Raw genomic sequence first — 230,686 nt, forward strand, 5'->3', positions numbered from 1 at the left:
ACTAGAGTGATTTTTGTGAGTAACTCCGCCCGCTGGGAGCAGCCCCGCACGTCCCTGTTCACCGACCATTACGAGCTGACCATGTTGCAGGGGGCCCTCCATTCCGGCGCCGCGCATCGCAAGGCCGTGTTCGAGGCGTTCGCGCGCAGGCTCCCGGACGGGCGCCGCTACGGGATTGTGGGCGGTACGGGCAGGCTGCTGGACGGCATCATGGCGTTCCGGTTCGGCGAGGAGGAGCTCGAATTCCTGGCGCGCACCGGCGTGGTTAACAAGGAGACCCTCGACTACCTGGCCGATTTCCGCTTCACCGGCGACATCTGGGGTTACGCCGAGGGCGAGGCGTACTTCCCCAACTCCCCCATCCTGATCGTCGAATCAACGTTCGCCGAGGCGTGCATCCTGGAGACGTACATCCTGTCCGTCCTCAACCACGACAGCGCCATCGCCTCGGCGGCCTCCCGCATGGTGATGGCCGCCGGCCAGCGGCCCTGCATCGAGATGGGGTCCCGGCGGACGCAGGAGGAATCAGCCACTGCTGCCGCCCGTGCCGCCGTCATCGCCGGGTTCGACAGCACCTCAAACCTCGAGGCCGGGCTGCGGTACGGACTCAAGACCGTGGGCACCGCCGCGCACTCCTTCACACTCCTCCATGACACCGAGCGGGACGCCTTCGAGGCGCAGGTCGCCTCCCTGGGGGCCGGCACCTCGCTGCTGGTGGACACGTACGACGTCGAGGCCGCCGTCCGTACGGCCGTTGACATCGCCGGGGACAAGCTGGGCGCCGTGCGGCTGGACTCCGGCGACCTGGTAGAGCAGGCGCAGTGGGTCCGGCAGCTCCTCGATGACCTGGGCAACGAGCACACCCGCATCACGGTGACCTCGGACCTGGACGAATACGCGATTGCGGCACTGCAGTCCGCCCCCGTTGACTCATACGGGGTGGGCACCTCCCTCGTGACCGGCTCCGGGGCACCTACCGCCAGCATGGTCTACAAGCTGGTCAGCCGGACCAACGATGCCGGGGAGTTCGTCTCTGTGGCCAAGGCCGCCAAGAACAAGACGAGCAAGGGCGGGCGGAAGTACGCCCTCCGCCGGCTCAACGACAACGGTACGGCCACCCAGGAGCTCATCGGAGTGGGTCACCGGCCGGCGGACGACGGCAACGACCGGACGCTACTGCAGCAGTTCATCAAGAACGGCGAACTTTTGCCGGGCTGGACCGGCCACGAAGGGGTTCTGCGGGCGCGGCAGCGCCACGCCGATTCGCTGGCCGAGCTGCCGACGGTAGTCCACCGCCTGCACCGCGGCGAGCCGGCGATCCCCACAATCTACGAAGAGAACTGAGGACAACTGATGGCACGGGCACTCATCATCGTTGACGTCCAGAACGATTTCTGCGAGGGCGGCGCGCTGCCGGTGGAGGGCGGGGCCGCCGTGGCCGGGGCCATCAGCGAGTACGTCGAGAACCACCACGGCCAGTTCGACCACATCGTGGCCACGCAGGACTGGCACATCGATCCGGGCGCCCATTTCTCGGAAGCCCCGGACTTCAAGGACACCTGGCCGCCGCACTGCGTCGCCGGGACCCAGGGCGCCGAGCTCCATCCGGAGCTCGACACCGAACACATCCAGGCGTACTTCCACAAGGGCCTGTACACGGCGGCGTACTCCGGGTTCGAGGGCCTGCTGGCGCCGGAGGACGCCGTCCCCACCGGCGAACGGCAGCCCGGTTCGCTGCCCGGAGCGGCCGACCCCGGGTACGCACCGGAGGAAGACGCGATCGGCCTCGACGACTGGCTGCAGAGCCACGATGTGGAGGACGTCGTAGTGGTGGGCCTCGCCACCGACCACTGCGTCATGGCCACGTCGCTGGATGCGGTCCAGGCCGGCTACTCCGTCACCGTGATCAAGAGGCTGACAGCGGGCATCGCCGACGACCTCGATGACACCTACGCCGAAATGGAGCTGGGCGGCGTGGACCTCGAGTAGGTCCCCGCCCCGCTATTTCCTGCCGATGAACCAGTCCTGCAGCTTTTTCAGCCTGGACTGGAGCTGCTCCTCGTTCGCCTGTGCCACGGGAGGCCCGCCGCAAACAGTCCGGAGCTTCGTGTGCACCACCCCGTGCGGGGTGCCCGTCCGCGCAGACCAGGCCGCCACGTTCTTGGCAAGCTCGTTCCGCAGGTCCATCAGCATCCGGTGGTCCGGCACTGCAGGGGCGGCGGGCTCAGCTGCGGGGCCCTGGCGCTTCTTCCGGCCCTGCTGCTCGTGCTGCCGCTGGCGCAGCAGCATGCCCACCTGTTCGGCGTCCAGCAGGCCCGGGATGCCGAGGAAGTCGAGTTCGTCCTCGGAGCCAATGTCGCCTCCGGTGCCGAACTCGCCGCCGTCGAACAGCACCCGGTCGAAGGACGCCTGTGAATCCAGGGCCTCGAACTTGCCCTTGGTCAGGCTGTCCGAGGCCTTTTCCTCGCGGTTCGCCTCGTCCATCAGCGACTCTTCGAGGTCCATCAGGCCGTCGCCGTCATCGTTCTGCGGCCGGTCCAGGGCATGGTCCCGTTCGGCTTCCATGCTGTTGGCCAGCGCCATCAGCTGGGGAACGGACGGAAGGAAGACAGAGGCCGTCTCGCCCCGCTTCCGGGAACGCACAAAGCGCCCCACGGCCTGGGCGAAGAACAAGGGAGTGGACGTGGAGGTGGCGTAGACGCCCACCGAAAGGCGCGGCACGTCCACGCCTTCGGACACCATGCGCACGGCCACCATCCAGCGCTTGTCGCCCGCGCTGAACTCCTCGATCTTGTTGGAGGCCTTGGCATCATCAGACAGAATCACCGTCGGCGACTCGCCCGTGATCTTCTTGAGCTGGCCGGCGTACGCCCGGGCGTCCTCGTGGTCGGTGGCGATCACCAGGCCGCCGGCGTCGGGAACGGACCGCCGGACCTCGCTGAGCCGTTTGTCCGCTCCTGCCAGGACGGCGGGAATCCATTCCCCGGCCGGGTTCAGGGCGGTCCGCCAGGCCTGTGACGTGATGTCCTTGGTGACCGCCGCCTCGCCGAGGGAGGCGGCCATCTCGTCGCCGGCGCTGGTGCGCCAGCGCATTTGGCCCGAATACGCCATGAAGATGACCGGACGCACCACGTGGTCACGCAGCGCGTTGCCGTAACCGTAGGTGTAGTCCGACTTAGAGCGGCGGATGCCCTCGCGGTCCTCGGTGTACTCCACAAACGGAATGGGCGAGGTGTCCGACCGGAACGGCGTACCGGTCAGGGACAGCCGCCGGGCCGCGGGGTCGAAGGCCTCGCGGAGACCGTCGCCCCAGGACAGCGCCTCGCCGCCGTGGTGGATTTCGTCGAGAATCACCAGGGTGCGGGCGGCCTCGGTCTTGGCCCGGTGCAGCATGGGCTTGCTGGCCACCTGCGCGTAGGTCACGGCCACGCCGATGAACCCGCGGCCGTGCTGGCCGTCCGAATTCTTGAAGTTCGGGTCAATGGCGATGCCGACGCGCGCGGCAGCGTCAGCCCACTGCCGCTTCAGGTGGTCGGTGGGCGCGACGATGGTGACGCGGTTCACCGTGCCGGCCTCGATCAGCATGGAGGCCACCCTGAGCGCAAAGGTGGTCTTGCCGGCGCCGGGGGTGGCCACGGCCATGAAATCGCGCGGAGCCTTGCTGAAGTACAGGTCCAAGGCTTCCTGCTGCCAGGCACGGAGCTTCGGGGCGGTTCCCCAGGCTGCACGTTCCGGATAAGCCGGGGGCAGGGTGGGTCCGCCGAAGAGTGTCTCCGTCACTATTTGTTGTTGCCTGAGTCTCCGCCGGACCCGCTGCCGCCGTCGTTGCCCGGGCGGAGGCCCTCATAGACCTCTTTGCACATCGGGCAGACCGGGAACTTCTGCGGATCCCGTCCGGGCGTCCAGACCTTGCCGCACAGCGCGATCACCGGTTCGCCGGTCATGGCGGACTCCATGATCTTTTCCTTGCGCACGTAATGTGCAAAGCGCTCACGGTCGCCGGGCTCCACTTCCTGGCGCAGTTCCTCGCGCTCAATCGTTGCGGTGGACGATCCGGCGCCGGAAAGCTCACGCATGGGGTCGTTGTCGAGAGGATCCGTCATGCTACTCATGGCATCCATCTTAGCCGTTCCGCAGGTTCGGCCGCGGGAGGACCCGGGCGCAGGTTGCGGTCAGAGGCCCTGCCACGCCGGTTTGTGCTCGTAGGTGTGCCGGTAGTAGTCGGCGAGCTTCAGTGACGACGCCGCGGCCTCGTCCAACACGATGGAGGCGTGCGGGTGCAGCTGCAGGACCGAGGCAGGGCAGATCGCGGCAAGGGGTCCCTCCACCAGGTCGTGGACGGCCTGCGCCTTTTGGGCTCCCGTGGCCAGCAGGATGGCGTGCCGCGACTCGAGGATGGTGCCCAGCCCCTGGGTCACCACGTGGTGTGGAACCTCGTCCAGGCTGCGGAAGAAGCGGGCGTTGTCGCGCCGGGTCTGCTCGATGAGCGACTTGATCCGGGTGCGGGATGCCAGGGACGACCCCGGCTCGTTGAAGCCGATGTGCCCGTCGGTGCCAAGGCCCAGAAGCTGCAGATCGATGCCGCCGCGCTCCCTGATCCGGTCCTCGTAGGCACGGCAGGCCGCAGGGATGTCGGCGGCGCTTCCGTCCGGTCCGAGGACATTGTCCGGGTCGATGTTGACCCGGTCCGCGAAGTCGCGGCGGATCACCTCCCGGTAGGACTCCGGGTGTCCGGGTTCCAGCCCGACGTACTCATCGAGAGTGAATCCGCAGGCACGGCTGAAATCCAGGCCGGCCTGCTCGTGGCGCCGGGCGAGTTCGTCGTAGACCGGCAGCGGCGATGATCCCGTGGCAAGCCCCAGCACGGCGTCGGGCTTGTTCCGCAGCAGGTTCTCCACTGCGTCCGCGACGAGGGAGGCAATCTGCCTGCCGCCCGGAAGTATGACGACCTCCATTTTCGGCCTTTCTCTCGGCTGTCCTGCTAGTCAACCACGGCGGGCCGCCGCCCGGCAGATGAATTCAGCCGTTGGCTGTTCTCAGCGGTTGACAGTGACCTGGGCCAGCAGCTCCGGGCCGCGGGCATCGAGCCACCGCCCGCCCAGCCGGACCCCCACAATGAACAGTGCAGTGCCCAGGACGGGCCCCAGTGCCAGGTTGATCCAGCCAAATAACGGGTCTCCGGTGAGCACCTGCGCGAGGACCAGGCCGGCCTCCGGGAGGACCAGCACCAGAAGGACACCCATTCCGCCGAACTGGACGGCGAGTGTCTGCCCCACGTTTCCCGGGGGCTTCTTGAACGGGCTGTCGCCGGGAAGCGGCACGGCAATGGTGTAACGGGCGGACACCACGGATGACAGGCCCAGCCCGGTCAGCAGCACTCCCACGGACATCCCGAGGATGGAAGGCCACCACGCCCAGTCGGCCATGATGAAGAACGGCACGACGGCGAGGATCAGCACCGTGGGCAGCGCGAACGCCAGACAGGCCAGCGCGCGCCCCAGCCGGTCATGGACTCCCCGCACACCGGCGGCGACGTGCAGGGCAAAAGCGGTGTTGTCGTAGGACACGTCCCCCGAAATGGACCATGCCAGGAGGAACGCCGTGAGCGGACCGGTGATCATCAGAACGCCGTAGTCGTTGGTCTGGCTGCCTTGGAAAGCCAGTACAACGGGCAGCAGCGGAATGACCACCAGCGAACCGGAATACCGGGGATCACGGAACCAGTAGGTCAGGGCACGTGCCGTGACGGCACCGGCCGGCGTCGCGGGCAGAAGGGAGAACAGCCCCAGCCGCCCGCCCTTCCGGCGGCTGCTTCCGCTGTAAGGCGGCGTGACCAGGGCACGTTCCAGCAGCAGCTTCCAGCACCAGGAAAGGCCCGCCAGCGTAGCCGCGGCAATGAGCAGCTTGAGTCCCGCCGTGCCCGGCCGTCCGGCTTCGAGATCGCCGCCCAGCGACCAGGCAGCCCCCAGCGGCGTCCAGGAAATCCTGCCGGCCAGGTCGGACAGGAAGGCCCCGGAACCGGCCATGCCCTGGAAGATGCCAGCGGTGATCGGACCCAGGAGAACCAGGGGAACCATGAAGGCGATGCCGCTGACGTCCCTGAACCGCCGTGAGGCCGCCAGGCTCGACGTCGCCGTAGTGACGACCCGGCAGAACACCACGCAGGTCAGCACGCCAAGGACGGCGCCAACGAGCGCGCCCGCAGCTGGCAGGACACCGCGGGAGAAGGTGACCACGGTGGCCAGGGCGACGATTGAGGTGGCCAGGCCCGGAAGCCCGATGAGGCCGCCGAGCGCGAGGCCGGCCAGAAGCTGCGGCATGGGCACGGCCGACGTCGTGAACCGGGCAGGGTCCAGCGTCATGTCCACGGCCGAGGCAATGACCGGCACAATTCCCCAGCCCAGCAGGGCCGCCGAGCCGCCCAGCACCACGACGGTCTGGGCCAGGCCCGGGTCCTGCTGCCGGAGCAGGACCAGCAGCACCACGCACATGCCGACGATGAAGAGCGCATACAGTCCGCCGAACGCCAGCCCCACCAGTTGCCAGGGGCTCCGCCGCAGGCCGTTCCGGAGCAGCGTGAGCTTCAGCCTCAGGAGGTGCGCAACCATTCGAGCCCCTCCGTCTGGCTCCTGCCGCCCACGAGCTGCACGAACCGTTCTTCCAGGGTGGCGCCGGCACGCACCTGGTCGACCGTTCCGGCGGCCAGGATCCGGCCGCCGGCAATCACGGCCACGTGGTCGCACATCCGCTGCACGAGGTCCATCACATGGCTGGACACGATCACGGTGCCGCCCGTGGCCACATACCTGTCCAGAATGTCCCTGATGTTGGCCGCGGAGACGGGATCCACGGATTCGAAGGGCTCATCCAGCACCAGGATCTTTGGCGCGTGGATCAGCGCGGAGGCCAGCGCGATCTTCTTCGTCATGCCGGCGGAGTAATCCACCACGAGGGTGCCCGCGTCCTGGCTGAGGTCCAAAGCTGCGAGCAGCTCCCCCACCCGGGCGGCCACGACGTCCCGGTCCATGCCCCGGAGCAGCCCGGCGTAGGTGACCAGCTGCTCACCGCTGAGCCGGTCAAAGAGCCGCACCCCGTCGGGCAGGATACCCATCAGCTTCTTGGCTTGCAGCGGCTGCGCCCAGACATCCACCCCGTGGACCACCGCCGTGCCGAAGTCCGGGCGGAGAAGGCCCGTGGCCATGGAGAGGGTGGTGGTCTTGCCGGCGCCGTTGGGCCCGACGATGCCGAAGAACGAACCGGCGGGAACGTCGAGGCTGATGCCGTCCACCGCGATCTTGGTGCCGAAGCGCTTGGCAAGCCCCCTGATCGAGAGGGCTATTAGGGGAGTGCTCATGCACTTACCCTAGCCGCGGCCTCTCACCGGGGGGATCCTCCGGAAGGAGTAGAAACCCGGCAGGGCCGTCCGTCAAAAGGAACGGCGCGGCACGGCCCGTTCATACTGCGGCGCCCAGCGCAGGTTGTGGCCGAGTTCAAAGGCGGCCCGGAGCCACCAGTGCGGATCCCGCAGTGCCGCCCGGGCGATAAAGACGCCGTCAGCCTGTCCGGTGGCCACCACATGCTCCGCCTGGTCCGGGGACGTCAGGAGCCCCACGGTGCCGGTGGCGACTCCTGTTTCGCGGCGGATCCGGGCCGCGAATTCCGTCTGGTAGCCCGGTCCCGGCTGGATCTGCTGGTGTGCCACCGCCCCGCCGCTGGACACGTCCACGAGGTCCACGCCCCGCGCGGCGGCCTGCGCAGCCAGGCTCACCGAGTCCTCGACGCTGATTCCGCCCTCTGCCCAGTCGGTTGCCGAAATGCGAAGCAGCAGTGGCATGGACTCCGGGATGACGTTGCGGACCGCGTCGATGACGGCCAGGGTCAGCCGGCTCCGCCCTTCCGCAGTGCCGCCCCAGGAGTCGGTGCGGTCATTGATCAGGGGGCTTTGAAACTGGTGAAGGAGATATCCGTGGGCACCGTGCAGTTCGATGGTGTCGAAGCCGATGTCCACGGCACGGGACGCTGCGGCGGCAAAGTCGGCGATGACGCCCCGGATGTCATCCTCCGTCATGGCGGCGGGCGGCGCGTAGCCGTCGAAGGCCTGAGGGCCCGGACCCACCGTCTCCCAGCCGCCGTCGGACGCCGGAACCGACCCGCTCCGGCCGGAGAACGGCCAGTACGTCGACGCTTTGCGTCCTGCATGGGCGAGCTGCACACCGATCTTGGTGTCGGCGACACCGTGGCGGTGCACGAAGCTGACGATCCGCTCCCAGCCCAGCGCCTGCTCGTCGTTGTACAGCCCCGCGTCCCGCGGACTGATGCGCCCCGCGGCATTCACTGCCGCAGCCTCGGTCAGGATGAGGGCCGCTCCCCCGGCGGCGAACGACCCCAGGTGCATGAGGTGCCAGTCGTTGGGCACCCCGGCGGCTCCGTCGGGTTCGCAGCTGTACTGGCACATCGGCGAAACCCAGCCGCGGTGCTGCAGTTCCAGGGACCGCAGCTTCAGAGGCTGGAACAGTGCGGGCACCGCCACTAAAACAGCACCCGCGCCAGGGCCTGGCGGGCCTTGCCCACGCGTTCGTCCGTGGTCCCGACAACTTCGAACAGCTCGAGCAGGCGCACGCGGGCGGTCTCGCGTTCCGGCCCGAAGTTCCTGCCAATGAACGCGACCACGCGGTTCAGGGCATCCTCCACGTGGCCACCGGCGATGTCGAGGTCGGCCACGCCCAGCTGGGCCGTGAGGTTGTCGGGTTCATCCGCGGCGAGCTGGCGCAGGGCCTCGCCCTCGGGTCCGGAAAGGCTCTGCAGGCGTTCCATGAGTTCCACCTGCGCCAGGCCTGCCTTGGCCTCGGCATCCGCCGGCATCTCGGCGAGCGCCTGCCGGTAGGCAACGGCCGCAGCAGCGTAGTCGCCGTCTTCAATGGCGTCGAAGGCCTTCTGGTGAAGCGGCGGCAGCGGGGCCGGGGCGGGTTCTTCCGATGAATCTGCGCCGCCCCCGACGTTGCCGGTCACCCCGTTGGCGGCGGCAACCGTCAGCAGTTCGTCCAGCAGGGGGCGGATCTGCTGCTCGTCCGCGCCACCCTGGAAGAGCGGAACCGGCTGGCCCTTGAGCACGGCGACGGCGGTGGGGACGGCCTGCACCTGGAAGGCCTGAGCCAGTTGCGGGAACGCTTCGACGTCCGCAGCGGCGAGGACCAGCCGGCCGCCGTAGCTCTGGATGTTCCGGTCAAGCGCATCCAGCACGCCGGCCGATTCGGGCGAATAGGAGGCCCAGAGGACAAACACCACAGGCACCTGGGCGGACAGTTCGATAAGGCTCTGGAAGTTTGCCTCGGTGACCTCCACCCGGAGGGCGGGACCGCCGTCCGCCCGCTGGGCCTGGGGGTCACCTGCCGCGGGGGCATTGCTCGGCGCCGGCGGCGCCGGCCGCTGCTTGAGGGAGGAGAGATCGACGGCGCCGCGAAGGTTAAGCTGGCTCGCGGCCGAAGGGACAGGGCGGGAAGCTGGCGAACTCATAGCTCCCACTCTAGCCACAAGAGCGGCCGCGGTAAGCACCGCGGCCGCTCCAGTGACGGCAGGTTTACGGAAAGCCGTTCCCTACTTGACGCTACTTGAAGCTGGCGCCAACCAGTCCGCGCGTGGCGGCCACCAGCTTCATCGGATCCTTCGAGTCGGCCGGCGGCACGTACACGGCCACGGACTCGGCGAACTTCAGCACCATGCCGGTCGTGGTTTCCTTGCCGCCGGCGAGGACGGCCGCATCGTTGCCGATGGACAGCTTGTCGCCTTCCGCCTTGGGGGTGCCATCGAAGTTGAAGGTCAGGCGGCCGAGGACCAGGGCCCCGCCGTCCTCCGTGCGGAACACGACAGTGTTCTCCGGAACGACCTTGTGCGTGAACGCGAACTTGCCGTCCACGCCGTCCTTCACAATGTCAGCCTGGTAGGAGAGCGTGTCCGCGATGTACGGGGAGGACTCCCCTTCCACCAGCTTGCTCTTGAACGTGGAGTTGGACTTGGTCAGCCGGTCCGCCAGGCCGGCGAGCGCTTCCTGCCCGCTGTAAAGCAGGCCGGACTTGTCGCCCGCGGCAAGCGACTCGGTGCCGCCGCGTACGATCGCCGGGAACGTGGTGCCGGGCTGCAGCGGCGACGTGCCCACGAGCTTGTAGTTCTCCCGCGGGGACTGCTGCACGAGCGTGAGCAGCTGCGGCACGACGTTTCCTTCACCCTGGGTGACGGCCAGGACGGAGCGCGGCCATTCGCGCTTGTCCGTGACCACCGTGGTCAGCAGCTTCGTGGAACGCACGGGCATGCGTGCGTCGTAGGAGGCCACACGCGACCTGATCTTGTAGTTCTGGGTGCGGACCTCGAGTTCCGTCCCGGCAACGCGGGCGGCAAGCTTCTTGGCGTCCTTCGCGGCGTCGCCAGCGTCGGTGGCGCTGGCCACCTGTTCCAGGATGCGGCGGAACTGGGCGTCCAGGACCACGGGCGTGCCGCCGGCCTCGGGGGCCGCGGCCGCGCTCGTGGTGGGTGCCGCGGACGTGGAGGCCGGGGCAGACGACGTGCTGGCCTGCGCGGCAGCAGCGCCGCCGGCAAGGACAGCGGCGGTGGTGGCCGCAACCACCACGCTGAGCCGGGCGGAGGAGGACCGTTCGCCGGCCTTGGCCGCCGCCTTGGCGCGGGCGCGCCGGGCGAACGGGCTGCCCAGCTTGTCGCTGGCCTTGCCAGCGGGTCCGTTGCTTGAGGACCCGGCGTCGGATGACCCGCCGTCGCGGGACGCCCCGCCCTTGGGCTTGAGGACCAGCAGTGCTCCGCCGGCAAGGACCAGGAGTCCGCCGAGGACCATGAGAGGCACGGCCCAGGGCATGGAGGTGTCATTGGGGAACGTCATGGAAACGGACGACGGCGCGGGCTTCTTTCCGTCCGCAGCGAGCAGCAGGGACCAGTCGCCGTCGGCCGGGGCGGACCAGGTGTAGTCAAGCTCGCCGCTGGCGTTCTCGGTGCTGACCCAGAGGTCAGAGCCGGCCGGCGACGGCGCGTTGGCTTCGCCGTCGGTGTGCTTTACCTGCAGCGACTTCTTGTCGTCGGAGATTCCGGTGACCGTGTTGTGGGCGGTCTTGCCCACCCAGGCGTCGACGTCATCCGGGCGTCCTGCCGCGAGCAGGAAGCTGCCCTCGCCCTTGACCCTGATGCTGACCGTTCCACCCTCGAGGGTGCGCAGCTTCTGGTCGATAACGGTCAGGGGCGCGGCTTCGCCGGCGGAAGCCGTTGCCGTCACTGTCTCGGCGGGGGCCCAGAAGGTCTTCTGCCCGATGCCGGCCAGCAGTGTCAGGAGGCCGAGCAGCACAAGTGCAACTGCAGTCTTGAAACGCAAAGGAATACCTATCATCAGCGGGGGTTTACCTCCAATAGTAACCGTTTCGTTACCAATAAGCCGGATCGGGGGGTTCGGGAGCTCCGCCGCCACCCCCGGGAGACGCCGCCCGCCCGGCTATTCACAAGGCTGCTGATAGTGTTTGCGATGATCATCACACCCGGCCCGCAGCCGCGGCGCCACGGACGGTAAAGGCATCAAAGAGCAGTGACTGAACACACGGATCCGTCCATGCACGGCCCCGAAGATCTGCCCGACGCCGACTCCCCCCAGGGCCCGCCGGCTTCGCCGGACACTGCTGCACACAAGGCGGCAGCACCGGGCACCGCGCCGCAGCCCGCACCACCGCACATGACCCACAAGACAAAAGGCCGGCCAGCTGCCCTGGGCGCGGTATTGCGGCGCCTTCGCCAGCCAATCCCCGGCGCCCAGCCCAGGCTCCGGTTCGAGTTCCCGCCGGAGCATCCCGACACCGTCGAGGCAGAGCTACCCGAGGACACCGCACGCTTCGGTTCCCCCGGGCCCCGCATCTCGGCCCAGCACCCGCTGTACCTGGGGTTTATGGGCACCGTGGGCGTGGGCCTGGCCCTCCTGGTCTACTGGATTGGTTCCCACACCACCCAGCTCCTGCTGTGGATCGTGGCCGCCCTGTTCATCGCCCTCGGCCTGGACCCGGTGGTGCGCTGGCTGGAGGGCCGGAAGATCCCCCGGCCCGCCGGCATCCTCGTGTCCGTGTCCGTGCTGATGATCGCGGTGGTCGGTTTCTTTGCCACCCTCATCCCCACGATCGTCGAGCAGGTGACCGAGCTGGTGAAGCAGGCCCCGGTGTGGGTGCGGGACTTCATCAACTCCGATTTCTTCCGGACCCTGGACAACCAGTTCGGCGTCCGCGACCGCATCAGCGAGGAGCTGGACAAGTTCGTCAAGAACCCGGAGGCCATGAGCGGCATCTTCGGCGGCGTCCTCGGTTTCGGGTCAACGGTGGCCAACGGCCTCTTCGGCACGCTTATCGTGCTGGTGCTCAGCCTGTATTTCCTGGCCGCCCTGCCGGCGATGAAGAAGTGGGGCTACCGGCTGGCGCCGCGGTCCCGGCGGGCACGCGTCGAGGCGCTGTCCGAGGAGATCACCCGCTCTGTGGGCAACTACGTCATCGGCCAGGCTGTGGTCGCCCTCCTTAACGCCACCTTCGCCTTCATCGTCATGTCGATCATCGGCGTGCCGTTCGCCGTGCTGCTGACCTTCGTTGTGGCGCTGCTGGCCTTTATTCCACTGGTGGGCGGACTGATCGCCGGCGTGGTGGTCATCCTGATCACCCTGACGCTGGGCTGGCAGTCCGCCCTGGCCTACGCCATCTGCTACTTCGCCTACCTGCAGTTCGAGGCGTACTTCATCTCGCCGCGCATCATGCAGAAGGCCGTGGCAGTGCCCGGCGCCGTCGCCGTCATCTCGGTGATTGCCGGCGGCAGCCTGCTCGGCGTCCTGGGGGCACTCATTGCCATCCCGACGGCGGCTGCCACCCTGCTGCTGATCAAGGAGATCTACATCGTCCGCCAGGACAAGCACTAGGCACAGGTCAGCACGAGCTTAGACGGCGGCGGTCGCCACCGGGCCTTCCCACTCCTGCGGGAGGCCTGCGGCTCCCGAGCCGTCGGGCGTGACGTCGTCGACGATCTCGTTCAGCACGCGGGCGGCCTGCTTTTCCCCCACCCAGAGGTGCTTGGCGCCGTCGACCCCCACCACCCTGGCCTGCGGCACAAGGCCGAACCGCGCCTCTGCGGCGGCGGGCCGGAGGTAGTCGTCGTGCTCGGGCACCAGGACCGTCAGGGGCTTGCCGGCGTCCGCCCACTGCCGCAGGTGCTCGTCGGTGGCGCGGTGCAGCGGCGGGGACAGCAGCACGGCGCCCTCCACCTGGGATGCCACCGGTTCCACGGCGCCGTACATGAGGGCGAGTTCGGTGCCGAAGGACCAGCCCACGAGCCAGCGGTTGGGCAGCCCCCGTTCGACGGCGAAGCGCACCGCCGCCTCCACGTCGTACCGTTCGCCGATGCCTTCTTCAAACGCTCCGTCACTGGTGCCGCGCGGCGAGGACGTGCCCCGGGTGTTGAAGCGCAGTACGGCCACCCCGGCCAGTGCCGGCAGCCGGTAGGACGCCTTGCGGTATACGTGGGAATCCATGAAGCCGCCGTGCGTGGGCAGCGGGTGCAGGGTGATCAGCGTGGCAGTGACCGGGCCCGACTCCGGCAGCGCCAGTTCGCCCACCAGTGTGTGGCCGTCCTCGGTGCGGATTTCGATGTTCTCGCGCCGGGCGGGAAGCACCGTGGAGGCGCGGATCGCGGTGGCTGCTGATGGCTGGCTGAAAACGTACGACGCCGGGTCAAAAGTCATGCGCACCAGCTTATCTTCCGGCCGGGTTGCCAAGGGCACGGGTCACTGTACGTTACCGGTACCGGAAGTTGCGGGACGTCCAGCAGTTGGTGTGCCAGTGGCGCCGCTCGGCCAGCCCCGCGGCAGCTCCGAACAGATGGTCGTCAGCCCAGACCACAAGGTGGGCGATTCCCGGCAGCACAGCGGTGGAGCAGCCCGGGCAGATATACGTCTTTTCGGCATTGCGGGCCGTCATGGTCCGCACCATCCAGTCGCCGTCCGGCGCACTTTCCCTGCGGGCGAATCCCGCCCGGGCCCGTTCCAGGTCAAGTTCCGGCGCGGGACCTGCGCCGTGCTTTCCACCGCCCAGGCCATTGCCGGCCGCACCGCGCCCGGATTTGGAGCGGCGGGGACGGTTGGAGCGGGGCATGCCTCCATTCTGCCTTAGCCGGCGGCCCTGCCCCGCCCCGGATGACACCGTGCTACTGCACGTTGCTGGGACAGAAACTGCAGGGGCTTCTGCGGAGAAGGTATGGTGTAGGGCGTGCGTCTCGTCATAGCCCGTTGCTCTGTTGATTATGTTGGCCGGCTCAAAGCCCATCTCCCCCTCGCCACCCGGCTCCTGCTGGTGAAGGCCGACGGTTCCGTGCTGGTGCACTCCGACGGCGGCTCTTACAAGCCCCTGAACTGGATGAGCCCGCCCGCCGTTCTCCGCGTCACCTCCCCGGAGGACGCCGACGTCGAAGTTGGCGTCGTCGAGCAGTGGACCGTGCAGTCGGCCAAGACCGACGACAGGCTCATCATCAACATCCATGAGCAGATCCACGACAGCTCCCATGAACTGGGGCACGACCCCGGCCTGATCAAGGATGGCGTCGAGGCAGACCTGCAGCGGCTCCTCGCCGACCAGATCGAAACCCTCGGCGAAGGGTTCTCCCTGATCCGGCGGGAGTACTTCACCGCCATCGGGCCCGTGGACATCCTCGCCCGGGATGCCGGCGGCGCCACGGTGGCCATTGAACTGAAGCGCCGCGGCGACATCGACGGCGTGGAGCAGCTGACACGGTATCTGGAACTGCTGAACCGGGATCCGCTGCTGGCGCCGGTGCGAGGCATATTCGCCGCCCAGCAAATCAAGCCTCAGGCAAGAGTGCTCGCGACGGACCGCGGCATTGACTGCGTGACCCTGGATTACGACGCGATGCGGGGCGTGGACGACATCGAATCCCGGCTTTTCTGACAGTACGGGTCCGTAGCCACGGGGTGATCAGGCGTTTACTCGGGATTTGCCCAAAATTTGCCGGAATTCGCGTTTTGCCCGTTGACCAGACGGTTTGCCCATGAAATTCTTGTATCAGTCTTTGTGTAGGTGTTTTTCATGCTCGCAAGACATGTTGCGAGCGCGAAGCTCCTGCAACGCAATTCCGGTTATCGGGGGTGCAGGCCAGGATTCTTCTCGCGGAGTAACCAAGACCAGTACGAGGTGTGCTGGCCTTAAAAAGTTCCATACTGAGGAGAAATAAATGGCACAGGGAACCGTCAAGTGGTTCAACGCTGAAAAGGGCTTCGGCTTCATCACCCCGGACGACTCCGATGGCGATGTCTTCGTTCACTACTCCGAGATCCAGACCGGCGGCTTCAAGACCCTCGACGAGAACCAGCGCGTTCAGTTCGAAATCGGCCAGGGTGCCAAGGGCCCCCAGGCTACGGGCGTAACCGTCGTCTAATTGGTTCCAAAACAAATGATCCTCGGCATTCGTGCCGGGGATCATTTTTTGTCACTAATATTTTCAGGTCTTGAAACATTCACGGCGGCCTTAGCGCCAGGTCCCCACGCCGATGACCGGCCCGGCTTCCAGCCATGAGGACAGGCCCGTGTAGGCGTCGAACTTCATGGCCAGGAAGACGTCCTGGCCCTCATAGCGAAGCTCCACGATCACGACGTCGGGCTGCACCTTGACCAGCTCCGCCTCCGTGGGCTGGCGCCGGCCCAGCAGCTCAAGCGAGCTCCGTTTGAAGCGGTGGCGGGGCCGGACGCTCAGCGACAGGAGTTTGAACCACTCAAGTTCATTGTCCTGATAACGACAAACCCCCATCCGCCAGCTTTTTCCAGCCGTACGAATGGAGGCGTCCACCGTGCCGAGGGCGCGCCGCAGGTTGAAGCGGCGCACCCCAAACAGGCACAGCGTAAAAATCAGCACCGCAAACACGGTTGCTATGGCGATGAACGGAAAGGAAGAAACGTCCATCAGGGTTGTGCTATCGGATCCCCGCAGTGGCCGCGTCACCCAGCTGGGCGTTGTCAGCAACAATGACCACCCGGTTGTTGTCGACGGAGAAGAACCCGCCGTCGACATCTACGGCAATGCGGTCGCCGGTAACCGGCTCGATTGCCAGCTGTCCCTCGGCCAAAATCGCCAGCACGGGCGAGTGGCCGGGCAGGATTCCGATCTCACCATCACTGGTGCGGGCCTTGACCATCTTGGCCGCCCCGGACCACACGAAGTGGTCCGCTGCGACAATCTCAACCTCAAGCTCAGCCATATTACTTGGTCTGTTCCTGAATCTTGGCCCACTGGCGCTCAACGTCATCCAGGCCACCGACGTTGAAGAACGCCTGCTCTGCAATGTGGTCGAGTTCGCCGTCGCAGATCGCCGCGAAGCCTTCCACGGTGTCCTTGATGGAAACGGTGGAGCCCTCAACGCCCGTGAACTGCTTGGCGGTGTAGGTGTTCTGGGACAGGAACTGCTGGATACGGCGCGCACGCGACACGACGATCTTGTCCTCTTCGGACAGTTCGTCGACACCGAGGATGGCGATGATGTCCTGGAGTTCCTTGTTCTTCTGCAGGATCTGCTTCACACGGACAGCCGTGTTGTAGTGGTCCTTGCCGATGTACTGCGGGTCCAGGATTCGGGACGTCGACGTCAGCGGGTCCACAGCCGGGTACAGACCACGGGAGGCGATTTCACGGGAAAGTTCCGTGGTGGCGTCCAGGTGTGCGAACGTCGTGGCCGGTGCCGGGTCGGTGTAGTCATCTGCGGGGACGTAGATGGCCTGCATCGAGGTGATGGAGTGGCCCTTGGTGGACGTGATGCGCTCCTGGAGGAGGCCCATCTCGTCGGCAAGGTTCGGCTGGTAACCCACAGCGGAGGGCATGCGGCCCAGCAGGGTGGAAACCTCGGAACCAGCCTGCGTGAAGCGGAAGATGTTGTCGATGAAGAGCAGCACGTCCTGGTTCTGGACATCGCGGAAGTACTCCGCCATGGTCAGGGCGGACAGTGCCACGCGCAGACGCGTTCCCGGCGGCTCGTCCATCTGGCCGAACACAAGGGCGGTGTCCTTGAGGACGCCTGCCTCTTCCATTTCAACCCAGAGGTCGTTACCTTCACGGGTACGCTCGCCGACACCGGCGAACACGGAAGTACCACCGAAGTTGCGGGCAACACGGGTGATCATTTCCTGGATCAGAACGGTCTTGCCCACGCCGGCGCCGCCGAACAGGCCGATCTTTCCACCCTTGATGTACGGGGTGAGAAGGTCGATGACCTTGATGCCCGTTTCGAGCATTTCGGTGGAACCCTCGAGGGATGCGAAGGACGGGGCCTTGCGGTGGATCGGCCAGTGGTCCGAAGCCTGGATCTCGGACTCGTCGACGTCCAGCGGCTTGCCGAGGACGTTGAAGATGTGGCCCTTGACGCCGTCGCCAACAGGCACGGTGATCGGGGAACCGCTGTCCACCACGGACGTGCCGCGGACCAGGCCGTCGGTGGCCTGCAGGGAGATAGCGCGGACGAGGTTGTCACCCAGGTGCTGGGAGGTCTCGAACGTGATGGTCTTGGTCTCACCGTTGAGAGTGATCTCGGTGGTGAGTGCGTTGTAAATCGAGGGGATTGCGTCAGCCGGGAATTCGACGTCGACAACCGGGCCAATAACACGTGCGATACGGCCGGTGGCACCGGCCGTGGCTGCTACGTGTTCGGTAGCGGTGGCAGTCATCTCTCTCACTTCACTCGTAGATGGCGTGGGGTTAAGTTTATCTTTTGGTTGCAGGGGTCCGGGACCGGTCCGGCTACGACGCGAGTGCGTCGGCGCCGGCCACGATTTCGGAAAGCTCCTGCGTAATCTCTGCCTGGCGGGCGGTGTTGCGCAGACGCGTGTACTTCTTGATGAGGTCCGTGGCGTTGTCGCCGGCGGATTTCATCGCCCGCTGGCGGGCAGCAAGCTCGGAAGCCGCTGCCTGCAGCATGGCCGCGAAGATACGGGATTCGATGTAGCGCGGCAGCAGCGCGTTGAGCACCTGTTCCGGCTCCGGTTCGAATTCGTAAAGCGGCAGCAGTTCCGATTCGGACGTCGCCTGCTCTTCCACGACTTCGAGGGGAAGAAGTCGGATGACGGTCGGCTCCTGGGTCACCATGGACTTGAAGCGGGTGTACACAACGTGGATCTCGTCCACGCCGCCCTCTTCGAAATCAATGGCGAAGTCCTCAAGCAGTGCCGCGCCGATTTCCTGTGCCGTGGCAAACTCAGGGGCATCGGTGTTGCCGGTCCAGACGCGTCCGTAAGGACGGTTCCGGAAATCGAAGTAAGCCTGCGCCTTGCGGCCCACCAGATACGTCTTGACTTCCTTGCCTTCGGCACGGAGCAGTTCGTTCAGGCCTTCGGCCTGCTTGAGCACGCTGGCGGAGTACGAGCCTGCGAGGCCGCGGTCCGAGGTAATTACCAGGACGGCGGCCCGGCGGATGTTCTCCGGCTCGGTGGTCAAGGGGTGGTCGATTTCGCTCTGGCTTGCGACGGCGGAAACAGCGCGCGTGATCGCGTTCGCGTAAGGCAGTGAAGCTGCTACCCTGGCGCGGGCCTTGCCGATGCGCGAGGTAGCGATCAGTTCCATCGCCTTGAAGATCTTGCGCATCGACGTCGTCGAGCTGATCTTCTGACGGTAGACCCGGATCTGGGCTCCCATACTTATCCTTTCCTAAGATCCCGATGGCCGGGACTGCCGGACCCCCGAAGGGTTCCGGCAGTCCCTGCCAGCGAAACTAGCGCTTCTGCCTGACGATTTTTTCCTGGTCGACCTGACCCTCCGAGATAGCTTCATGCTCCTCGTGGCCTGCGCCTACCAGCTTGTCGTCGCCCTCGCCGAAGAAGCCCTTCTTGAAGTCCACGATGGCGGTCTTCAGTGCTGCCACGGTGTCATCGTCCAGGACGTTGGTCTGCGCCAGCGTCGTGAGGATCGAGGACTTGTGCTTGAGGTGCTCCAGGAACTCGGACTCGAAGCGGCTGATGTCCTCAACCGGAACGTCGTCCAGGTAGCCCTGGGTACCGGCCCAGATGGACACAACCTGGTTCTCGACCGGGAACGGCGAGTACTGGCCCTGCTTGAGCAGTTCCATCAGGCGCGCACCGCGGGTCAGCTGCTGGCGGGATGCGGCATCGAGGTCCGATGCGAACATCGCGAACGCCTGCATGTCGCGGTACTGGGCGAGGTCCAGCTTCAAGGTACCGGAGACCTTCTTCATGGACTTGACCTGGGCGGCACCGCCAACGCGGGACACCGAGACACCAACGTCAACAGCGGGACGCTGGTTGGCGTTGAAGAGGTCCGACTGCAGGAAGATCTGGCCATCGGTAATGGAGATCACGTTGGTCGGGATGTAGGCCGAAACGTCGTTTGCCTTGGTTTCGATGAGCGGAAGGCCGGTCATCGAACCGGCGCCGAGCTCGTCGGAGAGCTTGGCACAACGCTCCAGGAGGCGGGAGTGCAGGTAGAAGACGTCGCCCGGGTAGGCTTCGCGTCCCGGCGGGCGGCGGAGCAGCAGCGACACGGCGCGGTAGGCTTCGGCCTGCTTGGACAGGTCATCGAACACGATGAGGACGTGCTTGCCGCCGTACATCCAGTGCTGGCCGATGGCCGAACCGGCGTAGGGGGCAAGGTACTTGAAGCCGGCCGGGTCAGAAGCCGGGGAGGCAACGATCGTGGTGTACTCGAGCGCTCCGTTGTCCTCAAGGGTCTGGCGGATTGCTGCGATCGTCGAAGCCTTCTGGCCGATCGCGACGTAAACGCAGCGGACCTGCTTGGTCACGTCACCGGAAGCCCAGTTGTCCTTCTGGTTGATGATCGTGTCGATGGCAATAGCGGACTTGCCCGTCTGGCGGTCACCAATGATCAGCTGGCGCTGGCCGCGGCCGATCGGAATCATGGCGTCGATTGCCTTCAGGCCGGTCTGCATCGGCTCGTGCACAGACTTGCGCTGGGTAACGCCCGGTGCCTGGAGTTCCAGAGCACGGGTGGTCTCGGCCTTGATCTCGCCGAGGTCGTCGATGGGCACACCCAGGGGGTCCACCACGCGGCCGAGGAAGGCGTCGCCGACCGGGACGGACAGAACCTGTCCGGTGCGGTGGACTTCCTGGCCCTCTTCGATGCCAGTGAAGTCACCAAGTACGATGACACCGATCTCGCGCACGTCGAGGTTCTGGGCGAGGCCCAGGGTGCCGTCTTCGAAGCGAAGCAGCTCGTTCGCCATGACCGAGGGAAGGCCCTCAACACGGGCGATGCCGTCACTTGCGGTGGTCACACGGCCGACCTCTACGCGCTCTGCGTTTCCGGGTTCGTAGGACGCCGCGAATTCGTTCAACGCATTACGGACGTCGTCGGCGTTGATGGTCAATTCGGCCATCTGCAGTCCCTGCTCTCCTGTATTCGTGATCATCGTTGCTCACGATGACCGGGGTTTCTATCAGTTGTGTGGTGCTTGTCCGGCTAGCCGGCCAGCTGGCGCTGAAGGTCGTTCAGGCGGGCGAGGACCGAAGCGTCTACCACTTCATCCCCCACCTGGACACGGATGCCGCCGATCAGCGTGGGATCAACGTTGACGTTGACCTTCAGCTCGCGCCCGTAGAGGGAGTTCAGTCCCTGCTGCAGGCGGCTTGCCTGCGTCTCCGTGAGGGGACGCGTGACGTTGACCGTCGCAATCCAGCGCCGCTGGCGCTTGGCGGCGAGCTCGGCGAAACGGCTTACGAGCTTCGTCGCCTTGATGCCACGGGGTTGTGCCACTGCCTGTCCAATGAGGACCTTGGCTTCCTCGCTTGCGGCAGGAACCAGCCTTTCGGCCAGTGTGATCTTTGCTGCGGCGCTGGCCTGCGGTTCAGACAGGGCACGCTGCACCTCGTGGCTGGAAGCCACGGCCTGGTTGAAGGAGAAAAGATCGTTCTCCAGTTCTTCCAGACCGGTAATACCGGAGGCAGAAACGGCCGACTTGTTTTCGGCAACGGCGATAACCACCGTTGCGGCAAGCGTCTCGAGTGCATCGCCGATGTCACGCGCCGATGCCCAGCGTGAGCTGGCCAGACCGGCAGCGATGTCCACGGCTTCGGCGGAAACTTTCCCGCCGAAGAGCTGCTTGATCAACCCGGACTTTTCCTCACCGTTGCGCGAGGGGTCAGTCAGGGCGCGGCGCAAGCCAGCCGAGCTGTCTACCGCTGCCAGGATCCCGAAAAGTTCCTTTGCCAACTGCAGCGATGCAAACGGAAGCTTTGGCTCCAGCTCGGTCAGCGCCTTGGTCAGCGATTCGCTCGATACACCTGCCATTACTTAGCTACACCTGCGTTCTGGGACTCCAGATCGGCCAGGAAGCGGTCAACAACGCGTGCTGCGCGTGCGTCGTCCTCGAGGGTCTCCCCAACGATGCGGCCCGCAAGCGTGGTGGCAAGAGTGCCAACCTCTGAACGCAGCGACACAACTGCCGCCTGGCGCTCGGATTCGATCTGCACGTGTGCCTGGGCGGTGATCCGCGCAGACTCGGCTGCAGCCTTCTCCTTCAGTTCCGCCAGGATCTGAGCGCCTTCGGCACGTGCTTCCTCGCGGATGCGGTTGGCCTCGGCACGGGCATCAGTGAGCTGCTGCTTGTACTCTTCGAGTGCGGCAGAAGCCTCAGCCTGTGCCTTCTCAGCCTTGGCGATGCCGCCCTCGATGGCCTCGGCACGCTCTGCGAACGTCTTCTCGAACATCGGGACAACGAACTTGACCACGATGAAAAAGAGGACAGCAAAGCCGGCGAGGACGACGCCCATTTCCCAAAGATTGGGAACGAGCGGGTTAGCCGCCTCGGCGCCTTCAGTGGCGGCTGAGATGATCAGCTGATTCATGTTTCACCCGTCCTTATCTACTCGGTTCTGAATGTTCGCTTAGTTCTGAAGGTTTACTTGAGAACGAAAGCGAAGACCAGGCCCAGGATGGCGAGGGCTTCAGTCAGCGCAAGGCCGAGGAATGCGATCGGCTGCAGGACGCGCTGAGCTTCCGGCTGACGTGCCACACCGTTGATGTAGGCGGCGAACACGAGACCCACACCGATACCACCGCCGATGGCCGAGAGACCGTAGCCGATGAGGTTGAGGGAGCCGTTGATGGAGCCTTCCATTTTTCTTCCTTTCAAGATGCCATGTATATGGCAGGTTGTTTGGGTTGCTTCATCCCCGCGAGGGGAAGTTTGAGGTGCCTAGTGGCTGTCGGCGTGGAGTGCGCCTTCGATGTAGATCGCGGTCAGCAGGGTGAACACGTACGCCTGCAGCGCCATGATCAGCGCTTCCAGCATGTACATGGCAATCGCACCGGCGAGGACCAGGACCGAGGTGCCCTTGAGGAGGACGTTCTCCTGCATGACGAGGTATTCGATGCCGGAACCGGCGATCATGACAATCAGGTGGCCGGCCAGCATCGTGGCGAACAGACGGAGGCTGTGCGTGACCGGGCGGACCAGGAAGTTGGAGATGATCTCGATCGGAATGACGATCGGCAGGATGTAGACCGGGACACCGGAGGGAACGGTGGCGAGCTTGAAGTAGCGCAGGCCGTTCTTCTTGATGCCGATGCCGATCCAGGTGACATACACGATGGCTGCCAGCACGTAGGCGCCGCCGACGTGCGAGAAGCTCGGGAGCTGGATCAGCGGGATTGCGCCGTAGATGTTGTTCACCAGGATGAAGAAGAACAGGCTGAACAGCAGCGGGACGTACTTGATGAAGTCCCTGCCGCCGATGATGTCCTTGGCGATGCTGTTGCGGACGAAGCCGTAGGCGGCTTCACCTGCGAACTGCAGCTTGCCGGGAACGAGCTGCTGCTTCCGTGCAGCGAGCACAAAGAATGTGGCGATAATGACGACGGACAGGATAACCAGCAGCATCTGCTTGGAGAATCCGTCTGCCGCACCCCACGGCAGGATTGCCGGCAGGTGCATTTCTTCAATTCCGGGAGGTGTGAACTCTCCTGAATTTTGGGCCGGGAGCGCAAGCGCGATCAACGCGTTTCCTCTCTGCAGTGTCCATCGTTGGGCGTTGGTCGGGTTCCGGCGCGCGTCATGCTTGCCCTCCCCCTCGTGAAATTATTTGGCATTACTGTTCCCGTCCTCGGACGGGCCGCTGGCTGCACCGTTCCCGCCAGTTGGTTTCCTTGAACTGGTGAGGCCGTGCATATGGGACAGATAGAACCCTCCCGCTGCTCCAAGCAGAGCGCCTGCGAGCACAATCCAGCGGGTTCCCCACAGATAATCCAGTCCCCACCCTATCAAACTCCAGACGATGATTCCGCCAATAATGTAGCTAAAGACGGCCATTCCAGCGTTGTAACCGCCGTCGGAATTTTCGCCGGGTACAGCGGCAGGACCGGGCATCGGTTCGGGTGTCCCGGGTTCGTTTTTCCCGGGGTGTTTGTCCTTGGACATCAGCGCTTTCCCCCGTTCCCGTTGGCGTCGCCGTCCGGTTCGGGGTCGTTGAAGATCTGCAGCCGGGCTTTGCTGAAACCGTAGATCTCGGCCGCCTGCCAGGTGACCACGGCCACGACGGCGCCAATGACGAACCAGCGGCCGTGCAGCCAGCCGGGAGCACCGACGGCGAACAGCACCACGGCGAAACCGATGACCTTGACGAAGTATGTCGCCACGAACAGGCCGACGGCACCCGAGGGGTTGTTACGCCCCACGAAGTGTCCGATCAACAGGCTGATCGCGAAGAACACGACCACCAGCAGGCCGCCGAGGCTGCTGGACACAACACCGGTCCAGCCGTTCAGCAGGGCAGCCACCACGCCGGTCAGGACCAGGGCGCCACCGGCTACTGCAGAACTCAGTCCAAGCAGGCCGAGCCAGAGCGACCGCGTGGGCCCGGAGACGCCAACGGATCCTTTGCCGGACACAGGTCCGGGCTCGGCGTTGGAGGTCATGCGAACCCAATCTTCGGGGCAGGGAGGAGTGGTGCAGGAAGAGCCTGCACCTGAATTCTACACGAGATAGAAATTTTCCAAAAAGCGCCTATTACTCGGACGCCTGTCCCACTCCGGTGTTCTCGCCGCGGCGGCTCAGGTATGGCCAGGCCGTGACCAGACCCATGACCAGCGTGGCGGCGACCATTATTGCCAGCACGACCTGCCAGGGGTAGACGGCAAAGGCCAGGCCGCCGAAGGACAGCACTGCCGCCCACAAATACAGGAGCATGACCGCAGTGCGGTGGGAGTAACCGATGTCCATGAGTTTGTGGTGCAGATGCCCGCGGTCGGCGGACCATGGTGAACGGCCGACGGCGGTGCGCCGCACCACCGCGAGGCACAGGTCCAGGAGCGGCAGGAACAGCACGGCAAACGGCAGCAGGATGGGGATGATCGTGGGAATACCGTTAACGCGGTCATAAAGCCCCGAGGTGATCTGGCCGGTGGAGACCACACCGGCTGACGCCATCAGCAGGCCTATCAGCATGGCGCCGGAATCCCCCATGAAGATCTTTGAGGGAAACCAGTTATGCGGCAGGAAGCCCAGGCAACTGCCCACGAGGACTGCCGTCAGCAGCGTGGCGAGGTCGGAACGGTCCAGGATCGGCGCGTTGCGGTGCACCCAGTAGGCGGTGAGGAAGAAGGCGGACCCGCCGATGACGGCTACCCCCGCTGCCAGCCCATCCAGCCCGTCGATGAAGTTGAACGCGTTCATCGTGACGACGATGAGGCCTGTGGTGAGGACGATGTTGACCGGGTCCGAATCGAAACGGATCGGCTCCGGAATGAACGGGATGATGGTCATGCGTACACCCCAGACGGCCACCACGAGCGCGGCGAAAGCCTGCCCGATCAGCTTGACCCACCAGCGAAGGTCCAGGAGGTCGTCCGCCACTCCCACCAGCACGATGACGGCAGCACCCGCCAGCACACCCCACGGAGCGCCGTTGTTCCGGAAGATGTCTTTGACGAAGAAGGACTGGCTTGCCACGGCCAGCGCCACCAGTACGCCGGCGAAAATCCCCAGCCCGCCGAGCCGCGAGACGGGGCTGGAGTGCATGTCACGGCTGCGGATCGGGGCGAACAGTTCAAGCCGGTCGCCGATCAGCCGCGCACCCCAGGTTGCCCCGTAGGAGACGATCGCCGCTGTCAGCATCATGGACAGGTACATGATCATGGCGCGGCCACCGTTCCGGTGGCGCTGTGCCAGCTGGCGCAGCGCTTGCTGGTGGCGCAGCGCACGACGCTGCCGCGTTGCAAGCTGAAAGGCTGCGGGCTATACGGATGCGGATTCGGGGTCAGGCCGGGCGGACCATGCGGGCTCGTTGGGTGTGGATCTGACGTGCAATAAATGAAACTTCTCCGTCGCCATGCGCACAGACAGGCAGTGCATAGTGCCTGACGGGGCTGTATTACAGTGGACTCTAGTCAAGATACTAACGCCAACGGGTACATCGCTTCGCGTCACACGGCCTTACGCCGGCGGGAAACTTGCCGACGGCTGTGCTGAAAGGATCCCCGCAATGCCAGTGTCGGTCGCAGTTGCCGCCGTGACGTTTGACCGTCCCCAAGAGCTCGCCGTCCTGCTGAAAGCCATCAATGGGCAGACGGCCCCCGTGTCCACAATCTGCCTCGTTGACAGCGGCACAGCGCCGGCGAAGGACGTCGCCGACCAGCATGCGAATGTGGACTACATCCGTTCGGAAGCCAATCTCGGAGGTGCCGGCGGTTTCTCCCTTGCCGCGCTCAAGGCCGTGGCCAGCGGCGCCGACTGGGTCTGGATGATGGACGACGACGCCGAGCCGGCGGATGCCGAGTGCCTGGCCACGCTGATCCGGGAAGCGGAGGCACGCGACCTGGAGGCTGTGGTGCCCCTGGTGGTGGCTCCGGGGCATCCCGACCAGCTCTCCTTCTTCTTCCGGCTGGACGGCAAGGTCTCCCACGACCGGGCCGCACTGGAAAAAGTCGGGTTCCTGCCGAACGACGGCCATTTCTTCAACGGTGCGCTCATCCGCTCCGATGTCTTCTTCAAGGTGGGCCTGCCGGACATGCGCCTCTTCATCCGCGGCGACGAGGTGGACTTCACCATCCGGCTGCGCAAGGCAGGCATCCGGTTCGGCACCGTCACCACGGCTGCGATCATGCACCCGCACGCGTTTTCCGAAACGAAGCACGTCTTCGGCGCCCGCTGGCACGTCATCGTTCCGGAGGGCGCCTTCAAGCGCTACTACTACTACCGCAACCGCGGCTACCTGATCCGCCGCCATTTCCGTGTGAAGTCCCTGGTGGCCGATGTGGGCGGGTACCTCGGCTATTTCCTCCGCCGGGGCGATCTCCGCGGGCTCGCGGACTGGTTCCGGGCGTTCTCCACGGGGCTCCGCGGCAAGGGCTTTGGCCCGCTGAAGGACCAGAAGTTCTAACGCACGGGGCCGGGCATCCTGTTTTGCCCGGCCCCGCAGCCGGGTTCCGTCAGCCCTGATCTGTCAGCCGTGGCCGCGCAGCCGGCGCCGCAGCAGCAGTCCCAGCAGGACCCACGGCTCACCGAACACCCGGTAGGCTACGCGGCGCGGGTGCAGCAGCAGCCGCCAGGCCCACTCCAGGCCCAGCCGGCCAAGCCAGCGTGGTGCCAGCTTCTGGATGCCGGCGATCTGCTCGATGGCTCCCCCGACGGCACAATAGACCGCGGGCGGCAGCGACGGCAGGCGGCGCCACAGCACCTCTTCCTGCAGGGGCATGCCGAGGCCGATCAGGACCAGCTGCGGCTGTACTTCCGCCAGCCATGCGGCGGCCTTCTCCTCCAAATCCGGATCCCAGCCCTCCCCCGGCATTCCGGAGACAGCAGCGCCCGGCACGATGCCCTGCAGCTTCTCCACGGCCTTGGCGTTGGCCGTCGCCCCGGCCCCAAGGACGGCGATGCGGTGGAGGCCGTCCAATCGGCCCAGCGCGGGAATCCAGTCCGTTGAACCAAGACGGTAGTCCATGACGGGCCGTGTGTCCCGGCCCGTCTTTGCCCGGCCCCTCCCCCACAGCCAGAGGACGGGCGCACCGTCGAGAAGGACAACGTCGCTGTTCTCGTAGAACTTCCTGAACTCGGGTTCGGAGTGGAAAAGCGTCACGCTGTGGAGATTGTGTCCGACGACGGTCCTGGTACTGCCGTCAGCCACGAATCCGTTGAGGACTGCGGTGAGTCCGTCGACGTCCAAGGGCGTGGCATCCACTCCGAGGAACGGTACCGGTTGCCTCTGCAGCGTCATTCGGCGCTTGCGGGCTTTTCGCCGGCGTCGGGCTGCGCAGAAGCATCCGCAGCGGCGGCCTCGGCGTCGTCTTGGGAAACCTCGGCGTCATCCGCCGCGTTGCCGTTGATGTCGAGAACTCCGGGAACCACCCCGCGCAGCCGCTCGATGCTGATGGCCCCCTCACGGACCACACGCAGGGGCAACGATGTGGCATCCACGATGGTGGACGGCCGTGCGTCGGTTCCCTCGACCGGCCGGAAGCCGCCTTCAAGGTAGACCTCCACGGACTCCGCGAGCTGGGACTGCGCTTCGTAGGCTGTCTGCGCCGGAGCCTGGCCCGTCCTGTTTGCCGAGGACACGGCGAGGGGGCCGGTAACGGTCAGCAGGTCGATGGCCACCTCATCGTCCGGAATGCGAAGGGCGACCGTGCCCTTCGTCTCGCCCAGGTCCCAGTCGAGGGACGGCTGGGCGTGGAAGATGAGAGTCAGCCCGCCGGGCCAGAAGGCCTCGGCAAGGTCGCGGGCATCCGGGTAGACATCGGTGGCCAGACCGTCGAGCGCATTGAGGCGCGGAATCAGGACGGGCGGCGGCATGTTCCGGCCGCGGCCCTTGGAGACCAGCAGCATGGTGACGGCCTGCGGGGAAAAGGCATCGGCAGCGATTCCGTAGACGGTGTCCGTGGGAAGGACAACGCACTTCTTCTCCAGGATCGCCCGCCGCGCGTGGGCGATTCCGGCGGTGCGCTCGTCGTCGGCCGTGCAGTTGTACGTAGTGGTCACTGCCTCATTCTTTCATTACTCCGCGGGCTGGAAAGCAAGGACGGCGCTGGTGGCGCGTTCCTTGCCGTTAAGGTCAAAATGCGTGGTGACGTCGGTCCAGAGCCCCGTCCGCTTCAGCATCGCCGATATCCAGCCGGCCTGGACTTCGGCGTGTTCCATCACGAAGTAGCCGCCGGGAACCAGAAGCCGTGCCGCCGAGGCGGCGGCCGCCGTCGGCAGTTCCATGCCGTCCGCTCCGCCGCCGTAGAGCGCTTCCGGAGGGTCGTGGAGCGCCACTTCCGGTTCATTGGGGATGGCTTCGGCGGGGATGTACGGCGGGTTGGACACCACGACGTCGAACGTCCCGTTCTGTTCCGGCATCGCGTTCCGCAGGTCCCCCAGCAGCAGGGTGACCCCCAGCGGCCGGAGATTCTTTGCCGCCCAGGCGTGCGCGAATTCACTGAACTCGACCGCGTACACCTCGGCCTCGGGCACCTCGTGCGCGATTGATCCGGCGATGGCACCGGAGCCGGTGCCAAGATCCACCACTTTGGGACGGACCACGCCGGCACGTTCCAGTGCCTGCAGCCGGTCAATGACCAGCTGCACCACGGACTCCGTTTCCGGGCGGGGAATGAAGACGCCGGGCCCAACCGCGAGCTGGAGGTAGCGGAAGTGCGCCACGCCGGTGATGTGCTGGAGCGGAATCCGGGTGGCGCGTTCGGCAACGAGTTCGGCGTAGCCTGCCGGGGCCGGCGCATCTCCGAGCATCATGGCCCGGAGCCGGCCCAGGCCCACGCCCAGCAAATGGTCGGCCAGCAACTCGGCGTCCACCCGGGGGCTGGGCACGCCAGCCTCGGTCAGGCGCTCGGTCGCCTCGCGGACCGCAGCAGCCAGGGACTGGGCAGCCTGCTCCGAAGTGTGCTCGGACGTCATGTGATCCTTGGGCGCCTAGTCGCCGATGGCGTCCAGGCGCGCCTGCTCGTCCATCTCGATGGCCGACTGGATGACCGGCTCGAGGTCACCGTTCATGACCTGGTCAAGGTTGTAGGCCTTGTAGCCGGTGCGGTGGTCGGCGATCCGGTTTTCCGGGTAGTTGTACGTGCGGATCCGCTCGGACCGGTCCATGGTGCGGATCTGGGACTTCCGCTGCTCGGAGTTGGCGGCGTCGATCTGCTCCTGCTGGTGCGCCAGGATGCGGGCACGGAGGACGCGCATGCCGGCTTCACGGTTCTGCAGCTGGGACTTCTCGTTCTGCATGGCCACCACGATTCCGGTGGGGAGGTGCGTGATGCGGACGGCGGAGTCGGTGGTGTTGACGGACTGGCCGCCGGGACCGGAGGACCGGTAGACGTCGATCTTCAGGTCGTTCTGGTTGATCTCGAGCTCTTCGGGCTCATCCACCTCGGGCAGGACCAGGACGCCCGCGGCCGACGTGTGGATGCGGCCCTGGGACTCCGTCACCGGCACACGCTGGACCCGGTGCACGCCGCCCTCGAACTTGAGCCGTGCGTACACCCCTTCGGCGGGATCGTTGGAGCTTCCCTTGACGGCCACCTGGACGTCCTTGTAGCCGCCGAGGTCGGATTCGGTGGAGGAGATGATCTCGGTCTTCCAGCCCCGTGACTCGGCGTAGCGGGTGTACATGCGCAGCAGGTCGCCGGCGAAGAGGGCAGCCTCGTCGCCGCCTTCGCCGCCCTTGACCTCAAGGATCACGTTGCGTGCATCGTCCGGGTCGCGGGGAATCAGCAGCCGGCGAAGCCGCGCCGCCGCGGTCTCCAGGGCTTCCTCCAGTTCAGGCACCTCGGCAGCAAAGTCAGGGTCCTCGGCAGCCATCTCCTTGGCAGCCGCGAGGTCATCCCGGAGAGCCTCCCATTTGTGGTAGGCGTCCACGATGCCATTCAACTGGGCAGACCGCCGCCCCAGCTTCCGCGCCAGCTTCTGGTCAGCATAAACAGCCGGATCCCCCAGCTGCGCCTGAATAGCATCATGCTCATCCAACAGGCCCTGTACGGACTCAAACATTTTCAAAACCTCTTTCGACTTGTAACCAAGTCTAGTGATGGACCGCAGGTGGCGAGTTAACGACGAAGCCGCACGGATTTTGCCGCCCCGGGAGCAGTCGATGACTCCCAACCTTCGCAAGCTCAGGTCGGGGCCCTCGTCATCTCCCTTGCGGGCCTGCCGGAGCTGGGAGGCCCGCGATCGAAGATCGCAAGCCTCCCAGCGTAGGGGCGGGGGCGGAAAATCCGTGCGGCGCCAGCGCGCGGAACCGCCAGAAACCAGCGGTTACGCGACGCTACTTGTCGTTATCCGACTTCGCACCAAGCGTCGTCTTCTGAACCTGCATGAGGAACTCGACGTTGCTCTGGGTCTCGCGGATCTTGTTGGTCAGGAGTTCCAGGCTCTGCTGGGTCTCAAGGCCGGAGAGGACGCGGCGCAGCTTCCACATGATCTTGACCTCTTCGGCCGAGAGCAGGTTTTCTTCGCGGCGCGTGCCGGAGGCGTTGACGTCCACGGCGGGGAAGATGCGCTTGTCCGCCAGCTGGCGGGACAGGCGCAGTTCCATGTTGCCGGTGCCCTTGAACTCTTCGAAGATGACCTCGTCCATCTTGGATCCGGTCTCCACGAGGGCCGTCGCCAGGATGGTCAGCGAGCCACCGTTTTCGATGTTGCGGGCAGCACCGAAGAACCGCTTGGGCGGGTACAGTGCTGCGGAGTCCACACCACCGGACAGGATGCGGCCGGAGGCCGGCGCTGCCAGGTTGTAGGCGCGGCCCAGACGGGTCATGGAGTCCAGCAGCACCACGACGTCCATGCCCATTTCCACGAGGCGCTTGGCGCGTTCGATGGAGAGCTCGGCCACGGTGGTGTGGTCGTCGGCAGGACGGTCGAAGGTGGAGGCAATGACCTCGCCCTTGACGGTGCGCTGCATGTCCGTGACTTCTTCGGGACGTTCGTCCACCAGCACCATCATGAGGTGGACCTCAGGGTTGTTGGTGGTGATCGCGTTGGCGATGGACTGCAGGATGAGCGTCTTGCCGGCCTTGGGCGGGGAGACGATCAGGCCACGCTGGCCCTTGCCGATCGGGGCAACCAGGTCGATGACGCGGGGGCCGATCTTCTTGGGGTCGGTCTCGAGGCGCAGGCGCTCGGACGGGTACAGCGGGACCAGCTTGGCGAACTCCACGCGGTCCTTGAGGTCCTCGGCGGTCTTGCCGTTCACAGAGGTGACGCGGACCAGCGCGTTGAACTTCTGGCGGGCGGACTGCTGGCCGCGGTCTTCGCCGTCGCGCGGTGCGCGGATGGCGCCAACGACGGCGTCGCCCTTGCGCAGGTTGTACTTCTTGACCTGGGCCAGGGAAACGTACACGTCGTTCGGGCCCGGGAGGTAACCGGAGGTGCGGATGAACGCGTAGTTTTCGAGGACATCCAGGATGCCGGCCACCGGCAGCAGCACGTCGTCGTCAGTGACCTCGACGTCGTCGACGTCCGGTCCCTGGGCGCGTCCCCGACGGCGGTCGTTGCGGTCGCGGAAGCGGTCGTTGCGCGAGTTGTCGCGGCTGTCCGAGCGCTCGTTGCGGTCGTTCCGGTCGCGGCGGTTCCGCCGGTTGCGGCGGCTGCCGCCGTCGTCGTCGGCGTCGCGGGTGTCGTCGCGGCGGTTATCGTCACGGCGGGTGTCGCGTCCGCCAGCTTCGCCGGCGTCACGGCCACCGCGGCCGCGGGCATCCCGGCGTTCGCGCTGTCCGGCTTCGCCTTCGGGTGCCTGCTCGCGGGCCTCGGCACCGCGTGCTTCAGTACCGCGTGCCTCGGCACCGCGGGCCTCAACGCCACGGGTTTCCGCACCGCGGGTTTCCGTACCGCGGGCCTCGGGGGCCGCTTCGGCCGGAGCAGCGGGTGCCTCGGCCGGAGCGGCTGCGGCTGCTTCGCCACGGCGGCGGTTGCGGGTGCGGGGCTGGCGGCGTTCTGCGCCTTCTGCCTCGGTGGAAGCTGCGCCCTCGGCGGCCGGAGCGGCGGCGGGCGCCTCGGCAGCGGCCGGTGCTGCCGCGGCCGGAGCCTCAGCGGCGGCCGTTTCCGCCGCGGAAGCTGCAACGATGCCGTCGCTTACTGCCCGGCGGCTGCGGCCGCGGCCACGTGCACGGGTTTCCTGCGCCGGAGCCTCGGCTGCTTCAGCGGCCGGGGCTGCGGCGGTTTCGGCGGCGGGGGCGGCGGGGATGGTTGCGGCAGCCTTGGCGGCCGTCCGTGCCGGTGCCTTGGTGACGGTGGCGGACGTGCCTGCACGGTGCGCGGAAATGGCCGTCACCAGGTCGCCCTTACGCATGCGGGATCCGCCGGAGATACCCAGCTGGCTGGCAAGAGCCTGCAACTGGGCGAGCTTCAGGCCGGCAAGGCCGCTGCTCTTGGCGGGCGCTTCCGTCAACGATCCGGAAGCAGAAGATGGTGTTTCCACAGCTGGCGACAGCTCAGTGGTTTCGGTCACGAAGGATCCTTCCCCCTCGACGGCGTCCAGACTGTGAGCTGGACGCGATGATTGGATCTGGGCTGCAGTTCAGATCTGCAGCCGGGATGTCGGCCTTGCCGGTTGGAGTTCGGCCAGCAGGGCCGGATACTGATCACCTTCAAACGCTCCGCATAACTGGCGGGGCGGCGGACTGGCGGTTCAGGGAACAGATACACATCTGTAGGTTCCTGGCCAGGCCAAGCAGGCGGCACCGGAAAATATTGCGCAATAAGAGATCGAAGCAGCAGCAGCAGATCGAAGCAGATTCTGACCCGATGGCCGTTTAAGGCCATTCTCGGAGTCGTGGACTGCACGGTCTCTTGGCTGCAGGGCCCTCTCGACTGCAGAGTCGCCGTCGGGCTGCATCAATGAACGATATGGCGATTCAGTGAATGCGGTGGTGACTGCGGAGACTGCATGCGGTGTTACCGCCGGTGCACTCCCACTTTAGCACCTTCGACGTCGACTGCCAGCTTCATCACACGCCAGTTGATGTCCGGCGTGTTTGCCCCCGAAAACGCGGCAATGAATTCCAGAACGGTGGCGGCCTCTGCCTCGCCGTTGGCCAGGACCAGAACCGTGGGTCCGGCTCCGGACACAACGGCGGCGTGGCCGGCGCCGCGGAGCGCCTTGATCAGGCCGGCGCTGGGCCGCATCGCCTCCGCGCGGTAGCTCTGGTGCAGGAAGTCCTCCGTGCCGGCCAGCAGGAATTCAGGCTTCTGGGTGAGCGCATGGATCAGAAGCGCAGCCCGGCCGGAGTTCATCGCGGCCGCGTGGTGACCGATGGACGCGGGGAGCAAGGCGCGCGCGGCCTCGGTAGAGAGCTCGTAGTCCGGAACTGCCACGATGGGGATGACGGCCGCGTCGACGGTGGCGCAGGTGCTGCTGTACTGGTCACTGTCCTGCCACGACAGCGCCAGTCCGCCGTAGATCGCGGGAGCGACGTTGTCCGGGTGGCCTTCCAGTTCGCTGGTCAGCTGCAGGATCCAGTTCCGGTCCTGCTGCTCCCCCGCGGGCAGCAGCGCGTTGGCCGCCGTCACGGCTGCCACGACCGCCGACGCCGACGAACCCAGGCCACGGCCGTGCGGATTAACGTTTTCGGCGGTGATCTTCAGGCCGGTGTGACGGTAGCCCACCCGTCCGAAGGCGGCATTCATCGCCCGGACCACCAGGTGGCTGGCGTCGCGCGGAAGGGAATCGGCACCCTCGCCGCTGAGTTCGAAGACCAGCTCGTCGCTGTCCAGGCTCTCCACGGTGAGGGTGTCGTGCAGCGTGAGTGCCAGCCCGAGGCTGTCATAGCCGGGGCCAAGATTGGCGCTGGTGGCCGGAACCCGGACCGTCACCAGCTGCCCGGCCTGGATGGCGGGCAGCTGGGCGGTCTGCGGCAGCATGGTTTCCACTGTTATTTGTCTTCCAGTCCCAGTTCTGCAGCAACGGTCACGACGTCGTTGGGCACCTTGACGGGCTGGACATCGCTGCCGTCCTCGGTCCTGAGGGCCCACTGGGGGTCCTTGAGGCCGTGGCCGGTGACGGTGATGGCGATGGTCTTGCCGGACGGCACCTCGCCTGCGGCGTGCTTCTTGAGCAGGCCCGCGACGCCGGCGGCCGAGCCGGGCTCCACGAAGACGCCTTCGCGGGAGGACAGCCAGCGGTGGGCGGCCAGGATTTCCTCGTCAGTGACGGAATCGATGAATCCGCCGGACTCGTCACGGGCGGCGATGGCGCCGTCCCAGGAGGCCGGGTTGCCGATCCGGATGGCGGTGGCGATGGTGTCCGGTTCCGTGATGGGGTGGCCGGCCACGAACGGCGCGGCGCCGGCGGCCTGGAAGCCCCACATGGCGGGGGTCTTGGTGGCGACGGGTGCAAGCGTTCCGGCGGTCTCGGACTCGAACGGGGCGGAGTACTCCTTGTAGCCCTTCCAGTAGGCCGTGATGTTTCCGGCGTTGCCGACCGGCAGCACGTGGATGTCCGGGGCGTCGCCCAGGGCGTCGACGATCTCGAAGGCGCCCGTCTTCTGGCCCTGGATGCGGGCCGGGTTCACGGAGTTGACCAGGAAGACAGGGTAGGACTCGCCCAGCTTGCGGGCGATGTCCAGGCAGTTGTCGAAGTTGCCGTCAACCTGCAGGAGCGTGGCACCGTGCGCGATGGCCTGGCTCAGCTTGCCCATGGAGATCTTGCCTTCGGGCACCAGCACGGCACAGGTCAGGCCGGCGGCGGTGGCGTACGCGGCAGCGGAGGCGGACGTGTTTCCGGTGGAGGCGCACACAACGGCCTTGGCCCCGGCCTCCACGGCCGCGGTCATGGCCATGGTCATGCCGCGGTCCTTGAAGGAACCGGTCGGGTTCATGCCCTCGACCTTGAGGTAGACGTCAGAGCCGGTCAGCTCGGAGAGCTTCTGGGCGTAGACCAGGGGCGTGCCGCCCTCGCCGAGGGTGATGACCCTGGTGGCCGCCGTTACGGGCAGACGGTCAGCGTATTCGCGGATGACACCGCGCCATTGGTGAGCCACTTAAGCTCCTTCTACCCGAAGTACGGATGTAACGGAATTGATCACGTCAAGGCCCTTCACGGCTTCGACGGTCGCTGCCAGTGCAGCTTCGCTTGCGCGGTGGGTGACGATCCGCAGCTCGGCCGATTCCACGTTGGAGTCGGCATCGCGGTGGATGGTCTGGCGCATGATTTCGATGGAGACGCCGTGCTCCGCGAAGAGCTGGGCAATCTTGGCCAGCACGCCGGGCTGGTCCGCCACGTCCAGGCCGATGTAGTAGCTGGTGGTCGCGGCGTCGATGGGCAGCGCCGGGACGTGGCCGGTGGTGGACTCGATGCGTCCGGGACCGCCCAGGACGATGCGGCGGGCAGCCGAGACGAGGTCGCCCAGCACGGCTGACGCCGTCGGTGTTCCACCGGCACCCTGGCCGTAGAACATCAGTTCACCGGCGTTCTCCGCCTCGACGAAGACAGCGTTGAAGGCACCGCGGACGGCTGCCAGCGGGTGTTCGCGGGGCAGCAGCGTCGGGTGCACGCGCACGGAAACGCCCTCGCTGCCGTCACCGTTGCCGATTTTCTCGGCGATGGCCAGCAGCTTGATGACAAAGCCGGCCTCCTTCGCGGCGGCGATGTCCGCGGCGCTGACGCGGGTGATTCCCTCGCAGTAGACGTGCTCCAGGTCGAAGCGGGTGTGGAACGACAGGGACGCCAGGATTGCGGCCTTGGCGGCGGCGTCGTGGCCCTCGACGTCGGCTGTAGGGTCAGCTTCGGCGTAGCCGAGCCGCTGGGCCTCGGCGAGTGCGTCGGCGAACTGCGCGCCGGTGGAGTCCATCTGGTCCAGGATGAAGTTGGTGGTGCCGTTGACGATGCCCAGCACACGGGTGATGCGGTCGCCGGACAGGCTGTCGCGGATGGGGCGCAGGATGGGGATGGCGCCTGCCACGGCGGCTTCGTAGGACAGCTCGACGCCGGCCTTGTCCGCCTCTTCGTAGAGCGCAGGACCGTCGGCCGCCAGCAGGGCCTTGTTGCCCGTGACCACACTGGCGCCGTTCTGGATGGCTGACAGGATCAGCGACCGGGCGGGCTCGATGCCGCCCATCAGCTCGATCACGAGGTCGGCGTCCTTGACCAGCGTTTCAGCGTCGGTGGTGAACAGCTCGCGCGGGAGGTCCACCTCGCGCTCGGCATCGAGGTTCCGCACCGCGATGCCGGCCAGTTCCAGGCGGGCGCCGGTGCGCGGCGCCAGGGTGCCGGCGTCGTCGATCAGAATCCGCGCCACCTGAGCCCCGACGTTGCCACAGCCCAGCAGGGCCACTTTCAGGGTTCGCAATTCGGTCATTCAGGCTCCCATGTCGCGGTTCAGCAGATCTTCTTCGGTTTCCCCGCGGACAATGAGCCGGGGAGATCCGTCGCGCACAGCGACAACGCCCGGCCGGGCCAGATAGTTGTAGTTGCTTGACAGGGCCCAGCAGTAGGCGCCGGTCCCCGGTACAGCGAGCAGATCACCGGCTGCCACGTCCTCGGGCAGATATACATCTCTAACAACTATGTCGCCGCTCTCGCAATGTTTGCCCACTACGCGGGACAGCTGCGGGGCCGCTGCGGAAGTCCTCGACGCGAGAATGGCCGAATAATCCGCGTCATACAGCACCGGACGGGCGTTGTCGCTCATGCCGCCGTCCACTGACACATAGCGGCGCGGGTGCGTAACGTTTTTTTCGGCGGATTCGCCGGAGCCGGCGGCCGGGGCGTCCACCCGGACGGTTTTCAGGGTGCCCACCTCGTACAGCGTGAAGGTGCTGCTGCCCACGATGGCACGGCCCGGCTCGATGGAAATCCGGGGTGCTGTAATCCCCAGTTCGGCGCATTTGGAACGCACGACGGCGGCCATCGCCTTCGCGATGTCGGCGGCCGGGCGGGGCGTATCCACCGGCGTGTAGGCGATGCCGTAGCCGCCGCCGAGGTCAAGTTCGGGCAGGGTGATGGAATATTTGGCCTGCACAGCCGCCAGGAAGGAAAGGAGCTTCTCGGCGGCCAGCGCAAAGCCGTCCGGCTCAAAGATCTGCGAACCGATGTGGCAGTGCAGGCCCAGCAGCTCCACGCTGGCGTAGGACGTTGCCGCGGCGACGGCTTCCTCGGCAGCGGACAGGCCCGCCTCAGCAGTGGAATCCTCCGCCATGGAGAGGCCGAATTTCTGGTCCTCGTGGGCGGTGGCGATGAACTCGTGGGTGTGGGCGTGCACACCGGGCGTCAGCCGCAGCATGACCTTGGCGGTCTCCCCGCGGCCGGCGGCGATCTTGGCCACGCGCTCCAGCTCGTCCAGGCTGTCCACCACGATGCGGCCGAGGTTCATGTCCAGCGCCCGGTTGATCTCGGCGTCGGACTTGTTGTTGCCGTGCAGGGACAGGTTGGCACCGTCGATGCCGGCACGGGCTGCGACGGCAAGTTCACCGCCGGAACACGTATCCAGCCGCAGGCCCTCGTCGGCTACCCACGCCGCGACGGCGGTGCACAGGAAGGACTTGCCGGCGTAGTAGACGTCCACTCCCCCGCAGATGTCGGCGAAGGCGTCGTCGAACGCATCCTTGAAGGCACGGGCGCGGGCACGGAAGTCCGATTCGCTCATGACGAAAAGCGGCGTGCCGAACTGCTCCTTGAGGGCGCTGACCGGGATCCCGTCAACGGCAAGTTCGCCGCCGGCGTTCCGCTCCACTCCGCCGGCCCATACCGGGGTGTGCAGGGCATTGAGGTCCGCGGGGACGCCGAGCCAATCCGGAGCCAGCGGCGAGGCTGGGCTGGTGGATTCCTGCAATCCGATCACATCCGTTCCGGCGCCGAAACGCCCAGCAGTTCGAGTCCGTTGGCGAGCACCTGGCTGGTGGCGTCGTTGAGCCACAGCCTGGTGCGGTTGGTGTCCGTGACGGGTTCGTCGCCCATGGGCGCCACCCGGCAGGCGTCATACCAGCGGTGGTAGGCACCGGCGATGACCTCGAGGTGCCGTGCCACGCGGTGCGGCTCGCGGAGTTCCGCCGCTTTGGCCACGATGGAGGGGTAGCTGCCCAGGTAGGAGAGCAGTTCGTTCTCCGTGGCGTGGTCCAGCAGGGAGGCGTCGAAGGCGCTCCGGTCCACCCCGGCAGCCACGGCGTTGCGGGCGGTGCCGCACGAGCGGGCGTGCGCGTACTGCACGTAGAACACGGGGTTCTCGTTGGAGTGCTTCTTGAGCAGCTCGGGGTCCAGCGTGAGCGGGGAATCGGCCGGGAAGCGTGCCAGCGAATAGCGGACCGCGTCCGTTCCCAGCCAGGAGATCAGGTCCTTGAGCTCAATGATGTTGCCTGCGCGCTTGGAGAGCTTGGCGCCGTTGACGGACACCAGCTGGCCAATCAGGACCTCAATGTTGACCTCGGGGTCGTCCCCGGCCGCGGCGGCAATGGCCTTGAGCCGGTTGATGTAGCCGTGGTGGTCGGCTCCCAGGAGGTAGATCTTTTCCGTGTAGCCGCGGTCCTTCTTGGACAGGTAGTAAGCGGCGTCGGCGGCGAAGTAGGTCGGTTCGCCGTTCGCGCGGATCATGACGCGGTCCTTGTCATCACCGAAGTCGGTGGTGCGCAGCCAGACGGCACCGCCGTCGTCGAAAACGTGGCCCTGCTCGCGAAGGCGGGCAACGGCACTTTCGATGGCGCCGGCGTCGTGAAGCTCCTGCTCGGAGAAGAACACGTCGAAGGAGACCCCGAAGTCCGCCAGGGTGTCCTTGATGTCCTTGAGCTGCGCCTCGTAGGCCGCGGCCCGGATAACGGGCAGTGCCGCAGCATCCGTCAGTTCGCGGATGTCCGGGTGCCGGGTCAGGACCTCATGGCCGAGATCGCGGATGTATTCTCCCGGGTAGCCGCCCTCAGGCACGTCGCGGCCGTGCAGGCGCGACAACACCGAGTTGGCGAACACATTCATCTGGGAGCCGGCGTCGTTGATGTAATACTCGGCGGTGACGTCGGCACCCGAGGCGCGAAGCACCCTGGCGATCGAGTCGCCCAGGGCCGCCCAGCGGGTGTGGCCGATATGCAGCGGGCCGGTGGGGTTGGCGGAAACAAACTCCATGTTCACGGTGTGGCCGGCGAGCGCGGCGTTGGTGCCGTATTCCCTGCCTGCTTCAACGATGACCTTGGCCAGCGCTCCGGCGGTGGCAGCGTCAACTGTGATGTTCAGGAAGCCGGGACCGGCGATTTCCACACCATCCACGCCGTTGATGTCCTTGAGCCGGGCGCTGAGCAGCGTGGCGAATTCGCGCGGGTTCGTTCCGGCCTTCTTGGCCAGCTGCAGGGCGATGTTGGTGGCCCAGTCGCCGTGCTCCCGGTTCTTCGGACGCTCAACCAGGACGGAGTCCGGTATAGCCGCCTCGGCAAGGGCGATGTCGCCGGCGGCAACGGCGTCTTTCAGGCAGGCGGATATTGCGAGGGAGAGTTCTTCGGGAGTCACACTCCTAGACTAGCGGGGAGCCCGTCGCCGCGCGGAATCCGATGGGCCTGGCACACTCCCCCGGTGTCACAGCAAATAGTAGGGAAATTCACAGGAATTGCCTTTAGCCTTTAGTCACCACCGAAATTGTTGAAACATCAACGCTGAACATGAACACTGAACTCAACGCTGTCCCTGGCGTGCCCGCACCACGAAAAGAGACCCCGTGAAGACTTCAATCCGCAAAACTGTTTTCGCCGGCATGGCCGGCCTGTCCCTCGCCGGAACGGTGGCCGGCTGCGCGCCATCCACCCAGCAGCCTGCCGCGCAGGAGACCGAGCCCTCGGCGGCGGCATCCGCTTCGGCGTCGGGAACAGCATCGGGTTCCGCTGCCGGCTACAAGGACGGGACCTACAGCGCGGACGGCAACTACAAGTCCCCCAACGGCACCGAAACCGTGGGCGTCCAGCTGACGCTGGCCAACGGCACGGTGTCCGCGGTGGAGATCACCGAGCACCCGTCCAACCCCAACACCCGGAAGTTCCAGGGCCAGTTCGCCGGCGGCATTGCTGACCAGGTGGTGGGCAAGAGCCTGGATGAGATCGAGGTCTCCAAAGTAGCGGGCTCCTCCCTGACCAGCGGCGGCTTCAACCAGGCAGTCGAAGCGATCAAGGCGCAGGCCCTGTAGGCGGCCGCCATGCCGCATGCGGGCTGGCAGGACTTCCGGTTTGACGGCATCGGAACCAGCTGGGAAATCTCCACCCCTGTCCCGTTGTCCCCGGGACAGCGCAGCTCAGTTCTGGCCGAAGTGGAGCGCTACGACTCCACGTGGTCCAGGTTCCGCGAGGACTCGCTGGTAACCCGGATCTCCGTGGCGCCCGGGCAGTACGAACTGCCGCGCGAAGCCACCGGCCTGGCCGCCCTCTACCGGCAGCTCTATACGCTCAGCGGCGGGGCCATGACGCCCCTCATCGGCGAAAGCCTTGAGCGGCTGGGCTACGATCCGCACTATTCACTGCAGCCCCGCGGGGAAGCCGCACCACCCCCGGCCTGGGACACCGTACTGGAATGGCGCGGAACCTCACTGCGCACCACCGCCCCCGTGGTGCTGGACATAGGCGCGGCCGGCAAGGGGCAGCTCGTGGACCTCTTGGCCGAACAGCTCAGGGGCCACGGGGTTACGGACTTCTTCATCGACGCCAGCGGCGACCTGCTGCACGGCGGGCAGGAGCCGGTGCAGGTGGCCCTGGAGCACCCGTACGACCCCGGCAAGGCGATAGGGACCGTGCCCCTGGGATCCGGCGCCCTCTGTGCTTCGGCGTCGAACCGGCGGGCCTGGGGAGACGGCCTCCATCACGTCCTGGACGGCACCACCGGGGCGCCGGTCAGGACGGTCGTGGCCACCTGGGCCCGGGCGCGCACAGCCATGGAGGCAGACGCCCTCGCCACCGCCCTGTTCCTGGTTCCGGCCGAGGACCTGGAACGCTATTTTTCTTTTTCCTGGCTCAAGGTATTTTCCAACGGCAGCGCGGAGTACTCCGCGGAATTCGAAGGAGCCCTGTTCACATGAGTTCAACCACCTCCCGGCAGCAGGCCTCACCCGGCACCGCCCTGGATGCGCACCTGGGCCGCTTCACGATGTACCGGCTGGTGCTGCTGGTCCTTGCCGTGCTGGCGGCCCACAGCCTCCTCCTCGACCCCCTCGGCTGGCTGACGTTCGGCATCCCGAACCTGCTCGCCCACCTGGCCCTCTGCCTGGGACTGACGTACATCTCCAACCGCGGCCTGGCCGCACTGTTCCGCGTTCAGCCACATTCGGAATCCTCGCTGATTACGGGCCTGCTGCTCTACTTCCTGTTCTGGCCCACGCAGCTCGGCCCGGCGTTTGCGCCGATGGACCTGGCCGGAGTGGCCCTGGCCTGCGTCCTGGCCTCAGCCTCCAAGTACGCCCTCGCCTGGCGTGGCCGCCACGTTTTCAACCCCGCGGCCGCCGGGGCCTTCATCACCGGGCTGACCGGTCTCAACATCACCACGTGGTGGGCCGGCACACCTGCCATGCTGTGGCTCCTGGTTCCGGGCGTCCTGCTGGTGCTCCACCGCACCCGGAAAACGCCCATGGCCGCAGTCTTCATCCTGGTGGCCACCGCCGTCGTGGCCGCGGTGCAGGTACCCTCCGGCGTCGACCTCGGAAGTGCCGTGTGGCAAACCTTGGCGCAGGGCCCCGTCCTGTTTTTTGCCGGGTTCATGCTTACTGAGCCGCTCACCCTGCCGCCCAGGCGCTGGCAGCAGCTGGCGATGGCCGCCGTCGTCGGGGTTCTGCTGGCCACGCCCTTCAACTTCGGCTTCATGGCAAACTCCCCGGAGCTGGCACTGCTCGTCGGCAACCTGCTCGCGTTCCTGTCAGGCCAGCGTGGAAGTGTCCGGCTGCTGTTCAGCCACTCCCGCAGCCTGACGCCGACGACGACGGAATTCGTCTTCCGCCCCCAGCGCCCGCTCCGCCACGCGCCCGGCCAGTACCTGGAACTGGACCTTCCGCACGCCAAGCCGGACGGTCGGGGCAGGCGCCGCGTCTTCAGCCTGACCAGCCCGCCCGACGCAAAGCATGTGAAGATCGGGGTCGGTACGGCTGACCCCGTTTCCGCCGCAAAGCGCAAGCTGCTGTCCCTCAAGCCCGGCGAGGAGCTCACAGCCACCACAGTGGCGGGCGATTTCGTCCTGCCGAAGGGTTCGGATCCTGTACTGCTGATTGCCGCGGGCATCGGCATCACGCCCTACCTGGCGCACCTGTCCGGCGGGGTGGCCCGCGAGCGCGACACCGTGCTCCTCTACCTCGCCCGGAGTGCTTCGGAACTCGCTTATGCGGCGGAACTGCAGGATTCCGGTGCCCGCATCGTCGCCCGGCTCGGCGATGGGTCGGCGCCGCCGGACTTCATCGAGGACGCCGGCGCGCTGCTTGCCCCGGGGGCACGGCTGGACGGTCACGCGCTGAAACGGCTGGTGCCGGACATCGGGCAGCGAAGGGTCTTCATCTCGGGTTCACCGGCCAGCGTCGGATCGCTGCGGCGCGCCGCGCGGCATGCCGGCGCACGCCGTATCCATGTGGATTCGTTCGCGGGATACTGAGATGGGGCAGGAAAACGGGTTTCGTTTCCGTTCCGGCCCACCTTCCTGCTAAGCTCTAGGACGTCCGGCCGGGAACGGCAGGATCCCTGGATGCCCTCGTAGCTCAGGGGATAGAGCGTCTGCCTCCGGAGCAGAAGGCCGTAGGTTCGAATCCTATCGAGGGCACAGAAGAAACCCCCGCCGCTTACTCAAGCGGCGGGGGTTTCCTGTATTTCCCGTGCGCCTGAGCCCGAATGTCAGAGGCCGTTCGTAGGGTGAGTGGCATGGTCTGTTCAATCGTTCCGCCGTACATCCTCCGCCGCTTGGCCGCCCAGGGATCCCCCCGCTTCTCGGCAGTTGCCCGCGCCGCCAGGGAAGCCCTGCTCCATGTTGGCGCCGTGCACGCTGCACGGACCTCGGCACCAACGGCTCCTGCCGGCATCAGGCAGCTGGAGCCCTCTCCGGTCAACAGGTCCGTCTTCGACGCGAAGTCCGGCGAGTCGCTGCCCGGGCAGGTTGTCCGGAAAGAGGGAGACGCCGCCACCGGCGATCCCGCCGTCGACGAGGCGTATGACGGACTCGGACATACACACAGTCTTTACGCGGACGCCTTCGGACGGAACTCGATCGACGGGTTGGGAATGCCGCTGAAGGCCACCGTCCACTTCGGCAGGATGTATGACAACGCGTTTTGGGATGGCCAGCAGATGGTGTTTGGCGACGGCGACGGGGAGGTCTTCGAGCGCTTCACGAGGTCGCTCAGCGTGATCGGCCATGAACTGGCCCACGGGGTGACGCAGTTTTCGGCCGGACTCGCCTACCGCAACCAGGCGGGGGCCATCAACGAGTCCGTCTCCGACGTTTTCGGCGCACTCGTGGAGCAGTATTTCCGGAAGCAGACCGCCGCCGAAGCGTCCTGGCTGATCGGCGAGGGCCTGTTCACGCCGCAGGTTGAAGGGTCCGCCCTGCGCTCCATGAAGGCGCCGGGAACGGCCTACGACGACGACGTCCTCGGCAAGGACCCGCAGCCGGACTCCATGGACTCCTACGTCCGCACACGGTCGGACAACGGCGGAGTGCACATCAACTCCGGCATTCCGAACCGGGCGTTCTGCCTCGTCGCCCAGACTCTGGGCGGCAACGCCTGGGATGCGCCGGGCCAGATCTGGTACGAGACCCTGACGGGCGGCTCGCTGAGCACCGCCACCACCTTTACAGCCTTCGCCAAAGCAACCGCGGCAACGGCGAAGGAACTGTTCGGCGAGGAGTCCGCAGAGCATGACGCAGTGCGCGGGGCGTGGGAGACTGTGAAGGTAAAGCTCTAACCGACGCCGGGACTGTGGCCTTCCGCTTCCCGGCAGTCGCGGAACCCCGGGAACGGCGCCATGAAAATCACAGTCGAGCGCAGCGGCGGGATAGCCGCACTCACCCGCGTCTGGACGGTACAGGCCGTCACGACCAGTGAAAAGAGCCGCTGGCAGCCGCTCGTCGAAGCGTGCCCATGGGACGCCGTCGACGACCCCCGGCAGGCGCCGGACGGGCAGCCGGACGGGCAGCCGGACCGCTTCATGTACTCCATCCGCGCCGGCCAACGCCGCGCCACCCTGCCGGAAACGGCGGTTACCGGCCCCTGGCGGGTGCTCGTGGAGTCCACCCGGACTGCCGCTGAAGAATCGCGGCCCGGCGGCGGCGAAGCCGGCTTCCGGCGCTAGCTACCCTGCCGGGACCATCTGGCCGCGGAAGGCCCGGCGGTAGGACTGCGGACTCGTGTCCAGCACCTTGGCGAAGTGGTGCCGGAGCAGCACGGGGTGCCCGAACCCTGACTGCCGCGCCACCTCGTCGATATTCAGCTCCGTGGATTCCAGAAGCTCTTGGGCGCGCAGGACGCGCTGTGAGTTGAGCCACGCGGCCGGGGTGGCCCCTGTTTCAGCACGGAACCGCCGGGCAAAGGTGCGCGGGGACATGTGCACCCGGGCGGCCAGCTCGTGGACGGGGTGTTCCTCGTCCAGGTTCTCCACCATCCACCGGAGGAGCTCCTCCATGGGCTGGGAGCCGCACTCGGGCATGGGCCGGTCGATGAACTGGGCCTGGCCGCCGTCGCGGTGCGGCGGGACCACCATATCCCTGGCGATGGCGGCCGCCACGGCAGCACCGAATTCGGTCCTCACCAGATGCAGGCAGGCGTCAATGCCCGCCGCTGTCCCGGCGCTGGTGATGATCCTGCTGTCCTCGACATAAAGGACGTTCTCGTCCACCAGGACCTTGGGGTACTGGGCGGCGAGCTCTCCCGAGTAGTGCCAGTGCGTGGTGCACCGGAGTCCATCCAGGAGCCCGGCTCGCGCCAGTGCAAACGCGCCGGAGCAGATCGACATCACCCATGCGCCGCGGTTGTGCGCCGCCCGGAGGGCATCGAGGACGGATTCCGGAACGTCTTCGTCCCTGCCATAGGGCGCCATGATCACCAGGTCGGCATCGGCGGCGGCTTCGAGGCCGAGGCCCACATTCATGGTGAGGCCGGACTTCAGCGGAACGTCTCCTGGCACCGGAGTGCACACGCGGAAGTCGAACTGCGGCACGCCTGTTCCCCGGTCCGAACGGTTGATGCCAAACACCTCAAAAGCGGTACCGAACTCAAAGATCGAGAAGTTGGGAACCACGATGACTGCCACTGTTTTGAGCATGTTTCTAGTATGGCAGAAATTTGTACTTTTTAGGCATTTCTGCCACTTCTTTCGGAGGTTCCCCAGGAGAACCATGGAGACATGGAAATCTTCGGAATCGCCCTCCTTGTTCTGGTCCTCGTTGCAGCTGCCGCTACGGTCGGCGCCATCCTGCGGGATGGCCGCGGCCACACCCCTCCCGAGCACTCGGTCCGGGACTGGTCCGCGCTGGACCTGCCGAGCAGCAACTACACCATGCGCATCTTCTAGCAAACCGTCCATCCACCCAAGGACCCGGCGAACGCCGGGTCCTTTTACGCGGCAGTAGACTTGTGGGAGCCATGACTTTTCACATCTCCTACCCCGCCGAGCTGCCGGTCTCCGAGCGCCGCGAGGACCTGATGGCCGCGATTGCCGCCAACCAGGTGACGATCATTGCCGGCGAGACCGGCTCCGGAAAGACCACCCAGATCCCGAAGATGTGCCTGGAACTGGGCCTGGGTGAGAACGGACTGATCGGCCACACCCAACCGCGGCGCCTCGCAGCCCGCACGGTGGCCGAGCGCATTGCCTCCGAGCTCGGCGTCGACATCGGGCAGGAAGTGGGATTCCAGGTCCGCTTCACCGGCGAGGTGGGCAAGTCCACCAAGGTGAAACTGATGACGGACGGCATCCTGCTGGCCGAAATCCAGCGCGACAAGCTGCTCCGCAAGTACAACGCGATCATCATCGATGAGGCCCACGAACGCAGCCTGAACATCGACTTCATCCTCGGCTACCTCAAGCGGATCCTGCCGCAGCGGCCGGAGCTGAAGGTGATCATCACCTCCGCCACCATTGACCCCGAACGCTTTGCAAAGCACTTCGGCTCGGACGAGGATCCGGCACCTATCGTTGAGGTGTCCGGACGGACCTTCCCGGTGGAGATCCGCTACCGGCCGCTCTCCCAGCCGGCCGGCGGCCCGTCCACCGGCGATGACGAGGACAACTCCTCCGACGATGAACTCGAAGAAGACCGCGACCCGCTGGACGCGGTGTGCGACGCGGTCGACGAGCTCGCCCTTGAAGCGCCGGGCGACATCCTCATCTTCTTCTCCGGCGAGCGGGAGATCCGCGACGCCGCAGACGCCCTGCAGGCCAGGATCCAGGCCAACCGGCGGCTGGCCGGCACCGAGGTCCTGCCGCTGTTCGCGCGGCTGAGCCTTCAGGAACAGCACCGGGTCTTCAACCCGGGCGGCAAGCGGCGGATCGTGCTGGCCACCAACGTGGCCGAGACCTCCCTCACCGTGCCGGGCATCAAGTACGTCATCGACACCGGCACCGCCCGCATCTCGCGCTATTCGCACCGCACCAAGGTGCAGCGGCTGCCCATCGAGCGGGTATCCCAGGCGTCTGCCAACCAGCGATCCGGGCGCTGTGGCCGCGTGTCGGACGGCATCGCCATCCGGCTGTATTCCGAGGAGGACTTCGAGTCCCGGCCGCTCTACACCGATCCGGAAATCCTGCGCACCAACCTGGCTGCGGTCATCCTGCAGATGACCGCCATGGGAGTCGCGCGGGGGCCCAAGGACATTGAAAACTTCCCGTTCGTGGAGCCGCCAGACTCGCGGGCCATCAACGACGGCGTGACCCTCCTTAGGGAGCTCGGCGCCCTGCCTGCGCCGCAGGGAGCCACGGGCTCCGCCCAGGCGGCCAACGCCGGAAGCGGCAGGAATGCCGGCCGCAACGGCGGCGGTCTGACCGCCGTCGGACAGAAACTTGCCCAGCTCCCCGTGGACCCGCGGCTCGGCCGCATGATCGTGGAGGCCGGCAAGCGCGGCTGCGTCCGCGAAGTCATGATCCTGGCGGCTGCCCTCACCATTCAGGACCCCCGCGAGCGTCCAACGGACAAGCAGCAGCTGGCGGCGGAGAAGCACGCCCGCTTCCGCGACGAGAATTCCGACTTCACCGGCTACCTGAACCTCTGGAACTACATCCACGAGAAGCAGCAGGAGCTGTCCTCCACCCAGTTCCGGCGCCTGTGCCGCAACGAGTTCATCAACTACCTGCGCGTCCGCGAGTGGCAGGACCTCTTCACGCAGCTACGGCAGCTGGCCCGGCCGCTGGGCATCAGCCTGGACAACAAGCGTCAGGCCGACGCCGTCGGCAACCACGAGGGCATCCACATCAGCCTGCTCTCCGGCCTGCTGAGCCACATCGGCATCCTCGATGAACGCAAGCGGGAATACGCGGGCGCCCGGGGAACACGATTCGCCATCTTCCCGGGCTCGGCGCTGTTCAAGAAGTCACCCACGTTTGTCATGGCCGCAGAACTCGTGGAGACCAGCCGGCTCTGGGCGCGGGTGGCCTCCAAGTTCGAGCCGTCGTGGGCCGAGCAGGTGGCTCCGCACCTGATCAAGCGCAGCTACAGCGAGCCCCACTGGTCCACCAAGATGGGCGCGGTGATGGCTTATGAAAAGGTCACACTGTACGGCGTACCCATCATCGCGCAGCGCCGGATCAACTTCGGCAAGGTCGATCCCGTCCTGGCCCGCGAGCTGTTCATCAGGCATGCACTGGTCCAGGGCGAATGGAAGACACACCACAAGTTCTTCCACCGCAACCGGGCCCTGCTGCAGGAAGTGGAGGAACTCGAGGCACGGATGCGACGCCGGGACCTGCTGGTGGACGACGAGACGCTCTTCGAGTTCTATGACGCGCGCGTCGGCAAGGACGTCGTCTCCGAACGGCACTTCGACAAGTGGTGGAAGGACGCCCGGCAGCAGGATCCGGCGCTGCTGGACTTCAGTGAGGCGCTGCTTCTGAGCGAGGACGCCGACGCCCTGGACGAGTCCGCCTACCCGAAGACGTGGCTGCACAAGGGCTTCGAACTGCCCCTGAGCTACGAATTCCATCCCGTGGCACCCGGCTCGACACCCAATCCGTCCGACGGCGTCACGGCGGAAGTTCCGGTGCTCTTCCTGAACCAGCTCGAAGACGCACCCTTCCGCTGGCTGATCCCCGGCCAGCGCGTGGAACTCGTCACTGCACTGATCAAGTCGCTGCCGAAGCAGGTCCGCAAGAGCTTCGTTCCGGCACCGGACGTCGCCCGGCAGGCCGTGGCAGCGCTGGAAGCGGACTTCGACCCGGCCGAGGACGAGCTGGAGAGCTCGCTCGAGCTTGTCCTCCGCCGGCTCAAGGGCCAGATCGTCCCGCCCGGGTCCTGGAACTGGGAAGCGGTTCCGCCGCACCTGCGGGTGAGCTTCAAGGTGGTGGACAGCCGGGGCAAGGTCCTGGACGAAGGCAAGGACCTGGAAGCCCTGCAGGAGCGGCTCGCGCCGGCCACCCGCCGGGCCATCGCGGAGTCGCTGGGCGCCACCCCCGCCACTGCCGGTCCACGGTCGCCGAAGAAGAGCCAGCAGCAGGCTGCCGCTCAGGACGGCCGGCCGCAGGCACAGTCCGGGTTCACGGAACAGTCCGGCCTGACCGAGTGGCGGTTCGGCACCATCCAGCGCCAAGCCAGCGTCACCGTCAAGGGTCACACCGTCACCGGTTTTCCCGCTTTGGTGGACGAAGGGAAATCCGTTGGCCTGCGCATCTTCCAGACATCGTCGGAGCAGCAGGAATCCATGCGGGGCGGTGTCATCCGGCTCCTCGCCCTTCGCGTGCCCGCACCGGACCGCTATGTCCTCGAACACCTGAACAACACGGAGAAGCTGACGTTCAGCCAGAACCCGCACGGGTCAGTCTCGGCCCTGATCGCCGACTGCGTCCTGGCTGCGGTAGACAAGCTCACTCCGGCTGAGCTCCCCTGGGACCAGGCAGCGTTTGATGCCCTGTACGAGCATGTCCGGGCGGAGCTGATCGACACCGTCTTCAGCGTCACGGCCATCGTGGAGCGCATCCTCGCCAGCACCCGTCGGATCGAAAAGCAGCTCAGGGGCACCACGAGCCTGGCTCTCATCAGCGCGCTTAACGATGTCCGCAGCCAGCTTGAACAGCTGGTTTTCCCCGGCTTTGTGGCCCGGACGGGCTACGCCCAGCTGAGCCAGCTCCCCCGCTATCTCGCTGCCATTGAAAAACGCCTCGAGAAGCTGCCCGGCAACGTGCAGCGCGATGCACTCAACATGGCGGCGGTCCAGCGGCTCGAGGATGATTACGACGACGCCGTATCGGCTTTGCTGCCCGGCCGCCGGGCAGGTGCCGAGCTGACGCAGGTCCGCTGGATGATCGAGGAACTCAGGGTGAGCCTGTTCGCCGTCGAGCTCGGAACGGCCTATTCGGTGTCCGAGAAGCGGATCCGGACGGCACTGAACAAGGTGCTCGCGGCGTAGCCCCCTCAGCGGGCGCCGGCTCCCACTGATTCTGCACGCACCGGCGAAAGCAGCATAGTGGAGGTGTCGAGCCGCTCGTCAGTGTCCTGGCCCTCGGCCAGCGCCGCTGCTTCCTCGTGGCTTGCCACGACCGGGACGGAGCCGAGGAGCGGACGCGCGGCTGATTCGCGCATCTTGAGGAGTGCGATGAGCGCGACGGCGGAGAAGTACCCACTTTCGTTCTCCGGTGGGTCCACGAAACCTTTTGGGATCCCGCCCTCATCCGGTGCTCCACCGGCCCTTAATTGTCAGTCCCCCTTGGCAGACTGTGTTCATGGAAGGCAGCGGGAATTCAGCACTGACAGGAGCGGCGCCGCGCGGCGGCGTGCTGCAGGCCGCCGCCTTTCCTGATGCTGAGTTCCTGTTCGATGCGTTCCCGGACGGCGCCATTCTGTTCGATGAGTTCCCCGACGACGGTTTGCCGTATGACGATGACCTCGACGCCGCGTTCCCGGCCCTGTTCCCTGAGGACCCGTTTCCCGAGGCCCAGTTTGCCGATGTTCTGTTCGCCGACGCCGCCGCCTCCATCGCCGGCACGGGCGCTGGCGGGCGCGGGCCCGGTACGCCGAGGCCGGCTTTGGCCGACCGGGTCGCTTCGGCAGCCGCCCTTCTGCGGGCTGATCTGAACGCCGACAAGGCCGGGCTGATCGACCAGACCCACGCGTACGAGAACATCAAAAGCATGCTTGCCGGGCAACAGGCACGGCTTGCGGTTGCCTTCGAGACCCGGCACCACCAGGACCAGACGGATCTTGGTACGGATGAGGGCCGCAGGACACTGACCGCCGAGAACCTCGGCAAAGACCGCAGCAAAGACCGGGGCCTGGGCGCGGCTGAGCAGATCGCGCTGGGCCGGGGCGAGTCCCCGAACCGCGGCGGCCGGCTGCTCGGCATGGCCAAGGCCCTGGTCACCGAGATGCCCCACACCCTGGCCGCCCTGGACACCGGCCAGCTCAACGAAGAACGCACCACGCACATCGTGAAGGAAACCGCCTGCCTGAGCCCGGCCGACAGAACCGCCGTCGACGAGGAACTCGCCGCCGACACCGGAACCTTCACCGGCGCCGGAACCCGCACCCTCATCGCCGCCACCCGCGCCGCCGCCACCCGCAGGGACCCGCGCTCGGTCACCCAGCGCGCCAGCCATGCCGCATCGGAACGGACCGTGAGCCTCCGACCGGCCCCGGACACCATGACCTACCTGACCGCGCTGCTGCCCGCCCACCAGGGCGTCGCAGTCTACGCGGCCCTGACCCGGCACGCCGACACCCTCAAAGCCGCCGGCGACCCGCGCTCCCGGAACCAGGCCATGGCCGACACCCTCGTCGAACGGACCACCGGGACCCCCGGCGGCATCACCGGCATCGACATCAGCCTCGTCATGACCGACCGCACCCTCCTCCAAGCCGACACCGAACCCGCCCGCCTCGCCGGCTACGGTGCTGTCCCCGCCCAGTGGGCACGGGAGCTCCTCACCGGAGGGCAAGGAGATCAGGGTCCTGTCCAGCCAACCGCGGGCGGTTCAGCCACCGGCCAGAAGGGCGCGGTGAAGGAACTGAAGACCTGGGTCCGGCGGCTGTACACCGCCCCGAACACCGGCGACCTGGTGGCCATGGAGTCGCGCAGGCGCCTGTTCCCGGCACCGCTGCGCCGCTTCATCCAGATCCGCGACGACACCTGCCGCACCCCCTACTGCGACGCCCCCCATCCGCCACCACGACCACATCATCCCCCGGCACAACAACGGCCCCACCACCCTGGCCAACGGCGCCGGGCTCTGCGAGGCCTGCAACCACACCAAAGAACAACCCGGCTGGAAAGCCCAACCCAGACCCGGGCCGCGGCACACCATCGAACTCACCACACCCACAGCCCACACCTACCACTCCACCGCACCGCCACTACCAGGAACTGGTTAGCGGAACTGGTTGGCGGAACCGGAGTGCGCCAACCGGGGGTAGCGGGAACCGACAGGCGTGGAGTCAGTCAGCCGGGAACCGGCGCGACTAGCCGATGTGGATGTCGTCCTAGGCCTCCGGCACGAACTCCCCGTAGCCGGCGTCGCGCAGGCCAGCCCGCAGCTTTTCGGCGTTGGCGTCCAGCCGCGCCGGGTCCGGGTTGTGTTCGGCGGTGGCGAAATTGAATTCCGCCATGCTGTTGGAAGGCCACACATGCACGTGCATGTGGTTGATCTCGTAACCAGCCACGATGAGTCCTGCCCGGGCTGCCCCGAACGTGTCCACCTGAACCGCGCCGATGCGCCGCGCCACTTCCATGACCCGGGCCAGGGTCTCGGGCGAGGCGTCCGTCCAGCGGTCCACTTCCTCGGTGGGGACCACCAGTGTGTGCCCGTCAGCCAGCGGACCCATGGTGAGGAACGCGGAGACGTCCGGCTCGCGCCAGACAAACCGGCCAGGGATCTCCCCGTTGAGAATCTTGGTGAACAGCGTGCTCATGCGTCAGCCCTTTCCGACGGTTCCTGCAGCGTGGATGTATCCAGGACAAAACGGTACTTCACATCACCGGCGACCATCCTGTCATAGGCGTCGTTAAGTTGTTCGGCACCAACCAGTTCGATGTCCGAGACGACGCCGTGCTCGGCGCAAAAGTCGAGCATCTCCTGTGTCTCGGCGATACCTCCGATCAGGGAACCCGCATAGGAAATCCGCCTTCTGATCAGCGCCCCGGGATTGACCGGCGGCATGGCCTCGGAGGGCAGCCCCAACTGGAAGAGGGCCCCGTCCCGGCGCAGGGTCCGGAAAAACGGGTTGAGGTCGTGCGGTGCTGCCACCGTATCGATGATGACGTCGATGCTCCGGTTCTCGGCGGCCATCGCTTCCTCGTTCCGGGAAAGTACTACGTCGTCAGCGCCCAGTTCCAGCGCCGCCGACACTTTGGATTCAGAAGTAGTGAAGACCTTCACCTCGGCGCCCATCGCCTTGGCCAATTTGACGGCCATGTGGCCAAGGCCGCCCAGGCCCACGACGCCGACCACGTGGCCTTTCCGGACACCGAAGTGCCGCAACGGCGAGAAGGTGGTGATGCCCGCGCACAGCAGGGGGGCAGCCGCCGCGGGATCCAGGTTTTCGGGCACCCGCAGGACGTACCGCCGGTCCACCACCACGGATGATGCGTAACCGCCCTGCGTGACGGCATCCCCGTTCCGGGCGTCCTTGGCACCGTACGTCCCGGTCAGGCCGCGTTCACAGTACTGCTCCAGCCCGTCGAGGCAACTCTCGCATTCACGGCAGGAGTCCACCATGCAGCCCACGCCCACCCGGTCTCCCGGCTGAAAATCCTTCACGTCCGAACCGACGCGGCTGACTCTGCCCACAATCTCGTGGCCCGGTACGAGCGGGTAGTTCTGGGTGCCCCACTCCCCCCGGGTGGCGTGAACGTCCGAGTGGCAAAGCCCGCAGAAATCGATATCAATTTCGACGTCGTCAGCCCTGGGTGCCCGGCGGGCAACGGTCAGGCCAACCAGGCCGCTCGTGGCAGACGACGCGCCGCGGGCGGCGGCAAGGCGCCCTTCGAGGGGTCCGGCAGCGGTTTCGTCCAGCGGGATCCGCAGGTTCAGCGGCGGGGGTACGGGGCGTCCAGGAGTCATAGGGCGACGCTACCGCGGCTCCCCGGTGACTTCCAATTGCCGGTGCACCGCGTAAGGCGTCGCACCGCGGATTGAGCGTGGCGGAATCAAGCCGGGTTTCGAGAAGCTCAACCACCGCGGATCAGTCGCCCGTGGCCACCGGGCGGGAAGCGTCGTTGGACCATTGGGAGAAGGAGCCGGGGAATAGAACGGCGCTGAATCCGGCGATCTCCAGGGCCGCTATCTCGTGGGAGGCTGTCACGCCGCTGCCGCAGTAGACGGCGGTCGGCGCCGCTGCGTCGACGCCGAGGCTTGCAAAGCGTTCCCGCAGCTTCTCCGCGGGCAGGAAGCGGCCGTCGTCGTCAAGGTTCCCGGTGGTGGGGGCGCTAACGGCTCCGGGAATGTGGCCGGCCCGGGGATCCACCGGTTCGACTTCCCCGCGGTACCGTTCTGCGGCGCGTGCATCCAGCAGCACGCCTCTGCCGGCCCAGTCCGCGGCGCCGTCGGCGTCGGTCACCGGCATGCCGCCGCCCGCAAGAGTCACGTCTCCGGCGTCCGGCTGCACTTCGCCGCCCTCCACGGGCAGCCCGGCCGCGCGCCAGGCGGCAAGGCCGCCGTCGAGCAGGTAAACAGTGCGCACGCCGGCATTCCGCAGCATCCACCACAGCCGCGCGGCGGAAGTGCTGCCGGCATCGTCATAGGCGACCACGACGTCGCCATCACAAATTCCCCAGGACCGGGCCGCTTCCTGGAAGCGGGCCGGCGAAGGCAACGGGTGGCGCCCGCGGCCCGGATCTGCGGGCTCCGCCAGCTGGGTGGGCAGGTCTACGTACACTGCGCCCGGTATGTGCTCTTTCAGGTAGTGGCTGTGACCCTCCGGATCTCCGAGCGCCCAGCGGACGTCCAGCACCACGGTCCGCTGACCGGCCGCCATCCGCTCGTTCAGCCCGGCCACGTCAATGAGGGTATCCATCTGTCCAACTCTAGCCCCGGCTGGCCCCGCCGGTAGGCTGATCCAGTGAGCAGGCAATTCAGTGAACGGGAAGCATAAGTGAACAGCGCGGGGATCCGGGAGCGGGCATGGGCGGACGAGGCTGTCCGCAAAATCAACGCGGAAAACAACCGCTCGGCAGACACCCACCTGTATTCGGTGCCGCTGCCTGAACACTGGGGCGTCCAGCTGTACCTCAAGGATGAATCCACGCACCGTTCCGGCAGCCTGAAACACCGGCTGGCCCGTTCCCTCTTCCTGTTCGGGCTGGTGAACGGATGGATCCACGAGGGCACCACCATCGTGGAAGCGTCCAGCGGCAGTACCGCCGTTTCCGAGGCCTACTTCGCCCAGCTCCTGGGCCTGCCGTTCATCGCCGTGATGACCCGCACCACCAGCCCGGAGAAGATCGCCCTGATCGAACAGTTCGGCGGCGCCTGCCTCCTGGTGGACCATGCCTCAGAGGTGTACGCGGCAGCCGCCGAGGTTGCCGCCACGAGCGGCGGCCACTACATGGACCAGTTCACGTACGCCGAACGCGCCACGGACTGGCGCGGCAACAACAACATTGCCGAGTCCGTCTTTGAGCAGCTGGCGCTCGAGGAGCACCCGGTCCCCCGCTGGATTGTGGTGGGAGCCGGCACCGGCGGAACCAGCGCCACGATCGGCCGCTACCTCCGCTACCACCGCCACGCCACCTCCCTGGCGGTGGTCGATCCGGAGAATTCCGCCTTCTATCCGGGGTGGCGGAGCGGTGCTGCCGACTTCAGCACCGGCCTGCCGTCCCGGATCGAAGGGATCGGCCGGCCCCGCATGGAGCCAAGCTTCGTCCCCTCGGTCATCGACCACATGATCCAGGTTCCCGACGCCGCCTCGGTCGCAGCCATGCGGCACCTGCACACGCTGGCGGGGCTGCACGCCGGGCCGTCGACGGGCACCAACCTCTGGGGTGTCTGGCAGCTCGTGGCACAGATGGTGGCGGACGGGGAACGCGGCAGCGTGGTGTCCCTGATGTGCGACGGCGGTGACCGGTACGCCGGCAGCCACTACAGTCCTGCGTGGCTGGCGGCCCAGGGACTGGATCCGCAGCCACACGAGGACACGCTGAAGGCCTTCTTCGAGACGGGTCTCTGGCGGCCCTAAAGCTCCACGGAGTCGCGGGCGGACAAATGGGTGTATTCGGTGCCGTACCTGGCCCCGATCCGCTTGACATGGCCCTCCACCAGGCCGAGGCCGGTGTCGTTCAACAGCCCGTCGTGAATGGCGTATGCCCGCTCAGCGCGGACGCCGATCACGAAGTCCACGACCTCGCTGACCTTGTTCCACGGGGCATGGACCGGGACCAGGAGGGTGCGCACGCTGATGCCGTCCGGGATGATGAACGAGTCACCCGGGTGGTAGACGTCCTCGTCCACGAGGTAGCCGATGTTGGCGACCACGGGAATCTGGGGGTGAATCAGCGCGTGCTGGCCGCCGAAGCTGCGGACCGCGAAGCCAGCGGCGTCAAAGGCAGTCCCCGGCTCCACGGCATGCACCCGGTCCGCCGCGTCCGGCGCCTCCTTGCGCACGTTCTGCGCCACGCCCTCTGGCGCGAAAAGCTCCAGCCCTCCGTTGCCGCTAAGGGCAGCGGCCACGGCCGGGACATCGATGTGGTCGGCGTGCTCGTGCGTGATGAGGACGGCGTGTGCGCCCTCCAGCGCCTCGGCGGTTTCGGAGAAGGTCCCCGGATCCAGGACCAGCACCCGGCCGTCCTTTTCGAGCCGGACACAGGCATGCGTGTATTTTGTCAGCTTCATGAAGCCAGCCTAGGGACGGGCCCGGGCAGTGTCCACGCGGCTCGACTGGTAACGTTAAGGCTTGCCATTACCCGAAAGAAAAGCGAGTTCATCCATGCCACAACGCGCCAGCGCTGACGGCAGACCACCGGCACCTTCGGCGGCGGCCGGCGGGAAAGAGCAGCGCGTCACCAAGCAGCGGATTGCTGTCAGCGCCGCCCTGGACGAACTCAATGACTTCGTGAGCACCCAGGAGCTGTACCGGATACTCCAGAACAAGGGTGTATCGGTTTCCCTGGCCACCGCCTACCGGATCCTGCAGTCGCTGGCTGACGAGGAACTCGTGGACGTGCTGCGCAACGGTGACGGCGAGGCCGTCTACCGCCGCTGCACGGTGACGGTGCACCACCACCATCTCCTGTGCCGCAACTGCGGCAAGGCTGTGGAAGTGGAGGCCCCCGCCGTCGAGACCTGGGCTGCGCGGACCGCGCAGGAGCACGGCTTCACGGAAGTGGCCCACACAGTGGAGATCTACGGTCTCTGCCCCGCCTGCTCCGCACGCAAGGCCGCAGCGCAGTAACGCTACATTCCCTGTTTAGGCGGTCCGCATGACCCGCCCGTTGAGGCCGCGCTTGGCGCGGATGCTGCCGATGACCCTGCACACGACGTAGATCAGGAACGACAGCGTGGTGACGTAGGGGCTGATGGGGATGCGGCCGCCGAGGGCGAGCAGTATTCCTCCCACCGTCGCCGAAACAGCGAACACCACGCTCAGCAGCACCACGAGGCGCGGCGAGGACGTCACCCGCAGGGCCGCAGCCGCGGGCGTGATCAGCAGGGCAAGAACCAGCAGGGCGCCCACGATCTGGATTGACAGCGCAACGCTGACGCCGAGGAGCACCATGAAAACCAGGGCGAGCGACCGCACGGGAACACCGCGGGCCTCGGCCAGCTCGGGATCGACGCTGGCAAAGCTCAGCGGGCGCCAAATGACGCACAGCGCCGCCATGACGGCCACCGCGGTCCCCGCCAGGACCTGAAGCTGGACGGTGTCCACCGACACAATCTGCCCCGTGAGAAGTCCGAACTTGTTGGCGGCCCTGCCCTCGTAGAGCGACAGGAAAAGAATCCCGAGCCCCAGGCCAAAGGGCATGATCACGCCGATAATGGAGTTCTTGTCGCGCGCCCGCACACCCATGAGCCCGAGCAGCAGCGCAGCCGCCACGGACCCCACCAGGGAGCCGAACACCACATCGGTGCCGATCAGGAGCGCGAAGGCAGCGCCGGCGAACGACAGCTCGGAAATTCCGTGGACGGCAAACGCCAGGTCGCGCTTCATCACGAAGGTCCCCACGAGTCCGCCGAGGAGTCCAAGCACAGCCCCGGCCCACAGGGAGTTCTGCACCAACAGCAGCAATTCGCCGTAGTTCTCAAAGTTGAACACCGATTGCAGGATCGATTCCAGATCCATCAGGAACCCTCCCCCGCAGTGGCGTGCGCGTCGTCGTGGTGGTGCGTGGTGGCGTCGGGAAGACCGACGACGACGATCCGGCCGTTGGCATGGATCACTTCCACGTTGCTGTCATACAGGTCGGAAAGGACCTCGGTGGTCATGACCTCGTGCGGCGTTCCCACACTGAACCTGCCGCCGGCCAGGTACAGGACCCGGTCCACGTAGTCGATGATCGGATTGATCTCGTGGGTCACGAACACCACGGCGCTCTTCCGGTCATGGCACTGCTTGTTGATGAGTGCGCTGACGGCCTGCTGGTGGTGCAGGTCCAGCGACAGGAGCGGCTCGTCGCACAGCAGCACTTTCGGGTCGGTGGCAAGTGCCTGGGCCACGCGCAGGCGCTGCTGCTCACCGCCGGACAGTTGCCCGACGGGCACCTTTGCATAGTCGCTGGCCCCAACGAGCTCCAGCAGTTCGTCAATTCTGCGGTTGGCCTTGGCGGTGCCGAGCCGGATGCCCCAGCGATGCCCGTCGACGCCGAGACCCACCAGGTCGCGGGCGCGCATGGGTGTGTCGGGAAGGAAAGGCTTCTGCTGTGGGATGTAGCCGATCATGTGGCTGCCCCGCTCCACGGGGTGACCGCCGAGGCTAGCCTGGCCGGAGTGCAGCTCCTGCAGCCCCAGCAGGACTTTGAGGAAGCTGGTCTTGCCACTGCCGTTGGGCCCCAGCACCGCGAAGAACTCCCCCGGGTTGATGTCCAGGTTCAGGTCTTCCCAGAGGGCACGCCGGCCGAACTTCAGCGACGCCTGCTTCAGGCTGATGACTGGGTTCAACGCTGGCTCTTCAGCGCGTTGCTGACGTTGTCCACGTTGTCCGCCATCCATTCCAGGTAGGTCTTGCCGTCGGGAAGCGTTTCGGTGAAGTTCACCACCGGCGTGCCCGCGGCACTGGCCGCGTTTTTCACGGCCAGCGTCTGCGGGCCTTCCGTCTGCTCGTTGTAGGCGAGGAAACTCGTGTCCTTTGAGGCGACTGTCGCGGTGGCCGCCTTCAGGACTGCAGGCGGAACGTCGGCGCCCTCCTCGACGGCGGCCGTGTACTCGGCGGGGGTCCGGTTCTCCAGTCCGGCTGCTTCCAGCAGGTAAAGCGGAACCGGTTCGGTCACGGCGACGCCGGCGCCGCCATGTGAGGTCTTCATTGCGGAAATCTTACTCTCCAGCTTCGCGAGCCCGGCCTTGAACGCATCGGCGTTGGCGGTGAACTTGCTGGCGGAGGCGGAATCGAGGGCGCCGAGCCTGGCTGCCACGGCATCGGCAAGGTGCGACATGGCGTCAAAGTTGTACCAGACGTGTTCGTTGAAGTCGCCGTGGTCATGGGAATGCCCGTCCTCCGCGTGGGCGGACGCGGTGCCCGCAGCCTCCGGGGCCAGGCCGGACACCTCCACGGCGCTGATGATGTTCTCGTGGGGCACGTTGCTGTCGTCCGCCAGGGTGTGGATGAAGTCGTCGTAGCCACCCCCGTTTTCCAGCACCAGCTTGGCCTTGGACACCGCCAGCCGGTCCTGGGCGTTGGCTTCGTAGGAGTGCGGATCCTGGCTTGGACGGGAGATGATGGCCGCGACGTTGACCCTGTCCCCGCCGATCGCCTCAACGATGTCCCCGTAGACATTTGTCGACGTGACGACGGCGATGCTGCCCTTGGCGTCTGCGCCTGCAGTCTCGGCCGCCGGAGAACCACAGCCGGTGAGGAGCAGGCCGAAGCCGGCCAGGGCGGCGGTAAGGGAAATGCGGGCGTTGACAGGCACGGGGAAACCTCGGTTCTGGACGGGTCAGGTTGCGGGGAGGAGCAACCCCAAGTCGAGTGTAGCGCTAAATGGGAATGATTCCTATTTAGAACTAACGGCGGCAAGTGGTGCCGGCGGCCTACCGGCTATCCGCCGTCGGGCCTGCCCAGCCGTCGGATGCCCTTGGCTTGGGTGGCATCCCTGATCTCCCCCACGAGCTGCTCGATCACGTCCTCCAGGAACAGCACGCCCTCCGTCTGGCCGCCCGGCCCGATGACGCGCGCCAGATGCGAGCCGGAGCGCTGCATGACGGACATCGCCTTTTCGATCTCGTCGTCCCGCGAAAGGTTGGCCAGGGACCGGATGCGGCTTTCCGCGATCGGTTTCTCGTAACCGGATTCCGGGATGGCGAGCACGTCCTTGATGTGGAGGTAGCCGGCCAGCATGCTGTCGTCGTCCAGCATCGGGAACCGGGAAAATCCGGTGCGGCTGACAGCTTTTTCAAACTCCAGCGGGGAGGTTGAGGATTTCAGCATGACCAGCCGCTCCAGCGGAACCATGACATCGCTGGCGGTGTGCTCCGAAAATTCCAGGGCACCGGTGATCAGGCCCGCGTCGTCATCCACCAGGCCGTGCCGCGTTGACTCCTGAACGATGGACTGCACCTCCTCCAGCGTGAACGTGGAACTGACCTCGTCCTTGGGCTCGATGCGCATCAGCTTCAGGATGTGGTTCGCGGACCAGTTCAGCGCGGTGATGACCGGATTCACTATCCTTGCAATGAACATCAGCGGCGGAGCCAGGAGCAGCGCTGCCTTGTCGGCGACGGACACGGAGATGTTCTTGGGCACCATCTCGCCGAACGTCACATGCAGGAACGTCACCAGCATCAGGGCCACAGCGAACGCCGAGACGTCGGCAATTTCCGTCGGCACGCCCAGCCCGGCAAGGGGCACCGCGAGCAAATGGTGGATGGCCGGCTCCGCCACCAGCAGGATCAGCAGCGAGCACACGGTGATTCCCAGTTGCGCGCACGCCAGCATCAGCGAGACGTTCTCCATGGCCCGAAGGGTGGTCTGTGCACGCAGTACGCCCTGGTCCGCCAGTGGCTCAATCTGGCTCCGGCGTGCGGACATGACGGCGAATTCCGCGGCCACAAAGAAAGCGTTGCCCAGGAGCAGCAGCACCAGCCAGATCAGTCCTGCCCAGTCACTCATGGCCGGCCGCCGTTCCGGGAGTTGCCGTTCCCGGACCTGCCGTTTCCGGGCCCTCCGTTGGTGGCCGGGCTGCGCCTCGGCTGGCCGTGCGGTGTCGGGTTCTTTCTGGCTGCACCGTTGACGGATGCATGCTCAGCAGCGGTACTCGCGGACGGTTGGTCCACGGCGGGACCGGCGTCCGGTTCCCGGTGCGGCCGGAAACAGATCCGGTCGATGCGCCGGCCGTCCATCCTGGTGACGCTGAGCGTTCCGCCGCCCGCCTCCACCACGTCCCCCACCTCGGGGATCCGGCCAAGCTCGCTCATGACGTACCCGCCCACCGTCTCGTACGCGGCCTCGTCGGGAACGCTCAGGCCCGGAATCTGTTCTGAGAGCTCGTCGGGCCGCATCAGGCCCGGAAAGTACCAGTCACCGGAGGCGCTTTGCAGCAGCCCAGGCCGGACCTTGTCATGCTCGTCGGCCACTTCGCCCACGATTTCCTCGACCAGGTCCTCCAGCGTGGCGATCCCGGCAGTTCCGCCGTACTCGTCCAGCACCACGGCAAGCTGGAGGTTGCCCTCCCGCAGTTCGGCAAGCAGGGCGTCGAGGTGGATGGTCTCCGGCACCCTGAGGACGTCCGTCATGATGGCGCCCGCCTCAAGCTTTCGCCGCCGGTTCGGTGGGACCGCGATGGCCTTCTTGACGTGCACCAGCCCGCGGATGTCGTCCGTCGACTCCCCGATGACGGGGAAGCGCGAATATCCGCTGCGGCGGGCGGCATCGATGATGTCCGAAACCGGCTGGTCGGCATCGATGGTTTCGACGCGGATGCGCGGAGTCATCACGTCAGCCGCAGTGCGGCCGGAGAAGTTCAGCGTGCGGGCAATGAAGTTGGCCGTCCCAGGGTCGAGCGTGCCCATGGCTGCGGACCGGCGCACCAGGGAGGCGAGCTCCGCCGGCGTGCGGGCACCGGAAATCTCCTCCTTGGCCTCCAGCCCGAAGACGTTCAGGACCCTGTTGGAAAAACCGTTCAGGACCACGATGGCAGGCTTGAAAATGGTGGTGAAGATCAGCTGCGGCCGCGCAAGGGTGCGGCCGATGCGGAACGCGAGGGCAATGGCCATGTTTTTGGGAACGAGCTCGCCCAGGAGCATGGACAGTCCGGTCGCGATCACCATCGCGACCACCAGGGAGACGGAACCGGCCACCGGCTCCGGGATGCCGGCGGCGGCAAGAGGCACCTCGAGCAGCGCCCCCACGGACGGCTCCATGACGTACCCCGTCAACAGCGTGGTCATGGTGATGCCGAGCTGGCAGCTGGACAGCTGCGTGGACAGGGACTTCAGGCACTTGAGCAGCGGCACTGCCGCGGTGTCGCCGTCGTCAACGGCACGCTGCACCGTGGGCTGGTCCAGTGCAATAAGGGAAAATTCGACGGCGACGAAAAAGCCGGTTCCGAGGATGAGCAGCAGGCCGGCGGCGACAAGGAGCCACTCGATCATGGGCGAAAGCCCCCAGGCCGGCACCTGGATTTACCGTCCATGGCACCTATATTCACTGTCCATAAGGATTGCAGTCTACAGGAGCGGCGTGCCGCCAGAGAGGACAGAAGTTGCTCATCCCACCCGTCCGGAACCAGTGTCCGCGCAGGGCGGAAAGGACACTGTTCAGGCCACGTTGGGACGGCTGTTTCGCCATAAATCGGACGGTACATGATTTGGGTCACGCTTATTGGCAGTTAACCCGGAACGGTCACTAGACTGGCAAAGGTCTGGGTTCATAGGACACAGAAACTGGTTCGATTGTTGTGCCGTGGCACCGAAGGCGACCAGAGGGAAATCAAACTCATGGAAGAGGCGTATTTCAAGTGCCAGAGCAGCCTAGCCACCGTCTGCCAGAGGAATTTGGTGGAAACGAGTGGCTCGTTGACGAACTGTACGAGCGTTACCAACAGGACAAGAATACGGTCGATGCCAAATGGTGGCCCCTGTTCGAATCATTTGACAGCGGCAACGGTCCATCTTCCAACGGCGTGCCGGCAGCAACGGCTCCGGCGGCCAACCCGGCTACCCGCGAACTGCCCGTAGTCACTCCCCCGGCGCCCGCGAAGGCACCGGCATCCGCTACTCCCGCGGCCCAGGCGCCCGCGGCAGCTCCGGCACCGGCGCCGGCAGCAGCCCCCGCCCAGCCCGCACCCGCCAAGAAGGCGCCGGCCACGGTGGCCCGCGACGGCGCGAAGAAGACCGAGGCGGGCACCGGCGCCCAGCCTATCCCGGCCCAGTTGCCGAAGAACGTGAAGGCTCCGACCGCGCCCGAGGAAGACGTCGTGTCCGTCCTCCGCGGCCCGGCCAAGGCCATTGCGTCGAACATGGTCACGAGCCTTGAGGTGCCCACCGCTACCAGCGTCAGGGCAGTTCCGGCCAAGCTCTTGATCGACAACCGGGTTGTCATCAACTCCAACCTGGCCCGCGCACGCGGCGGCAAGGTCTCCTTCACCCACCTCATCGGCTACGCCGTCGTCCGGGCGCTGTCCCAGTTCCCGTCCATGAACGTGTACTACGACGAGGTCGACGGCAAGCCTGTGGCGGTCCAGCCGGCACACGTGAACTTCGGCATCGCCATTGACATGCCCAAGCCCGACGGCACCCGCCTTCTGATGGTTCCCAACATCAAGAAGGCCGAAACCATGAACTTCGCGGAGTTCTGGCACACCTATGAAGACCTCATCAAGCGTGCCCGCAACGGCAAGCTGACGGCGGACGACCACGCCGGCACCACCGTGTCGCTGACCAACCCGGGTGGCATCGGTACCGTGCACTCCGTGCCCCGGCTGTCGAAGGGCCAGGCCGCCATCATCGGCGTCGGCGCCCTCGACTACCCCGCCGAATGGCAGGGCGCGAGCGAGAAGATCATCGCCCAGAACGCCATCAGCAAGATCCTCACCCTGACCTCCACCTATGACCACCGCGTCATCCAGGGTGCCGGCAGCGGCGAATTCCTCAAGCTCGTCCACTCGCTGCTCCTCGGCGCGCAGGACTTCTACGACGAAATCTTCGAGGCCCTGCGCATTCCGTACGAGCCCGTGCGCTGGAGCCCGGATCTGCAGGTGGACCCGTCCGACCAGATCAACAAGGTCGCCCGGATCCAGCAGCTGATCCACTCCTACCGCGTTCGCGGCCACCTGATGGCGGACACCGATCCCCTCGAGTATGTCCAGCGCAAGCACCCCGACCTCGACGTGCTCACCTACGGCCTGACCCTGTGGGACCTCGACCGCGAGTGGCCCACGGGCGGCTTCGGCGGCAAGCCGATGCTCAAGTTCCGCGACATCCTTGGCGTGCTCCGGGACGCCTACTGCCGCACCACGGGCATCGAATACATGCACATCCAGGACCCGGCCGAGCGCAAATGGTTCCAGGACCAGCTGGAGCACCCGTACTCCAAGCCGAGCCGCGACGAGCAGCTGCGCATCGTCTCCAAGCTGAACGCTGCAGAGGCCTTCGAGACGTTCCTGCAGACCAAGTTCGTGGGCCAGAAGCGCTTCTCGCTTGAGGGCGGCGAATCGCTGATTCCGCTGCTGGACGCCATCATCTCCGATGCTGCCGACGACGCACTGGACGAGGTTGCCATCGGCATGGCCCACCGCGGCCGCCTGAACGTGCTGACCAACATCGCCGGCAAGACCTACGCCCAGGTGTTCCGCGAGTTCGAAGGCACCCAGGACCCGCGTTCCGTGCAGGGCTCCGGCGACGTCAAGTACCACCTCGGCACCGAAGGCACGTTCACGTCGGACAACGGCAAGGAGACCAAGGTCTACCTCGCCGCCAACCCGTCCCACCTCGAGGCCGTGGATTCGGTCCTGGAGGGCATCGTCCGTGCCAAGCAGGACCGCCTGGACCAGGGACAGTCCTTCCCCGTGCTGCCCATCATGGTTCACGGTGACGCAGCGTTCGCCGGCCAGGGTGTTGTGGCGGAAACGCTCAACCTGTCCCAGCTTCGCGGCTACCGCACCGGCGGAACCATCCACATCGTGGTCAACAACCAGGTCGGCTTCACCACTGCGCCGTCCTCCTCGCGTTCGTCCACGTACTCCACGGACGTCGCCAAGATGATCCAGGCTCCGGTGTTCCACGTGAACGGCGACGACCCCGAGGCAGTGGTCCGCATCGGCCAGCTCGCCTACGAGTTCCGCCAGCGGTTCCACAAGGACGTCGTCATCGACATGGTCTGCTACCGCCGCCGCGGGCACAACGAGGGCGACGACCCCTCGATGACGCAGCCGCTGATGTACAACCTCATCGAGGCCAAGCGGTCCGTGCGCAAGCTCTACACCGAGTCCCTGATCGGCCGTGGTGACATCACCGAGGAAGAAGCCGAGCAGCTGCTCCGCGACTACCAGGAACGCCTTGAGCGCGTCTTCGCCGAAACCCACGCGGCCCAGACCTCGCCCATTCCGATCATCACCGCCGACTCGGCAGCGGTCTCGGACATCGAGCGCCCCCACGCACAGCAGTCGGACATCGGAACGAATGCCCCGGTGTCAACCGCGATCTCAGCCGACACCCTGGCCCGCATCGGCAAGGCGCACGTTGAGATCCCCGAAGGCTTCACGGTCCATGCCAAGCTCAAGCAGTTGCTGGAGAAGCGCGAACAGATGTCCCGTGAAGGCGGCATCGACTGGGGCTTCGGCGAAATCGCCGCGTTCGGCTCCCTGATCATGGAGGGCGTGCCCGTACGCCTTGCCGGCCAGGATTCCCGCCGCGGCACGTTCGTCCAGCGCCACGCCGTGTTCCACGACCGCGCCAACGGCAACGAGTGGCTGCCGCTCGGCAACCTGTCGGACAACCAGGCCAAGCTCTGGATCTACGACTCCCTGCTGTCCGAATACGCGGCCATGGGCTTCGAATACGGCTATTCTGTGGAGCGTCCCGACGCCTTGGTCCTGTGGGAAGCGCAGTTCGGCGACTTCGTCAACGGCGCGCAGACCATCATCGATGAGTTCATCTCGTCCGCCGAGCAGAAGTGGGGCCAGCGTTCGTCGCTCGTGCTGATGCTTCCGCACGGCTATGAGGGACAGGGCCCGGACCACTCCTCCGCCCGCATCGAGCGCTTCCTGCAGCTGTGTGCCGAGGAAAACATCATCGTCGCCAACCCGACGACGGCGGCCTCGCACTTCCACCTGTTGCGCCGCCAGGCCTACAGCCGGCCCCGCAAGCCCCTCATCATCTTCACGCCGAAGCAGCTCCTGCGCCTCAAGGCCGCTGCCTCGTCCGTGGAGGACTTCACCACCGGCGGTTTCCGCCCGGTGATCGGTGAGCACGAGTTGCTGAGGGCGGAGGACGTTGACCGCGTACTCCTGGTCTCAGGACGCCTGTACTACGACCTGCTGTCCACGCGGCAGAAGACGGGCGACAAGTCGACGGCGATCATCCGCGTCGAGCAGCTGTACCCGCTGCCGCAGGCGGAGATCGAAGCCGAACTGGCCAAGTACCCGAACGCCGAAGTTGTGTGGGCGCAGGACGAGCCCGCCAACCAGGGTCCGTGGCCGTTCATGGGCCTGCACCTGCCGACCGCCCTCGACCGGAAGGTGCGCCTGGTTTCACGCCCGGCCTCAGCTTCCACCGCGGCGGGTTCCATGAAGCGCCACGCTGTGGAGCAGGACGCGCTGCTGAAGCAGGCTTTCGCCCGTAAGTAGCAGAACAGCTGCCCGGCCGGACGGTGACATACCGTTCCAGCCGGGCAGTTCTGTTTAATCGGCGTGAGTTAATGGACCTTTAGTGTTGGCCATGCATACGGTCCTTATCCGGGACACACCCTCCCAACAAGTGAAGAGGTAGTAGTGGAAGACAGGAAGCTGCGGATTGCAGCTGTTGGAGATGAACTGCTCGCCGGGCTCGGCGATCCCCGGGCGCTGGGGTGGCTTGGCCGGGTGCTCGCCCGCACTCCGCAAGACGGCGTCACGGTGGAGAGCTTTTCGCTTCCGTGCCCGCAGGAAGGCACCGAGGGCCTGTCGGCACGCTGGCTCGAGGAGGCCGGCCGCAGGTTCAGCGACGCTCACGAGAACCGCCTGGTCATCGGGCTTTCCGGCCGGGACATTGAGTTCGGGCTGTCCACTGCCCGGAGTCGGCTCAATCTCGCCAACATCCTGGATTCCGCCACCCAGAAGCGGCTGGAGGTCTTCGTCGTGGGTCCGCCGCCCACGCTGGACCCGGTGCAGAACCGCCGTTTGGGTGAGCTGAACACCGCCTTTGCCGATGTCACCACCCGGCGCAAGCACCTCTACGTCGACACATTTTCACCGCTGCTCAATCATGAGCAATGGCGCCAGGACCTCGCGGCCAACGGCGGCACCCCCGGGCAGGCGGGCTACGGGCTGATGGCATGGCTGGTCCTGCACCGGGGCTGGTTCCAATGGCTCGGGATGGACACCCCGGACTAGAAAAACCACTCACGATATATCTTGATCTTCCGGCGACAACGGACTAGCGTGGCTTCCACGGACACGATATATCGCAAGTGGAGGGGATTATGGAAGAGAATTCCTGGACCGTCACCGGCCCGCAGACCATGGACGTCGACGGCGTCTCGCACCTGAAAGTGGGCATTGTCCGCGGCAGGCTGGACATCGTCACGCACGAGGAGGCCGTGGTCCGCATCGAGGTGTCGGAGGTGCAGGGTGATCCGCTGGCGATCTCCGTGGCCGGCGGCCGCCTCGAAATCCGCCACCAGCTGCACGGACCGCAGGGCTGGTTCAAGAACCTGATGAATTCGGTCAGCAACAGCAGCAACAACTCCCTGGTCATCAGCATCGCCCTCCCTGCCGGCGTCGACGTCGAGGCGGGCACTGTCAGCGGGGACGGACTGGTTTCGGGCATCCACGGACGGACCCGGCTGAGCACCGTGACGGGATCCCTGCTGGCCGACGGGACCTCCGGTGAGCTGCACGTCAACACCGTCAGCGGCGAAGTAATCGCCCGAAACCACAATGGCGTCCTGACGGCCAAGAGCGTCTCGGGCGAGGTCACGGCGTCCGGCGACTTCACCAACATCCGGGCCAACACTGTCAGCGGCGACATGAGCTTTGACCTGCGCGGCTTCACCCACGACTTCGGCGCGAACTCGGTGTCCGGGGACCTGACCGTCCGCGTACCGCACGACGTCGGGGTGGACATCGTGGCCCAGTCCGCCAGCGGGCCAGTGGTCATCGACGACCGGAAGTACGGCCACCCCGGCGGCAAGGTGCAGACCATCTCGGGACCGGACACCAAACTCATGCTGGTCCGGACCAACTCGGTATCCGGGAAGACGTCCATCTTCCACGGCCAGGCGCCGGCCACCGCAGAACAGGCGCTCTGATGCCTCCCGTCTTTGCCCATGGCGCGCTCCGGCTCTATCTGCTGGCGCTCCTTGAGGCCGGGCCGAAGCACGGGTATGAGCTCATCAAGGCGCTCAGCGACCGGTTCGGCGGCACCTACTCCCCCAGTGCCGGCACCATCTATCCGCGTCTGGGCAAACTGGAGGAGGAAGGCCTGGTGGCGACGGAATCCCAGGGGCGCCGCACCAACTACCGCATCACGGCCGCGGGCCTGGCCGAACTGGACAGCCGGCGCGAGGAACTGGAACACGTAGAGAACGACATCGCGGCATCCGTCCGCCGGCTGGCCGATGACCTCCGCGCCGATATCCGCAGCAACATGCGCGGACTGCGCGCGGACCTGGCGGCCACAGCGGAAGCGGCACGCACAGCCGCCAGATCGGCGGACCTGGCCGGCCAGGGCCGCTACACCTCCGAGGGGCAGCGCATGCTCATGGAGGCCGAGATGCTCCTTCAGGCGTTCCGCGATGACATGCGCACCGAGCTGCGCCTGCAGACCAGCGCCCGGCCCATGACGCCGGTGGCCCTGGAAACGGTGCGGACTGTCCTGGACCAGGCCCGGGTCTCGATCCGCAACTCGCAGTAGGGCCGGACACACCGCTGCAAGGCCCTGCCGTGCCCGCCGCGTCTCCCTGCCCCCCCAAACTGGCCCCGGTTCGCGGCCTGTCCCCTGATATGGGAGACTGGAGGGTAACTCTTTTGGGTAACGAAATTAAGGAGGCCAGCTATGAGCAAGCGTGCACGTAAGCGTCGTGACCGTAAGCGTGGCGGCGCGAACCACGGGAAGCGCCCCAACACCTAAGCCACGGCTTGAACCGAAGCTTAAACGCGATGCCCCCGCTACCAGCAAGGTAGCGGGGGCATCGCGTTTACGTCAGGAATGCCGTCAGGCCTCCACCGGCCGGATGGCGTGGATCCGGTCCAGAATCGCGTTCTTAAGGTTTTCCGGCGCCGCCTCGGTACAGGAGCGCTTCACCACTTTCCGGATGACGCACTCAAGATCGTACTGCTGCGCGCATTCCGGGCACTCGTCAAGGTGGTGCTTGATCTCCGCAAGGTCGCTGCGGGTCAAAGCTCCGTCCAGATACTCGTAGATGCGCTGCATCCTTGTGTCATCGCAATCGCCCAATCCCTGGCAGTCGCTCATTTCCCGTTCTCCTGTTTGTTGCTTTCCGTTGCCGCCGTGGCGTCTGCAGCAGCCCTGAATCCCCGGTCGGCGGCGTAGTCCGCCAGCATGTCCCGCAGCATCTTCCGTCCCCGGTGGAGCCGGGACATCACAGTGCCGATGGGGGTGTTCATGATGTCCGAAATTTCCTTGTACGCGAAGCCCTCGACGTCGGCGAAGTACACGGCCAGCCGGAACTCCTCCGGGATGGCCTGCAGCGCCCGCTTGACGTCCGAATCCGGCAGGTGGTCCAAAGCCTCGGCCTCCGCGGACCGCAGGCCGCTGGAGGTGTGGGACTCGGCACGGGCAAGCTGCCAGTCCTCGATGGTGTCCGAATTGGACTGCAGGGGTTCCCGCTGCCGCTTCCGGTACAGGTTGATGTAGGTGTTCGTCAGGATCCTGTACAGCCAGGCCTTCAGGTTGGTACCCGGCTTGTACTGATGGAACGCCGAGAACGCCTTGGTATAGGCCTCCTGCACGAGGTCCTCGGCATCGGCCGGGTTCCGCGCCATGCGCATGGCCGCTGAATACAGCTGGTCCACGTATTGCATGGCGTCGCGCTCAAACCGGGCCCGGCGCGCTTCCGCGTCCTCCGAGCCCACGTCGATATCCTCTGCCGCATCAGCGGCGCGTGACGTGCCATTATCCGGGATGCCGTTGGCGGCATCCTCCTGTGTGGCCTGTAAGGCCGGATCCACGGTGCTCATTGCCTTCAAGTCTACTTTGACCGGCGCCGGCCGCCCCTGACGGCGTGCCGCACCGTAGTCCGTGCCGGGGAAGCCGTCGCCCGGGAAGGCACGCCCTGCCTCAAGCGCGTCGGTTTCAGGCACCACAAACGGCCCCATCCTGGCGGGACTTCGCACCCCCACAGCTTCCTTCACCAAAGTCAATGCTCCATCTCCACTCCGCCTAGTAAGGCCCGCGTTCGAGGTACGGTCCGCGCTCTTGACGGTTCCGGCCATGCCCCAGCCGCCGCTACGTGCCGGAAACCGCACAGGACACCGTCCACAGGCTGCTTCCGGTCTGAAGAGCACAACGGCGTGCGGTGGGCAAATATTCCGCAAAAGTGCAAGACTAGAACCGACTCCGCCGCGGCCACCGCGGCTCGGCCATCCAGGAGGAAATTCATGTCCGTTGTCCGCTTTTTTGCCCGGCCGATGCTGGCCTCAAGTTTCATCCTCGCCGGAACGGACAAGCTTAGGAATGCGGACGACACCGCGCAGCAGCTGTCGCCCCTCCTGCGCCGTGCCTCTGAGGCCCTCCCGTTCCAGACGGACGAAAAGGTTCTGGCACGCATCATCGGCGGAACGCAGGTGGGTGCCGGCGTCCTCTTCGCGCTCGGCAAGTCTGCGCGGCTGGCGGCCTCGGTGCTGGCCGTCATCTCGGCACTGAACGCCTTCGTTGAATGGCGCAGCGCCGACATCAGCAGCAAGGAGGGCCGGGAAGCCCGCCGCAACCAGCTGCTCAAGAACATCACTCTCACCGGCGGTGTGCTGCTCGCCTCTGTGGACACAGCCGGCAAGCCCGGCCTGGCCTGGCGCGCAGAGCACCTCGCCGCCGACGCACGGAAGACCGCGACCCACTTCGCCGCGGATGCGCGCAAGACCACCGGCAAGAAGCTGCACACTGCCGACAAGGCCGTCCGCAGGGCCGACAGGGCAGTCCGCAAGGCTGTTGACCACGCGGTGGGGGCATAAGCAAGAATGACGGCATCACCCATGGGCGCGTCCGCTGAAGCCTCCGGCGCTGCTCCGCACTGGCCTGCACCGTTTGCGGAGCAGCCGGTTGACGCTACGGTCCGCGTGCCGGGCTCAAAGTCGCTGACCAACAGGTACCTCGTGCTCGCCGCGCTGGCCGACGGGCCGTCCCGGCTCCGGGCACCGCTGCATTCCCGTGACTCAGCCCTGATGATCGCAGCCCTGCGCCAGCTGGGCGCGGACATCCGGGAGGTGCCGGGCGATGGCGCCTTCGGCCCGGACCTGGAGGTGACGCCGGTTCCGGCCAACTCCAGCGGTGACGACGTCGCCATCGACTGCGGCCTTGCCGGAACGGTGATGAGGTTTGTTCCGCCGATGGCGGCACTGCGCCGTGTCGCAACCGTTTTCGACGGCGATCCGCACGCCCGGGAGCGTCCGATGGGGACCATCATTGAGGCGCTTGCAGGGCTCGGCGTAACGGTCAGCGGAGAGGACGGCGGAATGCCGGCTTCGCTGCCGTTCCGCGTTGAAGGCACGGGGCAGGTCCGCGGCGGGCACCTCGTCATCGACGCCAGCGCGTCCTCCCAGTTTGTCTCCGCCCTGCTGCTGGTGGGAGCGCGGTTCACGGAAGGACTGCATCTGGAACATTCCGGCAGCACCGTGCCGAGCCTGGACCACATCAACATGACTGTTGCCGTGCTGCGCGGGGCGGGCGTGGTGGTGGACGACTCCACGCCCAACCACTGGATTGTCAGCCCCGGCCCGATCCGTGCGTTCGACCAGCGCATCGAACAGGACCTGTCCAACGCCGGCCCGTTCCTGGCCGCTGCCCTCGCAGCAGGCGGCACAGTGCGGATTCCGGACTGGCCCGAACACACCACGCAGGTCGGTGACATGTGGCGCAGCATCCTCAAAGACATGGGTGCTGCGGTGACCCTGCAGGACGGCACCCTGACGGTGACCGGCGGCAGTGAAATCAAAGGCGCTGATTTCGCCGAAACCAGTGAGCTGGCACCCACCGTCGCGGCACTGTGCGCGCTGGCCTCCGGCCCTTCGCGGCTGAGCGGCATCGCCCATCTGCGGGGACACGAGACGGACCGGCTCGCCGCGCTTGTCACGGAGATCAACCGCCTCGGCGGCGATGCCGAGGAAACCGCCGATGGCCTCATCATCCGGCCATCGGAACTGCACGGCGGCGTCGTGCACAGCTACGCCGACCACCGGATGGCCACCGCCGGGGCCATTCTCGGCCTGGCGGTCAGGGGTGTCGAAGTGCAGGACATCGCCACGACATCCAAGACCATGCCGGACTTCCCCCAGCTGTGGGCGGACATGCTCGGCCAGCGGAGCAGTGCTGTCACCGACACGGCAGCGCCTGACACTGCAAGGGCCAACACCGCGGGGACCGCCGGTGGCCCGCAGCACTGATTCCTGGGACGAGTCCGACGTCCGGATCCGGCCGAACAAAAAAGGTTCCCGGCCCCGGACGAAGGACCGCCCCAGCCATGAGGATGCCGTCACCGGACGGATCATCACTGTTGACCGGGGCCGGTACACGGCCGTCGTCGGCGAGGACTCCGGGCACGAGCGGACGGTCATCGCCGCCCGCGCCCGGGAGCTGCGCCGCTCCCCCGTGGTGGCCGGCGACTTCGTGTCCCTCGTGGGCGACGTCTCCGGCGAGCCGGACACCCTCGCCCGGCTCGTGAAAATCCAGGACCGCAAGACCCTGCTGCGCCGCAGCGCCGATGACACCGACCCTGTGGAACGCGCTGTTGTTGCCAACGCGGACCAGCTGGTGGTGGTGGTTGCTGCCGCAAATCCGGAACCCCGCACCGGCTTCATCGACCGGGCGCTGGTGGCAGCCTACGACGCCGGTATCGAACCACTGCTGCTGGTCACCAAGGCGGATGTCAAAGATCCCACCGAGTTGCTCGACAACTACCGCCACCTCGACTTTCCGGTCATCATCAGCCGCACGGCTGACTCGGAAGCATCCGGCATCGACGCCCGGTCCGACGACGGCCTCTCCGCCCGGCTCGACGTTGCCGCGGTGTCCGAACTCCGCGCCCATCTGGACGGCAAGGTGACTGTGATGCTGGGCCATTCCGGCGTCGGAAAATCCACCATGGTCAATGCGCTGACGGGGGCCGAACGTGCCACCGGCGGCGTCAACGCCGTGACGGGCCGCGGACGGCACACGTCGTCGTCGGCCCTCGCGCTCAAGCTCGCTGACGCCCCGGCCGGGAGCTGGATCATCGACACGCCGGGCATCCGCTCGTTCGGGCTGGCCCACGTCGACCCGGACCGCATCCTGCACTCCTTCCCCGACCTTGAGCCGGGCACCGAGGCCTGCGAACGCGGCTGCAAGCACGACGCCACCGCCGTCAACTGCGGCGTGGATGCGTGGGTCGCGGCAGGCCATGCCGGGCCCACCGGAGCAGCCAGGCTGGCGTCCCTGCGCCGCCTGCTGGGCACCGACCCGCGCATGGAGGCCCAGGAAACCAAGGAACTCGGCAGCGTCGGCTAGCCTTCCCCGGCGCAGCCCGGCCCCCGCCTCCCCGCCCCGCCGGGCCTTTGAGGGTAGTTTGGAACCATGACCCAACCCGCTTCAACCTACAACGATGACCTGCGTCTGGCCCATGTGCTGGCCGATTCCGTGGACGACCAGACCATGAGCCGGTTCAAGGCGCTGGACCTCCAGATCGAGACGAAGCCGGATCTGACGCCGGTCACCGATGCGGACAAGGCCGCCGAGGAGTCCATCCGCGGCCAGCTGTCCCGCTCCCGTCCCCGCGACGCCGTGCTCGGTGAGGAGTTCGGAAGTTCCGGCCACGGTTCCCGCCGCTGGATCATCGACCCCATCGACGGCACCAAGAACTTTGTCCGCGGGGTGCCGGTCTGGGCCACCCTGATCGCCCTCGTCGACGAGGGCGAACCCGTGGTGGGCGTCGTCAGCGCCCCTGCGCTGGGCAAGCGCTGGTGGGCGGCCAAGGGCGCCGGCGCCTACTCGGGCCGGTCCCTCGCCGCCGCCACGAGGCTCAAGGTATCCAACGTGTCCAGCCTCGCCGATGCCTCATTGTCCTACTCCAGCCTCGGGGGCTGGAAGGACCGCGGCAACCTCGATGAGTTCCTCCAGCTCACCGAGGACGTGTGGCGCACCCGCGCTTTCGGCGATTTCTGGTCCTACTGCATGGTGGCAGAAGGCGCGGTGGACATCGCCTGCGAACCGGAGCTGAACCTTTATGACATGGCGGCACTGGTGCCGATCGTGACGGAGGCAGGCGGACGTTTCACCTCCCTCGAAGGCACCGACGGCCCGTTCGGTGGCAACGCTCTGGCGACCAACTCGATCCTGCACTCCGAAGTCCTGAAGCGCCTGAATCCGCAGTTGGACGATTTGCTCTAGTTCCTGTCTCCTCCCCCCGGCGCTTCGGCGCTGAATATTACGACGGCGGGCGCCCCCTTTTGGTGGCGACCGCCGTCGTATATTCGGCCGTAAGCCCGATATCCGGGCTGCGTAACAATCCGCTTAACATTCCTGTCCGGCTTTTTCATCGCCCGTCCGGATGTCCTAGTCTCGTAACAGGTCACGAGTGCCAGCGCTAAACCCCGGTTAGCTGGCCGGCAACCCTCCATTCGCGGTGGGGTGCCCCGGGTGACGACCAGGCCGATCCGGAACGGACCCGGCAAGCGCGGATCCCCGTCACACGGGGTCCTTTCTCAGTGAGGTCCCATGACGACTGCAATCATCTCTTCCACCACCGACGCCGGCGTGCTGGACGGCCGATTTGCCGCCGCCGGACGTCCCCTGGCCGCCGTTACCGGCGCAGAAATCCAGGCTCCGCTGATCCAGGGCGGCCACGTCCGCTACGCCAACCTCGATTACGGCGCCTCCGCGCCTGCACTCTCTGTGGTTTCTGCGTACCTCAACGAGATCCTGCCGTACTACGCCAGCGTGCACCGCGGTGCCGGCTATGCCTCGCAGATCAGCACGTCCGTGTACGAGAACTCGCGGAGCATCGTGCGGGAGTTCGTGGGCGGCCGCGCCGATGACGCCGTCATCTTCACCCGGAACACCACCGACTCCCTCAACCTTCTGGCCGGTTGCCTGCCGGTGAAGGACCACCACCACACCGGTGAAGTGCTGTACCTGGACATCGAACACCACGCCAACCTGCTGCCGTGGCAGGGCGTGCCGCACCGCAGCGTCGTGGCCTCGGAAACGCTGGAAGCCACCATCAGCAGCCTGCGCACCGAACTTTCGCACGGCGATGTCAGCCTCCTTGCCGTGACCGGCGCCTCCAACGTCACCGGCGAAATCCTTCCCATCCGGCGCCTTGCTGCACTGGCCCATGAATACGGCGCCCGGATAGTGGTGGACGCCGCCCAGCTGGCGCCGCACCGCCGAATCAACATCGCCGCGGACGACGTCGATTACCTCGCCTTCTCCGGCCACAAGCTCTACGCCCCCTTCGGGGCCGGCGTCCTGATCGGCCGCCCCGACTGGCTCGACGCCGGCACCCCGCACCTCGCCGGAGGCGGCGCCGTGAGCGAGGCCCGGCTCGACGGCGTCAGCTGGGCCACCGGCCCCGCGCGCCACGAGGGCGGCTCACCCAACGTGCTCGGCGCTGCCACCCTGGCCCGGGCAACCCAGGTGATCGCTGCCCTTGATCCGCAGCACTGGCACGCCCATGAGGCCGCCATCCGGTCCTTCCTCGTCGAGGGGCTGCGCAAGATCGACGGCGTCACCGTCCACCAGATCTTCGAGGACAGCGACCCGGACGATGCCATTGGAGTGGTCAACTTCTCCGTGGAGGGTTACGACGCCGGCCTGGTGGCCGCCTACCTGTCGGCCGAACACGGCGTGGGCCTGCGCGACGGCCGCTTCTGCGCGCACCCGCTGCTGAAGCGCCTCGGCCTGCCGTCCGGTTCCCTGCGCGCCAGCTTCGGCGTGGGATCACGGCTCGAGGACGTCCAGCGGCTGCTCGCCGGCATCGAGGAGCTCCGCCGCTCCGGCCTCGGCTGGGACTACGTGGTGGACGCCGGGCGCTGGGTTCCGGCGAACGACACCCGCACCTACCCCGAGTGGGCACCCAACACCCCCGGCACCGCCGGCGCCGCACCCTGCACGCAGGACTGATCTCCACCCCGCCTGCTACGGCAGCGGTCCCCGTACGGTAAATTCGAAAGGTAATTTTCGACGTCGGGCTAAGGAGACTGTGCGTGGCACGGGGCGGTCCCAAACTTCATCACGGGCGGCGGCTGGAGCTCGGGCAGAGCTTCCAGGACGGTGGCGAGCACTACCACCGCGTCCGTCCCGGCTACCCAGGCGATTCCGCGGACTGGCTCATCCCAGCCGGGGCCAGCGCTGTCGCCGACATCGGCGCCGGAACCGGTAAATTCACGGCATTGCTGGTGGAACGCGGGCTGAGCGTCAGTGCCGTGGACCCTTCCGTGGATATGCTGGAGCAGCTCGGCCGCACCTACCCCGGGGTTCAAGCCCTGGTGGGAACCGCGGAGGAGACCGGCCTGCCTGAGGCCTCGTTCGACGTCGTCAGCGTTGCCCAGGCGTGGCACTGGTGCGACCCGCTGCGCGCCAGTACCGAGATCTCCCGGATCCTCAGGCCCCACGGGGTGCTGGGCCTGATCTGGAACCAGCTGGACACGTCAGTGCCCTGGGTGCACCGGCTGTCCCGCATCATGCACGCCGGCGACGTCCACAAGCCCGACTTCCGCCCCAAAATCGGCCCGGAATTCACGTCCCTGGAGAGCCATTTAACGCGGTGGGAAGACGCTGTTACTCCGGACGACATCCTCGAACTGGCCAAGTCCCGCAGCTATTACCTCGCGGCCAACGACGCCACCCGCGCCAAGGTGGCCGGCAACCTGAACTGGTACCTGCACGAGCACCTGGGCCATGCCGAGGGTGAACTGCTGCAGCTCCCTTACCTCACCCAGACCTGGCGGGCTGTCAGGGCGGAGGGCCGTGGTGGCAGCAGGTAGGCTTGAAACTGTGAAGACCAGTACGCCCTCCTCCTCGATCGAGGACTACGTTAAGGTCATCTATTCCTTCACGGAGTGGCAGGACAAGCCCATCACCTCCACCCAGCTTGCGCAGCGCCTCGGCGTGGCCAATTCCTCGGTCTCCGAGATGGTGCGCAAACTCAAGGACCAGGGCCTGGTCCTCCACAAGCCGTACAGCGCCATTACGCTCACGCCCCAAGGGGTCCGGCTGGCCCTCTCCATGGTCCGGCGGCACCGGCTCATCGAGACGTACCTGGTGAAGGACCTGGGATACAGCTGGGACGAAGTCCACGACGAGGCCGAACAGCTGGAACACGCGGTCTCGGACACGTTCATAGAGAGGCTGGCAGCCCGGCTGGGCAACCCGTCACGGGACCCGCACGGCGATCCCATCCCCGCGGCTGACGGAACCGTCCGGATGCCGTCGGCCCACCGGATGATCGAACTCGACGACGGCCACACCGGCAGGATCACCCGGATCAGCGACGAGAACCCGGAGCTGCTGCGCTATCTCGCCGCCGAAAAGATCAGCCTCGACGCCGACGTCGAGGTGCGCGGCCGCAAGCCCTTCGGTGGTGCGCTCGTGGTCCGCATCGGTTCCCCCGGGACCAGCCGCGACGTTGACCTCGCCGACGAAGTGGCCTCCGCGCTGTGGATCCACAGCGACTCCGCGCATCCCGGCTGCCGCATGGCCGGCCTGTAGTCGCAGGTGCGGGCTCCCCTGGCCGGCGGCACTGGCACCGCCCACAAGACGGACTCCGGCTACGGTTGGCGGGTCTGGACTGCGGTGGCAGCCGGCGGGCTGCTCGGCACGGAGCTCCGGTACATGCTGGGACTGCTGTTCCCGGACCAGCCGGGAGAAATGCCGTGGGCCACTCTGGGCATCAACATCGTTGGCAGCTTCGTGCTGGCGGCCCTCACCACCATCTGGATCGCGCGGCCGCAGACCGCGTTCTGGCTCCGTGCGGCCATCGGGCCGGGCGTGCTGGGCTCTTTCACCACCTTTTCCGCCGTCGTCTTTTCCACGGACCAGCTGACCCGATCCGGACTCCCCGGGGTGGGACTGCTCTATCTGGGGCTGTCCGTCCTGCTGGGGCTGGCGGCGGCCGCCGCCGGTTGGCGGACCGGCAGGGTGCTGGGCGCTTCCCGTGGCTTCGGCGGCACCGGGCCCTTCGGCGGTACTGACGGGACCGGACCGTGACGGCACTCCTCGTGGGCCTCTTCGGCATCGCCGGCGCCCTCACCAGGTTCGCCGTGGATGGCTGGCTGGCCGGGTTCCCGTCGCCGCGGCGGCACTGGCCTTGGGCTACCCTGCTGGTCAACGTGGCCGGCTCGTTCGTGATCGGGCTGTCGGTGGGCGTCACTTCGGTGTTCGGCCCGGAATGGCACGCTGCCCTGGCCGCCGGGTTCGCCGGCGGCCTGACCACATTCAGCTCGTGGACCACTGCGACGGTGCGGCTGGCGAGCGAACGGCGCTACGTCGCCGCCGCCGCCAACATCCTCGCCAACCTGCTGCTGGGGCTGGCTGCCGCCGCGGCAGGGCTTGCCATTAGCGGCGGCTAGCCGGATCAACGGGGGCTAGCCGGCACCGGGTTGCGGATTCCGACGGCGGAACAGGCCCCACCCAGCAACAGCAGTACCGCCGTGGCCAGCAGCGCGCGGTGCAGGCCCGGCGTCGTCAGCTCGGGACCCACGATGAACCCCGCAAACGCGATGCAGACCAGGCCGGCGATTCGTGAGACCGCATTGTTCACCGCGGAGCCCACGCCCGCCTGCTTCTCAGGAACGGATCCCAGGATGGCGGCTGTCAGCGGTGCCACCGTCATGGAAAGGCCGAGGCCGAAAACCAGCTGCCCGGGCAGGACCTGGGTCCAGTAGTTCAGGGAGCCGCCAACGGACAGCGTGAGCAGGAATCCGGCCGCACACAGCACCGGCCCGGCAGTCATGAACCACCGCGGCCCGTGCTTGCCGGCGAGTCCCCCGAAAAACGATGCCAGCAGCATCAGGATCACCGTGGAGGGCAGCAGAGCCAGGCCGGCGGTGGTCGCCTTCATGCCGCCCACCTGCTGGATGTAGATGCCCAGTGCAAAAAACCCAAGGGAAAATCCGCCATATATCGCGGCGGTGGCGATGTTGCCCCAGCCGAAGTTGCGGACAGTGAACATGCGCAGGGGCAGAAGCGGCGCGGCTGTCCGAGATTCATGGACGAGGAAAAGCACGGTGGCGACGAGACCTGCGGCCAGCGGCAGCCAGACCTGCGGGCTGCCCCACCCCACGCTCCCCTGCTCGATCAGTCCATAGACCGGTCCGCCAAGTGCAACGACGGCCAGGAGTGCTCCCGCAATGTCGATGCCGGCAGAGCTGGAGGCAGCATCCGCCTTCCGCAGCCTGGTCAGGACTGGCCAGATGGCCGCCGCCGGCAGGACGTTGACGAAGAAGATGACCCGCCACGAGAGCAGGTCCACCGATATGCCGCCAATCAAAGGGGCCACGATGGCGGCGGCGCTTGTCCACGCCGACCATTTGCCGATGGCCGCCCCCTGCGCAGCACTGTCGAAGTGGCTGACGATCAGCGCCAGCGAGCTGGGCACCAGGAGTGCTCCCGCCACTCCCTGCAGCCCCCGGCTGACCACCAGCATTTCGCCGGTCCACGCTGCCCCGCAGAGGACCGAGGTGAGGGCAAACCCGCCCAGCCCCCACTGCAGCACACGCACCCTCCCGAAATGGTCCGACAGCGAGCCCGCCGCCAGGATGAGGGCACCCAGAGTCAGGAGGTAGGCGTCCACCACCCACTGCTGGATGCGGAGGCCGCCGCCGAGTTCCCTGCCGATGGCGGGCAGTGCCAGACTGACCACGAAGCTGTCGAGGATCGCCATGAAGGACGCCACGATCGCGACCGCCAGTACCTGTCGCTGGAGGCGCGTGGGCGCGGTGGTCTGGCTGGCATCGCTCATGACTTACCGTATCGTGGACTGGGTGATCAGCAGACGTGATGCGGCAATTGCCCTGGATGTACCACTGGAAATGGCGCAGCGCCACGGCATTCCCAAGCTTCTGACCGAAGCCGAGCTGGGTGAGCTGCTGGACAATCCCCCCGCCTGGCTCGTTCAGTCCCGCGCCAACCGGACAGGGAAAAGGCCGGTGTGGGTGCATCTCGTCTGCGCGGTCTGTGGTTACGAGGAGGCGGCCCGGCCAAAGAAGTGGTGGCCCGAGTTCACGTATGTCGTTTGCGATCATCACCGGCCCTCAGAAGTTCCCCGGCCGGCGCCCGGGTTCATACGGAGCGAGTTCGACGGTGTGGGCACCAGGTTTGTGGGAATCGCCGACGTCGCTGGCTGACGCGGCAGTCGCTGGCTGACGGATGGCCTGTGCAGAGGGCGTAGCCGGGCAGTTACATTTGGGCTGGAACAGGCGTAATTTACGTAGGGAGGGGCATCCTCCTGCCCCTCTGACGAGGGAGCACGCCATGCCGGACAAGTCGCCGCACCAGCAACAGCACAAAAAAGCAGCCAAGACCATTAAACAGAAACGCGCGGACAAGAAAGCCAAGGCCCCGATTGAGGGAGCCCCGGACCCTGTGGCGCATCTGAAGAAGCGCTGATTGCCGGAAAACATAGGTTAGGGGTGGCCAGGGAGCTCCTGGCCACCCCGTTGTTTGTCTCCGGTTCCTGCCTATCCCCAGTCCGCCATTTCGCCGGGAACCGCCGATACGTCAGTGAGGTGTCCGTCGCGAAGGACGGATATGTTCATCGGGACACCGATGGCCTCGGCGAAAAGCAGTTTCTGCAGGCTCTCGGCATTGCTGACAGCACGCGAGCCTACCCGCAGCAGCACATCGCCGGTCCGCAGACCTGCCTGCTCCGCCGGGGAACCGGACAGGACCTCCACCACTCGCAGCCCCTCCCGCTGGCCGGTGCGGACCACTTCGCTGGCACCCAGGCGGATCGGGGTGCTGACCACTCCAAGATATGCGCGCCGGACCCGGCCGTCCGACAGGAGCGCGGAGATGATCCGGCGCGACGTGCTGTTGACGGGAACCGCCAGCCCCAGCCCGGCGCCGGCCACCGCAGTGTTGATTCCCACGATCCGGCTTCGTGAGTCGGCCAGTGCCCCGCCGGAACTGCCGGCGTTCAAGGCGGCGTCGGTTTGGATGACATCCTCAATGACCCTGCGGTTGCGTCCGGCCCAGACGGGGATGGCGCGTCCCAGTCCGCTGACCACACCTGCCGTCACCGAGCCCGACAGTCCGAGCGGGTTCCCGACGGCTATCACCAGCTGCCCCACCTGCAGAGACTCGGCGTCACCGAACTCCGCCGGCGCGACATGCGGGGCACGGCCCCGGACCACAGCAAGATCGGACAGCGGATCCGCGCCCACCACCTCCAGATCAGTACCGGAGCCGTCAGCGAAGACGGCACGTCCTTTCCGGGTCCCGGCCACCACGTGGGCGTTGGTCAGCAGGTAGCCATCCTCGGTAAAAAGGACCGCTGATCCGGCGCCGACCCGGAACCGTCCGTTGCGCCGGTTCCCCGTCATCTCAATGGCGGCCACATGGGGTGTGACCGTCCTGGCCACCCTGATGACCGTCTCCGAATAGGCGTCGAGCGCCGCGCCGTCGTCGACCGGACCCGTTTCGTTTGCAGCCGCCGTGGACATGGCATGCCTCCCTACCGCTGGGTTTCGAATCGCTGGATTCGTGATACCTGTCACAACCCCGTCGGCAGGGCGGGTAGTCCCGTGCGGGCTACGCCGTGGGTGAACAGCAACAGTTGCCGCACCTGGGCCAGCAGCTTAAACGAAGAACGCCCGGACCGAGGTCCGGGCGTTCCCCGTCAGGTAACGGGATTTAGTGGAGATGGGGGGAATTGAACCCCCGTCCGATGTCGTGTTGTCAGGGCTTCTCCGGGCGCAGTTTGCGTCGGATTTTCTCGGCCCCAGCCGTCCTGCAAACAGGCGGCTGATCCGGGCCCAGTCATCTAAGAGTCCCGTTTACTCCGATGACGGGAGCAAACAGCAGTGGCTATCTAAATGACGCCAGGATCCGGGGCGATAGCATCCCCGGGCTGACGGACTGAACTACTGCTTAGGCAGCGAGTTCGAAGTCAGTGCGCTTAGATTCGGCACTTATTGGTTTGCAGACAGCGTTTACGAGATAATTCTGCATCCTCGGCCCGCTTCACCTGTCGCGACTAACATCGTCGAAACCGATCATCCCCGTATTTTGTTACCAAACCGGCGGAGCGCAGGTTCAGAACCTGATCCCTGCCGGACTACCAAGCATAACGCATCGGAACGGCATTTCATTCCAGCCGGCGCACGCGCGTCGGCAGCCCTAGCGCCGGTTGCGTTCCCGCATGACGCGGAGGGCCTCGCGCTTGTCCTGCTGTTCGCGAAGGGTCTGGCGCTTGTCGTAGTCCTTCTTACCGCGGGCGATGCCGATCTCCACCTTGGCCCGGCCGTCCACGAAATACAGCTGCAGCGGGACAATGGTGAAACCTGATTCGCGGATCTTGTGCGAGATCTTGATGAGTTCTTCGCGGTGCAGCAGGAGTTTCCGCCGCCGGCGGGCCGCATGGTTGGTCCAGCTGCCCTGGTTGTACTCAGGGATGTGGATGCCTTCCATCCACAGCTCGTCGTTGTAGAAGGTGCAGAACCCGTCGACCATGGAGGCGTGGCCTTCGCGGAGGGACTTCACCTCAGTCCCCATGAGCGCGATGCCCGCCTCGTAGGTGTCCATGACGTGGTAGTCGTGCCGGGCCTTCCGGTTGGTGGCCACGACTTTACGGCCACTTTCTTTGGGCACGGTTCAACTCCTCAGTTCTCGGTACTGGCTGTTCCGGCGGCACCGGAACAAAGTCTTACTATTCTACGCAGGTGCGCCGGCTGCCCCGCGTCGCCAGGCGGCCGGCGCCCTACGTCAGAGCAGGCGCATCGGGTCAACCGCCTCGCCGTTCAGCCAGGTCTCAAAGTGCGAGTGGCAGCCCGTGGAGTTCCCGGTGGTACCCGAGTAGGCGATGAGCTGCCCCTGGCTGACCTGCTGTCCGACGGAGACCACCACGCTGGTGTTGTGGTAGTAGATCGTGGTCAGCGAGTTGCCCTGGACCACGCCATGCGAGATTTTGACGTTGTTTCCGCCGCCGTCGTCCGCCCATCCGGCTGAGAAAACGGTGCCGGCTGCGGCGGCGTACACCGGCGTGCCGCAGGCGGCACCGAAGTCAATGCCGGTGTGCATGTATCCGCCTGCACCGTAGAAGTCGATGGTGCCGGGCGGCGTCGCCCGCCACCCGAAACCGGACGTGATGGGTACGCTGCCGGGGAATGGGTGGCGGAGGCCAAAGGCCGACGGCGGACCTGCCACCGGAGGCACGTAAGGCTTGGGCTGCTCGCCCTTGGCCTTCGCCGCTGCCGCGGCTGCGGCTGCGATCCGCCGCTGCTCGGCGAGCCACGCCTCGCGCAGCCTGCGGTCGCGCTCTTTGATTTCGGCGGCGACGGCGTCCTGGCGCGCCTTGACGCCAGCCAGCTTCTTCTGAATTCCGGGCTTGGCTGCCTCGAGTTCGTTGTTCAGGCGCGTGGTGTCCGCGATGAGCTTGTCCACCTTGGCCTTCTTGGCGGCGGCCTCGTCGCGGGCGGCTTTCTCTTTGGCAAGCGCCGCGTCAGCCTTGGCCTTGAGCTCCTTGATCTCCGCTTCGACAGCCTGCAGGCGGGCCTGCGAGTTGACGTTGGTGGCGTTCTGCTGGGTCAGCTTTTCCATTGCGGAGTTCTGGCTGCGCAGCGCCTGGTCGGCCATGTCCATCGTGTCCGTGAGGCTGCCGGTGTTGTTGGAGCCGAAGAACAGCGTGAGGTCGGAGGGCACGCCGCCCGATTTGTATGCTTGGGTGGCGATCTGGCCGATCAGCTTCTTGGTGCTGGCGATCTTTTGCTTGTCTGCGTCCAGCTGCTGGGTGATCTTCGCCTTGTTCTGCTGCGCGAGATCCACCCTGGCAGCGAGGGCTTCCACTTCCTTGACGGCACTCGCCACGCGGCCCTGGGCCTCGAGCAGCGCCTGCTGCGCGGCCGGAAGCTGTCCGCGGTAGATCACGAGGTCCCCGGCTGCCTTGGAAATTTTTGCATCGACGAATTCGAGCGACTGCTGGACCCGGGCGGCTTCGGCCTTCAGGGCGGCCTGCTGGTCCTCAAGGTCGTCCGCGAAGGCGGCCGGCGCTGACGCACCCAGGCTCGCGGCCAGCATGAGTGCCACGGCGGCACTGAGAATCCTGCGCTGGCGCCCCGCCGGGCTCTTTCGAATGGGCCTGCCGGAACTCGTCATGTGCATTCCTTCGGTGAGCATGGCCTACACCCTCAAGTATCGGCGGAGCGTGAGCAGAGATGAAGTGCCCGCCAGAACAACACCCAGCCCCACCAGGGCCGGGGCGAGGAGCAGGGTCTGTGCTGGCGAGATGAACGCTGTATCCGGATATTGCTTGGACAGGTATTCGCCCAGGAAGAAGTGGGCCACGGCCCACAGCGTTCCGGACGCGAGGGCTGCGCCGATGACCGCCGCGATCACGCCTTCGAGGATGAAGGGCAGCTGGATCACTGTCTTTGACGCTCCCACGAGCCGCATGATCCCCGTTTCCCGGCGCCGGCTGAACGCCGAGAGCCGGATTGTGGTGGCGATGAGCAGGATGGCGCACACCGTCATCACTCCGGCAATGATCACTGCGACGAGGGACGCCGCGTTCATCACGGAGAAGAGCCGCTCCAGGACCTGGCGCTGGTCGATGACGGTTTCCACGCCCGGCTGCGAGGCGAAGGTCTCGCTGATTATCTGGTACTTCTCGGGGTCCTTCATGTTGATCCGGAATGAGGCGGGAAGCTGGTCCGGCGTGACCGAATCGACGATGGGAGAGTTCGAGAACTGCTCCTTGAAGTGCTTGTAGGCGTCGTCCTTGGACTCGAACTGGAAGTCGTTGATGTACTGGGCGACTGCGGGCGATTCCAGCAGGGTCCGCACGTTGTCCTGCTGTTCGGCCGTCACCGGACCCGAGGCGCAGCCGGCCGCCGTCGACCCTTCACCGCAAAGGAAGATGGCCACCTGGACCTTGTCGTACCAGTAGCCCTTCATCTGGTTGATCTGCAGCTGGAGCATCCCCGCCGCACCCACGAAGGTCAGGGACACGAAGGTGACCAGGATGACGGAGACGACCATCGACAGGTTTCGCCGCAGGCCGCCGCCGATCTCGCCGAGGATGAACTGGAGCCTCACAGCCGGCCCTCCCCTGCCTGATCGCGGACCGTCTCGCCACGCGGGTCCGCGGCGTCGTCGCGTCCGCTGGCGTCCTTGAGCCTTCGGGACTGGCCGACGACGGGGATCATCGACGTGTAGAGGGCCCTGGCTTCGTCGCGGATGACCCTGCCGTTCTTGAGCTCCACCACTCGCTTGCGCATCTCGTTCACGATGTCGTCGTCGTGAGTGGCCATGACCACGGTGGTGCCGTTCTGGTTGATCTTGTCCAGCACCCCCATGATGCCCATCGACGTGGTGGGGTCCAGGTTGCCGGTGGGCTCGTCGGCCAGCAGGATGCCGGGGCGGTTGACCACGGCACGGGCAATGGCAACGCGCTGCTGCTCACCGCCGGAGAGCTCGTGGGGCATGCGCTTTTCCTTGCCCTCCAGGCCTACGGTCTTAAGCACTTCGGGGACAGTGTCGCGGATGACGCTGCGGCTCTTGCCGATCACCTGCATGGCAAAGGCAACATTGGCGAAGACGTTTTTCTGCGGCAGCAGGCGGAAGTCCTGGAACACCACGCCGATTCCGCGGCGCAGTCGGGGCACGCGCCAGCTGGAGATGTTGGCTACGTTCTGGCCGGCGACGTAGACGGTGCCGGAGGTGGCGCGGTCCTCCTTGAGGACCAGGCGCAGGAACGTGGACTTGCCGGATCCTGACGCGCCGACGAGGAAGGCGAATTCACCACGGTCAATTTCAAGGCTCACAGAATCCAGGGCGGGCCTGGCCTTCTGGTCGTAGACCTTGGTGACATTTTCGAAACGGATCATGACCCTAAAACCCTGCAGGACACGGCTTTAAGGGCATGGTCTGCAACCGGTGCGGGGGCTTTCGCTAGGGGGAAGTAGAGCTCCGGCCTCTCGACTATACGCACGGGCTGCCATGCTCAGGCGGGACTCAGGGGGGCGTGTCGCGGGATTGCGTCCCTTGCCCCTGGCGCGTCTAGCGTTCGGCGTTGCGGTTGTCGGTGCGCCAGCGGATCCCGGCTTCGATGAAGTCGTCAATGGCACCGTCCAGCACGGCGGAGGTGTTTCCCACCTCATGCTCAGTGCGGAGGTCCTTGACCATCTGGTACGGGTTCAGGACGTAGGAGCGCATCTGGTCGCCCCAGGACGCCTTGACGTCGCCGGCGAAGGCCTTCTTCTCGGCGTCTTCCTGCTCCTTCTTGAGCAGCAGGAGCCGCGACTGGAGGACCCTCATCGCGGCGGCGCGGTTCTGCAGCTGCGATTTCTCGTTCTGCATGGATACCACCGTGCCGGTGGGTATGTGCGTCAGGCGGACCGCGGAGTCGGTGGTGTTCACCGATTGGCCGCCGGGGCCGGACGAGCGGAAGACGTCCACGCGGATTTCGTTGTCCGGGATGTCAATGGAGTCTGTCTGCTCGATCAGCGGAATGACTTCCACGGCAGCAAACGACGTCTGCCGGCGCCCCTGGTTGTCGAACGGGCTGATCCTGACCAGCCGGTGTGTTCCCGCCTCGACGCTGAGCGTGCCGAACGCATACGGCGCATTAACCTCGAAGGTGGCGGACTTGAGGCCCGCTTCCTCCGCGTAGGAGGTGTCCATGACGGTGGTCGGGTAGCCGTGGCGTTCCGCCCACCGGAGGTACATGCGCAGCAGCATCTCGGCAAAGTCCGCGGCATCAACGCCGCCGGCACCGGAGCGGATGGTGACCACGGCCTCGCGCTCGTCGTACTCGCCGGACAGCAGGGTGACGACTTCAAGGTCCTTCAGCGACTTGCGGATGGACTCCAGCTCCGCCTCCGCCTCCCCCATGGAGTCGGCGTCGTCCTCGTCCTGGCCGAGCTCCACCAGCACCTCAAGGTCATCGATGCGGGAAGCCAGGGTGTTCAGCCGCTCCAGTTCGGACTGCCGGTGCGACAGCCGAGAGGTGATGACCTGCGCAGCCGCAGGGTCATCCCAGAGGTCCGGCTCGCCGGCACGCTCGCTCAGTTCTGCGATCTCTTCCTTGAGCGCCTCGACATCGGTGACCTGTTCGATGGAGGTATAGGTGCCGCGCAACGCGCGGATTTCTGCAGCAAAATCAATTTGAGCCATGGTTGTTTAAGCGTACGCTATCCGCCCTAACCGGCTGCGCCCGGCGCGGGGTGCCGGCGGACCAGGCTATCGGGTCAGCCGCGAGCGCGCGGTGGATGACGCCGCAATGGTGATGCCGTCCGGGATGAGGAAATTGACCACCGGCGGGTGCACCGTGGCGCTGAGAACCACGACGGCGGTGGAACCGTCGGGCGTGCCCGTTCCGGATGCTACGGCCAGCCCGGCAACCCGGCCGAAGGCGCCGTTGCGGCTGAGATAGTCGGCTGCGACGTTCCGGACCCGGTCACCGTTCAGCAGTGCCGAGGGAGTGCCGCCGGCCGTTTCGACCTGGCCGAGCGTGTAGGAGTCGGCGGCGGCCACCGAAGCGCCTTCCGCGAGCGACAGGAGTTTCTTGTGCTCTATGTAAAGGCTGGAGGCCGCCATGACCACGGTGCTGACCAGCAGGGCCAGCATGACGAATCCGATGATGAGGACTGTCATTTGCCCATCCTCGTCACGACCCGCTCGCGCTGATCGGGCGGGGGTGCGGCCAGCTGCAGGAAGCATCAACGGAACCTGCCCACAACCTGAGTGGCCGAGGCGCTCAGCTGGCCGGCGTTGAGCCGAAGTGCCTCCCCAAAGGGCACGAAAGGCAACGGCACGGTAAGCCGCACGGTGACGGTGACAGCTGAGCCCGCCGCCATGCAGTCGCCTCCGTAGTCACAATTGATCTCAACGCTGGCGTTCCCGGCGGGATGGCCGTAATCGGCAAGGGCCACCATGGTGGCCTGCTCTGCTGCCGCCCGGCCAGACGATGCATCGGGCCGGGTTACGAAGACCTTGGCCGCCTGGTCAGCTGCACCCACCACGGCGAAGGAGCCGCCCTGGATCTGCCCAACAGTGATGATGAAGTAGACCACGGGCACCATGAGGAGCAGTCCAAGGAACGTGAACTCGACCACCGCACTCCCCCGCTGCCCGCCGTCGCACCCAGAGTTTTCCGGGTCGCGGGTGCTTTCCGGGTCACGGGTGCTTTCCGCGTCTCGGGCGCGGTGGGCGCCGAGAGTGCCGGGGCGGGCACGGCCGTCAAGGCACAGAGCTTCCCGGAGCCTGCCCGCAACCCTGCTGGTGAGGTGCCGTCGGCCGCGGTCAGCCGGTGATCGCGGCATGTCCGGTGACCTCCAGCCCTTCGCGGGGACCGATCAGACCGATGACCGGCAAGGGGGCCCTGACAGTAACTTCCAGCGTCCGCAGCCCTTGGAATGTGACTTCGCGCGTTTCGATGTCCCGGGCGAAGTCCGCGTTGAGCGCCGTACCGATGAGCTCGCCGGTGCGGCGCCGGGCGTCGTCCGCGCTGCGGTCCGCCAGGGTTCCGTACCGGGCGCCGGAAGCCGCAGCATCGATGAGTGTGTTCCGGACGTGCAGGATGAGCGCGAGCTGGATGATGGACACAAAAAACATGGTCAGCAGGGCACCCACGAGTACAAAGTCGACCACAGCAGCACCGCTCTCGCGCCCGGAGGTGTCCGCGCCGGTCCCGTTCACAGGCTACTTTCCGACCGTGTCCATTGCCTGGTTGAACATGGCTTCCAGGGCCGGACCGGCCAGGGCCAGCAGCGCGGCGACAAGGACCGCCGACATCAGGGTGATCATGACCCAGCCGGGCACATCCCCGCGCTCAGGATGGTCCGCCGACGTCGCGATCTTCCAGGGGCGCAGGACTGCAGCCAAGCAGTGGCCGATCAGGGCCGTCACCGCGGCGACAAGTGCTAGTCCGTGCCTGGCTATGAATGTCATGTGCTTCCCTTTTCTGCGAGTTTGTTTGTTGTTGGGCAGGGCCGCTGCCGGCGGTTGCCGGAGCAGCGGGGGTCAAAAATTCAGGCTGAGTGCCGCTATTCCGGGGAACACGGCAAACACCACGGTCAGGGGCAGCACGCCAAAGACAAGCGGCACCATCATTGCGATTTCCTTCTTGCCGGCGGACTCCATCAGCTCACGCTTGGCCGTATCCCGGACGTCCTGGGCCTGGGCTCTCAGGACTTCGGCCAGTGGCGTTCCGCGCTCCACCGCGACGATGATGCCGTCAACGAAGCGGATCAGCGGCCCGAGATCCGTGCGCGCGGAAAACTCCTGAAGCGCCTCCACCAGGGGCTTCCCCGCCCGGGTTTCGGCCAGGACGCTGCTGAATTCTTTGGAGAGCTCACCCTTGGCAGTCCTGCAGACGCGGTCGAGGGCGCCGGTGGCGCTTTCCCCGGCGCCCACCGCGAGCGCAATCATCTCCGCCAGGCTCGGGAACTCTGCCAGCATCCGTTCCTCGCGCCGCCGGATCTGCACGCCCAGCCAGTAATCACGGAAGAGGAAGCCGCCGATCCCGCTGCCGACTGAGATCGCCACGGCCAGGACGGGACTGAACCTCCCGGCCAGCGCTGCCACCACGATGACGCTGACGGCAGCAATGAACGCGCAGAGTGCCCAGAAGAGCTGCTGGGCCCTGAAGTCCAGGGGCGACTTGTCGATGCGTGCCTGGGCGAGCCTGCGGCTGAGGGCTGCGGAGCCAAGGTTGAACCGGGCCAGTTTGGCGGTGGCTTCCCTGATCAGCGGGCGGAGTATGCGTTCGAGGGGACCAAACGGGGTGAGGATGTGTTCCTCCGCCCGCAGGAGTCTTGATTCGAGGTTTTGGGACCTGAGCTGCGGTTCGATGCGTTCCACGAAACTGACGGACCGCATGAACGGGAGCCTGACAAGGAGCAGCCACAGACCGGCACCGAGGAGTGCGCCGCAGAGCATCGCTGCCGCTGGCACTGGGGTTATGGCAGCAACGGTGGTCATCGCAATACCCGCTCTTCCTCCGGGAGGGCTCCGATCTTCAGCATGACCGAATAGCACACCAGCGACACCACCAGGCCTCCCAACAGCACGGCCGCTCCAATGGGGGTGTTGTACGCAGCCACGGCCTCCGGACGACTGACCAGTAGCAGCATGACAATCCATGGGGCCGCGACTGCCAGCCGGGCAGCGTTGACTGTCCACGACTGCCGCGCTTCAAGCTCGCTGCGGGTCCGGGCGCTTTCGCGCAGGAACTCTGCGAGCGTCCCGAGCAGCTTGCCGAGATCGGAGCCGCCCACCTCCCTGGTGAGCCGGAGTGCCTCGATGATGCGGTCGGCTACCGGGTCTGCCAGCCGGTCTTTGAGCCTGTTCAGGGACGCGTCGAACTGGCCACCTGAGCGGTAATCCGAGCCGAAGTCGCGGAACACGTGCCGCAGTTCCTCGGGTCCCTTGTCGCCCAGCTGTATCAGTGCCTCCGGCAAAGACAGCCCGGCCCGAATAGCCGACCGCAGGTGATCGACGACGTCGGGCCAGACCCGCCGCAGAATGGCACCGCGTCTCTTGGCCCGCCATTTGACCACCGCCACCGGAAGCCAGCCGCCGAACAGGCCAAAGCAAACCGAAATGGGCCAGGACCTGCTCACGGCGAAAAAGGCCAGGGTCGCAAAGGCGCCAAGGCCCAGGCAGCTGCCGATGAGACCGGCACCGGTGACCTTTTCAATGCCGGCAGACAACAAGAGGTCATGGAGACGGCTTGTCCGCCGTCCACGTTTGGGGCGCGCGGGCTGGTCCCAGGCCGACCACCAGATGAGCAACAGCCCTGCACCCGTCAGAACTCCCAGCAGCGCAGCCATCAGCGCGGGTCCAAAAGCGCCGCGACTTCATAACCGGCCCTCGCGAATTTCTCCTCCGCCGGCATGGTGTTGGCCGTCGGCTCCAGCAGGCCGCCGATCATGGAAAAAATCATCGAGGACTCGATAATTCCGTTCTCGACCCGCCTGCCCAGAGAGAGGATTTCCGTCACCTGCCTGCGCCCGTTTGCCATGCGGCTGCAGTGAACCACCAGATCAATGCACGAGGCCACGGTCGGAACCACAAACGCGCTGGAAATGTTGTCGCCGGCGAGCAGCGGGAGCGTGCACATCTTGGTTACGGCGTCGTGCGCTGAATTTGCGTGGACGGTGCACATCCCCGGCAGCCCGCTGTTGAGGGCGATCAGCATGTCGAGGCTCTCTGCTTCCCGGACCTCGCCCACCACCAGGCGGTCAGGCCGCATCCGGAGGGCTTCCTTGACCAGCCGCCGGAGCGGGATTTCTCCTTCGCCTTCCAGATTGGGCTGCCGGCATTGCAGCCCGACAACATCGCGCAGCGGAAACTGCAGTTCGAAGATCTCCTCGACCGTCACGACGCGCTCCCGGCTGCCTATGCTGGCCGCGAGGCAGTTCAGGAGTGTGGTCTTTCCCGCCTGTGTGGCACCGGAGACCAGGATGTTGAGTCCGCTCGCGACGGCGGCGCCCAGGAATCGCCCGGACTGCGGCGTCAGCGTGCCCAGCTCCACGAGATGCTCCAACCGCGTTGCCTTCACAACGAATTTGCGGATGTTGACGGCCCAATGACGCCTGGTGACATCCGGAATCACCACGTGCAGGCGGGATCCGTCAGGCAGTGACGCATCCACGAAGGGCGATGAGATGTCCAGCCGCCGCCCCGAGCTCTTCAGCATGCGCTCAACCAGGTCCCGGACCTGCTGATCCGTCAGACTCAGTGATGTGAGTTCGGATTCGCCGTTCCGTGCGACATAGATTTCCGTCGGTGCGTTGATCCAGATTTCCTCAATCCCCGGATCATCGAGCAACGGTTGGAGGGCGCCGAACCCGGCCACAGCGTCGAAGACAAACCGCCGTGCCGACTCCAGGGGCCCGAGCGGCGGAAGCGGACCCATAAGGGCACGCTCGTCATAGTCGGTCACGGCCGCTTCCACGAGCCGCCTGACCTCGGCAGCCTGGTGCAACGGATCGAGACCCCGCCTCCGGATCAGCTCCCGGACTTCATCCTCGACAATGCGTACTGCATCCATGAATTCCCCCGAATGACTGCCGGCCCCAGCGGAGGCAGAACATCTGGGTTAAAGCTAAGTGATTGCTTCCGACGAATACAGAGAAAAAGAGCAAATGTGGATAACTTGGTGTCCGCTGGTCATCTGCCGCGATCCCCCTTATTCGCAGCGGCAGGCGGTTTCGCGATAAAATTGGTCGTTGTGCCTGCCATCCGAACCCTCGAGACGTCCAGGAAGCACCCATCAGCGGTCCGCGAGGCCCCGGCAACAAGCCAGTTCCAGCCAGAGATCCAAGGCCTCCGAGCTGTCGCCGTCCTCCTGGTGGTGCTTTATCACCTCTGGCCTGAGCGCCTTACAGGCGGCTATGTCGGTGTCGACGTTTTCTTCGTCATCTCAGGCTTCCTCATCACTTCCCACATGTACCGCGAGGTCCAGGACGGTTCAACCCTGGGGCTGACCCGGTTCTGGGCGAGGAGAATCCGAAGGCTGCTTCCGGCATCGCTCCTGGTCCTGCTGGTGTCCCTGGTCGCGGCCTTCCTCTGGATTCCGTCCACACTGTGGGAGGTTGCGGCCCGCCAGATCGGCGCCAGCGCCCTGTACGTTCAGAACTGGGTCCTGGCCACTGACTCCGTCGACTATTCAGCCCAGCACAATGACGCCTCTGCGGTTCAGCACTACTGGTCACTCTCGGTTGAGGAGCAGTTCTATTTCGTGTGGCCCCTGCTGGTGGCCCTGCTCCTGTACATCGCCCGACGGCCAGCCGTGGCATCCAAACTGGGTCCGCTGTCCTCCCCTCGGGGCATGATGATCGCCGGGATAGCGTTCGTCGGCGCAACCTCGCTGATCTACTCGGTCGTTCTGACGGCGCAGAGCCCGTCTGTTGCCTACTTTGTTACCCCAACCCGCGTCTGGGAGTTCGCCGCGGGCGGCCTCGCCGCCCTCATTTTCAATGGACGGCAATACTCCGGACGGCTGGCGACAAGTCTCGCCTGGGCCGGCGTCGCCCTGATCGCATATGCTGCCCTGACGTTCGACAGCGGCACCCCGTTCCCTGGCTGGACGGCCATGCTTCCGGTGCTTGGCACCGCCTTGGTCTTCATTTGCAGCGGAAACCCCGCCCGGATGACACCCCGCTGGTGGCTCTCGCGCCGCCCGGCCATCTTTTTGGGCGACGTCTCCTACGGCGTATATCTTTGGCACTGGCCGCTGATCGTCGTCCTTCCGTTCGTCCTTCGCCATGATCTTGGGACCTGGGAGAAGCTGCTTATTTTGCTGGCCTCCACGTTGCTGGCGTGGATCACAAAACTGACGGTTGAGGATCCGTTGCGGCGCGGCCGGCTGCTGAAAAAATCCCTGCGGGCATACCTGTTCGCCGCCGTAGGCATGGTGCTCACGGTGGCCATGTGCTTCGGGCTGACTTCGGCAGCATATTCAGAGTCAAGCCCGGATCGTTCCGCAGAGCTCGGTGCCTGCTACGGGCCCGGGGCTCTGGATCCGGCCAACGGCTGTGGCCCTGTCATCGGCAAGGAAACACCCAGTCCTGCGCCCGCCCTGGTCGCCAAGCAAAATACGCAGCCGCTGCATCCCGGGTGCCAGGCTGACGCCGCAGGTACCGACATCGTGAGCTGCGACCTTGGTGTTGACGCTTCCCAGGCGAAGGAAACCGTGGCCATCGTCGGCGACTCCCATGCCACTGCCTGGTACCCGGCCCTGGAGACTCTGGCAAAGGATCGCAGCTGGCATATCAAGACCTACACGAAGAGTTCCTGCCCTGTTACGGCGGCCGTCAGGATCCAGGCCTCTGAGAAGACTGACTCAAACCAGCGGGATTGCCTGGCATGGGGTCAAAAAGTGGCCCGGGAGCTGGCCGGGAACAAGTCCGTGGGTACGATCTTCGCGGCATCCTATTCGACCGCGTTTTCGTTCGAATCCCCGGACAATGAGTCGTTCAAGGATCCGGCCGTTGACGGATTCGCAAAGGTGTGGCGCCAGTGGCTCGCCGCGGGAAAAAAGGTCGTGGTGTTCGACGACGTTCCGCGGACAACCGGTGAATACGTTCCGACGTGCCTCGCACGCCAGCAGGACGCTCTCGCCTGCGCAGTTCCAGTGAACAAGGCGATTCCGCCGAACACCGCCATCACGAACGCGGCGAAAGCCATGTCCGCAGAAGGCGTGAAGCGAGTCGTCCTGCGGAACCAGTTCTGTGACAACAAGCTGTGCTATCCCGTGGTGGGATCCATGATCGTGTACCGGGACTTCTCGCACATCAGCGCAGAATATGCTCGCGCACTGGCACCCTACATCGCCAAACAGCTTCCATAAGAGCCGCCATAGGCGCGGGCGGATCCCCAGAACTGCGAAGACCCCGCGCCGCCTCCCAAAGAGGCGGCGCGGGGTCAATGCTTCACCCGGCGCCGGGCAGTTTCGCAGGAAGGTGTTTAGTCGTTGCCCGCGTAGCCGTAGGGGTTTGCGCTCTGCCAGCGCCAGTGGTCAGCGCACATCTGCGCCAGGTCACGGTGCGCGGACCAGCCCAGGTCCGCCAAGGCCGCCGAGGCGTCGGCGTAGCTGACGGCCGCATCCCCCGGCCGGCGGGGTGCGAACTCATAGGGAACCGGATGCCCTGCAGCAGCGCCAAAGGCGTCGATGACCTCCAGGACGGACGACCCACGGCCGGTCCCAAGGTTCCAGCGGAAGGCGCCCGTCTTCATCTGCAGGTAGTTCAGCGCCGCAAGGTGGCCGGCTGCGAGGTCCATGACATGGATGTAGTCGCGGACTCCCGTGCCGTCGGGGGTAGGGTAATCGTTCCCGAACACCATGACCTTCTCGCGCCGTCCCACGGCGACCTGCGCAACGAAGGGCAAGAGGTTGTTGGGGATCCCGTGCGGGTCTTCGCCGATGCGACCTGATTCGTGCGCACCCACGGGATTGAAGTAGCGCAGCAGCGCGATGCTCCACCGGGGGTCGGCGTCGCTCAGGTCGGACAGGATGTCCTCGATCTGCTCTTTGGTCCTGCCGTAGGGGTTCGTTGCGTCCAGCGGCGACTTCTCGATCAGGGGAACGTGCTCCGAGGCGCCGTAGACCGTGGCCGATGAGCTGAAGACCAGCCGCCGAACACCGGCCTTCTCCATGCTCTCGAGGAGGTTGATCGTGCCCACCACGTTGTTTTTGTAGTACCAGAGTGGCTTCGCCACGGACTCGCCGACGGCCTTCAGGCCCGCGAAGTGGATGACGGCGTCGAACCCGCCCTCCGCGAAGACCTGGTCGACAGCCTCAGCGTCGAGCAGGTCCGCTTCGCGGAACTCCACCTTCTTGCCGGCGAGCTCTTCAACACGGCGGACTGCCTCGATGTTCGAGTTCATGAGGTTGTCCAGCACGACGACGTCGTGCCCGTCCTCGAGCAGGCAAAGAGCCGTGTGTGAACCGATATAGCCGGCGCCGCCGGTAACCAAAACCTTCATGGCCCCCATTTTATGCGGGGGCCGGCAGCGCAGCTAACTAAGACGGGCGACGCTGTCCGCGTTTGCGGTAAGTCGGGGAACGCGGGTCCCTTTGGTTACAGGGATCACACAAGCACCATTAGTAACATCAGCACCTTAAGTGTTAGAATGGGCCGCCTACATCGCCGCCGGCGTGATGGGACTCAAGACGGCGAAGACGTCAGCCACGAGCCGGCTCTCTGCCCGGAATTTGAAGGCTACGGAGTATCACATGAATTGTTCCCCGAATAGCAGAATCTCCGCGGCTCTCGCCTTGAAGGCAAGGCGCGTTGCCCTCCTCAGCGGCACGGCCCTCTTATCCACGATGCTTTGCCTGGGCGGCGGCCTTCCGGCCCAGGCAGCTCCCGCTTCCCCGACAGCTCCGCCCGCTCCCGAAGCGCCGGCGACAACCGCTCCTGCGTCACCCACCGCTGCTGCAACGGAGCCCGAGCCGGGCCAGATTGACATGGCTGCCCTGCGCGCCGAAATCGGAAAAGACGGCGCCTACCTAGGGCAGGGCGTCAAGCGCCGGGCCGCGACGTTCGCAAAGCAGTCCACGGCATCGTCCCTGAATGCGATCTCCACCGAAGCGGCCAACACCTGGATGGCACCGGGTGTGCAGGGCCTGGACGTCAGCAGCCACCAGACAACTGTCAACTGGGCGGCCCAGTACAGCATGGGTGCACGGTTTGCCTATGTGAAAGCCACCGAGGGGACCACGTACAAGAACCCCTACTTCGGGACCCAGTACGGCGGGGCGCTGGCCTCGGGCATGATCCGCGGGGCCTACCACTTTGCCCTCCCCGGGGTTTCAACCGCCGCGGCCCAGGCCGACTATTTCGTCAACAACGGCGGCGGCTGGACCGGCGACGGGAAAACCATGCCGCCGCTTCTGGATATCGAGTACAACCCCTACGCCTCGCTGGGAAACACCTGCTACAACATGAGCCAAACGGCGATGGTCAACTGGATCGCGGCTTTCTCCAACAGGGTGCTGGCCAGGACCGGGCGCCTGCCAATGATCTACACGACCACCGACTGGTGGACCCAGTGCACCGGCAACTCCGGCGCCTTCAGCCGCCAGCCACTGCACTTGGCCTCCTACTCACGCTACGTGGGCTCCATGCCCAACGGCTGGGGTACATACAGCGTCTGGCAGTACAGCGCCACCGGCCCGTTCGCCGGCGACTCCAATGCGTGGAACGGAACTCTCGCCGGCCTGCAGAAGTTTGCCGCGACGGCCGACGGCGCCGTGCCCACGCCCTCCATTACGTCGCTGGGCGATGTGGTAGCCGCCGACTCCTCCGGCATCCTCTGGGATTATCCGGCCACCGGCAGCGGGACGTTCCGCACGCGGAAGCAGATCGGCGTGGGCTGGAGCGGGCTGCGGTCCATCAACGCCATCGACTGGAACGCCGACGGCGTTCTTGACCTCATTGCCCAGTGGAACACGGGGCGGGTCAATGTCTATCTGGGGGTCGCCGCTGGCGGGTTTGCCACCGGCCCCGTGCTCGCGGCGTCGGGGTGGGAAGACAACCAACTGACAGTGGGCTACTGGTACAACAGCAGCTATTACCCGCAAATCATCAGCCGTGACGACTCAGGCGTGCTGCGCCTGTGGCGGAACACCTCGGGTGCCGGTGTCAGCGGCGGAACAGCCATCGCCCAGGGATGGGGCGGCCTGAACCTCACCATGATCGACTTTGACGGTGACGGCAGCCAGGACATCCTGGCCCAGAATCCGGCCGGCCAACTGTTGCTGTACCGCACTAACGGCAGCGGGACGTTCGTGGCCGAGGCCCGCAGGACCATCGGCAGCGGCTGGCACAACATGACAAGCGTCACCGTCACCACGAACTTCAAGGGTGCCGCAACAAACGGCCTCATGGCCCGCAACACCAGCGGACAGCTCTACTACTATCCGGTGCCCGGCAACTCCGCATGGGGACCTGTCAGCGCCATCGGAACGGGCTGGAACAACTACCTCATCGCCGGCGGCGAAACCGTCAACGTCGCCACGGCCCCGCCCACACCGCCGGCCGTGACGCCTTCGATCACCTCGGCCTCCGACGTCGTCACCGTTGATCCGTCCGGCAACGTCTACCGCCGCAGCTCGGGAACCGGCACATTGGGGACCGCCGCCAAGATCGGCACCGGCTTCACCGGCCTGGCATCCGTCCACGTCACCGACTGGAACGCCGACGGCATTCAGGACCTTGCCACGCTCAGCACCACCGGGGTTCTGGGAATCCAAACCGGGCTGCCCGCCGGCGGCTTTGCCGCACGGACGGTTCTCGCCTCGGGTCTCACCGGAGCCGATGTCACCTTCGGCCCGTGGCTCAAGGCCGCCAAATATCCGGGCGTCGTGGTCCGCCGGGCGGACGGCTCGGTCCAGTTCCATGCGAACCCCTCCGGCGGCGCGCCCGCCCCCGCGACCACACTCGCCTCAGGGTTTGCCCGGACGGACATCTCCATGGCAGATGCCGACGGCGACGGGAACCAGGACCTTGTGGCGGTCGATTACCTGGGCCGGATGACGCTCCACCGTTCCGGCGGAACGGGCACGCTGGTTTCCGAAGCCCGCAAGCTTCTGGCCGGCGGATGGAACACCATGAACAGCATCAGCCCGGCCAGGGGCTTCGCGGCCGCCGGATCGAACGGGCTTCTCGCCCGCGACCGCTCGGGACAGTTGAGCTACTATCCGCTGACGGCGGGCACCCTCGGTGCCAAGTCGGTTCTGCCGTCCGGCTGGAATGGCCTGCTCATCGGGGGCAGCGGGCTCCTCGTGCCGGGGCGGGCCATCACCGGCACCGCGGACATCCTGACCGTTGACGCCGCCGGCGGGCTCTGGAACCGCCCGGCAGGGAACTCCTCCGTCGGCAGCCCCTACCAGATCGGGGTGGGCTGGTCCGGGATGAAGTCCCTGAACGTTGTGGACTGGAACAGCGACGGCGTCGCCGACGTCCTGGCCCAGAGGTCCAATGGCATGTTATCGCTGTACCCGGGGTCGGCGTCCGGCGGGTTTGCGGCACCGTTCACGGTTGCTTCTACGGGTTTCGCCCAGACCACCCTGGTCACCGGCAAATGGGTCTCCGGCTCCCGGTATCCGGGCCTGGTGGGTTATGGCACGGACGGTGCCCTCTACTTCTGGGCGAATGCCACCGGACGGACCGTCAGCGCGCCGGTACGCATCGGAGCAGGCTGGTCAGGCCTTAAGCTCGCCATGATCGACTACGATTCCGACGGCAAGCAGGACCTGCTGGCCGTCAACAGCACAGGAGCGATGCGGCTCTACCGCTCCACCGGCGCCAACAGGTTCATCTCGGAAGCCAGGAAAACCGTCGGCAGCGGCTGGCAGTCATTCCGCCAGTTCTCCGCCAACAAGGGCTTTGCCGGAACCACCAGTAAAGGCGTGATGGCCGTCCAGAGCGACGGACAGCTGCGTTACTACCCGGTGGTGGCCGGAAGCCGGTGGGGCACCTCCTTCATCGCAGGCTCGGTGGGAACGGCCTCCACCGTGTCATCCACCTCCGGCGCCAGCTAAGGGCCTCCTACACAAAGGCGGCTTCCCCGAACACCCGGGGAAGCCGCCTTTTCTGTTTGGTTGCCCGTACCGGCTTGTTTGTCCGTACCGGCGCTACGCCTCAGGCACGCGCTGTCTGGGACGTCACAATCTCCTCCACAGCCTTCTGCCACGCCAGCACCTGCGATTCGGCCGAGAGCGGACGGGCTGCTGCGGCTGCCGCCCGCTTCCACTCCGAAATTTTCTCCGCCGTCAGTCCGTGCAGGGTGGTCCGCAGCGAGTCCGCCGAGAAATCAGCCGTCACTGCACCCAGTCCGTGCTGCTCCACGAGCGCGACCATCGCCGGGGACGGGCCCACAATGAGTCCAATGCGCGCCTGGACGGCTTCGAAGAACTTGTTCGGCAGGGCGTTCTTGAGGTTGAAGTTCGTCGGGGGAAGGAACACCAGGGAGACGTCGTACTCACTGAGCGTAGCTACCAGCTGGCTGTAGGGCACCGGGTCGCGGAACCGGATGGCGGGCACCGAAGCGGCCTTCTCCTTCAGCTCGGCCACGTAGTCGGGCTCGTTGGGCATTACGATCATGTCCAGCGTCAGCCAATCGGGCGCATCCCGCATGGCCTCAATGAAGTTTTCGAGCTTGCGGTAACGCTGGCCGGCAGCGCTGTGGATGAGGCGGACCGGCGTGCCCACAGGCCGGACGTCACGTTCGGAGTAGGGCGCAGCGTTGGTCACCACACCGGCGGCCACGCCGTAATCCTTTGTGTATTCGTCGGCTATTCCCTGGGAGACGGTGGTGACGGATTCGGCCAGGGGCAGGTACCGACGGCAGAGCCAGCGCATGAATGGTGCCACGAACAGCCTCCACTTGAGGTCATCCTCTTTTTCACGGGGGGCAAATTCGTGCAGGTCGGCGTGGACGCCCAGGCGGGGCTGAAGTTCCAGTGCCAAGGGAAGCGTGTTCAGGTCGTTGGCCAGAATAACGTCGAACTCCCCGCGCGGAAGGATGCGACGCGCAGCCGCAACGGCGGTCAGGCCGTTATAGACACGGGGATAGCGGCGCGTGACGAGGCCCAGCTTGTCCGAAGGCCAGCCACGGGAATCTGCAGGCAGCGCGAAATGGTTGTCCACGCCCTCCGGGGCGTCACCGTAGCCGCACGTTGAAACGCGGTACTTGCCTTTGAACAGCTCAACCTGCTTGAGGACCCTGGGATCCGAGCGAATGGGTGAAAAGGTCAGGATCAACAGCGAGGGCAGCTCAGTCATATGATTCATTATCCCAGACAGCAGTGGACGAAAGTGGACGTGCCGGCATCCGTCCGGCGACGGGGGCACCGGAAAGGCGGTAGGGTCGGGGCCCTAGAAAATGCTCCGCAACACAGGAACACGGCGGGCAGCAGCTGAGACCGCGAAGCTTCCCACCAGTGTGGCGGCGTAGGCGAGCACCATGGCCTTGATCGACATCCCGGCCGCCACCGCCGGAAACTGCAGCCGGATGGCTTCGAAGATCACCAGGTGCACAAGAAAGACCCCGAAGGTTGCGTTCGACAGTACCGTCAGGGGCTTCCCTGCCCGCCTGACCCTCAGGTTCGAAGCCAGGGACAGGGTTACGACAAATACGCCCAGCGCCGCCAAGGCCACTCCGACTCCAAGGTAGGAGACAGAAACCACGGCATCCAGAAGGCGAAGCTCTCCCTTGTTGCCGTAATGCCAAACCGTTCCGGCGATGATAGCGGCAGTTGCCAGGGCGGTCACGGTCAGTTTTGCCCCGGTGAGGCGGACGTTCCGCAGCGCGTACCCGGCCAGGAAGTAGCCCACGTACGGCATCCAGTGCGTCAGGAAGTTGAGCCGGACTGGACTCGCGACACCGAAAAGGCCAAGTATCCCGGGAAGCATGTAAAAGAGCAGCGACGCGGCAAGGAAAGCGGCAGCCGCCTTCGTGGCCCGGGGCTGACCGCCGCCGCGCAGGAATCCGGCGAGTACCGGGGCAACCCCGTACAGCCCCGCAATGAGCCAGAGAAAGTACAGTTGCGTGAACACCGAGCCGTCGACCAGCAACTGGAGTGTCCGCTGCGGAGTCAGGTCCTCGCCTCGCATCCAGATGCGCACTCCGACGAGGTAAATGAGGTTCCAGGCGACGAGCGCCGGAATGAGCCGCACTGCCCGGCGGCGGTAGAACAGGCCCGGCTGTTCCGCCACCACCCGGGAACCGAGGATGAGCGCCCCGGAAATCATCACAAAGACGGGAACGACCCAGATCCAGCTCACGTCCAGCACCACAGCGGTCCACCACGGCCGGCTCTCGCGCGGTGCCCGGCCCAGTACGTGGCCGAAGACGTGGATCGCGACCACCCCGCAGATGCTTACGACCCGAAGAATGTCCAGGCCGTATTCGCGCGTGGGCGACGATTCCGGAACGGGGGGCGCGGTATGGGCTGTACCGGACAGGACCGGCACTACTGCCCTCCGTGCGCCGGAGGGGTCAGGCGCCGGTCAGGCTCCGCATCCTTGCGCTGCAGGGGACCGTCAACGCCGGGTGCCGGCGTTTCGTCCAAGGCAATCCGTCGGGAGAGTTTGGTAAGCGTGGATTCCATGTGCCGGAACCGCTGGTAGGTCGTTGCCATGAAAACCAGGAAACTCACGATGAGGCCATACAGCACCAGGTCCGTTCCGCGGCCGATGCCGAGCAACCGGGCCACGCGGGTCAGCAGTTCAGGGAAGAAGATCGAGAGCGCCGCCAGGAATGCGAAGAGAACCAGCATGATGCGGCGGATGGCAAGGTGCCTGGCATTGGAGCCGCCGCGCATCAGCGCCAGCGAGACGGTGATGACGGCAAGGACAAGTGCTACTTGGACAATGATCTGCACAATTTCACCTAAAGAAGAGGTCAGCGACGATATTGACCGAGTTCAGCAACGACTGGCCTTTGGATTTCGAGTAGTCCGTGTAGATGATCTCGACCGGGTGCTCCACCCAGCGCGGATTCATCTCGGCAAGCTGATGGACCAGTTCGGAGGCGTGGGCCATCCGGTTCTGCTGCAGGTTGATGCCGCGGGCAACGGTCGGGCTGAAGGCCCGCAGGCCGTTGTGGGCATCCGTCAGGGCCATGCCGGTGGACATCCGGGACTGCACCGCGGCCGTCCGCAGTACCAGCCGCTTCAGGGGCGAGAGCTTGGTGCGGTCGTCAAGGAACCTGGACCCGAGGACGACGTCGGCCTCGCCCGAACGGATCCGGTCGGCCATGGCCAGTGCGTCGACGACGCGGTGCTGGCCGTCGGCGTCGAAAGTAACGATGCAGTCCAATTGCGGGTCCTGCAGCGAATATTCGATGCCTGTCTGCAGCGCCGCACCCTGGCCCAGGTTCACGGGGTGCTGAACAACAACGGCCCCGGCCTGCCGTGCTATGTCCTGCGAGCCGTCGGTGCTGCCATCATCAACACAAACAACGTGCGGAAATTCCTTCCGCAGCCCCTCGATGACGGTGCCGACGACGGACGCTTCGTTGTACATGGGTATGACTATCCAGGTTCGACTCACCCGTCAAGTATTCCACAGGCGACATGCCATGGACTCATCGGCGGGACCTGACGGACGATCACTTCCGCAGTGACTCCCGGAGGGCATGCAGCATGGCAATCGGGCCGTGCACCAGCCCAGCACCGGTGCTGTTGCGCAAATGCCAGACGGAGCGGTCCGCGGTGAGGTCAGCGGCAACAATGACATCCGAACTCCGGAACTTTTCCTGAAGATCCACCCGGCCGGACAGGGTGCGCGCGAGGCTCCTGGACTCAAGGTTGTCCCTGAGAAGCCGTCCGGCAACACCCACCGGGCCCGGTTTCCCTGCGGCGGCTGAAACCAGCGACGTGAACCGGCCGCCGCGGGCCTTGGCCAACGGCACCACCGTCAGGCGGTGGTCCCCGGCCGCGACGGTCGGGGCGCCGTCGTGCGCGTAGACGGCCGTCCCGGTCATCTGGCCGGCCTGCTGGCCCACCGCGCCCAAGGCACGGTTCCACAAATCATCAATGACGGCCTGCGGGTGGCTGCTGCGGCCGACGACGATACTTACGTGCAGCGGTTTGGCGGAAGTCACGCCTGGCTCCTTTCTTCGGTGGCCGGCTGCGGCTTCGCCGCGCCGTACCCTGCAATTCCCCGCAGCTCGGCGATGACCGGCTCGAGGATGGTGCTGCGGAGGAACTGCTGGCCGTAGGCCCAGGCAGCGGCCCAGCGCTTTTCGTCCGGTTCCTGCAGTGCCTGGGCGCAGTCACGCAGCGCATTCGCAATGCCTTCAGGGGTGAGCTCCTTCGCAGGGAACCACAGCGGATAATCCCGGAGGAGGTCCGTGGCTGCGTTTTCCATGTCGTGCACGGAGACAATGGGCAGACCGGTGGCCAGGTACTCCGTGGTCTTGCCGCCGGTCACGTATTTGCCGCTGGACAGCAGGAGTATCAAGGCATCCATGCTGCCGTAGAAGCCGGCGACGTCGCGTTTGGAGATCGGCCCGTCGTAGCGGAGGCCGTTCTGGCGCCCGCTTCCAAAAATCTCGAGGATCTCGGCGCCTGCCGCCCCGGAAGCGCTCAGCTTCCCGCGGAACACCGCCTCCGCCTGCGGGCTGTCCGGACCGAAGGCGGCACTCCACCCGTCGAGGAATTCCTGCAGCGGCATGTTCACGTACTGCAGTGTGCCGAGATAGCCGAAGCTTGGGCGTTCCGCAGGCTGCACAGCCGGCCTGGCGTGGCCGGGCTGGGGGTCAAAGCCGTTGGCCACCACCCGCATCAGGTGGGCCGACTCGGGATAGCGGCGGGCGTATTCGTCCCTGATCTGGCTGTTGACGAACCAGATCTGAGCGGCCTCGTTCAGATATTCGGCTTCGCGCTTCCCCACGGCACTGTCCGGCGTGAAATCTTCGGCCCCGGAAATGGTGTTGAAAGCCCACGCGTCGCGGTAGTCCATAACGTACGGAACACCCTCAATCGCCCGGGCAACGCCGAATGCCACGTAGGGGCTGGCGGAGGCCATGACCAGGTCGACGGGCTTCTCCGCATGGATGCTTCGGGCAGCCTCGCTGGCGGGCTTCAGCCACGCCCCGTGGAAGTCCTCGGGGAAGTTCCGCCGGCTGCGGCGGCGCAGGGCATCCTTCCACAGGTAGGGAGCCTCGATCCTGAACCGCGAGTACCGGCGCAGGTCTCCCTTGGCCGGTTCTTCCGCGCCGCCGTCGTCCACTGCGACAACCCGGATGTCCGGGTGAACCGATTCCGCCAGCTTCTCATCCACTCCGGAAATCTGAGACCAGACCTGCGGGTCGACAGTGAGGACCGTGACGTCCCATCCGTCCTCGGCGAACGCATTGGCCACCGCGGTGCAGCGGTATACGGATGATGCGGTGCTGGGGGAAAGGCGAAAGCGATGTAGAGCAGGTGGGGCTTGGTCACTCAGTGGCTCCTAAAACCTTGGCGTAGCCTGCTTCCAGTTTGGCAGCAGGACCGATGCAGTGTGGTTGTTCCGGACGCAGGCTGGCCCATTCACTGCGTGGGCAGCACCAATGGGCCAGCCAGAGACTCGGCCATTGCCGGTCGCACCCATCCGGGCGAGTCCTCCGCGCCAGTTACCCAGTTTATGCCAACGCCCCCGCCCTACTGGCGGCGCGTAGTATGGGGATGGATTCCGTCCCTTCCGTTCTGGAGTAATTCTTGAGACACCTGCGCCGTACCATGCGCGAACTGCTGCCCCTTCTGCCGTCGAATGCGCGGAGATTTCTCCTGCTCTTCGGCGTGCTGTCAGCTCTTCTGGCGCTGCTCGATGCAGGTGCCCTCGGCGTATTCGCCCTGGTTCTTAACCAAATCCTCAAGGGCGGAACCATGGTTCTGCCCGTCTTCGGCTCCGTAAGCCAGGAGTTCGGATTGGCGTTGCTCGTCGGGGCAGCGATGGTCATGATCCTCAAGTCCGTACTCAGCATCTGGCTCCAGTGGGTTTCGACCCGACGGTTTGCCGAGTACGAGATGGAGATCGGAACCGTCCTGTTCGAAAGCTATATCCGCGCGCCGTGGACGGAACGCATGAAGCGGTCCACCACCGAACTGGTGCGCATGATCGACGTCGGAATCGCCAATACCGTGTCCGGAGTCCTCTTCCCTGCGGTGATCCTGCCTGCCCAGGCGCTGACATTCGCTTCCGTCCTGGTGGTCCTCGTCGGCGCATCCTGGCAGACGGCGTTGGCCACCCTTGTTTACCTTGGCGCCATCGCCGCGTTCCTCTACCTCTGGCTTTCCAAGAAGTCCTACGAAGCCGGCAAGGTGAACCGCGACGCCGCCATGCGCATGTCCACGCTGGTTTCGGAAATGCTGGCAGCCTTGAAGGAAATCACGCTGCGGGACAAGGCCGACGAGGTCGGCGGCATCGTGATGCAAAGCCGCGAGCGGGCCGCACGTTCCCGGTCCAATATCCGCTTCATGGGTTCGGTCCCCAAGTTCGTGATCGACATGGCGCTGATTGGCGGCTTCCTTCTTATCGGCACGGTCGGCTACCTCATCGGCGGTATCGAGGCTGCGATGTCTTCTGTGGCGATCTTCGGCCTGGCCGGCTTCAAGATGGTCCCGGCCCTGACCCAGATGCAGTCCCAGCTGACGCTGGTCCAGTCAACGCTTCCCTACACTGAGACGGTAATGGGCGACATCAAGGACGCCGCAGAATTCCGGAAGCATGCGGAAACGCTGGGCAGGACGCCCATCCGGGACGAGCCGAAGATGCTGGAGCTCAAGAACGTCGAGTTCACCTATCCCGGTGCCGGACAGCCCGCCGTCCAGAACATCAACCTGCAGTTGCCCATGGGCTCTTCCATTGGTGTGGTGGGACAGTCGGGTGCCGGCAAGTCCACCCTGATCGACATCTTCCTGGGCCTGCTGACGCCTTCAGCCGGAACCATGACCCTCGACGGCGTTCCGCTCGAGGATGTGCTGGCCGACTGGCGCAAGCGCGTGGGCTACGTGCCGCAGGAAGTCGCCATCTTCGACGGCACCGTGGCGCAGAACGTCGCGCTGACCTGGGGCAGCGACATCGATGAGGACCGGGTACGCAGCGCATTGCAGCGCGCCCAGCTCCTGGAAACCATTGAATCCCGCAAGGACGGCATCAACGGCCGGGTTGGCGAACGGGGGCTGGCGCTGTCCGGCGGCCAGCGCCAGCGGCTCGGAATAGCCCGTGCCCTGTACATGGATCCGCTCGTCCTGGTGCTCGACGAGGCAACGAGCGCACTCGACACCGCCACCGAGGCGGCGGTAGCCCAGGCGATCAGTGAACTGCACGGCGAGATTACCGTCATCTCTGTGGCGCACCGCCTGTCGACCATCCGCAACAACGACCAGGTGTGCTTCATGAAGGAAGGCACCATCCTCGCCCAGGGCACCTTCGACGAGGTTGTCCGCGCGAACCCGGACTTTGCCCAGCAGGCAGCCCTGGCCGGACTGCACTCCCCCGCCGGAGCTACCGCCGCCGGCAGCTAGCGGAGCAACCGCGGCCGGCCCTTAACCCCGGCCGGCCGCGATTCCGGCATACAGCGCCGTCAGGCGCGGTATGAAGGCCGCCGCGTCATAGCGGGGCAGCGCCCACTCGCGTCCGCCCAGCCGGTTGGTGGCCGCAACGGGGTCATCCAGAGCCGCCACGACCTGCTCCACCACGTCCTCATCGGTTCCCTCCATCACCGGCGGCGTGGTGCCGTCGTCGGGCCGCGGAAGCCGGGATCCCAGGGCGGCGAGCGGCGCACCCATGCAGAGGGCCTCGAACTCGCTGGTGGCGAAGTTGTTGGTGGCCTGGCCAATGGTCATATGTGCCTGCGCCATGATCCGGTGGAAGTCATCCTGCGGCATCCGTTCCAGCAGGGTCACCCCGTTCTGGCGCGCAGCTTCGGCGCCGGGCCCCCAGTTCAGGCCGAGGATGTCTGCCCGGTTCCCTACGGCGGCGCTGAGCTTTCGAGCCAGCTCCAGCTGCCGCTCCACACCCTTGTCGTCATCCCAGCGTGAGACGAAGAGGATGGAGGGCCGGCCGCCGGGGTGCCACGCGGGCAGCGCTGCGGCATCCACGAGTGCGGGGAGGAACTCGGCGTCGGGCCGGGCCCGGCGGGCATTCTCTGCGGTGTCGTTATTTGCGAAAAAGACATGGGCCGCCCCGTCGATCGCCTGCTGGATCTCACCGTGGAACTGCGGATCCGCCCACTGCTTCCGGATATCGGTCCCGTGCAGGGTGAGCGCGTACGGCCGGCGCGGCATGCCGCGCTCCCGAAGCAGCCGTGCGCTGGTTCCGTAGTGGACATGCACGACGTCAGCGGCACGGAGCCGGAGTGCCCGGCGCGCGACGAAGGGAACGAACCGCGCCCGGGCAAGGAGGGGGTTCCTCGGAGCAGCGGTCATGGGCCGGACCTGCTCCGGCGGCAGGTACGACCACTCGATGCCGGCCCGCGCCGCGGCCCGCACCATGTTGCGGGCCACGAAGGCACAGTCGTTGAACTGAAGAACCCTGGGTTCGGACCTCAAGAATTTCCCTTCGCCTGGCTCGTTGCAGTTGGTCGGTTGTCAGGCACGTGCCAACGCCGCCGTATAGGCACGGTCGAACAGCTCGCCGACGGCCACCGGTGAGAACCTCTCCCGGATGGGCCGCGCGATGTCCTCGGCGGGAACGCCCTTGAACGCATCCCTGGCGTCCAGTACCGCACGTCCCAGCGATTCCGGCGTCACGTCCTCCACCAGCCTGCTGTTGGACGCGTCCGCGTAGTCGCTGAAGCCACCCACCCGGGTGGCAACCACGGCGCGGCCGGCAGCAAGGGCCTCCGCCGCGGACGTAAAGAAATTCTCCTGGGCCGTGGGAAGGAAGAAGAGATCGGCGGCCGACAGGTGCCGGGCCACCTCGGCGGGCCGGACCGAGCCAGCCAGCGTCACGTGGCCTCCCAGTCCGAGCTCCGCAACACGGGACTCCACCGCGGGCCGCAGCGGCCCATCCCCCACCCAGGTCAGATGGGCTTCCGTGCCGTGGTCCCTGAGCCAGGCGATGGTTTCAACCGCCTCCAGCGGCCGCTTCCTGGCAACCAGTCCTCCGACGGCGGCCAGCCGGAGCGGATTTCCGAATGATGCAGGAACGACGGCGTCCCGCCCCTTGACCACGCACGGCACCACCATCGCGGCGCCCGGCCGCGCAAACCGCTGCATCTCCGTGGCCAGCTGCCCGGTCACGCCGGTGACCACATGCGGCAGCCGCAGAACCGCCCGGACTCCGGCCAGCTTTTCCCACAGCGGGGAAACACTCGCCGGGTTAACCACGCCGTTCCAGTGTTCCGTGTGCACCCACGCCCGTCCCTGGCCGGCAAGGGTCCGGGCGGCCCATGGCAGCATTGTGACGAGGATGGAGGAGAACGCCATGGTGTGGACGGCGTCCGCCCAGGCCATTTCCCGCGCCAGCCTCAGTGCCGCCTGCACGAGGGTGACGGGGCGTTTGGGATCGGCAGCAATGCGCCGCACCGGCGTTCCCTCCCACAGGCCGGACGCTTTCCCTGGCATGCCGAGCGCGCTTCCGAGCCTCACATGGACCACCCGCACGTCGTGTCCCCGGCCACGGATGGCTTCCACATGTTCGGCGTTGAAGGGCGCCTCGGTGGGGTTTTCGTCATGGGGGTACCACGTGGCAACTACCAGGATCTTCATGTGTTCCTTCGACGTGTCTGGGAAATGTGCGGGTGGGGCCTAGACGAGGGCCGAGGCGCTCATGAACCGGAAGGGGGCTTCCGGGTGCAGCACCCTGGTGAGGTCGCGGGGCACCCACGTCTGCGGGCTGACAAAGCGGCGACGGGCCAGTGCCAGCGACTTCATGACTTCCACGTCTGATTCCTCGCGCGCGACGGCGTCGAGCAGTTTTCTGTCCGCCAGCGAGAGCGGACGGGCAGCATTCGGCGCCCCGAACAGCAGCTTCCGCAGCTCCTGGGCCATCTCCCGGGCGTCTTCCCTGTCCCAGGTTCCGGCTTCGGCGCGCAGCAGGACATGCCCGAAGACATGTACGCGGATGATCTTCGTGACGATCGCTTCCCTGGCCCGCGGCGGAAGCCCCGCAAACCATTCGGACAGCACGAGGTCGGTGGCGAAGGCCAGGTCCTCCGTGACCGGCCGCGGCGTGTGGGTCACCCGGACAGCGGCGTCGGCGTGCACCAGGTAGCGGGGCAGGCCCCGGCCGTAGCTGATCTTCGCTCCGGAAAACCACAGCTTCGCGGAAAAGGACTGGTCCTCCCCCGTGGCGTAGCGCGGCGGAAACGTGAGGCCGAGTTGCCGGACAAGCGAGAGTCGCAGGAGTCCCAGCGGCGCGGTGCGGTAGGTGAGGCGGTCCGCCACCGGGTCCAGGTGGCCGCGCCGGGTGCGCCGGAGCACGGGGGTGCGGATCGTGCCGCCCCCGGCATGCGCCATGGGGGCGATCAGGACGTCGGATCCGTCCCGTTCCGCAGCCTCCACCCACTGCGCCAGGGCCCCGGGTTCGACGGAATCGTCGCTGCCCATGATGGCCACCCAGGTGCCGGTGGCTTTGGCGATACCGTGGTTGAAGGGGCCCGCGGGGCTTTTGATGCCGTCCACGTAGTGCAGGAAGCGGACCAGCCCCCGGTGCTCGGGGGCCACACGCTCCCGGATGGGCTCCACGTCCGTGTTGTGGCAGATCACGTTGATCCGCAGGCGCCGCGGCGCGCCGTCCGCCGCTGCCAGCCCGCCCTCCAGCAGGGACGCCACGGCCCGCCCTACCGGCCGGTCCGGGGTGTGCACGGCAATTACCACGTCGAGCAGCACGGAGTCCTGTGTTTCGTTGTCCACCCAGTAAGGTTATCGCGGGTCCAATGAAACCTTGCCGAGGAGCACGCACACCCCCATGAGCCAAAGCATCGAAGTGGTCATTCCCGTCCATGATGTACAACGACCCTTCAAACGCGCCGTCGGCTCCGCCCTGGAACAGCGCGCCGAGCTGTCCCGGCTGGGCGTTGAACTCCGGGTGACAGTGGTACTGCACAACCTGGGTGCCGCCGCCGGGGAGGTCAGCAAGGGTCCCCAGGCCGGTTCTGAGTCTGCGGCCAGCACTGCGTTGGACGGCGTCACCTGGCTGACGTGCGACGACGGCGTCCGGTCCCCCGCCGGACCCCGGAACCGGGCGCTGGACGAAAGCACGGCAACGTTTCTGAGCTTCCTTGACTCGGATGACCATCTGGAACCCGGGTCGCTGGCCGCCTGGTGGAAGGCCGCCCAGCCGGACAGTGCTTCGGCAGTCATCGCACCGCTGCGCACGCCGGAGGGAACCATCCTGCCGGCCCCCGCATCCGGCCCTCTAAGCCCGCCGTCCTGGATGCCCTCAAGGACGGACTGGCCTACCGGAGCGTGCCGTACGGGCTGCTCCGCCGGTCAGTGCTCACAGACATCGGTTTCAGGTACGCGGAGGGGCTGCGGACCGGCGAGGACATCGAGGCCACCCTAAAGCTCTGGTTCCGCTCCGGCCCCGTCTGCTACCCCTATGGTTCACCCGCCTATCACCAGACCGACGATTCCGGTGCCGGCCGCGTCACCAGCTCGCTCAGCAACCTGGCGGACGAATTCAGGTGGCTGGAACGGCTGCTCGGGTCCGAGTGGCTGCAGCAGGCCCAGGTCGCCGAGCGGCGCGCCGTGGCACTGAAGGTCCTGCGCGTCCACGGCATAGGCGCGCTGCTCCGCCGTGCCGGCGCGTCCGGCGTCCCGGACGATGCCCTGTGGAACGAGGCGGAACGCGCCTACTGGTCCGATATCTCCTCGCGGCTGTACGCCTTTGCCGGCGGCTCTCTGCCGGAACTGAGCCGCCGGGACGCGGAACTGACGCAGGCGGCCGCCGCGGCGGCCGATGTCCAGTCGCTGCGCACCGCCGTCGAACGCCACCGGGCGGCGGGCCGCCTGGGCGACCTTGTCCCGGCGAGCCCCGCGGCGATCCTGTCCCGGGACTCGGTGCTGCGGCATTACCTGACGGAACGGCTGCGCGCCCGGGCCGGCGTCTTCTCCCGGTCCTGATGGTGCGCAGGCCGTCCCGGGCGGAAATCTTCGCGGCCTGCAACTAAACTGGAACCCATGCGAATTCTCAGCGTCGTTGGCGCACGTCCCCAGTTTGTGAAACTTGCGCCGATTGCGGCGGCCATGGAGGGCCAGGCGGAACACCTGATCGCCCACACGGGCCAGCACTATGACGAGCTCATGAGCGATGTGTTCTTCCGCGATCTCGGCATTCCCGCCCCCGACTTTAACCTTGGCGTGGGTTCAGGCAAGCACGGAGCCCAGACCGGTGCCATGCTGCACGGGCTGGAGGAAATCCTCGAACAGTCTGCCCCTGACTGCGTCCTCGTGTACGGTGACACCAACTCCACCCTCGCCGCGGCCATCGCCGCCATCAAGATGCACATCCCCGTTGCGCACCTCGAGGCGGGGCTGCGGTCCTTCAACCGCCGAATGCCCGAAGAGCACAACCGCGTCCTGACCGACCACAGCGCCGACCTCCTGCTGGCCCCCACGGAGGTGGCCGTCAAGCACCTCGCCACCGAGGGCCTCGCCGAGAGGACCGTCCTGGTGGGCGATGTCATGACGGACGTTCTCTTCAAGGTCCGCGACATGCTCGACGGCGGTGACCAGCCGCTGCCGGTCGACGCGGCACCGGGCGAATATTACGTCTGCACCATCCACCGTCCGGACAACACCGACTCCCCGGAACGCCTGGCCGCCATCGTCGGGTCCCTGGCCAGCCTGGAGAAGCCGGTATTCCTGCTGGCCCACCCCCGGCTCGTCAACCTTGCCGCCAAGCACGGCATTGAGCTGGAGCAGGGAGCGGTGCGTGTTGCGTCGCCGCTCGCCTACCCGCAGCTGGTCCACGCTGTCCGCAACAGCGCCGGCGTCATCACCGACTCCGGCGGACTGCAGAAGGAAGCTTTCCTGCTCCGGACCCCCTGCACGACGATTCGCCCTGAAACCGAATGGGTGGAGACCGTGGAACTCGGCTGGAACGTGCTGGTGAGCAAGGACCTGAGCATCCTGGCCGACACGGTGCAGCGGCCGGCACCGGTGGCGACGGATGCCACCCCCTACGGCGACGGCCACGCCGCCGAACGTACCGTGGAAGCCCTGATTCAGGCTTTCGGAAGCTGACACACAGACCGCTTAACAACAGAGACCTCCGGAACAGGCGCCCACAGGACGCCCCGTTCCGGAGGTCTTTTGCTTGTGGTGTTGCCCCTAGCCGCAGGCCACCACTTTGAACAGTTTGGCGTTGCCTTGCTGGTCCACGAGCTGCACGGCTCCCGAGGACGCGAGGTTCTGCAGCCCGGGATACGTCTTGCTCTCCGGATGGTTCAGGAGGTACTGCGTGCCAAAGTCGAGCGCATAAGACACTTTGGTTTCCCGTACGGCATCACAAACTGCGGGTGAGGTGTCTGCCTTGGCGAGCGATTCCGCCACGACCCGCATGCTCTTGGTCTCCCGCTGGCCCATGTGGAATTCCAGTACCTTCCGGTCCGCGAAAGCATAGGCTAGCGCCCCGCCGTTCCAGGGATTCACCGCAATGACCGCATCCGCCGGAACTTCCGAACCGAGGCGGGCCAAAAGGGCGTACTCGTCGGAGGAGACAATCGAGTCCTTCGTGTCCCGTTCGAAGAAGTACTGGCTGGACGCAACGTATCCGCGGACCGGGCCTGTCTGGGTAGCCCAGCCAAGAGCGAGGCAGACCGCCAAAATACCGGCGAAACCCGCAACGCCGCCCAGCCGCATCCCGGCCCGCGGCACCTTGAGCGCCAGGACGCCGCCGGCCGCTTTCACGGTGTCGGCCGTTGCCAGCACACCCAGGGCCGCAAGCACCACAGCGAAGATGGGAAGGTAGGCCGCGAGGCGGTACGTGTCCTGGTACCAGGTGCCCGTGAAGAACGCCCGGGCCCAGCCGGCCGCAAATCCGGCGTCCACCACGTAAAGGAACCCGGCGACGAGGTAGCACCCCAGCAGCCAGAGCTGTGTGCGCCGGCGGATGATCCGGGCCACGCCAATGAGGGCCAGCACCGAGATGAGGAGTGTGGCGTCCGTTTTCATGGGCCCGTTCGCAATCACTTCGCCGATGGCACCGGGAACGGTCTGGTGCGGGGTCCAGCCGTTGTATGGCGCCGGACGAAGTTTCTGCCACGCAACCACTACAGCAACCGCACCTGCCACCGAGGCCAGGGCCACCACGGCAAATTTCCGCGCTGACGCCCTGGTACGGATCATCTCCCTGACATAGAGGAAGAGCCGGGCCAGGACCACCGGAATGCTGAAGGCGAGAAGCGCGTTGACAGCGCTCATGTGGGACAGTGCCAGCCCGGGAACTGCCAGCAGCAGGACAAGCCACGCCCGCAGCGGAGGTTCACGCAGCGTCGGGGACAGTCGGCAGACGAAAATCATTGCTGCGACGCCGGCGGGCAATGCGCTGACGGAGAGCAGGTTGGGGAACAGCGGGCCCCACACCAGCAGCAGGTAGGGGAAGGCAAGGAAGCCCGCCGACATGACCCCTGCCGCCATCAGGCCGACCGGACGCGGGCCGATGACAACGCGGGTCAGGAAAACCACGGAAATAGGCCAGATTACCGCCGAGGCAACGAGGTTGATGACGTTGACTGATACGGGAACGGACGCGCCGGTCAGCTGCGAGACGAGGGCGGCCAGGGAATGCCACACGGCAGGGTACACGGAGGACAGGCCTCCGGTGCCGCCGGCCATGCTGCCGAGGTTCAGGGTGGAGGCGTTGCCGGTGTCCAGGATGAAGCGGACGGCGTTCAGGTGAAAGACGTTGTCATAACGCTGGGAGATGTTGTCCGGCTCGCCCACCAGCTGGATGACCCGTCGGGCGATGAGCAGCGCACCGACGGCAACGCCGATGGCACCGGCGGCAAGGGTCGGCCAGCCGTCGCCCTGCTGAACTGCACGCTGCACATCCGTGGCCTCCTGGCGCTGCCACGGCCGGCGCGTCACCGCCCATGCTGCCGCGGACGCCAGGACGGCCGTCACGAGCACGACGCCGATCCCCCACTCCACACGGACGAACGGTGCCAGCACAGCGCCAACACCGGCGATGGACAGGGACAGCACGGGCGCGAGTCCCAGCAGGCTGGTCCGCCGGAACCCGAGAGACCAGGCAAGCGCAGCACCGGGAAGGAGCACCACGGCCACTGCCGCTAGCAGGGCCGGCAGCGAGGACAGCCAGGACAAATTTCCTCCAAGAGTGATTACGGTGGGGCCGGGTTCGGCTGGGACCGTTGCAGCGGTGAAGCCTACGGCAGCAGTTGAAGCTTACGGCAGTGCAGGTAACGCTTTCGGGTCAGGACGCTAGTTGCCGCGGAGCCGGCTGATCACGTCGCCCACCGGGCCGTCCATGATGACCCGCCCGTGTTCGAGGAGTACTCCGCGTTCGCAGACATGGGCAACCAGGTCCAGGTCGTGGCTGACCACCACCAGCGTCTTGCCGGCCGCCGCGAGTTCCTTGATCTTGGCGAGGCACTTCTTCTGGAACGGTTCGTCACCCACGGCGAGAATTTCATCGACCAGGAAAACATCGGGGTCGGTGTGGACTGCCACCGAGAACGCCAGCCGGAGGTACATTCCCGACGAATAAAACTTGACCTCGGTGTCGATGAACTCGCCGATCTCGGCAAATTCGACGATGGAGTCGAACTTTTCCTTGATCTGCGTCTCGGTCATCCCGAGGATCGCGCCATTGAGGAAGACGTTGTCACGCCCCGAAAGGTCAGGGTGGAAGCCGGCACCGACTTCGATCAGGCCGGCAACCCGTCCGCCGGTGCGGACTGTGCCGGAATCGGGAAGCATGACGCCGGAGATGTGCTTCAGCAGCGTTGACTTTCCGGAGCCGTTCAGTCCCAGGAGTGCCACCGTCTCGCCGTGTTCGACGTCGATGGACAGGTCCCGGAGGGCATGGAACTTCTTCGACAGATCACCTTTGCGGCCCCGCAGGAGCCACACGAGGGCTTCCTTGAGTGACCGGGTATGTCGCAGGACAAACTGCTTGTTGATGTTGCGGATTTCAATTGCGGTGGTCAAGACTCACAGCTCCTGTGCGAAGCGGCCCTCGAGCCGGCGGAAAGTCCACTGGCCGAGGAAAAGGATGGCTAGCGAGACGAGCAGCCCCACGGGTACCCATACCGTGACCAGATTGGGCGGGCTTCCCTCAGCCCCTGCCGTGGTGGGCAGCCAGAAGGCATGGTGGAAACACTCCACGGCAATCGTGATCGGGTTGAGCTGATAAACGGCGAACCAGGCTTCGCCTGCCTTGTCCAGCACCATCCGCCAGGAGTACAGCACCGGGGCTACCCAGGTGGCGATCAGAAGGATCAGGTCAACCAGGTTCTCCGAATCGCGGAAGTACACGTTGACGGACCCAAAAAAGAGGCCCAGACCCGTGGCAAGCAGCGCGATCATGACAAAGCCGGCGACGGCGGTGACCGCCTCCAGAGGACCGGGGCGCCAGCCGGTGAACAGGCTGGCCACCACGAGGACAAACAGCTGCGGAAAGAAATGGACCGCCGAGACCCACACCGAGGAAACCGGAAACAATTCCCTCGGCAGGTAGATCTTGTTGATCAGCCCGCTGTTGTTGACGATCGACCGGGTCGCCGTGCTCAGGGACTCCGTGAAGAAGTTCACCAGGATGATCCCGGAAAACAGGTAGACCGCGTAGTTGGGCAGTCCTCCCCTGTTGGTCGGGCTCTGCTCCAGTCCAAGGAAAACTCCGAGGGCAATGTAGAAGGCGATGAACTGGACCCCGGGCTTGACGTAGGTCCACAGCAGTCCAAGGACCGAACCCCGGTACCTGATTCTGAGCTCCTTGCGGACAAGCAGCTTCAGGAGGAACCGGGAACGGAACACGTCAACGAGCCCGTTCCCGGTTCCCGGCGCCACCAGCGCCCGGCCGGAGTCCTGCTGGGTCGGAGAGGTGCGTCCGTTTGTCACTGACCGGGCTTCTGCTGTTCAGCGCCGGAGCCGGAATTGGCCGCGAAGGTCTGGCGCCAGGCTTCCGGGGACGTGAAGTTGGGCAGTTCCTTCTTGTAGGACGCGGAGAGTTCGTCCCAACGGGCCAGCACGCGTGTGTGCAGGGCAAGGCTGCGCAGCAACTCCTTGCGGAAGCGGACGTTGTCCCGGCGGTACCAGGAGGCGCCCGTACCGTCCGAAGCCGACACCAGTGCTGAGTCAAGGTGGGACAGGCGCCACCAGCGCGCATCCGCTGCCGGTACCACTGCCTCGGGGTGCTGTGCAGCGGCCGGGTCCACGGGGCGGAGCTGGCGGATCGCCCCGGACAGCGCGCTGGACACGGTCTGCGCGAAGTTCTTGGGCCGGGTGGGAACCATGCCGAACTTCGGCAGGTGCAGCCGCTTGACCGCGGGGAACTCGGTGAGGTCCTTGCTGACCTGGGCATCAGGGAATTCCGAGCGGACCTTGCGGATCTCGGGGAGCTTGCCGCCGATGGTCCGGTGCAGGTGTGAGGGCCCGTCGAGCAGGTCCTTGAGCGCACGGTTCCTCAGCTCCACCGCCGAGTACTGGAGTGAAAGCAGGTGCCGGACATCCTGGAGGAAGCTCTCGATGGGAAGACGGCCGCCCTTTTCGTACTGCGAGTACAGCATGGCCGCCACCCAACGGTTGCGCTGGTGGAAGTAGGCCTGCCAGTCGATGGTGTCGTCTTTCTCGGTCCAGGGCATGTGCCAGACCGCCGCTCCGGGCAGGCTCACGGTCGTATAGCCGTTGGCCTTGGCACGGATGCCGTATTCGACGTCGTCCCACTTGATGAAGACGGGCAGGGCCAGGCCGATTTCCTTGATGATCGACGTCGGGATCAGGCACATCCACCAGCCGTTGTAGTCGACGTCGATCCGGCGGTGCATCCACGGGGTGGTGCGCAGGTTGCTGGCGGCGAAGTCGTGGGCGCTCTGCCCCTCACCCATCGGCTGGTACTGGAACCGGTACTCGTTGATGCCCTCGCCGAAGTTGTGGATGACGGAGCGCTCAAAGAGGTTGAACATGTGGCCGCCCACGATGGTGGCGCTGCGGGTGAAGTCGGCGAAGTTGACGGCCCGGAGGACGCCTTCGGTCTCCACGACGACGTCGTCGTCGAGGAGCATGACGTATGTGCTCTCGCCGCCCTCGACAGCCTCGTGCATGCCGCGGGCAAAGCCGCCGGATCCGCCGAGGTTTCCCTGCTCAACCAGCTTGAACTTGTCGCCGAGCACGGCCGCGGCTTCGTCGAAGCCCTGCTCGTCCCGGACCTTCTGGTTGCCCTGGTCCGTGACGATGAGCCGGTCCATGACCGCCAGCAGTTCCTCGGACTCGGCAAACGTCCGCAGGTGCTTGACGCAGTAGTCCGGCCTGTTGAACGTGGTCACCGCAATGGACAGCGATCCGGGGGTGAACCCCTCGGGCTGGGGAACGGACCAGTCGGCCTGCTTCAGCTTCACGTCCTGGCCGTGGGCGACGAGGTCGAACCAGTACCAGCCGCCGTCGGCAAACGTGGTCAGCGAGAGGTCGCAGGTGGCGGTGGTGCCGCCGGTGACGTGCAGGCTCTGGACCCGGTTTGAGCTGCCGCGGGGGCTGGACTTGTAGACGATGACCGTCGCCTCGGCGTCCACCTCGATGCTCAGGCGGACCTGCTGCACGTCGGTGTGGGCCCGCCAGTAGCTGGCCGGGAACGCGTTGAAGTACGTGCCGAAGGAAACCCGGCGGTGTGCGGGCAGCGACAGTTCGCGGCGGCCAAGGATAAAGTCCGAACGCATCTCACTGCGCTGGGATACCATCGGCGAGGCTGCGCCGCGCTTGCTGCTGGCCTCCTCCGACTCCACCACACGGCGTGCGGCGTCGAAGTCGACGTACAGCGGGAGGGTGTCGGTATCGCCGTCGACCGGGAATACAACGCGGTGGACTGTCTTCCACGCGGTCCCGTCAGTGCCCGGTTCGGTTCCCTGCCGGAACTCCGTCGCTACGCTCATGCGTCTACTCCTCCGCTTTCCAGCTTCGCACCGCCGCTGAAGTGCGGCTTGATCTTGTTGTCGAACATGCTCAGTGCCGATCCGATGGCCATGTGCATGTCGAGGTATTTGTAGGTTCCCAGCCGGCCGCCGAACAGCACGGACTCCTCGCCGCGGGCCAGGTCGCGGTAGGCCAGGAGCTTCTCTCGGTCCACGGCGGTGTTAACCGGGTAGTAGGGCTCGTCGCCCTTCTCGGCAAAGCGGGAGAACTCCCGCATGATGACCGTGGCGTCCTTCGTGTAGTCCCGCTCGGGGTGGAAGTGACGGAACTCGTGGATCCGGGTGTACGGGACGTCCTCGTCCGGATAGTTCATCACCGAGCAGCCCTGGAAGTCCTCGATCGGGAGCACTTCTTCCTCGAGGTCGATGGTGCGCCAGGACAGGTCGCCTTCGGCGTAGTCGAAGTAACGGTCCACGGGGCCGGTGTAGATGACCGGCACCTGGCCGCGCACGGCCTCCCGGCCGAATTCGCCGCCGTCGAAGAAGTCCGTGTTGAGGTGGACCTCGATGTTCGGGTGGTCTGCCATCCGCTCGATCCACGCCGTGTAGCCGTCAACCGGCAGTCCCTCATACGTGTCGTTGAAGTAGCGGTTGTCGTAGTTGTAGCGGACCGGGAGCCGGGAAATGATCTCCGCAGGCAGGTCCTTGGGGTCGGTCTGCCACTGCTTGCCCGTGTAGTACTTGATGAACGCCTCGTAGAGGGGCCGGCCGATGAGCTGGATGCCCTTGTCGTTCAGGTTCTGCGGATCGGTGCCCGCGAGTTCGCCGGCCTGCTCCTGGATGAGGGCACGTGCCTCGCCGGGCCCCATGGAGGACCGGAAAAACTGGTTGATGGTGCCCAGGTTGATGGGCATGGAGTACACCTCGCCCTTGTGGCTGGTGTAGACCTTGTGCTGGTAACTGGTGAACGCGGTGAAGCGGTTCACGTACTCCCAGACGCGCTCGTTGGAGGTGTGGAAGAGGTGGGCGCCATACCGGTGGACCTCGATGCCGGTCTTGGCTTCATTTTCGCTGTACGCGTTGCCGCCGATGTGGTGGCGGCGGTCCAGGACGGCGACCTTTAGCCCCAGCTCCGTGGCGGCGCGTTCCGCGATTGTCAGGCCAAAAAAACCCGAACCGACTACGACGAGATCAGCGTTCACAACTCTCCTGTGTGTTTTGGTGGCAGGGTTCAGCAGCCCTATCTGCCGGGTCTAGACTACCCGAAGTTAAAAAGCGTCCCGCATTCCGGGGCGGCCGCCGCATGCGGCCGAATGCGGTTTCACCCGCGGCGTGGGCGGCCATCCCGGCGTTGCTCCGACGCCGCAAACTATGCCCCGGACGGAACGGTGGCCAGCACTTCCGCGGCGGCATGCTGCCCTGACGTTGCCAGCGACGCATGCTGCAGCACCCAGCCGGCTCTGGCATCCCGGCCGTCCGCGTTGCCTCCGGATTTTTCACCGGCCGCCGCACGGCACATGGCTGCGGCGACGCTGTCCACGTCGTATCCGGCCGCCTCGCCAAGTCCGTTGCCCGAGACGAGCGCCGCGCCCTCCCCCGTTCCTGCGAAGACAACGGGCGTCCCGCAGCCGGCGGCGGCATAGATCTTGGTGGGCTTGGCAAAGTCGTAACCCTGGCCCGGTTTGATGCTGACCAGGGCTGCTGCTGCGCCCCGGATCCAGCGGGCCGCGTCGGCGGGGGGAATGACCCCGCCGAACGTCACGCGGCCCGGGGCTGTTTTCTCTGCAAGCTCCCTGAGGTGGGACTCGTCGGCACCCTGGCCGAAGAAACGGATGCTGGCGCCGGGGTGCTGGGCGAGCACGGCGGGCAGCGCACGGATGAAGATGTCGGCACCCTGCCACTCGGACATGGTTCCGGTGTACACGAAGTACGGTCCATCGGACCCAGCGGTCTCCCCCTCGGGCCCGAACACCGAGGTGTCGATCCCGTTGCCGACCACGGTGACGCGGTTCCGCGGGACGCCGAACTGCTCGACCTTTTGGGCCACGGCATCCGAGATGGCGATGACCCTGGCCGCCCTGCGCAGCGCAAAGCCTTCGGCAGCCCGCATCACGCGGATGACGACGCCGGGCACGTCCGTGGCGGACAAAGCCTCAGTCCAGATATCGGCCGCGTAGTAGACAAAAGGCCTGCGCCGCAGGGCCGATACCAGCGCCACGACCACGCCGGTGGTCGGCGGCGGCTCCGAGACCACCACGTCGGCCCGCGAAAACAGCAGCCGAAAAAAGGCTGGAACGTCAAAGCTCATGTACTGCACATAGCCGCGCACATTGCCCCCGGCGTCCCGCAGCACGGGCCACCGGGAGACCTTATAACGGGGCTTGAACTCCGGCGATCCCTTGGGCGGCCTGGTCGTGACGACGCTGACGTCGGCGCCCTTGGCCGCCAGGCCGTCCACTAGTGCTTTCAGCCTGAACGAGGCCGCACCCACTTCGGGGGTGAAGAGCCGGGTTGCCACGGTGACCCTGACAGGTCGGTTTTCACTCACGAAGCAGCAATCTTCACGATCTGCCGGTTGGTGGCGGACTCCAGCACGGCTTCGGCCACGCGGAGCGTGTCCAGGCCTTCGCGCATGGTGACGACGTCGCTGCGCAGCCCGAGGACGGCGTCGCGGAATGCTTCGTGTTCGGTCCGCAGCGGTTCCGGCTTGGCGATGGCGAGCCGGGTGACGTTGCCTTCGGAAACGCCACGGAACGCGGCCATGGACTCCCATTCGGTGGCGACGGTGCCGTTCTCGAAGAACGTCAGGTCTGCCGTGATGGTGTCAGCGACGAAGGCGCCCTTCTCACCGGTGACGATGGTGAGGCGTTCCTTCATCGGCGAGAGCCAGTTGACCAGGTGGTTGGTGATGACACCGTTGCCCAGCTGACCTGTCGCGGCCACCATGTCCTCGTGCGGTCTGCCGCTGCGGGTGGTGGTGCGGGCGAAGATCGACTCAAAGCGGCTCTGCGCCAGCCATGCGGTCAGGTCGATGTCGTGCGTGCCGAGGTCCTTGACCACGCCGACGTCGGCGATCCGGGCCGGGAAGGGGCCCTGGCGCCTGGTGGCGATCTGGTAGACGTCGCCCAGCTCGCCGGCTTCGATCCGCTTGCGCAGCGACTGCAGTGCCGGGTTGAACCGTTCGATGTGGCCGACGGCGCCGACCAGCCCCTTGGCTTCGAAGGCGTCGACGAGGCGCTGTCCGGCCTCCGCGCTGGAGGCGATCGGCTTCTCCACGAGGGTGTGGACGCCGGCGTCGGCCAGTGCGAGTCCGACTTCTTCGTGCAGACCGGTGGGGACGGCCACCACTGCCATGTCGATGCCGGCGGCGATGAGCTCTTGCACGGACGACAGGACATCCAGCTGGCCGGCAACGCCGTGCGGGTCGCCGAAGGAGTCGGCGACGGCGACGAGGTCGACGCCGTCGAGCTCCCGCACCACGCGCGCGTGGTGGCGGCCCATCATACCCAGGCCAATAAGGCCGACGCGCAGGTTAGCCATCAGGCACCTGCCTGGACGAGCTTGTTGACGGCGGTGACGATGCGGTCCAGGTCGTTCTGGCTCAGGGACGGGTGCACCGGCAGGGAAAGGACTTCCCTGGCAGCGGTTTCCGTGTTCGGCAGGTCCTCGGTGCGGTTGAACGAGGGCAGCCGGTGGTTCGGAACCGGGTAGTACACGCCGGTACCGATGTTGTATTCCTCGCGGAGCGCCTTGGCCAGTCCGTCGCGATCCTCCGGCACACGGATCGTGTACTGGTGGTAGACGTGGGATGCGCCCTCGGCGACCTTGGGTGTGCCGACGCCCTGGAGGTTGGCGGTCAGGAAGGCCGCGTTCTGCTGGCGCTGTTCGGTCCAGCCGAGGACCTTCTTGAGCTGGACCCGGCCGATGGAGGCGTGCAGGTCGGTCATCCGGGCGTTGAAGCCCACGAGCTCGTTTTCGTACTGCTTTTCCATGCCCTGGTTCCGCAGCAGGCGCAGGTTCCGCTCCACAGTGCTGTCCGGTGTGGAGACCATGCCGCCCTCGCCGGACGTCATGTTCTTTGTGGGGTAGAGGCTGAACATGGCGAACTTGCCGAACGTTCCGACCTTCTGGCCGTTGAAGCTGGCGCCGTGGGCCTGGGCGGCGTCCTCGTACAGGTCGATCCCGCGCTCTGCGGCGAGCTTCCCGAGCCCGTCGACGTTGAACGGGTGGCCGTACAGGTGCACGGGCATGATGCCCTTGGTCTTGTCCGTGATCAGCGAGGCGACGTGGTCCACATCCAGGGTGTAGTGGTCCAGTTCGATGTCGGCAAACACGGGGGTGGCCCCGGCCAGCGCCACGGAGTTGCCGGTGGCGGCGAACGTGAACGAGGGAACGATGACTTCATCGCCCGCCCTGACGCCGGCGGCCAGGAGCCCGAGGTGCAGTCCCGAGGTGCCGGAGTTCACGGCCACGGAGGAGCGGCCGTCGAGGAGTACCTCGGAGAATTCCTTCTCGAATTCGGCGACCTGCTGGCCCTGGGCCAGCATTCCGGTAGCCAGAACGGCGTCGACGGCGGCCCGCTCGTCGTCGCCGATGATCGGCTTCGCCGCGGGGATAAAGTCGTAGCTCATGCGTTCTCCTCAGACTCTTTCAGGGAATTTCCGTCTTCAATGTATTTGGCGCCGGTGGCGGGGCAGACCCAGAAGTCGCCCTCCTGGCGCAGCGGCTCGCCGGCCTTGCCCACCCAGCCAAGGCGGCGGGCAGGGACACCGGCCATCAGGGCAAAGGCCGGCACATCCTTGGTGACGACGGCGCCGGCCGCAACCGTGGCCCACCGCCCGACCGTCAGCGGGGCGACGCACACGGCGCGGGCTCCGATGGAGGCGCCGTCCTCGATGGTCACGCCCACCGGTGTCCAGTCGTGGGCGCTCTTGAGGGAGCCGTCGGGGCTGACCGACCGCGGGTAGGTGTCGTTGGTCAGGACTACGGCCGGACCGATGAAGACACCCTTGCCGAGCTTCGCCGGCTCGTACACCAGGGCGTAGTTCTGGATTTTGGTGTTCTCGCCGATCTGCACGCCGGTCCCGACGTAGGCGCCGCGTCCCACGATGCAGTTCGCGCCGAGGTTCGCCTGTTCGCGCACCTGGGCCAGGTGCCAGATCTTCGTTCCCTCGCCGAGGATCGCCTGGTCCGAAACGTCGGCGCTCGGAGCAATGGTCGTCGTCATACTTTGGTTCCTCTCAGAAGTGCCGCTGCGGCCGGCCGCAGCGGCAAAGGCTGCCGCGAAGCGCTCTCAGGCCTTGCCGATAACGCGGTAAACGACGCCGTCCCACTGGTCTGCGGAGCTCACCCGGCGGCCGTCAATGAAGGCCTTGATGCCGGGGAGGTCAGCCGGGGACAGCGTGCGGTATTCGGCGTGGTCGGCCTGGACGATGGCCGCGTCGACGGGTTCGCCAACGTGGTACGCGCTGAAGCCGAGCTTCTCGAGTTCGGCGTCCGTGTAGAGCGGATCGTGGACCGTCACCGCGGCGCCGCGCTTCTCGAGGCTGGCGACGGCGTCGAAAACGCCGGAGAAGGCAGTCTCCTTCACACCGCCGCGGTAGGCGGCGCCCAGCACCACCACACGGGCATCGGTGAGGTCGCCGTATGCGCCTTCAAGGAGGCCAACCGTGTAGTCCGGCATATCTGCGTTGGCGGCACGGGCTGCCCGGACCACCGTCGCCTCGGGGTCGTTCCAGAGGTACAGGCGCGGATAGACCGGGATGCAGTGGCCGCCGACGGCGATGCCCGGCTGGTGGATGTGGCTGTACGGCTGCGAATTGGAGGCCTCGATGACCTGGTAGATGTCAATGCCCGCGGTTCCGGCGAACCGGGCGAACTGGTTGGCCAGCCCGATATTCACGTCGCGGTACGTGGTCTCGGCCAGCTTGGCCAGCTCGGACGCTTCCGCGGATCCCAGATCCCACACACCGTTCGGCCGGCGAAGGTCAGCACGCTCGTCGAAGTCCAGCACGGCTTCGTAAAACTCGACGGCCTTGGCTGCGCCCGCCTCGGACAGGCCGCCCACCAGCTTGGGGTACTTGCGCAGATCCTCGAACACCCGCCCGGTCAGCACGCGTTCCGGGGAGAAGACGAGGTGGAAGTCCTGGCCTTCAACCAGCCCGGAGCCTGCCTCCAGTGCAGGCTTCCAGCGCGTACGCGTGGTCCCCACCGGCAGGGTTGTCTCATAGGAAACCAGGGTGCCCGGTGTCAGGTGCTTGGCCAGCTCAGCGGTTGCGCCGTCCATCCAGCCGAAATCAGGCTTGGCGTCAGCGTCCACGAACAGCGGGACAACCAGTACGACGGCGTCGGCGCCGGGAACAGCCTCGGCATAGTCCGTGGTGGCGCGCAGTTTGCCCGCCGGCACCAGTTCGGAAAGTTTCTCCTGCAGGTGGGCCTCGCCCGGAAACGGCTCGGTCCCCGCGTTGATCAGCTCCACGACCTGCTGGTTGACGTCGACGCCGACGACGTCATGGCCCTTGGAAGCAAACTGGACGGCCAGCGGCAGCCCGATCTTTCCCAACGCAATTACAGCAATCTTCACGAGTCAGAAGCCTTTTCTCTCAGGACTGGCAGGCGGCAGCCACGCTGCCACACCCGGTTTTGCTTAACACTATCCGCTGACCGGACCTTACGCCGATTCCGCGACCTCGTCGGCGTAGCCGTGCTCTGCAGCCCGGAGGAGCGGGCGGAGTTTTCCACATGGACAAATTCACCGCGTCCATTCCGGCCGCGCCGGCACTAGCGTGGTGCCCAGGTTTTCCCGAGGAACGGAGGTCGCCGGTGCAGCTGCAATGCACCCTGGTCCGCGCCCCCGGCGCCGTTTCTGCCGGGGCCGGTTCCCCGGCCGGGCCGGTCGAGCTGACGGTTGCGGCCCCGGACGGCTGCCCGGGCACGGACCTGGAGGCAGAGATTTCGCGCCGCTTCCAGACGCGCGGACTGACTGTGGCCGGCCTCCCGCTCAAAGGGCTGACCCTCGGCAGGGCGCCCCTGGTCAACGGGGCTGTCCTGGTGGACGGCCCCGCCAACGGCCCTGGTTCCGGGCCGGGAACTGCCGGCGAACTGCCCGCCGCCATGCTCCTCACGGTGGACAGCGGCCCCGCAGCAGGTTCTGTTCTTCCCCTGAGCCGGGGAAGCTACCGGATCGGCCGGACCAACGCCGAGCTGACCGTTCCGGATGCCGATCTTTCCCGCGAGCACGCCAGAATTGAGGTTTCGGATACAGCCCTGACCCTTGTGGATCTTGGCAGCATCAATGGAACTGAGGTGGACGGCAAACGGGTATCAAAAACGGCCGTCGCGATCGGTTCCCGCATCCGCTGCGGCAATTCCTCCATGTCTGTTGTGCTGGCTGCGCCGTCGGACGCGCGGGAGGCTGACTTGGGGTTTGCCGGCAGTTCCGTGGCGGAGCCGCTGACCGTATCGCGCCCGGCCGCACCGGCGGGCCGGTCAGTGCTGGTTCTCGGGGCCGTTCTGCCCGTGGTCATGGGTGTGGGGCTGGCGCTGGTGACGGGGTCGTGGATGTTTCTGGCCTTCACGGCGGTATCGGCCGTGACGCTCCTTGTCCCCCTGGTCTTGGGCGCACGGCAGCGCCGTGAACTCAGATCGGCAGTCGCGGCGGCAGCGGCGCAGGATCTGCAACGACGACGGCGGTCCGCGCCGTCCGCTGCTGTCCTTGCGCTGGGCGCCCGGGTTCCCGGACCGAGCCCTGCCGCTCCCGTCCGGGAGACCGGACGGGAGCCGTCAGAGTACACGGAAAATCCGGCGCCGATGCCCGCGCCCGGAGTCTGGCTCAGACTCGGCCTGGCCGATCAACCGGCCAACATACGCCTGGAGCCGGACCAGCCGGGATTCATACCCCCTGGGCTCGGGGCGGTGCCGCTGCTCCTCGACCCGGGCCTTGCGGTCGTTTCGGTCCGTGGGCCGGACTCAGAGGTTCACGGCCTGGCCCGCTCGATCCTCATGCAGCTCACGGGATATCCGCTGGCCAGGGGTACCCGGATCGCGGTTCACGGACCGGCTTCCGTCCTTCCGCTCGCAGCGCGGTTTCTGCCAGGGGTGTCGCTTCATTCAAGGATGGCTGACACCCTGGCGGCCCTGACGGAGACGTCCGGCGGGAGCGGCGGGCCCCGCATCCTGCTGATGTTCGGCGGCACGGCAGACGGCGCCCCCGAAGCCGGCATCATCCCGACCGCATGGGGTCTTGGCTGGCGGGTGGTCCATCTCCCGGGCCGGGGACAGCAGCCAGCGGAAACCGATATTGAGCTCGGCGAGCGCGGGGCACTACTACGGGCGCGCGGTTCATGTCACCGCTTCGTTGCAGACCTCGTGCCCTCCGGCGTTTTCGAACGCTACTGCCGGGCGTACCGGCAGTCGCTCCCTGACGTATCGGCCGGCGGGCGATCCGTGCCGGCACGCTGCGGACTGGGCGATCTCCTTGACCAGTCGGCCGCTGCGACGGCCAAGCGCTGGGCGGCAGGCAGGCTGAAGCCAGGCCTGGCCATCCCCCTGGGCCGCGCAGCCCGGGGAGTGCGCATCCTCGACCTTGAGGCAGATGGCCCGCACGTCCTCGTTGCGGGCACCACAGGTTCCGGGAAGTCGGAGCTGCTTCGCACCATTACGGCCGGGCTCGCTCTGTGCTATCCGCCGGACCGCGTTAATGTCCTCTTCTTCGATTTCAAGGGCGGCTCGGGGCTCGGGCCGCTAACTGGCATCCCGCATTGCGTCGGCATGCTGACGGACCTTGCCAGCAGCCAGCTGGAACGCACGATTGTGTCACTGCGGGCAGAAGTCCGCAGGCGTGAGGAGCTGCTCGCCGCTGCCAGTGCCCCGGATCTGGCCGCCTATCGGCTGTCCCCGGCCGGCGGACCGCCGCTCCCCCAGCTGGTCCTCATCATTGATGAGTTCCGGATGCTCGTCGAGGACGCTCCTGAGACCCTGGCCGAGCTGATGAGGGTTGCCGCCATTGGCCGGTCACTGGGCATCCACCTGATCATGGCGACCCAGCGCCCGCAGGGAGCTCTCACGGCGGACATCCGCGCGAACGTCACAACGAGCATCGCCCTGCGTGTGCAGTCCGCGCACGAATCAGCGGATGTGATCGGCACGACTGCGGCCTCGGCGATACCCGTCAACCGGCCCGGCCGCGCCTACCTGGCCAGGGGTGCCGAGGCTGCCGAGGAGTTCCAGTCGGCGTCAGTTGCCGCCACCGAGGACGATTCTGCGTCCTGCCGCGTCAGGGTTCTGGAGACCGCCGTGGCGCTCGCCATGCCGCCTGCTCTCAACGGCGTCAGCCTTCCGCCGGCAAACCCCGTGCTCGGAGCCCGGCCGGTCGTGGAGCTGGCTGCCTCCCTGTGGGCCGGGATGGACGGTTCCGCGGCGCGCCGTCCGGTGGCTCCACCGTTGCCTGACGTGCTGGCGAGCCCGTCTGACGTGGCCGCGCTGACCGCCGATGGCCCCGCCCCCGCAGGCACTGATTCCACGGGCATGGGGCCGGGAACGGCCGGCGACTGGACCGTAGGGCTGGGATTGCTGGACCTGCCCGAGGAGCAGCGGCTTGCCGCTCTCACCTGGCGGCCCGGAGCCGATGGTCATCTGGCCCTGATCGGCGCGGGATCCCGCGATGCCGCCCACGCCATGTCAACGGCAATGGGACAGCTCCTATCCCATCCCACGGAATGCCACTTCTACATCCTCGATGCGGACGGGTCCTTGACTGGTTTGGCGGGCGCCCACCGCACCGGATCCTTTGTACACCTCCACGACCTCCGCCGCGGCGTGCGTGTCCTGGAACGCCTGGCGGCCGAAATGTCCCAGCGGCTCAGCCGGCTACCGGCAGCCTGCGGCGTGCCACTGGTACTGGCCATTTCAGGCTGGGGTTCCTGGCAGTCGGCCCTCCGCTCCGGCCCCCTGACCCGCGCCGAAGACCATGTCCAGGACATCGTCCGGGACGGCCGCCCCGCCGGAATCACCGTGGTGTTCTCCGGCGACCGCGAACTAGTGACGTCGCGGTTCTTTCCGTCCATACCCAACCGCATTTACTGCCCGCGGGGCGCCAGCGCCGAGAGCAGGCTGGCCTGGCCCACAATGCCAGACCTTCCCCCGGTTCCGGGCCGCGCCGTCGCGTCTGGCGCCTTGTCCGCCGGGCGCCAGGCGGTCTGCCAGCTCTATGGCCCTGGAGCCGGGCGCGGTCCCGGAAGCGCCATGGCGCCCGTCGAAGCGCCGGAGGGGCCCGCGCGGGTCAAGCCCTTCCGCGTGGATCCCCTTCCGGTGCAGCTTTCCGTCGCGGACGTACTGTCCCGCGTGCCCGGGACCGAACCGGATCCCGGCAGCCGGGCTTCAGACACCCCTACTTCAGACACCCCCGCTTCCGATGTCCCTGGTTCAGGCACCCCCGGCATACACGCACCAGTGCACGGAGCAGACCCCGGTGCGCCGCGCCCGGTGCACACAGCCGCCCGGCGGTTGGTCGTCGGCCTGGGCGGGGACGAACCCGCGCCTGCCGCTATGCGCCTGCCACGAGGCGCTGTCGTTGCCGTGCTGGGCAACGTTGGTTCGGGCAAGTCATCGTTCCTGGCATCGCTGCCTGCGCTCAACCCGTCGGTGTCCGGGTGGCTGCACCCCGGCCCGGAGCCCGGTCCGGCCGGCTTTTGGACAGAGGTCCACCGCGATGCCGTGGAGGGACGCCTGCCGGGGGACGCCGTACTCCTCGTCGACGATGCCGACATGCTGCCTGCCACCTGCCACCAGCAGCTCGCGGAGCTGAACGCCCGCGGCTGGGCGGTAATTTTCTCAGCCGCATTCAGCCCGTCGTTGTTGCAGCGTGTCCCGCTCGCGCTGGCTGCCCGCAGTGGCGGCAGGGGCATCCTCATTGCGCCCCGCAGTCCACTTGACGGCGACATCTTTGGAGTGCGGACTGAGCTGGATTCCCATCCCCCGCCGGGCCGCGCCCTGCTCGTGGCGGACGGCACGGCAATGCCCGTCCAGCTTGCAGTGGCCGAAGATGCCGGGAGGCTCTAGAGTGCCGGCGGTTCGGAAGCGGCGCGGGACGCGAAGCGAATCACGCGTTTGTCGAACAGCAGGACGATCGCGGTGGCGGCCGGGATCAGCATCGCGGCGCCGGCCACGGGGAGTCCGCCAGTGAGCGTGGGGAAGCCAATGGTCAGCACGAACAGCTGAGCCACCAGTGCACCGGCCCGCGGCCAGCGGAAGCCCCGGAATAGGAACACGGCAACGGCAAACAGCCACGATGCAAAGGCCAGCAGCAGGCCGAGCGTGAAAACGGCGCCCCAAAAGGACATCACCGGCGCCCCACTGGCCAGCTGGAATCCGTACCAGGCTGCCGCGGCCAGCAGTGCCGTGGCCTCGGCGGCCACAATCCCGGAGATCACGGCGACGGCGCGGGGACGGACGGCGCTCGAAGGCGTTGTTCCGGCTGGGCCCCGGTCCTCCGGCATTCCACTGTCTCCGGCGTCAGCGAGCGGGCCGGACGGGTCTTTTGGGGGTCTTGACACACTGGCACACTACCCGAGATAGTCGACACACGGCGGGGCTGCCCGCCGATGTGATGCATAGCTCACGTTTCTTGGGGATTTCGTGGTCCACTACCCCTTGTTTACACAGCGTTAACATGAAACGCTTGATCCAGATGACCAAGGGGGCCCTGCAGGGCCCCTTTCCTATGTAAGCCCTAGTGAATATTTTCACAAAGGGTATTGACTTCCCAGGAATGGAGTGACTGATCAGCATGGATTGGCGTAACCGCGCGGCCTGCCTCGACAAGGACCCGGAGCTGTTTTTCCCAGTGGGCAACACCGGCCCCGCGCTTTTGCAGATCGAAGAAGCCAAGAGCGTCTGCCGCCGGTGCCCGGTCGTTGACACCTGCCTGCAGTGGGCGCTGGAGTCCGGACAGGATGCCGGCGTGTGGGGCGGCATGAGCGAGGACGAGCGCCGTGCACTGAAGCGCCGGGCCGCCAGGGCCCGCCGCGCTTCCTGACGCGGCCCCACGGCAGTAAACGCACCAAAACAAAAGGCGGCGGCCGCGGACCCAAGGTCCGCGGCCGCCGCCTTTGTTGTTGCCGTCGCCTTTGTTATTAACGGTTTGCCAGGCTCAGCACAATCTGCACCGCAGTGCCGCCGCCCTCGCGGGGCTGCCACTGGATGGTGCCGCCGAGTTCGCTCGTGACCAGCGTCCGGACAATCTGAAGCCCGAGGCCCTCCACATGCGGCGTCTCAGGCAGGCCAACGCCGTCGTCCGCCACGGTGACAGTGAGCAGTTCCTCGCCGTCGTCGCCGGCCGAACGGTCAGCGAGCAGCCACACTGTGCCCGTCCGTCCCTCCAGCCCGTGCTTAACAGCGTTGGTGACGAGCTCGTTGATCACCAGTGCCAGCGGCGTCGCGAAGTCGCTGGGAAGGTCACCGAACAACCCCGACCGCTGCGTCCGCACCTGCTGTGACGGTGACGCCACTTCCGCGGAAGGGCGGAACTGGCGCCCGATGAGTTCATCAAAGTCAACGCTCTGGGTCAGCCCCTGCGAGAGCGTCTCGTGCACGAGGGCAATCGTTGCGACGCGGCGCATGGCCTGTTCCAGCCCCTGCTTTGCCTCGTCGCTGACCATTCGGCGGGACTGCATGCGCAGCAGCGCGGCAACGGTCTGCAGATTGTTCTTGACCCGGTGGTGGATTTCACGGATGGTGGCATCCTTCGTGACCAGCTCCATCTCGCGGCGTCGCAGTTCGGACACGTCACGGCAGAGTACCAGCGCGCCGAAGCGCTGCTGCTCGTCGCGGAGCGGGATGGCGCGCAGCGACAGGCTTACGCCGCGGGATTCAATCTCGCTGCGCCACGGCATCCGCCCGGTGACAACCAGCGGCAGGGTCTCGTCCACCATGCGGCGGTCCTTCAGCAGGCCCGCTGTGACCTCGGCCAGCGAGCGCCCCTCCAGTGATTCACCGTCGCCAAGGCGCCGGAAGGCCGAGACCCCGTTCGGGCTGGCGTACTGCACGATGCCCTCGGCGTCGAGGCGGATCAGGCCGTCGCCAACGCGCGGGGCGCCCCGGCGGGACCCCGTCGGTGAGGCGAAGTCCGGCCAGAGCCCCAGTGTGCCCATGCGCAACAGGTCATAGGCACACTGGCGGTAGGTCAGCTCCAGCCTGGACGGCATCCGCGAGCTGGACAGGTCCATGTGCGAGGTAACCACCGCCAGGGTCCGGCCGTTCCTGACCATCGGTACGGCTTCAACCCGCAGTGCCATGTCGCTGCTCCAGTTCGTCTCACTGGAACGCTCGATGGTGCGGCTCTCCCACGCCTTGTCCACCAGCGGCCGCAGGTCCGACCGGATGCCCTCCCCGACGAAGTCGGCGTGGAACACCGTATGTGTCGTGGAGGGCCTGACATGTGCCAGGGCCACGTAGCCGTACTCCGGATGGGGAAACCACAGGGCAAGGTCGGCAAACGCGAGGTCGGCCACCATCTGCCAGTCGCCCACCAGAAGGTGCAGCCACTCGGCATCCCCCGGCCCGAAATCAGCGTGCTCCCTGATGGGGTCCGTAAAGATTGCCACTGCACCTCCAGTTTTTCGACGGCGGGACCGGTGTCCTACCGTCGGACGATTGACCTCAAGAGCCTCAATGCTACCGAGAGCGAGGCCATGTCGTCCGCTTCGAGGGCGTTGACCTCATCGAACATGCTCTTCGCACGGCCCAAATGTTCCGCATTCAGCTGTTCCCAGGCCTTGAGCCTGTCCTCCGCCGGCGACCCCTCCTCGGTCGAGTCCAGGACCGCCGTCGTCATGTCTGAGACGGTGGAGTAAAGGTCGTCACGCAGCGCGGCACGGGCCAGGGCCTGCCAGCGGTCCCTGCGCGGCAGGGAACTGATCCGCTCCAGGAGGGAGTCCACGTGGAACCGGTTGAACACCGTGTAGTAGACGTGGGCGATGTCCTCCACCCGTTCCTTGCGGCTGTGAGCAATTTTTGCGATGTCCAGCAGCACAAAGCTCTCGAACAGCTCGGCCCACCGGTGGCCCAGGTCCTCGGGCAGGCCCCACGAGCGCGCCTTCTCAAGCCAGGAGGCAACCCGCTCGCGGTCGTCACCGCGCAGGTAGTCCAGCAGCCGGGCCCGCATGGGTTCCATCGGGGGCTGGAACTCGGCGACGATGTCAGCGATGGGCCGCGACGCGCTGCCCTGGGCCAGGACCCAGCGCACCGAGCGGTCCAGCAGCCGCCGGATGTCGAGGTGGACGGTGCTCCAGTGCTCGGTGGGGAACGACGCAGGCAGGTCGTTGAGCTCGGACACCATGACGTCGAGTTCGTAGATCTCCCGCAGCGCCACGAACGCCTTGGCCACGGCCACCTCGCTCGCAGAGGTCTCCTCCATGGTCCGGAAGGCAAAGGTGATGCCACCCAGGTTGATCATGTCGTTGGCCACAACTGTTGCGATGATTTCCCGGCGCAGCGGATGGGTGTCCAGTTCGGCGTCGAATTTCTCCCGGAGCTGCACCGGGAAATACTGCCGAAGCGTCCCGCGGAACCAGGGGTCGTCGGCCAGGTCGCTGTCGCGCAGGGCGGTCGCCAGTTCGATCTTGGCGTAGGCCGCCAGCACGGACAGTTCAGGTGACGTGAGGCCCTGCCCCTGTTCCAGCCGTTCACGCAGGACAACGGTGGAGGGCAGTGCCTCCAGGTCCCGGTTCAGGTCCGCCGTCTTCTCCAGCCAGTCCATTAGCCGCTCGTAGCTTGGGCTCCATTCGGCGACCTTCTGGCGGTCGTTCAGGAGCAGGATGTTCTGGTCGATGTTGTCTTCCAGAACCAGCCGTCCCACCTCGTCGGTCATCGCCGCAAGGAAGTCCGAGCGCTCGGCGGCGTCGAACTTGCCGGCGGCCACCATCCGGTCCACGAAGATCTTGATGTTGACCTCGTGGTCGGAGCAGTCGACGCCGGCGGAGTTGTCGATGGCATCCGTGTTCAGGATGACTCCCTGCAGCGCAGCCTCGATACGGCCCCGCTGTGTCATGCCGAGGTTTCCGCCCTCCCCCACTACCTTGACGCGAAGGTCGCGGCCGTCCACTCGGATGGCATCGTTGGACTTGTCGCCCACCATGGCGTGAGTCTCGGAACTGGCCTTCACGTAGGTTCCGATGCCGCCGTTGTAAAGCAGGTCGGCGGGTGCGAGCAGGATGGCGCGCAGGAGTTCGGGCGGGCTGAGCTGCGTCGTGTCTTCGGGCAGGCCCAGCGCGGACCGGACCTGAGCCGAGACCGGGATCGACTTGGCCTGCCTCGGGTAGACCCCGCCGCCTTCACTGATCAGGCTCTTGTCGTAGTCATCCCAGGACGACCGGGGCAGCTCAAACAACCGCTGCCGCTCCGTGTAGGAGGTCGCCTCGTCTGGGTTCGGATCGAGGAAAATGTGCCGGTGGTCGAATGCTGCGAGCAGCCGGATGTGCTTGGACAGGAGCATTCCGTTGCCGAAGACGTCCCCGGACATGTCGCCGACGCCGACCACGGTGAAGGGCTCGGACTGGGTGTCCAGGTCCAGCTCGCTGAAGTGCCGCTTGACCGACTCCCAGGCACCCCGCGCGGTGATGCCCATGGCCTTGTGGTCGTATCCCACGGAACCGCCGGAGGCGAAGGCGTCGCCCAGCCAGAATCCGTAGTCCGCGGCCAATCCGTTCGCGATGTCAGAGAAGGATGCCGTGCCCTTGTCCGCTGCGACCACCAGGTATGAGTCGTCGCCGTCGTGCCGTACAACGTCCGACGGCGGGACGAGCCGTTCGCCGTCGGCTCCTGTCACGAGGTTGTCCGTGATGTCCAGCAGTCCGCGGATAAACGTCTTGTAGCTTTCGACGCCCTCCGCCATCCAGGCCGACCTGTCCTTGGCGGGATCCGGCAGCCGCTTGGCAAAGAACCCGCCCTTTGCGCCTGTTGGAACGATCACGGCATTCTTGACCGTCTGCGCCTTGACCAGACCCAGGATCTCGGTGCGGAAGTCTTCCCGCCGGTCCGACCAGCGGAGCCCGCCGCGGGCCACCTTGCCGAAGCGCAGGTGAACGCCCTCGACCCGGGGAGAGTAGACCCAGATTTCGAACATCGGCCGCGGGAAGGGCAGCCCGTCGATGGTTGCGGGGTTGAGTTTGAAGCTCAGGTGCGGCTTGTCCTGATAGAAGTTGGTGCGCAGCGTTGATTCGATCAGGTTGGTGAACGTCCGGAGGACGCGGTCCGCATCCAGCGTCGCCACCGCTTCGATCGACGCCGACAGCTCGGCGCGGACTTTTGCCTGCCGTTCGGTCCGCTCGAGCTCGGTCAGCGCCGGATCGAAACGTGCCTCAAACAGGGCACTGAGCCCGCGGGTCACATCGGGGTTGGACAGCAGCGTGTCCGCCATGAATTCGAAGGAGTTGGTGTTGCCCATCTGCCGCATGTATTTGGCGTAGGCCCGGAGCACGATGATCTGCCGCCACGTCATGCCCTCGCGCAGCACGAGCCGGTCGAAGCTGTCGGATTCAACGGCTCCCGAAACGGCTGCCCCGAACGAATCCGCCAGCAGTTGCCCGGTGGACACCGGATCCACGCCGGCCGGATATTTCAGGCCAAGGTCATACAGGAAAAAGTCCCGGCGGTCGGCGGTCTCGATCTCGAACGGCCGCTCGTCCAGCACCTCCAGGCCCAGGTTATGGAAGTAGGGAAGGATCTGGCTCAGGCTTTTCGGCTCCAGCATGTACAGCTTGACCCTGGCGTCCTCCTCCAGGGTGGCGCCTGCGCCTTCCGGGAGGTAGACATGGACTCCCGGCCGTTCCTGCCGGGCACCAACCTCGCGTTCGGCCGCGGCCCCGTACTGTTCAAACCGGGCGATGTCCTCGAGGGCATCCTCGATCTCGTAGTCGACGCGGTAAGTCGCCGGGAAGGCCTCGGCCCAAATGGCTGCCAGCTCATTGGCGCCGTCGTCGGCGCTCCGTTCGCGGAGCACCTCGGCGATCCCTTCGCTCCAGGACCGGGCGGCACGGACCAGCCGCTTCTCCAACGCATCGGTGTTGATGTGGCTGACGTCCGCGCCCTTGGGCAGGCGGATCCGGAAGAACAGGCGGGCGAGCGCCGATTCCGTCATCCTCGCCTCATAGTCAATGGACTCGGCGTGGAACGTCTCGCGGAGTTCCTGCTCAATCCTCAGCCTGACGTTGGTGGTGTACCGGTCGCGGGGGAGGTAGACGACGGCGGACATAAACCGTCCGTAGATATCCGGCCGGAGGAAGAGCCGGGTACGGCGCCGTTCCTGCAGCCGCTGGATTCCCGTTGCCGTTGCGGCGAGGTCGGGAATTTCGATTTGGAAAAGCTCGTCGCGGGGGTACGTTTCCAGGATGCCCAGCAGGTCCTTCCCGGAATGCGAGTCCGGCGGAAAACCGGCGCCGCGCAGCACGGCCTCGACCTTTTCCCGGACTATCGGAATATTGCGCACGGAATCGGTGTAGGCGCTGGTGGCAAACAGTCCGATGAAACGCTGTTCACCGTTGACGTTGCCCGCAGCATCAAAGCTTTTCACGCCGATGTAGTCCAGGTACGCCGGGCGGTGCACCGTTGAGCGGGAATTTGCCTTGGTGATGACCAGAGCACGCTTTTCACGGGCCTTGCGCCTGCCTGCGTCGGTGAGATGCTGCACCTGATGGGTGTCGTGGTGCGCCCGCAGCAGACCCAGGCCACTGTCCTCGCGCAGCTCCAGGACATCCTCGCCCTCTTCGTTGACCAGGTCATATTCCCGGTAGCCAAGGAACGTGAAATTGCCTTCGTCCAGCCAGCGAAGCAAATCCTGGGCCTGGCGCAGCTCTGCGATCTGGGTCGGATGCGCTACCTTATCCAGGTCCCGGGCGATCTGCAGTGCCTTGTTGCGCATTTTCGGCCAGTCTTCGACAGCAGCCCTGACGTCTCCAAGGACCCGCTCCAGCCCTTGCTGCAGCTGCTCAGCGGCTTCATCACTGGCGCGGCCGACCTCGACGGCAATCCAGGACTCCATGTGGGACGCGTTGTCGCCCTGGGCAATCAGGTGGGACAGGACGGGCAGCGCCGCGGTGTCGCCGCTGGAAATGCCGATGCTGGACGGGACCCTGTCCACCTTGACGAGTTCGTTGGTGTCGCGGTTGCGTGTGACCACGAACATGGGGTGCTGCACGAGGTGGATGGCCGAATTCTGCCGTACCAGTTCGGCGTTGACTGAATCCACCAGGAAAGGCATGTCGTCGGTGACGATGTAGACAACGCTGCGGTCGCCCTCGGGAACGATGGAGATGTTGGCGCTGCCCGGCCGGCGTTCAAAACCCACTGCGCGGTGGGTCTCGGCCCGGGCCATCAGCAGCTCGTGCGGGTAGGCGCGTGCGTCCTCCTCCGCCAAATGCTCGTAGTAGTCCGCAAAGAAGCCTTCCTCGGCTCCTATTGAACGGGACTGATCCTCCACGCTGGACCCAGACGACATCGACACACGCCTCCATCACACAGTTTGCGGCTGCTTCCTTGCAGCCCTCACCGTGAGCCTAGTCCGTCAGCCTGCGCCTTGCTGTGGATGAGAACACAGAGGATCTGCGTTTTTGCTGGACAGGTGCACAAACCAAGTCGGCGATCGCCGACCGGAGCCGGGATTCCGGGGCCGATTCCAGCAATAACGACCCGGACAGCAGAGCCGCGTCTGTTGCGCCCGGGTCCCACGGGAGGAAGGCCTTGATGCCCGCCGACGGGCCGAACCGCTCCCATGCCTCGCGGAGCTGGCGTTCCGGAGAACGGCCCACAGCCGAGGCCCGCACCTTGTTGAGCACCACCTCGGGGCTGACCCCCGGCAGTGAACCTTCGAGTTCCGCCAGCCCCCTGACCAGGCGGGGAACACCAATGGGATCCGCCGAGCCAACGGCGATGACAGAATCGGCAAGCTCAAGGCTCCTGAGAGTTGCGGCGTTGCGCCGCGGCGCCATGGTGTCGAAGCTCAGCTCCTCGTCGGCCTCAAGGCAAAAGCCGGCGTCGACCACGATGACGTCCGCCACTTCCCGCGCCCGGTCCAAAACAAGCGCCAGCGCGGCTGCGCGCAGCTCGGTCCAGCGGTCGGCCCGGGTGATGCCGGTCAGAACCCGGAAGGTTCCTGCCGTGGCAGTAACCGGTACGGCGACCCGGAGCAGTGCCTCCCGGTCCAGAAGGCCCTGGTCGGCCAGCCTGCAAGCTTGTGCCAGACCCGCCGCTTCGTCGAGGAGTCCCAGGACGCCGGCAACGCTGGCCCCATAGCTGTCGGCGTCGACCAGCACGACAGACTTGCCCTGCGCTGCCAGCTCCCCTGCGATGTTGACGGCCACCAGGGTTCTGCCGGGCGCGCCGGACGGACCCCATACCGCCATGATCCTGCCGGTTCCAACAACTGCCTGTTCCGGTGCGGCGTCGACAGCCTCCGGGTGCAGGGCCGCGCCGGCATCTGCGAAACCCGTGCTGAAACCGGGTCCGGCGCCGGGGTCCAGTCCTGCCGGACCCGGGCCCGCATGCCTCCTGACGGCCTCGGCGATACTCTCCGCCAGGGCTGTGGACTCAACGGTCGAGGGCGCAGCACTGACTCCGATGCCGCGAAGCCTCAACCGCTCCTCGGGGCTGTCGGTCAGGGCAATGATGACTACGCCCACGGCGGCGAGCCTGTCCACCAGCGAGGCAGTCAGGTCCGCACTGCCCTCGGCAACAACGGCGGCCCGGGCCAGCCCACTCTGGCAGGCGGCCAGCAGTTCTGCGAGCTCCGCGCAGCGCCGGACCACGGTGACGGGACCGTGCAGCCGCTCCAGCCCGCCAACCAGATCCTCCTGCGACTCGCCGACGGTGACAACCGGGATGCTCACTTGGCGGCCCCGCCGGGATTCCACACAACGGAAATTTTGGCCTCGTTCGCCTGCGCGCCAAGGAGTGAGGCCATCTGCCCGTCCCCCACCAGGACCATCAGAACCGTGGATTTCGAAGCGCCCAGGGCAGTGGATCCTTGTGACACCTCCGCGATTTCCGCGCCCGGGAGCAGCAGCTTGGGCTCGGCAAATCCGTTCCGGGCATCGGGCAGGGAGACCCAGACGTCCACCCGGGTGCCTGCCACCGCGTGCTCAGGCAAGGCCTCCTGAACCGTGATGGCCACGGGCTTTCGGTCCAGGGCGTCGACACTGCCCAGACTTTCACGGGGAACCAACTGGTCCTTGGCGATCCGCTGGACGGCCACCTGGCCTTCGGGGATACCTGACTCCGCCGTCACATAGTGCGCTTCGACGTCGCCGAGGCGGACCTTGACCCGGCTGATGTTTTCAGGAGTGAGTTTCTGGCCGACGGCAATCGGCTCACGGGCCGCAAATACCTCTGTAGTGCGGTCCGCGCTGCCGACAAGGGCAACGACTCCGACGACGGAGGCGAGGACAAGGAGTACACCCACCAGAAGCCTCGGGTCCTTCCAGGAAGGCTTCTTCAGCCGGGCTCCGGCGGCCGCCGTGCTTGCACTCATGCGTACTGCTCCCCCTTGACGCCTGGGCGCTTCCATCGCGCCGGTCATGATCATTGTTACGGCATGCCCGCTCAATCGGAAGGCTTTCAGGCAAACAACATCAAACTGTGGATAACGGCACCACTTACGCCCAACCGTGGCACAATTGGACTATGCCCCGATTCCTTACGCTTGCAGATGTAGCCGAGCAGCTTCAGATCAATGCGCCGGCAGCGTATGCCCTCGTCCGCAGCGGCGAACTGAAGGCAATCCAGGTGGGTGGCCGCGGCCAGTGGCGTGTCGAGGAGAAGATGCTCGAGCAATACATCGAAGAGCGGTACGCCGAGGCAAGCCGCATGATTCAAGAGGCCAAGTCCAAGTCCGTTTGAGCACGGGCGGCTTCCGGGCCGGGCCGTGGATACCCCGCGCGTTCCGTCAGAGTTCCCCGCCACGCCTGGAGCGGAGCGCACCCAGCGCCTGAAACGGGACCGTCGCCACCTCGGCAACCCGGCCAGCCCTGCGCGCTTCGCCGGGCAGTGTCATGGCAAGGTCAAAGAAGTCCCGCCCCACCCTGTCAATCACGCCCCACAGCTGCGCGTCCGGTGACCGGCCTGCCAGCAGGACGGTGAGCTCTGCCCTGTCCCGCGCCAGGCCCCGCAGTGCGCTGGCAAGGCCGAGTCTCCGGCGCACCAAGGATGCCTCGCCCACCGCGAACCGGCCGAGTCCGGTGTAATGGCCGACGGCGGCATACGGAACCAGCACCTGCTGTGCCGCTTCGTCAAGGACCAGGCTTTCGGATCCCGCATGACTGAGCGTGCCGGCAAAGACAGGCCCCGAACTCAGATGGATGCCAACGTGGCAGCCCAGGGAGCCACGAAGCCTCTCGTCCAGCGCGATGGCAGCCGTGTCTGCCCGGGAGCGCTCGGCAATCTCAGACTCCAGGCCCAGAACCCCGGCCTCGGCAAGCTGCAGCTCAAGATCCTGAAAGAGGGCATTCCATCGCATGGCGATAGCGTAGGCGCGCCCACGAGGACGGTCAATTAATCCACAAACTTTCCTATCTCCATAGACAGCATGAACACACTTGCCGCAAACTAGCTCCATCAGCACCAAACACATCAAAGTTGATCAAACTGCATCAAATGGATTGGTTGGGGGAAGTCATGGGGGAAGAGGTTCAGCGCCCGGTGAGGGCAGAAGCCGCCTTGGCGGTTGTCATCCTCGGGCTCGGAGCTTTTCTGGTTTTCACCGGGGCAGGGATCGTTGATCATTGGGGGCGGTCCGCTGCACACCAGCAGGCTTTGCTCTTCGACGACCTGCTTGGCCTATTGGCCCTCGCCGCCGGACTGACCGTCATCGCCTGGTGGCTGCTGTCCCTGGTAACGGCTTTTGCGTCGGCGCTCCTGGAACGGACCGGGTACAACGCCGCCGCCCGCGCCACAGCGCGGTTCACCCCGGTTTTCATGCGCAGGCTGGCGATGGCCGCGGTTGGCGTGCAGCTTCTCGGCGCGCCGCTCGCCCACGCGGATGCCTTGCCCGCTGCAGCCCTTTCCTCGAGCAACGGATCGTCTCTGTCCGCAGCATGGGCACCTCTGGCTGACAAGCGGCCGGACCTGCCCGCAGGTCATTCCAAGGACTCCGGCGTCAGCGAAGGATTCGCCACGATTGGCAGCGAACTGCAGCCTCAGTGGAAGCCGCGTGTCCCGGTTGTGGAACCCGGCCTCGTTACCTCTTTGCCCGCAAGGGCAATGACCGAGCCAGCCGGCGCCCGCCGCGAGATACCCGTCCGGGCTGGCGAATCACTGTGGACCATCGCCGCACGCGAACTGGGGCCCGGTGCTTCCGAGGTGGAAATAGCAGCCCGCTGGCCGCTTTGGTACCAGGCCAACAGGACTGTTATCGGAGCCGATCCCAACGTCCTTCTCCCGGGCCAGCTCCTTAGCCCACCGCCGCCGTAGGCGGCGCCGGCGTGCTTTCCTCCCGCGCCGCCGAACCCCGAGGCCGCCCGTTTCGCGGCTTTCCCAAGCCAGCCACCACCGAAGGACCGATCATGACTGCAGTAACTCCACTACGGCGTGCAGGAGCCGCTGTTCCTGTGCAACTCCCGGCGGCGCCGGCCCGTACTGCGGCGGCACCCGGAGGCGAGGAGCGCGAAATATGCGCCATCACCAGGGCCACCGTCCAGGCCGCCGTTGAAGTCCTGGCGGGAACGAGGCCCATCCACCAACTGGCGCGACGGCTGGACCAGCGCTGCCTGACCGTGCTCCAGCACAGGGCGGCCCTCACCCGGCGGGTGGCTGCCCGGGCTCCCCGGAAGATGGGGCTGCTCCACCGCAACGCATCAGTCCGGTCGGTCCGCGCGTGCGCGGTGGCACCTGACATTTATGAGGCCAGCGCGGTGGTGATTGATGAACTGCGGGTCCGGGCAGTCGCCGTCCGGCTCGAACGCAGCAAGAACGTCTGGCGCGTGACCGCCCTGGAGATTGGCTAAACGCGAAAGCAGGAAAGGACCGGAGCACGGGCTCCGGTCCTTTCCTGTCATATCCGCTGGCTAGCGCTTTTTCTTCTTCCCGTCACGCCGCTCCTGCGAAGCGGCCTTGGCGGGGTTGCCCGAACGGCCTGCAGCGCGGCCTTCGATCCGGGTCTCGGCTCCGCCGTCTTCCCGGGGCGCGGTGTACTGGAGCTGGGCGGGCTTCTCCGGCGCCTCAAGACCGGCTGCACGGATCTGCGGCTCGTGGTGTTCAGTGTGGCCTCCGGCCGCGTCGGCCACCACAACGTCCTCGGCCGGCGTGACTTCCACTTCGAGGTTGAAGAGGAAGCCGACGCTCTCCTCCCGGATGGCTTCCATCATGGACTGGAACATCGTGAAGCCTTCACGCTGGTACTCCACCAACGGATCACGCTGGGCCATCGCACGCAAGCCGATGCCCTCCTTGAGATAGTCCATCTCGTACAGGTGCTCCTGCCACTTCCGCCCGATGACGGAGAGCACAACACGCCGCTCGAGTTCACGCATGCTCTCGGAGCCGATCGCCTCCTCCCGTGCCTGATACACCAACTTGGCATCCGACAGGATTTCTTCCCGCAGGAACTCCACCGTGATGCGCGACTTGCCGCCGGCCTCGTCGATGACATCGTGCGGCGTCACGGTGACGGGGTAGAGCGTCTTGAGGTTGGTCCAGAGCTGGTCGAAGTCCCAGTCGTCGCCGTTGCCTTCGGCGGTCGCTTCGTCGATCAGTGCGTTGATGGTGTCTTCCAGGAAGAACTGCACCTTTTCGTGAAGGTCGTCGCCTTCGAGGATCCGGCGGCGGTCGCCGTAGATGGCTTCGCGCTGGCGGTTGAGGACGTCGTCGTACTTCAGAACGTTCTTGCGCTGCTCGGCGTTCCGGCCCTCGACCTGCCCCTGGGCCGAGGCAATGGCGCGCGAGACCAGCTTGGATTCCAGCGCCACGTCGTCGGGTACGGAGCTGTTCATCAGCCGCTCCGCCGCACCCGAATTGAACAGGCGCATGAGGTCGTCGGTCAGCGAAAGGTAGAAACGCGATTCGCCGGGGTCGCCCTGGCGGCCCGAGCGGCCGCGGAGCTGGTTGTCGATGCGGCGGGATTCGTGGCGCTCAGTTCCCAGCACATACAGTCCGCCCAGCCCCAGCACTTCCTCGTGCTCGTCCTTGACGGCCTTCTTCGCAGCCTCCAGTGCCCCGGCCCAGGCTGCCTCGTACTCCTCCGAGTTTTCCTCCGGGTCAAGTCCCCGCTGTGCGAGTTCGGCGATGGCGGTGAACTCGGCGTTGCCGCCCAGCATGATGTCCGTGCCGCGGCCAGCCATGTTGGTGGCGACAGTGACCGCCCCCTTGCGTCCGGCCTGGGCCACGATGGCGGCTTCACGAGCGTGGTTCTTGGCGTTGAGAACCTCGTGCCGGATGCCCTCCTTCGCCAGCAGGCGCGAAAGGTACTCGCTCTTTTCGACGCTCGTGGTGCCCACCAGGACCGGCTGGCCGTCCGCGTGGCGTTCGGCGATGTCGCGGACCACGGCCTCGAACTTCACGACCTCGTTCTTGTACACCAGGTCGGACTGGTCGATCCGCTGCATGTCGCGGTTCGTGGGGATGGCGACTACCCCGAGCTTGTACGTGCTCATGAATTCGGCGGCTTCGGTCTCGGCCGTGCCCGTCATGCCGGAGAGCTTGTCGTACATGCGGAAGTAGTTCTGCAGCGTCACCGTGGCGAGGGTCTGGTTTTCAGCCTTGATCTCGACGCCCTCTTTGGCTTCGATCGCCTGGTGCATGCCTTCGTTGTAGCGGCGGCCGGCGAGGATACGGCCGGTGTGCTCGTCAACGATGAGGACCTCGCCGTCGAGGATGACGTAATCCTTGTCCCGCTTGAACAGTTCCTTGGCCTTGATGGCGTTGTTGAGGAAACCGATCAGGGGCGTGTTGGCGGATTCGTAGAGGTTCTGGATACCGAGGTAGTCCTCAACCTTCTCGATTCCGCTTTCGAGTACGCCGACGGTGCGCTTCTTCTCGTCGACTTCGTAGTCCTTCTCCGGCTGCAGGCGCAGGACAACCTTGGCGAACTCGCTGTACCAGCGGTTCGTGTCGCCCTGGGCCGGGCCGGAAATGATCAGCGGCGTACGGGCCTCGTCGATGAGGATCGAGTCGACTTCATCGACGATCGCAAAGTTGTGGCCGCGCTGCACCAGCTCTGACTTGTCCCACGCCATGTTGTCGCGGAGGTAGTCGAAGCCGAATTCGTTGTTGGTGCCGTAGGTGATGTCGGCAGAATACTGCTCGCGGCGGACAGCCGGGTCCTGGTTGGCGAGGATGCAGCCGCTGGTGAGCCCGAGGAAACGGTAGACACGGCCCATGAGCTCAGATTGGTACTCGGCCAGGTAGTCGTTCACGGTGACAACGTGCACGCCTTTTCCGGTAAGGGCATTGAGGTAGGCCGGAGCAGTGGCCACCAGAGTCTTGCCTTCACCGGTCTTCATTTCGGCGATGTTGCCCAGGTGCAGGGCTGCACCACCCATGAGCTGCACATCGAAGTGGCGCATGCCGAGCGTGCGCGAGGACGCCTCGCGCACGGCGGCGAAGGCTTCCGGCAGGAGGTCGTCGAGCTTCTCGCCATCCTGGTGGCGCGCACGGAGCCGGTCTGTTTCTTCGCGCAGTTCCGCATCCGTAAAGGTTTGGAACGAGTCTTCAAGGGCGTTAATGGAATCAGCATAGTTCCGCAGTTGCCTCAGGAGCTTTTTGTCACCTGTGCGGAGAATTTTTTCGATTAATGATGCCACGTGAAGTTGCTCCCAGTCTCATGCTGCCGAATTCTGGCGTGATTTAGTCTACGGGAGAGACGCATGGCACGTTGCCCTGTTCCCTCACAGCGGATAGCCGTGGACGGCGGCCGCGACCGCGGGAGCAAGATCCCCCACCGGCGAGACGGCTATGCCGTCCAGTCCGAGCCAACGTGCCATCAGCTGCAGCTCCGCTGCGAGTTCGACGGCGGTGTCCGCCGGAGCGTCCGGCTCGCCGAAACACGCCTTGGCGAGCAACAGGCCCGCGGCGCGGTCTGCCTTAAGGTCCACCCGGGCGACAATGCGGTCGCGGAGCAGGAACGGAAGCACATAGTAGCCAAAGCGGCGCTTGGCCACCGGGGTGTAGATCTCGATGCGGTAATGAAATCCGAAGAGCTCTTCAAGCCTGCGCCGCTCAAACACCAGCGAATCGAAGGGGCTGAGCAGCGCCCTGCCGGCTGCCTGGCGCGGCAGCCGCGCCTGGGCGTGGCGGTACACAGCCCGGTCCCAACCTGTCACTGTCACCGGTTCCAGGCGTCCGGCATCAACCAGGCGCTGAACCGAGTCCGCGGCTGCCTTGACCGGAGTCCTGAAGTAGTCAGCGAAACACCGCACGGTCCCGATCCCGTGGGCCTGCGCCGCAGCATCGATGAGCCGGTCCATGGCGGCCGAGGGATCCGGTACCGCGTCGAGGTCATGCCCGGGCAGAACCTGGCGGGTCAGGGCATACTGCCGTTCAAACTGGTCCGTCCTTGACGCCGACGAGACGACTCCCTCTTCAAACAGGTGCTCCAGAACCCGTTTGACGGCATTCCAGTTCCAGCCCCAGTTGACGTGCTGGCGGTCTTCAACGTGCCCGAGCCTGGCGGTGAGTTCGGCGGCAGTCATGGGCCTGCCGTCGGCGAGCGCATCAAGGACCCGGCCGGTTACCCCGGAGCGCAGCCCGGGGTCCATCCCTGCCGCCCCGACCCACTTGCGGTTCTGCCACACCACCAGGTCCAGGAAGTGTTCCGGGCGGATGTAGCTGGCTTCGTGGGCCCAGTACTCCAGCATCCGCCGCGGGTGCCTGCCTGCCATCTGCTGGAGGATGGAGCGGTCGTAGTCGCCGAGCCTGGAAAAGAACGGGAGGAAGTGGCTCCGGGCCAGAACGTTGACGGAATCGATCTGGACGAGTTGGATCCGGGCAAAGGTCCGGCCCACCGCCCGTGAGGTCACGGGGCCGGCGGGCCGTCCTTTGTCCAGTCCCTGGGCTGCCAATGCGATCCGCCGGGCCTGCGAGAGGCTCAGCGATGCACCCATGTCAGCCCTTTCGTTGCCTGGGCTCCATCTTATGCAGTTGCGGCCGCATCGTCCGAGCGGTACGCCAGGATTTTCTCCTCATGCGTGTTCTCGCCTGGTTCGCAGTAGTGGTCCAGGGTGATAACCCCGTAGGTCCAGCCGCGGCGGCGGTACACGACCGATGGTGCGTTCGTGGCCTTGTCCACGAAAAGGTAAAAGTCGTGACCGATAAGTTCCATGTTGTCCACGGCGTCGTCGAGGGTGAGGGACGCGGCCGGGAACACTTTACGCCGAATCAGCACCGGCGAGTCGCCGGCAGGGATGTCGTTCTCGACGTCGTACGGCGATTTCTCAGCCGGTTCCGGAGCGGCCTGAATGTTGTTGCTCGCTTCGACGTAGATCGGCTGGTTGGAGCTCGCGGGCTCCAGTGTTGCAGTTGCCTCGCGTACGGCCTTCGGCGTGTGGCGCCCGTGATGGACCTTCTTGCGGTCCTTGGCCCTGCGCAGCCGCTCAAGCAGCTTGTTGTAGGCGAGGTCGAACGCGGCGAACTTATCTGCGGCGCTTGCTTCGGCACGGATCACGGGGCCGCGGCCCAGGACTGTCACTTCAACCGTGAGCTGGTCACCGGTCTGCCGCGCATTTGTTTCCTTTGAAACCTTCGCGTCGACCCTCTGGACCTTGTCCCCAAGCGATTCGATCTTCGAGATCTTCTCGCCGGCGTATTCGCGGAATCGGTCCGAGACCGTCAGATTTCGTCCGCTGATCATGAACTCCATGGTGCCCTCCAAATGACTTCGGTGACACGACGGCGGCACTTCCCGGGGACGATCTGATTGACAGTCGAGCCCCTTTCCGAGCCGCTATCGAAAGGTACAACTGATCTTGGTACCCATATCCGACGTTAGTTCATAGCAACAAGTTATTCATCCTTTCGCAGTTTATTTTTTTCTATGTCTCAGGTGGGCCCCAGGCAATCCCCAGGATGCCTCGGCTGCGCCCGGGGCGGCCGCCGCATCAGGGGCTCGGGTGGCGGCAAGGACCACGGCGCCGCGCACAATTCCGCCGGCTTCGTGGACGGCCCGGGCGGCTTCCGCCAGGGTGGCGCCGGTGGTCAGGACGTCGTCGACGATGATGCACTGCCTTCCCCGCAGCGAGTGACCGCGTGCACCGCGCGCGGTGCGCATGGAACCGCGGACCCTTCGGGACCTGTCTCCCCTGCCAAGTCCCTTCTGCCCTCCGGGCAGGCCACCTCCCTTCTGCCCTCCGGGCAGGCCACCTCCCTTCTGCCCTCCGGGCAGGCCACCTCCGGCTCCAGGGTTGCTGACTTTGCGCAGCGCATCGCTGCATTCCACCTTGCTGTCGTTGAAGCTCCGCCGGACACCGGCCAGCAGCAGGTGAACGGGGCTGAACCCGCGCTTCCGGTACGCGCTGCCGCTGGTTGGGACCGGAACGAGGACCACGCCATCCGTTCCCGCATATGCTGCCGCAAGCGTCCCTGCGAGTATCGTCGACAGCACGCGCCGCAGCTGCGCCTGGCCGTGGCGCTTGAAGGCCAGGATGGATTGGGAGAGCTCCTCGCGGTAGATGCCCGCTGCGACCACAGGCAGGATCACGGAGCCGTCGGTGTCCATGAGCGCCGGTGCCCCGGTTTCCGCCCGGAAGGGATGGCGGGTCAGCATCCGCAGCCTCCGCTCGCAGCCGGCACACAGCGCCAGATCCTCCCTGCCGCAGCAGACGCATTCCACGGGCAGCGCCACGGCCATGATCTCGGCCCCGGCCCCCGCCAGCAGGTCCCAGGCCTGCAGGAGGCGCTGCCGGTGCTCCCCGCGGTGGCGGGCGTGCCACAGCGGCTGGGCCAGGACATCGGGATCCGCCGAAGCCCTCTGTCCGTCGCCTGTCCTGTTTCTCCCCATGGTCCAAGGGTGCGGCGCGGGAGCCGGCCGGCAAAAGGCCCGGCGGTCTCCATGTGGATAATGCCGTACGCGGGACGGACCCGTACGCAGGAAGGACGCCGAACGGTCAGCCCGGGAAGGACGGGTCCGTGGGTCCCCTCAGCTGCGCCGACCATCCGTTGCCCAGCCTCTGGAAGATGCCGTCCCTGGACTGGGCATAGATCTCCTCCGGACCGTTGCCGGCGCTGAGGGCAACCAGCCCCGGCCACGGTGCAAGCTTCTGCGGCTGGGACGAGGTAAGGGACAGCAGTTCGGGAGTCACGTTCGCCGTGTCGCTACCCTTCATGACCACCGCTGTGGTGTCATTCACCCATACTCCCTGGTCCGGGTTGCCGCTCGCCTGCAGCGTGATGGGCGCCGTCAGTTCCTTGGGAGTGCCGTCAGCACCCCGGATGATGCCCGTTACCTGCACCCGCGTAGTGCCGTTTTGTTCGGAGATGACCAGTGCCCGGACACCTTCCCGGGAAACCCGGAAGTCCTTAACCGTGCGGCCCGCCAGCCAGGACGGCGTCAGCGTTACGGTGGGCACCGCCGCACCCTGGGCTATTCCGGTAGGCCGGAAGGCGGTCAGCTCCGTGACACCCTGGGCCCCCGGCCCCGCAGTCCACAGCCAGTCGTGCAGGCTGAACGACGGGTGCGTCAGCGTGCTGCGGGTGGTCAGGGCACGCGCGGGCTGGCCGGGCACCATCGAATAGAGGGTGCTGCGGCTGCCGTTCAGGAACGCTACTGTCTGCGAGACGGGCGACTCGGCCGGCGAGCGCGGTTTCAGCGCCGCCACCGGCTGCATGTCCGGCAACGGCGACACCCTGTTGTTCTCGTAGCGCACCAGCTCGTTGTTGCTGACGGCTATCTGGCGCGCGGGAACATTTCTGTTCTGGACCGGCGGCAGCACGGAGCCGTTGTCCTCTACCCGGACGAGGTCCTGGTTGGCCCGCAGCTCCACGTTGATGACGTCCGGCTGGCTGCGGAATGTGAGGGCCAGCTGCGTCTGCATCCTGAGCCGGTCCTCGGTGGACGCGTCGGTCAGCTCCTTGGCCGACAGGTCCACCTGGGCTGCGCCCGAAACGACGGGCACCGACTCCCTGGCAAGTTTCATGCCGGACGGGAACGCACTGACGACGGCGCCCTTCAGATACGGGGCGGGTCCGCCGAGCAGGGCACTCGTCATGGACTTCACTGTCTTCTTTTTAATGAACCAGCGGACATCCGGAACGGCATACGTGAAGCTGGGGTCGTAGAAATAGATGGGGTAAGCACCGTAGATGACCTTGAAGGTCTCCTCGGGAATGGCGGTGCCGTCGGGGATCTTGGAGATGCGCCATTCGCCGTCAACCTGGACCAGCGTCACGGGGATGTTTTCCTTGGTACCCGCCGGCATCTGGGTGGCCACGCCGTCGGAATCCACTGAGTACGCGACGTCCAGTTCGTAGTTGTAGACGCCCTCGACGCCGGTCTTCACCACCCGCTCGGAGCGGAACACCAGCGTCCGCTGGTCCGGTTTCCAGGCAACCGAGGACGCCTGCGTCAGGTACTGCCGCGCCACGGCATAGTCGTCCTCGTACCCGCTGCCTGCCAGATAGAAGTCCTCAATGACCGCTTCCGGACTGGACCCGGTGCGCGGGGCGACGGGAAAGAACACCGGAGCGTTGGGATTTCCGGCGCTTTCGTCCGTGCTCCTTCCAACGGGGCCGGACCGCGGAATCTGGGCGCAGGATGCCAGGAACAGCAGAACGACGGCCAGCAGCCCCGCGGCCAGTCCGCGGGCCGCCGGGCGCACCCGCCTCACGATTGCTTCCCCGTGCGCGCTGCCTCCGGTGTGCCCGCCCGGGCAGCCGCAGCAGGCTCGGCGTCCGTTGCCGGCGCAGCGCCGGAGTCAGGGCCACCTGCCGGTGCTGAGTCAACGGCATCTGGGTCCCCTGCCGCGGGGTCCTTCGGCACGGCGGCGGCGCCCGGCCCCAGGACGAGGACGCTGTGGTCGCCGGGGCTGCCCAGTGCCACGTCTGCAGGCTCAAGGGGCAGCGGCGACTTCGTGATGGTTCCGCCCTGTTTCAGCGGAAGCGTGAGCCGGAAGCTGGATCCGACGCCGGTGTTTCCCCAGGCCTGCAGCCAGCCGTTGTGCAGTTTGGTGTCCTCGGTGGCAATGGACAGGCCCAGCCCGCTGCCGCCCGTGGTGCGGGCGCGGGCGGGATCGGCGCGCCAGAACCGGTCGAACACCCGCGCCGCCTCGGCAGGACTCATGCCGATTCCGTGGTCCCTGACGGTGACGGCGACGGCGTCCGCGGTGGAGGCGACGGAAATGTTCACGGGCCGGCCTTCGCCGTGTTCGAGGGCGTTCAGAATCAGGTTCCGCAGAATCCGGTCGATGCGGCGCGAGTCCATTTCCACCACGACGCTGCCTTCCGGCGCATTCAGCAGCATCTCCGAACCGTACTCTTCGGCGACGGGGGCCGCGCCCTCCATCACATGGGAGATGAGCTGCACGATGTCAGTCGCCTCGGCATCGAGCATGGCGACGCCGGCGTCGAACCTGGAAATCTCCAGCAGGTCCGCCAGCAGCGACTGGAACCGCTCCACCTGGTTGTAGAGCAGCTCAGCCGACCTCTTGTTTATGGGGTCGAAGTCGTCGCGGGCGTCGTAGAGCACCTCTGCGGCCATCCGGACAGTGGTCAGCGGTGTGCGGAGCTCGTGGGACACGTCGGAAACGAACCGCTGCTGCATCTGTGACAGCGTGGCCAGCTGGGTGATCTGCTCCTGCAGGCTCGCCGCCATGTGGTTGAACGAGGCGCCGAGGCGTGCCATCTCGTCCTCGCCTTTGACCACCATGCGTTCCTGCAACTGCCCTGCTGCCAGCTTTTCCGACACCACGGCGGCGTGGCTGACGGGGCTCACCACGTTGCGCGTGACGTACCAGGCGATGGCGCCGATCATGAGGATCAGCGCAGCGCCGCCGGCCCAGAGGACATTCTGGATTTCGTTCAGGGTCTGCTGGGCGGTGTTGAGGTCGTAGATCAGGTAGAGCTCGTAAACGGTGCCGTTGAAGGTCACCTTGTTCCCGACGGCGATGCCTGGCCTGTCTTCGGTCCCCACCGGGAATTCCGTGGAAGCCCAGAACTGTTCCTTGCCGGAATCCTGGACTGCCTTCCGGAGGTCCGGCGGGATGACGCTGATGGTCAACTGGTCGGAGGCGCGCGACTCCACCCACCGGTTGCGCGGTTTGGTCTGCTCCGGCATCGCCTCAAACACGTACCGGCGCTGGATCACCGAGCCCCTGCCCTCCACGGCGTTGAGGGTGTCGTAGACAAGGGTGATCACGCTGGACTGGTCGGTGACCTGGGCGCCGTCGAACGTGTCCTGCACCTGTTTGACGTTGTAGCGCGTCTCGGACTCCGCCTGAGTCAGCCGCTCCTGGAACAGGTTGTTGGCAATCTGGTTGGACAGGTAGGCGCCAACGATCGCAAACGAGCTGATGGACAGCAGCAGGGTGGTCAGGACGGTGCGGAACTGCAGCGAGCGGCGCCACCGCCGCTGCAGGGAACGCAGCAGATACCGGATGCCGGGAAAGATGCGGTCTACGCCGGTGCGCACCAGGCGGGCGACCCGCAGCACGACAATGAGGGCGCGGCGCCGCCAGATCCGTGCTTGCGAAGGCAACCGTGCGAGCCCGGCGCCAAAAGCGTCGGTGTGCTCCGGGGCCGAACGGGGACCGGGTTTGCGTGAACCGTCTCGGGCATGCTCCCCCGAGGGAGCGCTTCCGGGGGTTTCGGAACCGGATCCCACGGGCGCCTCAGGGGGATTCTGGCCGTGGGATTCAGGATCCTGCTTTATAGCCGACACCACGAACCGTCATTACAACTTCCGGGGCTTCCGGATCACGTTCAATCTTGGACCTCAGCCGCTGGACATGGACATTGACCAGCCGGGTGTCAGCCGCGTGGCGGTAACCCCAGACCTGCTCCAAAAGCAGCTCACGGGTGAAAACCTGCCAGGGCTTGCGCGCCAAGGCAACCAGGAGATCGAACTCGAGGGGGGTCAGCGAAATCCGCTCATCCCCACGGCTCACGAGGTGGCCGGCGACGTCGATCGTGATGTCCGCGATGCGCAGCGTCTCGGGTGCCTTCTGGTCGCCGGGCCGCAGGCGCGCCCGCACCCGGGCAACGAGCTCTGCGGGCTTGAAGGGCTTGGGCACGTAATCGTCGGCACCTGATTCCAGTCCCCTGACCACATCGGAGGTGTCCGACTTGGCCGTCAGCATGACGATCGGAACGTCCGACTCGGAGCGGATCTGCCGGCATACCTCGATGCCGTCCGTTCCCGGCAGCATCAGGTCGAGGAGCACCAGATCCGGCTTTGACGAGCGAAAGACGTCCAGAGCCTGTCCGCCGTCCGCGCAGAAGACGGGCTCAAAGCCGTCGTTGCGCAGGACGATGCCGATCATTTCTGCGAGCGCCTCGTCATCATCAACCACCAGAATGCGTGCCTTCATAGTTATATATTCCCTTATTGCTCTTGCTTTGTCTTATTGATGGAGTTTTCGGCGGGGCGCGTGCCGGCGCACCGGACACGGCAGCCTGGCGTCCACTTCGGTCCCAACCGCCCCGAAGCTAGGATGCCCGACGGCGGAACTATAGTCTGGAGGTGCCCGGCCGTTGGCCGGTGCGCACCTTGGGGAGGAACAGGTTGTCAGAGCAGGATCCGCAGCACGCGCCGTCCGGCCATGAACCACCCGGGCACCGGCCGCCTGAACACCGCCCGAGTGAACACCGCCCGCCGGAATCCTCCTCATCCAGGCAGCTCCCACCATACGGGCAGCTGCCCCCGGACCGCCTGCCACCGCAGCCGGCCGAAAACACTGGCCAGAACGCGGGCCAGAACACCGCCCAGAGCACCGCCCAGCCCCCAACGCCGTGGGCTCCGCCGCAGCAGCAGCCCTGGGGCGCGCCCCCGCAGTGGGGCAGCCAGCAGCCCGGCCCCTACCGGCCCGGCGCCTCCCCACCCGGCCCCTTCCCGGCCGGCGCCCAGCAGCCGTACGGGCCGCCGCACCAGTGGGGCCCAGGCACGAATCCCGCCGGTCCTCCAAGGCCGAACCCCGCCGTTCCCTATCCCATGTACGCGGCCCCGCCGAAACCCGGTGTGGTGCCGCTGCGGCCGCTGATGTTCGGCGAAATCATGGACGGCGCCTTCCAGACGATCCGGCGGAACCCCAAAGCCATGCTCGGGGCGGGCCTGCTGGCCCAGGCGCTGGGCGCCGTGCTCGCCGGCGTTCTCCCGTTGGTCACCCCGGCCTCCGACGCTTCCGCGGAGGCCTGGCTGGCGAACCTCAGCACTTCCGAGATGACCGGCCTCGTCACCGGCGTGGTGGGCGGCTTGGTACTTTTCAGCCTGGTCTCCGTGTTTATCTCCGTGGTGATGCAGGGGGCCATGGTGGTCCCTGTGGCCAGGTCCATCCTCAACCGGCACACCGGATTCCGGCAGATGTGGCTGCTGGCACGCGGCCGGGCCTGGGCACTGGTTCGCCTGGCCGGGATCGGGGTGGCAGCCGTGCTGCTGGCGGCGGCCCTCATCGCGCTGGCCACCATGCTGCTGGCCAATTCGATGGGCACCGGGTCATTGGTTATCGTACTTCCGCTGTTTCTGGCCTTTATTGCAGCCATGTTCTGGGTGTCCGTCAAGCTGACAGTCTCACCTGCGGTCATCGTCGTCGAGGACGTGGGGGCGCTGGACGGCATCCGGCGTTCCTGGGCCGTCACCCGGGGAAGCTGGTGGCGGGTCCTCGGCATCGTCCTCGTGGTGGCGCTGCTCGTGGGCATCATTGGCCAGATCGTCCTCATCCCGCTCACGCTGCTCTCCGGGCTGCTCACCACCGTCGCCGGTCCCCAGGATCCGGCCAGCCAGACGGCCACCCTGCAGGTGGTGGCCGGTGTGGCCACGGCGGTTGTGTCTGCCGCCGTCGGCGCGGTGGCGTTCGCCTTCCAGACCTCGGTCATGGCCTTGCTCTACCTGGATCTGCGGATGCGCAACGACGGACTGGATATCGCATTGCTCCGGCTGCTGGAAACCGGGAACGACGACGGCGGCATCCCGGGCCGCGGCGTGCCCGTCTACAGCTCGGGCCGGAACCGCGGGCCTTCCCGGCCCGGGGCTTACCAACAGGGCCCCTACCACCACGGCCCTTACCAGCCGGGGCCCCACCAGACTGGTCCATACGGGCATTCAGCAGGCTGGCCGCCGCCCCCGGGGCCGCCAACGATGCCGGGATGATCGCCGTCGGCCTCCTCCCGGGCCTGCAAGGCGCCACGGGGCTGCTACGACGAACCCTGGAACCGCCGGTACAGCCTGACCGGGACGAAGCGCGCCGCTGGGCGGCGGAGGAGCTCTCCAAACGTGAGTACCGGGAGGCGGCACCCAACTGGCTGGAAACCCTCTGGCAGCAATTCCTCGACTGGCTGCAGTCCGTGGCCGATGGCCAGTCCCCGGCCGACGGACCTCCGGTGGCGCCCTTCATCGGCCTGGGCATCGCCATCCTGGTGGGCGTGGCCATCATCCTGGCACGGCCCCGGCTGAATGCCCGCCGCCGCGCATCCAAGGAGATCTTCGACGCCGGGACAGCCGCTACAGCCGCCGACTACCGGGAGCGCGCCAAGGCCGCAGCCGCCCGCGGCGACTGGGCGGCCGCCGTCGTCGAACAGTTCCGCGCGCTGGTAAGTTCCGCCGAGGACCGGGCCGTCCTGGACCCCCGGCCTGGCCGGACCGCCGACGAGGCTGCCGGTCAGCTGACGCGCGCGTTTCCGGCGGCGAGCGACAGACTCGACGCCGCTTCCCGCATCTTCGACGCTGTCCGCTACGGCAGCGGGAGCGCCCTCGCAGCAGACTACGCCGCGATGGTTGAACTGAACTCGACCCTGGAAAGGCTCACGCCTTCCTACGCCGGGGCCGCGCCCGGCGGACTGGCGGTGCCTAAGTGACGCAGCTCCCCCGCACCGAACCCGGTGTTCCTGTCGCGCCCTTGCGCAGGAGAACCGGCTGGATCCGCAAGCACCGGGCGGGAGTGCTGTTCGGCGTTGCCATGGCCACCGCCCTGGCGGTGATCCTCGTACTCCAGTCGGCGCAACGGGCCGACAACCAGGAACTCTCCGTCAACAACCCCGGTCCGCAGGGGGCCAGGGCAGCAGCCCAGATCCTTGGCGCGCAAGGCGTCACCGTTGCGCAGACGGCGTCGTTCGACGAAACCCTGGCAGCGGCGCGTGCGGCCGGCCGCAGCGGGTCCGGCTCGACGGTCCTGGTCTACGACCAACGCGGGTTCCTTGCGCCCGAACGGCTCCGCCGGCTGCTCGCAGAGACTGAACGGCTGGTGGTGGTCTCGCCGCGCCTGGCCACACTGACCGGTCTGGGCGGCACCATCCGGCAGGCCGGGGTGGTCCCCGGCTCGGAGCGGACCCTCCAGCCCGGGTGCGCCGTTGCCGATGCCCAGGCCGCCGGTGGCATCAGCCCGGACGGAGGCTTCCTCTACACCGGCGGCACCGTGTGCTACGGCCCCTCCGGCAGCAGTGGGCGGGGCCTTTACGCCACGGCAGAGAACGGCAAGCTCGTGGTCATTGGGAGCACGGCCGTGTTCAGCAACCAGTTCCTGGCCGCCAACGGCAACGCCGCGCTCACCCTGCGGACCCTGGGCAGCCAGGGACACCTCGTCTGGTACCTGCCGGGCCCCGGGGACCTCGGGGGCAACACCGCGCCGAAAACCCTGGCCGAACTTGCACCGGCGTGGTCGGTGTTCGTTGCGCCGTGGCTCATTGTGGTGGCCATGTTTGCCGTGCTGTGGCGCGGACGCCGCCTCGGCCCGCTGGTGTTCGAACCCCTGCCGGTGGTCGTGAAGTCCGCGGAAACGGCCGAGGGCCGGGCCCGCCTTTACCACGAGGCCCACGACGTTGCCCGCGCGGCGGACACACTCCGTGCCGGCACCATCGTCCGGCTTGCCTCCGCCCTTCGCGTGGGCACCGCAGCCGGGTTTTCTGACGCGGCCGGCCCTGAGGTTGCAGCCGCTGCGGCCCGGCACCTGGACCGCCACCCCGCAGAAATACAGCAGATCCTGCAACACCGTCCCGCAACCGAGGCCCAGCTTGTCCGCTGGGCCCAGGACCTTGTCCGCCTAGAGAAAGAGGTACAGGCCAGATGAGCCAGCAGCCAAACGGCCACGAGCACGGTACGTACGGCGATGCGCCGGTGGGCACCATGGCCGCTCCGCACGCGCCGGCCCCTGTCCGGCAGGCGCTGCTGGACGTCCGGCATGAGGTGGCCAAGGCAGTTGTGGGCCAGGATTCCACGGTCACCGGCATGCTGATCGCCTTGCTCTCGCGCGGACACGTGCTGCTGGAGGGCGTGCCCGGTGTGGCCAAGACGCTGCTGGTCCGTGCCCTCTCGGCGGCCCTGAGCCTGGACACCAAACGCGTGCAGTTCACCCCGGACCTCATGCCCGGCGACGTCACGGGGTCCCTGGTGTACGACGCCGCCAAGTCCGAATTCAGCTTCCGCGAAGGCCCGGTCTTCACCAACATTCTCCTGGCGGACGAAATCAACAGGACGCCGCCCAAGACCCAGGCCTCACTGCTGGAAGCCATGGAGGAACGCCAGGTGTCCGTGGATGGCGTGTCGCGCCGGCTGCCGGTGCCGTTCATCGTGGCGGCCACGCAAAACCCCGTGGAGTACGAGGGCACCTACCCACTGCCCGAGGCCCAGTTGGACCGCTTCCTCCTCAAGCTGACCATGCCGCTTCCTGACCGGGCCGCTGAAATCGAGGTGGTCCGCAGGCATGCCGCCGGCTTCGATCCCCGCGACCTCGCCGCGGCCGGCATCCGCTCGGTGGCCGGCGCCGACGAACTTGAACGGGCGCGGCGGGCAGTGGCCGCCGTCGAAGTGTCGCCCGAGGTGCTGGGCTACATCGTGGACGTGGTCCGGGCCACGCGCGCCGCCCCGTCCTTCCAGCTCGGCGTCTCGCCGCGCGGTGCCACCGCGCTGCTGAACACCTCGCGGGCCTGGGCCTGGTTGTCCGGCCGGAACTTTGTCACCCCGGATGACGTCAAGGCGCTGGCCCAGCCGTGCCTGCGGCACCGTGTGGCGCTCCGGCCCGAAGCCCTGATGGACGGCGTACAGGTGGACGACGTGCTGGGCAGCATCCTGGCCTCCGTACCGGTCCCGCGCTGATCCCGTGGCGATTTCCGGACGGCTGGTACTCCTGGCGGCGGCCGGGCTGGCGCCGGTGCTGCTCTTTCCCGGCTGGCTGACCGTGCTCGCGGTGCTTCTGGTCCTTGGCGCCCTGATCCTGCTGGACCTGCTGCTGGCCGCGGCACTGCAGCAGGTCTCGGTGGAAAGGTCGGCGCCCGCCAACGTTACGCTTGGAGGCACGGCGGATACTGTGCTGACGGTTCATAACAGCGGCACGCGCAGGCTCAGAGCCGTGGTGCGTGACGCCTGGCAGCCTTCCGCCGGGGCGGAAAACCCGGTCCAGGGGGCAGAGGTCCCGGCCGGTGAAAGGCGCCGATTGAGTGTCAGGCTCAGGCCCGTCCGGCGGGGTGACCTCAGGGCGCCGCACATCACCGTCCGCTCCTTCGGGCCGCTCAGGCTGGCCGCCCGCCAGAAAACGGTGCACGCTCCCGGATCGCTGCGGGTGCTGCCGCCCTTCAATTCCCGGCGGCACCTGCCGTCAAAGCTCCGCAGGCTGCGGGAGCTCGACGGCAAGGCCGCTGTGCAGATCCGCGGCGCCGGGACGGAGTTCGACTCCCTGCGCGACTATGTCCGCGGCGATGATGTCCGTTCCATTGACTGGCGCGCAACGGCGAGACGGTCCGCCGTCGTCGTGCGCACCTGGCGGCCGGAGCGCGACCGCCGCGTGGTGATCATGCTGGACACGTCCCGGACCGCCGCTGCGCGCGTGAACGACGAACCCCGGCTGGACACCGGCATCGAGGCCGCGCTGCTGCTGGGCGTCTTGGCCGAACGCGGCGGGGACCGCGTCGATTTCTTTGCCTTCGACCGCAGGATGCGCGCCCGGGCAGGCACGACGGCGGGCGGGAACCTGCTGGGTCAGCTGGTGCAGGCTGTGGCGCCGCTGCAGGCAGAACTCATCGAACTGGACTGGGCACAGGTGCCTGCCCAGGTCCGTGCGGTTTCGGTGCACCGTTCCCTCGTGGTCCTGCTGACGTCGCTGGATAGCGGCGCCCCGGAGGAAGGGCTCATTCCGATGGCGGCGCGCCTGGCCCAGCAGCACGTGGTGGTAGTGGCGTCGGTCCGCGACCCCCTGCTTGGCGAAATGCTCCAGGACAGGACGACGGCGGCGCAGGTGTTCCGTGCGGCGGCCGCGGAACGCGCCCTCCTGGAGCGGGAAGCCGTGAGTGTCCAGCTCCGCCAGCTCGGCGTCGAAGTGGTGGACGCGGAACCGCACCAGTTGCCGCCGGCGCTGGCCGACGCCTACATACGGCTCAAGGCGGCGGGTCGGCTGTGAGTTCCCGTTGGAAGACCGAATCACCAGACCAGATGTCAGGAGCCCCCATGAATGCCCCGATCTACCGCCAGGCCCTGGGGGCGGACTTCTTCCGGCTGCAGCCGGAACTGCAGGAGTACTTTTCACTTGCCCCGGGATCCGGCACCTTCGGCGTGGGCGAGGGCGTCTTCGATGTGGTGGGCTGCAGGCAGCGATGGCTGCGGCCGGTGCTGCGGCTGGCCGCAGGCGAGCAGGCGTTCTTTCCGGAATACGGCGAGGGCGTTCCGTTCCGGATCGAAAACCACGCGCATCTCGATCCGTTCGGCCGCTCCAGCCTGACTGCCCGGCGGGAGATCTTCTTCCCCGGCAGGACCAGGATCTTCCAGGACACCACCAGTGCGGAAGAGGCCGGCGCCGGCTCCCGGGCCCGCCTGGTGGACTACGTGGGCCGGTACCGCCGGCTGGTCACGGACCTCAACCTCGGTGTGACGGCTGAGGGCCGGCTCCGGGGAGTCTCCGAAGTATCCCGGCTGTTTCTCGGCCCGGTCCGGTTGCCGCTGCCAGCGGTCCTTGACGCCAAAGCCTACGCCGAGCAGTGGTGGGACCCGGCCGCGGGGGAAGCCGGGCGTCACAGGATCCAGGTGAAGGTGATCCAGCCGCAGCTCGGCCTCGTCCTGGTCTATGCCGGCCACTTCGACTACCGGCTGGAACCCTATCCGTCCGGAAATTCTTCTGCGGGCTTCCTGCCGGCGTACGCCAGGCCAGACCGCTGGGAGCGACGAAGCTGAGGAAGTAGCGGCGCGCCTAACCGAGTGCGAGCTGGTTCAGGCCGTCGGCGACCTGGGTGAGGCGGGTGAGGACCTCCGTTGCGGCGGCGGGCGACTGCCCTTCAAGGCCGCCCGACGGCGTGACCCGCACCGTGCCGAGCGCCTCCAGCGGCAGGCCGAGCTGCTGCCACGGGCGCCGGACCGAGTCCACAACCTCGGATGCCTTCGGCACGCCGCCAGGTCCGTCAGCCTGCAGGGCTCCGGCCCAGAGCCGCGTGCCGGCTTCGAGCGCCTCCGCGAGCTGTTCCCACTGCCGGGTAGTCAGGGCGCGCAGCGGAACGGCGATGGCATCCGCGCCAGCAGAGAGGATCCGTTCGAACGGGGCCTCGATTTCCGGCACCGCAATGGCGATCTCGGCGGCGCCGGCCCCGCGGAGGGCGTCAATCACCACGCGCCAGAGTTCCGTGACTTCCTGTCCGGCGACGGAGCGCAGCGTCCGGTAGCCGCTGGAGGTCGGAATGGTGCCGGCGAGGACGGACGCTATGTCCGGTTCGTCGAGCTGCACCACGAGCCTGGCCCCGGGAACGGCAGCGGACACCTTGGCCAGGTGCGCGCCAACCCCCGCGGCGAGGGAGGCGGCGATGTCGCGGCGGGCGCCATAGTCGATCAGCGCCCGCTCGCCGTTGTGGAGGTGCAGTCCGGCAGCCAGGCTCAGGGGGCCCCGCAGCTGGACCTTGAATTCTTCAGCGGCGCTGTCCTCTTCGCCCGCAATGTCGGCCAGCACATTGATGTCCGTGGACAGTGCAGATCTTGCCCGCACCAGGTCGCGCCCGGGCCGGTCAACGATGCGCCAGCCGTGCGGCTGGACATCCACGGCCAGGTCCACCAGCAGTGAGGCGGTGCGGCCTATGGCGTCGGCACCGACGCCACGGTCGGGCAGCTCGGCAAGAAACGGCAGGTGCGGGCTGCCGAGCTCACCGCGGATGATGCGGGTGGCCTCCACGGGATCCTGGCCCGGCCACGGTCCCAGTGCGGTGGCCGTCACCTGGGCCGGCAGCTGGATGTCTGCGTCCGGCACGGCTTAGGCGGTCAGCGGGGCTGTTGGGCTGGCCGTTCCGTTGGAAGTTCCACCGGCGGCATTGTGGTCTTCGGCGATCGCCTCATGGTGCCGGATGACCTCGCCGATGATGAAGTTCAGGAATTTCTCCGCAAAGGCCGGGTCCAGCTGCGCGTCCTCGGCAAGGCGGCGGAGCCGGGCAATCTGGGCGGTCTCGCGTCCGGGATCCCCGGCCGGAAGACGGTGGGCAGCCTTCAGGAAGCCCACCTTCTGCGTCGCTTTGAACCGCTCTGCCAGGAGGTACACGAGGGTTGCGTCGATGTTGTCGATGCTCGACCGGATTGACAGCAGTTCCGCCATTACCGCGGGATCCACATGCCCGGCCAGTGAACTGGCGGCGGGATTGTAGGAGTCGGTATCAGGCAGATCATGGTTTAGCTCGGTCATGGTTCCAGTCTATGGGCACCGCAGGACTCTCTGCCCGTGTTAAGGATGCCGGCAGAAAATGTAGTGTTGGCACATATTGTTGAGGGAGGACGCACATGAGGATCGCAGTTCTTGGTACCGGAATGGTGGGCAGGACCTTGGCGGGAAAACTCGTGGAGTCCGGGCACGACGTCGTTCTCGGCTCACGGAGCGCCACCAATGAGGCTGCCGTGCGGTGGGCAGCGGAAGCAGGGCCGCGGGCCAGGGCCGCGACCTTCTTCGACGCCGCGGCGGAGGCCGAGGTGGTCATCAATGCGACGCCCGGAACTGTTTCCCTAGAAGTGCTGGCCGCGGCCGGCACGAAGAACCTCGCGGGCAAGGTTCTGATCGATGTGGCCAATCCGCTGGACGCTTCGGCCGGCTTCCCGCCGTCGCTCACCATCTCCAACACCGACAGCCTGGCGGAAACCATCCAGCGGACGTTTCCCACAGCCCGCGTGGTGAAGGCACTGAACACCATGCGCGCCGATGTCATGGTGGCACCGGAACAGCTGGCGGGCGGGGATCACGACGTGTTCATGGCCGGGGACAACGCTGAGGCCAAGGAAGTGGTGGCCGGACTCCTGCGGGAATTCGGCTGGCGGCCCGAACATATCAGGGATCTGGGCCCGCTCGAGGCGGCACGGGGGCTGGAAATGTGGCTGCCGCTCTGGCTGCGGATTTTCCTGAAGCAGGGGAACAGCGTGTTCAACATCAAGGTGGTCTCTGAATAGGGCAGCAGGCCCGTATCCCATTACTTCGCGGAGAGTGGGATACGGGCCTGCCCGTGCAATGTCCGGCTAGAAACGCATCTAGATGCCCAGCAGTGCGCGGTGGTTCTCGCGGCGTTTGGCCTGCTCGGCGGGATCCGGGACTGGCAGCGACGCGATCAGGCGCTTCGTGTAGTCGTGCTGCGGAGCACCCATGACGTGGTGGCCGATCCCCTGTTCAACGAGCTTGCCTTTGTAGAGAACCCCGACCCAGTGCGAGAGCATGTCCACCACGGCGAGGTCGTGGCTGATGAACAGCGCCGCGAACCCGAACTCCTGCTGGATTTCCCGGAAGAGCTCCAGCACCTTCGCCTGCACCGAAACGTCCAGGGCCGACGTCGGCTCATCGGCGATGAGCAGCTTCGGGTTCAGGATCAGCGCCCGCGCCAGGGATGCGCGCTGGCGCTGCCCGCCGCTGAGCTCATGCGGGAAACGGTCAGCGTACGACGCCGGCAGCTGGACTGACTCCAGCAGCTCACCAACGCGTTTGCGCGCCTGCGCCGGTGACGGGTTGGTGTGGATGACCAGCGGTTCGGCGACGCAGTCGCCGATGGTCAGCTGCGGGTTGAAGGATGCCGCCGGGTCCTGGAAGACGAACCCGATCTCCTTCCGGAGCGGCTTGAAGCTCCGTTCCTTGAAGTTCAGCATCTCGTAGCCCAGCACGTTCAGGCTTCCGCCGGTGGTCCGGTTGAGGCCGGCGATGGCCCGGCCGATGGTCGTCTTGCCCGATCCCGATTCGCCGACGAGTCCGAATACCTCGCCCTCGGACACTGTGAAGCTGACACCGTCCACGGCTTTGAACGCGGGGCTGCCCAGCCGTCCGGGATATTCGATGGTGAGGCCCTTCGCCTCCACGAGGACCTTGCCGTCCTGGTGTGCCCGTTCCGTCATCCCTTCCGACGCCGAATGCCGGCCAAGGTGCGGCACGGCGGCCAGCAGCTTCCGGGTGTAGTCCTGCCGCGGCTCGGCGAAGAGGGACGTCGCAGAGGCCTCCTCGACGACGTCGCCCCGGTACATCACCACGACGCGGTCCGCGAGGTCGGCCACCACGCCCATGTTGTGCGTGATCAGCACAATGGACGTCCCGTACTTGTCCCTCAGGTCCCGCAGGAGCTCAAGGATCTCCGCCTGCACGGTGACGTCCAGGGCGGTGGTGGGTTCGTCAGCCACGATCAGGCCGGGGTTCAGTGCGAGCGCAGCGGCGATGACCACGCGCTGCTTCTGGCCGCCGGAGAACTGATGGGGGTAGTAGTTGACGCGCGTTTCCGGGTCCGGGATGCCCACTTTGCGCAGGGCTTCGACGGCTCTGGCCTTTGCCTCCTTCGCCGTGACCCGTTTGCCGCCGTCCCGGCCTGCGTGGGCGAGGATCCCTTCGGCGATCTGCCAGCCGACGGTGAACACGGGGTTCAGCGCCGTGGACGGCTCCTGGAAGACCATGGCCACGTCCCGCCCCCGGATCTGGCGGAGCTTACCGGGGCTGACGCTGATGACGTTGTTGCCGTTGATCAGCACCGCACCGGAGCTGATGGCTGTTTCCGGCAGCAGGCCCAGGATGGTCTTGGCCGTCACGGTCTTGCCGGAGCCGGACTCGCCGACGATGGCCAGCACCTCCCCCGCCTTCACTTCAAGGCTCACGTCCTTGACGGCGTACACGTCCCCGGCGTCAGTGGCGAACGTGACCTTGAGGTGGTCAATGTCCAGCACGGGTCCGGTGCCGGCCGCGTGCCGGTCTGAAACCGATCCGAGGTTAATGGTCATGAGCTTCTCACATCTGCTGAAATGGCTGCCTGGGCCGCCGCGGCGGTGTCGGGTCCGCCCTTATTCCCGGCCCGTTTGCGGCCGCGGAGGCGGGGATCGTTAAGGTCGTTGATGCTCTCCCCCACCAGCGTGAGGCCAAGGACTGTCCAGACGATGGCAAGGCCCGGGAACACGCCGGTCCACCAGATGCCGGACGTGGTGTCCGCGAGTGCCTTGTTCAGGTCGAAGCCCCATTCGGCGGCGGATGAGGGTTCGATGCCGAACCCCAGGAAGCCCAGGCCCGCGAGGGTCAGGATCGCCTCGGACGCATTCAGGGTGAAAATCAGCGGAAGGGTGCGGGTGGCATTGCGGTAGATGTGCCTGCCCATGATGCGGATGCTTGACGCGCCCACCACCTTCGCCGATTCGACGAAGGGTTCCGCCTTGAGCCTAATGGTCTCCGCCCTGATGACCCTGAAGTACTGCGGAATGAACACCACGGTGATGGAGATCGCCGCGGCGAGCACACCGCCGAAGAGGGAGGACTCGCCACCGCTGATGACGATGGCCATGACGATGGCCACCAGCAGGGAGGGGAACGCGTAGATGGCATCTGCCACCACCACGAGGACGCGGTCGAGCCAGCCGCCGAGGTAGCCGCTCACCAGACCGAGGATGACACCGGCGAAGATGGACAGGACCACGGCCACCACGATCACGAGGATGGCGGTCTGGGAGCCCCAGATGACCCTGGACAGGACATCGTAACCGCCCACGGTGGTGCCCAGCGGATGCTTTCCGCCGGGGGGCTGCTGCGTGGGGAAGCTGCCGTCCGCGTCGGAGAGTTGGGCGAATCCGTAGGGGGCAAGGAGCGGCGCGAAGATGGCGGTCAGGAGGAAGACGCCGGTCAGGACGAGGCCGACGACGAGCATCCCGCGCTGGAGACCGACGCTCTTGTTGAAATGGGAGATGACGGGCAGCCGCTTGAACAGCGGCGCCCTGCGGTCTGTCGTGGCTTCCAGTGGAGTTGTGGTGCTCATGTCAGTACCTCACGCGGGGATCGATCAGCGCGGCCACGATGTCCACGATGAAGTTGGTGACGGCGACGATGACGGCGAGGAGCACCACGATGCCCTGGACCGCCACGAAGTCGCGGGCCGTCAGGTAGTTCGCCAGCTGGAAGCCCAGCCCCTTCCACTCGAAGGTGGTCTCGGTGAGCACGGCACCGCCCAGCATCACGGCGATCTGCAGGCCCATCACGGTGATGATGGGGATCAGTGCCGGCTTGTAGGCGTGCTTGGTGACCAGCCGGAATTCGCTGACGCCCCGTGAGCGTCCGGCCTCGATGTAGTCCCGGCCCAGGGTGCCGATGACGTTGGTGCGCACCAGCCGCAGGAAGATGCCTGCAGTCAGCAGGCCCAAGGCCATGGCAGGCAGGACGGCATGCGCCATAACGTCGCCGAGTGCGGCCATGTTGCCGCTTCTGAGCGCGTCGACCCAATAAATTCCTGTTGGCGCCTGCAGGCCGGTGAGGGCAAGTTCGCTGGAGGTTTTTGCCCGTCCCGCAACCGGGAGCCAGCCGAGCCACACCGCAAAGGTCAGCTTCAGCAGCAGGCCGGCAAAGAACACGGGAGTGGCGTAGCAGAGGATGGCGAAGACACGCAGCACGGCGTCGGGAAGGTGGTCGCGGCGGTGCGCGGCGATCATCCCGAACGGGATGCCCACCAGCAGTGCGACGATCAGCGCATTGATGGTCAGTTCGAGGGTGGCTGAGCCGTACGTGGTCAGCATCTCTGTGACTTTGCGGTTGTCGGAGAGCGTGGTTCCGAAGTTGCCCGTGACGAGCTGGCCCAGGTATTCGAAGTACTGCACGGGAAGCGGGCGGTCATAGCCGGCCGCATGGATCCGTTCCTGCAGCTGCTCCGGGGGCAGCCGGCCGCCCAGTGCGGCCGTGATGGGATCGCCGGTGATCCTCATCAGGAAGAACACCATGGTGACCAGGATGAAGATCGTGGGAAAGATCAGGAGGAACCTGATCAGAAGGTATTGGCCCAGTCCCCCGCCGGACTTCTTTTTCTTTGTCGGCAAAAGGCCGTCGGCGTCGCTTGGCGGCGCCTCGATGAGAGTTGTCATTACTGCCTGATTCTGTGTTTCCGGGTCCGTTGCGGGCCTGGAATCGGCTGTTCAGTGGCCAGCAGGAAGGCGGGACGCCCGGACGGCGTCCCGCCTCCTTGGCTGGTGAGGACCCAATGGGGTGGAGTCCTACTTCGAGATCACTCCGAGGCGGGTCTTGAACGAGGCGTCGAGGGTCTGCTCCACGCCCTTGATCTCTGCGCCCGCCACCATGAGCTGCGCGCCCTGCAGCAGCGGCAGGGTGGAGAGATCCTTGGCGACGGCGGTCTGGGCCTCGCCCAGCACCTTGTCGCGTTCGCCCTTGTCCACAGTGGTGAGCTGCTTGGTTACGAGGTCGGTGACAGCGGGGTTCTCGTAGTGGTTCTTCAGGAAGTTGCCGGGCACGAAGAACGGCGTGAGGTAGTTGTCGGCGTCGGAATAGTCCGGGAACCAGCCGAGCTGGTAGACGGGGTAGGCATCGGCCGTCCGGGCCTTGGAATACGTGACCCATTCGGTGGACTGGAGGTCCACCTTGAACAAGCCCGACTTTTCCAGCTGTTCCTTGATCATGGCGTACTCGTCACCTGACGACTTGCCGTAGTGGTCGGGGTTGTACTGCAGCTTGATGTTGACGGTTCCGGTGATGCCGGCGTCGGCAAAGGCCTTCTTTGCCTTGTCCAGGCTGGGCTTGCCGTTGCCGTCGCCGTACATTTCCTTGAGCGGCTGGATGGCGCCGTTGAAACCGTCCGGGACAACGGAGTAGGCGGGCAGGTAGGTGCCCTTGTAGACCTGGGTGGCGATAGCGTCGCGGTCCACGATGTTGGCCATCGCCTGGCGTACGGCGAGCGCTTTCTTGGCATCGGCGTCGGCCGTCTTGGCACCGAACGGCATGGTGTCAAAGTTGAAGACGATGTAGCGGAGTTCGCCACCGGGGCCCTTGTGCACCTTGACCTTCGAGTCCTTTTCAAGGTCAGCGGCGTCGGTGGCGGTCAGGCTGCGGCCGGCGACGTCGATGTTGCCCTGCTGGACGTCCAGCTTCAGGTTGTTGGAGTCGGCGTAGTACTTGATGTTCGCGCCGTCGTTGGCGGGCTTGCCCAGGAGCCCCTGGTAGTCCGGGTTGGCTTTGAGGCTGACGAGTTCGTTCTTCTTGTAGCTCTCAATGGTGTACGGCCCGGCAAACGGCTTGCCCTTGACGATCTCGTCATCGCTCAGGACCTTGTCCGCCGGGAAGACTTCTTCGTCCACGATGGGTCCGGAGTTGGCGGCCAGAACGCCGGGGAAGACCTGGTCGTTGCCTGCCTTGAGGGTGAACACGACGGTGGAGTCGTCCTTGGCCTCCACGGACTTCAGGTTCGACAACAGTGCGGCCGGGCCGTTGGGGTCGGCGATCTTGACTACGCGGTCGATCGAGAATTTGACGTCGGAGGAGGTCAGTGCGTGTCCGTTGGCGAACTTGAGTCCCGGCTTGAGCTTGACGGTGTACTCAGTGGGGGTGGTGAACGACGCCGATTCGGCAATGTCCGGAACGGAGTCGGCACTTCCCGGTTTAGAGTTCATGAGGAATGGGTAGACCTGGTTCATCACCATGAACGATCCGGCGTCGTAGGAGCCGGCCGGGTCCAGGGTGACGACCTTGTCCGTGGTCCCGTAGGTGATGGTGCCTCCGCCGGCGCCGCCGGTGGATGTGCCGCCGCCACCGGAAGGGCCGGTGCAGGCTGTGAGTGCGAAAGCGGAAACGCCTGCCAGCGCGATAGCGCTCCGCAAGGCCCTCTGATTCTTTGCCATCTGTGAACTTTCTGTTCGATGAGTACGCGCGGGGTGCCCGATCTGACTCGTGTGCGGGCAGCCCGCTGATGCCTCTGATTCAACCAGAAGGTTGCCCGGTGAAACATTGCATCGTGTGAGTTGAGACACAAAATTTACCAGAAGGGATGGCGCTTTGCTGACCGAACGGTCGGAAACCGGTGAATGGCAACAAAAAACGGCCGGCGGAAAAATCCGCCGGCCGCTCTCACTCCGGAAACCGGAGCAGGGTTAAAGTTGTGCCCGCTGCAGGGACCGAGCAGCGTCGATGGTGGCCTGGCCGAGGACCCTGCTGCCCTGGTAGAGCACCACGGTCTGGCCGGGCGAAACACCGCGCAGGGGATCCGTCAGGGTCACCACGAGGCTGTCCCGCTCGATCCCGGCGTCGTCGGCGATACGCTCCATCCGCGCAAGGGCAGGTACGGGGTCACCGTGCGCGCGGACCTGCGCATGGCAGTCAAAGTCGGCGCCGGAGCTGACCTCAGGGATGGGCAGGCCGGCCCAGGAAACCTTGATGCCGCGGATCTCGTCGATGGCCAGCAGGGCCTCGGGCCCCACCACCACCTTGTTTTCCTTGGGCCGGATCTCCAGCACGAACCGCGGCTTGCCGTCCGCCGCTGGCCGGCCAAGCTTCAGCCCCCGCCGCTGTCCGACGGTGAACGCGTTCGCTCCGCCGTGTTCACCCACCTTGGCGCCGGTCTCATCGACGATGTCGCCCGTGGTCATGTCGATCTTTTCCGCGAGCCAGCCGGCGGTGTCACCGTCCGGGATGAAGCAGATGTCATGGCTGTCCGGCTTGTTGGCCACGGACAGTCCGCGTCGCTCCGCTTCCGCGCGCACTTCCGCCTTGGAGGGAGTGTCGGCCAGCGGGAACATGGAATGCTTCAGCTGCTCGTGGGTGAGCACGCCCAGGACGTAGCTCTGGTCCTTGGCCCAGTCCGCGGCGCGGTGCAGTTCGCGGTTTCCGTCGGCGTCCTCGATGACCTTGGCGTAGTGGCCCGTGCACACAGCATCGAACCCGAGGGCGATCGCCTTTTCGAGCAGGGCGGCAAACTTGATGCGCTCGTTGCAGCGCATGCAGGGGTTGGGGGTGCGGCCGGCGGCGTACTCGTCGATGAAGTCCTGGACCACATCCTCCTTGAACCGCTCGGAGAAATCCCATACGTAGTACGGAATCCCCAGGACGTCGCAGGCCCGCCAGGCATCGCGCGAATCTTCAATGGTGCAGCAGCCCCTGCTGCCGGTGCGCAGGGTGCCCGGCATCCTCGACAGCGCGAGGTGAACGCCGACGACGTCGTGCCCGGCCTCGACGGCGCGGGCGGCTGCGACGGCGGAGTCAACTCCGCCGCTCATGGCTGCTAGAACTCGCATTATGGCTTTCTGTTGACACCGGTTGCCAAACTATTGTACTTGCCGCCGGAATCAGGGCCTAAATCTCCTTGACGGTTCCCGTCCGCACTTCTAAAGTCACGAGTATCGTTTTTAGAACGCGGGCCGCTGGCCTGCCGGCGGAATCGAGTAGCGCCATGACCCCTGAAAGCATTGTCATCGCCGGCGCCGGGCTGGCCGGAGCGACGGCGGCCCGCACCCTGCGCGCCGAAGGGTACGCCGGGAACATCACCATCGCGGGCGCCGAGCCGCACCCTCCCTATCTCCGGCCGCCGCTGTCGAAGGAATACCTGCTCGGCAAGGCCGGGGAGGACGCCGTCGAGGTGGTGCCGGAAAGCTGGTACGCCGACAACAACGTCAGCCTCCTGCTGGACAACCCGGTTGCATCGGTTGATCCCGGGGCACACAATGTCCGCTTCGCAGATGGCACAGTCCAGAGTTATGGGGCACTGCTGCTGGCGCCGGGCGCAACGCCTAGAACGCTGCTGTTGAGCGGCGCGGACCTGGAGGGCGCCAGCACCTTCCGCACGCTCGATGACAGCCGCCGCCTGCGGGAACAGCTGGCGCCCGGCGGCCGGAAGGTGGTGCTCATCGGCTCGGGGTGGATCGGGATGGAACTGGCCGCGGCCGCAAGCACCTACGGCAACCAGGTCACACTGCTAGGGCTCGAGGACATCCCGCTCGCGGCGGCGATCGGCCCGGAGCTTGGCAGCTTCTTCCGCACGCTGCACGAGGACAACGGAGTCCGCTTCCGGCTTCCCGCCTCCGCCGCGGAGATCACCGGACAAAACGGAAAGGTGACCGGCGTGGTGACCGACTCCGGCGAGCTTCTGCCCGCGGACATCGTGATCATCGCCGTGGGCGTGGTTCCGGAAACGGCACTTGCCGCCGCTGCCGGGCTGGAGGTCCGCAACGGCATCCTCACCGACGCTTCCCTGCGCACCAGCGCACCGGATATTTTTGCCGCCGGCGACGCCGCCAACGCGCTGCATCCTTTCACGGGCGAGCACCACCGCAGCGAGCACTGGTCCAATGCGCTCAGCGGCGGCAAGGTGGCGGCCAAGGCCATGCTCGGCCAGGACGCTGCCCTGGACGTGGTGCCCTATTTCTACACCGACCAGTTCGACGTCAGCATGGAGTACTCGGGCTTCCCGTCCCTCGCAGCAAAGGGGGCTCCGCTCATCCGCGGCTCGCTCGACAGCAAGGAGTTCGTGGCGTTCTGGCAGCAGGACGGGCGCGTTGTGGCGGGCATGAGCGTCAACTGGCCGCGGTCCGTTAAACCGAGCGCCCAGAAGGTCATCAAGGCACTGATCTCCGCACGGGCCGAGGTGACTGCCGAGCGCCTGGGCGACAAGGCGGTTCCACTCGATCAGCTGATGCCGGAGCCCTGACGGGCAACGGTGGCGGCCGTCTGAATGGAGGATTCGTGTCCGGCCATTCCGGCCTGCCGTGCCCGGGCATAGGCGCCGGGCAGGGCAGCCAGGAGTGCGTCCACGTCCGCGTCCGTCGACGGATGCCCCAGGGTGAAGCGCTGCGCACCACGCGCGGTCTCCTCGTCCAGGCCCATGGCAAGAAGGACGTGCGACGGACGCGGGACACCTGCCGTGCAGGCGGAGCCGGTGGACGACTCGACCCCGGCGAGGTCCAGGAGGAACAGCAGGGAGTCACCCTCGCAGCCAGGGAACGTGAAATGGGCGTTGCCGGGCAGCCGCCCTTCCCCCTCCGGACCGCGCAACACCGCAGCCGGAACAGCGTCGCGGACCCCGGCGATGAGCCGGTCGCGCAGCCCGGAAATCCGCGCCGCCTCGGCCTCAAGGTTCTTGGCGGCGGAGTCAGCAGCGGCGGCGAAGGCCGCTATGGATGCGGTGTCGAGCGTCCCTGAGCGGACGTCGCGCTCCTGGCCGCCGCCGTGCTGCACCGGCGTGAGCTTCACCGACCGCCCAAGAATGAGCGCACCGACGCCGACCGGCCCGCCGATCTTGTGGCCTGAGATGGACATCGCATCCAGCCCTGATGCCCGGAAATCCACGGGGACGGAGCCAAACGCCTGCACGGCGTCGGAATGCACCGGGACGCCGGCGGCGTGCGCGAGCTCCACTACCCGATGGACAGGCTGGATGCTCCCCACCTCGTTGTTGGCCCACATGACCGTCACCAGGGCAATGGAATCGGGCTCACGTTGCAGTTCCGCCTGCAGCGCTTCGAGGTCCAGCACGCCGTCCCGGTTGACGGGCAGCCACGCAATTTCCGCCCCTTCGTGGCGCTCCAGCCACTCCACGGTGTCCTGCACGGCATGGTGTTCGACGGCGGAGCACAGGATCCGGCGCCGGCGCGGGTTTTCCGCCAGCCGGGACCAGTAGAGGCCCTTGACGGCCAGGTTGTCGGCTTCGGTGCCGCCGGAGGTGAAGATGACTTCCGATGGATGGGCGCCTGCCGCGTTGGCAAGGGTTTCCCGCGCGTCCTCCACCGAGCGCCGTGCCCGGCGGCCGGAGCCATGGAGGGACGAGGGGTTTCCGGTCCGGGACAGCTCCCGCGTCAGTGCGGCCAGGGCTTCGGCGGCGATGGGTGTTGTGGCGGCATGGTCCAGGTAAACAGGCACGCTTAAATTCTAGACGCCGCTAATTCTGGACGCCGCAGAATATCGGGAGCCGGCAGGATGCCGGACACCGCGGGGTTTTTCAGCGGCACTCAGGGCCTGATCCTGGCGCAGCAGCGCCCGACCGCCCGGTCCTCCTCCACTTTCTCCTCAGGCACTCCGCAGGCAGCGGCGGCACCACTCAGGAAAGCCCCGTTCATGGCACACACCACATCCGCATGCCCATCGGCGAGCCGGTGGAAAGGACAGTTCATCAGGATGATTCCGCCTTCGGCGTCCCTCTCCGGCATATAGCCGACGCCGCCGAGCAGATCGTCGAGGGATTCGCCGTTCCCGCCCAGCGAACGGCCCCGGGAGTAGGACGCCTCAGTCAGTGCCTCGCGCACCCCTCCCCCGCCGGTCATTGCGGATTCAATCGCGGTGGCCATCAGCTCTCCGGCCAGGTCGTAGCTCCGGTCCGGAACCGACGCACCCACTTCTTCCAGCGCCGGGCGGTAGAGCTTCGCCGGACGGCCTGACCCCGGGCCGGCCTTTCCGCCGAGCTTGCGGAACTCGACGGCGAGCAGCCCGTCGCGGACCAGTCTGTCCAGGTGGAAGGACGCTGTGGATCGGGGCATGTCCAGCGCAGCCGCAGCGTCGTCCCGCCCCACGGCCGACGGCTGCCCGGCGACGTATTCAAAAAGGCGCCGCCTGCCGGCGTCACCCAGCGAGGCCAGCGCGGCCAGGCGGCCGGTCCACGACAGGGCGGACTTGGATTCACGGTTCTCGGCTGGTCGGCTCATGCGTCCAGCGTAACTCTAAAATCAAGATCTGTTGCTAAAGAAGGATTGCCGGTTCTAAAATTAACTTATCTACTTTTAGAAGGGAGTTCCCCATGAAAAGCACAGCACTGAAGGAGCCCGCGAGCCTGCACACGCTGGCGGCTGATCCCGCCCGCCAGGCGTTCGTGCTCCTGCGCACCGTCTTTACCGTGGCGCCCATCCTGTTCGGCCTGGACAAGTTCACCAACCTCCTGACCGAGTGGACCGGCTACCTCGCACCCGTGGTTCCGGCAACATTGCATCTGCCCGCGCAGACGGTAATGTATGCCGTCGGCGTGATCGAGATAATCGCCGGAGTCCTGGTGGCCCTCCGGCCGCGGATCGGTTCGCTGGTGGTGGCTGCATGGCTCCTGGGGATCATCGGGAACCTGATCATCCTCGGGGCCTTCTACGACGTCGCACTGCGCGATTTCGGGCTGTTCGTGGGTGCGCTGGCCCTCAACCGGCTGGCCACCGCCGCAGCACCTCATCAGCCCGGCGGAACCACCGTCAGCCACTGAGCAATGTCTGCCCGGGCGGCGGCGAGCGCCGCCGCCGTCGGGCACGACACCGACACGTACACGGATGAGCCGGCCGTTCCGAAAACCCGGGCCAGCACCGCGGTGGCCCTGCCGGCTTTCTGGCCTGCCGGTTTGGCGGCACGTTCCAGGACCAGGACATCCACGGCCGGTCCGGGTTTGTCCCGTTCCCCGCCCCAGCGCAGCGATGCGGGCTTCAGATAGGCGGGCAGGATGGTGGGGTCCAGATACGCAAACAGCGCGGCGGTCGATTCCCTGTCATCAGCCGCCACCAGGGGCCACTGGTTATGTCGCACCTCCGCCGCCGCCTGGCAGCCGTCCGACTTTTGATAGCGGCTTGCGCCGCCCGCGTTGCCGACCACCTGCTTCCACTGCGGTGCTTCGGCCAGGTCCTCGGACAACCCGACGGGAACACCGTGCGCCAGCGTGGCCCCTGCCGAGAAGGGCATGTCGCGGGAAGCCACCGCGTCCGCATCGTGTCCGGGCGTGATGGTAGGCGTGCCAGGTCCACTGGTGACCGGCGGGATGCTCGGGGCGGCGGGATCGGGAACACCGACGCTGCAGCCGCCGACAAGGGCAACAGCCGCGCCGGCAGCCACCACCACGCCTGCAAGGCGGGCACCACCGCGACCTGTCCGAACTCCCATTCCGAAAAGTCTAGACGCCCCGCGTTATCACCGGCGGGAACCGGCACCCCTGCTGCGGTCGTTGTTCCGTCAAGACCGTCAAGACCGGCTTATATGCTTGGCACACCGGGCCGCGCATGCACGCCGGCAACAACGACTTAAGGACCGTGCTTGACCAAGGGCAGCAGTTCCCACTACGAAGTGCTCCGCGTGGCGGTGACCGCGACCGAGAGGGAGATCAAGGTGGCCTACCGCAAGGCTGCCCGCGCTTCGCATCCCGACCATGGAGGCGACGCCGCGACGTTCCGTCAGGTGACCCTTGCATATGAAACGCTCATCGACCCCCGGCGGCGGGCCGCCTACGACCGCTCCTACGCGACCGGACCGCGCTGGGGCCGCGCAGAGGGCGACGAGGCGCACTTCGACGCCCCTGCTGCCGGCAGCCACGCCTCCGCGACGATCCACAAGCCGGGAACGCCCCGGAACACGTCAGCCGACGCCCCCGTCTACGTGCCGCCTTTCGACACGCCCGGCGCCGTACCGCTCCTGCCGCCGGAGCTGGCCGGCCAGCAGGTCCACGGCATGCCGAGAAAGCGGGGCATTTTTGGTGCTGAAGCCAGGATCCAGCGGGAGCTGCGCACAGTCCAGCTGATCAGCAGGCAGGTCCTGCCGGCCATCCCTGCGGCGCGGCTGATCAATGGCCTGCAGTCCCCGGCGGACAACAGCCACATTGACCATGCGCTGCTCTCGGGCTACCGGCTTGCCCTGATCGGCTCCATGCTGCTGCCCAAGGGTGCGTATGCGTGGGACGGGAACACGCTGAACCACGGCGGCCGGTCGATTGCCCCGCCGCAGCTGGCCCCGGTGGTCCGGCGGATGCAGGACATCTTTCCCGAACTTAACGTGACCGGGTGGACAGTGGTCCACAGCCCGGACGGAAACCTCCACGAACCCGTCATCGACCGCCACCGCCGCTCCCGGGACGGCTCGGATATTATCCAGGTGGTCAATGCCGCCGGCCTGGCCCGCGGGCTCAAGGATTTCCTGTCCTCCGGTCCGGCGCCGAACACCGTCAACGTCCCGGTGCTCGCGCGACTGCTGAGGGGCATGCACTGAGGTCACGCCGGAAGGGCGGCGGTTGTGCCGACGCTAGGATGGAACGGTGTTCCGCATCCTCTTCCACACGCCTGAAATTCCCGGCAATACGGGCAACGCCATCCGTCTCGCCGCCATCACCGGCGCCGAACTCCACCTCGTGGAGCCGTTGGGCTTCGACTTTTCAGATGCCAAGCTCCGCCGCGCCGGCCTGGACTATCACGACCTGGCGGTGGTGACAGTCCACCCCAACATCGAGGCGGCCTGGGAGGCACTGCAGCCCGAGCGAGTCTTCGCCTTCACCTCTGACGGCGAGGTGTCCTATACCGACATCGCCTACCGGCCCGGTGATGTCCTGATGTTCGGCCCGGAGTCCGTGGGCCTGCCGGACGACCTGAAGCGCGATCCCCATGTCACGTCCCGGGTCCGCCTGCCCATGCTGCCCTCACTGCGGTCGCTGAACCTGGCCAACGCGGCATCCATCGCCGTTTACGAGGCCTGGCGGCAGCAGGGTTTCACCGGCGCACAGCTGTGAAAGCCCGGCTGCACAGGCACCCATCCGAAGCCCCTCCCGCACCGAATCACCCCTGAGCACACATCCACGGGCGTAAGGAGCGGCAGGTGACAACACAAAGGCCGGGTAACACTGTATTCCGTTTTGCCCGGCACGATGCTGCCGAGGCCGGAAACGGTGTGCAGCGCCTGCCGGCAGGCGACCTATGCTTGAGGGTGATGGATACTCCCAACGCGCCGAACTTTGACGCCACCGCGCCGCCCGGCACCGCCGTCGACCTTAACCAGCAGCTGGCACAGCTGCTGGAGCGGATAGCCGACGGCGACCAGGCGTCCTTCGCCGAGTTCTACCGGCTGACGTCGCGGCGGGTGTTCGGCATGGCGCGCCGGGTGCTGATCGATCCGGAGCTCAGCGAGGACACCGTGCAGGAGGTCTTCCTGCAGGTCTGGCAGAACGCCGCGAAGTTCGATCCGGGCAGCGGCAGTCCCCTGGCCTGGCTCATGACCATCTCGCATCGCCGGGCCGTGGACAGGGTCCGCTCATCGCAGTCCGCCACCGAGCGTGAGGCGAGATACGGCGCCAGCAGCCAGGACATCGACCATGACTCGGTGTCGGACCAGGTGGACAGCCGGCTCGAGGCCGAAGCCGTGGTTCGCTGCCTGGAGACCCTGACCGAGACGCAGCAGGAATCTGTTCGGCTTGCCTACTACGGCGGCCTCACCTACCGCGAAGTGGCTGAAAAGCTGAACGCGGCCATTCCGACCATCAAGTCCCGCATCCGCGACGGACTGATCCGACTCAAGTCCTGCCTGGGGGTGAGCTGACCATGACCGATACGAATGATTCCCGCGGGCGCCAGCTGCCCCGGGCGTTTGCCGCCGACATTCCCACCGACCTTGCGGCCGGCCGGGCGGTTGAACTCGCCGAGATTTACGCTCTGGACGCCATCAGCGACGCCGAGCGGGAAGCCATCGACACCTACGTCGGCGGCGCTCCCGAGGCTGAACGCGCCTCCTTCAACGAACGCGTCCGCCAGGCCAGGGAGACGCTGGCAATGTCCTTTACGGCCGAGGAGGAGCCGCCTGCGGACCTGTTCGCCAGGATCGTTGCGCAGCTTCCCGAGCAGCCGGCCAGGGCACAGGCCCCCAGGAGGGAAGCCGCCGCGGAGGGGCCCGCCGCGCCGGCAGCCGTGCCGACGGCGGAGCCGGCCCCCGCTGGCGACGAACTTTCCGCTGCGCGCCAGCGCCGTGACGTACGACGCCGGCCGGCCGGCCTTCGGAACTGGCTGATCGGGGTTGCGGCTGCTGCCGTGATCGCGCTCGGCGGTGTGGGCATCGGCGCCTATGTGGCCAACCAGAACGATCCGTTCAACCAGGTTATCGAGGCGCAAGACGCGCGCCAGGCGACTGTCGACGTCAACGGCGGAGGCACGGCGACGGTTTCGATCTCGCCGTCGCATGATGCGCTGGTGGTGCGGATGAAGGATGTGCCGCCACCGCCCGCGGGCAAGGTGTACCAGATGTGGCTGATTCCCAAGGATGGCTCCACTCCCGTCTCTCAGGGACTGATGGATGCAGAGGCGTTGTCGAAGCCGGCCCTGGTCAAGGGCATCGGCTCGGCCGCTGCGCTCGGCATCACGGTTGAGCCTGCCGGCGGATCGGCTACGCCGACCCTTCCTACCGTGGCTGCCGCACCGCTGAACACCTGACACCCAGTGCCTGAACCGGGCCGCCTGATGCAGGCTTGACGTTGACGTTGCGTCAACTTCTACGCTGGAGGCATGAAGCAGGAAGAACTCCGGAGCTGGTCCATTGCCGAACTGGCGAAGCTGAGCAGGGTCTCCTCAAGGACCCTCAGGCACTACGACCAGGTGGGACTGCTGCCGCCTGCCTACACCGGGCACAACGGCTACCGCTACTACACGCAGCCTGAGTTGCTGCGTCTTCAGCGGATCCTGCTTCTCCGTGAACTTGGCCTGGGCCTTGGAACCATAGGCCAGGTCCTGGACGGCCAGGCAGACCAGCTGGATGCGCTGAGCGTGCACCGGAAGTGGCTGCTGGCAGAGCGCGACCGCCTGGACCGGATGGCCCGGACCGTGGGGGCAACCATATCGGCACTGCAGCAAGGAGACGCCATGTCAGGCGAGGAAATTTTCAAGGATTTCGACACCAACCCGTACGAGGAGGAGGCCCGCCAGAGGTGGGGCGACCAGGCCGTTGCGGACAGCAAGGCGCGGCACGCAGCGCTGAGCGCTGCCGACAAGCAGGCCTTCATGGCCGAAGCCGGGGCGATCAACGAAGAGCTGGCCCGATGCGTGGACGCCGGCTTGCCGGCGGACGACGCCCGGGTGCAGGCCGCCGTCGAACGCCATTACCGGTGGATCTGCGTCAGCTGGACGCCGAACGCGGACAGCTACGTCGGCCTGGGCCGGATGTACGTCGAGGACCCGCGGTTCACCGCGTTCTACGACAAGAGCCGCGCAGGCCTCGCCTCCTACCTTCTGGAGGGGATCACGGTCTACGCGGCGTCCCGGCTCAGCGCGGCCGGAGGCCAAAGCACAGCCTAGAAACCGGCGATGGTCCCCGGACCATTGACCATGACCACGTGGAAGGCCTCTGCGCTCCGGCCGTCGGGCAGTCCCGCACGTCCGGCGTTTGCCTGCATGCCGCGCCGCACGGTAGCCTCCATGGCCTCTGCGTCGGGGTGCTGGCTGACGTGCACGTGGATGGCCTCGAGCTTGCTCTCCACATGCTCCGTGACGTCCACGAAGTGGTTTTCCCGTTCCTCCGGACCGGCGTAAAGCCACAGCCACGGAAGCTTGAAGGCCTCGAGGCCCGCCTCGGCGAGGTCCGGGTACGCGAAGGGGTTTTCCACCGCCGGGTAAACGGCACGGGTCACGGCCTCCCCCACCGCCAGATGGTCCGGATGGCTTTTCTGGATGCGCTTCCAGTTACGCTCCGGATGCATGGAAAGCACGACGTCGGGCCGGACTTCGCGGATCAGCTTCACCACTCCGCGCATCACCTCGTGGTTCGGCTCAAGGTACCCGTCCCGCTGGTGCAGGTAGTGGATATCCGTGACGCCGACGAGGGCCGCGGCCCGTTCCTGCTCGGCCGCCCTGAGGGCGATGATTTCGGCGCGCTGCGCCGGGTCGAAGCCGCCGGCGTCGCCGTCGGTCATGATGCAGTAGCTGACCTCGACGCCGGCCGCCGTCCACGCGGCGATGGTGCCGGCGGCGCCGAAATCGACGTCGTCGGGATGGGCTGAGAAACAGAGCACCCGCTCAATCCGGTGCTGTTCCGGATTGAACGGGCTCTGCGCTGGTGCAGCGTTTGGGGTCAACGATTCAGCCCTTGCGCTTCTTGATTTCTTCAGTAGCCTGCGGGAGCACCTGGAAGAGGTCGCCGACGATGCCGAAGTCCGCGATTTCGAACACCGGCGATTCGGCGTCCTTGTTCACGGCGACGATGACCTTGGCGGTCTGCATGCCGGCCTTCTGCTGGATGGCGCCGGAGATGCCGGCGGAAATGTAGAGCTGCGGCGAGACGGTCTTGCCGGTCTGGCCGACCTGGGCGTCGTGGCTGATCCAGCCGGCGTCCGTTGCCGCGCGGGAGGCGCCCACGGCCGCGCCCAGTGCATCCGCCAGCTCTTCCACGGGGCCGAAGTCGCCGTCGAGGCCGCGTCCGCCGGCCACGACGATGCGCGCGTCGGTGAGGTCGGGGCGGCCACTGGCGACCTTCTGTTCCCGGGAGGTGATGCGGGCTGCCGCGGCCGTGGCGTCGGCAGGAGCGTCAACGGTCACGGTTTCCGGTGTGCCGGGAGCGGTCGCAGGCTCGGGGTCCACGGTGTTGGCCTTCACGGACAGCACGGTGACCGCGGTGGTGGCCTTCGCCGTCGTGGTGTACGAACCGGCGAGCACCGACTTGTGGGCGGTGCCGTCGGCGTCGATCGCGACGACGTCGGTGATGACGCCCGCGCTCAGCCGGATGCCGAGCCGCGCCGCGATTTCCTTGCCCTCGGGCGAGTTCTCGAGCAGGACTGTGGTGGCGCCTGACTTGTCCGCCACGGTGGCCAGGAAGGCGGCCTTCGGCGCGACGAGGTAGTCGTCGAGGTCCGCTGCGGACGGCCGGAAGACGGTGGCCGCACCGTAGGCACCCAGGGTGCCGGCGACGTCGTCGGACAGTTCGCCGTTGACTGCCACAGCGGTTTCCCCGAGGGAGCGGGCGATGGTGAGGAGTTCCAGGCTGCTCTTCTTCAGAGCCTGCCCGGGGTTGTCAATGAATACCAGTACGTTTGCCATGTTGTGGAGTCCTCTTAGAGCAGCTTCTGGGCGGCCAGGAAGTCAACCAGCTTGATGCCGGCGTCGCCTTCGTCCGTGATGATGGTGCCGGCAGTGCGCGGCGGGCGTTCCTCGGCGGCCGTCACGCGCGTCCAGGATCCGGAGTGGCCCACCTGGGAGGAATCGACCCCGATGTCAGCCAGGGAAAGAGTGGTGATGCTCTTGCGCTTGGCCGCGATGATGCCCTTGAAGTTGGGGTAGCGCGGTTCGTTGATCTGGTCGGTCACGGAAACCACCGCGGGCAGGGACGCCTCAACCGTCTCCGAGTGGGTGTCAGCATCACGGCGCGCCGAGACACGTCCGCCGTCCACGTCCAGGGAGGAGGCGAAGGTAACCTGCGGAAGACCCAGACGCTCCGCGAGCTGCGCGGGCACCAGGGACGTCTCGCCGTCTGTGGAGGCCATGCCGGTCAGCACGAGGTCCACCGGGCTGTCGGCGCCGAGGTGGCGGACTGCCGCTGCGAGCGCCAGGGAGGTTGCCGCTGCGTCCGAGCCTGCCAGCGCGGCGTCGGTGAGGTGCACGCCCTCGGTGGCGCCGATCTGCAGGGACTTCTTGATGGCATTCACGGCACCGGCAGGTCCCATGCTCAACGCGATCACTTTGTTGCCGGCCTTGGCACCCCCGCGCGCTTCGGCAAGCTGCAGCGCAGCCTCGAGGGCGTACTCATCCAGTTCGGACAGGATGCTTTCGTCGCGGTCCGTGGTGTGGCCCTCGCCGCTGAGGTGCCGGTCGAACTGGGCGTCCGGCACATGCTTGACCAGGACGACGATCTTCAATGTCTCTTCCACTGTATTTACAGCAGCCTTCCGTGCTTGTGGATAGCCAGCCGGGTGAGGTCATGGCCGTGGAACGCCCGGGATACGGGTAGCTCCTAGCTAACCATATTGGGCCCGTCATATGACGTCCCGTTAACGCCTGTGTCAAAGGCCCTGAGTCAACGGGCTGAGCCAACGGCAGGAACGACGACGGCGGGCCGCACCTCCCTGGAACTCAAGAGGTGCGGCCCGCCGTCGTACTGTGCGCAGTTCCTGCTGTGCGGCTGCCTACTGCTCTGCTGCAGCGCCGAGCGTGACGTCCAGCTGCTGCTCGCGGCCGTTGCGCAGGACCGTGATCTTCACCGAGGAGCCGGCGGGCTGCTCACGGACAGCTGCCGTCAGCTGGTTCGGGTCACTGATGGCCAGGTCATTGAAGCGCGTCACCACGTCGCCCACCTTGATCCCGGCCTTCGCCGCCGCCGAGCCCTGCTCCACCGAGGCCACGTCGGCTCCGGTCGAGAACCCGGCATCCGATGCCGACTTCGCCTGCACGCTCACGCCAAGCTGGCCGTGGGTGGCCTTGCCGTTGTCGATGATTTCCTGGGCCACGCGCTTTGCATTGTTGATCGGGATGCTGAAGCCCACGCCGATGTTGCCTGTTCCGCTTGCAGCGGAGCTGCCGCCGGCCGAGGCGATCGCGACGTTCATGCCGATCACTTCTCCCTTGTTGTTCACCAGCGCGCCACCGGAGTTGCCCGGGTTGATCGCCGCATCGGTCTGGATGACGTTGATGGCGATCGATCCCTTGCTGGCCGAGCTCTGGCTCTGCCCCTGGCCCGGAGGAGCGAACTCGAAGCCCTGGTCGCCGCCCTGGGAGTTGTCCGTCCCCTCCTTCGGGGCCGCCGAGGACGCGACACTGATGGTCCTGTTCAGCGTGGAGACGATGCCATCCGTTACGGTGCCGGTGAGGCCCAGCGGGGAACCGATGGCAACAGCCGTGTCCCCGACGTTCAGCTTGCTGGAATCACCGAGCGCAGCCGGAGTGAGGCCCGACGGGTTGTCCACCTTGATGACCGCGAGGTCGGAGAGCGGGTCGGTACCAACAACCTTGGCGGAGAGAACGCGGCCGTCGTTCGTGCGAATTTGGATGTCCGCGCTCGCGGTGGTGCCATCCAGCGTCACCACGTGGGTGTTGGTGAGGACGTGGCCCTGGTCGTCGAGGATGATCCCGGAGCCGGTGCCGCCCTCGCTGCCACTGGTGGCCTTGATGGTCACCACGCTCGGTGATGCCTTGACGGCTGCGGCCGTGATCTCGTTGACCGAGTCCTGGTTGTTGACGATCACCGTTCCGGGCTGGCTGCCGGAACTGGCCGCCGGCGCGGTGCCGCCGCCGTCGAACAGGTTGCCGGAGCCCACCGTCGCAACCCCGCCACCCACGAGCCCCGCGGCCAGGATGCTGGCAACGAGCGTGCCGACGCCGAACGTCGCTTTGCGCTTGGGCTGGCTGGCCCGGTTGTCCTGGAAAGCGGGATGGGTGTTGTGCGGGGAGTACTGGGCACCGGCGGGCTGGGGAGCCGGCGCCGACTGCTGCCCGTAGAAGGGGGCGTGCTGGGGGTAAACGGGGTGCGGACCGCCGGTACGCTGCTGCTGCAAGTTATCGCGGCTCTCCGCGGGGCTGCCATACGGCCGGCCTTCGTCTGGCTGGCCTGCCCGGGGCTGCCCTTCGCTTGGCTGGCCAGCGCGTGAGTGGTCTGTGTCCTGCGCCGGCCGGTACAACGGCCGGGTGGGGTTGCTGCCGGAGTCCAGGCGTACCGTGGGGTTCTCGGAACCATCGCCGGTGCGGAATTCGCCGTCCTGGTGTGCAGAAGGCTGGAGACCCTCATCGGGCTCACGCCGAGGGGTCGGATCAACAGGGCGCCCTGAAGGATCTCGGTTCTCAGGTGCTGCGCCCGGTACTGGGTGCTCAGTCATTGGACTTCCTTTCATCCGCGTCTGTATTAACTATGGACGATCGGACTGAAACTAAAACGGACGTTTGCTGGGAGGTTCCTGAATGCCCTCCGTGACGGTGTGACTGCCGGTGTTCTCAACGGCCACTTAGGTCTCCAGCGCTTTTCGCTGGTGGCATATTCCCCGCCGTGGACGGTCCTGCTGGTGCACCATAGAATCAAGAAGAATTGCCACAGCGACCTGCGGCTTTACACCCGGCGTGGGGGCGCTGCTGCATTCTGTGACGGCTGTTCGTCCCGAACCAGCCGCGGCGTGCTGAAGGGTTGCCATGCGGTCAATGTTGAAACGTGTACTCGCCGTGATCGGCCTGACTGGAATGTTGGTGGCTCCGGCCGCCGCAGCCTGGGCCGAGGATCCGGTAAACATCCCCTCCGGCCAAAACATCGTCGACGACGCGAACGTCCTCGGCGGCCGCAAGGGCGAAGTTGAGGAATCCATCCAGAAGCTCCTCAAGGACCACAAGTACAACCTGTACGTGGTCACTGTTAAGTCGTTTGAAAATCCGGCTGACCCTGCCGCTTGGGGTAATACCGTCGCAAAGCAAAAGGGCATGGGCCCCGCTGACGTGATCCTCGCCATCGCCACCGAGCAGGGCAAATACTACTTCGCGCCCAATAGCTCCAGCGAAATCTACCCCAAACGGACCACCATCACGCAGAACGCCATCGCGGCCAACCTCGGTGCGGGCAAGAAGGACTTTGCCCAGGCGGCCATTGACACCGCGGCCGCCATCGGTGACGCTGCGGACGGCGGAAGCGGAACCGTCCCCTCCGGTGCTGGCGCAGGCACGGCCGTCCTCGTGGGCGCCGGAATCGTCGCAGCCGGCGGCGCGGGCACATATCTTTACCTGCGCAACAGGCGGAAGAAGGCCGGCCAGGCGTCCAGCGCAAGCTACGGCCCGCAGGGCGCCGAACTCGATCCCCTGGCCGGAATGAGCATCGAAGACCTGCGCAGGAAGAGCGGCTCCCTGCTGATTGAGGCAGACGACGCGATCAAGTCGAGCGAGCAGGAACTGGGCTTCGCCGAGGCGCAATACGGGGAAGCGGCCGTGGGCAACTTCACCAAGGCGCTCCAGGAGGCGAAGGCGCACATGTCCGAGTCGTTCAAGCTCCAGCAGCAGCTGGACGACCACATCCCCGATACCGAAGAACAGCAGCGCAGCTGGCTCGGAGAAATCATCCGGAGGTCGGAGGCTGCCCTTTCCTCCCTGCAGGAGCAGAAGGCGGACTTCGACTCGCTGCGCGAGCTCGAGAAGAATGCACCGCAGGCTCTCGCCGCGGTGGACACCGGCGCTGCCGAGGCCGATGCGAAGATCGCCCGGGCCGACCAGACCCTGGCGGAACTGCGCGGCAAGTACGCGGATACCGCCCTGGCACAGATCTCGGACAACATCACCCAGGCCAAAGAGCGTCTTGCCTTCGTGCAGAATGCCAGCGCCACGGCCCGCGAAAAGCTCGCGTCCGGAGAAGGAAGCCTCGCTGCGGTGGCCGTCCGGGCAGCAGAGGAGAGCCTGCACCAGACCAACGTGCTGCTGGACGCTATCTCCAAGGTCGCCGGCAACCTGGACTCGGCCCGTGAGGGACTGGAGTCCGCCGTTGTGGACACGTCCCAGGACCTTGCGCAGGCACGGGCTATGATCCAGTCCGGCGCACACCCGGAGCTTGAGGGGCCAGTAGCTGGCGTCGAAGCGGCCCTCGCCCGTGTGAAGAGCGAAATTCAGAACGGCAAGATTGATCCCATCGCCACTCTCGAGCGGGTCGAGTCGGCGCACCAGGCCCTCGACCAGGCGCTGGGCGGGATCCGGGACCAGCAGGAGCAGGCACGTAGGGCGCAGGCTTCACTGCAGCAGACCATCATGTCGGCGCAGGCGCAGATCAGCGCCACCTCGGACTACATCACGGCCCGCCGCGGCGGCGTCGGCACGGAAGCGCGGACCCGGCTGGCGGAAGCCCAGCGCAACCTCGATTACGCGCTGTCCATCTCCCGCAACGACCCCGTGACTGCACTGACCTACGCGCAGCAGGCGCATGCGCTGGCTGCCCAGGCGGCCCAGCTGGCCCAGTCCGACGTCGACAGCTTCGGCTACGCCAACCAGGGGTACGGCCAGGGGTACGGGCGCGGCGGCATGTTCGGCGGCGGCGGAGGCGGCGGCCTCGGCGGTGCCATCCTCGGCGGCATCCTCATCAACTCCATCCTGAACGGCGGCAGCGGCGGCGGCTGGGGCGGCGGCCACAGCGATGGCGGTGGCTGGGGCGGCGACTCAGGCGGTGACTTCGGCGGAGGAGACTTCGGCGGGGGTGACTTCGGCGGCGGGGACTCGGGCAGTTTCTAGCCAGCAAGACTAAGCGCCGGCCCGTTCGATTGGGCCGGCGGGTAGAAGCGGTACATCAACTGTTCACTGAATTCAGTGGGAAACACTGAGCAGGACGAAAGGTAACACCATGAAGCAGTCCATATTCGGCCGCATGGCGCAGCTGGCAAAGGCCAACATCAACTCGCTGCTGGACCAGGCCGAGGACCCGCAGAAGATGCTGGACCAGATGGTCCGGGACTACACCAACAACATCGCCGAAGCCGAGTCCGCGGTGGCCCAGACCATCGGCAACCTGCGCATGCTTCAGGACGACTACAACGAGGACATCAAGAACGCGCAGGACTGGGGCAACAAAGCCCTGGCCGCCTCCCGCAAGGCCGACGAGTACCGCGCGGGCGGCAATGCGGCCGACGCCCAGAAATTCGACAACCTGGCCAAGGTGGCCCTGCAGCGCCAGATGTCGTCGGAGAACGAAGCGAAGGCCGCCGAGCCGAACATCGCCTCCCAGACCGAGGTCGTGGACCGCCTCAAGACCGGGCTGGACCAGATGAAGGGGAAGCTGAACCAGCTCACCAGCAAGCGCAACGAGCTCGTGGCCCGGTCCAAGACGGCCGCCGCCCAGTCGCAGGTCCACGACGCGCTCAAGAGCATCGATTTCATGGATCCCACCAGCGAGGTGGGCCGCTTCGAAGAAAAGATCCGTCGAGAAGAGGCCAAGGTCCGCGGCCAGCAGGAACTTGCCGCGTCGAGCCTCGATGCGCAGTTCAACCAGCTCGAGGACCTAGGCGAGCAGACCGAGATCGAGGCCCGGCTTGCGGCGCTCAAGTCAGGCAACTCCAAGCCCGCCATCGGGGCCGGCGGCACCGCGGCACCGGCATCGTCGTCCACGGTGGACGAGGCGGGTTTCGACAAGCTGTAAGGCACATACTGAACCGGAGTCGCGGGCAGCGTCACCGGTAGAGGCCGGGATCCACAGGGGTCCCGGCCTCTGCCGTCTCCGGGCCGTGTAGCGTGAAAGCATGGCCTCCACTATTGTCTGGCTCCGGGACGACCTCCGACTCGACGACAACCCAGCCCTCGCCGCCGCGGCCGCGCTGCCGGATCCCGTAACCGTTGTCTACATCCTCGACGAGCACTCCCCTGGCATCCGCCCGCTGGGTGCTGCGGCAAGGTGGTGGCTTCACCATTCCCTGTCCGCCCTCGGCGCCAGCCTCGAGGCGCGCGGGTCGCGGCTGCTGCTCCGCCGCGGCGCCGCCGCGTCGGCCATCGAGGAGCTGGCCGCCGAGACCGGCGCCGGAAGACTGTTCTGGAACCGGCGGTACGGCCAGCCGGAGCGGAGCATCGACGCAGGTGTCAAGGAGTGGGCTGCCGGGCAGGGCATTGAGGCCACCAGCTTCCAGGCAAACCTGCTGTTCGAGCCGTGGACAGTGCGCACCGGCTCGGGCGGGCCGTACAAGGTCTTCACGCCGTTCTGGCGCACCTGCCTGGCTGGCGCCGAACCCCGCCTTCCCGCCGATCCCCCGGACCACTTGCCGCAGCCGGCCGCCGGAACGTCCGGCCGCCCGCCTGCCGGTGACCGGCTGGACAGCTGGCGGCTCCTCCCCCGGCGGCCGGACTGGAGCGGCGGCCTCGCCGCGGCCTGGACTCCCGGCGAGGATGGCGCCCACGAACGCCTGGAAGATTTCCTGGACGGTCCCGTGGAGGACTACGGCAAGGGACGGGACCTGCCGGGCGTCGAGGGCACCAGCCGTCTCTCACCGCACCTTCGCTTCGGTGAGATCAGTCCCTTCCGCGTCTGGCATTCCCTCCGGGAACAGTTCCCGCGCCATGCACCAGCCGACGTCGGGATCTTCCGGAGCGAGCTGGGCTGGCGTGAATTCTGCTGGCAGCTGCTGTACGAAAATCCTGACCTGGCCACGCAGAACTACCGCCGGGAGTTCGACCACTTTGCCTGGCAAACGCCGTCGGACGCTGAACTGGAGGCCTGGCAACAGGGGCGCACCGGCTACCCCCTGGTGGACGCCGGTATGCGGCAGCTGTGGCAGACCGGCTGGATGCACAACAGGGTCCGGATGGCTGCGGCGTCATTCCTGGTGAAAAACATGCTTGCCGACTGGCGGGTGGGCGAAGCCTGGTTCTGGGACACCCTCGTCGACGCCGACGCGGCCAACAACCCGGCCAACTGGCAGTGGGTTGCGGGCTCAGGCGCGGACGCCTCCCCTTACTTCCGGATCTTCAATCCGGTGACGCAAAGCAAGAAGTTCGACGCCGGAGGAAGTTACCTTCGCGGCTACGTCCCGGAACTGGCGGACCTGGATGACCGCACCGTGCACGAGCCGTGGAAGAACCCGTCGGCGGCTCCCGGCTACCCGGAGCCACTGGTGGGCCTCCAGGAATCCCGGGAACGGGCGCTGGAGACCTACCAGCGGCTCAAGGAGGGGTGAAGCGGCTAGCGGCTGGTGACCTTGCCCATGAGCGACGCGATGGGGCGCAGGAACAGCGGCCGGGCCAGGAACCATGCCGCAACCATGACCGCGACTGATGCCACGAAGAACCAGAAACCGACCCAGCTCACGTCGTCGCTCCCGCCGTACATGTGGTTGAGGTTCCGTAGCGCGCCCGTGGCCAGAACCAGGAATACGTGCACCACAATGAAGGCCACGAAGTAAATCATCACCGGGAAGTGCACTGCGCGGGCGGCCTCGATGGGGAAGGCCTTGTTCAGCCCGTTCGCCTTTTTCGGCCACACGGCGGACATCCGCAGGCCGGTGATGAAGGCCAGCGGGGCAGCGATGAACACCGTCGCGAAGTACGTCAGCAGCTGCAGGGCGTTGTAGTTGACCCAGCCGTTCTCCGTGGGCCAGTTCAGCGAGGCGTACTGCAGGGCGGCCGAGACGGCGTTCGGGAAAACATCCCAGGACGTGGGGACGATCCGGGTCCACTGGCCGGTCGCAAACAGCAGGATCACAAAGACGAGCCCGTTCAGAATCCACAGCACATCCAGCGTCAGGTGGAACCAGAGTTCCAGGCTGATCTTGCTGGGAGCCGTCTTGGTCCTGATGAGGCCCTTGTTGTTTCGGGTCCAGTAGCCGCCGGGACGGGTGCTGGTGCGGACCTGCCAGCCCGAACGGATGATGAGCAGCAGGAAGAAGGCGTTCAGGAAATGCTGCCAGGCCAGCCACGCAGGGAAGCCGACAGGGGCGCCGGCAGGAAGCTCCGAATGCCCCGGGTACGAAGCCAGGAAGGACTGTACGCCGGAAAGGCCGGTGGCCCACTTTGCGAGCAGAACCACCACCACTGCAGCCACGAGGACCGCCGGCACGGTCCAGTAAATCCTGGACCGCTTGCCTTTCGCAGCGCCGGTTTTGTTCTTCGTTGTGGACATCGAAACTACATTCCTCTCGAGGATGACTGAGTCGGGCATCTGCCGCGCAGAAGCGCTCGGGCCCTGCGAAAGAGAATACTAGGAACAGCCAATACGTGAACAAAAGCTACCGGGAAAAGCAAGAGACCCCGACCGGCTTGTCACCGGTCGGGGCCTCTTCATGGTTGCGGGGACAGGATTTGAACCTGTGACCTCTGGGTTATGAGCCCAGCGAGCTACCGAACTGCTCCACCCCGCGTCGCTTGATCAACTGTACCCTACTTTCGCGGCCGCTTTGACCACGGCCGCTGCGCCCGGACCGGGCGGCACTCCGGGGAGTGCAACCGTCAGCCGGACAGCAAAAAACCCGGACCACCAAACGGTGATCCGGGTTTTTTTCTTCAGTTGCGGGGACAGGATTTGAACCTGTGACCTCTGGGTTATGAGCCCAGCGAGCTACCGAACTGCTCCACCCCGCGTCGCAAGAACTACTCTACCGGCCGGTGAACAGGAGGCCAAATCCAAACGACGTGATCTGCGTCTCCGCCAAAGCGAAAGGCCGGCCCATCCCCTTTTGCGGGGAGGGCCGGCCTCTTCTCACTCGGCTGTCGGTCAGCTGCTGGGTGACGGGGTAGGCGTAGCTGACGGCGACGTCGGGGTGCTGGCCGTTCCGGTACCGGCAATCCTCGCCTCGGCATCGAGCGCCTTCTTCAGCGCATCCGACAGTTTCTTCTGCTCGTCGCCGTACGCCGCGAAGTCGCCCTTCGCCAGCGCTTCCTGGCCCGCCTTGATCGCGGCGTTGGCTTCGTCCAGGGCTGCCTTCAGCGCCGCCCTGGCATCCGCCGAGCCCGTTGAAGGCGGCGTGGTGCCCGGAGACGTCGGCGTCTTGCCGTTTGTCGCGTCTCCGGCCTGGGCCCCTGACCGGCCGCCGAACAGCTGGTTCAGGGCCGCATCCAATGTGGGAGCGAAGCCGATCTTGTCACCGAACGCCACGAGCACGCGCTGCAGCGTCGGGTAGGACGTTTCGCCTGTGGACCGCAGGTACACGGGCTGGATGTAGAGCATTCCGCGGCCGGCGGGAAGCGTCAGCAGGTTGCCGTTAAGCACATCCGAGGCACCCTGGCGCAGCAGGTTCAGCGCTTGGGAGACCGTGGGGTCCGAGTTGAACTTGTTCTGCGCCTGGCCGGGGCCGGGAACCTGGGCTTCCGGCGGAACCTGCAGGAGCCGCAACTGTCCGTAGCTTTCCGCCTTCACGCCCTTCTTGGAGCCCGCGTCGGAATCGGCCGCGAGGAATCCGTAGAGGACGTTGCGGGCGTTGTTGTTGACCACCTGCGGAATGTAGGAGGAGGTGAGTTGGAACGCGGGGGCCTTCTGGTCCGGCATCTGCAGCGACATGTAGAACGGAGGCTGCTTCACTTCCTGGGACACGGTGGGATCGTTCGGAACGCTCCACGCGTCGTCGTTCTTGTAGAAGCTCACGGGATCGGTCACGTGGTAGCGGCCAAGGAGCTCACGCTGCACCTTGAACAGGTCCTCCGGGTAGCGGACGTGGCTCATGACCGCGGCCGACATCTCCGAGTAGGGCTTCAGGGTGGAAGGGAACACCTTCTGCCAGGCCTTCAGGAGCGGATCCTGGTCATCCCAGGCGTAGAGCGTGACGGAACCGTCGTACGCGTCCACAGTGGCCTTAACCGAGTTGCGGATGTAGTTGACGGAGCTGTTGGGCAGCGCCACGTTGCGCCCCGCGGTGGTTTGTGAATCCGTGGTGGCGTCGGAAAGCTGTTCCTGCTGCGAGTACGGGTAGTACTGGCTGGTGGTATAGCCATCGACGATCCACTTGACCCGTCCGTCAACGACGGCCGGGTAAGCGTTGCCATCGACCGTCAGGTACGGCGCCACCTTCTGCACGCGTTCCCGCGGGTTGCGTTCGTACAGGATCTGGGAGGCTTCGTTCACGCCGTCGGACAGCAGCAGGTCAGAGGACTGGAACTTGATCGAGTACAGGACCTTGTTGAAGAAGCTGCCGACGTTCGGGCCGCCGTTTCCGGTGAACGTGTACTGTGTCTCGCCGCCCTCCCTGGAGGCCGGACGGTCCTGTTCGCGGGGCGAAGCGCCTTCCGGCGCGCCCACGATCGAGTAGTCCGGGGAGTCCTCACCGAAGTAGATCCGGGGTTCGTAGGTCTTGTCGTTGCCGAGGACGCCGGTGGACGGGATGCCGGACTGCAGGAACTCCGGCTTTCCGTCGGCCGTGAACTTGTTGCCCTTCGCGGCAACAACACCGTAGCCGTGGGTGTACACGACATGGCGGTTCAGCCAGGACTGTTGGTCGGCACTCAGGCCGTCCGGGTTCAGCTCGCGCACGGCGATGACGGTGTCCTGCATCTTGCCGTCCACCATGTACCGGTCGACGTTGAGCGCCTTGGGGAACTGGTAGTACGGGCGGAACTGTTCAAGCTGTGAGAAGGCATCCGAGATGAGATTCGGATCCAGGAGCCGGATGTTTGCTGTGGTCTGCGCGTCCGGGGCAAGGGCGCCGGCCGTGGTGGTGGTGGTGGCGTTGTACCGCTCCACCTTCACCTGGTCCAGGCCGTAGGCTGCCCGCGTCATGCCGATGTTGCGCTCGATGTACTTCCGTTCCAGGGTCTGCTCGGAAGGGCGGACCTGGAACTGCTGGATGACCCACGGGTAGACACCGCCGGCCAGGATGGAGGTGATGACCAGCATCGCCGTACCGATGACCGGAAGCCGCCATTTGCCGATGACGGCAGCGACGATGAAGAGGATGGCCACGAGGGCCGCCGCCACGGCCAGGATCGCCTTCGTGGGGATGACGGCGTTGACGTCGGTGTACAGGGCGCCCGCCCAGCGGCCGCCGCTGTTCTGCAGTGCCGAGTAGCGGTCCAGCCAGAAGTTGATGCCCAGCAGGATCAGGAATGAGGCGCCGGTGACGGCGAGGTGGATCTGCGCGGCGCGGCTGGTGAAGATGCCGCGCTCCATGATCCTGATGCTGCCGTAGAGGTAGTGCGTGAGAATGCCCGCAATGCCGGCCACGATCGCCACGCTGATCAGGAATCCGGTGACGAAGCCCAGGAACGGCAGCGTCATCAGGTAGAAGCCGATGTCGAGCCCGAACTCAGGATCCTTCTGGCCGAAGGACTCCTGGTTGAAGAACAGCATGACCTTCTGCCACTGGCTGGAGGCGGCGCTGCCGGCGAAGAGCCCGAACAGCACGGGCAGCCCGACCATGACCACCCGCCGGACGGGTTCCAGCTGCGCCTGGTAGCGGTTGAGGTTATCCCGGATTTCGGAGTCCGGCGCGTACACCGGCCGGGCGTGGTACGCGATGCGGATCGCATAAAACACGGCCGCGAACATGAGGAGGAAGCCGGCGGCAAAAATGCCGATCCTCGCCAGGTTCTCCGTCAGGAACACCTGGAAGTAGCCCAACTGCTGGTACCACAGGACGTCCGTCCACACATTGGCGAAGAAGATGAACCCGACAACAACCAGCGCAACGACGATGAGCGTGGGCGTCAAAGCACCGCGCCTTGTCTGGAGTTTTCCGGGCGGGGTGGGGCTGGCAGGACGGGACAAACTCGTACCTCATAGCTTTTTAGTTGCTGTTCTTTAATTTTAAGTTGTGGAGGGCCTGCATAGCGCCGGCACCGGCTGTCAATTAGTGCCACGAGCGGACCGGAGCCTTAGTTCCTCGATTTAGTCTAGTTGTTGGTGCAGGCCGGAAGTCCCGACGTGTCGGCACCCTTGGCGGCCAACTCCACGGCGGACTTTGCTTCGTCCAGGTTTTCCACCTTGACCACCTGCAGCCCGTCCGGAACATGCCCTACAACCTCCGCGCAGTTCGCCGCCGGGGCCAGGAACATAGAGGCACCGTCAGCCCGGGCACCGTGCATCTTCACCGCGATACCGCCGATCGGGCCAACCACGCCGTCGGGGCTGATGGTGCCGGTCCCCGCGATGTGCTTTCCGCCGGTGAGATTTCCGGGCGTCAGGGTGTCCATGATGCCCAGGGCGAACATCATCCCGGCACTCGGGCCGCCCACCTTGTCCAGGGAAATCTTCACGTCGAACGGGAAAGTGAAGCGGTACTGCAGAAGTACGCCCAGGATGTACCGCCCGGAGGGGTTCTTCGCCGGCGTCACGGTTTCCGTGATCTGCTTGCCGTCCCGGCTTACGACGACGACGGCCGGCTTCCCCTTTCCGGCGGCGAGTTCTTCCTGGATCACCTCCAGTGAGGTGACAGCTTTGGCGTTGATGGACGTGAAGACGTCACCCTTCTGCAGCTTGCCCTGCGCGGCCGAGCCCTCGGACAGGTCCGCCACTTCAAGCTTCTGCCCGTAAGGAATTTCGAGCCCCTTCAGGGCCGCCGCCACAGCGTTCTCCTGCGACGTGGCCATGGCCACGGCACTCTCCTGCTGCGATTCCTCCTTGGTTACGCCAGTCGGGAAGATCAGTTCCTCGGGGTACACCGCCTTGGAGTCGTCAAGCCACGCCGAGAACGCCTCAAAGACGCTGACGGGACCGTTGGGACCGCCGTCGACATAGACAGTGGTGAGATCGAGGTTTCCCTTGGCCGGGAATGTCTCGCGGCCGGAAACGCTGATCACGGGCTTCGTATTTTCCATGCCCAGTGTGTTGAATGTGGGCCCGGGCGATTCCACCACATACGGGACCGGCAGGACCGCGGCCGTCACGCCCAGCCCGAGCGCAAGAAGCCCGGACAGTGCCATCGCGGAGATGCGGGGATCCCTCCCCCGGACGCGCCGGGACCGTCGGGAATCCTCAGTTCCATCGGGATTCCCGCCACCGGCGGCGGGCGCCGGGGACTCCTCTGCGGGCTGGCCGCCCTTGGTAATCGTCACTGAAGGACCTCTCCGCACCGCGTCGTTCAGCGCTGCACCGCGGCCGCAGCCCGGCGGACGGCCGGGCGCAGCCTACATACGTTCCGGCTTCTAACACTACGCGTCCCGGCCTGGCGTTAGCTCTTTGCCTACAGCGAACGTCCCTGCTTTCGGCAGACAGCCGCTCCCGCACAGGGGTAGCGTGAAAGTTGATTAATAGTCACACACCGACGATCGGCGGGATCATGACCTCCAATCCACTCAATCCGTCCAACGGCGACGAAAATCCAAAGGATCCGCTGGCGGAGATGCTGCAGAACCTCATGGGCGGCAAGGGCCTGGGTGACATCGACCCCGCCGAACTGGCCAAAGCCGCCGGGCTGCCCAACGATCCCAACCTGCTGGCCCAGATGTTCTCCCAGGTGCAGGCCATGATGAGCGCGCCTTCGGAAGGCCCCGTCAACTGGAAACTCGCCCACGACAACGCCCGCCGGGTGGCCGCCGGCAGCTCCGACCCCTCCGTCACGTCCGCACAGTCCCGCGAAGTGGATGAGGCGCTGCGGCTTGCAGAGCTCTGGCTGGACCAGGTCACGGACCTGCCCGCTACCGGCCTCATCGGCAAGGCCTGGTCCCGCGCCGAATGGGTCGAGGAAACACTCGGCACCTGGAAGCGGCTGACGGAGCCCGTGGCCAACAGCGTGGCCAACGCCCTCTCCACCGCCATGACGGAGCAGATGCCGGAGGAGATGAAGTCCATGATGGGCGGCGCCTCGTCCATGCTGCAGAACGTTGGCGGCGCCATCTTCGGCATGCAGCTGGGCCAGGCCATCGGAGCACTCTCCACCGACGTGGTTAGCTCCACGGACATCGGCGTTCCGCTGGCCGACCTGGAGATGGCGCTGCTTCCCGGCAACGTGGCCAAGTTCGGCGAGGGGCTCAGCCTGCCCGAGAACGACATCCGGCTCTTCCTTGCCGTCCGCGAGGCGGCACACGCCCGTCTGTTCGTCCAGGTTCCGTGGCTTCGCGGGCATCTGCTGGGCGCCATTGAGGCCTACGCCCGCGGCATTCACATCGACACGTCGCGGATCGAGGAGCTCGCCCGGGACCTTGACCCGAGCAACCCGGAGGGTATCCAGGAAGCCCTGTCGCAGGGCGTCTTCATGCCGCAGCGCACGCCGGAACAGGACCAGGCACTGCAGAAGCTGGAGACCGCGCTGGCGCTCGTCGAGGGCTGGGTGGACGAGCTCACCGCTGCGGCCACGGAAAAGGTTCTTCCTTCCGCTGCAGCGCTGCGCGAAACGGTCCGCCGCCGCCGCGCCACTGGCGGCCCTGCGGAACATGCGTTCGCGTCCCTCGTCGGGCTGGAGCTGCGGCCCCGCCGCCTCCGCGAAGCCGCCACACTGTGGGCATCGCTCAAAGCCGAGCGCGGCATCGACGGCCGCGACGCCATCTGGAAGCATCCGGACCTGCTCCCCACGGCCGAGGATCTTGACGATCCCAAGGGGTTCAGCGAACGCCGCAAGCTCGCCGAGGCCAGTGACAGCGAAGTGGACGACGCCCTCCAGAAGCTGTTGAACGGCGGTTTTGACAGCCCCGCCGACACCGAAGGCGAAAAGGCCGACGGCGAAAAGACGGACGAGGGCGACGAGGGCGACGCTCCGAAGAGCTAGCCGGACCCGCTGGTTGAGCGGTTGGGGAGCGAAGCCCAAGTTTCGAAGCTCAACCAGCGGTCTTTAAAAAGCCGGTTCCTCTGCTTCGCCGGGCGCCAGACCGCGCGACGTGGCAAACGACACGCCCTCCAGGAAAGCCTTGGCACGTTCCGTTTCGGGGTAGGCCTCCAGCAGTTTCCAGAACGCCGCGTTATGCCCAGCCACCAGCAGGTGCGCCAGTTCATGCAGCAGCACATAGTCGATGACCCACTGCGGCATGGGCCGGAGCTTGTCGGACAGCCGGATGGACCCGTCCGAAGGGGTGGCCGAGCCCCAGCGGGAGTTTTGGTTGCTGACCCACCGGACCGATGTCGGGGCCGACCTGCCGCCGAGGTACCTGGCCGAAAGCTCCGCAGCGTGTGCGGCCAGCGCCGCGTCCGAGGAAGGCCGGCGCCCCGCACCGCTGGAACGCTTCTCCCCCTGGGTCCGGAGCTTCTCCAGCATCCGGTGAACCCAGTCCGCTTCCTGCGCCCTGCTGAAGTGGGCGGGGATTGCGACGACGGCGGTACCGTTCTCCCAGAAGGCCGCGACTGTACGGCGGCGCCGCGCGGAGCGGCGGACCTCTACCGGCGCCCCGTCGTGGGTGGTCAGGGGCGTGGGGGTCTCTTGTTTTCCTGGCATCAGAAGGTGCTGCTTTCCGTCAGCACCGCGAGGACTGCTTCGCCGTACCGCTCCAGTTTGGACGGGCCAACGCCGGCGAGCTTGGCCAGTTCCTCAAGGGAGGACGGCCGGGCCTCGGCGATGGCGGTGAGGGTTGCGTCGGTGAAAACCACGAAGGCCGGGACGTCGGCGGACTGTGCCACATCCTTCCTCCACTCACGGAGGGCGTTGAACGTCTGCTCTTCATAGCTGGGCGGGCACTGGCTGCAGCGCCCCACCTTCCGCTCGGCCCCGCTGGCCAGCATGCTGCCGCAGACACGGCAGGATGCGGGGGCGGCCGCCTTGCGGCGCGGCGCTGCTCCCCTCCCCCGGGCGGCAGAGGTTGCCACCGAGTCCGGGCGCAGCCCGTCGAGGAAGCGGGACGGCTTCCGGTTGGCGCGGCCGCCGGGAGTCCGGGCGGTGGACCAGGAGAGGGACAGGTGCTCACGGGCGCGGGTAATGCCCACGTAGAGCAGCCGGCGTTCCTCGTCCACCGCGGCGGGAGTATCTGCAAAGGAGATGGGCATGAGGCCTTCGCTCATCCCCACGAGGAATACTGCGTCCCATTCAAGGCCCTTCGCCGCGTGCAGGGACGCCAGCGTGACCCCCTGGACGGTCGGGGCATGCTGGGCAACAGAGCGCTCCTGAAGCTCGTTGACGAAGTCAGCCAGGCCGAACTGCGGCCCCCGGTTCTGCGCCAACTCGTCCGCCAGGGCCACCAGCGCGGCAAGGGATTCCCAGCGTTCCCGCAGGGCGCCGCCACTGTGCGGGGCGGTGTCCGTGTAGCCAAGTGACGCCACGATGTCGCGCACCAGCTGCCCGAGCGGCTGGGGCTCGGACTCGGAAACGGCACGGGTGGCTGCCCGGAGCTGGAGGATCGCGTCACGGACCTCCTTCCGGGCAAAGAACCGCTCGCCGCCGCGCAGCTGGTAGCCGATCCCGGCGGATGCCAGAGCCTGCTCATAGGCTTCTGACTGGCCGTTAGTGCGGAACAGGACGGCGATCTCACTCGCCGGCACACCGTCGTCGAGGAGGGCGCGGATCTTGCCCGCGACCGTTGCAGCCTCGGCTTCGTCGTCAGTGCATTCGGTGAATTGCGGCTGGGGTCCCGGGGTCCGCTGGGCCACCAGCTTCAGGGGCGCGGCCCACGCGGCGTCTGCCGCCGGACCGCCGCTCCGCCGTGAGGCCAAGAGATCGTTGGCCAGCTTGACCACCTGCGGAGTGGACCGGTAGTCCCGGACCAGCTTGACCACGTTTGCGTCCGGGTACTGGGCCTTGAATCCGAGGAGGTGCTTCGGGGACGCTCCCGTGAACGAGTAGATGGTCTGGCTGGCGTCACCCACGACGCACAGCTCGTTGCGGCCGCCAAGCCACAGTTCCAGGAGCCGCTGCTGCAGCGGGGAAACGTCCTGGTATTCGTCCACCACGAAGTGCCGGTACTGCTCCCGGACGGTCGCTGCCACCTTCGGGTCTTCCTGCAGGATGCCCACCGTAATCAGGAGGACGTCCTCGAAGTCGATGACGTTGCGGTCAGTTTTGACGTCCTCGTAGGCCTGGAACACCCGGGCCACGGCTGTGAGGTCAAAGCCTCCCGGCGCGCCCCTGTCCTGCGCGTTTTCCAGGTAGTTGGCGGGGGTGAGCATGGACACCTTGGCCCACTCGATTTCGGACGCCAGGTCCCGGATGGAGGCACGGTCAGTGGTCAGCCGGAGCCGGCGGGCGGCCTCGGCGATCATCTGCGCCTTGTGGTCCAGCAGGTTGGGCAGCGCCCCGCCCACCGCCTGCGGCCAGAAAAACTGCAGCTGCCGCAACGCGGCCGCATGAAACGTCCTGGCCTGCACGTTTCCGACTCCGAGGTCGCGGAGCCGGCTGCGCATTTCCGCTGCCGCGCGCGCCGTGAACGTGACCGCCAGCAGCCGCTGCGGGCTGTACACCCCCGAGTGAACGCCGTAGGCGATCCTGTGGGTGATGGCGCGGGTCTTGCCGGTGCCGGCTCCGGCGAGCACGCAGAGCGGGCCGGTCAGGGTGGTGGCCACTTCCCGCTGCTCCGCGTCGAGTCCGCCAAGGATCCGGTCCTCCAGGGAGGCATTGCCATCAGGAATTTCTGTCGTCACTTCTTGCTGCTTGCTTTTATGGGGATGGATGGGCCGCTCCGCCATGGAGACGTCGACGGGAGGTGTGGTGCCGCGCGGGCGTAACTGGTCAGCCGTCCGCCGGACGGTCCTGGATCACGCCGCCGTACCAGTGCTCAATGAGGGACCTGGCGATGGAGAGCCTGGTGGAGATGACGATTTCGCCGCTCAGTACGGCCTCCTGGACTTCCTCCCGGCTGAACCAGCGGGCCCTGGTGACCTCGACGCCGTCGGGCTTTGCTTCTGTGTCGTCGGTGACGGCTGTAAAGCCGAGCATGAGGGACGCCGGGAACGGCCATGACTGGGAGCCGAGGTACTGGCACGATTTGACCCGCACGCCCACCTCTTCCTGGATTTCCCGGACCACGGCCTGTTCGAGGGACTCCCCGGGCTCGACGAATCCGGCCAGTGTGGAGTAGTTCTTTGCGTCCAGTGGACCGCCGCCGCCCAGCAGGACACGGCCATCCGGGCCAACCACCGTGACGATAATGGCCGGGTCTGTGCGCGGGTAGTGCTCGGAGTTGTCAGCCGGGCACCGCCGGACCCATCCGCCGGCCTCCACATTTGTGACGGTGCCGCACCGCGGACAGTGGGTGTGGGTGGCATGCCAGTTGGCAATGGCACTGGCCTCAACGAACAGTGCGGTATGCGTCGCATCCAGTTGCGCGGCGACGTCCCGGAAGCCTTCCCAGGTGGCTCCGGCGGGCAAACCGGCCGGAGCGGGATCCACCGGTTCCGGCAGGATGAAAAGCAGGACGCCGGTTCCTGCGGGAAGGTCCTCGGAGCCGAGTGCCGCGCCGAGATAGATGATGTGCGCCGGACTGGACGCCGATCTTTCGAGCCGGTCCAGCAGCGGGCCGGCCTCTGCCAGGACAAGCGCGTCTCCGTGGACGAGCGCATGCCGGCCGGACAGGAGCATCGCCTTGGCGGTTCCCTCCGCCAGCAGGTCCGGAACGAGGCCGGGCCTCATCCGTTCAACCGACCCCCTGTTGACCATTGCGGGCCGAACCGGCAGCACGGTGTCGACGAGATGGTTGGCAGGCAGTTGGCCTACCGGCAGCTGATGTTCCGGCATGGTGCCCGCCGCTTGACCGACCGGCGCAGCGGCCTCCGCATGACTCATGTATCCACCGTACTGACTCGCAGTGACAATTTACATTTCGGGAGGGCACCGGGAGGCCCGGACCGTGCGTCTCCGCTTGCCCCGGGGCATCCATATTTGGGCGGATCTCAAGACTCGCCGCGACACATCATTGTCTTGGACGCCGCTCAATCTACCGTGGAACCGTGAGAAGAGAACCAATCGAACTGGCAGCTGTGGCCACCGCGGCAGTCCCCGGACTGAGCCCGACCGCTGTGAGCTCTGCCCCGGATGACCCGGCAGACTTTGATTCGGCCCTCCTTCTTGATGCCGAAGGCAAGCGCTGGCGCGTCCGCTCGCCCCGGCACGCCGAAGCAAGCACCAGGCTGGAGACCGAGTTCCTGGTTCTGCGCGCTTTCGCGCCCGCCATCCGGGCCGAACTGCCGTTTCTCATGCCGACCGTGGCCGGCACCGTCCGGCAGCAGAACCTGACCACCTTCGTGTACTCCCACCTGCATGGCGCCACGCGCGCCGTCGAAGAGCTGACAGCCGGTCCGCAGGAGCTGGCGAAGGAGATCGGAACGGCGCTGGCGGCCATTCACGACCTGCCCCGGACGCTGGTGAGCAACGCCGACCTGCCCAGTTACACGCCGAACGAGTTTCGCCAGCGCAGGCTCAACGAACTCGACCAGGCCGCGACCACAGGCAAGATTCCGGCGCTCCTGCTCCGCCGCTGGGAGCACGCCATGGAAGACGTCTCACTGTGGCGGTTCAACCCCTGCGTGGTGCATGGTGACCTGCACGAGGACAACCTGCTGGTCGAGGACCACCGCGTCACTGCCGTCACCGGCTGGACCGACCTGCGGATCGGCGACCCCGCCGACGACCTCGCCTGGCTCGTGGCATCCAACGAGCACGAATTCGTCGACTCCGTGGTCAAGCACTACACCGCAAAGCGCCGTGACGCGCCGGACAACCACCTGCTGCGCCGGGCCGCGCTATCGGCTGAGTTTGCGCTGGCCCAGTACCTCGTCAAGGGCATCGCAGCAGCCGACGCCGACATGGTCGCCGAGGCCGAAGGCATGCTTTCCACGCTGGCCGACGACATCGCCGAATACGGCGGCCAGCCCATCAGCGTGGAACCGCTGCCGCCGGCCCAGCCCGACTCCCCGCCAACCGGCCAGGCACCGGCTTCACCCGGCCTCGTTGACGCCTCCGCAGCCACCGACATTTCCGAGGCCATGCCCGCCGTGCACGTCACGCCAATCCCGGTTGACGTGAAGCCCCTTCCGGTCGAGGTGGCGCCCATCCCGGCCGACGCGGAGGACTCCGGGGAGAACGCAGACCAGCCGTCAGGGCAGGACGCGCCGCAGGGCGCGGCGGACGACGCTGGCGCATCCGACGAAGCCGGAGCGGACGGGACACAGGACAGGGCACAGGAGGATGCCCCGGCCGCGAAGCCCTCAGGCGCCGACACGTCCACCGTCGCCCTCACGGTGGTCGACGCCAAGACGACCTAACCCGTAGGTCTTGCCAGCGGGCGGGCTTCCTAGTTCGCGAGGGCGGCGGCCACGATCCCTTCCAGTTCGGCGCCTGACGCCAGGTCGTGGGGGCGCACGACGTGGTTGTCCGCTACGTAGAAAAAGGCAGCCCGGACCTCGTCCAGCGGCACGCCCTTGAGCCGGGCCCAGGCCAGCCGGTAGACAGCCAGTTGGACGCTCTTGGTCTTCAGCTGCCCCGCGGACGGCCGCCGGCCGGTCTTCCAGTCCACGAGGTCCCAGCCGCCGTCGGCGTCCCGGAACACCGCGTCGATGCGGCCACGGACGACGACGTCGCCGATCCGGGTCTCCACGGGGACCTCCACATAAGCAGGCGATCTGTGCGCCCACCGGGAGTCCTTGAAGGTAGCCACCATGTCGTCAAGGCCGTACGCCTCATCAATGTGGTTATCAGAGCCGGGCGCTTCGCCGAGATCCAGCATTCCTGCCGTTCCAAAGTACTCTTCCACCCAGGCATGGAAGGCGGTGCCCTTGCGCGCCGACATGCCCGGTTCGCGCGGTACAGGCCTCCTGAGCCGCTGGACCACAGCCTCGGCGTCCTCCCCCAGGTCCACCAGCGTGGACGCTGAGATATGCCCGGGCAGATGCACGTCGCGGCTGCGGGCGCGCCTGGCACGGCGTTCGAGAAGGAGGGCAGCTTCGCGTTCCCAGCCCGCAGCCTGGGCACGGAGCCCCGTGCCCTCCGGGAGCCCCGGAGCACCGGCTTCGACAGCGGCGATCTCGGTGAGCAGCCGTTCCGCTGCACGGTCCATGGCCGCCCGCCGTCCCGGTACGAGCCGGAGCCGGTTGCCGCTGCGGGGGTCCACAGGACCTTCCAGCGGGTCATACGGCCAAGAAGCCACCTCCAGCTCCCGGGTCAGGGGACTTTCCTGGGGCAGGGATTCCTCGTCGACGGAGCCAGGGTGGATTTGCGCAGTCCCCTGGTCTGCCAGCGGCGCCAGCTCAGCAAGGAACGGCGACATCTCTGCCATCCCGCCGCGCCCGCCGACCCACGCTCCGCTGGAAACCCAGAGCACGTGCTTGGCACGGGTGTAGGCAACGTAGGCCAGCCTCCGTTCCTCGGCCTCGCCGTGGGCCTGAACGTCTCCCTTGAACACCTTCTCGGCGTCCAGCCACCCCTTCTGGTCGGGCTGGTCCAGATCCCACTGCGGAAGATCGGCACGGTCGCCCCGGAGGGGCCAGGGCAGGGCCGCGGAACCGCTGCTCCACCTCGAGTCACGGCTGCTGGGGAACGCGCCAGAGTTCAGGCCCGGCACGAACACGACATCCCATTCGAGACCCTTGGAGGCGTGCACCGTCAGCAGCTGCACGGCCTCGTGGTTGACGTCGGCGGGCGGCACATCCAGGCCGCCCTCCTCAGATGCTGCCGCCTCCAGCCATGAAAGGAAGGCCAGGACGTCCACCCGGTGCGATGTCTGCACGAACCCGGCGGCCGCATCCTGGAACGCATCCAGGTTCCGCCGCGCCTGGTGAATGCTGAATCCGGGCCTCGCGGCAACCTCGATGTCCAGCAGCATGGCCCGTTCCACCTCGCCCAGCAGGGTGGTCAGGTCCTCCCCCATCAGCGCCCGAAGCTGCCGCAGCTCGGTGCCCAGCCGCTGCAGCCGTTCGCGGGCAGGAGGGGTCAGGCTGCGGCCGTGCGCGGACGTCCAGCCCTCCTTGGGAAGCCAGTCCAAGGCTTCGACGAGGCTGGCGGCGTCGGTGATGTCGCCCTCGATAAGGACGTCCGGGGTTTCCTGGTCCGCGTCACCCGACGGATCATTCACACCCAGCCCGCCGCCGTTGTCGACCATGTCGCGGCCGTTATCAACCATGCCGCGGCGCCTGGCCAGAAACGCGGACCAGTCCCGGAACGCCATGAGGTCGGCGGGGCCAATCCTCCACCGGGCGCCGGCCAGTAGCCGCATCAGCGAATCCGACCGGCCCGGATCGGCCAGGACCCGCAGCGTGGAGACCAGATCCACGATTTCGGGAGTGTCCAGCAGCCCTCCCAGGCCCACAATTTCATACGGGATCCCCGTGGCCTCGAACTCCCTGCGCAGGCACTCCATCTGCGCGCGCCTGCGGCACAGGACGGCCATGGCAGGCTGGACGCGCGGTTCCTGGGAAGAACCGTCGAAATCCGTGACCCGGAACTTCAGGAGATCCTTGGCGATCGCCGCTGCTTCATCTTCATCCGTGGCAAAACGACCCATCACCACGCGGCCCTGCACCGCGGCCGGGCTCGGCCGCAGCGCGGGCACCTCCACGTTCGCGCTGGAAGACCGCTGCCCGGCGGGTCCGGCCTGCGCCGCGGCGGCGCTAAGCGGAGCCGCAATGAGGTTGGCGGCGGCAAGGATGTTGCGGCCGTTCCGCCAGGCGGTGGTCAGGTACGAAACAGGGGCAGGACGCCGGGACGCCGTCCCTGTCTGGCCGTCCTCGACGCAGACCGGAAACTCATTGACAAAGTGGAACAGCTGTCCGGCGGATGCCCCGCGGAAGCCGTAGATGGACTGGTTCGGATCACCGACGGCGGTGACGGCGTGGCCATCCCCGAAGAGCCTGGAGAACAGCACCAGCTGGGCGTGTGAGGTGTCCTGGAATTCGTCCAGCAGCACCACCTTGTAGCGCTGCCGTTCCATCTCGGCGGCCAGGGGCACCTCGCGGGCCACGCGGGCCGCGAGCGCCACGAGGTCGCCGAAGTCCAGCGCCCCGCGCGCCCTCTTGGCTTCCGCGTACCGTCCCACGAGCTCCGCCACGCTGGCCCGTGTCCGCAGCATGGCTCCGAGTTCGCCGGCGGCCTGGCTGGGGTTCTTCTTGGCCCCGGCCACATACGGCAGCGCCTCGAACTCGGCGAGCCGCTGCATCAGCCAGCCCTGCACACCGTCCGGGTCCTGGAGGTGCTCCGCGCACTCCCCCGCGAGCTGGATGACGGCTTTAACGAGGGTGGACTTGGCGACCCTGAAATGGGAATACTCGCCGTCGAAGGCCTCAACCACCTCACTGGCCAACTGCCAGGCCTGGGCGCCGCCCAGCAGCACGACATCCCGCTCGATCCCGAGCCGCAGCCCGTAGTCGGAGACGATGCCGCTGGCAAACGAGTGGTAGGTGGAAACCTTCGGCTCCAGGGCGTCCGCGCTGAGCAGCGCCCCTGCCACGGCGCCGCCGGCGTCACCGCCGGCCGTCCGCTGCAGCGCACTGAGTTTGGCGCGGATGCGGCTGGCCAGTTCGCCGGCGGCCTTTCTGGTGAACGTGACACCGAGGACTTCCTCCGGCTTGACCCAGCCGTTCGCGACCAGCCAGACGACGCGGTCGGCCATGGTGGCGGTCTTGCCCGAACCCGCGCCGGCGATGACCAGCCGGGGCGCCAGCGGCGAGGAAATGATGGCCGACTGTTCCGCCGTCGGCAGGTTCTTCTCCCCCAGCAGGACGGACAGCTCTTCGGGACTGAACCTGGGCTCGGGCAGCTCTGCCATCCGGCTCATTCGGTAACCTGCTTTCCCCGCGCACACAGCGGACATACCTCCGGCAGCCGGCAGCCGACGCCACCGAAACCGGCCTTGGCGGGATCGTGCCTTGCCTCGAATTCGTGGCCGGACATCACCGCGGCGGCGTCGTTCACCATTTCCATCGCCCAGTTGTCGCCCGGGTCCAGCGGGTCCTGGTGCTGGATACCCGGGCTCTTGGTGGTTGTGCCCAGCTGGGCCAGCACGGCACCGCCTGGCCGGGGCTCGGCGCCGGCAGCCTCGGAGTCGCCGAAGCCACCGGCCAGCACGGCCGCCTGATAGGCGCCCAACTGCGGGTGCCTGCCCAGTTCGGCCTTGCCCGGCTGCCGTTTGCCCGTCTTGAGGTCCACGATCACCAGCCGCCCCTCGGCGTCGATCTCCAGCCGGTCCACCTGCCCGCGCAGGACAGCCGACCGGGGACCCTCATCGGTGGGAACATCCGCTCGGGGAACAGCACCGGGTTCGGGCAGGGTTACCTCGAAGTCCTGCTCGACCCCGGCCAGGCGCCGGCCCTCGCTGCGCATGACCAGGATGTACTGCGCCAGCTTCCGGACCATGGCTTCTGCCCTGCGGAAGTCCAGCTTGCCTTCCCAGTTGTCCTTCATGCCCAGGGACGGCCAACGCCGGACAAGTTCGGCGAGGTATTCAGTTCCGCTGGCATCGGGGAGGTCCTGGGCGATGGCGTGCACCAGGGTGCCCAGGCTGCGGGCGAAGTCCGTGGCCGCTTCGCCGCCCGCGGCCTGGATGAACCAGTCCAGCGGGGATTTCTGCACCGACTCCACCTTGGACGGCGAAACGAAGACCGTGCCGCCCGGCGGGACTACCCTGTCCACGGACGTCAGCGGGGCCAGCCCCCACCAGGTGTCCGGATGGGCTCCGGGAACAGGCGGCTCGGCCGTGGCAAGGCGGGCCAGGACACGCACGGCTTCGCCGGCCTCGGCGGCCAGCCTGCCGTCCAGCTGGGCGTACTGGCGGAGTTCGGCCACCAGTGCACGCAGCGTCAGGGGCCTTTCCACGGGGGTATAGCCCCGCCCCTCCTCCCCTGGCAGCAGCGGCGCGACGTAGTCCAGAAAGGACGACGGCTGTTCGTCCTCCGACGACACGGCGGTGCACAGCAGCACGTCCTTGGCCCGGGACACCGCCGTGGAAAAGCTGCGGAGTTCGTCGTAGCGGATTTCCCGCAGCCGGCTCAGCGGGCCAAGCTGGAGCGCATACTCCACGCCGTGCTCGACGGCGTCCGCGAACAATGTGCTGCCCAGGAGCTCGCCGCGGAGGCGGGTGTTGGGCCAGACGCCTTCCTGCAGGCCGGCGACGATGACGAACGGCCATTCCCGGCCGGCGGCGCTGGCGGGAGTCATCAGTTCCACGGCATCGTCTACCTGGGCTTGCGCCGCCAGGGTGTCCATGGGCAGTTCCTGGTTCAGCAGGTATTCGAGGAACTGTTCCGGACCGGAACCGGGCATCTGGTCCACATAGCGCTCGGCTGTGTGGAACAGCGCCATCATGGCGTCCAGGTCCCGGTCCGCCCGCGCTCCGACGAGTCCGCCAGCCAGGGCAGCGGACGTCCATGCCGCCGCGAGCCCGGTGGAGTGCCAGAGCGCCCACAGCACTGTCTCGGCGTTGGCGCCGGGTTCGGCGGCGGCCTTCCGCCCGGCCTGGATCATCCGCGCGACCCTTCGCGCCGACCGGCCCTCGATCCCCAGGGAGCCGAGCGCGCCGGGCTCAAGCAGCGCCTCCACGAGCAGGGAGTCGCTGGACCGTCCGCCGCCGCCCAGCAGCTCCTCCCGCCGGAGCGACTGGCGGAGGCGGCGCAGTTCCAGGGACGTCGCACCGCCGACCCTGGATGTCAGCAGCGACACCGCCGATTCCGGCGTGAGGACCGCGGGATCCAGGGCCACCGCGTAGGCGTCGAGCAGCGGACGGACTGCCACCTCATCGCGCACGGCGGCTTCGGCCACCGGAATCCGCACCGGGATTCCCTGGCCGGCGAGGTAGCGCTGCAGCTGGCTCAGCTGGCCGCCGTTCCGGACAATGACGGCGATGTCTTCGAGCGGCCGCCCGTCCCTCAGGTGCGCTTCGAGGATCCTTTGGGCGACGTACCGCAACTCATGCACGGCCGACGGCAGAAGGTGCGCTTCCACGGTGCCGCCTGCCGGCTGGGCTGTGTCGCCCGATACCGTGTCACCGGTGGCACAGTCACCCGAAGCCGTGTCAGCGGACCCCCCGGCTTCAGCAGGAACGGAGCAAACCGGGTCCAGACGGCGGGCGAGCTGGCCGCCGGACCGGAGGGAGATCCTATCCGCGACCCCCAGCCAGGCCCGGGCCACCGCCGGCTGGTGGCGGTGGGCGTGGGACAGCGGCTTCTCAACGACCGCCCGTTCCTCGCCGCCCAGCAGGCCAGGGAGCTCGGCCACGAGGTCCGGCCGGGCCCCGCGGAACCCCTGCACCACCGTGTCCGGCGCGGACGTCACGTAGACATCCTTGCCGGCGGCCACATCGGCCAGGAGTTCGAAGACGGCGGGGTTGGCCTCCTGGATGTCGTCCACAAGAATCAGCTGGAGACGGTCGCGTTCCGCCGCCAGGAAGCCGGGGAAATCCTGAAAGAGCTGGCGGGCGGCGGTGATGATGCCCGCGGGGTCGAACGCCTCCGGCATGCGCAGGTCGAGGACATCGCGGTACTCGGCGTACAGTGCCGCAGCGGCAATCCAGTCCGGCCGTCCGCAGGCGTGGCCCAGGCCCGCGAGGTCCTCGGCGGTGCGGCCCGTCTCGGTAATGCGGTCAAAGAGCTGGCGGACCTCGTGCCGGAACCCGCGCGTGGGCAGGGCTGCCGTGAGGTCATCGGGCCAGGGCAGCCCGAGGCCCGGCAGGGCGTGGCCCTCCAGCAGTTCCTTGATGATGAGGTCCTGCTCGGGGCCTGACAGGAGCCTCGGGGCCTTCGACAGCGGCAGGAGCCCTTCCGCCCTGGCGCGGCGGATGAGGTCGAAGGCATACGCGGCCCAGGTGCGGGCCGGCGTGGTGCTCAGGCTGCGGTTCAGCCGGGCGGTAAAGCGGTCCCGGAGGGTGTCCGCGGCAAGCCGTCCCGGCGCGAGGATGAGGATTCGTTCGGGGTCCACCCCTTCCGTCTCCACCCGGCGGATTGCCGCCTCGATGAGCACGGTGGATTTTCCGGTTCCGGGCGCTCCGGGGACCAGTACGGGGCCGGTTCCCCCGGGCACTTCGACGGCGGCCAGCTGGTCCGCAGTGAGCACTGGAACGCGGGAGTGCACCTGCCGAGGGGGCAGCAAACGAAGACCTGTGGAGGGGAAGGGGGCGGCGGAGACTGAGCCTTCGTGGTCCCGTTCCGAAGTGAGTGCGGATGCGGGATAGGCGGAGGTCTGGTCGACTGTTGCGGTCACACGGACATTCCATCATCCGGCACTGACAATTTGCGCAGCGACGCTTCCAGCCGCTCGGCGATCCCGTCCAAGGCGTCAAAATCGGCGTCGGACGGCGCCCACCGCGCGGCGGTCAGATCCACCCGCCACCGTCCCTCGCCCGTCCTCGCAAACCCGCGATAGTCCCCGCGCAGGGGCGTGCCCTCCTGCAGGTAGAACTCGAGGGCCTGGGACTCATGGCCGTCGGGGGCCAGTCCGCTGGCCCGCAGCACCCGCCACCATGGGACGCCGCTGCCGTAATGGCTCAGCACGGACCCCACCTGCCGCGGTCCTCCGGTGCCAAGGAGCTCAGCGACGTCGCCATAAGCCACTGCCGAGCCGGCCGGGATGAGGTCAACCACCGCCAAAACCGCCTCCACATACTCCGCCCGCATGCCTTCAGACTATCGGCCGGCACGCATCACCAGCGGTCAGGACGGGCGCCGTGTGCGTCTTCCCACACCATGCCGGACACGCGCAGGGCAAGCACCATTACTGTCGGTGGCTCCGGGTAATTTGGAGCCATGAGCACTTGGAACACTCTCCCCCGGGCCGCCTTCGACCTCGAAACCACGGGCCGCAACTCCCGTGCCGCCCGGATCGTGACGGCTTCTGTCACCGTGGTGGACAGCTCCGGCAGCGTGATCCGCGAACACGAGTGGCTGGCCGATCCGGGGGTTGAGATTCCGGCGGAGGCCAGCGATGTCCACGGGATCACCACCGAACACGCCCGCAGCCACGGCCGGCCTGCGGCCGAGGTCACCAGGGAAGTGGCCGCCGTGCTCCAGGGGCTTTTCGACGACGGCGTTCCGGTGATCGCATTCAACGCCAGCTACGACTTCACTGTCCTGGCCGCCGAGTCTGCCCGCTACGGCGTGCCGCAGCTGAGCCGGTTCCCCGTCCTGGACCCCTACATCATGAACAAGCAGGTGGACAGGTACCGCAAGGGCAAGAGGACGCTGACCGCCCTGTGCGAGGAGTACGGCGTGGAGCTCGAAAACGCCCACACATCGGCCGCGGATGCACTGGCAACGTTGCGCATGCTCGATGCCATGGCCGGAAAATTCCCCAAACTGAGCATGCCGGCCAGCCAGCTGCATCAGCTTCAGGTGGACTGGGCCGTCAGCCAGGCCGCCGACTTCCAGCAGTACCTCCGCAAGACCAAGCCCGCCGCCGTCATCGAGGGTGACTGGCCCGTGCTGCCTCCGGAGGATGCGAGCCGCGGCGGCTTCTGACCGGTGCGACGCAACTCACAAAAACTGGCTCGCACCGCCAGCGCCGTGCCATGCCTTACTGATTCTGTGACAGCAACTTCTGTCATTGCTATCGGCCGACCTGCTAGTAAAAATCTGCATTATATTCGGCGAAAAGGGCCTAAGCTCATTCATTACGCCACCTAACGGCCGTGTTAACGGCAGGTGAGATAATTAAGTTTTGCGGGCGCGCCCTCTGCGGGGCCGGATCTCGGCCCAGACGGCTTGACTGCCCGACCCCGATTATCCCAATGAAAGTGATGCGTGATGAAAATCAAAGCCTTGAAGTGGCTGTCCACGGTTCCCGTGGCCGTAGTCATGGCCGTATCCCTGGCCGCCTGCGGTGGAGGCACCGCTGCTCCCAGTGGCACGTCGACCGACGCCCTCGCCGGCAGCGACCAGCAGACGCTGGACAAGTACACCACCAAGGATGTCACCGCTCTGGACAAGATCGACAAGTCCAAGCTTGGCCTGATCACTCCCGGCACCCTCAAGGTCGGCACCCTCTCCGATGCGCCGCCTAACATCTTCATCGATAAGGACGGAAACTTCACGGGGTACGACAACGAACTCCTGAAGGCCATGGCGGCCAAGCTCGGCCTCAAGGTGGAGTTCGCGTCGACCAAGTTCCAGGGACTGCTGGCACAGGTGAAGAACAAGCAGTTCGACGTCGGCTCTTCCTCCATCTCCACCACGGACGCCCGCCGCGAGACCGTGGCCTTCACCAACGGCTACGACTTCGGCTACATGGCGATCGTGACCAAGGATGACGCGAAGGTGAAGTCCTTCGATGACCTGAAGCAGGGCGTACGCATCGGCGTCGTCCAGGGCACCGTCCAGGACGACTTCGTCACGAACACGCTGAAGCTCGAGCCGGTCCGTTTCCCGGACTACAACACGGTCTACGCGAACGTGAAGAGCGGCCAGATCGACGCCTGGGTTGCCCCTTCCCAGCAGGCCGAGGGCCAGGTCAAGTCGGGCGACGGCACGAAGATCGCCGAGAAGAAGGTCAACACCCAGAACTTCACGGCGTACGCCGTGGCCAAGGACAACCAGCCCCTCACTGACGCGCTCAACTCGGCGCTTGACGCCGTAATCGCCGACGGCACGTGGACCAAGCTCACCACCCAGTGGTACACGGACCGCCCGACCATCAAGGAACAGACTCCTGAGGGCTGGAAGCCGGGCAGCAAGGCCGTCCAGGTCCCCACGAAGTAACCGACTGACAGGCGCCACATGGATTATCTGAACAGGCTCGCCGAGACCTTCCTCGACTGGAAGGCCATCGCCGAGGTACTCCCGGCCATGTTCTCGGTCGGTCTGCCCAACACCCTCGTCCTCGCAATCGTCTCGGGCATCATCGGCTGCGTGGTCGGCATGGTGCTGGCCCTCATGGGCATCTCGCGCAATCCTGTGGCGCGGTGGGCCGCCCGGGTGTACACGGACGTGTTCCGTGGACTCCCGGCGGTTCTCACCATCCTCGTCATCGGGCTCGGCTTCGGGCCCATCTTCCGCGAGCTGACGGGCATCGCCAGCCCTTACCCCATGGGCATCGCCGCGCTCTCGCTCATGTCCAGCGCCTACATCGGGGAGATCTTCCGTTCCGGCATCCAGAGCGTCGACAAAGGCCAGCTTGAGGCCGCCCGCGCCTTGGGCTTCGGCTACGGCCCCTCGCTGCGCATGGTCGTCGTGCCGCAGGGCATCCGGCGCGTGCTCCCGGCGCTGGTGAACCAGTTCATCGCGCTGATCAAGGAATCGTCGCTGGTCTTCACCCTGGGGCTCCTGGCCTCCGAGCGGGAGCTGTTCCAGATCGGCCAGGACGCCGCCGCCCGCAGCGGCAACCTGTCCGGCTACGTGGCGGCCGCCGTGTTCTATCTCGCGATGACCGTTCCGCTGACCCACTTCGTCAACTGGATCGACGCTCGGCTGCGCACCGGCAAACCGGAAAAGAAAGAACCTGACGAGGCTGCCGCCGTCGTCGGGAAGGGAGCCCACGCATGAGCCAGTTCACCTCAGGCTCTCTCGAAGCGAAAAACGTCCATCTCGCCTTCGGGCACAACAAGGTCCTCCGCGGCATCGACCTGAGCGTCCCGGCCGGCACCACTGCCTCGGTGATCGGCCCGTCCGGCTCCGGAAAGTCGACCCTTCTGCGCGTGATGAACCGCCTGATCGAACCGGATGCCGGGGACATCCTCCTGGACGGCAAGTCAGTCCTGAAGGACAACCCGGATGAGCTGCGGCGCCGGATCGGCATGGTTTTCCAGCAGTTCAACCTGTTCCCGCACAAGAGCGTGGGAGAGAACGTCGCGTTCGCCCTGCGCAAGCTGCGGAAACTGCCCAAGGAGCAGGCACGCGAGGAAGCCCTCGAGCAGCTCGACCTCGTCGGGCTCAGGCACAAGGCCGATGTCCGCCCTGCCACCCTCTCGGGCGGTCAGCAGCAGCGGGTGGCCATCGCGCGCGCCCTTGCCATGAAACCTGAGGTCATGTTCTTCGACGAGGCCACCTCGGCCCTCGACCCCGAGCTGGTCAAGGGGGTCCTGGCCCTCATGGCGGACCTCGCGAAGGGCGGCATGACCATGGTGGTGGTGACCCACGAAATGGGCTTCTCACGCAACGTCTCGGACACCGTGACCTTCATGGACGGCGGTGTGGTGGTGGAGTCGGGCCCGCCCGGACAGGTGTTTGAAAACCCGCAGACGGAGCGGCTGCAGGGCTTCCTCTCGGACGTCCTCTAGGCAGACGCCTGGGCCGGATCACCAACTGCAAAAAACTCTGGCACCCGCCGCGGCGGGTGCCAGAGTTTTTTTGTCGGAAGGAAAGCCCGACGGCGGGCGGCATCGACGGCGGGTTAGGCCTTCGCTGCGGCGGCCGCCTTCGCTGCGGCAGGCAGTGCCTCGAAGATCCGGTTCATGGCGGTGTCGTCGTGCGCCGCGGACAGGAACCAGGCCTCGAAGACGGACGGCGGCAGGTAGACGCCCGAATCCAGCATGGAGTGGAAGAAAGGCGCGTAGCGGAACGACTCCTGCTTCAGTGCGTCGCTGTAGTTGTGGACCCCCTGTTCGGACGTGCCGAAGGCCACCGAGAACAGGTTGCCGGCGCGCTGGATGGAGTGGTCCACGCCGGCTGCGTCCAGCTCCGAGGACAGAGCAGCGGAAAGCTCCAGCGAGCGGGCGTCGATAAACGAATACACCTCGGGCGTGGCGTGCGTCAGGGTGGCGACGCCGGCGGCCATGGCCACCGGGTTCCCGGACAGCGTGCCGGCCTGGTAGACGGGACCGAGCGGCGCCAGGTAGTCCATGATGTCGGCCCGGCCGCCGAGGGCCGCCGTCGGCATGCCGCCGCCGATCACTTTGCCGAACGTCAGAAGGTCGGGGGTCCACTTCTCGGTGGCGTCGGCGGCGCCGCCGGTGAGGCCCCAGTAGCCCGAGTAGCCGGTGCGGAAGCCGGTCAGGACCTCGTCGACGATCAGCAGCGCGCCGTGGGCTGCGGTGATCCGGGAGAGGCCGGCATTGAAGCCTTCGCCGGGGGTGACCACGCCCATGTTGGCGGGCGCCGCCTCGGTGATGACGGCGGCGATGTTGGGCCCGTGCTCGGCGAAGGCTGCCTCAACGGCGCCTAGGTCGTTGTACGGCAGTACCAGGGTTTCGGCGGCGGTGGCGGCCGTGACGCCTGCGGAGCCGGGGAGGGCCAGGGTGGCAACGCCGGAGCCGGCGGACGCGAGCAGCCCGTCGAGGTGCCCGTGGTAGCAGCCGGCAAACTTGATCACCAGGTTGCGGCCGGTGAAGCCCCGGGCAAGCCGGATCGCCGTCATGGTGGCTTCGGTGCCGGTGGAAACCATCCGCAGCCGTTCGACGGCGGAAACGCGTTCCTTGACGATGGCCGCGAGGTTGGCCTCGTCGGGGGTCGAGGCACCGAAGGAAAGGCCGCGGTCCACGGCAGCGTGCACGGCGTCCAGGACGGCCGGGTGGGCGTGCCCCAGCAGGGCCGGGCCCCAGGAGCAGACCAGGTCCACGTAGTCCTTGCCGTCGGCGTCGGTCAGGTACGCGCCCTTGGCCGCGACCATGAAGCGGGGCGTGCCGCCGACGGATCCGAAGGCGCGGACCGGGGAATTCACGCCGCCGGGCATCAGCTGGCGGGCGCGGTCGAAAAGTTCCTCATTGCGAGGGGTACTGGAAGTCATGGTTCCCATTCTTTCAGTCTGCGGGAGTGTCACCGGACAGGAGCTCGGCCACCCGGGGTGCCACCACGGTGCCGAAGAGTTCGATGCAGCGCATCATGGATTCGTGCGGCAGCGTGCCGTTGCCGTATTTCAGGTCGAAGCGGTCGACGCCGAGGTTCCGCTTGAGCAGGGCAATCTTCTGCGCCACCGTCTCAGGCGAGCCGACGTACAGGGCGCCCTCGGGACCGCACATGGCGTCGAATTCCCGCCGGTTTCCCGGGCCCCAGCCGCGCTCGGCCCCGATCCTGTTCCGCTGGTCGAGCCAGTGCGGAAACAGCTCCTCGCGGGCCGCCTCGTCGGTTTCAGCTATGTGGCCGGGCGAGTGGGTGGCGATTTGCTGCAGGGGATGGCCGTACTTGGCCATCCCCTCGCGGTACAGGTCTACCAGCGGGGCGAACGCCCGGGGCTGGCCGCCGATGATGGCGAAGATGATCGGGTAGCCGTATTCCGCGCACCGCAGGACGGACTCCGGGGTGCCGCCCACGCCGATCCAGGCAGGCAGCAGGTGGTGCTCCAGCGGCGGGTAGACACTCAGCCCGGCCAGTGCTGGCCGGGTGCGCCCCTCCCAGTGGACCGGCTTTTGGGCCCGCACCCTGTCGAAGAGTTCGAGCTTCTCCTCGAACAGCACCTCGTAGTCCGCAAGGTCCAGGCCGAACAGCGGAAAGGACTCGATGAACGAGCCGCGGCCCAGCATCACCTCGGCGCGGCCGCCGGAGAGGGCGTCCACCGTGGAGAATCGCTGGAACACGCGGATGGGGTCATCGGAACTGAGGACGGTCACGGCCGAACCGAGCCGGATCCTGGCGGTCCTGGCCGCGGCGGCTGCCAGGAACACCTCGGGGGCCGAGACCGCAAAGTCGCGGCGGTGGTGCTCCCCCACGCCGAAGGCGTGGAGGCCGACGGCGTCAGCCAGGACCGCCTGGTCCAGCAGCTCCCGCAGCACCACGGCATGCGGCTTCGGTTGACCCTCACCGTCCACCCCGACGTCCCCGAAGGTGTTCAGGCCCAGCAGGATCTTTCCGGGACCCACCGGCGCGGTCGGTGCTGTGGTCTGGCCCGGGGCCGGCTCCGCCATCAGGATTCCTTGAGCCAGCCGGCGATCTCGCTGGCCCAGTATGTGAGGACCACGTTGGCCCCGGCGCGGCGGATGCCGAGGACCGATTCGGTGATGGCCGCCCGCCGGTCGATCCAGCCGTTGGCAGCGGCGGCCTCGATCATGGCGTACTCGCCCGAGATCTGGTAGGCGGCGACCGGTACGGGGCTCATCGCGGCGACGTCGGCCAGGATGTCGAGGTAGCTCATGGCCGGCTTGACCATCACCATGTCTGCACCCTCGGCGAGGTCGAGTTCCACCTCCTGGATAGCCTCCCGGCGGTTGGCGGCGTCCATCTGGTAGGTCCTGCGGTCGCCCTTCAGCTGTGAGTCCACCGCTTCCCGGAACGGGCCGTAGAACGCCGAGGCGTACTTTGCGGCGTAGGCCACCACGGCGGTGTTTACGTGGCCGGCGTCCTCGAGGGACTGGCGGATCACGCCGATCTGTCCGTCCATCATTCCGGACGGGCCCAGCACATGGGCGCCGGCGTCGGCCTGGGCCACCGCCATCTTCGCGTAGATCTCCAGCGTGGCGTCGTTGTCGACGTAGCCGTCGCTGTCGAGGACGCCGCAGTGGCCGTGGTCGGTGAATTCGTCCAGGCAGACGTCGCTCATCACCACGAGGCTGTCCCCCACCTCCGCGCGCACGTCGCGGATGGCCTTGTTAAGCACCCCGTCCGGGTCCAGGGACGCCGTTCCCTCGGCGTCCCTGGTCTCGGGAATGCCGAACAGCATGATGCCGCCGACGCCCAGTTCCACGGCTTCGGCCGCCGCTCGCTTCAGGGTGTCGGTGGTGTGCTGCACGACGCCCGGCATGGAGGCGATCGGGTTGGGCTCTGAGAGCCCCTCGCGGATGAACGCGGGAAGGATCAGGTCTGCCGGGGCAAGCCGGTGCTCAGCCGTGAGCCTGCGCATGGCGGGGGTGGTGCGGAGCCGCCGGGGTCGGTGGTGCGGAAAGCTCATGTCCTGTCCTTCACTGTGGGCCTGCTGTCGATGAGTGGATGTTTAGGGGGCAAGCGCCCGGATGACGGCCGCCACGAGCCCGTCGGGCGTGGCCTCCCGGGCCGTGGCCGCCACGGTGAGCCCCTGGGCTTCCGCTTCGGCCGCCGTCGCCGGGCCGATGGCCACGAGGCGGCAGGAGCCGAGGGGCGCCAGGGTGGCGCCGATGCGCCGCACGGCGCTGGGTGAGGCGGCGACGACGGCGGCCAGGGCGCCGTCGTCGACCTCGGCTTTCGCTTCTGCCGCCGTCAGGAGCGGCAGCGCGGCGGCCGTGCCGTCGCCATCGGGTCCTTCGGCATCGGGTCCGTTGCCGCCGCTCCGGCCGAGGCGCCGCGCCGGCTCGGCCGGGAAGTCCACCGTGGAATAGGCCACCACAGTCCGGACCCGGGCACCCTTCGCCTCAAGCCCCCGGGCCAGTGCAGGGGCGGCTATATCGGCCTGCGGCAGCAGCACTTCGGCGGGACCGCCGGGCCACCCGTTGACGATCCCGGCGGCCGAGTGTTCTTGCTCCGGTTCGAAGTGCACGGCAATCCCCGCGGCCTCAAGCGCACTCCGGCTGGCGGGTCCGACTGCGGCAACCCGGATTCCGGCCGGAAGCCAGTCGCCCAGTTTCACGGAGCGCTCTGCCGCCTTTTCCTGCAGCGCGAGGACGGTGGTGGCACTGCTGACCACAAGCCATTCAAAGCGGCCCGCGCCCAGCGCCGCAAAGGCGTCGTCGAGCGCTGCCTGGTCCGGCGCGCGTTCGGTGGCCGTCAGCGGCAGCAGGAGAGGAACGGCGCCGGCCAGCAGCAGCGCCTCCGCCAGGGGTCCGGACCGCTCGGGGCTTCGCGTCACCAGGACGCGGCACCCGTCCAGCGGGCGCCCGCCGGTCCGGTTCTCGCCGTTCGTCGTTCCCATGCGGTGGCCGGCTGCGGTCAGGACGCCGTCAGGTCCGCGATGTCCGCAGCCCCCGCAGCCAGCAGGACCTCGGCCAGTTCGATTCCGAGCAGGGTGGCACCGACTTCCGTGAGACCGTCCGTGGCACGCTTGTCCCGCACCGAAGCAGTGCCGTCCACGGCGCAGACCACAGCTTCCAGGTGGAGCATGCTGCCCTTGCGGTACGCGTAGGCGCCCACGGGGGCGGCGCAGCCTGCCTCGAGCCGTGCCAGCAGTGCACGTTCTGCCGTGACCGCTAGCCTGGTGTCGGCGTCGTCAAGGGCGGCCAGCGCCTGGGCGAGCACGCCCTGCGACCCCTCAGTGGACCCGGCCCGGCGGGGCGCCTCAGCGGTGCGGCATTCGATGGCCAGCGACCCCTGGCCGGCTGCCGGAAGCATGATGTCCGTCTCCAAAAATTCGGTGACGGTGTCCAGGCGGCCGATCCGTTCCAGTCCGGCGGCAGCGAGGACGACGGCGTCAAGGTCGCACGACTTCCCGTCAACCACCGCGTCGGTGGCGTTGCCCGGCAGGCCGGGCACGCGGCCCAGCCGTGTGTCCACGTTGCCGCGGATGTCCACGATGTCCAGGTCCGGGCGGACGGCGCGCAGCTGCGCGGCCCGGCGGGGAGAGCCGGTGCCGACGCGGGCACCCTTGGGCAGGTCGGCCAGCTTGAGGCCGTCGCGGGCGCAGAGGACGTCGCGCACGTCCACCCGGGGCGGGGTTGCGGCCAGCGTCAGGCCCGGGGCGGAACCCGTGGGCAGGTCCTTCAGCGAGTGGACGGCCACGTCGCACTCGTTCCGCAGCAGCGCGTCGCGCAGCGCGGCGACGAAGACACCGGTGCCGCCCATCTGGGACAGCGAGCCGGTGAGGACATCGCCGTCGGTCCTGACGTGGACGAGTTCGACGTCGAAACCTCCGACGGCGGCCAGCCGGTCAGCGGTCTGCTGCGTCTGGGTCAGGGCGAGCTTGCTCGCCCTGGTGCCGATCCGTACTGTCACTTCGCGTCCTGCCCGGCGGCCGGGTAGGGGTCATGCCCCTGCCCCACGGTGGTGTCTGCTCCGGCAATGGTGGGCTTTTCGCCGCGGAAGTTTTCACAGCAGCCGGGACGGCATACGTCGTACCAGGGCCCGAGGCCGGTAACGGCCCGGCGGTCCGCGACGTTGTTGGCTACTGTCCGCTCGCAGATCAGTTCCACGAGCCCTTCCACAAAGCGGCGGTGGGTCCCGGGCGTGGGCACGCGCGTGGCGGCGAGGCCCAGGTCCTGGCAGGTCTGCAGCGCCTCGGTGTCGAGGTCCCAGACCACCTCCATGTGGTCGCTGACAAAGCCCAGGGGCACGATCACGACACCCGCGACGCCCTGCTTGGCGAGGTCCTCGATAGCATCGTTGATGTCCGGCTCGAGCCACGGGACATGCGGGGCCCCGGACCGGGACTGGTAGACGAGTGACCAGGCCGCGGAGAGGCCGGAGTCGGCTTCCACACGGCGGATGATCTCGGCACCGTTGGCGAGGTGCTGGGCCACGTAGGCGGAATCCTCAGCAAACTCTCGGGGCTCGTCCTCGGAGCGGCCGGCGGCCACGGCATCCCGGGTGGGGATGGAGTGGGTGGCGAACAGAACGTGGATGGGGGCGTCGGGCTTTCCGGCGGCGGCCAGCTGTGCGCGCACGTCGGCGACCCCCTGGGCGGTGCCCTCGATGAAGGGCTCCACGAAGCCGGGGTGGTCGAAGTACTGGCGGACCTTGTCCACTTCCAGCCTGCCGTCGAGCCCGGTTTCGGTCAGAGCCATGCCGATGTCCTCGCGGTACTGGCGGCAGCTGGAGTAGCAGGAGTACGCGCTCGTGGTGAGCATGAGCAGGCGGCGGTGGCCGGCGTCGTACGCGTCCTGGAGGGTCTGCGGGATGTAGGGGTCCCAGTTGCGGTTGCCCCACAGCACGGGCAGGTCGATGCCCCGCGCTGCCAGCTCTGCCTCGAGGGCGGCCTTCAGCTCGCGGTTCTGCTGGTTGATGGGACTGATGCCGCCGTTGGCGCGGTAGTGGTGTGACACCTCTTCGAGGCGCTCATCGGGGATCCCCCGGCCGCGGGTGACGTTGCGGAGGAACGGGATCACGTCGTCCTGGCCTTCGGGGCCGCCGAAGGAGGCGAGGAGGACGCCGTCGTATTCCTTGGGGGCCAACCTGCCGGTTTCGGTGATGGGATTCACGGCACCGTCCTGGGGATCCAGCGGGCTCATGCGAGGACCTCGGCAATCTCACTGGAGGAGATGCGCCGGCCGGTGTAGAACGGGATCTCCTCGCGGACGTGGTTGCGCGCTTCGGTGGAACGCAGGTGGCGCATCAGGTCAACGAGGTCCACGAGCTCGGGCGCCTCCAGCCCGAGGATCCATTCCCAGTCACCGAGGGCAAACGAGGAAACCGTGTTGGAAATGACCTGCGGGAAGTCGCGGCCCAACAGGCCGTGGTCGCGGAGCATCTTGCCGCGCTCGTCCTCCGGGAGCAGGTACCACTCGTAGGAGCGGACGAACGGGTACACGCACAGCCACTCGGCCGGTTCCACGCCGCGGGAAAACGCCGGGGTGTGGTTCTTTGCGAACTCCGCTTCGCGGTGCACGCCCATGGCGGACCACACAAGGTCAGTCCCCGCGAACAGCTTGCTGCGGCGGATGTCACGGATGGCCTGCTGCAGCGCCTCGGGCCGGGGGCCGTGGAGCCAGACCATGACGTCGGCATCGGCGCGCATGGCGGATACGTCGTAGCTTCCGCGGTGGGTCACGCCAGCCTCGGCCAGGCGCGCCACCAGGGCGTCGAAATCCTCCGCGGCATCGGCGCTGCGAAGGAGCTCGGCGGAGCGCTTGAAAACGGTCCAGAGGGTGAAGAACTGCTCGGCTGATTCTTCGGTTTTGGTGACAGATTCGGCAGGAGTGTGGCTCATGGTTACTATCCTGCCCCTTCAATGCGGCCTAAGTCGAAAAACTCAACTTCTACGTCGTGTAGAAGTGGTTAATTTCACAGCGACCGCCGGATCCGGACTGCCGCCACACCCGCCACGCCGGCGAGCGCCAGCAGCCCGGCTCCCCACCACACCTGCGGCTCGATGGTCCCGCTCCGCGAAATGCCCATGACAGCACTCTCTGCCGGTCCGCGCGTGTAGGGCGAGCTCATCGTGGCCATGTTGTTGGGTCCGGCGAGCTGTGCCGAACCCCAGACTCCGCCGGCGACGCCCGCGGCCGAGCGTCCCCGCAGGCCGGCGCCGCCCGTCAGGCCCGTGATCTTCGCGAATGGACTGGCGTCCGCGGACGGGGTTACGCCGGGCGCTGCGCTTTGGGAACTGCCGGCAGCCGGCACAGCGGGTCCTGCCGTTCCGGCTACCGAGCCCGGAACCTGGCTGGCAGGAGCCTGCCCGGCCGGGGAAGAGCCACCGGTTCCGGCCGACGATCCCGACCATCCGCCCGATGGTGACGGCGTGCCGGAGGGCTGTTCTTCTGAGGGTGCAGGGGCCTCCGGTGAGGGTGACGGCTTGGCTGGCCGGGAGGGTGACGCCGTTTCCGAGGATGTCGGTGCGGGCGACGGCGCCGGAGCAGTGTGACCGGGATCGGACGGCGACGGCGCCGGAGCAGGCTGCGTCGGGGTGGCCGAGGCGGTTACCGACGGGTCCGGCGACGGCCTGGCCGTAAGCGTCATCGTGGGGACCGGCGTCGGAACCGGGACCAGGGGCGCAAGCGACGGCGGCAGCGACTTCGAGGGGGCCGGCGACTCCGACGGCGAGGCTTCAGCCGAACTATCGCCATCGCCCGAGTCGGATCCCGGCCCGGTGGACAGCGCTGCCGCAGCCCAGGCCTCAAGGCCCGCCGCGTCGACGGTGGCGCCGAGCCCTGCGCCGGCCTGTTCCGACTCGCCCAGCAGGTCGGATGTGGGCAGCTCGGACGCAGCAGCGTTGGATGCAGGAACACCTGCGGACAAGACCAGTACCGCTCCGAACGCAGCCGCTGCGGTGCCGCGCCGAAGACCCCCATGGAAACCAGTCAGCGAACGAAAACCATCGGACTTCTGATTGACCATAGTCATCGACCCTAAACACATTTCCGCGCCGGCGAAAACTTGCGGAAGGTCATCCCGGAAGGTATCGCGGGCGGCAGGAAATCTGCCTTCTGCCGGTTCCGGGCGAGCGGGGCCGTACTACGCCAGGAAGGCCGCGACCTGCGTTTTAGTGTCGGCCACCACAGCCGCCAGCCCGTTGCCGGCCAGCCAGCCGCCGACCATCAGCAGCCCGTCGATGCCGGCGCAGACCTGCCGCACTTCAGCGACCCGCTGGCGGTGCCCCACAGCGGCAAAGGGCAGGGCTCCCGCCCAGCTGACGACGTCCCAGTCCACCAGCGTCTCCCGTGTGACGGGCACGGTCAGCAGAGCTGACGCATCCTGCAAAGCCATGTCAAGCAGTTCCCCGTCCGACGCCGATTCCGGCCCCCGCGCGGCGTCCGGTGAAGCGGCTGATGCACCCTCGCTGCGTCCGTAGGAGAGCCGCAGCACGTGCCTGCCGCGTCCGGCCGCTTCCGCCACCCAGTCCCATTTGCCGGTGGCGTGGGTGAGGGCCTTCGCCCGGATTCCCTCGGTTTGCGGCGCCACCAGAATGCCGGTGCCACGCGGACGCCGGTCCAGCGAGGGGAGATCAACAACAAGTGTCACAAGCTTGACCATCGGTCCGGGCCCGGGCTGATGCCCGGCCAACGCCGGGACCGCATCTCCGAGGAGCCGGACTGCTGACGGTCCGTCCAGGGCGACCACCAGAACGTCGGCCGTGTGGCTGTCCTCCCCCGCGGCCACCACCCAGCCATGAGGGGACCGTGCAACGGAGGTCGCCGCGGTGCCCGGCAGCAACTGCACGCCGCGTGCCCGGAGGTCCGCCACGAGCTCCGTGATGAGGGTGTGCATGCCGCCCCTCAGGCCGGCGACGGCGGAACCTGCCTTGGCAGGCTTGCCCTGCGTTGATGCGTCTTGCGCTGACGGGTCCTGCATTGCCGTGGCCCGGGTTGCGGTCCCCTTGCGCTGGGCGGCCACGGCCGCCGCCAGCGAACCGTGCCGGGTAATGCCCGCACGCAACCCCGGGGCCACCATGTCGACGTCGAGCAGGCCCGGGTCAGCGGAATGCACGCCGCCCACCACGGGTTCCACCAGCCGTTCCAGGACGCGGCGCCCCATCCGGGCCCGCACCAGCGCGGAGACGCTGGAAACTTCGGCGGTAGTTCCCACGGAGGCGGGCAGCAGCTTGTCCAGCGAGGCGCGCAGGGACCCGCCCAGGCCCAGCGAGCGGCGGACCTCCGGGTCCCACGGGTTGGCCGGGATGCCCAGCACGCCGGTTTTGGGAAGTTCGCGGGGTCCGCCCGGCAGCTGCACCCAGGCGCCGCCGGGCCGCGGGGCAACGATGTGTCCGCCCAGCCCGAGTTCGGCAGCCAGGTCTGCCACCGCGGTGGAACGGGTGGCGAAGGACTCGGCCCCGCTGTCCAGGGTCAACCCGGCCACGTCGTGGCGGCCCACACAGCCGCCCCACGCGTCGGCAGCTTCCAGCACCGTGGTGCTGAGGCCGGCCCGCGCCAGTTCCCGGGCGGCCAGGAGCCCGGAGATGCCACCGCCGACCACCAGTGCCGTGCGTCCGGCAGCCGGAGGCCTGCCCGCAGCCACGGCCCTTTACTCCGGAGAGACGGAGTGGATGAGTTCGACGACGCGCGTCAGGACGTCCGGGTCCGTTTCCGGCGGCACGCCGTGGCCAAGGTTCAGCACGTGGCCCGGGGCCGCAGCCCCCGATGCAATGACCTCGCGGACGTGCGCCTCGAGGACCTCCCACGGTGCGGACAGCAGTGCCGGGTCGATGTTGCCCTGCAGCGGGACGGTGCCGCCCAGCCTGCGGTTGGCCTCGTCCAGCGGCAGCCGGTAGTCCACGCCGACGACGTCAACACCGACGTCGCGCATGGCCACCAGAAGCTCGGAGGTTCCGGTGCCGAAGTGGACCAGCGGCGCGCCAAGATCGCGGACGTGGTCCAGGGCGCGGGACGACGCGGCGGCAACGAAGCGGGTGTAGTCGGCCAGGCCCAGGGAGCCCGCCCACGAGTCAAACAGCTGGCCGGCGGAGGCGCCCGCCTCCAGTTGGGCGCGCAGGAACAGGCCGGAGGCATCCGCGGCCCAGTTGGCCAGCGCCGTCCACGTCTCGGGATCGGCGTGCATCATGGTGCGCGGCCCAAGGTGGTCGCGGGAGGGCCGGCCCTCCACCATGTAGGCGGCCAGCGTGAAGGGTGCGCCGGCGAAGCCGATGAGCGGGGTCTTGCCGAGCTGCTCAACCGTCAGCCGGACGGCTTCCCGGATGGGTTCCAGTGACTCCTCGGTGAGCCGGGGCAGGGCGGCGACGTCGGCGGCCGTCCGCACGGGCTTGTCCAGGACCGGACCCACACCGGGCACAATGTCCACGCCGACGCCGGCCAGCTTAAGCGGAATAACAATGTCCGAGAAGAAGATGCCCGCGTCCACGTCATGCCGGCGCACCGGCTGCAGGGTGATTTCCGAGGCCAGTTCGGGCCGGAGGCAGGAGTCCAGCATGGCGACGCCCTCGCGGACCTTCAGGTACTCAGGCAGGGAGCGCCCCGCCTGGCGCATGAACCACACCGGGCGGCGGCTTGGCTTGCCGCCACGGTACGCCGTGATGAGCGGAGAGTCTGCAGTGCGTCCGTCGCGAAGCGGATGGCCTGCGTCGAGTCCGGTACCGGCGGGTGTTACAGCGCTAGAAGTCATGCCTTTGATTGTGCCCAAAATCGGACCCAAAAGATAACGACAGCTTGTCATCCCGCGGCACTCCCAATCCGGCCGTGGCACGAATCACAGGGGCTTAAACCCCCTATCCGTTCGAAGGGTTGTTCTACGCCGGTGCGAAAAAGCTATGATTGTCCTGCTGTGGTTCTTTTTTCATTGGTGGCTACACACGCCGACATCGACCTCGAAACCGTTGCTCAGCTGAGCAACGGTTCTTCTGGCATTGCCACGTCCGCCCTCGCCAGATCGCCGGCGGTCAAGGGCGCTGTTGTCCTTGCCACCTGCAACCGCTACGAAATCTACGGCGAGGCGCCGCACGCCGACGACGTGGAGGCCGCACGCGCGGCCCTGGTGGGCCAGATCAGCGAAACCAGCGGACTCAGCGAGCAACTCGTGTCCCGCTCGTTCAGCACCCACACCGGCCCCGACGTCAGCCAGCACCTCTTCGCCGTGAGCTCCGGACTGGATTCCGCAGTGGTTGGCGAGCGTGAAATCGCCGGACAGGTGCGCCGTGCATTGATCACCGCCCAGCAGGAGGGCACGGCCAGCGCCGGACTGGTCCGCCTGTTCCAGGCCGCTTCCAAGACTGCCAAGGACGTCGGCGCGCAGACAGCACTCGGCTCCCGCGGCCTGTCCATCGTCTCGGTGGCCCTCGACCTCGCCATTGACCTGTCTGAAGAGACCGACTGGTCGAAAAAGAAGGTCGTGGTGTTCGGCACCGGCGCCTACGCCGGCGCCACCATGGCCCTCCTCCGCGAACGTGGCTGCCGCGACATCTCGGTGTTCTCGTCGTCAGGACGCGCGGCCACCTTCGTGGCCACCCGCGGCGGGACCGCCCTCGACGGCGACACCCTGCACGCCGCCGTCGCCGCCGCCGACGTCATGATCGGCTGCAGCGGGTCGGACACGAGGGTGGAAGCCGCCGAGCTCGCCCAGGTCCGCGCCGGTTCCACCCAGCCGCTGATCGCCATTGACCTCGCCCTCACCCACGATTTTGATCCCGCCGTGGGAGAGCTCGACGGCGTGGAGCTGCTGACGCTGGAGTCCGTACGGCTCGCGGCACCCCAGGAGCAGGCGGAATCGCTCGCGCAGGCCAGCGCCATGGTTACCGGCGCTGCCCAGTCGTTTGAGCAGGAGCGCGAAGCGCGGTCCGTGGACTCTGCCATCGTTGCCCTCCGACGCCACACCATGAACGTGCTCGACGCGGAAATGGAAAAGGTGCGGGCCCGCCACGGCTGCACTGCCGCTGCCGAAGAGGTGGAGTTTGCGCTTCGCCGCATGGTGAAGCAGCTGCTCCATGTCCCCACTGTCCGCGCCCGCGAGCTGGCGTCCAACGGCCAGCAGGACGACTACGTCGCAGCCCTGGAAACCCTGTACGGCATCACCGTGGAGCAGCCGGCCGCCGCGTCCAAAGCCGAGTGCCCCATGGACCACAGTTCCCTCACGGCCAGCCCCCTCCAGGGGGCCGTCAACTTGCAGGAAAATGAGGCACGCAGGAACTCCGCATAGCCCGCGTATGTTCTGACAAACAAGGCCCCACAAGCTTTCCATAGGCTCCCCGAGCAGCATTGACGTTGCCCGTGAAAACAATATTGGGGAGCCACCATGAATATTTCTTCACCGGCGCCTGCCGTCCCGCACCTGAGCCGCCGGCAGTTCGGGCTCATCCTGGGAGGCGGGGCCCTGCTGCTCCTTGGCGGCGGGACCTACGGGATGGTGTCCCGCAGCAGACCCGGCGGCGGAGCAGGGCTCTCCACGGCCTTCGGCACGCTGTCGCTCGTCGACGCCGGACGCCTGGCCAGGCTTGATGCGCAGGGGCAGCCTGCTGCCACGCCGCTCGCCTCGGCGATATCGCAGGTCACGGACGGAACGCGCAGAGCCGCGGCGGCAGGCCAGCCAGGCATCCAGCGCGTTTCCAGCCGTCAGGGCACCGCGGTGGACGGCCACCACAGCGATCCTCTCCTGGACTCCGGCTGGCCGCAACCCGGGAACTTCACCTGGGGCGACGTCGTGGTGCTCGAAGTGGCGCTCACCAATGTCCGTCCCGAGCCGGTGCTGTTCAGCCCCGGCCAACTGCGCCTCAAGCTGCTGCCGTCCGGCATCACGGTGGCCCCGCAGGACGCCGACCGCGGACCCGGTACGGTTGCCGCCGGCGCCACCGAGCGGGTCTGGATCAGCTACCTGGCCCCGCACGATTCCGTCGCCATGGAGATCGAGTACACGGGACTGGACGACGACGCCGCCCAGGCCCTGGCCCTGCCGCTCCTCACCGTCGCCCAGGTATCCTCGTGAGCCCGCTGGACCTTCACATCAATGACGGTTACCTTCCCATGGTGGACGGAACGCTCGTCTACCACCGCGGGTTCGGGGACCGCCGGACCGCGGTTAGCGATCCGAAGCCCAGCCTGGCCGTGGGTCCGCGGGTGTTCCGGCGCAACGGCTCCATGGTGGCCAGCCGGACCTATCCACTCAAGGCCGCGGCGCCTCCCCTTGGACGGCCGGCACCGGCCGCCAAGGACCCGCTGAATCCCGGAGAGTTCCTTGCCCGCCGCGCCCACTGGGCCAGCTTTTTCCCCGAGCGGACCCTCATCGCCGAAACGGGCAGCACCATCAGCATCCGGGTGACGAACAATCTCACGCAGGACCATTCGCTGCAGTTCCTGAACGCAGGCGCGGGGAACAGCCACGTGGGTACCGGCGTCATCAGGCCCGGGCAGACCAAGACCCTAAGCTTCAAAGCGCCGACCGAGGGCAGTTACCTCTACTGCGACCCGGGGGATGATCCGGCCGATCCGGAAGCAGACCCTGTCCAGCGGGTCCTCGGCCTTTTTGGAGCCCTGCTCGTCGTGAATCCGGACGCACCCTGGCGGTCAGAGCCAAGCAGGATTGAGTTCGAGCGCCAGTGGCTGTGGATACTCCATAACGTGGATCCGGTGTGGGCGGGCATTGCGTCCCGGAACGGAAATGTGGATCCCGACAAGACACCTGTGTATCCGCGGTATTTCACGCTCAATGGCCGGAGCGGCTTCCAATCCCTCGCGGCCTCCACGGACGAGGCGCTTAACCGCATCCGGGAGGAGGACACCCTGATGTCCGGCTCCCCCCGGCAAATCGACGTCCGGGATTTCAGCCTGTCCCCCGCCCCCGGCACGGTCCGGGCCGGCCAGCTGATGCGCTTCGTCAACGCCGGAGTGATCCACCATCAGCTCCATTTCCATGGAAACCACCTCTGGACCGTGAGCCGCAACGGCGAGCCTTTCCCGCGCCGCGGCGGACATATCGATGCAGAGGGCCACGTGGTGCTCCAGCAGTGGGAGGACGTAATTGAGATGCACCCGCTGGACCGCAAGGACTCGATGCTCCCGCTGCGGCGCCCGCCGGAGGTTATCGACCAGGTGTGGAACGCCCGGAAGGAGGACTGGCTCTATCCCATGCACTGTCACGCCGAACCGTCACAGGTGGCCAGGGGCGGCATGTACCCCGGCGGCCTGGTGGGGCACTGGACCATCGCCGCCCCCGGGCCGGTTAACGCCACCGCGCCGCACGAACTCTTCCGCAGCCAGGTGGACTTCAGCTCGAACCAGATGCACGAGGGCAGCCCCACAACAGAATTCCGGCAGACTCCGGACGTCGCGCATGAATTCAAGTTCTTCAACCGCAAGATGAAGTTCGACGACGGCGGCGAATTCGAAATGTGGACGTTCGAAACCGAGAACTCGGGCCGGATCTACCCTGCGCCCCTGGTGCGGCTCACCGAGGGCCAGCTGTTCCACGGCACCATCCACCCGAGCAAGCGGGTCCACACCATCCACTGGCACGGCATGGAGCCCGACCCCCGGAACGACGGCGTGGGCCACACCTCCTTCGAAGTCTCGGGGAGCTACACCTACCAGTGGCGGCCGGAACGGGGAATACCCGGTAACCCGAACGTCGGCGCGTCCGGGACGTACTTCTACCACTGCCACGTCAACACCACCCTGCACGTCCAGATGGGCATGTTCGGGCCGCTGATCATTGATCCGCCCGTCCATCCGGACTATCCCGTGGCCAAGGGGGCGCGGCGGTCGTTTGTGGACGGCCCGGAGTACGACATCGACACCGAAACCATCCTGGTCCCGTACTCGGTGGACCCTCGCTGGCACGAGCTCAACCATGCCGCCGGGCTCTCCGGGGACGACGCCGGCCTGGACAGGTTCGAGCCCAAGCACTTTTATCTGCTCGGCGGCGAGCTGGCTCGCATCCCCAAGGCAGAAGGCCCGATCTTCCTGACCCGTATCCGTGCCCGCGTGTCCAACGGAGGCACGGTCAAGCCCACCCTGCTGCGCCTGCTGAACGCCAACTATTTCCCGGTGAACGCCTACTTCACCGACTCGGCGGGCAGGCGCGTGGCGATGGCCGAGCTGATCTCCCACGACGGGCGCCCGTTCCGCGACACGTCCAGCCCGTCAGGCCCGGCACGGCCCATCTCCGAGACCGGCCCGCTGCGCACCAGCATCGTCAACTTTGGCGCAGCCGAACGGTACGACATGCTCCTCCGCCCGCCGGCGGCCGGCGACTACAAGCTGACCGTGGACCTGCTGGACTGGATCACCGGCAAGGTCCTGCACACCCGGCAGATCCCCGTCATCGCCCGGTGACAGCTGCACCGGTGACATTTACCGCGGTGACATGCACGGCGGTGACGGAGGGAGAACCCCCGCCGATCCCGGAGACCCCGCCGGGATCAGTAAACGGGTTTCTGTGGCTCCACATCCCTGACCCAGGCGAGGATGCCGCCGTCGAGATGGCTGACGCGCTGGTAACCGGCCTTCCGGGCGGCAGCCAGCACCGCTGCCGACCGCGTGCCGGCCTTGCAGTGGAACACGATGTCCTTGTCCTGCGGCAGCTCGCCCCAGGCCTCGCCGGAAAGAATGCGCCCCTGCGGGATCAGCACGGAACCGTCGATCCGGACGATGTCGTACTCCCCCGCCTCGCGCACGTCCACGAGGTCGAAGTCCTTCAGCCCGGCCTGCCGCGAGGCCAGCATCGTGGCCAGCTGCGTTGCCGTCACACTGTGCTCGGTGTCGGTCGTTTCCGCCGGGGCGAGGCCGCAGAAAGCCTCGTAATCGGTGAGCTCCGTGATCCGCGGGGCGTCCGGGTCCTTGGACACCCTGATCTCGCGCCAGCTGCCGCCCAGCGCGTCGTACAGCGCCACCCGGCCCAGCAGCGAACGTCCGACGCCGGTGATCAGCTTGACGGCCTCCGTCACCATAAGCGATCCGACCGCCGCGCACAGCATGCCGAACACGCCGCCTTCCCCGCACGACGGCACGGAACCGGCCGGCGGGGCTTCCGGGTAAAGGTCACGGTACGTGGGGCCGTGCTGCTCCCAGAACACGCTGACCTGCCCGTCGAAGCGGAAGATCGATCCCCACACATACGGTTTGCCGAGGATGGCGGCGGCGTCATTGACCAGGTAGCGCGTGGCGAAGTTGTCCGCGCCGTCCAGGATGAGGTCGTAGCCGGAGAACAGCTCCAGGGCGTTGGAGGCATCGAGCCTGACGTTGTGCAGGCGCACGTCCACCAGCGGGTTCAATTCCGCGATGGCGTCCCGGGCGGATTCGATCTTGGGACGGCCAACGTCGCTGACTCCGTGAATGATCTGCCGCTGCAGGTTGCTCAGGTCCACGGCGTCGTCGTCGACGATCCCGAGAGTGCCCACTCCGGCGGCCGCGAGGTAGAGCAGCGCCGGCGCCCCCAGTCCGCCCGCGCCGATGACCAGCACTCGCGCGTTCTTCAGCCGCCTTTGGCCGAGGGCGCCAATCTCGGGAATGATGAGGTGCCGGGAATACCGCTCCACCTCCTCGGTGGAAAGCCCGGGCGCGGGATCGACCAGGGGGCCCGGGAGCGTGCGGACTGTATTTGCGGTGGACGGAGAAGCCATACTTCAATGTATGCCTGAAGATACCGCGCGGTCATATTACCCCCGGGTAAAGTGAAGTTAACTGCAAAGGAAAGAAGGCCAACAGTGGTTCATCATGCACCGGTTGATCGAACTCAGGCCGCGCAATCCAATGCCGGCCCGGCCCGCGCCGCCGGACAGCGCTCCGCCAGGCTGCCGCGCGACGAACGGCGGGCCCAGCTGCTGGCCGCAGCCCAGGAGGTTTTTGTCGCCAACGGCTACCACGGCGCCGCGATGGACGAGATCGCCGAAACGGCGCACGTCAGCAAGCCCGTGCTCTACCAGCACTTTCCTTCGAAGCGGGAACTGTACCTCGCCCTGCTGGACAGCCACCTCGGGGCGCTGACCGAGCTCATGCTGGGCGCCCTGAACTCCACCACGGACAACAAAGAGCGCGTGCAGGCCGTCATGCGCGCGTACTACCGCTTCATTGACAGCGACGACCAGGCGCACCGGCTGGTGTTTGAGTCCGACCTGATCAACGACGCCGACGTCAGCTCGCGCCTGGAGACGTTCAACAAGACGTTCGCCAATGCCATTGCGCAGGTCATTGCGGAGGACACCAAGCTGCCCCTGCTGGAGGCCCAGCTGCTGGGCCGCGGGCTTGCAGGCATGGCACAGGTCAGCGCACGGTACTGGCTCGAAACGGACGGGAACCTCGACCTCGATGTGGCCAGCGACCTGATTTACCGTTTAGCTTGGCGCGGAATCTCTCGCTTCCCCAAAGAGACCTAGACTACAACTGAAACTACCTTTGAAATTTCAACCTTGACTGGCTGGGAGGCCTTGCTGTGGAAGTAAAGATCGGCATTCAGAACGTCGGCCGTGAAATTGTGCTGGAATCGGCTCAGGATGCTGACGCTGTGGCCAAAGTCGTGGCCGAGGCCATCGCCAAGGGCAGCGAGCTGCGCCTGAACGACGAGAAGGGCCGCCAGATCATCATCCCGGCCAACGTCCTGGGCTACGTCGAGATCGGCGCAGAGGAAGTGCGCCGGGTCGGCTTCGGCGCACTGTAGGCCGTCCAGTGCTGTCCCTCGTGATCGTGCTCCTGGTGACCGTTGCTGCCGGCTTCATCGTCTGGGCCAACGACCGGCGCCACACCAAGTACGGCATTCTCCTGCCGGCCGGCACCGCTGCGGTGGTGGGCATGCTGGCGTGGATCATCTGCATCTGGGCGGGGCTGGGCTACCAGCCGGGCCTCACCTGGCTGCCGTGGGTCCTTCCCATGGTGGCCGGGACGGCTTCCGCCCTGGCGGTGGCGGTCTACCTCGGCCGTGCCCGCGCCGCACAGGACACCCAGCGGCTGACGGCAGCGCTGAAGATCTAGTTGCCCTCAGATCCGGCAATGTCCGGCCCCTGGCCCTCCTCGGTGCACAGGCAAAGCCGGTTCCCCTGGGCATCAGTGACCACCACCCAATTGGGTGCGTGGTCACTGTTCATTAAGGCCCCGGTGGCGGCCGTTTTCTCCAGGACGGTTGCCGACTCGGCCTTTGAGCGGTGGACGTCCAGGTGCAGGCGGTTGTCGTTCGGCGTCGGGGTCTCCTGGAACCACACGCCCGGGCCGCGGCCGTACGGGTCCACGAGGTCCCCGAACCGGCCCTTCCGGTAACCGAGGGCGACGCGCCAGACCTCGGAGATCGCCGCCGCGTCGGCCGTGTCGATGCCGATGTCCACCGACCGGTACAGGCCGGGCTGGGCCTCGCCGCCCGCCGCCGAGGCAGCCTCGCTGACGGAGGCCGCGGCCCGGGTGTCCCGTGTGGTTACCTCGCCGCCGACGTCGTGGGAACTGAACCGGATGAACACCCGGTTATAGCGCCAGTCCAGGTCCGGATGGTGGTCCATGTCCTCTGCCACACGCCCGACGGCGGCAATCAGCTCAAGCGCGGACGCCGCCGTCGGCGTTTTATAGACAGTGACCAGTCCGCCCAGCCTGTAGCGCCAGTCGGGAAGCCCTGCGAGCGCGTCGTCGATCTGGGCTCGGGTGAGAATGTCGTCTCTGGCGGCCACGGTGCACTCCTCGGAAGGACCTGTTGAGCCTGCCGCGCGCCGGGCCGGCAGAGGCGGCCGGACCTAGAGGAATTCCGCCCGGCCCTCCATGGCCGACGACGCCAGGGCATGCTCACGGCGCGGGATCCGCCCGGCCGCACGCGCCAGCCTACCGGCGTTGACGGCGTGTTTGAAGGCCTCGGCCATGAGTGCAGGGTTCTGCGCGCGGGTGACCGCGGTAGCCAGCAGCACGGCGTCGCAGCCCAGCTCCATGGCCAGTGCCGCGTCAGAGGCCGTGCCGATCCCCGCGTCCAGGACCACCGGAACGGAGGCCCTCGACACGATCAGCTCGATGTTGTGCGGATTGAGGATACCCAGGCCCGTGCCGATCGGTGCCCCCAGCGGCATGACGGCCGAGGCTCCCAGGTTTTCGAGCCGGAGCGCCAGAACGGGGTCGTCGTTGGTGTAGGCGAAGACCTTGAAGCCGCGGTTGACCAACTGCTCGGTGGCGTCCACCAGCTCCACGGCGTCAGGCAGCAGCGTGTGCTCGTCAGCGATGACCTCGAGCTTGACCCAGTCGGTCTCCAGCGCCTCACGGGCCAACTCGGCCGTCATGACAGCCTCCCGGGCCGTGAAGCAGCCGGCAGTGTTGGGGAGCACGCGGATGTTGTGGTCCACCAGCAGCTGGAAGAGCGAGCCTGTTTCGGCCGGCGAATAGCGCCGCATCGCAACTGTGGTCAGCTGGGTGCCGGACGCGACCAGCGCTGAGCCGAGACCGTCCAGGCTCGGAGCGCCTCCGGTGCCCATGATGAGCCGCGAGGTCAGCTCCACCCCGTCAATGACAAGGCTGTCTGCTGTTTCAATCAGTGTTTCTGCCATCGTGCTCATCCTCCCTGGACTGCCGTGACTAGTTCGATCTCATCGCCCTCGGCGAGGGCGGTGCTGTGCCACTGGCTGCGCGGCACGACGGCTGCATTGCGCGCCACCGCCACACCCAGTCGCTGGCCGTCGGCGGCCTGCCCGTTGGCGGACAGGCGGCGTCCCGTGACCTGGCTGACGAGCGAGGTGACCGAGGCGCCCTCGCCTACTTCCTGTTCAATACCGTTCAGAGTGATGTTCATGCTGGTTCCTTGTTCGGGTCAAATGTGACGCAGGTCAATGTGAGAGTGCAGCGGACGCTCCCACCGGGTCCTCGAGCCCGGCGGAAAACCGGCCCGGCCGGAACGCGGCCCAGCGCGGATCCGCGATCCCGTCCATGAGCTGGCGGCAGATCGCTGCGGCCGCCGGGGTCAGCAGGACGCCGTGGCGGAAGAAGCCTGTGGCGATGATGAGGCCCGCTACGTCCGTCCCGGGCACCTGCCCGCGGGCCGGCACCCGGCCAAGCAGCGGCGCGTTGTCCGGTGTTCCCGGCCGCGCCCGCGCGGTGGCTTCGAGCAGCTCGAGCTCGGCGACCGCCGGCAGCAGGACCTGCGCATCGCGCAGCAGCTGGTAGACACCGCCGGCGCTGGTGCCCGGCACCCCGTCCTCGCGCTGGGTGGCGCCGATCACCACCGTGCCGTCCTGGCGGGGCACGATGTAGACCGGAACGCCGCGCACCATGCCGCGGACCGTTGCGGTGAGCAGGGGCTGCAGGTGTGCGGGGACCCTGAGCCTGAGGATGTCTCCGTAAACCGGGCGCAGCGGCAGGTGCAGGCCTTCCGGGAGGTTCTGCAGCCGCGCCGCGGCCAGGCCGCTGGCCACCACCGTCTCGGCCGCCCTGACGGACCCGCCTCCGGCCAGCCGGACCCCGCACACCCGCCCGCCGTCCCAGAGCAGGCCGGCGGCGTGCTCCCGCACCGCGTATCCCCCCGCCGCCGCAATCTCCTGGCCATGGCCGGCCAGCCCGTCGGCGATCGCCCGGACGAGCTTTCGCGGATCCACCTGGTGGTCCGCAGGGATATCCAGGGCGCAGGAGATCGCGGGGCTGATCAGCGGCTCCCGGGAACGTGCCTCGCGGATGGTCAGCGGTTCAACCTCCAGGCCGTGGGTCCGCTGCACGTCCCGCAGGTCCATCAGGGCGCGGCGGTCGGCGGGATCGGCACCCACGGCAAGTGTCGGCGTCGTCAGGTACCCGGCGTCCTCGCCGGCGGTGAGGGTGGCGGCAAACTCCGGCCATCTGGCGGAGGACTCCAGCATCAGTTCCAGGAGCCCTTCCTCCTGGTAATGCAGTTCGCTGACCGGAGCGAGCATCCCGGCCGCGGCCCAGCTTGCGCCGCTGCCGGGGGCTTCGTCGATGAGCACCACCGAGCGGCCGGAGCGCCGTGCCTCCCAGGCGATGCCGTG

201 protein-coding genes, 3 tRNA genes, 1 other RNA gene, 1 pseudogene and 1 riboswitch (1 of these 207 cut by a window edge) are annotated in these 230,686 nt (G+C 66.7%); of the genes and pseudogenes, 73 read left to right on the top strand and 133 right to left on the bottom strand.

Annotated features, from left to right (window positions below):
• The first annotated feature begins 15 nt into the window (after positions 1 to 15).
• Positions 16 to 1,344 (top strand): nicotinate phosphoribosyltransferase, encoded by a 1,329-nt coding sequence (locus tag ARGLB_RS16695; protein ID WP_043419637.1) that lies wholly within the window; start codon positions 16 to 18, stop codon positions 1,342 to 1,344.
• Between the two features lie 9 nt (positions 1,345 to 1,353).
• Positions 1,354 to 1,989 (top strand): isochorismatase family protein, encoded by a 636-nt coding sequence (locus ARGLB_RS16700; RefSeq protein WP_003804746.1) that lies wholly within the window; start codon positions 1,354 to 1,356, stop codon positions 1,987 to 1,989.
• Between the two features lie 12 nt (positions 1,990 to 2,001).
• Here ARGLB_RS16700 and ARGLB_RS16705 read toward each other — a convergent pair whose 3' ends face one another.
• The 8 genes from ARGLB_RS16705 to ARGLB_RS16740 all read right to left on the bottom strand — a co-directional run bounded on the left by ARGLB_RS16705 (position 2,002) and on the right by ARGLB_RS16740 (position 11,383).
• A complete protein-coding gene (locus ARGLB_RS16705) occupies positions 2,002 to 3,780 on the bottom strand; it encodes a DEAD/DEAH box helicase (RefSeq protein ID WP_003804747.1) in 1,779 nt (592 codons plus the stop codon).
• Positions 3,780 to 4,121, bottom strand: a complete 342-nt coding sequence (locus ARGLB_RS16710) for a DUF3039 domain-containing protein (RefSeq protein ID WP_043419568.1) — start codon at positions 4,119 to 4,121, stop codon at positions 3,780 to 3,782. The genes ARGLB_RS16705 and ARGLB_RS16710 overlap by 1 nt, the downstream gene beginning before the upstream one ends.
• 51 nt (positions 4,122 to 4,172) lie before the next feature.
• Positions 4,173 to 4,955 (bottom strand): glucosamine-6-phosphate deaminase, encoded by a 783-nt coding sequence (nagB, locus tag ARGLB_RS16715; RefSeq protein WP_003804752.1) that lies wholly within the window; start codon positions 4,953 to 4,955, stop codon positions 4,173 to 4,175.
• Between the two features lie 81 nt (positions 4,956 to 5,036).
• Positions 5,037 to 6,608: a hypothetical protein gene (locus tag ARGLB_RS16720; protein WP_003804754.1), complete on the bottom strand. Its 1,572-nt coding sequence runs from the start codon at positions 6,606 to 6,608 to the stop codon at positions 5,037 to 5,039.
• Positions 6,590 to 7,354 carry an ABC transporter ATP-binding protein gene (locus ARGLB_RS16725; protein ID WP_003804756.1) on the bottom strand — a complete coding sequence of 255 codons (765 nt, stop codon included), beginning with the start codon at positions 7,352 to 7,354 and terminating at the stop codon, positions 6,590 to 6,592. The genes ARGLB_RS16720 and ARGLB_RS16725 overlap by 19 nt, the downstream gene beginning before the upstream one ends.
• Positions 7,355 to 7,426: 72 nt before the next feature.
• Positions 7,427 to 8,524, bottom strand: coding sequence for an NADH:flavin oxidoreductase/NADH oxidase (locus ARGLB_RS16730; protein ID WP_043419640.1), 1,098 nt, complete (start codon positions 8,522 to 8,524; stop codon positions 7,427 to 7,429).
• 5 nt (positions 8,525 to 8,529) lie between these two features.
• The gene (locus ARGLB_RS16735; RefSeq protein WP_003804759.1) at positions 8,530 to 9,513 is read right to left on the bottom strand and encodes a tetratricopeptide repeat protein; all 984 of its coding nucleotides are present in this window, start codon (positions 9,511 to 9,513) and stop codon (positions 8,530 to 8,532) included.
• A gap of 91 nt (positions 9,514 to 9,604) precedes the next feature.
• The gene (locus tag ARGLB_RS16740; protein ID WP_050934395.1) at positions 9,605 to 11,383 is read right to left on the bottom strand and encodes a hypothetical protein; all 1,779 of its coding nucleotides are present in this window, start codon (positions 11,381 to 11,383) and stop codon (positions 9,605 to 9,607) included.
• Positions 11,384 to 11,575: 192 nt separating this feature from the next.
• Here ARGLB_RS16740 and ARGLB_RS16745 point away from each other — a divergent pair, with 192 nt between their 5' ends.
• Positions 11,576 to 12,934 carry an AI-2E family transporter gene (locus ARGLB_RS16745; RefSeq protein ID WP_003804762.1) on the top strand — a complete coding sequence of 453 codons (1,359 nt, stop codon included), beginning with the start codon at positions 11,576 to 11,578 and terminating at the stop codon, positions 12,932 to 12,934.
• Positions 12,935 to 12,952: 18 nt separating this feature from the next.
• On the opposite strand, the gene ARGLB_RS16750 is transcribed toward ARGLB_RS16745, so the two are convergent.
• Entirely contained in the window at positions 12,953 to 13,753 is an 801-nt protein-coding gene (locus tag ARGLB_RS16750; RefSeq protein ID WP_043419569.1) for an alpha/beta hydrolase, read from the bottom strand.
• A gap of 52 nt (positions 13,754 to 13,805) precedes the next feature.
• Positions 13,806 to 14,162, bottom strand: a complete 357-nt coding sequence (locus ARGLB_RS16755) for an Rv1322 family protein (protein ID WP_003804764.1) — start codon at positions 14,160 to 14,162, stop codon at positions 13,806 to 13,808.
• A gap of 114 nt (positions 14,163 to 14,276) precedes the next feature.
• Here ARGLB_RS16755 and nucS point away from each other — a divergent pair, with 114 nt between their 5' ends.
• Positions 14,277 to 14,972: an endonuclease NucS gene (gene nucS / locus ARGLB_RS16760; RefSeq protein WP_003804765.1), complete on the top strand. Its 696-nt coding sequence runs from the start codon at positions 14,277 to 14,279 to the stop codon at positions 14,970 to 14,972.
• A gap of 283 nt (positions 14,973 to 15,255) precedes the next feature.
• Positions 15,256 to 15,459: a cold-shock protein gene (locus ARGLB_RS16765; protein WP_003804766.1), complete on the top strand. Its 204-nt coding sequence runs from the start codon at positions 15,256 to 15,258 to the stop codon at positions 15,457 to 15,459.
• A gap of 90 nt (positions 15,460 to 15,549) precedes the next feature.
• Here ARGLB_RS16765 and ARGLB_RS16770 read toward each other — a convergent pair whose 3' ends face one another.
• The 12 genes from ARGLB_RS16770 to ARGLB_RS16820 form a co-directional block, all read right to left on the bottom strand.
• Positions 15,550 to 15,981 carry a DUF2550 domain-containing protein gene (locus tag ARGLB_RS16770; RefSeq protein WP_003804767.1) on the bottom strand — a complete coding sequence of 144 codons (432 nt, stop codon included), beginning with the start codon at positions 15,979 to 15,981 and terminating at the stop codon, positions 15,550 to 15,552.
• 10 nt (positions 15,982 to 15,991) lie between these two features.
• The gene (locus ARGLB_RS16775) at positions 15,992 to 16,276 is read right to left on the bottom strand and encodes a F0F1 ATP synthase subunit epsilon (protein WP_003804768.1); all 285 of its coding nucleotides are present in this window, start codon (positions 16,274 to 16,276) and stop codon (positions 15,992 to 15,994) included.
• Position 16,277: 1 nt separating this feature from the next.
• Positions 16,278 to 17,732 carry a F0F1 ATP synthase subunit beta gene (gene atpD / locus ARGLB_RS16780; RefSeq protein ID WP_003804769.1) on the bottom strand — a complete coding sequence of 485 codons (1,455 nt, stop codon included), beginning with the start codon at positions 17,730 to 17,732 and terminating at the stop codon, positions 16,278 to 16,280.
• Positions 17,733 to 17,805: 73 nt separating this feature from the next.
• Complete coding sequence (locus tag ARGLB_RS16785; protein WP_003804770.1) at positions 17,806 to 18,696, bottom strand: F0F1 ATP synthase subunit gamma; 891 nt, start codon at positions 18,694 to 18,696, stop codon at positions 17,806 to 17,808.
• A gap of 76 nt (positions 18,697 to 18,772) precedes the next feature.
• Positions 18,773 to 20,410 (bottom strand): F0F1 ATP synthase subunit alpha, encoded by a 1,638-nt coding sequence (gene atpA / locus ARGLB_RS16790; protein WP_003804771.1) that lies wholly within the window; start codon positions 20,408 to 20,410, stop codon positions 18,773 to 18,775.
• Between the two features lie 83 nt (positions 20,411 to 20,493).
• Positions 20,494 to 21,321: a F0F1 ATP synthase subunit delta gene (locus ARGLB_RS16795; RefSeq protein WP_003804773.1), complete on the bottom strand. Its 828-nt coding sequence runs from the start codon at positions 21,319 to 21,321 to the stop codon at positions 20,494 to 20,496.
• Positions 21,321 to 21,878, bottom strand: a complete 558-nt coding sequence (locus ARGLB_RS16800; protein WP_003804775.1) for a F0F1 ATP synthase subunit B — start codon at positions 21,876 to 21,878, stop codon at positions 21,321 to 21,323. The genes ARGLB_RS16795 and ARGLB_RS16800 overlap by 1 nt, the downstream gene beginning before the upstream one ends.
• Before the next feature lie 53 nt (positions 21,879 to 21,931).
• Positions 21,932 to 22,150, bottom strand: coding sequence for an ATP synthase F0 subunit C (atpE, locus tag ARGLB_RS16805; RefSeq protein ID WP_003804776.1), 219 nt, complete (start codon positions 22,148 to 22,150; stop codon positions 21,932 to 21,934).
• 78 nt (positions 22,151 to 22,228) lie between these two features.
• Complete coding sequence (gene atpB / locus ARGLB_RS16810) at positions 22,229 to 23,029, bottom strand: F0F1 ATP synthase subunit A (RefSeq protein WP_003804778.1); 801 nt, start codon at positions 23,027 to 23,029, stop codon at positions 22,229 to 22,231.
• An 81-nt stretch (positions 23,030 to 23,110) separates the two neighbouring features.
• On the bottom strand, positions 23,111 to 23,398 hold the full coding sequence (locus tag ARGLB_RS22895) for a hypothetical protein (protein WP_083839693.1): 288 nt from the start codon (positions 23,396 to 23,398) through the stop codon (positions 23,111 to 23,113).
• Positions 23,399 to 23,448: 50 nt separating this feature from the next.
• A complete protein-coding gene (locus tag ARGLB_RS16815; RefSeq protein WP_003804781.1) occupies positions 23,449 to 23,946 on the bottom strand; it encodes a hypothetical protein in 498 nt (165 codons plus the stop codon).
• Between the two features lie 91 nt (positions 23,947 to 24,037).
• The gene (locus tag ARGLB_RS16820; RefSeq protein WP_003804784.1) at positions 24,038 to 25,165 is read right to left on the bottom strand and encodes an MraY family glycosyltransferase; all 1,128 of its coding nucleotides are present in this window, start codon (positions 25,163 to 25,165) and stop codon (positions 24,038 to 24,040) included.
• 346 nt (positions 25,166 to 25,511) lie between these two features.
• Between ARGLB_RS16820 and ARGLB_RS16825 the strand changes: the two genes are divergently transcribed.
• Positions 25,512 to 26,408: a glycosyltransferase gene (locus ARGLB_RS16825; protein WP_003804786.1), complete on the top strand. Its 897-nt coding sequence runs from the start codon at positions 25,512 to 25,514 to the stop codon at positions 26,406 to 26,408.
• A gap of 63 nt (positions 26,409 to 26,471) precedes the next feature.
• Here the strand turns inward: ARGLB_RS16825 and ARGLB_RS16830 are convergent, their stop codons facing one another.
• The 10 genes from ARGLB_RS16830 to argS form a co-directional block, all read right to left on the bottom strand.
• On the bottom strand, positions 26,472 to 27,242 hold the full coding sequence (locus ARGLB_RS16830) for a WecB/TagA/CpsF family glycosyltransferase (RefSeq protein ID WP_003804787.1): 771 nt from the start codon (positions 27,240 to 27,242) through the stop codon (positions 26,472 to 26,474).
• Positions 27,239 to 28,003 carry an L-threonylcarbamoyladenylate synthase gene (locus ARGLB_RS16835; protein ID WP_003804790.1) on the bottom strand — a complete coding sequence of 255 codons (765 nt, stop codon included), beginning with the start codon at positions 28,001 to 28,003 and terminating at the stop codon, positions 27,239 to 27,241. Before ARGLB_RS16835 ends, ARGLB_RS16830 begins: the two co-directional genes overlap by 4 nt.
• A gap of 15 nt (positions 28,004 to 28,018) precedes the next feature.
• Positions 28,019 to 28,918, bottom strand: a complete 900-nt coding sequence (gene prmC, locus ARGLB_RS16840; RefSeq protein ID WP_003804792.1) for a peptide chain release factor N(5)-glutamine methyltransferase — start codon at positions 28,916 to 28,918, stop codon at positions 28,019 to 28,021.
• Positions 28,919 to 28,933: 15 nt separating this feature from the next.
• Entirely contained in the window at positions 28,934 to 30,007 is a 1,074-nt protein-coding gene (gene prfA, locus ARGLB_RS16845) for a peptide chain release factor 1 (protein ID WP_003804794.1), read from the bottom strand.
• A gap of 274 nt (positions 30,008 to 30,281) precedes the next feature.
• A complete protein-coding gene (gene rho / locus ARGLB_RS16850; protein WP_003804795.1) occupies positions 30,282 to 32,462 on the bottom strand; it encodes a transcription termination factor Rho in 2,181 nt (726 codons plus the stop codon).
• Between the two features lie 446 nt (positions 32,463 to 32,908).
• Complete coding sequence (gene thrB, locus ARGLB_RS16855; protein ID WP_003804796.1) at positions 32,909 to 33,874, bottom strand: homoserine kinase; 966 nt, start codon at positions 33,872 to 33,874, stop codon at positions 32,909 to 32,911.
• An 11-nt stretch (positions 33,875 to 33,885) separates the two neighbouring features.
• Positions 33,886 to 34,992, bottom strand: a complete 1,107-nt coding sequence (gene thrC, locus ARGLB_RS16860; RefSeq protein ID WP_003804798.1) for a threonine synthase — start codon at positions 34,990 to 34,992, stop codon at positions 33,886 to 33,888.
• Positions 34,993 to 36,309 (bottom strand): homoserine dehydrogenase, encoded by a 1,317-nt coding sequence (locus ARGLB_RS16865; protein ID WP_003804799.1) that lies wholly within the window; start codon positions 36,307 to 36,309, stop codon positions 34,993 to 34,995.
• Positions 36,310 to 37,782 (bottom strand): diaminopimelate decarboxylase, encoded by a 1,473-nt coding sequence (lysA, locus tag ARGLB_RS16870; RefSeq protein WP_003804801.1) that lies wholly within the window; start codon positions 37,780 to 37,782, stop codon positions 36,310 to 36,312.
• Positions 37,783 to 37,787: 5 nt separating this feature from the next.
• Positions 37,788 to 39,437, bottom strand: coding sequence for an arginine--tRNA ligase (gene argS, locus ARGLB_RS16875; protein WP_003804802.1), 1,650 nt, complete (start codon positions 39,435 to 39,437; stop codon positions 37,788 to 37,790).
• A gap of 205 nt (positions 39,438 to 39,642) precedes the next feature.
• Between argS and ARGLB_RS16880 the strand changes: the two genes are divergently transcribed.
• The 6 genes from ARGLB_RS16880 to ARGLB_RS16905 all read left to right on the top strand — a co-directional run bounded on the left by ARGLB_RS16880 (position 39,643) and on the right by ARGLB_RS16905 (position 44,230).
• Positions 39,643 to 40,104, top strand: a complete 462-nt coding sequence (locus ARGLB_RS16880; protein ID WP_003804805.1) for an FMN-binding protein — start codon at positions 39,643 to 39,645, stop codon at positions 40,102 to 40,104.
• Between the two features lie 9 nt (positions 40,105 to 40,113).
• Entirely contained in the window at positions 40,114 to 40,986 is an 873-nt protein-coding gene (locus tag ARGLB_RS16885; protein WP_003804807.1) for an FAD:protein FMN transferase, read from the top strand.
• Positions 40,983 to 42,539, top strand: coding sequence for a ferredoxin--NADP reductase (locus ARGLB_RS16890; RefSeq protein WP_003804808.1), 1,557 nt, complete (start codon positions 40,983 to 40,985; stop codon positions 42,537 to 42,539). The genes ARGLB_RS16885 and ARGLB_RS16890 overlap by 4 nt, the downstream gene beginning before the upstream one ends.
• A 92-nt stretch (positions 42,540 to 42,631) precedes the next feature.
• Positions 42,632 to 42,704 (top strand) — tRNA-Arg (locus ARGLB_RS16895).
• A gap of 98 nt (positions 42,705 to 42,802) precedes the next feature.
• Positions 42,803 to 43,843: a M4 family metallopeptidase gene (locus ARGLB_RS16900; RefSeq protein WP_003804810.1), complete on the top strand. Its 1,041-nt coding sequence runs from the start codon at positions 42,803 to 42,805 to the stop codon at positions 43,841 to 43,843.
• A gap of 60 nt (positions 43,844 to 43,903) precedes the next feature.
• Positions 43,904 to 44,230, top strand: a complete 327-nt coding sequence (locus ARGLB_RS16905; RefSeq protein WP_003804812.1) for a protealysin inhibitor emfourin — start codon at positions 43,904 to 43,906, stop codon at positions 44,228 to 44,230.
• Here the strand turns inward: ARGLB_RS16905 and ARGLB_RS16910 are convergent, their stop codons facing one another.
• Entirely contained in the window at positions 44,231 to 45,199 is a 969-nt protein-coding gene (locus ARGLB_RS16910; RefSeq protein ID WP_003804815.1) for a GlxA family transcriptional regulator, read from the bottom strand.
• An 81-nt stretch (positions 45,200 to 45,280) separates the two neighbouring features.
• On the opposite strand from ARGLB_RS16910, the gene ARGLB_RS23720 reads away from it, so the two are divergent.
• Both ARGLB_RS23720 and hrpA read left to right on the top strand, forming a co-directional pair.
• Positions 45,281 to 45,448, top strand: coding sequence for a hypothetical protein (locus ARGLB_RS23720; RefSeq protein WP_003804817.1), 168 nt, complete (start codon positions 45,281 to 45,283; stop codon positions 45,446 to 45,448).
• A 71-nt stretch (positions 45,449 to 45,519) separates the two neighbouring features.
• Positions 45,520 to 49,491, top strand: a complete 3,972-nt coding sequence (hrpA, locus tag ARGLB_RS16915) for an ATP-dependent RNA helicase HrpA (RefSeq protein ID WP_043419572.1) — start codon at positions 45,520 to 45,522, stop codon at positions 49,489 to 49,491.
• A 5-nt stretch (positions 49,492 to 49,496) separates the two neighbouring features.
• On the opposite strand, the gene ARGLB_RS16920 is transcribed toward hrpA, so the two are convergent.
• Positions 49,497 to 49,727, bottom strand: coding sequence for a hypothetical protein (locus tag ARGLB_RS16920; protein ID WP_003804821.1), 231 nt, complete (start codon positions 49,725 to 49,727; stop codon positions 49,497 to 49,499).
• A gap of 380 nt (positions 49,728 to 50,107) precedes the next feature.
• On the opposite strand from ARGLB_RS16920, the pseudogene ARGLB_RS22900 reads away from it, so the two are divergent.
• Positions 50,108 to 51,449 (top strand): annotated as a pseudogene (locus tag ARGLB_RS22900) (HNH endonuclease).
• 108 nt (positions 51,450 to 51,557) lie between these two features.
• Here ARGLB_RS22900 and ARGLB_RS16925 read toward each other — a convergent pair.
• The 3 genes from ARGLB_RS16925 to ARGLB_RS16935 form a co-directional block, all read right to left on the bottom strand.
• Positions 51,558 to 51,986, bottom strand: a complete 429-nt coding sequence (locus ARGLB_RS16925) for an HIT family protein (protein WP_003804824.1) — start codon at positions 51,984 to 51,986, stop codon at positions 51,558 to 51,560.
• The gene (locus tag ARGLB_RS16930; RefSeq protein WP_003804826.1) at positions 51,983 to 53,137 is read right to left on the bottom strand and encodes an NAD(P)-dependent alcohol dehydrogenase; all 1,155 of its coding nucleotides are present in this window, start codon (positions 53,135 to 53,137) and stop codon (positions 51,983 to 51,985) included. The genes ARGLB_RS16925 and ARGLB_RS16930 overlap by 4 nt, the downstream gene beginning before the upstream one ends.
• Before the next feature lie 121 nt (positions 53,138 to 53,258).
• Positions 53,259 to 54,089 (bottom strand): sulfurtransferase, encoded by an 831-nt coding sequence (locus tag ARGLB_RS16935; RefSeq protein ID WP_003804828.1) that lies wholly within the window; start codon positions 54,087 to 54,089, stop codon positions 53,259 to 53,261.
• A 78-nt stretch (positions 54,090 to 54,167) separates the two neighbouring features.
• Here ARGLB_RS16935 and ARGLB_RS16940 point away from each other — a divergent pair, with 78 nt between their 5' ends.
• Positions 54,168 to 55,250 carry a PLP-dependent cysteine synthase family protein gene (locus ARGLB_RS16940; protein ID WP_003804829.1) on the top strand — a complete coding sequence of 361 codons (1,083 nt, stop codon included), beginning with the start codon at positions 54,168 to 54,170 and terminating at the stop codon, positions 55,248 to 55,250.
• On the opposite strand, the gene ARGLB_RS16945 is transcribed toward ARGLB_RS16940, so the two are convergent.
• Entirely contained in the window at positions 55,247 to 55,903 is a 657-nt protein-coding gene (locus ARGLB_RS16945; protein ID WP_003804831.1) for an MBL fold metallo-hydrolase, read from the bottom strand. The genes ARGLB_RS16940 and ARGLB_RS16945 overlap by 4 nt on opposite strands.
• A 94-nt stretch (positions 55,904 to 55,997) precedes the next feature.
• On the opposite strand from ARGLB_RS16945, the gene ARGLB_RS16950 reads away from it, so the two are divergent.
• Positions 55,998 to 56,462: a Fur family transcriptional regulator gene (locus ARGLB_RS16950; RefSeq protein WP_003804833.1), complete on the top strand. Its 465-nt coding sequence runs from the start codon at positions 55,998 to 56,000 to the stop codon at positions 56,460 to 56,462.
• A 15-nt stretch (positions 56,463 to 56,477) separates the two neighbouring features.
• On the opposite strand, the gene ARGLB_RS16955 is transcribed toward ARGLB_RS16950, so the two are convergent.
• The 5 genes from ARGLB_RS16955 to ARGLB_RS16975 form a co-directional block, all read right to left on the bottom strand.
• A complete protein-coding gene (locus ARGLB_RS16955; protein ID WP_003804834.1) occupies positions 56,478 to 57,353 on the bottom strand; it encodes a metal ABC transporter permease in 876 nt (291 codons plus the stop codon).
• Entirely contained in the window at positions 57,353 to 58,168 is an 816-nt protein-coding gene (locus ARGLB_RS16960; protein WP_003804835.1) for a metal ABC transporter ATP-binding protein, read from the bottom strand. Before ARGLB_RS16960 ends, ARGLB_RS16955 begins: the two co-directional genes overlap by 1 nt.
• Entirely contained in the window at positions 58,165 to 59,136 is a 972-nt protein-coding gene (locus ARGLB_RS16965) for a metal ABC transporter solute-binding protein, Zn/Mn family (RefSeq protein ID WP_003804837.1), read from the bottom strand. Before ARGLB_RS16965 ends, ARGLB_RS16960 begins: the two co-directional genes overlap by 4 nt.
• A 125-nt stretch (positions 59,137 to 59,261) precedes the next feature.
• A complete protein-coding gene (locus tag ARGLB_RS16970) occupies positions 59,262 to 60,332 on the bottom strand; it encodes a hemolysin family protein (RefSeq protein ID WP_003804839.1) in 1,071 nt (356 codons plus the stop codon).
• Entirely contained in the window at positions 60,329 to 61,810 is a 1,482-nt protein-coding gene (locus tag ARGLB_RS16975) for a hemolysin family protein (protein WP_083839694.1), read from the bottom strand. The genes ARGLB_RS16970 and ARGLB_RS16975 overlap by 4 nt, the downstream gene beginning before the upstream one ends.
• A gap of 368 nt (positions 61,811 to 62,178) precedes the next feature.
• Between ARGLB_RS16975 and ARGLB_RS16980 the strand changes: the two genes are divergently transcribed.
• From ARGLB_RS16980 to ARGLB_RS24480, 5 genes are all read left to right on the top strand, one after another.
• Positions 62,179 to 66,006, top strand: a complete 3,828-nt coding sequence (locus tag ARGLB_RS16980) for a multifunctional oxoglutarate decarboxylase/oxoglutarate dehydrogenase thiamine pyrophosphate-binding subunit/dihydrolipoyllysine-residue succinyltransferase subunit (protein ID WP_003804843.1) — start codon at positions 62,179 to 62,181, stop codon at positions 66,004 to 66,006.
• Positions 66,007 to 66,150: 144 nt separating this feature from the next.
• On the top strand, positions 66,151 to 66,750 hold the full coding sequence (locus ARGLB_RS16985) for a GDSL-type esterase/lipase family protein (protein WP_003804845.1): 600 nt from the start codon (positions 66,151 to 66,153) through the stop codon (positions 66,748 to 66,750).
• Between the two features lie 89 nt (positions 66,751 to 66,839).
• The gene (locus ARGLB_RS16990) at positions 66,840 to 67,667 is read left to right on the top strand and encodes a DUF4097 family beta strand repeat-containing protein (RefSeq protein WP_003804847.1); all 828 of its coding nucleotides are present in this window, start codon (positions 66,840 to 66,842) and stop codon (positions 67,665 to 67,667) included.
• Positions 67,667 to 68,272 carry a PadR family transcriptional regulator gene (locus tag ARGLB_RS16995; protein WP_003804851.1) on the top strand — a complete coding sequence of 202 codons (606 nt, stop codon included), beginning with the start codon at positions 67,667 to 67,669 and terminating at the stop codon, positions 68,270 to 68,272. Before ARGLB_RS16990 ends, ARGLB_RS16995 begins: the two co-directional genes overlap by 1 nt.
• A 141-nt stretch (positions 68,273 to 68,413) precedes the next feature.
• Positions 68,414 to 68,488: a 50S ribosomal protein bL37 gene (locus ARGLB_RS24480; protein ID WP_369299106.1), complete on the top strand. Its 75-nt coding sequence runs from the start codon at positions 68,414 to 68,416 to the stop codon at positions 68,486 to 68,488.
• Between the two features lie 84 nt (positions 68,489 to 68,572).
• Here the strand turns inward: ARGLB_RS24480 and rsrA are convergent, their stop codons facing one another.
• Together rsrA and ARGLB_RS17005 are read right to left on the bottom strand one after the other, a co-directional pair.
• On the bottom strand, positions 68,573 to 68,833 hold the full coding sequence (gene rsrA / locus ARGLB_RS17000; RefSeq protein ID WP_003804853.1) for a mycothiol system anti-sigma-R factor: 261 nt from the start codon (positions 68,831 to 68,833) through the stop codon (positions 68,573 to 68,575).
• Entirely contained in the window at positions 68,830 to 69,684 is an 855-nt protein-coding gene (locus ARGLB_RS17005; protein ID WP_003804855.1) for a sigma-70 family RNA polymerase sigma factor, read from the bottom strand. The genes rsrA and ARGLB_RS17005 overlap by 4 nt, the downstream gene beginning before the upstream one ends.
• A 294-nt stretch (positions 69,685 to 69,978) precedes the next feature.
• On the opposite strand from ARGLB_RS17005, the gene ARGLB_RS17010 reads away from it, so the two are divergent.
• The 9 genes from ARGLB_RS17010 to ARGLB_RS17050 all read left to right on the top strand — a co-directional run bounded on the left by ARGLB_RS17010 (position 69,979) and on the right by ARGLB_RS17050 (position 78,135).
• Complete coding sequence (locus tag ARGLB_RS17010; RefSeq protein WP_003804857.1) at positions 69,979 to 70,548, top strand: DoxX family protein; 570 nt, start codon at positions 69,979 to 69,981, stop codon at positions 70,546 to 70,548.
• A 21-nt stretch (positions 70,549 to 70,569) separates the two neighbouring features.
• Positions 70,570 to 71,976: a 3-phosphoshikimate 1-carboxyvinyltransferase gene (aroA, locus tag ARGLB_RS17015; RefSeq protein WP_003804859.1), complete on the top strand. Its 1,407-nt coding sequence runs from the start codon at positions 70,570 to 70,572 to the stop codon at positions 71,974 to 71,976.
• Positions 71,960 to 73,075 (top strand): ribosome small subunit-dependent GTPase A, encoded by a 1,116-nt coding sequence (gene rsgA, locus ARGLB_RS17020; RefSeq protein WP_003804862.1) that lies wholly within the window; start codon positions 71,960 to 71,962, stop codon positions 73,073 to 73,075. Before aroA ends, rsgA begins: the two co-directional genes overlap by 17 nt.
• Before the next feature lie 66 nt (positions 73,076 to 73,141).
• Positions 73,142 to 73,954: a histidinol-phosphatase gene (gene hisN, locus ARGLB_RS17025; RefSeq protein ID WP_003804863.1), complete on the top strand. Its 813-nt coding sequence runs from the start codon at positions 73,142 to 73,144 to the stop codon at positions 73,952 to 73,954.
• 179 nt (positions 73,955 to 74,133) lie between these two features.
• A riboswitch (SAM riboswitch) is annotated at positions 74,134 to 74,247 on the top strand.
• A gap of 34 nt (positions 74,248 to 74,281) precedes the next feature.
• Positions 74,282 to 75,688, top strand: coding sequence for an aminotransferase class V-fold PLP-dependent enzyme (locus ARGLB_RS17030; protein WP_003804865.1), 1,407 nt, complete (start codon positions 74,282 to 74,284; stop codon positions 75,686 to 75,688).
• A gap of 83 nt (positions 75,689 to 75,771) precedes the next feature.
• The gene (locus tag ARGLB_RS17035) at positions 75,772 to 76,551 is read left to right on the top strand and encodes a class I SAM-dependent methyltransferase (protein ID WP_003804866.1); all 780 of its coding nucleotides are present in this window, start codon (positions 75,772 to 75,774) and stop codon (positions 76,549 to 76,551) included.
• Positions 76,552 to 76,561: 10 nt separating this feature from the next.
• Positions 76,562 to 77,275 (top strand): metal-dependent transcriptional regulator, encoded by a 714-nt coding sequence (locus ARGLB_RS17040; RefSeq protein WP_003804868.1) that lies wholly within the window; start codon positions 76,562 to 76,564, stop codon positions 77,273 to 77,275.
• A gap of 6 nt (positions 77,276 to 77,281) precedes the next feature.
• On the top strand, positions 77,282 to 77,773 hold the full coding sequence (locus ARGLB_RS17045) for a fluoride efflux transporter FluC (protein WP_003804869.1): 492 nt from the start codon (positions 77,282 to 77,284) through the stop codon (positions 77,771 to 77,773).
• A complete protein-coding gene (locus tag ARGLB_RS17050) occupies positions 77,770 to 78,135 on the top strand; it encodes a fluoride efflux transporter FluC (protein ID WP_003804872.1) in 366 nt (121 codons plus the stop codon). The genes ARGLB_RS17045 and ARGLB_RS17050 overlap by 4 nt, the downstream gene beginning before the upstream one ends.
• Before the next feature lie 5 nt (positions 78,136 to 78,140).
• On the opposite strand, the gene ARGLB_RS17055 is transcribed toward ARGLB_RS17050, so the two are convergent.
• Positions 78,141 to 79,526: an MFS transporter gene (locus ARGLB_RS17055; RefSeq protein ID WP_003804874.1), complete on the bottom strand. Its 1,386-nt coding sequence runs from the start codon at positions 79,524 to 79,526 to the stop codon at positions 78,141 to 78,143.
• Positions 79,527 to 79,548: 22 nt separating this feature from the next.
• On the opposite strand from ARGLB_RS17055, the gene ARGLB_RS17060 reads away from it, so the two are divergent.
• Positions 79,549 to 79,911 (top strand): hypothetical protein, encoded by a 363-nt coding sequence (locus ARGLB_RS17060; protein WP_003804875.1) that lies wholly within the window; start codon positions 79,549 to 79,551, stop codon positions 79,909 to 79,911.
• Positions 79,912 to 80,038: 127 nt separating this feature from the next.
• Positions 80,039 to 80,173, top strand: coding sequence for a hypothetical protein (locus tag ARGLB_RS24335; protein ID WP_280959915.1), 135 nt, complete (start codon positions 80,039 to 80,041; stop codon positions 80,171 to 80,173).
• 71 nt (positions 80,174 to 80,244) lie between these two features.
• Here ARGLB_RS24335 and ARGLB_RS17065 read toward each other — a convergent pair whose 3' ends face one another.
• The 14 genes from ARGLB_RS17065 to ARGLB_RS17125 form a co-directional block, all read right to left on the bottom strand.
• Positions 80,245 to 81,228 carry a S1C family serine protease gene (locus tag ARGLB_RS17065; RefSeq protein WP_003804878.1) on the bottom strand — a complete coding sequence of 328 codons (984 nt, stop codon included), beginning with the start codon at positions 81,226 to 81,228 and terminating at the stop codon, positions 80,245 to 80,247.
• A 191-nt stretch (positions 81,229 to 81,419) separates the two neighbouring features.
• Positions 81,420 to 81,788, bottom strand: a transfer-messenger RNA (tmRNA) gene (ssrA, locus tag ARGLB_RS22905).
• Positions 81,789 to 81,904: 116 nt separating this feature from the next.
• On the bottom strand, positions 81,905 to 82,375 hold the full coding sequence (gene smpB, locus ARGLB_RS17070; RefSeq protein ID WP_003804881.1) for an SsrA-binding protein SmpB: 471 nt from the start codon (positions 82,373 to 82,375) through the stop codon (positions 81,905 to 81,907).
• Positions 82,376 to 82,489: 114 nt separating this feature from the next.
• On the bottom strand, positions 82,490 to 83,878 hold the full coding sequence (locus ARGLB_RS17075; protein ID WP_003804882.1) for a M23 family metallopeptidase: 1,389 nt from the start codon (positions 83,876 to 83,878) through the stop codon (positions 82,490 to 82,492).
• A 24-nt stretch (positions 83,879 to 83,902) separates the two neighbouring features.
• Positions 83,903 to 84,817, bottom strand: a complete 915-nt coding sequence (gene ftsX / locus ARGLB_RS17080; RefSeq protein WP_003804884.1) for a permease-like cell division protein FtsX — start codon at positions 84,815 to 84,817, stop codon at positions 83,903 to 83,905.
• Complete coding sequence (gene ftsE / locus ARGLB_RS17085) at positions 84,814 to 85,608, bottom strand: cell division ATP-binding protein FtsE (RefSeq protein WP_003804887.1); 795 nt, start codon at positions 85,606 to 85,608, stop codon at positions 84,814 to 84,816. The genes ftsX and ftsE overlap by 4 nt, the downstream gene beginning before the upstream one ends.
• Positions 85,609 to 85,780: 172 nt before the next feature.
• Positions 85,781 to 86,896, bottom strand: a complete 1,116-nt coding sequence (gene prfB / locus ARGLB_RS17090; protein ID WP_043419576.1) for a peptide chain release factor 2 — start codon at positions 86,894 to 86,896, stop codon at positions 85,781 to 85,783.
• Positions 86,897 to 86,962: 66 nt separating this feature from the next.
• Complete coding sequence (locus tag ARGLB_RS17095; protein ID WP_003804891.1) at positions 86,963 to 87,376, bottom strand: pilus assembly protein TadG-related protein; 414 nt, start codon at positions 87,374 to 87,376, stop codon at positions 86,963 to 86,965.
• Positions 87,377 to 87,441: 65 nt separating this feature from the next.
• Positions 87,442 to 88,044, bottom strand: a complete 603-nt coding sequence (locus ARGLB_RS17100) for a hypothetical protein (protein WP_003804893.1) — start codon at positions 88,042 to 88,044, stop codon at positions 87,442 to 87,444.
• Positions 88,025 to 88,420 carry a TadE family protein gene (locus ARGLB_RS17105; protein WP_003804896.1) on the bottom strand — a complete coding sequence of 132 codons (396 nt, stop codon included), beginning with the start codon at positions 88,418 to 88,420 and terminating at the stop codon, positions 88,025 to 88,027. The genes ARGLB_RS17100 and ARGLB_RS17105 overlap by 20 nt, the downstream gene beginning before the upstream one ends.
• 3 nt (positions 88,421 to 88,423) lie before the next feature.
• Entirely contained in the window at positions 88,424 to 88,672 is a 249-nt protein-coding gene (locus ARGLB_RS17110) for a hypothetical protein (RefSeq protein ID WP_003804898.1), read from the bottom strand.
• Between the two features lie 72 nt (positions 88,673 to 88,744).
• Positions 88,745 to 89,704 (bottom strand): type II secretion system F family protein, encoded by a 960-nt coding sequence (locus tag ARGLB_RS17115; protein ID WP_003804900.1) that lies wholly within the window; start codon positions 89,702 to 89,704, stop codon positions 88,745 to 88,747.
• A complete protein-coding gene (locus ARGLB_RS17120) occupies positions 89,701 to 90,555 on the bottom strand; it encodes a type II secretion system F family protein (RefSeq protein ID WP_003804902.1) in 855 nt (284 codons plus the stop codon). Before ARGLB_RS17120 ends, ARGLB_RS17115 begins: the two co-directional genes overlap by 4 nt.
• Entirely contained in the window at positions 90,555 to 91,778 is a 1,224-nt protein-coding gene (locus ARGLB_RS17125) for a TadA family conjugal transfer-associated ATPase (RefSeq protein ID WP_003804905.1), read from the bottom strand. Before ARGLB_RS17125 ends, ARGLB_RS17120 begins: the two co-directional genes overlap by 1 nt.
• Before the next feature lie 180 nt (positions 91,779 to 91,958).
• Here ARGLB_RS17125 and ARGLB_RS17130 point away from each other — a divergent pair, with 180 nt between their 5' ends.
• Positions 91,959 to 94,079 (top strand): acyltransferase family protein, encoded by a 2,121-nt coding sequence (locus ARGLB_RS17130; RefSeq protein ID WP_003804906.1) that lies wholly within the window; start codon positions 91,959 to 91,961, stop codon positions 94,077 to 94,079.
• A 116-nt stretch (positions 94,080 to 94,195) separates the two neighbouring features.
• Here the strand turns inward: ARGLB_RS17130 and galE are convergent, their stop codons facing one another.
• Entirely contained in the window at positions 94,196 to 95,215 is a 1,020-nt protein-coding gene (gene galE / locus ARGLB_RS17135; RefSeq protein WP_003804909.1) for a UDP-glucose 4-epimerase GalE, read from the bottom strand.
• A gap of 484 nt (positions 95,216 to 95,699) precedes the next feature.
• Between galE and ARGLB_RS22530 the strand changes: the two genes are divergently transcribed.
• A complete protein-coding gene (locus ARGLB_RS22530) occupies positions 95,700 to 98,777 on the top strand; it encodes a GH25 family lysozyme (protein ID WP_050934397.1) in 3,078 nt (1,025 codons plus the stop codon).
• 100 nt (positions 98,778 to 98,877) lie between these two features.
• On the opposite strand, the gene ARGLB_RS17145 is transcribed toward ARGLB_RS22530, so the two are convergent.
• From ARGLB_RS17145 to ARGLB_RS17170, 6 genes are all read right to left on the bottom strand, one after another.
• Positions 98,878 to 100,020, bottom strand: coding sequence for a glycosyltransferase (locus ARGLB_RS17145; protein ID WP_003804911.1), 1,143 nt, complete (start codon positions 100,018 to 100,020; stop codon positions 98,878 to 98,880).
• 93 nt (positions 100,021 to 100,113) lie between these two features.
• A complete protein-coding gene (locus tag ARGLB_RS17150; RefSeq protein WP_003804914.1) occupies positions 100,114 to 101,211 on the bottom strand; it encodes an acyltransferase in 1,098 nt (365 codons plus the stop codon).
• Positions 101,211 to 101,621, bottom strand: a complete 411-nt coding sequence (locus tag ARGLB_RS17155) for a DUF2304 domain-containing protein (RefSeq protein ID WP_003804916.1) — start codon at positions 101,619 to 101,621, stop codon at positions 101,211 to 101,213. Before ARGLB_RS17155 ends, ARGLB_RS17150 begins: the two co-directional genes overlap by 1 nt.
• 4 nt (positions 101,622 to 101,625) lie before the next feature.
• Complete coding sequence (locus tag ARGLB_RS17160; RefSeq protein WP_003804917.1) at positions 101,626 to 102,264, bottom strand: glycosyltransferase family 2 protein; 639 nt, start codon at positions 102,262 to 102,264, stop codon at positions 101,626 to 101,628.
• A gap of 85 nt (positions 102,265 to 102,349) precedes the next feature.
• Complete coding sequence (locus tag ARGLB_RS17165) at positions 102,350 to 102,844, bottom strand: hypothetical protein (RefSeq protein WP_003804919.1); 495 nt, start codon at positions 102,842 to 102,844, stop codon at positions 102,350 to 102,352.
• The gene (locus ARGLB_RS17170) at positions 102,841 to 104,106 is read right to left on the bottom strand and encodes a glycosyltransferase (RefSeq protein WP_003804922.1); all 1,266 of its coding nucleotides are present in this window, start codon (positions 104,104 to 104,106) and stop codon (positions 102,841 to 102,843) included. The genes ARGLB_RS17165 and ARGLB_RS17170 overlap by 4 nt, the downstream gene beginning before the upstream one ends.
• Positions 104,107 to 104,441: 335 nt before the next feature.
• Here ARGLB_RS17170 and ARGLB_RS17175 point away from each other — a divergent pair, with 335 nt between their 5' ends.
• Positions 104,442 to 106,250, top strand: coding sequence for an ABC transporter ATP-binding protein (locus tag ARGLB_RS17175; protein ID WP_003804926.1), 1,809 nt, complete (start codon positions 104,442 to 104,444; stop codon positions 106,248 to 106,250).
• A gap of 21 nt (positions 106,251 to 106,271) precedes the next feature.
• Here the strand turns inward: ARGLB_RS17175 and ARGLB_RS17180 are convergent, their stop codons facing one another.
• From ARGLB_RS17180 to ARGLB_RS17190, 3 genes are read right to left on the bottom strand one after another with little or no spacing between them, the layout of a single operon-like run.
• On the bottom strand, positions 106,272 to 107,276 hold the full coding sequence (locus ARGLB_RS17180) for a glycosyltransferase (RefSeq protein WP_003804928.1): 1,005 nt from the start codon (positions 107,274 to 107,276) through the stop codon (positions 106,272 to 106,274).
• A 39-nt stretch (positions 107,277 to 107,315) separates the two neighbouring features.
• Positions 107,316 to 108,437, bottom strand: a complete 1,122-nt coding sequence (locus tag ARGLB_RS17185; RefSeq protein ID WP_003804929.1) for a glycosyltransferase — start codon at positions 108,435 to 108,437, stop codon at positions 107,316 to 107,318.
• A 39-nt stretch (positions 108,438 to 108,476) separates the two neighbouring features.
• Positions 108,477 to 109,583 (bottom strand): glycosyltransferase family 2 protein, encoded by a 1,107-nt coding sequence (locus ARGLB_RS17190; protein WP_003804931.1) that lies wholly within the window; start codon positions 109,581 to 109,583, stop codon positions 108,477 to 108,479.
• Between the two features lie 55 nt (positions 109,584 to 109,638).
• On the opposite strand from ARGLB_RS17190, the gene ARGLB_RS23385 reads away from it, so the two are divergent.
• The 3 genes from ARGLB_RS23385 to wecB are packed head-to-tail and all read left to right on the top strand — an operon-like array spanning position 109,639 to position 111,917.
• Positions 109,639 to 110,235 carry a glycosyltransferase family A protein gene (locus ARGLB_RS23385; RefSeq protein WP_003804933.1) on the top strand — a complete coding sequence of 199 codons (597 nt, stop codon included), beginning with the start codon at positions 109,639 to 109,641 and terminating at the stop codon, positions 110,233 to 110,235.
• Positions 110,166 to 110,795 carry a hypothetical protein gene (locus tag ARGLB_RS17195; protein ID WP_003804934.1) on the top strand — a complete coding sequence of 210 codons (630 nt, stop codon included), beginning with the start codon at positions 110,166 to 110,168 and terminating at the stop codon, positions 110,793 to 110,795. The genes ARGLB_RS23385 and ARGLB_RS17195 overlap by 70 nt, the downstream gene beginning before the upstream one ends.
• A 57-nt stretch (positions 110,796 to 110,852) precedes the next feature.
• Positions 110,853 to 111,917 carry a non-hydrolyzing UDP-N-acetylglucosamine 2-epimerase gene (wecB, locus tag ARGLB_RS17200; RefSeq protein ID WP_003804936.1) on the top strand — a complete coding sequence of 355 codons (1,065 nt, stop codon included), beginning with the start codon at positions 110,853 to 110,855 and terminating at the stop codon, positions 111,915 to 111,917.
• A gap of 87 nt (positions 111,918 to 112,004) precedes the next feature.
• On the opposite strand, the gene ARGLB_RS17205 is transcribed toward wecB, so the two are convergent.
• The 10 genes from ARGLB_RS17205 to ARGLB_RS17250 form a co-directional block, all read right to left on the bottom strand.
• Positions 112,005 to 113,999: a DUF6541 family protein gene (locus ARGLB_RS17205; protein WP_003804937.1), complete on the bottom strand. Its 1,995-nt coding sequence runs from the start codon at positions 113,997 to 113,999 to the stop codon at positions 112,005 to 112,007.
• 117 nt (positions 114,000 to 114,116) lie between these two features.
• Positions 114,117 to 114,845, bottom strand: a complete 729-nt coding sequence (locus tag ARGLB_RS17210; protein ID WP_003804939.1) for an ABC transporter ATP-binding protein — start codon at positions 114,843 to 114,845, stop codon at positions 114,117 to 114,119.
• Between the two features lie 3 nt (positions 114,846 to 114,848).
• Positions 114,849 to 115,754 carry an ABC transporter permease gene (locus tag ARGLB_RS17215; RefSeq protein WP_003804940.1) on the bottom strand — a complete coding sequence of 302 codons (906 nt, stop codon included), beginning with the start codon at positions 115,752 to 115,754 and terminating at the stop codon, positions 114,849 to 114,851.
• Positions 115,751 to 117,778 (bottom strand): glycosyltransferase, encoded by a 2,028-nt coding sequence (locus tag ARGLB_RS17220; protein ID WP_003804941.1) that lies wholly within the window; start codon positions 117,776 to 117,778, stop codon positions 115,751 to 115,753. Before ARGLB_RS17220 ends, ARGLB_RS17215 begins: the two co-directional genes overlap by 4 nt.
• The gene (gene glf, locus ARGLB_RS17225; protein WP_003804944.1) at positions 117,775 to 118,959 is read right to left on the bottom strand and encodes a UDP-galactopyranose mutase; all 1,185 of its coding nucleotides are present in this window, start codon (positions 118,957 to 118,959) and stop codon (positions 117,775 to 117,777) included. The genes ARGLB_RS17220 and glf overlap by 4 nt, the downstream gene beginning before the upstream one ends.
• Before the next feature lie 167 nt (positions 118,960 to 119,126).
• Positions 119,127 to 120,305: a glycosyltransferase family 4 protein gene (locus ARGLB_RS17230; protein ID WP_003804946.1), complete on the bottom strand. Its 1,179-nt coding sequence runs from the start codon at positions 120,303 to 120,305 to the stop codon at positions 119,127 to 119,129.
• Positions 120,302 to 121,297, bottom strand: a complete 996-nt coding sequence (locus ARGLB_RS17235; RefSeq protein ID WP_003804949.1) for a Gfo/Idh/MocA family protein — start codon at positions 121,295 to 121,297, stop codon at positions 120,302 to 120,304. The genes ARGLB_RS17230 and ARGLB_RS17235 overlap by 4 nt, the downstream gene beginning before the upstream one ends.
• Positions 121,297 to 122,388 (bottom strand): DegT/DnrJ/EryC1/StrS family aminotransferase, encoded by a 1,092-nt coding sequence (locus ARGLB_RS17240; protein WP_003804952.1) that lies wholly within the window; start codon positions 122,386 to 122,388, stop codon positions 121,297 to 121,299. The genes ARGLB_RS17235 and ARGLB_RS17240 overlap by 1 nt, the downstream gene beginning before the upstream one ends.
• A complete protein-coding gene (locus ARGLB_RS17245; RefSeq protein WP_003804954.1) occupies positions 122,385 to 122,984 on the bottom strand; it encodes an acyltransferase in 600 nt (199 codons plus the stop codon). Before ARGLB_RS17245 ends, ARGLB_RS17240 begins: the two co-directional genes overlap by 4 nt.
• A 66-nt stretch (positions 122,985 to 123,050) precedes the next feature.
• Entirely contained in the window at positions 123,051 to 124,340 is a 1,290-nt protein-coding gene (locus ARGLB_RS17250; protein WP_003804956.1) for a nucleotide sugar dehydrogenase, read from the bottom strand.
• 239 nt (positions 124,341 to 124,579) lie between these two features.
• Here ARGLB_RS17250 and ARGLB_RS17255 point away from each other — a divergent pair, with 239 nt between their 5' ends.
• Positions 124,580 to 128,815 carry an FtsK/SpoIIIE domain-containing protein gene (locus ARGLB_RS17255; RefSeq protein ID WP_003804957.1) on the top strand — a complete coding sequence of 1,412 codons (4,236 nt, stop codon included), beginning with the start codon at positions 124,580 to 124,582 and terminating at the stop codon, positions 128,813 to 128,815.
• On the opposite strand, the gene ARGLB_RS17260 is transcribed toward ARGLB_RS17255, so the two are convergent.
• Positions 128,812 to 129,252, bottom strand: a complete 441-nt coding sequence (locus ARGLB_RS17260; protein WP_003804960.1) for a hypothetical protein — start codon at positions 129,250 to 129,252, stop codon at positions 128,812 to 128,814. The genes ARGLB_RS17255 and ARGLB_RS17260 overlap by 4 nt on opposite strands.
• A gap of 290 nt (positions 129,253 to 129,542) precedes the next feature.
• Here ARGLB_RS17260 and ARGLB_RS17265 point away from each other — a divergent pair, with 290 nt between their 5' ends.
• Entirely contained in the window at positions 129,543 to 129,791 is a 249-nt protein-coding gene (locus ARGLB_RS17265) for a WhiB family transcriptional regulator (RefSeq protein WP_003804966.1), read from the top strand.
• A gap of 97 nt (positions 129,792 to 129,888) precedes the next feature.
• Here the strand turns inward: ARGLB_RS17265 and ARGLB_RS17270 are convergent, their stop codons facing one another.
• Genes ARGLB_RS17270 through ARGLB_RS17285 form a run of 4 tightly spaced genes read right to left on the bottom strand, consistent with a single transcriptional unit; the run spans position 129,889 to position 138,275 of the window.
• Positions 129,889 to 131,358 carry a sensor histidine kinase gene (locus ARGLB_RS17270; protein ID WP_003804967.1) on the bottom strand — a complete coding sequence of 490 codons (1,470 nt, stop codon included), beginning with the start codon at positions 131,356 to 131,358 and terminating at the stop codon, positions 129,889 to 129,891.
• A 35-nt stretch (positions 131,359 to 131,393) separates the two neighbouring features.
• Entirely contained in the window at positions 131,394 to 136,247 is a 4,854-nt protein-coding gene (locus tag ARGLB_RS17275) for an NAD-glutamate dehydrogenase (protein ID WP_003804968.1), read from the bottom strand.
• A 58-nt stretch (positions 136,248 to 136,305) separates the two neighbouring features.
• Entirely contained in the window at positions 136,306 to 137,634 is a 1,329-nt protein-coding gene (locus tag ARGLB_RS17280) for a CpaE/TadZ family protein (RefSeq protein ID WP_003804969.1), read from the bottom strand.
• On the bottom strand, positions 137,631 to 138,275 hold the full coding sequence (locus ARGLB_RS17285) for an SAF domain-containing protein (RefSeq protein ID WP_003804970.1): 645 nt from the start codon (positions 138,273 to 138,275) through the stop codon (positions 137,631 to 137,633). The genes ARGLB_RS17280 and ARGLB_RS17285 overlap by 4 nt, the downstream gene beginning before the upstream one ends.
• A gap of 152 nt (positions 138,276 to 138,427) precedes the next feature.
• On the opposite strand from ARGLB_RS17285, the gene ARGLB_RS17290 reads away from it, so the two are divergent.
• The gene (locus ARGLB_RS17290) at positions 138,428 to 138,643 is read left to right on the top strand and encodes a helix-turn-helix domain-containing protein (RefSeq protein WP_043419585.1); all 216 of its coding nucleotides are present in this window, start codon (positions 138,428 to 138,430) and stop codon (positions 138,641 to 138,643) included.
• Between the two features lie 46 nt (positions 138,644 to 138,689).
• On the opposite strand, the gene ARGLB_RS17295 is transcribed toward ARGLB_RS17290, so the two are convergent.
• Positions 138,690 to 139,259, bottom strand: coding sequence for a hypothetical protein (locus ARGLB_RS17295; protein WP_003804972.1), 570 nt, complete (start codon positions 139,257 to 139,259; stop codon positions 138,690 to 138,692).
• Between the two features lie 137 nt (positions 139,260 to 139,396).
• Here ARGLB_RS17295 and ARGLB_RS17300 point away from each other — a divergent pair, with 137 nt between their 5' ends.
• Positions 139,397 to 140,212 (top strand): LysM peptidoglycan-binding domain-containing protein, encoded by an 816-nt coding sequence (locus tag ARGLB_RS17300; RefSeq protein ID WP_139023387.1) that lies wholly within the window; start codon positions 139,397 to 139,399, stop codon positions 140,210 to 140,212.
• A 92-nt stretch (positions 140,213 to 140,304) separates the two neighbouring features.
• The gene (locus tag ARGLB_RS17305; RefSeq protein ID WP_139023388.1) at positions 140,305 to 140,745 is read left to right on the top strand and encodes an Rv3235 family protein; all 441 of its coding nucleotides are present in this window, start codon (positions 140,305 to 140,307) and stop codon (positions 140,743 to 140,745) included.
• Between the two features lie 60 nt (positions 140,746 to 140,805).
• On the opposite strand, the gene secA is transcribed toward ARGLB_RS17305, so the two are convergent.
• The 7 genes from secA to mtrA form a co-directional block, all read right to left on the bottom strand.
• Entirely contained in the window at positions 140,806 to 143,538 is a 2,733-nt protein-coding gene (gene secA / locus ARGLB_RS17310; protein WP_003804975.1) for a preprotein translocase subunit SecA, read from the bottom strand.
• Between the two features lie 84 nt (positions 143,539 to 143,622).
• Positions 143,623 to 144,837 carry a winged helix-turn-helix domain-containing protein gene (locus ARGLB_RS17315; RefSeq protein WP_003804976.1) on the bottom strand — a complete coding sequence of 405 codons (1,215 nt, stop codon included), beginning with the start codon at positions 144,835 to 144,837 and terminating at the stop codon, positions 143,623 to 143,625.
• Between the two features lie 29 nt (positions 144,838 to 144,866).
• Complete coding sequence (gene hpf / locus ARGLB_RS17320) at positions 144,867 to 145,592, bottom strand: ribosome hibernation-promoting factor, HPF/YfiA family (RefSeq protein ID WP_003804978.1); 726 nt, start codon at positions 145,590 to 145,592, stop codon at positions 144,867 to 144,869.
• Positions 145,593 to 145,754: 162 nt separating this feature from the next.
• On the bottom strand, positions 145,755 to 146,729 hold the full coding sequence (locus ARGLB_RS17325) for a ComF family protein (protein ID WP_003804981.1): 975 nt from the start codon (positions 146,727 to 146,729) through the stop codon (positions 145,755 to 145,757).
• A gap of 106 nt (positions 146,730 to 146,835) precedes the next feature.
• Positions 146,836 to 148,545: an LpqB family beta-propeller domain-containing protein gene (locus ARGLB_RS17330; RefSeq protein WP_003804983.1), complete on the bottom strand. Its 1,710-nt coding sequence runs from the start codon at positions 148,543 to 148,545 to the stop codon at positions 146,836 to 146,838.
• Positions 148,546 to 148,550: 5 nt separating this feature from the next.
• Positions 148,551 to 150,419 carry an MtrAB system histidine kinase MtrB gene (gene mtrB / locus ARGLB_RS17335; RefSeq protein ID WP_245531558.1) on the bottom strand — a complete coding sequence of 623 codons (1,869 nt, stop codon included), beginning with the start codon at positions 150,417 to 150,419 and terminating at the stop codon, positions 148,551 to 148,553.
• Positions 150,420 to 150,576: 157 nt separating this feature from the next.
• Positions 150,577 to 151,251 (bottom strand): MtrAB system response regulator MtrA, encoded by a 675-nt coding sequence (gene mtrA / locus ARGLB_RS17340; protein ID WP_003804986.1) that lies wholly within the window; start codon positions 151,249 to 151,251, stop codon positions 150,577 to 150,579.
• A 620-nt stretch (positions 151,252 to 151,871) separates the two neighbouring features.
• Between mtrA and ARGLB_RS17345 the strand changes: the two genes are divergently transcribed.
• From ARGLB_RS17345 to ARGLB_RS17370, 6 genes are read left to right on the top strand one after another with little or no spacing between them, the layout of a single operon-like run.
• The gene (locus ARGLB_RS17345) at positions 151,872 to 153,026 is read left to right on the top strand and encodes a DUF7847 domain-containing protein (protein ID WP_139023391.1); all 1,155 of its coding nucleotides are present in this window, start codon (positions 151,872 to 151,874) and stop codon (positions 153,024 to 153,026) included.
• On the top strand, positions 153,023 to 153,730 hold the full coding sequence (locus ARGLB_RS17350; protein ID WP_003804990.1) for a DUF4129 domain-containing protein: 708 nt from the start codon (positions 153,023 to 153,025) through the stop codon (positions 153,728 to 153,730). Before ARGLB_RS17345 ends, ARGLB_RS17350 begins: the two co-directional genes overlap by 4 nt.
• The gene (locus ARGLB_RS17355) at positions 153,727 to 154,938 is read left to right on the top strand and encodes a DUF4350 domain-containing protein (protein ID WP_003804992.1); all 1,212 of its coding nucleotides are present in this window, start codon (positions 153,727 to 153,729) and stop codon (positions 154,936 to 154,938) included. The genes ARGLB_RS17350 and ARGLB_RS17355 overlap by 4 nt, the downstream gene beginning before the upstream one ends.
• Positions 154,939 to 154,994: 56 nt before the next feature.
• Positions 154,995 to 155,963, top strand: coding sequence for an AAA family ATPase (locus tag ARGLB_RS17360; protein ID WP_043419666.1), 969 nt, complete (start codon positions 154,995 to 154,997; stop codon positions 155,961 to 155,963).
• 4 nt (positions 155,964 to 155,967) lie between these two features.
• Positions 155,968 to 157,260: a DUF58 domain-containing protein gene (locus ARGLB_RS17365; protein ID WP_003804996.1), complete on the top strand. Its 1,293-nt coding sequence runs from the start codon at positions 155,968 to 155,970 to the stop codon at positions 157,258 to 157,260.
• A 47-nt stretch (positions 157,261 to 157,307) separates the two neighbouring features.
• Entirely contained in the window at positions 157,308 to 158,027 is a 720-nt protein-coding gene (locus ARGLB_RS17370; RefSeq protein WP_003804998.1) for a DUF4166 domain-containing protein, read from the top strand.
• Positions 158,028 to 158,043: 16 nt separating this feature from the next.
• Here the strand turns inward: ARGLB_RS17370 and ARGLB_RS17375 are convergent, their stop codons facing one another.
• Positions 158,044 to 159,084, bottom strand: coding sequence for a uroporphyrinogen decarboxylase/cobalamine-independent methonine synthase family protein (locus ARGLB_RS17375; RefSeq protein WP_003805000.1), 1,041 nt, complete (start codon positions 159,082 to 159,084; stop codon positions 158,044 to 158,046).
• Between the two features lie 3 nt (positions 159,085 to 159,087).
• Entirely contained in the window at positions 159,088 to 159,510 is a 423-nt protein-coding gene (locus ARGLB_RS17380) for a chorismate mutase (protein ID WP_003805002.1), read from the bottom strand.
• A 95-nt stretch (positions 159,511 to 159,605) separates the two neighbouring features.
• Here ARGLB_RS17380 and ARGLB_RS17385 point away from each other — a divergent pair, with 95 nt between their 5' ends.
• Positions 159,606 to 160,262 (top strand): NADPH-dependent F420 reductase, encoded by a 657-nt coding sequence (locus tag ARGLB_RS17385; RefSeq protein WP_003805004.1) that lies wholly within the window; start codon positions 159,606 to 159,608, stop codon positions 160,260 to 160,262.
• A gap of 78 nt (positions 160,263 to 160,340) precedes the next feature.
• On the opposite strand, the gene ARGLB_RS17390 is transcribed toward ARGLB_RS17385, so the two are convergent.
• The 5 genes from ARGLB_RS17390 to mnmA form a co-directional block, all read right to left on the bottom strand.
• On the bottom strand, positions 160,341 to 162,056 hold the full coding sequence (locus tag ARGLB_RS17390) for an ABC transporter ATP-binding protein (protein ID WP_003805006.1): 1,716 nt from the start codon (positions 162,054 to 162,056) through the stop codon (positions 160,341 to 160,343).
• Positions 162,053 to 163,075 carry an ABC transporter permease gene (locus ARGLB_RS17395; RefSeq protein WP_003805008.1) on the bottom strand — a complete coding sequence of 341 codons (1,023 nt, stop codon included), beginning with the start codon at positions 163,073 to 163,075 and terminating at the stop codon, positions 162,053 to 162,055. The genes ARGLB_RS17390 and ARGLB_RS17395 overlap by 4 nt, the downstream gene beginning before the upstream one ends.
• A 1-nt stretch (position 163,076) precedes the next feature.
• Positions 163,077 to 164,168 (bottom strand): ABC transporter permease, encoded by a 1,092-nt coding sequence (locus ARGLB_RS17400; protein ID WP_003805010.1) that lies wholly within the window; start codon positions 164,166 to 164,168, stop codon positions 163,077 to 163,079.
• A gap of 129 nt (positions 164,169 to 164,297) precedes the next feature.
• Entirely contained in the window at positions 164,298 to 165,932 is a 1,635-nt protein-coding gene (locus ARGLB_RS17405) for an ABC transporter substrate-binding protein (protein WP_003805011.1), read from the bottom strand.
• 249 nt (positions 165,933 to 166,181) lie between these two features.
• On the bottom strand, positions 166,182 to 167,321 hold the full coding sequence (mnmA, locus tag ARGLB_RS17410; protein ID WP_003805013.1) for a tRNA 2-thiouridine(34) synthase MnmA: 1,140 nt from the start codon (positions 167,319 to 167,321) through the stop codon (positions 166,182 to 166,184).
• Positions 167,322 to 167,476: 155 nt separating this feature from the next.
• Here mnmA and ARGLB_RS17415 point away from each other — a divergent pair, with 155 nt between their 5' ends.
• Positions 167,477 to 168,730 (top strand): NAD(P)/FAD-dependent oxidoreductase, encoded by a 1,254-nt coding sequence (locus ARGLB_RS17415; RefSeq protein ID WP_003805015.1) that lies wholly within the window; start codon positions 167,477 to 167,479, stop codon positions 168,728 to 168,730.
• Here the strand turns inward: ARGLB_RS17415 and ARGLB_RS17420 are convergent.
• Positions 168,709 to 169,938, bottom strand: a complete 1,230-nt coding sequence (locus ARGLB_RS17420) for a cysteine desulfurase family protein (protein WP_003805017.1) — start codon at positions 169,936 to 169,938, stop codon at positions 168,709 to 168,711. The two genes, ARGLB_RS17415 and ARGLB_RS17420, sit on opposite strands and share 22 nt — an antisense overlap.
• An 89-nt stretch (positions 169,939 to 170,027) precedes the next feature.
• Positions 170,028 to 170,717 (bottom strand): helix-turn-helix transcriptional regulator, encoded by a 690-nt coding sequence (locus ARGLB_RS17425; protein ID WP_003805020.1) that lies wholly within the window; start codon positions 170,715 to 170,717, stop codon positions 170,028 to 170,030.
• A 92-nt stretch (positions 170,718 to 170,809) separates the two neighbouring features.
• Here ARGLB_RS17425 and ARGLB_RS17430 point away from each other — a divergent pair, with 92 nt between their 5' ends.
• The gene (locus ARGLB_RS17430) at positions 170,810 to 171,256 is read left to right on the top strand and encodes a Sec62 family protein translocation protein (protein WP_003805022.1); all 447 of its coding nucleotides are present in this window, start codon (positions 170,810 to 170,812) and stop codon (positions 171,254 to 171,256) included.
• Here the strand turns inward: ARGLB_RS17430 and ARGLB_RS17435 are convergent.
• Positions 171,226 to 171,921, bottom strand: coding sequence for a hypothetical protein (locus ARGLB_RS17435; protein ID WP_050934399.1), 696 nt, complete (start codon positions 171,919 to 171,921; stop codon positions 171,226 to 171,228). The genes ARGLB_RS17430 and ARGLB_RS17435 overlap by 31 nt on opposite strands.
• Before the next feature lie 150 nt (positions 171,922 to 172,071).
• Here ARGLB_RS17435 and ARGLB_RS17440 point away from each other — a divergent pair, with 150 nt between their 5' ends.
• The 5 genes from ARGLB_RS17440 to ARGLB_RS17460 all read left to right on the top strand — a co-directional run bounded on the left by ARGLB_RS17440 (position 172,072) and on the right by ARGLB_RS17460 (position 176,075).
• Positions 172,072 to 173,016 carry a J domain-containing protein gene (locus ARGLB_RS17440; RefSeq protein ID WP_003805025.1) on the top strand — a complete coding sequence of 315 codons (945 nt, stop codon included), beginning with the start codon at positions 172,072 to 172,074 and terminating at the stop codon, positions 173,014 to 173,016.
• Positions 173,017 to 173,062: 46 nt separating this feature from the next.
• Entirely contained in the window at positions 173,063 to 173,530 is a 468-nt protein-coding gene (locus ARGLB_RS17445; RefSeq protein ID WP_003805026.1) for a tRNA (cytidine(34)-2'-O)-methyltransferase, read from the top strand.
• Positions 173,531 to 173,727: 197 nt separating this feature from the next.
• The gene (locus tag ARGLB_RS17450; RefSeq protein ID WP_043419592.1) at positions 173,728 to 174,333 is read left to right on the top strand and encodes a sigma-70 family RNA polymerase sigma factor; all 606 of its coding nucleotides are present in this window, start codon (positions 173,728 to 173,730) and stop codon (positions 174,331 to 174,333) included.
• A gap of 2 nt (positions 174,334 to 174,335) precedes the next feature.
• Positions 174,336 to 175,217 carry an anti-sigma factor gene (locus ARGLB_RS17455; protein WP_003805028.1) on the top strand — a complete coding sequence of 294 codons (882 nt, stop codon included), beginning with the start codon at positions 174,336 to 174,338 and terminating at the stop codon, positions 175,215 to 175,217.
• A 72-nt stretch (positions 175,218 to 175,289) separates the two neighbouring features.
• The gene (locus tag ARGLB_RS17460) at positions 175,290 to 176,075 is read left to right on the top strand and encodes a MerR family transcriptional regulator (RefSeq protein ID WP_003805029.1); all 786 of its coding nucleotides are present in this window, start codon (positions 175,290 to 175,292) and stop codon (positions 176,073 to 176,075) included.
• Here ARGLB_RS17460 and ARGLB_RS17465 read toward each other — a convergent pair.
• The 4 genes from ARGLB_RS17465 to ARGLB_RS17480 form a co-directional block, all read right to left on the bottom strand.
• Positions 176,072 to 176,851 (bottom strand): PIG-L deacetylase family protein, encoded by a 780-nt coding sequence (locus ARGLB_RS17465; RefSeq protein WP_003805030.1) that lies wholly within the window; start codon positions 176,849 to 176,851, stop codon positions 176,072 to 176,074. The two genes, ARGLB_RS17460 and ARGLB_RS17465, sit on opposite strands and share 4 nt — an antisense overlap.
• A gap of 4 nt (positions 176,852 to 176,855) precedes the next feature.
• Positions 176,856 to 177,809, bottom strand: coding sequence for an electron transfer flavoprotein subunit alpha/FixB family protein (locus ARGLB_RS17470; protein WP_003805031.1), 954 nt, complete (start codon positions 177,807 to 177,809; stop codon positions 176,856 to 176,858).
• Positions 177,810 to 177,823: 14 nt separating this feature from the next.
• Positions 177,824 to 178,624 carry an electron transfer flavoprotein subunit beta/FixA family protein gene (locus ARGLB_RS17475; protein ID WP_003805032.1) on the bottom strand — a complete coding sequence of 267 codons (801 nt, stop codon included), beginning with the start codon at positions 178,622 to 178,624 and terminating at the stop codon, positions 177,824 to 177,826.
• 267 nt (positions 178,625 to 178,891) lie between these two features.
• Complete coding sequence (locus ARGLB_RS17480) at positions 178,892 to 180,574, bottom strand: trypsin-like peptidase domain-containing protein (RefSeq protein ID WP_003805033.1); 1,683 nt, start codon at positions 180,572 to 180,574, stop codon at positions 178,892 to 178,894.
• Between the two features lie 307 nt (positions 180,575 to 180,881).
• On the opposite strand from ARGLB_RS17480, the gene ARGLB_RS17485 reads away from it, so the two are divergent.
• The 3 genes from ARGLB_RS17485 (at position 180,882) to ARGLB_RS17495 (ending at position 185,371) form a co-directional block, all read left to right on the top strand.
• On the top strand, positions 180,882 to 182,945 hold the full coding sequence (locus tag ARGLB_RS17485; protein ID WP_003805034.1) for a TPM domain-containing protein: 2,064 nt from the start codon (positions 180,882 to 180,884) through the stop codon (positions 182,943 to 182,945).
• Positions 182,946 to 183,054: 109 nt separating this feature from the next.
• Positions 183,055 to 183,846: a PspA/IM30 family protein gene (locus ARGLB_RS17490; RefSeq protein WP_003805035.1), complete on the top strand. Its 792-nt coding sequence runs from the start codon at positions 183,055 to 183,057 to the stop codon at positions 183,844 to 183,846.
• A 100-nt stretch (positions 183,847 to 183,946) separates the two neighbouring features.
• Positions 183,947 to 185,371 (top strand): cryptochrome/photolyase family protein, encoded by a 1,425-nt coding sequence (locus ARGLB_RS17495; protein WP_003805036.1) that lies wholly within the window; start codon positions 183,947 to 183,949, stop codon positions 185,369 to 185,371.
• A 5-nt stretch (positions 185,372 to 185,376) separates the two neighbouring features.
• Here ARGLB_RS17495 and ARGLB_RS17500 read toward each other — a convergent pair whose 3' ends face one another.
• From ARGLB_RS17500 to ARGLB_RS17520, 5 genes are all read right to left on the bottom strand, one after another.
• Complete coding sequence (locus tag ARGLB_RS17500) at positions 185,377 to 186,312, bottom strand: cytochrome b/b6 domain-containing protein (protein WP_003805038.1); 936 nt, start codon at positions 186,310 to 186,312, stop codon at positions 185,377 to 185,379.
• A 161-nt stretch (positions 186,313 to 186,473) separates the two neighbouring features.
• A tRNA-Met gene (locus tag ARGLB_RS17505) sits at positions 186,474 to 186,550 on the bottom strand.
• 146 nt (positions 186,551 to 186,696) lie between these two features.
• Positions 186,697 to 186,770 (bottom strand) — tRNA-Met (locus tag ARGLB_RS17510).
• Between the two features lie 133 nt (positions 186,771 to 186,903).
• On the bottom strand, positions 186,904 to 189,885 hold the full coding sequence (locus tag ARGLB_RS17515) for a UPF0182 family membrane protein (RefSeq protein WP_083839688.1): 2,982 nt from the start codon (positions 189,883 to 189,885) through the stop codon (positions 186,904 to 186,906).
• Positions 189,886 to 190,010: 125 nt separating this feature from the next.
• Positions 190,011 to 191,171, bottom strand: a complete 1,161-nt coding sequence (locus ARGLB_RS17520) for a YlbL family protein (protein ID WP_003805042.1) — start codon at positions 191,169 to 191,171, stop codon at positions 190,011 to 190,013.
• A gap of 224 nt (positions 191,172 to 191,395) precedes the next feature.
• Here ARGLB_RS17520 and ARGLB_RS17525 point away from each other — a divergent pair, with 224 nt between their 5' ends.
• Entirely contained in the window at positions 191,396 to 192,820 is a 1,425-nt protein-coding gene (locus tag ARGLB_RS17525; protein ID WP_003805044.1) for a zinc-dependent metalloprotease, read from the top strand.
• Between the two features lie 63 nt (positions 192,821 to 192,883).
• Here ARGLB_RS17525 and ARGLB_RS17530 read toward each other — a convergent pair whose 3' ends face one another.
• From ARGLB_RS17530 to nudC, 3 genes are all read right to left on the bottom strand, one after another.
• Entirely contained in the window at positions 192,884 to 193,480 is a 597-nt protein-coding gene (locus tag ARGLB_RS17530; RefSeq protein ID WP_003805045.1) for a M48 metallopeptidase family protein, read from the bottom strand.
• On the bottom strand, positions 193,480 to 195,612 hold the full coding sequence (locus ARGLB_RS17535; RefSeq protein ID WP_003805048.1) for an ATP-dependent helicase: 2,133 nt from the start codon (positions 195,610 to 195,612) through the stop codon (positions 193,480 to 193,482). The genes ARGLB_RS17530 and ARGLB_RS17535 overlap by 1 nt, the downstream gene beginning before the upstream one ends.
• A gap of 88 nt (positions 195,613 to 195,700) precedes the next feature.
• A complete protein-coding gene (gene nudC, locus ARGLB_RS17540) occupies positions 195,701 to 196,753 on the bottom strand; it encodes an NAD(+) diphosphatase (RefSeq protein ID WP_003805050.1) in 1,053 nt (350 codons plus the stop codon).
• Between the two features lie 164 nt (positions 196,754 to 196,917).
• On the opposite strand from nudC, the gene ARGLB_RS17545 reads away from it, so the two are divergent.
• Positions 196,918 to 198,231: a macrolide 2'-phosphotransferase gene (locus ARGLB_RS17545; RefSeq protein ID WP_043419596.1), complete on the top strand. Its 1,314-nt coding sequence runs from the start codon at positions 196,918 to 196,920 to the stop codon at positions 198,229 to 198,231.
• A 29-nt stretch (positions 198,232 to 198,260) separates the two neighbouring features.
• Here the strand turns inward: ARGLB_RS17545 and ARGLB_RS17550 are convergent, their stop codons facing one another.
• The 3 genes from ARGLB_RS17550 to ARGLB_RS17560 all read right to left on the bottom strand — a co-directional run bounded on the left by ARGLB_RS17550 (position 198,261) and on the right by ARGLB_RS17560 (position 205,563).
• Positions 198,261 to 201,734 carry an ATP-dependent helicase gene (locus ARGLB_RS17550; RefSeq protein WP_003805053.1) on the bottom strand — a complete coding sequence of 1,158 codons (3,474 nt, stop codon included), beginning with the start codon at positions 201,732 to 201,734 and terminating at the stop codon, positions 198,261 to 198,263.
• Entirely contained in the window at positions 201,731 to 205,021 is a 3,291-nt protein-coding gene (locus tag ARGLB_RS17555; RefSeq protein ID WP_245531565.1) for an ATP-dependent helicase, read from the bottom strand. The genes ARGLB_RS17550 and ARGLB_RS17555 overlap by 4 nt, the downstream gene beginning before the upstream one ends.
• Positions 205,022 to 205,146: 125 nt before the next feature.
• Positions 205,147 to 205,563, bottom strand: a complete 417-nt coding sequence (locus ARGLB_RS17560) for an MGMT family protein (protein WP_003805056.1) — start codon at positions 205,561 to 205,563, stop codon at positions 205,147 to 205,149.
• Positions 205,564 to 205,692: 129 nt separating this feature from the next.
• Between ARGLB_RS17560 and ARGLB_RS17565 the strand changes: the two genes are divergently transcribed.
• From ARGLB_RS17565 to ARGLB_RS17580, 4 genes are all read left to right on the top strand, one after another.
• Complete coding sequence (locus tag ARGLB_RS17565) at positions 205,693 to 206,403, top strand: 3'-5' exonuclease (protein WP_003805058.1); 711 nt, start codon at positions 205,693 to 205,695, stop codon at positions 206,401 to 206,403.
• A 285-nt stretch (positions 206,404 to 206,688) separates the two neighbouring features.
• Positions 206,689 to 207,639 (top strand): ABC transporter substrate-binding protein, encoded by a 951-nt coding sequence (locus tag ARGLB_RS17570; protein WP_003805060.1) that lies wholly within the window; start codon positions 206,689 to 206,691, stop codon positions 207,637 to 207,639.
• 18 nt (positions 207,640 to 207,657) lie between these two features.
• Positions 207,658 to 208,422, top strand: coding sequence for an amino acid ABC transporter permease (locus tag ARGLB_RS17575; protein WP_003805061.1), 765 nt, complete (start codon positions 207,658 to 207,660; stop codon positions 208,420 to 208,422).
• Complete coding sequence (locus ARGLB_RS17580) at positions 208,419 to 209,156, top strand: amino acid ABC transporter ATP-binding protein (RefSeq protein WP_003805063.1); 738 nt, start codon at positions 208,419 to 208,421, stop codon at positions 209,154 to 209,156. The genes ARGLB_RS17575 and ARGLB_RS17580 overlap by 4 nt, the downstream gene beginning before the upstream one ends.
• A 113-nt stretch (positions 209,157 to 209,269) precedes the next feature.
• Here the strand turns inward: ARGLB_RS17580 and hemL are convergent, their stop codons facing one another.
• The 10 genes from hemL to hemE all read right to left on the bottom strand — a co-directional run bounded on the left by hemL (position 209,270) and on the right by hemE (position 220,419).
• The gene (gene hemL, locus ARGLB_RS17585) at positions 209,270 to 210,601 is read right to left on the bottom strand and encodes a glutamate-1-semialdehyde 2,1-aminomutase (protein WP_003805066.1); all 1,332 of its coding nucleotides are present in this window, start codon (positions 210,599 to 210,601) and stop codon (positions 209,270 to 209,272) included.
• Between the two features lie 13 nt (positions 210,602 to 210,614).
• On the bottom strand, positions 210,615 to 211,715 hold the full coding sequence (locus ARGLB_RS17590; protein WP_003805068.1) for an LLM class flavin-dependent oxidoreductase: 1,101 nt from the start codon (positions 211,713 to 211,715) through the stop codon (positions 210,615 to 210,617).
• The gene (gene hemB, locus ARGLB_RS17595; protein ID WP_003805070.1) at positions 211,715 to 212,695 is read right to left on the bottom strand and encodes a porphobilinogen synthase; all 981 of its coding nucleotides are present in this window, start codon (positions 212,693 to 212,695) and stop codon (positions 211,715 to 211,717) included. Before hemB ends, ARGLB_RS17590 begins: the two co-directional genes overlap by 1 nt.
• A gap of 42 nt (positions 212,696 to 212,737) precedes the next feature.
• Positions 212,738 to 213,628 carry a uroporphyrinogen-III synthase gene (locus tag ARGLB_RS17600; protein ID WP_003805072.1) on the bottom strand — a complete coding sequence of 297 codons (891 nt, stop codon included), beginning with the start codon at positions 213,626 to 213,628 and terminating at the stop codon, positions 212,738 to 212,740.
• A 17-nt stretch (positions 213,629 to 213,645) separates the two neighbouring features.
• A complete protein-coding gene (gene hemC, locus ARGLB_RS17605) occupies positions 213,646 to 214,644 on the bottom strand; it encodes a hydroxymethylbilane synthase (protein ID WP_003805075.1) in 999 nt (332 codons plus the stop codon).
• A complete protein-coding gene (locus tag ARGLB_RS17610) occupies positions 214,641 to 215,876 on the bottom strand; it encodes a ferrochelatase (protein ID WP_003805077.1) in 1,236 nt (411 codons plus the stop codon). The genes hemC and ARGLB_RS17610 overlap by 4 nt, the downstream gene beginning before the upstream one ends.
• Positions 215,873 to 216,574 (bottom strand): hydrogen peroxide-dependent heme synthase, encoded by a 702-nt coding sequence (gene hemQ, locus ARGLB_RS17615; RefSeq protein ID WP_003805080.1) that lies wholly within the window; start codon positions 216,572 to 216,574, stop codon positions 215,873 to 215,875. Before hemQ ends, ARGLB_RS17610 begins: the two co-directional genes overlap by 4 nt.
• Positions 216,575 to 216,648: 74 nt before the next feature.
• The gene (locus ARGLB_RS17620; RefSeq protein WP_139023393.1) at positions 216,649 to 217,701 is read right to left on the bottom strand and encodes a hypothetical protein; all 1,053 of its coding nucleotides are present in this window, start codon (positions 217,699 to 217,701) and stop codon (positions 216,649 to 216,651) included.
• Between the two features lie 117 nt (positions 217,702 to 217,818).
• Complete coding sequence (gene hemG / locus ARGLB_RS17625; protein ID WP_003805086.1) at positions 217,819 to 219,318, bottom strand: protoporphyrinogen oxidase; 1,500 nt, start codon at positions 219,316 to 219,318, stop codon at positions 217,819 to 217,821.
• A gap of 6 nt (positions 219,319 to 219,324) precedes the next feature.
• Positions 219,325 to 220,419: a uroporphyrinogen decarboxylase gene (gene hemE, locus ARGLB_RS17630; protein WP_043419602.1), complete on the bottom strand. Its 1,095-nt coding sequence runs from the start codon at positions 220,417 to 220,419 to the stop codon at positions 219,325 to 219,327.
• A gap of 159 nt (positions 220,420 to 220,578) precedes the next feature.
• Here hemE and ARGLB_RS17635 point away from each other — a divergent pair, with 159 nt between their 5' ends.
• The 3 genes from ARGLB_RS17635 to ARGLB_RS17645 all read left to right on the top strand — a co-directional run bounded on the left by ARGLB_RS17635 (position 220,579) and on the right by ARGLB_RS17645 (position 225,074).
• Entirely contained in the window at positions 220,579 to 221,946 is a 1,368-nt protein-coding gene (locus ARGLB_RS17635; RefSeq protein WP_050934400.1) for a glutamyl-tRNA reductase, read from the top strand.
• Between the two features lie 96 nt (positions 221,947 to 222,042).
• Positions 222,043 to 222,729, top strand: a complete 687-nt coding sequence (locus ARGLB_RS17640; protein ID WP_003805093.1) for a hypothetical protein — start codon at positions 222,043 to 222,045, stop codon at positions 222,727 to 222,729.
• The gene (locus ARGLB_RS17645; protein ID WP_003805096.1) at positions 222,726 to 225,074 is read left to right on the top strand and encodes a multicopper oxidase domain-containing protein; all 2,349 of its coding nucleotides are present in this window, start codon (positions 222,726 to 222,728) and stop codon (positions 225,072 to 225,074) included. The genes ARGLB_RS17640 and ARGLB_RS17645 overlap by 4 nt, the downstream gene beginning before the upstream one ends.
• 86 nt (positions 225,075 to 225,160) lie before the next feature.
• Here the strand turns inward: ARGLB_RS17645 and moeB are convergent, their stop codons facing one another.
• Positions 225,161 to 226,360, bottom strand: coding sequence for a molybdopterin-synthase adenylyltransferase MoeB (moeB, locus tag ARGLB_RS17650; RefSeq protein WP_003805098.1), 1,200 nt, complete (start codon positions 226,358 to 226,360; stop codon positions 225,161 to 225,163).
• A gap of 84 nt (positions 226,361 to 226,444) precedes the next feature.
• Between moeB and ARGLB_RS17655 the strand changes: the two genes are divergently transcribed.
• The 3 genes from ARGLB_RS17655 to ARGLB_RS17665 are packed head-to-tail and all read left to right on the top strand — an operon-like array spanning position 226,445 to position 227,705.
• On the top strand, positions 226,445 to 227,113 hold the full coding sequence (locus ARGLB_RS17655) for a TetR/AcrR family transcriptional regulator (RefSeq protein ID WP_003805101.1): 669 nt from the start codon (positions 226,445 to 226,447) through the stop codon (positions 227,111 to 227,113).
• Positions 227,114 to 227,169: 56 nt separating this feature from the next.
• Positions 227,170 to 227,394, top strand: coding sequence for a DUF3107 domain-containing protein (locus ARGLB_RS17660; protein ID WP_003805104.1), 225 nt, complete (start codon positions 227,170 to 227,172; stop codon positions 227,392 to 227,394).
• Positions 227,395 to 227,402: 8 nt separating this feature from the next.
• Complete coding sequence (locus ARGLB_RS17665; RefSeq protein ID WP_003805106.1) at positions 227,403 to 227,705, top strand: hypothetical protein; 303 nt, start codon at positions 227,403 to 227,405, stop codon at positions 227,703 to 227,705.
• On the opposite strand, the gene ARGLB_RS17670 is transcribed toward ARGLB_RS17665, so the two are convergent.
• From ARGLB_RS17670 to thiO, 4 genes are all read right to left on the bottom strand, one after another.
• Positions 227,702 to 228,385 (bottom strand): 4a-hydroxytetrahydrobiopterin dehydratase, encoded by a 684-nt coding sequence (locus ARGLB_RS17670; RefSeq protein WP_003805108.1) that lies wholly within the window; start codon positions 228,383 to 228,385, stop codon positions 227,702 to 227,704. The genes ARGLB_RS17665 and ARGLB_RS17670 overlap by 4 nt on opposite strands.
• A 63-nt stretch (positions 228,386 to 228,448) precedes the next feature.
• Positions 228,449 to 229,243, bottom strand: coding sequence for a thiazole synthase (locus tag ARGLB_RS17675; RefSeq protein WP_003805110.1), 795 nt, complete (start codon positions 229,241 to 229,243; stop codon positions 228,449 to 228,451).
• Positions 229,244 to 229,248: 5 nt separating this feature from the next.
• Positions 229,249 to 229,485, bottom strand: coding sequence for a sulfur carrier protein ThiS (thiS, locus tag ARGLB_RS17680; protein ID WP_003805112.1), 237 nt, complete (start codon positions 229,483 to 229,485; stop codon positions 229,249 to 229,251).
• Between the two features lie 34 nt (positions 229,486 to 229,519).
• Positions 229,520 to 230,686, bottom strand: partial view of a glycine oxidase ThiO gene (thiO, locus tag ARGLB_RS17685; protein ID WP_003805113.1) — the 3' portion only. 84 nt of this gene lie beyond the right edge of the window; the window shows 1,167 of its 1,251 coding nt (coding positions 85-1,251); its start codon lies off the right edge, out of view — the gene reads right to left on this strand; its stop codon occupies positions 229,520 to 229,522.

This window comes from Arthrobacter globiformis NBRC 12137, assembly GCF_000238915.1.
Classification (GTDB): Bacteria; Actinomycetota; Actinomycetes; order Actinomycetales; family Micrococcaceae; genus Arthrobacter; species Arthrobacter globiformis.

Bases quoted from the DNA above. Each gene is read 5' to 3' on its own strand.
- ARGLB_RS16700 (WP_003804746.1), top strand. From the start codon at position 1,354: ATGGCACGGGCACTCATCATCGTTGACGTCCAGAACGATTTCTGCGAG.
- ARGLB_RS16710 (WP_043419568.1), bottom strand. From the start codon at position 4,121: ATGGATGCCATGAGTAGCATGACGGATCCTCTCGACAACGACCCCATG.
- nagB (WP_003804752.1), bottom strand. From the start codon at position 4,955: ATGGAGGTCGTCATACTTCCGGGCGGCAGGCAGATTGCCTCCCTCGTC.
- ARGLB_RS16720 (WP_003804754.1), bottom strand. From the start codon at position 6,608: ATGGTTGCGCACCTCCTGAGGCTGAAGCTCACGCTGCTCCGGAACGGC.
- ARGLB_RS16725 (WP_003804756.1), bottom strand. From the start codon at position 7,354: ATGAGCACTCCCCTAATAGCCCTCTCGATCAGGGGGCTTGCCAAGCGC.
- ARGLB_RS16735 (WP_003804759.1), bottom strand. From the start codon at position 9,513: ATGAGTTCGCCAGCTTCCCGCCCTGTCCCTTCGGCCGCGAGCCAGCTT.
- ARGLB_RS16740 (WP_050934395.1), bottom strand. From the start codon at position 11,383: ATGATAGGTATTCCTTTGCGTTTCAAGACTGCAGTTGCACTTGTGCTG.
- ARGLB_RS16750 (WP_043419569.1), bottom strand. From the start codon at position 13,753: ATGACTTTTGACCCGGCGTCGTACGTTTTCAGCCAGCCATCAGCAGCC.
- ARGLB_RS16755 (WP_003804764.1), bottom strand. From the start codon at position 14,162: ATGCCCCGCTCCAACCGTCCCCGCCGCTCCAAATCCGGGCGCGGTGCG.
- ARGLB_RS16765 (WP_003804766.1), top strand. From the start codon at position 15,256: ATGGCACAGGGAACCGTCAAGTGGTTCAACGCTGAAAAGGGCTTCGGC.
- ARGLB_RS16770 (WP_003804767.1), bottom strand. From the start codon at position 15,981: ATGGACGTTTCTTCCTTTCCGTTCATCGCCATAGCAACCGTGTTTGCG.
- ARGLB_RS16775 (WP_003804768.1), bottom strand. From the start codon at position 16,276: ATGGCTGAGCTTGAGGTTGAGATTGTCGCAGCGGACCACTTCGTGTGG.
- atpD (WP_003804769.1), bottom strand. From the start codon at position 17,732: ATGACTGCCACCGCTACCGAACACGTAGCAGCCACGGCCGGTGCCACC.
- ARGLB_RS16785 (WP_003804770.1), bottom strand. From the start codon at position 18,696: ATGGGAGCCCAGATCCGGGTCTACCGTCAGAAGATCAGCTCGACGACG.
- atpA (WP_003804771.1), bottom strand. From the start codon at position 20,410: ATGGCCGAATTGACCATCAACGCCGACGACGTCCGTAATGCGTTGAAC.
- ARGLB_RS16795 (WP_003804773.1), bottom strand. From the start codon at position 21,321: ATGGCAGGTGTATCGAGCGAATCGCTGACCAAGGCGCTGACCGAGCTG.
- ARGLB_RS16800 (WP_003804775.1), bottom strand. From the start codon at position 21,878: ATGAATCAGCTGATCATCTCAGCCGCCACTGAAGGCGCCGAGGCGGCT.
- atpE (WP_003804776.1), bottom strand. From the start codon at position 22,150: ATGGAAGGCTCCATCAACGGCTCCCTCAACCTCATCGGCTACGGTCTC.
- ARGLB_RS22895 (WP_083839693.1), bottom strand. From the start codon at position 23,398: ATGCCCGGTCCTGCCGCTGTACCCGGCGAAAATTCCGACGGCGGTTAC.
- ARGLB_RS16815 (WP_003804781.1), bottom strand. From the start codon at position 23,946: ATGACCTCCAACGCCGAGCCCGGACCTGTGTCCGGCAAAGGATCCGTT.
- ARGLB_RS16820 (WP_003804784.1), bottom strand. From the start codon at position 25,165: ATGATCATGTACCTGTCCATGATGCTGACAGCGGCGATCGTCTCCTAC.
- ARGLB_RS16825 (WP_003804786.1), top strand. From the start codon at position 25,512: ATGCCAGTGTCGGTCGCAGTTGCCGCCGTGACGTTTGACCGTCCCCAA.
- ARGLB_RS16830 (WP_003804787.1), bottom strand. From the start codon at position 27,242: ATGACGCTGCAGAGGCAACCGGTACCGTTCCTCGGAGTGGATGCCACG.
- prmC (WP_003804792.1), bottom strand. From the start codon at position 28,918: ATGACGTCCGAGCACACTTCGGAGCAGGCTGCCCAGTCCCTGGCTGCT.
- prfA (WP_003804794.1), bottom strand. From the start codon at position 30,007: ATGTTTGAGTCCGTACAGGGCCTGTTGGATGAGCATGATGCTATTCAG.
- thrB (WP_003804796.1), bottom strand. From the start codon at position 33,874: ATGCTGCCGCAGACCGCCCAGCTGCCCGCCATCCAGGCCGGGCAGCTG.
- ARGLB_RS16865 (WP_003804799.1), bottom strand. From the start codon at position 36,309: ATGACCGAATTGCGAACCCTGAAAGTGGCCCTGCTGGGCTGTGGCAAC.
- ARGLB_RS16885 (WP_003804807.1), top strand. From the start codon at position 40,114: ATGCCGCATGCGGGCTGGCAGGACTTCCGGTTTGACGGCATCGGAACC.
- ARGLB_RS16890 (WP_003804808.1), top strand. From the start codon at position 40,983: ATGAGTTCAACCACCTCCCGGCAGCAGGCCTCACCCGGCACCGCCCTG.
- ARGLB_RS16900 (WP_003804810.1), top strand. From the start codon at position 42,803: ATGGTCTGTTCAATCGTTCCGCCGTACATCCTCCGCCGCTTGGCCGCC.
- ARGLB_RS16905 (WP_003804812.1), top strand. From the start codon at position 43,904: ATGAAAATCACAGTCGAGCGCAGCGGCGGGATAGCCGCACTCACCCGC.
- ARGLB_RS16910 (WP_003804815.1), bottom strand. From the start codon at position 45,199: ATGCTCAAAACAGTGGCAGTCATCGTGGTTCCCAACTTCTCGATCTTT.
- ARGLB_RS23720 (WP_003804817.1), top strand. From the start codon at position 45,281: ATGGAAATCTTCGGAATCGCCCTCCTTGTTCTGGTCCTCGTTGCAGCT.
- hrpA (WP_043419572.1), top strand. From the start codon at position 45,520: ATGACTTTTCACATCTCCTACCCCGCCGAGCTGCCGGTCTCCGAGCGC.
- ARGLB_RS16925 (WP_003804824.1), bottom strand. From the start codon at position 51,986: ATGAGCACGCTGTTCACCAAGATTCTCAACGGGGAGATCCCTGGCCGG.
- ARGLB_RS16930 (WP_003804826.1), bottom strand. From the start codon at position 53,137: ATGACTCCTGGACGCCCCGTACCCCCGCCGCTGAACCTGCGGATCCCG.
- ARGLB_RS16935 (WP_003804828.1), bottom strand. From the start codon at position 54,089: ATGGATACCCTCATTGACGTGGCCGGGCTGAACGAGCGGATGGCGGCC.
- ARGLB_RS16945 (WP_003804831.1), bottom strand. From the start codon at position 55,903: ATGAAGCTGACAAAATACACGCATGCCTGTGTCCGGCTCGAAAAGGAC.
- ARGLB_RS16950 (WP_003804833.1), top strand. From the start codon at position 55,998: ATGCCACAACGCGCCAGCGCTGACGGCAGACCACCGGCACCTTCGGCG.
- ARGLB_RS16955 (WP_003804834.1), bottom strand. From the start codon at position 57,353: ATGGATCTGGAATCGATCCTGCAATCGGTGTTCAACTTTGAGAACTAC.
- ARGLB_RS16970 (WP_003804839.1), bottom strand. From the start codon at position 60,332: ATGAGTGACTGGGCAGGACTGATCTGGCTGGTGCTGCTGCTCCTGGGC.
- ARGLB_RS16990 (WP_003804847.1), top strand. From the start codon at position 66,840: ATGGAAGAGAATTCCTGGACCGTCACCGGCCCGCAGACCATGGACGTC.
- ARGLB_RS16995 (WP_003804851.1), top strand. From the start codon at position 67,667: ATGCCTCCCGTCTTTGCCCATGGCGCGCTCCGGCTCTATCTGCTGGCG.
- rsrA (WP_003804853.1), bottom strand. From the start codon at position 68,833: ATGAGCGACTGCCAGGGATTGGGCGATTGCGATGACACAAGGATGCAG.
- ARGLB_RS17010 (WP_003804857.1), top strand. From the start codon at position 69,979: ATGTCCGTTGTCCGCTTTTTTGCCCGGCCGATGCTGGCCTCAAGTTTC.
- aroA (WP_003804859.1), top strand. From the start codon at position 70,570: ATGGGCGCGTCCGCTGAAGCCTCCGGCGCTGCTCCGCACTGGCCTGCA.
- hisN (WP_003804863.1), top strand. From the start codon at position 73,142: ATGACCCAACCCGCTTCAACCTACAACGATGACCTGCGTCTGGCCCAT.
- ARGLB_RS17030 (WP_003804865.1), top strand. From the start codon at position 74,282: ATGACGACTGCAATCATCTCTTCCACCACCGACGCCGGCGTGCTGGAC.
- ARGLB_RS17055 (WP_003804874.1), bottom strand. From the start codon at position 79,526: ATGAGCGATGCCAGCCAGACCACCGCGCCCACGCGCCTCCAGCGACAG.
- ARGLB_RS24335 (WP_280959915.1), top strand. From the start codon at position 80,039: ATGCCGGACAAGTCGCCGCACCAGCAACAGCACAAAAAAGCAGCCAAG.
- ARGLB_RS17065 (WP_003804878.1), bottom strand. From the start codon at position 81,228: ATGTCCACGGCGGCTGCAAACGAAACGGGTCCGGTCGACGACGGCGCG.
- ARGLB_RS17075 (WP_003804882.1), bottom strand. From the start codon at position 83,878: ATGACGAGTTCCGGCAGGCCCATTCGAAAGAGCCCGGCGGGGCGCCAG.
- ftsE (WP_003804887.1), bottom strand. From the start codon at position 85,608: ATGATCCGTTTCGAAAATGTCACCAAGGTCTACGACCAGAAGGCCAGG.
- prfB (WP_043419576.1), bottom strand. From the start codon at position 86,896: ATGGCTCAAATTGATTTTGCTGCAGAAATCCGCGCGTTGCGCGGCACC.
- ARGLB_RS17095 (WP_003804891.1), bottom strand. From the start codon at position 87,376: ATGACAGTCCTCATCATCGGATTCGTCATGCTGGCCCTGCTGGTCAGC.
- ARGLB_RS17100 (WP_003804893.1), bottom strand. From the start codon at position 88,044: ATGCCGCGATCACCGGCTGACCGCGGCCGACGGCACCTCACCAGCAGG.
- ARGLB_RS17110 (WP_003804898.1), bottom strand. From the start codon at position 88,672: ATGACATTCATAGCCAGGCACGGACTAGCACTTGTCGCCGCGGTGACG.
- ARGLB_RS17115 (WP_003804900.1), bottom strand. From the start codon at position 89,704: ATGACCACCGTTGCTGCCATAACCCCAGTGCCAGCGGCAGCGATGCTC.
- ARGLB_RS17120 (WP_003804902.1), bottom strand. From the start codon at position 90,555: ATGGCTGCGCTGCTGGGAGTTCTGACGGGTGCAGGGCTGTTGCTCATC.
- ARGLB_RS17125 (WP_003804905.1), bottom strand. From the start codon at position 91,778: ATGGATGCAGTACGCATTGTCGAGGATGAAGTCCGGGAGCTGATCCGG.
- galE (WP_003804909.1), bottom strand. From the start codon at position 95,215: ATGAAGGTTTTGGTTACCGGCGGCGCCGGCTATATCGGTTCACACACG.
- ARGLB_RS22530 (WP_050934397.1), top strand. From the start codon at position 95,700: ATGGCTGCCCTGCGCGCCGAAATCGGAAAAGACGGCGCCTACCTAGGG.
- ARGLB_RS17145 (WP_003804911.1), bottom strand. From the start codon at position 100,020: ATGACTGAGCTGCCCTCGCTGTTGATCCTGACCTTTTCACCCATTCGC.
- ARGLB_RS17160 (WP_003804917.1), bottom strand. From the start codon at position 102,264: ATGTACAACGAAGCGTCCGTCGTCGGCACCGTCATCGAGGGGCTGCGG.
- ARGLB_RS17185 (WP_003804929.1), bottom strand. From the start codon at position 108,437: ATGAAGATCCTGGTAGTTGCCACGTGGTACCCCCATGACGAAAACCCC.
- ARGLB_RS23385 (WP_003804933.1), top strand. From the start codon at position 109,639: ATGAGCCAAAGCATCGAAGTGGTCATTCCCGTCCATGATGTACAACGA.
- wecB (WP_003804936.1), top strand. From the start codon at position 110,853: ATGCGAATTCTCAGCGTCGTTGGCGCACGTCCCCAGTTTGTGAAACTT.
- ARGLB_RS17220 (WP_003804941.1), bottom strand. From the start codon at position 117,778: ATGAGCGTAGCGACGGAGTTCCGGCAGGGAACCGAACCGGGCACTGAC.
- ARGLB_RS17235 (WP_003804949.1), bottom strand. From the start codon at position 121,297: ATGGCTAACCTGCGCGTCGGCCTTATTGGCCTGGGTATGATGGGCCGC.
- ARGLB_RS17240 (WP_003804952.1), bottom strand. From the start codon at position 122,388: ATGAGCTACGACTTTATCCCCGCGGCGAAGCCGATCATCGGCGACGAC.
- ARGLB_RS17245 (WP_003804954.1), bottom strand. From the start codon at position 122,984: ATGACGACGACCATTGCTCCGAGCGCCGACGTTTCGGACCAGGCGATC.
- ARGLB_RS17260 (WP_003804960.1), bottom strand. From the start codon at position 129,252: ATGCCGGAGGACCGGGGCCCAGCCGGAACAACGCCTTCGAGCGCCGTC.
- ARGLB_RS17265 (WP_003804966.1), top strand. From the start codon at position 129,543: ATGGATTGGCGTAACCGCGCGGCCTGCCTCGACAAGGACCCGGAGCTG.
- ARGLB_RS17275 (WP_003804968.1), bottom strand. From the start codon at position 136,247: ATGTCGTCTGGGTCCAGCGTGGAGGATCAGTCCCGTTCAATAGGAGCC.
- ARGLB_RS17285 (WP_003804970.1), bottom strand. From the start codon at position 138,275: ATGAGTGCAAGCACGGCGGCCGCCGGAGCCCGGCTGAAGAAGCCTTCC.
- ARGLB_RS17290 (WP_043419585.1), top strand. From the start codon at position 138,428: ATGCCCCGATTCCTTACGCTTGCAGATGTAGCCGAGCAGCTTCAGATC.
- ARGLB_RS17295 (WP_003804972.1), bottom strand. From the start codon at position 139,259: ATGCGATGGAATGCCCTCTTTCAGGATCTTGAGCTGCAGCTTGCCGAG.
- ARGLB_RS17300 (WP_139023387.1), top strand. From the start codon at position 139,397: ATGGATTGGTTGGGGGAAGTCATGGGGGAAGAGGTTCAGCGCCCGGTG.
- ARGLB_RS17305 (WP_139023388.1), top strand. From the start codon at position 140,305: ATGACTGCAGTAACTCCACTACGGCGTGCAGGAGCCGCTGTTCCTGTG.
- ARGLB_RS17315 (WP_003804976.1), bottom strand. From the start codon at position 144,837: ATGGGTGCATCGCTGAGCCTCTCGCAGGCCCGGCGGATCGCATTGGCA.
- hpf (WP_003804978.1), bottom strand. From the start codon at position 145,592: ATGGAGTTCATGATCAGCGGACGAAATCTGACGGTCTCGGACCGATTC.
- ARGLB_RS17325 (WP_003804981.1), bottom strand. From the start codon at position 146,729: ATGGGGAGAAACAGGACAGGCGACGGACAGAGGGCTTCGGCGGATCCC.
- mtrA (WP_003804986.1), bottom strand. From the start codon at position 151,251: ATGAAGGCACGCATTCTGGTGGTTGATGATGACGAGGCGCTCGCAGAA.
- ARGLB_RS17345 (WP_139023391.1), top strand. From the start codon at position 151,872: ATGTACGCGGCCCCGCCGAAACCCGGTGTGGTGCCGCTGCGGCCGCTG.
- ARGLB_RS17350 (WP_003804990.1), top strand. From the start codon at position 153,023: ATGATCGCCGTCGGCCTCCTCCCGGGCCTGCAAGGCGCCACGGGGCTG.
- ARGLB_RS17360 (WP_043419666.1), top strand. From the start codon at position 154,995: ATGGCCGCTCCGCACGCGCCGGCCCCTGTCCGGCAGGCGCTGCTGGAC.
- ARGLB_RS17370 (WP_003804998.1), top strand. From the start codon at position 157,308: ATGAATGCCCCGATCTACCGCCAGGCCCTGGGGGCGGACTTCTTCCGG.
- ARGLB_RS17380 (WP_003805002.1), bottom strand. From the start codon at position 159,510: ATGACCGAGCTAAACCATGATCTGCCTGATACCGACTCCTACAATCCC.
- ARGLB_RS17385 (WP_003805004.1), top strand. From the start codon at position 159,606: ATGAGGATCGCAGTTCTTGGTACCGGAATGGTGGGCAGGACCTTGGCG.
- ARGLB_RS17390 (WP_003805006.1), bottom strand. From the start codon at position 162,056: ATGACCATTAACCTCGGATCGGTTTCAGACCGGCACGCGGCCGGCACC.
- ARGLB_RS17395 (WP_003805008.1), bottom strand. From the start codon at position 163,075: ATGAGCACCACAACTCCACTGGAAGCCACGACAGACCGCAGGGCGCCG.
- ARGLB_RS17400 (WP_003805010.1), bottom strand. From the start codon at position 164,168: ATGACAACTCTCATCGAGGCGCCGCCAAGCGACGCCGACGGCCTTTTG.
- ARGLB_RS17405 (WP_003805011.1), bottom strand. From the start codon at position 165,932: ATGGCAAAGAATCAGAGGGCCTTGCGGAGCGCTATCGCGCTGGCAGGC.
- mnmA (WP_003805013.1), bottom strand. From the start codon at position 167,321: ATGCGAGTTCTAGCAGCCATGAGCGGCGGAGTTGACTCCGCCGTCGCA.
- ARGLB_RS17415 (WP_003805015.1), top strand. From the start codon at position 167,477: ATGACCCCTGAAAGCATTGTCATCGCCGGCGCCGGGCTGGCCGGAGCG.
- ARGLB_RS17425 (WP_003805020.1), bottom strand. From the start codon at position 170,717: ATGAGCCGACCAGCCGAGAACCGTGAATCCAAGTCCGCCCTGTCGTGG.
- ARGLB_RS17430 (WP_003805022.1), top strand. From the start codon at position 170,810: ATGAAAAGCACAGCACTGAAGGAGCCCGCGAGCCTGCACACGCTGGCG.
- ARGLB_RS17435 (WP_050934399.1), bottom strand. From the start codon at position 171,921: ATGGGAGTTCGGACAGGTCGCGGTGGTGCCCGCCTTGCAGGCGTGGTG.
- ARGLB_RS17450 (WP_043419592.1), top strand. From the start codon at position 173,728: ATGGATACTCCCAACGCGCCGAACTTTGACGCCACCGCGCCGCCCGGC.
- ARGLB_RS17455 (WP_003805028.1), top strand. From the start codon at position 174,336: ATGACCGATACGAATGATTCCCGCGGGCGCCAGCTGCCCCGGGCGTTT.
- ARGLB_RS17460 (WP_003805029.1), top strand. From the start codon at position 175,290: ATGAAGCAGGAAGAACTCCGGAGCTGGTCCATTGCCGAACTGGCGAAG.
- ARGLB_RS17470 (WP_003805031.1), bottom strand. From the start codon at position 177,809: ATGGCAAACGTACTGGTATTCATTGACAACCCCGGGCAGGCTCTGAAG.
- ARGLB_RS17480 (WP_003805033.1), bottom strand. From the start codon at position 180,574: ATGACTGAGCACCCAGTACCGGGCGCAGCACCTGAGAACCGAGATCCT.
- ARGLB_RS17485 (WP_003805034.1), top strand. From the start codon at position 180,882: ATGCGGTCAATGTTGAAACGTGTACTCGCCGTGATCGGCCTGACTGGA.
- ARGLB_RS17490 (WP_003805035.1), top strand. From the start codon at position 183,055: ATGAAGCAGTCCATATTCGGCCGCATGGCGCAGCTGGCAAAGGCCAAC.
- ARGLB_RS17495 (WP_003805036.1), top strand. From the start codon at position 183,947: ATGGCCTCCACTATTGTCTGGCTCCGGGACGACCTCCGACTCGACGAC.
- ARGLB_RS17500 (WP_003805038.1), bottom strand. From the start codon at position 186,312: ATGTCCACAACGAAGAACAAAACCGGCGCTGCGAAAGGCAAGCGGTCC.
- ARGLB_RS17525 (WP_003805044.1), top strand. From the start codon at position 191,396: ATGACCTCCAATCCACTCAATCCGTCCAACGGCGACGAAAATCCAAAG.
- ARGLB_RS17530 (WP_003805045.1), bottom strand. From the start codon at position 193,480: ATGCCAGGAAAACAAGAGACCCCCACGCCCCTGACCACCCACGACGGG.
- nudC (WP_003805050.1), bottom strand. From the start codon at position 196,753: ATGAGTCATGCGGAGGCCGCTGCGCCGGTCGGTCAAGCGGCGGGCACC.
- ARGLB_RS17550 (WP_003805053.1), bottom strand. From the start codon at position 201,734: ATGAGCCGGATGGCAGAGCTGCCCGAGCCCAGGTTCAGTCCCGAAGAG.
- ARGLB_RS17560 (WP_003805056.1), bottom strand. From the start codon at position 205,563: ATGCGGGCGGAGTATGTGGAGGCGGTTTTGGCGGTGGTTGACCTCATC.
- ARGLB_RS17565 (WP_003805058.1), top strand. From the start codon at position 205,693: ATGAGCACTTGGAACACTCTCCCCCGGGCCGCCTTCGACCTCGAAACC.
- ARGLB_RS17570 (WP_003805060.1), top strand. From the start codon at position 206,689: ATGAAAATCAAAGCCTTGAAGTGGCTGTCCACGGTTCCCGTGGCCGTA.
- ARGLB_RS17575 (WP_003805061.1), top strand. From the start codon at position 207,658: ATGGATTATCTGAACAGGCTCGCCGAGACCTTCCTCGACTGGAAGGCC.
- ARGLB_RS17580 (WP_003805063.1), top strand. From the start codon at position 208,419: ATGAGCCAGTTCACCTCAGGCTCTCTCGAAGCGAAAAACGTCCATCTC.
- hemL (WP_003805066.1), bottom strand. From the start codon at position 210,601: ATGACTTCCAGTACCCCTCGCAATGAGGAACTTTTCGACCGCGCCCGC.
- ARGLB_RS17590 (WP_003805068.1), bottom strand. From the start codon at position 211,715: ATGGCGGAGCCGGCCCCGGGCCAGACCACAGCACCGACCGCGCCGGTG.
- hemB (WP_003805070.1), bottom strand. From the start codon at position 212,695: ATGAGCTTTCCGCACCACCGACCCCGGCGGCTCCGCACCACCCCCGCC.
- ARGLB_RS17600 (WP_003805072.1), bottom strand. From the start codon at position 213,628: ATGGGAACGACGAACGGCGAGAACCGGACCGGCGGGCGCCCGCTGGAC.
- ARGLB_RS17610 (WP_003805077.1), bottom strand. From the start codon at position 215,876: ATGAGCCCGCTGGATCCCCAGGACGGTGCCGTGAATCCCATCACCGAA.
- hemQ (WP_003805080.1), bottom strand. From the start codon at position 216,574: ATGAGCCACACTCCTGCCGAATCTGTCACCAAAACCGAAGAATCAGCC.
- ARGLB_RS17620 (WP_139023393.1), bottom strand. From the start codon at position 217,701: ATGGTCAATCAGAAGTCCGATGGTTTTCGTTCGCTGACTGGTTTCCAT.
- hemE (WP_043419602.1), bottom strand. From the start codon at position 220,419: ATGACTTCTAGCGCTGTAACACCCGCCGGTACCGGACTCGACGCAGGC.
- ARGLB_RS17640 (WP_003805093.1), top strand. From the start codon at position 222,043: ATGAATATTTCTTCACCGGCGCCTGCCGTCCCGCACCTGAGCCGCCGG.
- moeB (WP_003805098.1), bottom strand. From the start codon at position 226,360: ATGGCTTCTCCGTCCACCGCAAATACAGTCCGCACGCTCCCGGGCCCC.
- ARGLB_RS17675 (WP_003805110.1), bottom strand. From the start codon at position 229,243: ATGGCAGAAACACTGATTGAAACAGCAGACAGCCTTGTCATTGACGGG.
- thiS (WP_003805112.1), bottom strand. From the start codon at position 229,485: ATGAACATCACTCTGAACGGTATTGAACAGGAAGTAGGCGAGGGCGCC.